A 224965-nucleotide genomic window follows, 5' to 3' on the forward strand; every position below is an offset into this window, starting at 1 on the left:
GACCGACCCGCTCGACCCCTACGCCCCCTTCACGACCCAGCGCTTCGACGCGGAGGTCGTGCCGACGCTCGCCGCACGGCGACGCGAGCCGAAGCGCGCGCCGGAGTACTCGAACCTCGGCTACGCCGTGCTCACCCGTGCGCTCGAGGACCTGACCGACGAGTCGTGGTGGCAGCTCGCTCGCTCCCGCGTGCTCGAGCCGCTCGGAGTGGTCGACGTCGCCGTCGACCCGCCTGCCGAGCGACGCCCGGTCGTGCGCGCCTGGAGCGGCGCCCCGCGAGCGCAGTGGACGATGCACACCGGCCCCTTCGTCGGTGCCGGCGGGCTCTGGGGAACCTTCGACGCGCTCGAGCGATACGCGAGCGCTGCGGTGCGGCACGCGGGGGCGGATGCGTGGGCACCCGGCTGGCAGGTCTCCGGCACCGTGCGCTGGCACAACGGTCACGTGCGCGACTCGGGCTCCTTCGTGGCCGTCGACACCGCATCCGACCGCGTCGTCACCGTCCATACCCTCGGCCGCTTCGCCGGCACCGCCGACCGCGTCGCGCGGCGACTCGTGCGCCGCGACCGCTGCGGCGGCTGACGCGGTCGGGTGCCCGGCTGCGGCATGCCAGGCTGGGGGCATGCCCGGCGCACTCCTGTTCGACATGGACGGCACGCTCATCGACTCCGAGCCGCTCTGGCACGACGAGATGCGGGCCTTCGCGCGCGTGCAGGGCATCGAGTGGACCGCTGAGGACGCGCACTGGACGACCGGGCGGCCGATGGTCGAGTGGGCCGACCGGATGCGCGAGCGCGGCGTGACCATGGAGCGCGCGTCGATCATCGCCACCGTCGCGGGCGCCGTGGCCGCCGCGGTGCGCGAGGAGACGCCGTGGCTGCCCGGCAGCGTCGCCCTGCTCGAGCGCGTCGCCGAGGCGGGCGTGCCCGCCGCGCTCGTCACGAACGCGACGCGCGAGAACGCCGAGGCGCTCCTGCGCGCCGCGCCGACGGGTGCGCTGCGCTTCGCCATCACGGCCGACGACGTCGAGCGATCGAAGCCCGACCCCGAGCCGTACGCGCTCGCCGCCCGTCGTCTCGGTGCCGACGCATCCGCGAGCATCGCCTTCGAGGACTCGAGCAGCGGCGCGCGCTCGGCGGCCGCGGCGGGCGCCCGCCTCTGGTTCCTCACGACGCAGCTGACCGCGTCGCCGGTTCCGGCGGAGCGCACGATCGCGACGCTCGCCGACGTCGACGCCGAGGCCCTCTTCGCCCGGCTGGGCTGAGCGCCGACGGGCCGCCCGTAGACTCGGCGTGTGGCTGCCGCTGACCGGATCGTCTGGATCGACTGCGAGATGACGGGTCTCGACCCCACGGTCGACGAGCTCGTCGAGGTGGCGGTCGTCGTCACCGACTTCGAGCTGCAGGTGCTCGATCCGGGGCTGCAGGTCGTCATCAAGCCGTCGGCGGCGGCGCTCGAGCAGATGAGCGACTTCGTGCGCCAGATGCACGCGACGAGCGGCCTCGACGTCGAGCTCGAGGACGGCGTCTCGCTCGCGGAGGCCGAGCTGCTCGTGCTCGAGTACGTGCAGCGCTTCGTGCCGCTCGAGCGCTCCGCGCCCGTCGGCGGCAATACGATCGGCACCGACCGCATGTTCCTCGCGCGCTACATGCCGGCGCTCGACGGCTTCCTGCACTACCGCTCGATCGACGTCTCGAGCATCAAGGAGCTCTCGCGCCGCTGGTTCCCGCGCGCGTACTTCCAGAGCCCCGAGAAGGCGGGCGGCCACCGCGCGCTCGCCGACATCCTCGAGTCGATCCGCGAGCTGCGCTACTACCGGCGCGCGGTGTTCACGGATGCGCCGGGTCGCTCGAGCGAGGAGCTCCAGGCGATCGCGGCCGACGTCGTCGAGGGCTTCGGCGAGCACCTCAGCAGCTGACACACCGTCCCGCCGATGTCGTGCGGGCGCCGCGGATGTCGTATGCTGTCATGGTTGCGCTCGCGCACATGGTGGGTATAGCTCAGTTGGTAGAGCGCCTCGTTGTGGTCGAGGAGGCCGCGGGTTCAAGCCCCGTTACTCACCCACGCGGAAGGCCCGGAGGATCATGTCCTCCGGGCCTTCGCTCGTCCCTCGCGCGTCACGCCGGCTCGTCCGCCGCTCCCGGCGGGCGCACGAGGCGGATGCGGATGGGTCCCCTGGCGCTGTCGAGGTCGACGACGGCACCGCGCTGGGTCACCTCGACGGCGCCCTGGGCCGCGAGCCGCCTCGCGGCGTCGCGCGCCGCGTCCATCTGCGGTCGCCAATCGGTTTCGTCGCGACCCGCGACGGCCTTCGCCGCATCGCTCGGGCAGATCGTCGCTCCCTCGCGGCGCTGCGCGAGGAGCTCGAGGATCGCCGACGCCATCGGATCGTCCTGCGCGTGCGCCATGCCGCCAGTGTGTCGGGCGGCGCTGGGGGTCGGCTAGGAGACTGCGTGCTCCGGCGGCAGGATCTGGCCGATGGGCTCGCGCTTCTCGGCCTGGAAGCGGTCCTCCGTGCGCCCGAGTGCCCAGTAGCCCGAGAGCGAGACCTGCGAGCGCTCGAGGCCGCGGCGCACGAGCAGCTCGTCGCGGAGCGCCTTCATCGACTCGCGCTCGCCGTGGGCGAAGACCTGACCGCGACCGGCGGGCAGCTCGAGCGCCGCGGTCTGCTCGGCGAGCAGGCCGACGGTCTCGGCGCTCGCCTCGCCGCGGTGCAGCCACCGCACCTCGAAGCCGTCGGGAGCCGAGAGCGGGAGCTCCTCCGACGCATCCCGCACCTCGATGAGCGCGACGCCGCGAGCGGTCGCCGGGAGCGCCTCGACGCTGCGCGCGATCGCAGGGAGCGACGACTCGTCACCCAGGAAGAGGTGCCACGCGGCGGTCTCGTCGGGGGCGAAGGCACCGCCCGGGCCGCCGAACACGACGCGCTCCCCCGGCTGCACGCGGGCGGCCCACGGGCCCGCGAGGCCCTGGTCGCCGTGCACGACGACGTCGATGGCGAACGAGTCCTCGGCGACGGTGCGCACCGTGTAGGTGCGCGTGACGGGGAGGTCGTCGGGCGCGAGCGACTCGCGGAGCGCTGGGATGTCGTAGGGCGGCTCGAGGCCGAGCTCGGGCTTGACGAACCAGATCTTCACGTACGCGTCGGTGAAGGCGTTGGGCGAGAAGCTCGCGAAGCCGTCGCCGCCGATCCACAGCCGCACCATGCTCGTGGCGATCCGCTCGGTGCGGATGACCTCCATCACATGCTGCGGGCGATTGGGACGAGGGGGGCGGCCGGGGTTGCTCATATCGCTCTCGACGGTATCAGCGAGGGTGCGCGGGGCAGGGCTCGGTAGGCTCACGATGAGTGTGCAGAGGGGGGGGCGGTCACGGTGCTCGAGCTGGACCACGACGCGTTCGAGGCGCTCGTGACCGACGTGCTCGACGAGCTGCCCGACGAGATGGTCGAGGGCCTCGACAACGTCGTCTTCCTCGTCGAGGACGAGCACCCCGAGGAGGACCTCCTCGGCATCTACGAGGGCGTCGCGATCACGGAGCGCGGCCAGTACGGCTTCGGCGAGCTGCCCGATCGGATCATGGTCTACCGGCTCCCGCACCTCGACTCCACGGACTCGCTCGAGGAGCTGCGGGCCGAGGTGCGGACGACGATCGTGCACGAGATCGCGCACTTCTACGGCATCGACGACGAGCAGCTGCACGAGCTGGGCTGGGCGTAGCCGTCCTCCGCGTCGCGATCAGAACGGCAGCGGTGGCGCGTTCTGGTCGTCGTCGACCGCGCGGCTCGCCGGACTCCCGTACCAGTCGCGAAGCGTGACGGGATCGGGCTCGGGCCAGGTCGTCGGATCGTCCCAGCGGCCGAGGCGATCGAGCGCTGCGCGCTGATCGGCTCGCCGCTCAGCGCGGGTGCGGGTGGGCGGTCTCGGCTTCGTGCGCGGCATGTCGGTGAACACGGGCCCGACCGGCTCGGGCAGGTCGTCGATCACCTGCCCGAGCGGTGACGTCCAGCGCAGCACCCCGTGCGGCAGCTGCTCGACGGACCAGCGGGAGCTGTGCTTGAGCACGTGATCGCGACGGCAGACGAAACCGAGGTTGTCGAGGCTCGTCGCGCCGCCCTCCGCCCACGCGAGGGTGTGGTCGAGGTCAGCGCGGCGGGCTGGATGCGGGCAGCCGGGTGCTCGGCAGCGCTGATCGCGCCCGAGCAGGACGTGCCGCTGCGCGGCGCTCGGCGTGTAGGAGTCGACCGTGACCGCGACACCGGTCACCGGGTCGGTGAAGAGCCGCAGCCACCGCGGCGCCTCCCCCGCCAGGCGGCGGGCGGTCTCGAGATCGACGATCACCTTCCCGTCGAGCATCGCCGGGAAGCGGTGCCCGGCCGCCTCGGCCTCCGCCGCCGTGCCGTCGAAGCACAGCGCGTCCGCGGGGATCGCGATCATCGGCTTGACCCGAATGCCGGAGGTGCCGTGCAGGTCCTCCGGCACCACGCCGGACAGCAGCAGCTCCTGGAACGCATCCGCCCGGAACTGGTCGAACGAGCGAGGATCCTCCTTCGGCTTCCCCCGCGCGGCCTGCGTCAGCCGATCGTGCACCGCATGCGCCTCCAGCGCCGGCAGGAACGCGTACAGGTGCGCCATCCCGTCACCCGCATCCGTCACCTCCACCCGCCGCCGCTGCCGGGCGGTGTCGTGCCGGATCTGCAGCGGCGTCGAGAGCGCGTCGTTGACGACCTGCTTCGCCTTCGCCCGGAGCCTCGCGGTGCTCGTGCGCTCGGCGAGGTCGACGAGCTCGGCGACGACCCGGTCGCGATCGACCGACGTGACGGTCGCGTCCTCGCGCAGCGCGCGGGTCTCGGCCTCGATGATCCTCAAGTGGCTCGTGGTGATGCGCCCCTCGGCGGCAGCCTCGTGCGCGGCGGAGAGCTCGCGGACGATCGTCCACGCATCCGTCATGTGCCGCTCGACCGTCGGATTCGTCAGACCGAGCTCGACCGCCGCGAACGACGCGATCTCGCGCACCATCGCGCTCGTGTCGCCCGGCTGGTCGATCATCCGCTGCATGTGCTCGGCGAGCAGCGCTCGCCGCCGGCCCTCGAGCCGCGCCGACTGCGCCTCGATCGCCGCGAGCTCAGCGACGAATTCCTGGTCGAGCCGCAAGCGCCGCTGCGCCGCCGACTCCGGCGCTCTCGGCAGCGGCGGGATCGGCGCACCCCGCTCGGCCGCGGCCTCGACCTGCTCCGCCGACATCGCGGCCACCTGCGCCGACAGCTCGACGAGGAACGCACCGAGCTCCGCATCCGCCGCGATCTCTGCAGCCGAGCGCGGCTCGAGCGGGAGCGCCTCGAGCGCCTCCGCTCCGCTGCCGGGCTCCGACTCCATGCCCCGATTCTCCCCGGCACCACCCACATGCGAGGGGCCGGAGCGAGCGGCTGTGGACGGCCGCGACTCAGGTGCGGATGACCTCGTCGGCGAGCGCCGCGGGATCGTTCGCGGCGACGTGGGCGTCCTCCTGCTCGCGCCATAGCGTCCACCACGAGTCCTCGCCGTCGCGCGCGAGCGCGCGGGCGTGCCGCACCTCCTCCGGCGCCTCGAGCCACAGCGCCCGGTCGGCGTGCTCGCGCGACTGCAGCGTGAGCGAGCCGCAGCCCTCGACGATGAGCGGCTCCCCCGGCTGGGCGCGATCCTCGGCGCCCCAGTCGCCGACGGCCCAGTCCCACCGACGCCACACCGCCGTGCGACCCGCCGCGAGCGGCGCGAGGATGCCGCGCTCGAGCAGCCGGGAGCCGGTCGCGAGGCCGTGCCAGCCCGCGTAGAGGTCGTCCATGTGGATGACCCGCGCGCCCGTCTCGGCCGCGAGCCGCGCGGCGAGCTCGGTCTTGCCGGCGCCGGAGCGCCCGTCGATGATCGTCAGCATCACGCCCCCTCCCACACCGGCGAGAACGATCCTGCCGCGAGCGAGACGCCGAGCGCGGTCGCCGTCACGGCGACGACGAGCAGCACGAGCACGCCGTCGCGCCACCCGAGCGTCGACTGCCTCGCCCACGTGCGCTCCGGGCCGCCGAACCCGCGCGCCTCCATCGCGGTCGCGAGCGTGCCGCCGCGCCGCAGCGCGACGACGAGCAGCGCGAACGCCGCTTGCAGCGACCGCCGCACGACGCCCGTGTCGCCGAGCCCGCGCGCTCGCCGCGCGAGCGAGATCTGCCGCCAGTCCTCCCCGAGCACGCCGAACAGCCGCGTGCCCGCGAGCGCGGCGAGCACGAACCGGTGCGGCAGCCGGGCGACCTGCGCGAGCCCGTCGGCGAGCCGCGTCGGGTCGACGCCGACGAGCGCGACGAGCGTCGGCACGCCGATCGCGAGCACGCGCAGGCCGATCGCGAGCGCGAGCTCGATCGAGCGGTCGCTGATGACCGCGAGCCAGATCTGGGCGTGGATGCGTCCGGCCGGCTCGGCGTAGAGGAGCATGCTCACGGCCGAGAGCGGTGCCGCGACGAGGAGCGGCCACGAGCGACGGACGACGGTGCGGGGGCCGATCCCGACGCTCGCGAACACGATCGCCCACGCGGCGAGCGCGACGGCAGCCGTGACGACGTCGATCGTGAGCAGCATGGGGATGGAGTAGAGCACCGCGGCGACGATGGGCGTGACGGGGTTCACCCGCTCGAGCGCCCTCACGCGGCACCCAGCCGGAGCACGCGATCGCCGAGCACGCGCTCGACGTCGGCGTCGTGCGTCACCGCGACCACGGCGCATCCGTCGTCGTCGACCAGCGACGCGATGAGCCGCACGAGCTCCTGCCACGTGCGGCGATCCTGCCCGAAGGTCGGCTCGTCGAGCACCATCACGCGGGGCGCGGGCGCGAGCACCGTCGCGACCGAGAGCCGCCGCTGCTCGCCGCCCGAGAGCGTGAAGGGGTTGACGTCGGCGAGGTGGTCGAGCCGCAGCGCCGCGAGCAGCGCGTCGACGCGATCGCGCACCTCGGCATCCCCCCGGCCGAGCGCCCGGAGCCCCGCCGCGACCTCGTCGCGCACGCGCGCGGCGACGAACTGGTGCTCGGGCTGCTGGAACACGGTGCCGATGCGGGTCGCGAGCTGCTTCGGCCGCCAGCGGACGGGTGCCTCGGCCGCCACGTCGCCGCGCAGCTCGCTCGTGGCGCGCACCTCGCCCCCGACCGGCGGCAGGAGCCCCGCGAGCGTGAGCGCGAGGGTCGACTTGCCGGCGCCGTTGGGGCCGGTGACGACGAGCGCCTCGCCAGCGCGCACCCCGACATCGACGGGCTCGTGCACCGCCTCATCCGCGCGGCCGGATCGCAGCCCGTCGGCGACGAGCAGCGCTGGACCGCTTGCGCGGCGCTCGCGCGCGACGTCCACGGGCAGCCCCGGCACCCACACGCCGCCCGCCGCGAGCGGCTCGGCGTGCACCTCGAGCACCGCGTGCGGCGAGCCGTCGGCCGCGACTCCCCCGCCCGGCGCGAGCACGACGACGCGGTCGACGACCGGGAGCCAGGTCTCGACGCGGTGCTCGACGACGACGAGCGTCGCGCCGGTGTCGGCGGCGACGCGAGCCACCGCATCCCGCACCTCGACGACGCCGACGGGATCGAGGTTCGCGGTCGGCTCGTCGAGCAGGATGAGGCCGGGACGCATCGCGATGACGCCCGCGAGGGCGAGCCGCTGCCGCTGCCCGCCCGAGAGCGCCGCCGTCGAGCGGTCGAGGTCGACATCGAGGCCGACCGCGACGAGCGCGGCCCGCACGCGCGACCAGATCTCCTCGCGCGGCACCGCGAGGTTCTCGCAGCCGAACGCGACGTCGTCGCCGACGCGCGACATGATCGTGTTGGCCTGCGGGTCCTGCAGGACGAGGCCCGCGAGGCCGCGCCGGCTCGACGGGTGGGCGCCGTCGACGAGCAGCTCGCCCGCCTCGTCGCCCTCCTCATCGCCACCGAGCACGCCCGCGAGCGCGGCGAGGAGCGTCGACTTGCCGGCGCCCGAGGGTCCGAGCAGCAGCACGCGCTCGCCGGGCTCGACGTCGAGGTCGAGGCCGGCGAGCACGGGCGCGGGCCGACCGGCGTGCTGCCAGCCCCACCCCCGCGCGCGGATGCGCGAGCCGGTCACCGGGAGCGCGAGCGCCCCGAGGCGAACCGGTTGAGCACGCCCGTCGCGGCGAGCGCCCGCGTGAGGAGCCAGCCGACGACGCCGGCGAGGATCGCGCCCGAGACGGCGATGCAGCCGAGGTAGATCGCGAGGAACTCGGCGCTCTTCGCGAGGTTGCCGGAGGTGAACAGCTCGAGCACGTAGGCGCCGATCGCGGCGCCGACGCCCGCGAGCATCGCGACGGGCAGACCGAAGCGGCGGTAGGCGAAGAGCAGGAAGACGAGCTCGGCGCCGAGGCCCTGCGCGATGCCGGCGTAGACGGTCTCGATCACCCACTGGCTGCCGAGCAGCATCGAGACGGTCGCGGCGAGCAGCTCGACGAAGAGCGCCGCGCCGGGCTTCCGGATGATGAGCCCGCCGAGCACGCCGCCGAGCAGCCAGATGCCGACGGCGAGCCCGCCGAAGCCAGGGGTGAGCGCGTCCATGGCGTTGAACCAGACGCCGCCGACGGCGTTCCAGAGGACGAAGATGAGGCCCGTCGCGACGCCGAGGACGGCGGCGACGACGATGTCGACGACGCGCCAGCGGCCGATGCGGCGGCGCCCGGTCGACGAGGCGGATGCGGTGGGTGGAGTGGTCATGCAGTGCCCTTCTCGGTGGAATGGCACGGGTAGGTGTCCTCCCTGCGCTGGCATGATCCAGATCAGGTTTGACGGTCGAAGGCTTCGGCCTTCCTCTCAGCCCGGCGCACCGGACTCCCGTGTCGCCAGCCAGTGTAGCCCGAGGCGCCGCTCGCGGCGCGCGCGTAGGCTCGACGGATGCAGCACATCGGATCCTTCGTGGCCATCGGCGACAGCTTCACCGAGGGCGTCGGCGACGAGCTGCCCGACGGCTCCGTGCGCGGCTGGGCCGACTTCGTCGCCGCCGGCCTCGCGACCGCCCAGGGCGCGCCCGTGCGCTACGCGAACCTCGCCATCCGCGGCCGCAAGCTCGGCCAGATCCTGCACGAGCAGCTCGACGCGGCCATCGCGCTGCGCCCCGACGCGATCAGCATCAACGGCGGCGGCAACGACATCCTCCGGCCGAAGGTCTCGATCGACCACGTGGGTGAGCGGCTCGCCGATGCCGCGCACCGCATCGCGGCCGCGGGCATCCGCCCCATCATGCTCTCGGGCGGCAACCCCTCGGGCGTCATGCCGATCGGCGCCGTCATGCAGCGCCGCGGCGACGCGCTCGCGCGCGCGGTCGTCTCGCGCGTCGCCGACCTCGACGCGCCCTACGTCGACAACTGGTCGGACGTCGAGCTGCGGAGCCCCCGCTTCTGGTCGCGCGATCGGCTGCACCTCAACGCCGCCGGGCACGCGCACGTCGCCCGCAACGTGCTGCGCGCGCTCGGGCACCCCGCGCCCGAGTCGTGGCGCGACCTCGCCGCGATCTCGACGGCCGAGGGCCGCCGCGACGTCGCCTACTACCGCGAGTTCGTGCTGCCGTGGCTCGGCCGCCGCTTCACGGGCCGCTCCTCCGGCGACGGGCGCGACCCGAAGCTGCCGGGCTTCGTCGAGGTGCCGCCGATCGCCTAGCCGCCCGAGTGGCCCGTCGTCACGAAGTCGATGAGCTCCTCGACGCGGGCGAGCAGGGCCGGCTCGAGGTCGTTCCAGTCGCGCACGCGGCCGCGGATGCGCTGCCATGCGCGCGCGACGTCCTCCTGGGAGCCGTGCGGCATCCCGAGCCGCTTGAGCGTGCCCTGCTTCCAGTCCTCGCCGCGCGGCACGTCGGGCCAGCGCTCGATGCCGAGCCGCGCGGGCTTCACGGCTTGCCAGATGTCGATGAACGGATGCCCGACGATGCGCACGTGCGCGGCGTGCGGACCGCGCTCGACGGCCTGGGCGATCCTGGTCTCCTTCGAGCCGGGCACGAGGTGGTCGACGAGGATCCCGAGGCGGCGCGTCGCGCTCGGCGCGAACTCCGCGACGATGCCCGCGAGGTCGTCGACGCCGTGGAGCGGCTCGACCACGACGCCCTCGACCCGCAGGTCGTGGCCCCACACCTGCTCGACGAGCTCGGCGTCGTGGGTGCCCTCGACGAGGATGCGGCTCGGGAGCGCGACGCGCGCCTTGAGCCCCTCGACAGCGCGGGAGCCCGACGCCGTGCGAGTCGGCGCGCTCTTCTCGACCGCGGGCGGCACGAGCTCGACCTCGACGCCCTCGACGAGGAAGCCGCGGCCGAGCGGGAACAGCCGCACCTTGCCGCGCCGATCCTCGAGCTGCACGTGGCCCGCCTCGATGCCGACGACCGCGCCGACGTAGCCGTCGTGCCGCTCGAGGACGAGCTCGCGCTCTGCCGCGACCTGCTTGGGCGGCGGGGGCTTCCTGGCCGCCTTCGCCTCCGGCGAGAGCACGTCGCCGCCCCACGAGTCCCAGTCGATCAGCACTCGATCGATCGTACCGCGCGGTGGAGCTTGGGGCCGAGGCCCTTTCGGGCCTCGGCCGCGACCCCAGCGCCGCGGCCCGTCTCGGGCCGCGGTCCGCAGCCCGTCAGCCGCGGAGGCGCGCGACCGCCTCGAGCGTCGCGAGGTCGCCCTGCACGAGGATGCGCGTGACGACCGACTCCTCCCAGCGCTCGAGCCCGTCGCGCACGCGCTCGATCGGCCCGACGAGCGCGATCTCGTCGACGAGCCGCGTCGGCACCGCCGCGATCGCCTCGGCCTTGCGGCCCGCGAGGTAGAGCTCCTGGATCTCGGCGCACTCCGCCTCGAACCCGAGCCGCGCGACCGCGTCGTAGTGGAAGTTCGCGCCCTTCGCGCCCATCCCGCCGACGTAGAGCGCGATCATCGGCCGCACCCGGTCGGCCGCCGCCTCGACGTCGGCGTCGACGACGATCGGCACCGGCACCGAGACCTCGAAGCGATCCGCGGGCGGCAGCGCCGCGTCGCGCTTCGCGAAGCCCTCCTCGAGCAGCGCGCGCGAGGCGGCGTCCTGCGCGGGCGAGAACAGGAACGGCAGCCAGCCGTCGGCGATCTCGGCCGCGAGCGCGGTGTTCCTCGGCCCCTCGGCGGCGAGGTGGATGGGGAGGTGCTGCCGCAGCGGGTGCAGGGTCGAGATGAGCGGCTTGCCGAGCCCCGTCGTGCCCTCGCCCGTGAGCGGCAGGGGCAGCTGCGGGCCGGGCGCCGTGACGGGCGCCTCGCGCGCCATGATGCTGCGGAGGATCGCGACGTACTCGCGCGTGCGGGCGAGCGGCTTGGGGAACGGCTGGCCGTACCAGCCCTCGACGACCTGCGGCCCGCTGACGCCGAGCCCGAGGATGACGCGTCCGCCCGAGAGGTGGTCGAGCGTCATCGCCGTCATCGCCGTCGACGCGGCCGTGCGCGCCGAGAGCTGCGCGATCCCGGTCGCGAGCTGCACGCGCGAGGTCGCGGCACCCCACCACGCGAGCGGGGTGAACGCATCCGACCCGTACGCCTCCGACGTCCAGATCGAGTCGAAGCCGAGCCGCTCCGCCTCCTGCACCGCCTCGAGCGCCCCCGCGGGCGGCGCCGCCTTCCAGTAGCCGAGCATGTAGCCGAAGTCCATGGCCCCATCCTGCCCACCGCCGCCCCGCGCATCCGCTCGCTTGTGCCGGATGCACGAGCGGCACGCCGCTTCCGTAGGCTCGCCCCATGGACTTCCGCATCTTCACCGAGCCCCAGCAGGGCGCCTCCTACGACGAGCTGCTCGCGGTCGCGCTGCGCACCGAGCAGCTCGGCTTCGACGGCTTCTTCCGCTCCGACCACTACCTCCGGATGGGCGACGGCGACCCCGGCTACGGGCCGACGGATGCGTGGACGACGCTCGCGGGCCTGGCGCGCGACACCGAGCGAGTGCGGCTCGGCACGCTCGTCTCGTCCGTCACCTACCGGCTCCCCGGCATCCTCGCCGTGCAGGTCGCGAACGTCGACGCGATGTCGGGCGGCCGCGTCGAGCTCGGCCTCGGCACCGGCTGGTTCGAGCAGGAGCACCGCGCCTTCGGCATCCCCTTCCCCGAGCGCCGCTTCGACCTGCTCGAGGAGCAGCTCGCGATCGTGACGGGGTTCTGGCAGACGCCCGCGGGCGCGCGATTCTCGTTCGACGGCGACCACTACCGCCTCGAGGACTCCCCCGCGCTCCCGAAGCCCGTGCAGGAGCGCATCCCCGTGATCGTCGGCGGGCTGGGCGCGAAGCGCACGCCACGGCTCGCCGCGCAGTTCGGCGACGAGCACAACCTCTCGTTCCCGCCGTTCGAGCGCATCCGGCCGCTGTTCGCCGCGCTCGATGAGGCGATCGAGCGCGAGGAGCGCGAGCGCCCGGTCGTGCGCTCGGTCGCGCTCGTCGCGTGCGTCGGCGACGACGAGGCGACGTTCCGGCGACGGGCGGATGCGATCGGTCGCGACCCCGAGGAGCTGCGCGAGCACGGCGTGGCCGGCTCGCGCGCCGAGGTGGAGGACCTGCTCGGCCGCCTCGCCGACGACGGCGTCGAGCGCGTCTACCTGCAGGTGCTCGACATGACCGACCTCGACCACCTGGACGAGCTCGCCTCGTTCGCGGGCGTCGCCGCTCCCGTCGCGGGCTGAGACGCGGCGGCACGCGGAAGGGGGCTGCCAGCAGGCAGCCCCCTCTCGTGCGTCGCGACGGCGGTTATGCCGTGGTGCGACCGCGGTTCTTGGTGATCAGGCCCCAGATGAGGAGCACGATGATCGAGCCGCCGATGGCCAGCAGCCACGTCGACAGGTCCCAGAACTCCTCGATGCCGACGCCGAAGATCATCGAGCCGATCCAGCCGCCGAGCAGCGCTCCGACGACGCCCAGGATCAGCGTGACGATCCAGCCGCCGCCCTGTCGGCCGGGGAGGATCAGCTTGGCGATGGCACCGGCGATGAGGCCGAGGACGATCCAACCGAGAATGCCCATAGTGTGGTCCCTTCTCTCTGCAGCGGTGCAAGGGTTTCACTCCGCCGAGCCCCGCCTGTGCGGAACTGGAGACAACACTCGCGCAGGTTCCTGGGAGGTTCCTGGGCTCTACCTGACTAATCCACAGCCCGCTGGAGGACGATCTCCCGCACTCGTGCGGCGTCGGCCTGGCCGCGCATCGCCTTCATGACGGCGCCGATGACCGCGCCGGCGGCCTGCACCTTGCCGTCGCGGATCTTCTGCAGCACGTCGGGCTGGCTCGCGAGCGCCTCGTCGACCGCCGCGACGAGCGCCGACTCGTCGGTGACGACCTTGAGCCCGCGCGCCTCGACGACCTCGGCGGGAGCGCCCTCGCCGGCGATGACGCCCTCGAGCACCTGCCGCGCGAGGCGGTCGGTCAGCGCGCCCTCGTCGACGAGCGCCTGCAGCTGCGCGACGTGCTCGGGCTCGACGAGGCTCGACGCCTCGACGCCCTGCTCGTTCGCGAGCCGGGCGATCTCGCCGGTCCACCACTTGCGCGCGGCCTGGGGCGCGGCGCCCGCGACGACCGTCGCCTCGACGAGGTGCAGCATGTCGCCGTTCACGACGTCCTGGAACTCGAGGTCGGTGAACCCCCACTCGGCCTTGAGCCGGCGGCGGTGCGCGACGGGCTGCTCGGGCAGCTGCGAGCGCAGCTCCTCGACGAGCGCGCGGCTCGGCGCGAGCGGCAGCAGGTCGGGCTCGGGGAAGTACCGGTAGTCGTCGGCGTCCGACTTCGGCCGGCCGGGGCTCGTCGCGCCGGTGTCCTCGTGCCAGTGCCGCGTCTCCTGCACGATCGTGCCGCCCGCGGCGAGGATCGCCGCCTGCCGCTGGATCTCGTAGCGCACGGCGCGCTCGACCGAGCGCAGCGAGTTGACGTTCTTCGTCTCCGTGCGGGTGCCGAGCGCCTCCTGGCCGCGGGGCCGCAGGCTCACGTTCGCGTCGCAGCGCAGGTTGCCGCGCTCCATCCGCGCCTCGGAGATGCCGAGCGAGAGCACGATGTCGCGGATCGCCGCGACGTAGCGCTTCGCGATCTCGGGCGCGTCGTGCTCGGCGCCGAAGATGGGCTTCGTGACGATCTCGACGAGCGGCACGCCCGCGCGGTTGTAGTCGACGAGTGAGTACTCCGCACCCTGGATGCGGCCGGTCGAGCCGCCGACGTGCGTGAGCTTGCCCGCGTCCTCCTCCATGTGCGCGCGCTCGATCGGGATCGAGACCTGCCGCCCGTCGGCGAGCTCGATCTCGACGGCGCCGTCGAACGCGATGGGCTCGTCGTACTGCGAGATCTGGTAGTTCTTCGGGGTGTCCGGGTAGAAGTAGTTCTTCCGCGCGAACCGGCACGACTGCGCGATCTCGCACCCGAGCGCGAGCCCCAGCGAGATCGAGTAGCGCACGGCCTCGGCGTTCACGACCGGCAGGCTCCCCGGGAGGCCGAGGCTCAGCGGGTCGACGAGCGTGTTGGGCGCGGCGTCGTGGAAGTCCGGATGCGCGGGGTTGGGCGCGGCGGAGAACATCTTCGTGCGCGTGCCGAGCTCGACGTGCACTTCGAAGCCGAGCACGGGCTCGAAGCGCTCGAGCGCCTCGTCGAAGTCCATCAGCTTGTCCTTCATCGGGCGCCTCCTGCGAGCTCGGGTGCCTTGGTGGCGAGGATGCCGCCCCAGCGCTGCGCGAGGAGCGCCTCGATCGCGGCGCCTGCCCGGTAGAGCCGCTCGTCCTCGAACATCGGCGCGAGCAGCTGCAGTCCGACGGGCAGCCCGTCGTCGCCGAGGCCCATCGGCAGCCCCATGCCGGGGATGCCCGCGAGGTTCGCCGGGATCGTCGTGATGTCGTTGACGTACATCGCGAGCGGGTCGTCGAGCTTCTCGCTGAGCTTGAACGCCGTGGTCGGCGCAGCGGGGCTGATGAGGATGTCGGCCTGCTCGAACGCGGCGTCGAAGTCGCGCTGGATGAGCGTGCGCACCTTCTGCGCCGAGCCGTAGTAGGCGTCGTAGTAGCCCGCGGAGAGCGCGTAGGTGCCGAGGATGATGCGGCGCTTGACCTCGGTGCCGAAGCCGACCTCGCGCGTCGCGGCCATGACGTCCTCGACCGTCTGCCCGGCCTGCTCGACCCGCAGCCCGAACCGCACCGAGTCGAAGCGCGCGAGGTTGCTGGATGCCTCCGCGGGGAGGATGAGGTAGTACGCGGCGACCGAGTACGCGAACGACGGGCACGACACCTCGACGACCTCAGCCCCCGCATCCGTCAGCACCCGCACGGTCTCCTGGAAGCGCGCCTGCACGTCAGCGGCGATGCCCTCGGAGTCGAGCTCCTTGACGACGCCGACCCTGACGCCCGCGAGGTCGCCCCTCGACGCGCCCTCGCGCGCCGCCGCCGCGAACGACGGCCACTCGCGCTCGAGGCTCGTCGAGTCGAGCGGGTCGTGGCCGCCGATGACGTCGTGGATGAGCGCCGAGTCGAGCACGGTGCGGGTCACGGGGCCGACCTGGTCGAGGCTCGAGGCGAGCGCGATCGCGCCGTAGCGGCTCACGCCGCCGTAGGTCGGCTTCATGCCGACCGTGCCCGTGACGGCCGCGGGCTGCCGGATGGAGCCGCCGGTGTCGGAGCCGAGCGCGAAGGGCGCCTCGAACGCCGCGACCGCGGCCGCCGAGCCGCCGCCCGAGCCGCCGGGGATGCGCTCGAGGTCCCACGGGTTCCGGGTCGGGCCGTAGGCGGAGTGCTCGGTCGACGAGCCCATCGCGAACTCGTCCATATTCGTCTTGCCGAGCGCGACGAGGCCGGCGTGCCCCAGGCGGGCGACGACGGTCGCGTCGTAGGGCGGGATCCAGCCCTCGAGGATGCGCGAGCCCGCGGTCGAGGGCATGCCGACCGTGCAGAGCACGTCCTTGATCGCGACTGGGGCGCCGGCGAGCTCGTGGAGCTCCTCACCGGCGGCGCGGCGCTCGTCGATCGCCCTCGCCTGCTCGAGCGCGGCCTCGTTGACGTGGAGGAAGGCGTGCACGTCGCCGTCGACCTCGGCGATGCGGTCGAGGTGGGCCTGCGTCGCCTCGACCGACGAGACCTCGCCGCTGCGCAGGAGCGCCGCGAGCTCATGGCCCGCGAGGCGGGTGAGATCCCCGCTCTGTGCCTGCTCCATCACTGCTCCTCCCCCAGGATCGCCGAGACGCGGAAGCGCTCGCCGTCGTGGCTCGGGGCGCCGGCGAAGATCTGCTCGGCCGAGAGCGTCTCGCCGACGACGTCGTCGCGCATGACGTTCGAGAGCGGCACGGGGTGGCTCGTGGCGGGCACGTCGGGGCCGGCGATCTCGCTCACGGTCGCGATCGCGTCGACGATCGCGGACAGCTCGCTCGTGAGGCTCGTCACCTCGTCGTCGGTGAGCGCGATGCGAGCGAGTCCAGCCAGGTGCTGGACGTCGTCGCGGGTGATCTCGGACATGCGTCTCCTCGTCGGCAGCGGGGGTTCGCCCTCGATCCTACGGCTCGACGACGAGCGCCCAGACCGCGAGCGCCTCGATCGCGAGTGCCGCCGCGAGGCACCACCGGCGCGCGTCGGCGGCGATCGCGAGCGCCTCGCGCACGACGGCGCCGGGCCGGTACGAGGGGCGCGTCCACGCGCCGACCACGGCGCCGTCGATGCCGAGCTCGGCGAGCAGCCACGCGGTGCGATAGGCGTGGTAGCCACTCGTGACGACCGCGAGCGGCGCCCGCTCCGCCGCGAGGAAGGGCCGCGAGAGCTCGAGGTTCTCGCGCGTCGAGGTCGACGCCTGCTCGAGGTCGATCGCGCCGGGCGGCACGCCGAGCCGCTCGGTGAGGTGCTCGGCCATCGCCGACGCCTCGGTGCGCACCTCGTCGGGCCCCTGGCCGCCGGCGACGACGATGCGGGCGTCGGGCCGGCCGGGCAGCGCTGCGCGCCAGACCTCCGCCCCCCGCTCGACGCGTCGGCGCAGCAGCGGGCCGACCTCGCGCCCCCGGAGCCCCGCGCCGAGGATGAGCACGGCGCCGGGCGGCTCGCGCAGCGGCGCTCGCGCGTGCAGCAGCATCGCGCCGACGAGCACCGCGAAGCCGAGGCCCGCCGCCCAGAGCGGCGATGCGAGCAGCAGCGCGGCGCGCGCGAGCGCCGGCTCGATCCCGACCGCGGCGACGATGCCGGCGCCGAGCAGCAGCATGCCGACTCCGAGCGCCGCGATGAGCCGGTCGACGAGCCGCACGCGCACGAGCCGCGTGAGCACGAGGCCGTGCCACGCCGAAGCGCCGCCGAGCGTGGTGGTCGCGATCGCCGCGGCGACGACGACGGTGCCCCAGAGCGGCTCGCGAGCGTCGGCGTCGAGCCAGCGCGCGACCGGCGCAGCCACGAGGACGCCGGCGATCGCGACGATCGCGATCACGACCGCACCGGAGACGATCGCGGGAGCCAGCACGCGCATCCGCCCCCGCACCGCCGTCACGCTGCGACCCTAACCGGGCGGCGCGCCGCTTGCGGCAAGATCGAACGTGTGTTCGAATGATGGCCATGCGATGGGAGACGCAAGCCGCGACGCACGTCGACGACGACGCGCTGCCGGGCCTCGAGGAGCGCTCGAGCGTGCTCGAGTCATGGCCGACTCCGGGGTTCGACGGCATGTCGTTCCTCGAGATCACGGCGAAGAGCGCGCTCAACCACGTCGCGGGCGACGGCTTCATGGGCGGCGCGTGGACGATCAACCCCTACCGCGGCTGCCAGCACGCGTGCCGCTACTGCTTCGCGCGCAACACGCACACCTACCTCGACCTCGACGCGGGCGCCGACTTCGACTCCCGCATCGTCGTGAAGGCCAATCTCGTCGAGGTGCTCGAGCGCGAGCTCGCGGGGCCGCGCCGCGACGTCGACGCCGTGCAGCTGGGCACGAACACCGACCCGTACCAGCGCGCGGAGGGCCGCTACCGGCTCATGCCGGGCGTGCTGCGCGCGCTCGCACGGCACGGCGCCTCGATCTCGATCCTCACGAAGGGCACGCTGCTGCGGCGCGACCTGCCGCTGCTGCAGTCGATCGCGCGCGACGTGCCGGTCTCGATCGCGATGTCGATCGCGATCTTCGACGACGAGCTGCAGCAGGAGGTCGAGCCCGGCACCCCGACGACGCGCTCGCGGCTCGAGACGGTGCGCGCCGTCCGCGAGGCGGGGCTCGACTGCGCCGTCTTCGCGATGCCGATCATGCCGGGGCTCACCGACACGCGCGAGCACCTCGAGCGAGCGTTCGCGGCGATCGCCGAGGCGGGCGCGACGAGCGCGATCGCGAGCGCCCTGCACCTGCGACCCGGCGCGCGCGAGTGGTACCTGGAGTGGCTCCGCGCCGAGCATCCCGAGCTGCTGCCGCTCTACGACCGGGTCTACCGAGACGCGCGCGGCCGCTTCGGGTCCTACGCGCACCCCGACTACCGCTCGTGGCTGCGTGACCGCATCCGCCCGCTGCAGCGCCGCTATGGGCTCGGCCGCACCGTCGTCGCCCCCGGCACCGGCATCTCGGCCGTCGCGCCGAGCAACCGCGCGAAGCAGCTGCCGAGCACGTCGGGCGAGCCGATGCTCGCGGCGGCGACGCTCTTCTGAGCGGCGGCGCCGCCTCAGTGCAGCGGGAAGCGGGCGTGCTCGTCGAGCGTCAGCAGGTCGTCGAGGTAGCCGAGGTTCCCCTCCGGTTCCGATTCCACGCCCTCCGTGAGGTGCCACGTGCCCCACTCGAGCTTCATGTAGGTGAGCGCGGTGGGCCAGATGTCGCGCTCCTCCTGCGTGAGGTGCGCCTCGGAGAGGTATCCGCCGCGGAACGCGGCCCACTCGTCGCTGCCGAGCGCGCTCCCGCCGGAGCCCACGTGCTCAAGCGGGAACAGCAGCGCCGCGACCGCGAGGTCGAGGATACGCGGCGCGAACGCGGCGTTCTCGAGGTCGAGCGCGAGCGCGCCCTGGTCGTCGAACAGCAGGTTGACCGCGCGGTGGTCGAGCGAGACGGGCATCGCGGGGACGTCGGCCGCGCGCATCCGCTCGAGCAGGTCGGCGAAGCCGTCGAGCTGGGCGATCCAGCGCGATGCATCGGAGTGCGGCCAGTGTTGCGCGGCGCTGTCGCGGATCGCGTCGATGTCCTCGTCGATCGAGCGCCGGTCCGCGCTGCCCCACTCGAACGGTGGGAAGCCGTCGATGGCAAGCCCGGCAGAGGCTGCGTGCATGCGGCCGAGCAGCCGCCCGGCCGCCCCGAGGTCGTCTGCGCCGCCATCCCATTCGCGGCCGCGGAGCCGCGGGTATGCGACCCAGTTCTCGTCATCGGCGATCTCGTCACCGGCCCCGCCGCCGGTGGTGGCGGCGTCGAACGGCTCCGCCTGATCACCGCTGCCGACCGCGACGGGCGGCACGAGCGGGGCCACCGTGCGGATGCCGTGCGCGACGAGCGCCCGCTGCCACGCCTCGAGCGGTACGGGAGCGCTCCACGTGCGCTTCACGACCGCCGCGACGTCGCCGTCGCCGCCGTGCACGCGCGCCGGCCAGACCTCGCTCCAGGGCGAGAGCGACTCGCCCGGCTCGATCGTGAGCACCTCGCCGAACGCCGCCTGGACCTCGTCTCGCTGAGCCATGCCCCAGAACCTACGCGCGCATCCGCCGAGTCTGCTGAGATCGGCGTCCGCAGCGCGTCAGCGCTTCGGCCAGTGCCAACGCGGCTGGTCGAGCGGACCCTCGCGGCCGGCGACGAGCGTCTCGCCGTGCTGCTTCTCGAGCTCGACGAGCGTGCCGCCGAGCGCGTCGACGAGCTGCTGCTGGTGCGTGACCACGACGACCTGCGTCTGCTCGGCCGCGCGGCGGATGAGGGATGCGAGCGGCGCAATGAGCTCGGCGTGCAGGCTGCGCTCGGGCTCGTTGAGCACCACGAGGCTCGGCCGCTCGAGCGAGGTGAGGGCGGCGAGCAGCAGCAGGAACTGCAGCGTGCCGTCGGAGAGCTCGGCGGCGGTGAGGAGGCGCAGCATGCCCGGCTGGCGGAGCGCGGGCGTCATGCGACCCTCGACCATCACCGTCTCGAGCCGCGAGCCGTCGAAGGCGTCGGCGACGGCGCGCTCGATGTCGCGATCGAAGCCGCCCTCGATCGACGTGCGCAGGACGGCGGCGAGGTTGGCGCCGTCGTCGTCGAGCCGCGGACTGCGCGTGCCGACCTGCGGCTGCCGCGCGGGTGAGCCCGCGTCGGTGCGGAGCGCGTCGTGGAAGCGCCACTGGCGCATCGAACGCCGCACGCCCGCGAGCTCCGCCGCGTCGGCCGCACCCGCATGCTCGTCGAGGACCGACTCCCACGTCCGGAGGCCACGTGTCAGCTCGCGCCAGCCGTCGTCGCCGCGCACGCGCGCGAGCGGCCCGCGGCGCTCGACGAGCACGCTCGCCGGCCGCGGGTCGGGGCCAGCGAAGACGTGCTCCTGCTTGATGTGGGGGTCGCGGTCGAAGAGGCTCTGCTCGGGGATCGGCAGCCCGAGGTCGATCGCGTAGCCGAGCCCTTCGATCGAGGCGAAGCCGAGCCTGAGCGCGACGGGACCCGTGCGGATGAGGCCCTGCGTAGGCCCGCCATCGCGCACCGCGCGGGCGATCCGCTCCGGGCCCGCCCAGCGCACCGCATCCAGTCCCCCGTCGAGGGCGAGCTCGCCCACCGCGTGCGCCCGCCCCGCCGCGGCGAGCAGGCGCAGCGCGCGATACAGGCTCGACTTGCCGCTGCCGTTGCGGCCCGTCACGACGGTGAGCTGCCCCAGGTCGAGAACGAGCGAGCGGATCGAGCGATAGCCCTCGATCGCGAGCCGGTCGATCACGGCGCCGGGAGCGCATCGGGGCCCTCGGTGACGAGCACGTGGAACTGCGCGGCGTCGATGATGCGCACGCCGAGCGACTCGGCCTTCGCGAGCTTCGAGCCTGCGCCGGGACCGGCTGCGACGAAGTCGGTCTTCTTCGACACGCTCGAGGCAGCCTTGCCGCCGGCGGCCATGATCGCCTCCTCGGCGCCCTCGCGCGAGTAGCCCTCGAGCGAGCCGGTCGCGACGACCGTGAGGCCGACGAGCACGCCGCCGCGCTCGGCTGCCGCGCCGGGACCGGGGTGACCCGGGGTCGCGAAGCGCACGCCCGCTGCGCGCCAGGCGTCGACGATCTCGCGGTGCCAGTCGACCGCGAGCCACTCGACGACCGCGTCGGCGATGATCGGGCCGACGCCCTCGACCTCGGCGAGCTCGGCGGGGGTCGCGGCCTCGATCGCTTCGAGCGACCCGAACCAGCCGGCGAGCGCGCGCGCGGCGACCGGACCGACGTGGCGGATGTTGAGCGAGACGAGCTGCCGCCAGAGGTCCTTCGTCTTGGCTCGCTCGAGCTCGGCGAGCAGCGTCTCGGCCTGCTTCGACGGATGTGCGACCTCGACCTGCTTGATGCCCGCCTTCCGCCGCTCCGCGGGCGTCATCGACTCGGCCCCCGCCGGGTACTCGCGGCGGACGACCTGGAAGGGGCGGCGCACGACCGGCTCGCCGTCGTCGTCGAGCTTCGGCTGCCCCGTCTCGGCGTCGCGCACGACGACCTCGATCGGCACGAGCTGCTCGAGGGTGAGCGCGAACAGGCCCGCCTCGGTCGGCAGCGGCGGCTCGGCCGGCACGCGCGGCTGCGTGAGCGCCGCGGCGGTGACCTCGCCGAGCGCCTCGATGTCGAGGGCACCGCGGCTGCCGATGTGCTCGACCCTGCCACGCACCTGCGCGGGGCAGTCCTTCGCGTTCGGGCAGCGGAGGTCGATGTCGCCCTCCTTCATCGGCCGCAGGGTCGTGCCGCACTCGGGGCAGCCCTCGGGCATGACGAACTCGCGCTCCGTGCCGTCGCGCAGCTCGACGACGGGGCCGAGCACCTCGGGGATCACGTCGCCGGCCTTCCGCAGCACGACGGTGTCGCCGATGAGCACGCCCTTGACGCGCACGACGTCCTGGTTGTGGAGCGTCGCCTGCCGCACGACCGAGCCCGCGACCTGCACGGGCGCCATGTTGGCGTAGGGCGTCGCCCGCCCGGTGCGGCCGACGCTCACGACGATGTCGAGCAGCTTCGTGTGCACCTCCTCCGGCGGGTACTTGTAGGCGATCGCCCAGCGCGGCGCGCGGCTCGTGATGCCGAGCTCGGCGTGGAGCGAGAGCTCGTCGACCTTGACGACGATGCCGTCGAGCTGGTGCTCGATCGAGTGCCGCTGCTCGCCGAAGCGCTCGACGTAGCCGACGACCTCGTCGACGCTCGCGAGCACCTCGACGTGCGGGCTCGTCGGCAGCCCCCACGACTCGAGCAGGCCGTAGACCTCGCTCTGCGCCCGCACGGGCGGATCGCCCCACGCGCCGAAGCCGTGCACGTACATCGAGAGCGCCTCGATGCGCGCCTCGCCCGCCTCGCGCTCGAGCCCGGTCTTCTTCTCGAGCTGCTGCCGCAGGCCGCCGGAGGCGGCGTTGCGGGGGTTCGCGAACGCGGGGAAGCGCTTCGCGGCGCGATCGGCGGCGCGCTCCTCGTCGAAGTCGCCGCGGCTCGCCGCCGATCGCTTCTCCCACTTCGCGCGGTCCTCGGCGATCGAGCGCTCGCGCAGCTCGGCCTGCAGCGCGTTGAGCCGCTCGAACGCGGCGACGGGGATGAAGACCTCGCCGCGCACCTCGACGAGCTCGGGGTGGTCGTCGCCCGCGAGCCGCTCCGGGATGCCGGCCACCCGCAGCGCGTTCGTCGTCACGACCTCGCCGACGCGACCGTCGCCGCGCGTCGCGGCCGAGGTGAGCCTGCCGCGCTCGTAGCGCAGCGCGATCGCGAGCCCGTCGATCTTGAGCTCGGTGAGCCACGCGACCTCGCGGCCGGCGGCGGCCTCGGTCTTGGCGCACCACTCGCGCAGCTCGTCGATCGAGAAGACGTTGTCGAGGCTCAGCATGCGCTCGCGGTGCTCGATCGTGGGGAGCCCGCTCGTCGTGCCGCCCTGCACCGACTGGGTGGGCGAGTCCTGGCTCTGCAGCTCGGGGTGCTCGCGCTCGAGCGCGTCGAGCTCCCGGACGAGCGCGTCGTACTCCGCGTCGGACATGATCGACGCGTCGCGGTCGTAGTAGGCGGCGCTCGCCTCCTCGATCCGCGCCCGCAGCTCCTGCGCCCGCTCGTTCGCGTCGCTGAGCGAGCCCTCTGCACCGATTCCCACCATGCGTTCATTCTGCACACAGCGACCCACAGGGAGGCTGGCGGCATCCGGGCAATCCGGCCGTGCCCGGGCTCCGAACCCAGCACGACCGGCGCACGTCACCGAGACGGGCACCCCACCGCCGGCCGGACCTCCAGGAGGAAGCAATGTCCCGCTCACCGAACCGCCTCGTCGCCACGATCTTCGGCGCCGTCTACCTGCTCGTCGGCCTCCTGGGCCTCTTCGTCGCCGGCACGAACGTCGTCGGCGAGGAGGGAGCCCTGCTGCTCGGCGTCTTCCAGGTCAACCACCTCCACAACATCGTCCACCTCGCGATCGGCGCGGCGCTCCTGCTCGCGGGACTCCGCAGCACGCCCGCGGCGAAGCGCGTGAACGTCATCGTCGGCGCGGTCTACCTGCTCGTCGGCATCGTCGGCTTCTTCATCGTCGACACGCCGGCGAACATCCTCGCCCTCAACACGCCCGATCACTTCCTCCACCTCGGCTCGGCGATCGTGCTGCTCGGCGTGGGCCTCGCCCTCGACCGCGACGCGGCTCCGCGCCGCGCGGCCGTCTAGGCGCGACGGTGGCGTCGCTGACGCAGCTCTGCGGCGCCATCGCCGCGCTCGGGGCGGCGCTCATCGCTCTCGCGGTGGGCGCCGCCGCTCCGCTGTGGCTCGCCGTGCCGCTCCTCGCAGCCGGCGCCGGCCAAGCGGTCGTCTCGGTGCTCGCGCTCCGCGGCGCGCGGCTCCCGCTCGCGGCCGTCGCCGCTCCGCTGCTGCTCCCGACCCTCGCGTGGCTCGCGACGCTGCTCGTCGTGCGCGATGCCGCCGCGACCCTGCCGCTCGGGCCGATGCTCGCCGAGTCGGCGCTCGCGCTCACCGCCGCCGGCCTGCTCGCGCGACGACCGCGCACGGACGACGCCCCGGGGCCGATCGCGGCGCTGCTCGTCCTCGTCGGCGCGGCAGTCGTCGTCGCTCCCGTCGCGACGATCGCGCTCACCGGCACGCACGCGGGCGCCTTCGCGCAGCCGCACGGCGAGCACGGCGCCGTGCTCGAGGTCGAGGAGCACGTCGGGCACTAGCCCGAGCTCGCTCAGCCCTCGACGGGACCGGCGAGCGTCTGCTGGTAGAGCGCGAGCCGCCACTCGCCGTCGACGCGCACGTACGCGCTCGACATGCGGGCGACGAGCTCCATCCCCTCGCGCCGCGCGACGCCCGTGTAGACGAGCGCCGCCGACTCCGCCCCCACGGCGACGACGCGCGGCTCGCGGATCTCGAACGACGCCCACGGCGGCGCGTGGCCGAGCGAGGCGACGACCGCCGCGCGGTCGAGCACCGAGCCGTCGACGAGCACCATCAGCCCGTCGTCGGTCATGAGGCGGCCGTAGAACCCATCGCCCGTCGACTCGCACAGCGAGCGCCAGCCGGCGCGCTCGAGTTCGAGCAGCTCGTCGAGCACGCTCACGCCGCGTCCGCCTCGGCGAGACGCTCGGCAGCGTCCGCCGCCACCGTGCGGTCGATCGTCACCTGCCCCAGCACGCGCGTGCCCTCGTAGAGCACCGCCGACTGCCCGGTCGCGACGCCCGAGAGCGGCTCGGCCGGATCGATGACGAGCTCGTCGCCGACCATCCGCCCGCGAGCCGGCGCAGGGTCGGCGTGGGCGCGGATCTGCACCTCGACGTCGAGGCCGTCGGCGAGCTGCGGATGCGGTGCGCCGGCGTGCGAGATCCGGGTGCCGGCGAGGCGCACGACCGCGAGCGCCTCCTTCGGGCCGACGACGAGCTGCCGCGACTGCGGCTTGACCTCGAGCACGAAGCGCGGGCGGCCGTCGGGCGAGGGCACGCCGAGCGACATGCCGCGCCGCTGGCCGACTGTGTAGCCGTGCACGCCCTCGTGCGAGCCGACGACGCGACCCTCGCGATCGACGATCTCGCCCGGCTCGGCGCCGAGCCGCTCGGCGAGGAAGCCGCGCGTGTCGCCGTCGGGGATGAAGCAGATGTCGTGGCTGTCGGGCTTCTGCGCGAGCAGGAACCCGCGCTCGGCCGCCTCGGCTCGCACCGCCGCCTTCGTCGGGGTGTCGGCGAGCGGGAACCAGCAGCGCTCGAGCTGCGCGCCCGTGAGGACCCCGAGCACGTACGACTGGTCCTTCGCCCAGTCCGCCGCGCGGTGCAGCTCGGGTCCGCGCTCGGTGTGCTCGACGCGCGCGTAGTGGCCCGTGACGACGCGGTCGAAGCCGAGCCCGATCGCGCGGTCGAGGAGCGCCTCGAACTTGATCTTCTCGTTGCACCTCAGGCATGGGTTCGGCGTGCGGCCCGCGGCGTACTCGTCGACGAAGTCCTGCACGACGGCGTCTGCGAAGCGCTCGGAGAAGTCCCACACGTAGAACGGGATGCCGAGCCGGTCGGCGACGCGACGCGCATCCATCGCGTCCTCGACGGTGCAGCAGCCGCGGCTGCCCGTGCGGAGCGTGCCGGGCATGCGGCTGAGCGCGAGGTGCACGCCGACGACCTCGTGCCCGGCGTCGACGGCGCGCGCGGCAGCGACGGCGGAGTCGACCCCGCCGGACATCGCGGCCAGCACCTTCATCCCGACAAGGCTATCGAGCACCAGCGATCTCGTGGCCGGAGGTGCCAGGCTGTCAGCGTGACCGCTGCGCCGCTCACGATCTCGGTCGTGATCCCCGTGCTCGACGACGAGCGCGCGCTCGCGCGCTGCCTCGAGCGGTTCGCCGCGCAGTCGGTCGCGCCGCTCGAGGTGGTCGTGGTCGACAACGGCAGCGCCGACGGCTCGGCTGACGTCGCGCGCGCCGCGGGCGCGCGCGTCGTGGAGGAGCCGGTGCGCGGCATCCCCGCGGCGGCGGCAGCGGGCTACGACGCGGCGGTCGGCGACGTCATCGCGCGCTGCGATGCCGACTCGGTCGTCCCGCCCGACTGGGTCGAGCGCATCCGGGACGCCTTCGCCGCCGATCCCGCGCTCGAGGGCCTCACCGGGCCCGGCCGATTCATCGACCTGCCGCGCCCGTGGCGCGGTGTCGCGAGCGTCGCCTACGCCATCGGCACGTTCGGCGCGAGCGGCGCGGCGATCGCGAACGTGCCGCTGTGGGGCTCGAACATGGCGCTGCGCCGCACCGCGTGGGCGGCGGTCTCGGCGGAGGTGGAGCGGCTCGACGCAAGCGTGCACGACGACCTCGACCTCACGATGCGGCTCGGCCCGCGCGCGCGGCTGCGCTTCGAGCCGCGGCTGCAGGTCGGCGCCGAGGGGCGCATGTTCCACAGCCGGGATGCCGCTCGCCGACGCGTCGCGATGGCGATGCGCACCTTCCGCCGCAACTGGGCGATCGACGGCTCGGCGGGCCGCCGCTGGCTGCACCGCGTCTCGGGCCGCGGGCTGCTCGTCGGGGAGGCGCAGCGATGAGCTGGCTCGAGGGGCAGGACCGCTGGCTGGCGACCGACTGGCTGCGCGTCGCGATCGCCGTCTCGGTGCCGGCCGCCTACCTCGTCGCGGGCGGACCGGCGGCCGCCGCGATGCTGCTCGCGCTCGGCGGCACGATGGCGCTGCGCTTCGCGCGCATGAGCGTGCCCGCCGACGTCGTCGGCCAGGTCGTGCTCGGCGCCTCCGCGTGGTTCGCCGCGATCGGGGCCTACCAGGTCGTGCCCGGCCTCGACCTCGCGGCGCACCTCGCGAGCGGCGCCGTGCTCGCGCTGCTGACGCGCACGATCCTGCTGGGCACGGGGCTGCTGCCCGCGGAGCCAGGCGGCCGGGCGGCCCGCGTGCTCCACGTCACGACGGCGGTCGCGATGCTCGGCCTGCTGTGGGAGCTCGGCGAGTGGGCGGGCCACGCGCTCATCACGCCCGACATCGGCGTCGGCTACGAGGACACGCTCACCGACCTCGTCGCCGACGCGATCGGCGCCCTCATCACCGTGCTCGCGGTCGAGGCGGGTGAGCGGCGCGAGCGCGGCCGGGCGACCGCCGACCCCGCCGGCGAGCTGCGCGAGCGCTGACCCGCGCGCCCTCAGCCGAGCGACCGCGCGCGCTCGATCGCGCCGGGGAGCGCCGCGAGCAGCGCGTCGACCTCGGCCGCCGTCGTCGTGCGGCCGAGCGAGAGCCGCAGCGGCGCCGCGCCCTCGACGCCGCACGCGCGCACGACGTGCGACTCGCGAGCGACGCCCGCCGAGCACGCCGAGCCGTTCGAGACGGCGAAGCCCGCCTCGTCGAGCAGGAACTGCAGCGCCTCGCCGCTCGCGCCCTCGACGACGAGGTGGGCGATGTGCGGCAGCCGCTCCTCGGCGGTGAGGATCCGCACGCCGGGCAGGGTCCGGGCGAGCGAGCGGATGCGGTCGGTCATGGCTGAGAGGCGCGTCGCCTCGGCGTCGAGCTCGGCGAGCGCCTCCTCCGCGGCGAGCGCGAAGAGCGAGGCCCCGAGCGCGTCCTGCGTGCCCGAGCGGAGGCCGCGCTGCTGCCCGCCGCCGTGGTGCAGCGCCTCGAGCCGCACATCGCGGCCCACGACGAGCGCGCCGACCCCGTGCGGTCCGCCGATCTTGTGGCTCGCGACGCTCATGAGCGATGCGCCGGAGTCCACGAACCGCAGCGGCACGTGCCCGAAGGCGCCCACGGCGTCGAGGTGGAGGGGCACGCCCGCGCGCGCCGACGCATCCGCCGCCTCGCGCACGGGCTGGAGCGAGCCGACCTCGTTGCTCGCGACGAGCATCGTCGCGACCGCGGCGCCGCCCTGCTCGAGCGCCGCGCGGAAGGCGTCGAGGTCGGTCACCGCCTGCTCGTCGACGCGCACCCAGCGCACGGGCGCGCCGTGCGCCTCGAGCCACGCGACGGCGTCGAGCGTCGCGTGGTGCTCGGCGACGGGCACGACGATCGCGCCTGCGGCCCCGGCGTCGCGAGCCGCCCACCACGCGCCCTTGAGCGCGAGGTTGATCGACTCGGTGCCGCCGGAGGTGAGCACGACCTCGGTCGGGTGGCACCCGAGGGCGATCGCGAGGCGCTCGCGCGCCTCCTCGAGCACCGCCCGGGCGCGCTGGCCCTCGCGGTGCGTCGACGCGGGGTTCGCGAGCGGCGCCGCCGTCGCGAGCGCCTGCCGCACCGACTCGCGCATCGGCGTCGAGGCGGCGTGATCGAACTGGTGCACGCTCCCCTACCCTAGAGCGCGTGAGTGCGGGCGACGAGCGGGTGCGGGGCATCGCGCCCACCGCGATCGGCCACCGGCTCACCGTCTGGTCGCGCCACGCGACGGCGATGGAGCTGCGGGTGTTCGACGCGGGCGACCCCGACTGGCTGCTGCACGCGCTCCCGATGGAGCGCGTCGGCGACGAGTTCACGATCGACACCGAGCTGCTGCAGGTCGGCACGCCGTACGCGATCGGCGTGGAGGGGCCGGTGGGGCCCCGGCACGCCTTCGATCCGGCGCGGAACGCCATCCCGCCGCACGCGCGCGGCATCGTGCGCACGCCCCACGGCCAGCACCGCGCGACGGTCACCGACGACGCCTTCGACTGGGGCGACGCCCCGCGGCCGCGCGTCCGCCGCGACCGGCAGGTGATCTACGAGGCGCACGTCAAGGGCATGACGAAGCTGAGCCCCCACATGCCGCCCGAGCTCCGCGGCACCTACGCGGGCCTCGCGCATCCGTCGACCATCCGGTACCTGCAGGAGCTCGGCGTCACGACCGTGCAGCTGCTGCCGATCCACCTGTTCGTCTCCGAGCAGCGCCTGATCCGCCAGGGCAGGGTCAACCACTGGGGCTACAACTCGCTCAGCTGGTTCGCGCCGCACAGCGCCTACGCCTCGCGGCAAGCGCAGTTCGACGGCACGGGCGGCGTGCTGCGCGAGGTCAAGGGCATGGTGCGCCTGCTGCACGAGGCGGGGCTGCAGGTCTTCCTCGACGTCGTCTACAACCACACGTCGGAGGAGGGCGCCGACGGCCCGCCGTCGAGCCTGCGGCTCATCGACAACGCGTCGTACTACCGCCTCGACGACGAAGGACGGCCCATCGACTGGACCGGCTGCGGCAACACCCTCGACGCCTCCGAGCCCGCCGCGCAGGAGCTCGTGCTCGACTCGCTGCGCTACTGGCACCGCGAGATGCAGATCGACGGCTTCCGCTTCGACCTCGCGGTCACGCTCGGGCGGGGCACCGACGGCGCCTTCGACCCTCGGCACCCGCTGCTCCAGCGCATCCTCGCCGACCCCGCGCTCTCGGGGGCGACGATGATCGCCGAGCCGTGGGACATCGGCCCCGACGGCTGGCAGACCGGGCGCTTCCCCACCGGCTTCTCGGAGTGGAACGACCGCTTCCGCGACACCGCCCGGCAGTTCTGGCTCAGCGACTACCGCTCCTTCCGGCAGGGCGGCGACGGCGCGACGGGCGTCGGCCCGCTCGCGCACGCCGTCTCGGGCTCGGAGGGCCTGTTCGCCTCCGAGCGCGGACCCGTCGAGAGCGTCAGCTTCATCACCGCGCACGACGGGTTCACGCTCGCCGACCTCGTGCGCTACGACCGCAAGCACAACGAGGCCAACGGCGAGGACGGCCGCGACGGCGCCGACGACAACCGCTCCTTCAACCACGGCGTCGAGGGGCCGAGCGACGACATCGGCATCGAGCTCGACCGCCGGAAGTCGATGCGCAACCTGCTCGGCACGCTGCTCGTCTCGGCCGGCCTCCCGATGCTCACGATGGGCGACGAGATCGGTCGCTCCCAGCGCGGCAACAACAACCCCTACAACCAGGACTCGGCCCTGACGTGGATGCGGTGGGAGCGGGAGGACTGGCAGGACGCGTTCCTCGAGCAGACGAAGCGCCTCCTGCGGCTGCGGCGCGAGCACCCGGCCCTCCGGCCCCGCGAGTACGGCCAGGGCGGGCAGCGCGTCGCGGGCGCCTCGCGCCTCGACTGGTACAACGCGGCCGGGCTGCACATGACGATCGACGACTGGGACCACTCGCAGGAGCGCACGCTGCAGATGCTCGCCGAGTCGACGTCGGTCGACGAGCCCTACTCGCGCGTGCTCGTCGTCTTCCACGGCTCGCCGCGCGAGCGGATCGTCGTCGTGCCGGAGGCCGACGGCGCGACCGGCTTCGAGCTGCTGTGGGACTCGGCGCTCGACGGCGCGGGCGACGAGCTCGTCGCGCCGGGCGGCGAGATCTCGATCACGCCGATGAGCCTCCGCGTCTACGCCGTGCACGGGATGCCCGCGGCCGGAGCGCCGGAGCCGACGGTCGCGCGCTACCGCACGCCGCCGTCGGCCCCGACGACCGAGCAGGGCTCCCCGAGCGGTCAGCCCTTCGCGTAGGCGACGAGGCCGAGCTCGACCTCGGAGTCGAGCATCGGGTGCTGCGGCACGACGCGCACGGTGTAGCCGAAGGTGCCGGCGACCGGGAGCTGCACCTGCACCTCGAAGCGGTGCGCGTCGCCCTCGACCGCGACGGGCTCGAGCGCGTAGCGGCGCGTGCTGCGCAGCTCCCCCTCCTCGGTGATCCTGCCGGCGACGACCTCGACCTTGACGTCCGACTCCGGGATGCCGTCGAGCGCGACGTAGGCGCGCACGAGCACGGTGTCGCCGATGATCGGGGGCGTGTCGACCCCCTCGACCTCGACGTGGCGCACCTCGATGCGCCCGAACGACTCCCGCATCCGCCCCGTGAACGCCGCGAGCTCGCGCCCCGCCCGGTGGCCGTCGGCCGTCGCGAGCGCCGAGGCGCGCGCCGCCGGCGCGTAGAGCCGCGAGACGTACTCGGCGAGCATCCGCTCGGCCGAGAGCTCGGGGCTCAGGGTCGCGAGCGTGTGGCGGATCGACTCGATCCACGCGGTCGGCAGGCCGCGCTCGTCGCGCTCGTAGAAGCGCGGCGCGACCTGGTGCTCGATGATCTCGTAGAGCGCGTTGGCCTCGAACGCGTCGCGCTGCGCCGCATCCATCTGCTCGTGCGCCGACGGGATCGCCCAGCCGTTCTTGCCGTCGAAGTACTCGTCCCACCAGCCGTCGAGGATCGACAGGTTGAGCGAGCCGTTGAGCGCAGCCTTCATGCCCGACGTGCCGCACGCCTCGAGCGGCCGCAGCGGGTTGTTGAGCCACACGTCGCAGCCCGGGTAGAGCGACTTCGCCATCGAGATGTCGTAGTTCTCGAGGAAGACGATGCGGCCGCGCACCTCGGGCTCCTGCGAGAAGCGCACGAGCTCCTGGATGAGGCCCTTGCCAGCCTCGTCGGCCGGGTGCGACTTGCCCGCGATGATGAGCTGTACGGGGCGCTCGGGGTGCGTGAGCAGCGCCCGCAGGCGGTCGCGGTCGTGGAGCATGAGCGTGAGCCGCTTGTAGGTCGGCACGCGGCGCGCGAACCCGATCGTCAGCACGTCGGGGTCGAGCATCGCGTCGATCCAGCGCGGGGCGACGCCCTCGTTGCGCTCGTGCTTGACGCGCGTGCGGGCGCGCGCATCCTCGATCGTCTGCCGGCGCATCTCGTTGCGCGCCGCCCAGATCGTCTCGTCCGAGACGGCGTCGGAGGCCCAGTCGCAGCGCGTCGTGTCGAGCGTGCCGAGCTCGCGCTCGGCGAGGTGCTTGAGCACGGGCGAGGTCCAGGTGGATGCGTGCACGCCGTTGGTCACGGACGTGATCGGCAGCTCGTCGGTGTCGAAGCCGGGCCAGCGGTCCTGGAACATCGATCGGCTCACGGCGCCGTGGAGCTTCGAGACGCCGTTCGCGCGCTGCGCGATCGAGAAGCCGAGCTGCGCCATGTTGAAGATGTTCGGGTCGCTCTCGCGGCCGAGCGCGAGCACGCGATCGACATCGATGCCGGGCACGAGCTCGCCCGTGAGGTGGCGGCGCACGAGGTCGACGTCGAAGCGGTCGATGCCGGCGGGGACGGGCGTGTGCGTTGTGAAGACCGTGCCGGCGCGCACGACCGCGAGCGCCTCGTCGAAGCTCAGCCCCTCACGCGAGACGAGCTGCGACATGCGCTCGACGCCGAGGAAGCCCGCGTGGCCCTCGTTCGAGTGGAAGACGCCCGGCTTCGGCGCGCCCGTCAGCTCGCTGTAGACGTCGAGGGCGCGCACACCGCCGATGCCGAGCAGCAGCTCCTGCTGCAGCCGGTGCTCGCCGCCGCCGCCGTAGAGCCGGTCGGCGACGCCGCGCAGGTCGTCGTCGTTCTCGTGGATGTTCGTGTCGAGCAGCAGCAGCGGCACGCGGCCGATCGTCGCCTGCCAGATCCGGGCGTGGAGGGTGCGGCCGCCGGGCAGCGCGATCGAGACCGTCGCGTGCGTGCCGTCGGGCTGCCGCAGGATGAGCAGCGGGAGCCCGTCGGGGTCGAGCACCGGGTAGGCCTCCTGCTGCCAGCCCTCGCGCGAGATCGCCTGCTTGAAGTAACCGGCCTGGTAGAAGAGTCCGACGCCCACGATCGGCACGCCGAGGTCGCTCGCGGCCTTGAGGTGGTCGCCCGCGAGGATGCCGAGGCCGCCCGAGTACTGCGGCAGCGCGCTCGTGATGCCGAACTCGGGCGAGAAGTACGCGATCGACTCGGGCACGTCCTCGAGCGACTGGTACCAGCGCGCTTGCGACAGGTAGTCGTCGAGCTCGTCGGCGAGCGCGTCGACGCGGGCGACGAAGGCGTCGTCGGCCGCGAGCTGCTCGAGCCGCTCGGTGCCCACCCAGCCCAGTAGCTGCAGCGGGTCGTGCCCGGTCGCGCGCCAGCCCTCGAGCGAGATCTCGCGGAAGAGCTCGCGGGTCGGCTCGTGCCACGACCAGCGCAGGTTCGAGGCCAGCTGCTCGAGGCGGCGCAGGCGCTCGGGGAGGGACGTGCGGACGGTGAACTTGCGAATCGCTCTCACGAGTCCAGAGCCTAGTCGGCGACTGTCCGCGTGCTTGCAGGCGCGGTGGGTAGGTTGTGCTCGTGGCGAAGCAGATGGATGTCCTGACCGGCCGGATCCCGGTGCTCGACCTGTACCCGCAGCAGCCGGGCAACACGTTCCCCGCCAAAGCGGTCGAGGGCGACGTGATCCCGTTCCGCGCGGTCGCGTTCCGCGAGGGACACGACCGCATCGGCGTGACGCTCGTGCTGCGCTCCCCCTCGGGGCGGGAGCGGCGGGTGCCGATGGAGCCCCTGCTCGACGGCTTCGACCGCTGGCAGGCGCTCGCGCAGGTCGACGAGCGCGGCACGTGGCGATGGCACGTCGAGTCGTGGGCCGACGAGTGGGCGACGTGGCACCACAACGCCGAGATCAAGATCCCGGCCGGCATCGACACCGAGCTCATGGCGACGATCGGCGCGCAGCTGCTGACGCGCGCGGCCGGCATCGCGACCGGCGCGGACCGGACGGCCCTCACGCGCGCGGCAAAGGCGATCGGCGACGACCGCACGCCGATCCTGGAGCGCTGGGCCGCGGTCAACGACCCCGCCCTCCTCGAGGCCGTCGACCGCAACCGTCCGCGGTCGCTCGAGACCGCATCCGCCGAGCTCGAGCTACGCGTCGAGCGCACGCGGGCGGCCGTCGGCGCCTGGTACGAGTTCTTCCCGCGCTCCGAGGGCGCCGAGCGGCGCAGCGACGGCTCCTGGCGCTCCGGCACGTTCGAGACCGCCGCGAAGCGCCTCCCGGCCGTCAAGGCGATGGGCTTCGACGTGCTGTACCTGCCGCCCGTGCACCCGATCGGCGAGGTCAACCGCAAGGGCCGCAACAACACCCTCACGCCGCAGCCGGGCGACCCGGGCAGCCCGTGGGCGATCGGCTCGAAGCACGGCGGTCACGACGCGATCCACCCGGACCTCGGCACGATCGACGACTTCCGCGCGTTCGTGGCGAAGGCGGCGGATGCCGGGCTCGAGGTCGCGATGGACCTCGCCCTCCAGGCCGCGCCCGACCACCCGTGGGTCGCCGAGCATCCTGAGTGGTTCACGACCCTCCCCGACGGCTCGATCGCGTTCGCCGAGAACCCGCCGAAGAAGTACCAGGACATCTACCCCGTCAACTTCGACAACGACCCCGAGGGGATCGTCGCCGAGGTGCGGCGCATCATCGACCAGTGGATCGCGTGCGGCGTGCGCATCTTCCGCGTCGACAACCCGCACACGAAGCCGCTGTGGTTCTGGGAGCGCATCATCCGCGAGGTGAACGAGGAGCACGGCGACATCGTCTTCCTCGCCGAGGCGTTCACGCGGCCCGCGGTCATGCAGGCGCTCGGCAAGGTCGGCTTCCAGCAGTCCTACACGTACTTCGCCTGGCGCAACACGAAGGCCGAGCTCGAGGAGTACCTGCGGGAGGTCACGGGCGAGCAGGCCGCGTGGTTCAAGCCCGCGTTCTGGGTCAACACGCCCGACATCCTCACCGAGTACCTGCAGTTCGGCGGCGTGCCGGCGTTCAAGGTGCGCGCGGCGATCGCCTCGACGGCCGTGCCGACGTGGGGCATGTACGCGGGCTACGAGCTCATCGAGGCGGTCGCGCGGCCCGGCGCCGAGGAGGCGATCGACAACGAGAAGTACGAGTACAAGCCGCGCGACTGGGAGCAGGCGGAGCGCAACGGCACGACGATCGCGCCGTACATCACGCGCCTCAACGAGATCCGCGCGCAGCACCCGGCGATCCGGCAGCTGTGGGCGCTCGACGTGCACTGGTCGGACGACGACGCGATCCTCGTCTACTCGAAGCGCGTCGAGGGCCGCTTCACGGAGTCGGGCGAGGACGACACGGTCATCGTCGTCGCGAACGTCGACCCGCACTCGGCGCGCCAGACGACGGTGCACCTCGACCTCACGAAGCTCGGCCTGAAGCCCGGCGACCGGTTCGAGGCGCACGACCTCATCACCGGCGAGACCTGGACGTGGAGCGACCACAACTTCGTGCGGCTCGACGCCTTCGTGGAGCCGGCGCACATCATCCACGTACGACGATCGGAGGCATGATGCTCGACGACGCAACCCTCCGCCGCCTCGCCGAGGGCGCGCATCCGCTGCCCCACGACCTGCTCGGCGCGCATCCGATCGACGCCGACACGCACCTCGTGCGCGCCGTGCGCCACCTCGCCGACGCCGTCGCGGTCGTGGGCGAGGCCGAGACGCCCATGGCGCACCTCGGGCACGGGGTGTGGGAGGCGACCGTGACCGGCCCCATCCGCCCCTACCGCCTGCGCACGACGTACGGCGACGGCGGCTCGTGGGAGTCGGAGGACCCGTACCGCTTCACGCCGACGCTCGGCGAGCTCGATCTGCACCTGTGGCGCGAGGGCCGGCACGAGCAGGCGTGGAAGGTGCTCGGCTCGCGGCTGCGCGAGCACGAGGGGGTGCGGGGCGCCGCGTTCGCGGTCTGGGCGCCCAACGCGCACGCGGTGCGCATCATCGGCGACTTCAACGACTGGGTCGGCCGCGGCCACGCGATGCGATCGATGGGCGCGAGCGGCGTCTGGGAGCTGTTCGTGCCGGGCGAGCTCGAGCACGCCGCCTACAAGTACGAGATCCTCACCGACCACGGCTGGGTGACGCGCGCCGACCCGATGGCGCGCTACACCGAGGTGCCGCCCGCGACCGCGTCGAAGATCGGCACGAGCCGCTTCGCGTGGAGCGATGACGAGTGGATGCGGTCCCGGGCCGCGCGGGACCCCCACAACTCCCCCATGTCGGTCTACGAGCTGCACTTCGGCTCGTGGCGGCCGGGCCTCGACTACCGCGAGATGGCCGACGCGCTCATCGAGCACCTCGAGGTCACGGGCTTCACGCACGTCGAGTTCATGCCGCTCGCCGAGCACCCCTTCGGCGGCTCGTGGGGCTACCAGGTGACCGGCTACTACGCGCCGACGAGCCGCTTCGGCCACCCCGACGACCTGCGCTACCTCATCGACCGGCTGCACCGCGCCGGCTACGGCGTGATCATGGACTGGGTGCCTGGCCACTTCCCGAAGGACGAGTGGGCGCTCGCGCGCTTCGACGGCCGGCCGCTCTACGAGCACCCCGACCCGCGACGCGGCGACCAGCCCGACTGGGGCACGCACGTGTTCGACTTCGGCCGGCCGGAGGTGAAGAACTTCCTCGTCGCGAACGCCGTCTACTGGATGGAGGAGTTCCACATCGACGGGCTGCGCGTCGACGCGGTCGCCTCGATGCTCTACCTCGACTACTCGCGCAAGGACGGCGAGTGGCTGCCGAACGTGCATGGCGGGCGCGAGCACCTCGAGGCGATCTCGCTGCTGCAGGAGGTCAACGCCACCGTCTACCGCCGCTGCCCCGGCATCGTCATGATCGCCGAGGAGTCGACCTCGTGGCCGGGCGTCACGAAGCCGACCGACGTCGACGGGCTCGGCTTCGGGCTCAAGTGGAACATGGGCTGGATGCACGACACGCTCCAGTACATGGCGGTCGATCCGCTGTACCGCTCGCACCACCACGGCGACATCACGTTCTCGTTCCTCTACGCGTTCTCGGAGCAGTTCGTGCTGCCGATCAGCCACGACGAGGTCGTGCACGGCAAGGGGTCGCTGCTGAACAAGATGCCGGGCGACCAGTGGCAGAAGCTCGCGTCGGTGCGCGCCTACCTGACGTTCATGTGGGCGCACCCCGGCAAGCAGCTGCTGTTCATGGGGCAGGAGTTCGGGCAGCCGAGCGAGTGGAGCGAGGCGCGCGGCCTCGACTGGTGGATCCTCGACCAGCCGGTGCACCAGGGCCTCATGTCGCTCGTCGGGCAGCTCAACCGCGTCTACCGCGAGACCGAGGCGCTCTGGCTGCGCGACAACGAGCCGGGCGGCTTCGAATGGATCGACGGCGGCAACTCCTCCGACAACGTCGTGGCGTTCCTGCGCTGGGGCGCCGACCGCGACCCGGTCGCGGCGATCGTCAACTTCTCGGGTCGCCCGATCGAGGGCTACCGGATGGGGCTGCCGTTCGCGGGCGAGTGGGAGGAGGTCGTGAACTCCGACGCGGTGGAGTTCGGCGGCTCCGGCGTCGGCAACCTCGGCACCGTCCACGCGGTCGACGAGCCGTGGGGCGGCCGGCCCGCGTCGGCGACGATCACGATCCCGCCGCTCGCGGGCCTGCTCCTGAAGCCGAAGGCAGCGCCCGTCTCCGCCCCGGCCGCTGCCGCGAACGAGGCGACCGCCTCCCCCACGAAGTGACCGCCGCCACCCGCGTCCGAGTGGCGTCGCCCGCTCGTGAGTGGCGCCTCCCGCACGTGAGTGGCGCCTCCCGCGTCTGAGTGGCGCCTCCCGCGTCTGAGTGGCGCCTCCCGCGTCTGAGTGGCGCCTCCCGCGTCTGAGTGGTCACGTCCGCGTCTGACCGGTCACTTCCGCGTCTGACCGGTCACTTCCGCGTCTGAGTGGTCACTTCCGCGTCTGAGTGGTCACTTCCGCGTCTGAGTGGTCACTCCGCGCGTGGACGGTCGATTGGAGCGCGAACGACTGCTCACGTGCAGGCGTGGCCGAGCCCATCCCGGGCTGACCACTCACATCCCGGACTGACCACTCACGCGCTGGACTGACCGCTCACGCGCTGAGTTGACCACTCACCTGCCGCAGGCACCACTCACCTGCCGGAGGCGCCACTCACCTGCCGGAGGCGCCACTCGAGCCGCAGCCGGCCCGGCGGGCGTCAGTAGAGGAGGGCGGTGAGGCGCTTGCGGGCCGCGACCACGCGCGGGTCGTCGAGGCCGACGATCTCGAAGTGGTCGAGGAGCCGCAGTCGCACGTCCTGCTTCTCGTCGCCCGACAGGGTCGCCATGAGCTCGAGCAGCCGCAGGAACGCATCCTCGACGTGGCCGCCCGAGAGGTCGAGGTCGGCCGCGAGCATCTGCGCCTCGACGTCGCGCGGATCCGCGGCCGCGGCCGCGCGCACCTCGTCGGCGCTCTTGCCCTGCAGGCGCGAGAGCAGGCTCACCTGCGCGAGGCCGGCGATCGCCTCCGCGTCGCGCGGGTTCTGCGCGATCGCCTTCTCGAACGCCGCGATCGCGGCCGGCAGGTCGCCGGTCTCGAGCGCGTCGTACGCCTCCTGGTGCAGCGGCGGCACCGGCTCGAGCGCGGGCTCCGCGGGAGCCTCCTCGCCGTCGCCGACGGGGACGCGCCCCGTGATGCCCTGCTCCTCGGCGAACGCGAGCACCTGCTCGAGGACGTCCTTCACCTGCTCCTCCGGCAGCGCGCCGGTGAAGAGCGGCGCCGGCCGGCCCCCGATGACAGCCGCGACCGTCGGGATCGACTGCGCGTTGAACGCCTGCACGAGCTGCGGGTTGGTGTCGGCGTCGACCTTCGCGAGCACGAGGCGGCCGCCGTGGCCCTCGATGAGGCGCTCGAGCACGGGCGAGAGCTGCTTGCACGGCCCGCACCACTCGGCCCAGATGTCGATGATGACCGGCACGCGGTTCGAGAGCTCGACGACCTGCGCGAAGTCCGCGTCGGTGACGTCGATGATCGCGCTCGGCACCCCAGCGGGCGCTCCGCCGCTCGCGGGCGCGGTCACTGGCTGCTCGTGGCGGGCGGCGAGGGCCGACAGGTCGACCGCTCCCCCCATCGACGCTGGCAGTCGAGCCTCCGACATCACTGGACCTCCCTTGCGCTGACGAGCGACTGGCTGTAGCCGACGACCTGGATCTGCGTGCCCTCCGGCGCATCGGCCGGCGGCACCGAGAAGAGCACCTGGATCTGGTAGGTCGTCTCGATCCCGGTGTCCGACTGCTGCACGCCGGCGAGGATGCCCGCACCGGCCTGCGCCTCGATCTCGACGCCGCTCTCCCTCGGCGTCGTGCGCTGCGTCTCGAGGAACGACGTCGCGAGCAGCGCGCCGCCCTCGTTCGTCACGAGCAGCATCGGCGCCTGCTCGTCCTCGGCGACGCTCCACTCGAGGTTCGAGAGCTCGAACTCCGGCAGCGCGCGCATCGCGTCCTTCGCGGGACGACCGATCTCGGCGCGCAGCGCATCCCCCTCCTCGCGGAACCACGCGTTGTACTGCGACTCCGCGCCGTTCAGGATGACGTCGGCGTACGCGGCGGTGATCTCGTTCGGCTGGTGCAGCAGCAGCGGGGTGTCGCCCGGCAGGCTCGCGGCACCGATCGTCGGGCTCGCGACGGCCGGCAGCTGCACGCCCGAGGCGAGCGTCATCATGTAGACGAGCCGGTAGTTCGAGCGCGCGTCGGGCTGCTGGAACATGAGCGCCGACTGCGCCTGCGCACCGTCCTGCCAGCCGACGACGGCCATGACCGAGCGCGGCCACACCTCCGTCTGCTGCGGCAGCAGGAGCTCGACGTCGCCGTCGGGAATGCCCGGCGCCTCCGCGAGCTCGGCGTTCTGCGAGCGCACCTGGTAGTTCGTCCTGCGGGCCTCGAGCATCGGCCCGGCGAGCCGGCGCTCGGCGATCCCGGCGTCGAGCGCCGCGTCGGCCTCGGCGACCGTCTCGCGCGTCGACTCGAGCACGCGGTCGAACTGGTTCTCCGTCAGGGCGACGGGCGGGAGCGTCTCCTCGAGCGTCGAGGGCGTCGGCGCGTCCGTCGGGACAGCCTCCGACTCGCCGCTCGGCCAGTACTGCGGTCCGCAGCCCGTGAGGCCGACGATCGCGACGACCGGCAGCGCGACGAGGCCGAAGCGGCCGCGGCGCGAGCGCGTCGCGCGGCGCTCGCGCGTGCCCGACTCGCGCTCGGGGGCGTCGGGGGCGGATGCGGTCCCGGCCTCGGGCGCGGACGCCGCGGCACCCGGCTCGGCGTCGGGACCAGGCGAGCTCTCCGACGCGGCGTCCTCGCTCGACGGCGTCGAAGCATCCGCCTCGATCGCGCCGCGCTCCCCACCGGGAGTCGCCGGCGAGATGCGCTTCGCGGGCAGCGGCAGCCCCTCCTGCGCCTCGCGGCGCAGCGCGCGGCGCTCGGCGCGCGAGAGCTCGCGGTGGCTGCGGCGCTGCGGGCCGCGTCGGCGGCGATGGTGCCGGAGCGCGAGCAGCAGGAACAGCAGCGCGAGCGCGAGGAACACGAGTCCGGCGGTGATGAGGGGGCCGAACAGCGGCGTCTTCGCGTCGAACGGCCACGCGACGCCGATCGCGGCGGGAGCGGCCTCCCCGGGCGCGCCCGTGATGGCGACCGCGTAGCCGACCGGCAGGTCGATCGTGAGCTCGAGCGAGCCCTCGCCCTGCGCCTCCTCGATCCACATGTCGTTGCCGGCGATCGCGGGCAGCGGCTCCTCGTCGCCGCGCTGCTCGTCGAGCACGAGGGCGTCGGTCTCGTCGACGCTCGCGATCGCGTGCGCGCTCTCGCCGATCCAGCCCTCGACGTCGTGCGAGCGGCCGACGACCGCGGTGACCGGTCCCTCGCCCTCGACGGTGAGCGTCTGCACGCCGTCGTGCGCGTTCATCGCCTCGCCCGGGATGACGACGACCTGCGACTCGGTGGGCTCGGCCACCTGCGCGACGATCGTCTCCGGCGGTGCCCAGATCGTGCGCTGCCCGATGCCGAGGCCGAGCAGCACGAGCGAGATCACGAGGCTCACGGCCGCGAGGATGTATCGCACGGGTCAGAGGTCCTTTCACGCTCGCCGCGGGATGCGGCGGGCCGTCCGGCCGGACGACGCAGAGCGGGCAAGCCTCCAGGGTACCGACGCTCCCTGGGTGCTGCCAAGCCCGCTCCCACGGGTCGCACCCGGGCGGCCGCGCGGCGTGCAGGGAGCGGCCCCGAGCGTCCGCCTAGGATGCGGTTGTGAAGATCCGCAACGCCTTCGTGCTCGGCCTCCTCGGCGGCCTCGGCGTGCTCCTCGCGATCGCCATCGGCGCGGCCGTGCAGCAGATCGGCACCGTGCTCGTCTGGGCGTTCGCGGGCATATTCCTCGCGCTCGGCGTCGAGCCGGTCATCCAGTTCCTCATCCGCCGCCGCGTGCCGCGCTGGGCGGCGGTGCTGCTGATCTTCATCGTGATCGTCGCGGCCCTCGTCGGCGCCGGGTGGCTCATCGTGCCGACGATCATCTCGCAGTTCTCCCTGCTCGTGCAGGCGATCGTCCAGGAGGTCGAGAGCGGCCTGCTCGACAGCGTGCTCGACTGGGTGCGCGACACGTTCCCGGCGTTCGACGTCGACGGCACGCTCGATCAGCTCGGCGGTGCGCTCACCGACTTCAACACGTGGTCGTCGCTGCCGCCGTGGATGGCCGAGGTGCTCGGCTCGATCGTCGCGAGCGTCGGGCAGGTCGCGTTCGCGATCGGCGGCGGCCTCATCGTCGTCGTGCTCATGCTCTACTTCACGGGCTCCCTGCCGGCGATCAAGTCGGGCATGTACCGGCTCGTGCCGGCGTCGTCGCGGCCGAAGTTCATCGAGATCGCCGAGCAGATCATGAAGTCCGTCGGCCGCTTCGTGCTCGGCCAGGGCGCGCTCGGCCTGCTGAACGGCACGCTCTCGCTCATCGTGCTCTCGATCGTCGGCTCCGAGCTCGCGGGCGTCTACGCCTTCATCGCGCTCATCGCCTCGACCATCCCGCTCGTCGGCACCATCACCGCATCCGTCGTCATCTCGTTGCTCGTGCTGCTGCTCGACGGACCGCAGACGGCGCTGCCGGTCGCGATCTGGTACCTCGTCTACATGCAGCTCGAGGCCTACGTCATCAGCCCGCAGGTGATGAACCGCGCCGTGAAGGTGCCGGGCGTCGTCGTCGTGCTCGCGGCACTCACGGGCGGCACGCTGCTCGGGATCCTCGGCGCGCTCGTCGCGATCCCGGTCGCGGCGGCGATCCAGCTGATCCTGAAGGAAGTCGTGATCCCGAAGCAGGACCTCAAGTAGCTCAGGCGGCGCGCCAGCAGCCCGTGTGCCAGTGGCGGCGGTCCTCGATCGCCCGCTCGCCGAAGATCGAGTCGGCCCGCCAGACGACGACGTGCGCGGTGCCCGCCGCGACCGACTGGCCGCAGCCGGGGCACGAGTAGTCCTTGAGCGCGGCGTGCGCGGCCATCGGCTGCACGTGCCACTCCCCGCCCGCTCGGCGCTCCACGCGCCGCACGCCCTGCATGAGCCGCTCGACGTCGAGCGGCACGTGCTCGGCGGTGCGGCGACGGGACGGCCGCCGCGAGGGCATCAGTACCAGCCGACCCGCTGCGAGTGGCCCCACGCGGCGCACGGGGTGCCGTAGCGGCCGGAGATGTAGCCGAGGCCCCAGGTGATCTGCGTCACCGGGTTCGTCTGCCAGTCGGCGCCGGCCGAGGCCATCTTCGAGCCGGGCAGCGACTGCGGGATGCCGTACGCGCCGCTCGAGCGGTTCTGCGCGTAGACGTTCCAGTTCGACTCCTTCTGCCACAGCGAGTAGAGGCAGGAGTACTGGTCCTCGCCCCAGCCGCGGCTGAGCACCATCTGGCGCGCGATCGCCTGCGCGGAGCCGGGGTCGGGCGCGGCGACCGCCGGGATCGGCACCGCCGCGCGCGCCGCCGTGCCGCCGCCACCGCCGGCAGCCGGGGCGGCCGCGGCGGGCGCCGGCTCGGGCGTCGGGGTCGGCGTCGGCGTCGGGGTGTGCACGACGATCGTGTCGCGGACGAGCGACGCGTGCTCGCCGGTGACCTCGCCGAGCTCCTGCCCCGGTCGCGGCTCGCTCAGCAGGGTCGCCGGCTCGGCGGCGACCTGCGCGCCAGGGCTCGCGGCGACGGAGACGAGCACGAAGCCCGCGGCGGCGACGAGCGAGACGCCCGAGAGCATGCCGCGAGTGCGCGTCGAGCGCGCGGAAGCGGTGGCAGATCGGGTGAACACGAGGATCGACGTTATCACGGAATGGTAACGACGCCGAGGGTGCGAGGGTCAGCGCACCGCCAGCATGAGCCCGACGACCGAGTCGAGCAGCGCATCCACCTCGTCCTCGTCGTAGCCGCCGAACTGGGCGTCGAACTGGGCGGTGCGCACCTCGCGGGCCGACATGTCGGGCCCGTCCTCGAGGTAGTCGGCGATGCGGAGCGCGAACGCGTCTACCTCCGCGACCCGGTAGCCGCGCGAGATGCGGCTCACGCGCCGGAACCGCTCGCCGTCGGGACGGCGCAGCTGCGCGAGCACCTGCACGGCGCGCTCGCGGATCTGCGCGTACCAGGCCTCCTCGCCGTGCTCGGCGATGCCGCGCTCGTGCTCGCGCCGCGCGAACGCCTCCTCGAGCCGCTCGAGCGCCGCGTCGACGTGCGCGGGCGAGTAGCCGCCCTTCTGCATCGGGAAGCTCGTGCGCCGGATGCTCGACGAGTCGATCGCCGTGGCCGCGCGGGCGTCGGTCGCGTAGGCCCGTCGAGCATCCTCGAGGAAGTCCTCGACCTGCTCGATGTCGTAGCCGGGCTGCGACCGCTTCGCCCTCGGGAACGTGCTCATCGTCACCATCATGCCAGGGGCGGCTCGCGTCAGGCGTGCACCACCTGGAAGAGCGCCATCATGACGACCGCGCTCGGCAGGATCGAGTCGAGCCGATCGAGGAACCCGCCGTGGCCCGGCAGGAACGACCCGATGTCCTTGATGCCGAGGTCGCGCTTGATGATCGACTCGGCGAGGTCGCCGACCGTCGCGGTGACGACGAGGAGCGCGGCGAGGATGAGGCCGAACCACCACTCCTGCCCCAGCAGCCACACCGAGAGCGCGATGCCCGCGAGGGTCGCGGCGAGCGCCCCGCCTGCGAGGCCCTCCCACGTCTTGCCGGGGCTGATGCGCGGGGCGAGCTTGTGCTTGCCGAGCAGCACGCCGGCGGCGAGCGCACCCGTGTCGATCACGCTCGTCATCGCGATCATCGCGAGCGTCCACCACTGGCCGCCCTCCTGCGCGGTCAGCAGCACGGCGAAGCTGCCGAGCACCGCGACGTAGGCGATGCAGAGCGCGCCGCCGGTGACGTCGGCGAAGACGGCGGATGCGCCGGTGCGGGTGCGCACGTCGGCGAGCTCGAGCACGCGCACGAGCGCGACGAGCGCGATCGCGCCGAGCGTCGACCACCACAGCCCCGCGGCGCCGAAGTACCACGTGATCGGGACGATCGCGCTGCCGAGCAGCACGAGCGGGATGCGCGGCACGTCGCGGCCGGCGAACCGCAGGGCGCTCGCCAGCTCGTAGAGCGCGAACCCGACCATGACGGTGCCGAGGAGCATGAAGAGGGTCTTGACCCACAGCAGGCTCGCGAGCAGCAGGCCGCCGAGCAGGAGGCCGATGCCGATCGCGGCCGCGAGATCGCGACCCGTGCGCTTGTTGACGCGCGCGCGGGCCGCCTCGATCTGATCCCTGGCCGCGTGGATCTGCGCCTGGATCTGGGCGTCGATCTCGGCAGCGCTGCGATGCTCCTTGCGCATCCGTCGCCTCCCGAGCCCTCGATCAGACCTCGAGGAGCTCGGCCTCCTTCTTCTTGAGCGCCTCGTCGACGCCCTCGATCGCCTGCTTGGTGATCTGCTCGAGCTCCTTCTCGGCGCGCGCGATCTCGTCGTCGCCGACCTCGCCGGTGAGCTTGTCGAGGTCGGTCATCGCCTGGCGGCGCACGTTGCGGATGGCGACGCGGGCCTGCTCCGCCTTGTCCTTGACGATCTTCACGTAGTCCTTGCGGCGCTCGGCCGTGAGCTCGGGCATCGTGATGCGCACGATCTGGCCGTCGTTCGAGGGCGTGACGCCGAGGTGCGGCGCGTTGACGATCGCGCGCTCGATCTCCTTGAGCGCCGACTTGTCGAACGGCGTGATGACGAGCACGCGCGCCTCGGGCTGCTGGAACGACGCGAGCTGCATGAGCGGCGTCGGCGTGCCGTAGTACTCGACGTTGAGGCGCTGGAACAGCGCCGGGTTGGCGCGGCCGGCGCTCACCGTCTGGAAGTCGTCCTTCGCGACCTCGATCGACTGCGCCATCTTCTCCTTGGCCGAAGCCAGAACGTCGCTGATCACGTGGTTCCTTCCGTTGCTGTGGATTCTAGTGCGCGAACCGCGGGATCAGGCGCGCACGAGCGTGCCGACCGGCTCGCCGAGGATCGCCTTCGCGAGCGCGCCGTCGCCGTCCATGCCGAAGACGCGCATGGGCATCCGGTTGTCCATGCACAGGCTGAACGCCGTCGAGTCGACGACCTTGAGGCCGCGCACGAGCGCGTCCTGGTAGGTGATCTCGTCGAAGCGGGTGGCGGTCGCGTCGAGCTTCGGGTCGGCGCTGTAGACGCCGTCGACGCCGTTCTTGGCGACGAGCACCTGGTCGGCGTCGATCTCGAGGGCGCGCTGCGCCGCGACGGTGTCGGTCGAGAAGTAGGGCAGTCCGGCGCCAGCGCCGAAGATGACGACGCGGCCCTTTTCGAGGTGGCGCTCGGCGCGGCGCGGGATGTACGGCTCGGCGACCTGGGTCATCTGGATGGCCGACTGCACGCGCGTCTCGGCGCCCGCCTGCTCGAGGAAGTCCTGCAGCGCGAGGGAGTTCATGACCGTGCCGAGCATGCCCATGTAGTCGGCGCGGCCGCGATCCATGCCGCGCTGGCTGAGCTCGGCCCCCCGGAAGAAGTTGCCGCCGCCGACGACGATCGCGACCTCGACGGTCTCGGCCGCCTCGGCGATCTGCTTGGCGATCGAGGCGACGACGTCGGGGTTCACGCCGAGGCTGCCGCCGCCGAACGACTCGCCCGAGAGCTTCAGGAGGACTCGGCGGCGCGACTGTGCTGGCATGGACTCCTCCTGGATCGTGACCCCCGGCGGGCCCTCAGAAGCCTACCGCGAGCGGGAACGCGAGAGGGCCGGGGTCTCCCCCGGCCCTCCCGTGATGCGTGCGTGCTGCTTACGCGCCGACCTTGAAGCGCGCGAAGCCGGTGACCGTGAGGCCGGCGGCCTCGAGGACCTTGCCGACGGTCTGCTTGCTGTCGCGGGCGTAGTCCTGGTCGAGCAGGACGATCTGCTTGAAGAAGCCGTTGAGGCGGCCCTCGATGATCTTCGGGAGGGCGCCCTCGGGCTTGCCCTCGCCGCGGGCGATCTCCGAGACGAGCTCGCGCTCCTTCTCGACCTGCTCGGCCGGCACCTCGTCGCGCGAGACGAAGGTCGGGTCGAACATCGCGATGTGCTGCGCGACGGCGCGCGCCGTCTCGGCGTCCTCGCCCGAGTAGGCGACCACGACGCCGACCTGCGGGGGCAGGTCCTTCGACGTGCGGTGCAGGTAGACGGCGTGCTGGTCGCCCTCGACGCGCGTGACCTTCGTGAGCTCGACCTTCTCGCCGATGGTGGCGGCCTGCTCCTCGATGATCGACTTGACGGTGCCCGACTCGGCCGGCGCGGCGAGCGCCGACTCGAGGTCGGCAGCGCCCGCGGCGGCGACCGCCGCGACGACGCGCTCCGAGAGCGCGATGAACTTCTCGTTCTTCGCGACGAAGTCGGTCTCGCAGCCGAGCGCGATCATCGTGACGGCGCCCTCGCCCTCGGCGACGGCGACGAGGCCCTCGCTCGTGGAGCGGTCGGCACGCTTCGCGTTGCCCTTCGCGCCCTTGAGGCGGAGGATCTCGGTCGCCTTCTCGACGTCGCCGCCGGCCTCCTCGAGGGCCGCCTTCGTGTCGCTCATGCCGGTGCCGAGCTGCTCGCGCAGCATCTTGAGGTCGGCGATGCTGATGTTGGCCATGCGCTGCTCCTTAGTTCGACTCGGACGCGGTGGCGTCCTCGGTGGTCTCGGCGGCGGGCGCCTCGGCCGGCGCCTCCTCGGCGGCGGGCGCGGCGGCCTGCTCGGCGTTCGCCTGCTCCAGCAGCTCGCGCTCCCACTCGGCCATCGGCTCGACCTCGGCGTCCGCACCGCCGCCGTGGCGCTGCATGAGGCCCTCGGCGGCCGCGTCGGCGACGATCTTCGTCAGCAGCGCGACCGAGCGGATCGCGTCGTCGTTGCCCGGGATCGGGTAGGCGACGTCGTCGGGGTCGCAGTTCGTGTCGAGGATGGCGATGATCGGGATGCCGAGCTTCTTCGCCTCGTCGACCGCGAGGTGCTCCTTGTTCGTGTCGACGACCCAGAGCGCGGACGGCGTGCGCTGCAGGTTGCGGATGCCGCCGAGCGACTTCTGCAGCTTGAGGAGCTCGCGCTTCTTGAGCAGCAGCTCCTTCTTCGTGTAGCCCTGGGTCGTGTCCTCGAAGTCGAGCTCCTCGAGCTCCTTCATGCGGCTCAGGCGCTTCGAGACCGTGTTGAAGTTCGTCAGCAGGCCACCGAGCCAGCGCTGGTTGACGTAGGGCTGGCCCACGCGCGTCGCCTGCTCGGCGATCGACTCCTGCGCCTGCTTCTTGGTGCCGACGAAGAGCACGCTGCCGCCGTGGGCGACCGTCTCCTTGACGAAGTCGTACGCCTTGTCGATGTGGGCGAGCGACTGCTGCAGGTCGATGATGTAGATGCCGGAGCGCTCCGTGAAGATGAATCGCTTCATCTTGGGGTTCCAGCGTCGGGTCTGGTGCCCGAAGTGCACGCCGCTGTCGAGCAGCTGGCGAGTCGTGACGACGGCCATGGCCGCCTCCTTCTTCTGTTCTGGTTGCCGGCTCGACCGGTCGGCCGAGCCCCTGGCGCCCTGACGCACCACCACCAGGCGCTCGAGCACGGGGCTGAGCAGCTGGACCAACGGGGGTGTCGTCGCGACGGGCGCGCGTAGTCATCGCCGAGAGGCGACGCCCTCCCATGCTACACGCCGCGGGGCCCGCCGTCGCGGGTGCGTTCTCCACCGGTGCCGCGCGCATCCGCCCCGCCCCGCCGCCCTCCGCGGCACGCTGTCGGGATGCGCGCCCTCGCGATCCTGCTCGCGCTCGCCGTCGCGCCGTGGGCGTGGCCGGTCGAGCCGGCGGTCGTGGCGCGCGCGTTCGACATGGCGGCCGGGCCCTACGGTCCCGGGCATCGCGGCATCGACCTCGAGGCGGCACCGGGGTCGGCGGTCGTCGCGCCCGACGACGGCACGGTGCGCTTCGCCGGCCCGGTCGCCGGCCGGCCGGTCGTCTCGATCGAGCACGCGGGCGGGCTCGTGTCGAGCTTCGAGCCGGTCGAGCCCGCCGTCGCGCGCGGCGATGCCGTGCGCCGGGGCGAGCGGATCGGCACGCTGCTGCCCGGCCACGTGCCGGGCGCGACGAGGCTGCACGTCGGGGCGCGGCTCGCCGGGCAGTACGTCGACCCGCTGCCGCTCCTCGGCGTCGAGCGGCCGGTGCTGCTGCCCATGCGGGGCGGCAAGCGCACCCTGGCACGCGGATGCGCTCGGGCGCGCGGGTGCGCTCAAGCGCGCGGGTGGGCGGTGCGGTAGGCCTCGGCGAGGCGCTCGAGCGAGACGTGCGTGTAGATCTGCGTCGTGCCGAGGCTCGAGTGGCCGAGCATCTCCTGCACCGCGCGGAGGTCGGCGCCCCCGTCGAGGAGGTGCGTCGCCGCGGTGTGGCGGAGGGTGTGCGGCCCGTGCGGGCCCGAGCCCGGCGTCGCCTCGAGGAGCGACGTCACGAGCTCGTGCACCCGCCGCTGCCCGAGCCTGCCGCCCCGGGCGCCGAGGAAGAGCGCCGGCTGCGAGCGCGCGGCGCTCACGAGCTGCGGCCGGCCGCTGCGGAGCCAGTCGACGACCGCGTCGAGCGCGGGCCGGCCGAAGGGGACGACGCGCTCCTTCGAGCCCTTGCCCGTGACGCGCACGGTGAGCCGCTCGAGGTCGACGTCGTCGACGTCGAGCCCGACGAGCTCGCTGACCCGCAGCGCGCTCGCGTAGAGCAGCTCGACGACGGCGACGTCGCGGAGCGCCGTCGCGTCGCCCTCGGCAGCCGCTGCGTGGAGCGACGCCAGCACGGCGTCGATCGCCTGCCGGGAGAGCACGCGAGGCAAGTGGCGATCGCGCTTCGGCGTGCGCAGCCGCGCCGCGACGTCGTCGCCGCCGTGCGCGGCGAGCCACCGGCTGAACCCGCGCGCCGCGGCCGATCGCCGCGCGATGGTGGACTTGCCCATGCCCGCTTGGGCGCTCGCGAAGAGCCAGTCGCGGAGCGCGTCGAGGTCGACGTCAGCGGCATCGCGGATGCCGGCGCGCCCGCAGTGCTCCTCGAGGCTCCGGAGGTCGCCGCGGTAGCCCCGCACGGTGTTCGCGGAGTAGCCGCGCTCGCGCGCGAGGTGGGCGAGGTAGCCCTCGATCGCCTCCGCGAGGTCCATTCAGGCGCCGTCCGCCGGAGCAGGCTTGCGGCTGAAGCGGTCGAGCCGCTCGGCGGGGTCGAGCGCGTCGACTGCGCGCGCGAGCTCGGCGGGCACCGTCTCGCGCGACTCCTGCGGCAGCGCTGGCACGACCGAGTGCGCGATCGCATCGGCGTAGACCTCGATGAGGTTGAACGACTGCGTCGCGTCGATCCCGTGCATCGCGGGCGGCGGGCCGGCGAGGTCATCGGCGTAGCTCGTCGCGCTCGCGAGCACGACCGGCACCTCGGCGAACGTGCCGGACCCGCCGATGTGGAGGTGTCCGGAGAGGATCGCGCGCACGTCGGCGCCGTCGACCACCTCGCGCAGCCGCTCCTCGTCGCGGAACTCGAGCAGCCGCATGAGCCGAGTCCGGTACGGCAGCGGCGGGTGGTGCATGACGAGCACGGCGCCGAGCGGGGGCGGGTCCTCGAGCGCGTCGGCGAGCCACTCGGCCTGCCCCTCGTCGAAGCCGCCGTGGTGCCAACCGGGCAGGCTCGAGTCGAGCGCGATGACGCGCAACCCGCCCACCTCGACGATCGAGTCGATCGGGTCGAGCGGCGCCCCGCCGAGGCTGAGCGCCTCGCGCATCGCGGGCCGCTCGTCGTGATTGCCGGCCGTCCAGACGATCGGCGCGCCGAGCTCCGCCGCGACCGGTTCGAGGATCTCGCGCGCGAGCGCGTACGCGGCGGGCTCCCCCAGATCGGCCACGTCGCCCGAGACGACGATGACGTCGGCATCGGCGGCCGCGACGCGCAGTCGCGCCGCGGTATCGCGGAGGTGGGCCTCGGTGTCGACCAGTCCCGCGAGCGGCGCACCGCCCGCGAGCAGGTGCGTGTCGCTGAGGTGGGCGATCACGACCGCCGCGTCCGGATGCATGCCGTAGGTCACGCGCTCAGGCTAGCCATGCGCCCATCCCCGGCGCCCGAGCGCGCCGGAGCGGCCCTTGATCGTTCAAGTCGCGACCTTCACCCACCCGTGGCCGCGCTCGATCGCGCGGCCGCCGAGCTCGAGCAGCGAGACGCTCGCGACGACCTCGCCCCGCGCCATGCCGGTGCGCACCGCGAGCTCGTCGATGTCGCGCGCCGCCCTCGCGCTCAGCGCGTCGAGCACGCGCAGCTCGTCGCTCGAGAGTCCGCCGATCGCGAGCTGCTCGTCACCCGGGCCGTCGACGAGCTCGACGATGTGCTCGGCTCGCTCGATCACCGTCGCTCCGTAGTCGCGCAGCAGCCGGTGGCAGCCGGTGCTCGCGCCGGAGGTCACAGGCCCGGGCACCGCGCCGAGCGGCCGCCCGAGCGCCGCGGCGTGCCCGGCGGTGTTGATGGACCCCGAGCGGCTCCCCGCCTCGACGACGACGGTCGCGCTCGCGAGCGCCGCGATGAGTCGGTTGCGGGCGAGGAACCGCCATCGCGTGGGCGGCACGCCGCTCGGCGCCTCCGCGATGACGCAGCCCGCCGCGGCGACGCGGTGGAGCAGCTCGTCGTGGCCCGCCGGGTAGAAGCGGTCGAGTCCGCCTGCGAGCACCGCGACGGTCGTGCCGCCCGCCGCCATCGCGGAGCGGTGCGCCGTGCCGTCGATGCCGTAGGCGCCGCCCGAGACGACCGCGAACCCGCGATCGACGAGCCCTGCGGCCAGCTGCCCGGTCACGAGCTCGCCGTAGCCCGACGATGCGCGCGAGCCGACGAGCGCGGCCGAGCGCTCGCAACGCTCGAGCATCGCCGGATCGCCGCGCACCCAGAGTCCGGCGGGAGCATGCGGCCCGAGGTCGTCGATGGCCGTCGGCCAGCTGGGATCGGCGCGCGTGAGCAGCACCTGCCCGAAGGCGGCGCCCTGCGCGAAGGCGGCAAGGATCCGCTCGGCCTCGAGCCGCGGCCGCCAGCGCTCGACGCCCGCCGCGACCGCTCGCGCCGCCTCGGCGTCGGCGAGCTCGTCGGCCCACGTCGCCGCGCCAGCACCCTCGACGAGCAGCTCGAGCGCGCGCACATCGCCGACGAGCTCGCGAGCGACGCCGACCGCGCCGTCGCCGGGTTCGGGCAGCACCGTCCACGCCCCGGCCGCGAAGCGGGCCACGACCTCTGCGTCGGTCGACTCGACGCCAGACGGCATGGTCGGCACCACGGCCGCCCTGAGCCGGTCGAGCTGGATGCGGTACGGCTTCATGCGGGGATCCCCTTCCTCAGTGCGAGCGCGCCCCCGACGTGCGTGCGCGACGGCCCGTCGTCGCCGTCGAGGTCGGCCATCGTCCACGCCACGCGCACGGCGCGGTCGAGCCCGCGCATCGTGAGGGCGCCGCGCTCGACGGCCTGCTCGAGCGGCTGCAGGAGCTCCCGCCCGAGCGGCAGGTTGCGCCGCAGCCACGGCCCAGGCACGTGGCCCATCGCCCGCCACGGGGTTCCCGCGAGCCGACGAGCGGCGCGCGCTCTCGCGTCGGCCACCCGGGCAGCCGCCTCCGCGCTCGATCGTCGCGCGCCGTCGGCGCCTGGCAGCACCCGGTCGACGCGCACCTGCAGGTCGACGCGATCGAGGAGGGGGCCAGAGAGCCGGCTGAAGTAGCGGCGGCGCTGCTGCGGCGGGCACGTGCAGTCGCCGCTGCCGAAGAGGCCGCACGGGCACGGGTTGGCGGCGAGCAGCAGCTGGAAGCGGGCCGGGAAGGTCGCGACGCCCGCCGCGCGGTGGATCGTGATCGTGCCCGACTCGAGCGGCTGGCGCAGCATGTCGAGCACGGTGCGCGGGAACTCCGGCGCCTCGTCGAGGAAGAGGACGCCGTGCGTCGCGCGCGCGGCGGCGCCGGGCCGGATGGTGCCCGATCCGCCGCCCACGAGCGAGACCGCGGTGGCCGAGTGGTGCGGATGCTCGAACGGCGGTAGCACGTCGAGCGTCGATGGCGGCGGCTCGCCCGCGAGCGAGCGCAGCGATGCGACCTCGAGCGCCTCCTGCTCGGTGAGCGGCGGCAGGATCCCCGGCAGCCGCATGGCGAGCATCGTCTTCCCGGCGCCGGGCGGCCCGACCATGAGCAGATGGTGGGAGCCGGCGGCCGCGATCTCGAGCGCCTCGACGGCGTCGCGGTTGCCGACGACGTCGGCGAGGTCGAGGTCCGCGTGCGTGCGCGGCACGGGCGCGGCCGCCGGCACGGGCTCGACGGGCTCCGGGTCGAGCTCGGCGCCGAGCAGCGCAGCGGCGTGCGCGAGGCTCGGCGCGCCGAGCACGCGGACGCCGGCCACGAGCGAGGCCTCGTCGACCGACGCGGTCGGCACCACCACGCGCGTCATGCCGGCCTCGGCCGCGGCCCGGGCGAGCGGCAGCGTGCCTGCGACGGGTCGCAGCCGCCCGTCGAGCCCGAGCTCGCCGAGCAGCGCCGTCTCGCCGTCGTCGGGCGGCACGACGCGCATCGCTCGCAGCACGGCGATGCCCATCGCGAGGTCGAAGTGCGTGCCGGCCTTGGGCAGCGACGCGGGCGTGAGGTTGATGACGGTCTTGCCGTGCGGCGGGGTGAGGCCGGCGCGCGCGATCGCGCTCCACGTGCGGTGCTGCGCCTGCTGCACGGCGCGATCGGGCAGCCCCACGATGTGCACGCGCGGCAGCCCGCTCGCGGCGTGCACCTCGATCTGCACGCCGACGCCCGCGAGCCCCTGCAGCGCGATGCACGCCGCGCGGCCGAAGCCGCTCACTCGATGCCCCGCAGGTGCTCGACGCGCCAGCGCCCCGATCGCGGCGCGATGACCGCGACCGCGTCCATGCGGATCGGCCCGCGGTGGCGGTGCTCGCCAAGCCACACGCCCACGAGGGTGCGCAGCCGCCGCACCTTGTCGGGCGTGATCGCCTCGAAGGGATGCCCGAACTCCGTGCCGCGGCGCGTCTTCACCTCGACGAAGACGAGCGTCTCGCCGTCGAGGGCGATGATGTCGATCTCGCCGTGCGGGCAGCGCCAGCGCCGGTCGACGATGCGCATGCCCGCGCGCTCGAGGTGCACGCTCGCGGCGGCCTCGCCGTCGAGCCCCAGCTCATCCTTCGCCCGCATGGGCGAGAGGAAAGCGGAGCTCGCGCGTCGGGCGCGCGAGCATGGCGCGAGGCTGTGGAGAACGCGCGGGCGCTCAGCGCCCGCCAGCGTCACTCCTCGATCGCGAGGTCCTTCGGCAGCTCGAGGTCGCGGGAGGCGAGCTCCTCGACGTTGACGTCCTTGAACGTCAGGATCCGCGCCGACTTGATGAAGCGGTCGGAGCGGTAGATGTCCCACACCCAGACGTCGGTGAGCTCGAGCTCGAAGTAGAAGTCCGTGCCGGCGTCGTGCCGCGTCACCTTGACGTCGTTCGCGAGGTAGAACCGTCGCTCGGTCTCCACGACGTGCTTGAACATGCCGACGACGTCGCGGTACTCCTTGAAGAGGGCCAGCTCGACCTCGCGGTCGTAGTCCTCGATGTCCTCGGGCTCCACCCTGCCATCCTATGCGCTCACCGGCCCGCGTCGGTTCCGGCCGGCCACCGTCCGCAGTGCGGTCCCGCCGCGCGCGCGCTTCGCAGATGCTGAGCGGCCGCCCGCACCAGTCGACGACACCAGCGCGTAGATTCTTCCTCAGCATCTTTGCGAGAAGGAGTGCATATGCGGCGCAGCCTCGCTGCACTGATCGTGGGCGCGATGTGCGTGGCGGGACTGGGCTCGGCAGCGGCGCTCAACGCCTCGCCGTCCCGGGCTGCCGGTACCCCGGGTGCTGACGGCGCGCTCGTCGTCGTGCTGGACGCCTCGGGCTCGATGGCGGAGCCCACCGCCGGCGGCGGCTCCCGCATGGCCGCGGCGCAGAGTGCCGCGGGTGTCGTGATCGGCGGCATCCCCGCCGGCAACCGCGTCGGCCTGCGCGTCTTCGGCGCGAGCATGCTCGCAGGCCAGCCGGGGGCGTGCACCGACTCGCAGCTGCTCGTGCCGATCGCGACGGACAACCGGCACCAGCTGCGGTCGGCGATCGACGGCATCGCACCGTACGGCGAGACGCCCATCGGCTTCGCCCTCCAGCAGGCGGAGCAGGACCTCGGCGACAGCGGGCAGCGCGCCATCCTGCTCGTCTCGGACGGCATCGCCAACTGCGAGCCGGACCCGTGCGTCGTCGCCGGCGAGCTCGCGCAGGGCGACATGCAGCTGCGGATCGACGTGATCGGCTTCGACGTCGACGCTGCCGCTCGCCAGCAGCTCGAGTGCGTCGCGGATCGGGGCCGCGGCGACTACCTCGACGTCTCCGAGGCGGCGAGCCTCCAGCACGCGCTCGAGCGGCTCTCCGACCGCGCGTTCCGCCCGTTCAACGTGGTCGGCGAGGCGGTCGTGGGCACCGCGGACGCCGAGTCCGCGCCGACGCTGCGGCCCGGCGTGCAGTACGTCGACGCGGTCCGCACCACTTCGGACGCCGCGCGATACCTCGTGCGACGGACCACGCCTGGCTCCGTCGTGCACGTCGGCCTCGCCGGACGGCTTCCGCACGACGGCAGCCTCACGGTCGAGGCATCGCTGTCGACGCCGACGGGCGAGCCATGCGACGCCACGAGCATCGCGGCGCTCAGCGGCGATCGCTTCTCCGTGTTCAGCGGACGGCTCTCCGCGGCCGAGGGCTCCCCGGAGCACACCTGCGCGACGGCGGAGGCGCTCGTCCTGACGCTCGAGGCGACGGTGCCGCCGCCCGTGCCCGTCGCGTTCGAGCTGCGCATCCGGGAGCAGCCGTGGCCGGACGTCGAGGCCCTCCCACCGCCGGTCGATGCCGAGCGCGGCTGGTCGCTCGCGGCGACGCCGGACGCCGCCGCGGGCGCCGTGGTCGGCGGGTCGAGCCTCAACGACGCACCGCTCGTTCGACCCGGCTCCTACTCGACCGACATGCTGCCGAGCGAGTTCCAGTTCTTCCGCGTGCACGCCGACTGGGGCCAGACCGTCCGCGTCGATGCGCGGCTCGACCCCGATCTGCCTGCACCCCCGAACGCTTGGGGCATCCTGCAGGTGCTCGACCCCGTTGGTGCGGATGTCGCGGCGCTGCTCGCCACCACAGCGGACGGCACTCGGTGGTCGCAGACGCTGCCCGAGCCCGGCGCAGCCGTCGCGACGACGACGAGCCCGGTGCGCTTCGATGCGAATCCCGGCCTGGTCCGCCGAGCGCTCATGGATGGCGAGCACGTCGTGGCGGTGGGCTTCGGCGCCGACGCTGGCGCGGTGCCGGCGCGACTCCTCGTGACGATCGAGGTGGTCGGCGAGGTGAGCGGAGCACCGGGCGCCTCCGGGCGGCCGACCGCGGCAGGCGACCGGCAGGAACCGGGGACGGCGAGCGACGCCGCGGATCTCGCGGCGGTCCCATGGCCATTCATCGCGACCATGTTCGGCATCGGCCTCGTGCTCATCGCTCTTGTAGCACTCGCCGTCTGGCTCGTGCAGCGCCGAGGACGACGCTCCTTCGACCGCTGACTCAGCGGTGGAGCCAGGTGCGCCGGTGCAGCACCGTCGGCCCGAGCGCCGAGATCGCCGCGAGGTGCTCGGCCGAGCCGTAGCCCTTGTTGGACGCCCAGGCATAGCCCGCGTGCACGGCGTCGGCCTCGACCATCCGCTCGTCGCGCTCGACCTTCGCGACGAGCGCGGCGCCCGAGACGGATGCGCAGTCGCGGTCGGCCTTCGCGCGCAGCACCGTGCGCACGGGCACGCGGAGGGCCGGCGCGAGCCAGTCGTGCGTGCCGTCGAGCAGGATCGCGGCGCTCGGCACGTGCACGCCGAGCGCGTGGAGCGCGACGAGCGCGCGGCGACCGGCGAGGCCCAGCGCGACCTGGATGCCGAAGCGGTCGATCTCGTCGTTCGAAGCGTGCCCGACGGCGCTCACGCCCCACTCGCGCACGAGCGGCGCCGTCGCCGTGCGGCGCAGCGCCGTCATGGCCTTCGAGTCGCGGAGGTGCTCGGGGTGCGGCCCGCAGCCGTCGCGGAGCGCGAGCGCGCCGACGCTCACGGGACCGGCGAGCGCGCCGCGACCCACCTCATCCATGCCGATGACGACGGGCGTCTCGGCCCACAGCTCGCGCTCGTGGTCGAGCGTCGGCGACACGACCGTCATGCCGACGGCACCGCCTCGGCGCTCACCGGTCCGAGCGCCGAGCCCCGCGGCTCGACGCCGACGAACGTCGACTCGAAGTCGTCGAGCCACGCCCAGCGCTCGAGCGGCCAGGAGACGAGGATCGCGCGGCCGACGAGCGACTGCATCGGCACGAAGCCGCCGCCCGGCGCGTCGATGTGGGCGCGCGAGTCGCCTGAGTGGTTGCGGTTGTCGCCCATCACCCAGACGTGGCCCTCGGGCACCGTGACGTCGAAGCCCTGCGCGCTCGCCGGCTGCCCCGCGACGTCGAGGTGCAGGTAGGGCTCGTCGAGCGGGACGCCGTTCACCATGAGCTGCCCGAAGTCGTTGCAGCACTGCACGCGGTCGCCGGGGAGGCCGATCACGCGCTTGATGAGGTAGCCGTGGTCGTCCTCGGGCGCGAGGCCGACGAAGGTGAGGAACCAGTCGATCGCGCCGACGATGCCGCTCTTCTCCGGCTGCGCGGCCGGCTCGGGGAGCCACCCACCCGGATCCTCGAAGACCACGATCTCGCCGCGGTCGACGGGCACGAGCGTCGGCGTCAGCAGGCTCACGATGATCCGGTCGTCGACCTGCAGGGTGTCGTTCATCGACTCCGACGGGATCCAGAAGGGCCGGATGAGGAACGTCTTGACGAGGAACGAGACGAGCAGCGCGACGAGGAAGATGACCACGATGTCGCGGAGGAACAGCACCGCCCCTCGCCGTCGGGACGGGCCCGCGGCACGGGTCTCGCCCGTGTCGACCGTGTCCGCCATCCCGCGCCCTTTCGCCTCGGCAAGTCTAGGCGAGCGGGGATGCCGCCAGCCGTCGGACGCGTCGCGCGATGTCACGATTCCGTGACGAACCGGGCGCGAACGCGGAAGCGGGGCCGGCGTCGCCGGCCCCGCTCCACGAGGGATCAGGAGAAGTCGCGCTTCTCGCGGATCTTGGCGGCCTTGCCGCGCAGGCCGCGGAGGTAGTAGAGCTTCGCGCGGCGCACGTCGCCGCGGCTCACGACCTCGATCTTGTCGATGACCGGCGAGTGCACCGGGAAGGTGCGCTCGACGCCGACCTGGAACGAGACCTTGCGGACCGTGAAGGTCTCGCGCACGCCGTGGCCCTGGCGGCCGATGACGACGCCCTGGAAGATCTGCACGCGCGAGCGCGAGCCTTCGATGATGTTGACGTGCACCTTGACGTTGTCGCCGGGGCGGAAGTCGGGGACGTCGGTGCGGAGGCTGGCTGCGTCGACCTTGTCGAGGATGTGCATGGCGGTATCGCTCTCTGCAGCCGCCACAGGTCGGCCGCGTCATGGGTTCGGGGTTGCGGTGCCCGCTCTCTCCCCTGTGGCAGAGGCCGCGCTCAGGCGGAAGCCGTGCGAGGCACCAACGAGCAATCTTGCCACACCCGAGGCCCGCGCGCCAACGCGGGCGGCGCGCTCAGCGCAGCTCTTCGCCCTCGAGGCCGATGACGCGCCCCGACTGCGGCCCCTCGATGCGCTCGAACGACGCATCCGCCTGACGGGCCTGCTGCTCGAGCAGCGGCGCCTGCAGGTCGTTCACGGCGCGCTCGACCCGGGCGCGCGTCTCGCGGCCGAGCTCGAGCACCTGGAGCCAGAACAGCACGACGCCGCCGATGATCGTCGCCATGATCCCGATCGCGGTGAACGACTGGGAGGCCGTGAGCCAGCCGTCGCCGAGCCACGCGGTGAGCGCGCTCCCCGTGCGGCCGCCGGCGGTGTCGACCACCGTGACGCCCAGCAGCGCGATCACGAGCAGCCACGGCCCGAGCAGCCTCACGTCGCGCCACTGGGCCGCGCGGGGCTTCCGCACCTGCTTGCGCGCGATCGTGATGCCGACCACCGCGCCGATGAGGATCGCGAGCCCCGGTCCGAGGAAGGCCTGCAGCAGCAGCGCGTCGCCGAGCGGCGCGCCCGCGAGCGCGCGGCCGAACATGATCCACACCGGCAGCACGACGATCGCGCCGATCATCACCCAGAAGAACGCGCGCAGCGCCCAGTGCCGCTGCGTCGAGGGGGCGGTGGAGGCCATGGCTCGAATCTACCGACCGCGCTCGGGCGCCGCTCGGGTGTTCGCTGAGGGCTACGCGTCGGCGCCGTCGGCCGGCAGCAGATCCGGCCGCACCCGCCGCGTGCGCTCGAGCGCCTGCTCGCGCCGCCAGGCGGCGATCGCCCCGTGGTTGCCGCCGCGGAGCACCTCGGGCACCTCGAGCCCGCGCCACACGGCGGGCTTCGTGTAGGACGGGTGCTCGAGCAGACCGTCCTCGTGGCTCTCCTCGACGAGCGAGGCCGGGTTGCCGACGACGCCCGGCACGAGCCGGCCGATCGCCTCGATCATCGCCATCGCGGCGACCTCGCCGCCGTTGAGCACGTAGTCGCCGAGGCTCACCTCGATGACGCGCGCCCGCGTGGCGACGTGCTCGGCGACGCGAGCGTCGATCCCCTCGTAGCGGCCGCACGCGAAGATCAGCCGCGACTCCTCGGCGAGCTCGCGCGCGAGCGACTGCGTGAAGGGCACGCCCGCAGGCGTCGGGAAGACGACCACGGCATCCGACTCGCCCTCCCCGAGCAGCGCGTCGAAGGCCTCACCCCACGGCTCGGGCCGCATGACCATGCCGGCGCCGCCGCCGTAGGGCGTGTCGTCGACGGTGCGGTGGCGGTCGTGCGTGTGCTCGCGCAAGTCGTGCACGTGCAGCTCGAGCAGCTGCTCGCGGCGCGCGCGGCCGAGCAGCGAGACGTCGAGCACGCCGAAGAACTCGGGGAAGATCGTGACGATGTCGACGCGCACGGGCTACGCCCGCTCGTCGTCGGCGGTCTCCGAGGTCTCGGGGGCGTCGGGGCCGGATGCGTCGGCGGGCTCCGCGGGCTCGCTCGGCTCGGCGTCGGCCACCTCGGCATCGCTCGCCTCGGGGTTGCTCGCCTCGGGCCCGGCCGCCTCGGCGGGCGCCTCCTCCTCGAGCTCCTCGAGCAGGCCGGGCGGCGGCGTGATGACGATGCGGCCGGCGCGCAGGTCGACCTCCGGCACGATCGCTTTGACGAAGGGGATCATCACCTCGTCGCCGGCGATCTCGACGATGAGCATGTCCTGCCCGGGCATCGCGTCGACGCGCACCACGCGGCCGACGCGCGCGCCGTCGCGCCAGACGTCGAGGCCGGCGAGCTGGTGCACATACCAGGCGTCGGGCTCGGTCGGCAGCTCGGTCGCGTCCTGCTCGACCCACAGCACGGCCTTGACGAGCGTCTCGGCCTCCGTGCGGTCGCCGATGCCCTTGAAGAAGGCGACGGGGCTGCCGTTGTAGACGCGCAGCTCGACGAGCTCGATCGACTTGCCGTGCCACTTCGACGACGTCGGCACCTGCAGCGCGAAGCGCGCGCCGGGCACGAACCGGCGGCCGGGGTCGTCGGTGTAGAGCTCGATCTTCAGAGCGCCCTTGAGCCCGTGGGCTCTCGCTATCCGTCCGACGCGCAGCTGGGTGCGGGCCGGCACGGCGGGCCTAGCGATCGGTGTCCACCACGTCCACGCGGACGCGGCGTCCTCCGGGGAGCGCACCGATCACGGTGCGCAGGGCGCCGGCGGTGCGACCGCCGCGCCCGATGACGCGGCCGAGGTCCTCGGGGTGCACCCGCACCTCGAGGACCTCGCCGCGCTGCGAGTCGCGCGCGCCGACGCGCACGTCGTCAGGGCGATCGACGATCCCCTTGACCAGGTGCTCGAGAGCGTCGCGCAGCATCTCAGGACTCGGTCGACTCGGCCGAGGCGTCAGCCTCGGTCTCGGCGGCCTCGGCCGCGGGGGCCGCGGCGGGCTTCTCGGCCTTGGGCTTGAGCACCGGCTTCTTGGCCTCGTCGGCGACGAAGGCCTTCTTCCCCTCGGGCTGCTTGACCTGGTTCTCGGTCGAGCCCTCGCCCGTGTGCTTGCCCCAGTCGCCCGTGAGCTTGAGGAGCGCGGCGACCTGCTCGGTCGGCTGCGCGCCGACGCCGAGCCAGTACTGCGCCCGCTCGCTGTCGATCTCGATGAGCGAGGGGTTCTCGGTCGGGTGGTACTTGCCGATCTCCTCGATGACGCGACCGTCGCGCTTGGTGCGCGAGTCGGCCACGACGACGCGGTAGAAGGGCGCGCGGATCTTGCCGAAGCGCTTCAGACGGATCTTGACTGCCACAGTTCTCCTGCTTTGTTCTCTCGTGATTGCACCGCGGCCTGCGCACGTGGGAGATGCGCGACCCGTAGAGCTGGGAGAGCGACGCGCGCCGGATAGAGGGTCGGGCGCGTGCTCGACCCCCCATTCTGTCACATCCTCGATCCGCTCGCGCGCCACTCAGGTTCGCGGTCCTACGCTTCCCGCATGGACTTCGCCTCCTCGAAGCGCTCGACCCTCGGCGTCGAGTGGGAGCTCGCCCTCATCGACCCCGCGACGGGCGACATCGCGCCGCACGCGAAGGAGCTGCTCGCCGCGATCGACGACCCGCGCTTCGACAAGGAGTTCCTGCGGGGCATGATCGAGCTCATCACGGGCGTGCACGAGACGACGGATGCGGCGGTCGACGAGCTGCGCGGCATGCGTGACCGCGCGGTCGCCGAGGCGGAGCGCATGGGGCTCGCGCTCGTGGGCACCGGCACGCACCCCACGAGCCGCTGGCGGCAGCAGGAGCAGGCGGACGACCCGCGCTACCGGCGCGTCGTCGAGAAGGCGGGCGACTGGGGGCGCCGGCTCATCATCTTCGGCGTGCACAACCACGTCGGCGTCGAGGATCGCGCGAAGGCCGTGCCGCTCCTGCGCACGATGCTCGACAAGCTGCCGCTCATCCTCGCGCTCTCTGCCTCGAGCCCGTTCTGGCAGGGCGTCGACACGGGCTTCGCCTCGCACCGCACGATGCTGTTCCAGCAGCTGCCGACCGGCGGGCTGCCGCCGATGCTCGTCGACTGGCCCGAGTACGAGCGCACGCTCGAGGACATGCTGCGCGCCGGCGTGATCGACGAGCTCGGTGAGCTGCGCTGGGACGTGCGCCCCTCCCCCGAGATCGGCACGATCGAGGTGCGGGTCGCCGACGGCGCGCCGTCGATCGACGACCTCGCCGCCGTCACGGCGCTCACCCACTGCCTCATCGAGGAGGCGTCGCGCGACCTCGACGAGGGGAGGGCGCAGCTCCACCTGCCCTACTGGCTCGTGAAGGAGAACAAGTGGCGCGCGGCGCGCGACGGCCTCGAGGCGACCGTCATCGTCGACGAGCAGGGCACGCTGCAGCGCGCCGCCGACGCGATCGCCGAGGCGGCCGACCGGCTCGCGCCGATCGCCGCCGACCTCGGCGCGACGCGCTCGCTCGGCGCCGTCGAGCGCGTGCTCGCGACCGGCGGCTGGCCCGCGCGGCAGCGCGCCGCCTTCGAGCGCGGCGGGCACGCGGCCGTGATGGCCGAGCTCGCCGAGGCGATGCGCGCGTAGCCCGCTAGGCGTCCTTGCCGTCGCGCCAGCGGAGGAACGACTCGACGCGCTCGAGGTCGTAGCCGTCCGGGGTGTCGTCGCCCGAGAGCGGGATCGTGAACAGCCGCGTGCCTGCTGCGTGCAGCGCGTCGAGCCGGTCGAAGCCGACGCCGCCGACCCCGTCGCGCACGCTCGCGCCGTTCGAGACCTCGATCTCGGCGATGTCGCGGCCGCGCGCCTCGCACGCGCGCCGCAGCACGTCGAGCTTGTGCGGCAGCTCGTCGGGGCCGACGAACGAGTGCCAGATGTCGGCGTGCTCCGCGACCATCGGCAGCGTCTTCTGCTCGCCCTTTCCGCCGATGAGGATCGGCATCGCGCCGACGGGCGGCGGGTTGAGCTTCTCCCAGCGGGCACGGATCCGCGGGAGCGCCGCGGCGAGGTCGTTGAGCCGCGAGCCCACGGTGCCGAAGTCGTAGCCGTACTCCAGGTAGTCGCGCTCGAACCATCCGCTGCCGATGCCGAAGATGAAGCGGCCGTTCGAGATGTGGTCGATCGTGCGGGCGACGTCGGCGAGCAGGTCGGGGTTGCGGTAGGAGTTGCAGAACACGAGCGGGCCGAGCTGCACGCGCTCAGTGGTCGCCGCCCACGCCGCGAGCTGCGTCGTCGCCTCGAAGTGCGGGCCGTCGGGGTCGCCCGTGAGCGGGAAGAAGTGGTCCCAGCCGAAGACGGCGTCGACGGCCATCTCCTCGAGCCGGTGGGCCGCATCGATCGTCTGCTGCATCGTGACGTGCTGCGGCGAGAGCTGCACGCCGATCCTCGTGGGTCGATCCGTCATGGACTCGACCCTACGGGTCGTCGCACCCTACCCTTGGCGGGTGCCTGACCTCTCCCCCATCGCCGAGCGCGCCGCCGCGCCCGAGACCCTCCCCGAGATCACCGCCGGCGACCTGTCGTGGCGCGCCGCGACGATCGACGACGCGCAGCTCGTCGCCGACTTCAACAACGCGATGAGCGAGGCCGACGACCTGCCGTTCCGCGAGACGGTCGACGAGGTGCGCGAGGAGCTCGAGGCGCCGTGGGTCGACCTGTCGACGCAATCGATGCTCGGCCTTGACGACGAGGCGCAGCTGCGCGCCGTGGGCTTCGTCATGACGACGCCCGGCGACGTCCGCACGGTGCGCGCGTTCGTCTCCGGCGGCGTGCATCCCGATCGGCGGGGCGAGGGCATCGGCCGCGAGCTGCTCGCGTGGCAGGTCGCGCGCGCCCGGCAGCTGCTGGCAGCCTCCGGCAAGGAGCTGCCCGGCCGCATCGCCGCCTACGCGGAGGACACCGACACCGCGCGCCACCGCATCTTCGAGCACGCGGGCTTCGCGGCGCGCCGCTACTTCGCCGACCTCAAGCGCCCGCTCGGCGAGGGCGCGCCGCCCATCCCCGAGGTCGAGCTGAACGGCTCGCTGCGGCTCGCGGACTTCTCCCCCGAGCTCGACGACGCGACCCGGCTCGCGCACAACGACGCGTTCCGCGACCACTGGGGCAGCGAGCCGCAGACGCCGGAGCAGTGGCAGAGCGGCCGCAGCGAGTTCGCGCCCGAGTGGTCGCACGTCGTCGTCGACGACTCGCCGGACGTGGAGGCGCTGCTCGCGGACGAGCGGACGGATGCGTCGACGGCCGACGCGCTGCGCGCCGGCGCGCCGCTCGTGGTCGCGTACGCGTACAACAGCAGGTTCGAGGCCGACTTCGAGGTGCGCGGGTACTCGTTCGGCTACACGGGCCTGCTCGGCACGCGCCGCGCGTACCGCGGCAGGAAGGCCGCGATCGCGGCGCTCGCCGCGAGCATGCGCTCGTTCGAGGACGCCGGCATGGAGGCCGCGGTGCTCGACGTCGACACCGAGAACCCGAGCGGCGCGCACGGCCTCTACGCGAGCCTCGGCTACGTCCAGGAGCACGGCTCGCGGATGTACAGCATCGAGCTGTAGCCGAGCGGTCACTTCCGCGCCCGAGCGGTCAGTTCCGCGTTCGAGCGGTCACTTCCGCGCTCGAGCGGTCACTTCCGCGCTCGAGCGGTCACTTCCTGGTGCAGTGACCACTCACAGGCGGAAGTGACCACTCACAGACGGAACTGACCACTCACAGACGGAACTGACCACTCACGGGCGGAGCCGACCACTCACGCGCGGAAGTGACCCCTCGCGGGCCGAGATGACCGCTCTGCGGGTGGTGGGCGGGCGTCAGGCCGCGAGGGAGGCGAGGGCGTCGCGCACCGGGGTGTCACCCGCGTTGCAGCGGATCGAGCGGCGCGTGACCGCCGGGTTGTCGACGGTCTCGGCGATGAGGCGGGCGACGGTCGCGCGCGGGATCTCGCCCGACTCGATCGAGCCCTCCGGCTCGTCGACCTCGATGCCCGTCTCGTCGTCGAGCGTGAGGCCCGACGGCTGCAGGATGACCCAGTCGGCGACGCGCTCGCGGATCGCCTCGTCGACGAGCGCCTTCGCCTCCGCGTACGCGTAGAACGGCTCGTCCGGCGAGAGGCCGTGCTCGAGGCTCGCGCCGAAGTACGAGACCATCAGGAGCCGCGCGCCCGAGCGGGCCACCGCATCCACGACCTTCATCGCCGCATCGCGGTCGACCGCCCACGTGCGCTCGGGGCTCCCGCCTCCGGCGCCCGCCGACCAGACGACGACGTCGAAGCCGTCGAGCAGCTCGTCGATGCCCGCTTGGTCGAGCGACTCGAGGTCGGCGACGACCGGCTCCGCACCGGTCTGCTGCACGTCGGAGACGTGATCGGCGTTGCGGATGACGGCGTGGACGGAGTGACCGGCCTCCACGAGCATGGGCTCCGCGAGGAGCGCGACCTTGCCGTGACCGCCGAGGATGAGGATGCGTGCCATGCCGCCACGCTACGCGCGCGACCTGGACGGAGTCAGGGCGTGAAGACCGCGAACGGGCGATCGTCGATGCGGTGCACGCGCACGGGCGTGTCGAAGACGCGCTCGAGCACGGCGTCCTGCATGACCTCGTCGACGGTGCCCTCGACGCAGATCTGCCCGTCCTTGAGGGCGAGGATGCGGTCGGCGAAGGCCGCGGCCATGTTGAGGTCGTGGAGCACGATGACGATCGTGCGGCCGAGGTCGTCGGCGGCCGCGCGCAGCTCGCGCATCATCGCGACCGCGTGCTTCGGGTCGAGGCTCGCGAGCGGCTCGTCGAGCAGCACGACCTCGGTGTCCTGCGCGAGCACCATCGCGACGAACGCGCGCTGCCGCTGCCCGCCCGAGAGCGCGTCGAGCTGGCGGTCGGCGAGGTCCTCGAGGTGCAGGAAGCGGATCGCGCGATCGATGTGCTGCTGGTCGCCGAACGTGAGGCGGCCGCCCGACCACGGGAAGCGGCCGAATGCGACGAGCTCGCGCACCGTGAGCCGCGCTTCCAGCCGGTTCTCCTGCCGCAGGATCGAGACGATCCGGGCGAGGTCGGCCGACTTCGTCGCCTGCACGTCGTGGCCCATGACGCGCACGGAGCCCGCCGAGGGGTCCAGGAGGCGCCCGATGACCGACAGCAGCGTCGACTTGCCCGCGCCGTTCGGGCCCACGAGCGCCGTGATGCCGCCCGCGGGCACCTCGCTCGAGACGGGCCCGAGCACGACGTGCTCGGCGTAGCGCTTCGAGACCTGCTCGATGGCGATCACTTCGGCCTCCTCCGGCCCAGCAGCAGCGCGAGGAACGCGATGCCGCCGACGACTTCGATGATGACGGTGACGAGCCCCGCGGCGTCGAACACGTGGCGCATGACGAGCTGCGCGCCCGCGAGGGCGAGCACGCCGAGGCCGACGGCCATCGGCAGCACGTGCGCGTGCTTGTGAGAGCCCGCGAGGCGGTACGCGAGCGTCGCGACGAGGAACCCGAAGAACGTCATGGGTCCCGCGAGCGCGGTCGCGAACGCGACGAGCACCGAGACGCAGATGAGCGCGACGATGAGCTCGCGGCGGTGGTCGACGCCGAGGGCCGTGGCCCCGTCGCGCCCGAGCAGGACGACGTCGAGCCGGCGCCGACGCATCCACACCACCGCCCCGACCGCGCCGCAGACGGCGAGCGCGAGCGGCAGGTGGTCGGGCTGCACCGACGAGAGCCTGCCGAAGAGCTCGAGGCTCAGCAGGTCGTAGTCGGTCGGCGAGAGGATGCGCTGCACGAACGACGAGACGGAGTCGAACGCGAGGCCGATGACGACGCCCACGAGCAGGAGGGTCAGCACCCCGCCGCCCGAGCGGTCGAGCAGCCACGTGTAGAGCGCGGTCGCGGCGATCACCATGAGCGCCGTCTGCGCGAGCAGCTTCGGCAGGCCGTCGGTCGCCGCGATCGCCGAGCCGCCGAACACGAAGACGGTGAGCGTCTGCATGAGCGTGTACATCGAGTCGAAGCCGATGATCGACGGGGTCAGGATGCGGTTCGACGTCACGGTGTGGAAGATGACGGTCGCGACGGCGTGCGCGAACGAGGCGACGAGGATGCCCCCCACGAGCGTCGCGCGGCGCGGCATCGCGAGCTCGAGCGGGCCGCGCACGTCGACGAGCAGCACCGCGACGAGCGCGGCGAGCGCGAGCGACCAGACGATCGCGAGCCGCAGCGCCGGGCGGGTGCCGGTGGGAGCGCTCGGCGCGCGGTCGCTCAGCGCGCGCGGAGCCGGGGCGCGCGGCGGCAGGGCGTCAGGCACGCTGCCTCCCGCGCAGGAGGAAGGCGACGAAGGCGACGGCGCCGACGGCGCCCATGATGACGGATGCGGGGATCTCCATGGGCGCGACGATCGTGCGGCCGATGAGGTCGCACGCGAGCAGCAGCGCGACGCCGGCGATCGCGATCCACGGGAGGCTGCGGCGCAGGTCGTCGCCGAGCAGGAGGCGCATGACGTTCGGCACGACGAGCCCGAGGAAGGGGATGAAGCCCACCACGACGCTCGTGACGCCCGAGCAGAGCGCGACGCCCGAGATGCCGATGAGCGTGATGACGCGGTAGTCGATGCCGAGGTTCGTGGCGATGCCCTCGCCGAGCCCCGCGATCGTGAAGCGGTCGGCCATGATCCACACGACGATCGCGACGAGCGCGGCGGCCCAGAGCGGCTCGTAGAAGCCCTGCACGATGCCGCTGAAGCCGCCCGAGCTCCACGCGGCCATCGACTGCAGCAGGTCGGCGCGAGCGGCGAGGAACTGCGTGACGCCGCCGATGATCGCGCCGAGCATGATGCCGACGAGCGGCACGATGAGCGGCCCGCGCGTGCGCACGCGGCGCAGGATCGCGAGGAAGACGAGGGTGCCGACGAAGGCCGCGGCGGTCGCGAAGACCATCCGCACCATGACCGGGGCGTCCGGCCACGTGATGAGGATGAGCAGCATGCCGAGCCCCGCCCACTGCGAGGTGCCCGCGGTCGTCGGCTCGACGAAGCGGTTCTGGGTGATGAGCTGCATGACGACGCCCGAGACGCTCATCGCGACGCCCGCGAAGATGAGCGCGAGCGTGCGCGGCACGCGTGAGATGAGGAACATCTCGAGCTGCGCGGGATCGGTGAAGAGGCCGGTCAACGAGATCCCGTAGCCGCCCACGAGGAGGGAGGCGACGACGAGGAGCGCGGTCACGCCAGCGAGCGCCGGCAGCAGCCGGCGCTCGCTGGCGGTCCTGACGGTCACAAGGGGATCAGTCGGCCATCGCCTGGGCGACCTGGTCGAACGCGCGGGTGTAGGCCTGCACGCCCTCGGTGCGGTAGAAGTCGTCCTCGAGGTAGACGATGTGGCCCTCCTGCACGAAGCGGGTGCCCGCGAGGGCGGGGTTGCCCTCGATGACCTGCTTCGCGGGCTGCGCGTCCTCGGTGCCGGTGCCGGCGTCGCGGTCGAGCACGATCGCCCAGTCGGGGTCGGCCTGCGCGATCGTCTCGGGCGCGAGGCCCGAGTCCTGGTGGATGTCGCCCGCCTCACCCGCGAAGACGTCGGTCATGTCGATCGCGTCGGAGAGGCGCGAGATGCGCTCCGCGCCGTTGTCGAGCTTGCCGCCGTTGACGATGCCGAGGAAGACGCTCTGCCCCGCTGCCGCCTCGGTGGCCGCCTCGACGGACGCGTCCAGCTCCTCGATGATCGCGGTCGCCTCGTCCTCGCGCTCGAAGATCGCGCCGAGCGAGGTCGTCTGCTGGCGCAGCGCCTCGACGTAGCCGCCCTCGTGCTCGTCGTTCGCGGCGATGTCGATCGTCGGGGCGATCGCCTCGAGGTCCTCGGTGTACTCGCCGAAGCGGTAGCCGCCGATGATGAGGTCGGGCTCGGCCTCGGCGAGCGCCTCGAAGTCGGGCTCGCGGTGCGTGCCGACGTCGGCGATCGACTCGTCCTCCACCCACTCCGCGAAGCGCTCGGGCGCGACGAGCTGCACGGGCAGCGCGACCGGCGTGATGCCCCACTCGAGCAGCGTCTCCATGGCGGTGTTGTCGAGCACCGCGACGCGCTCGGGCAGCACCTCGACCTGCACCTCGCCGAGGTTCGACGGGACGGTGACCGTCTCGGCGGCGGCGTCGGTCTCGGCGGGCGCCGCGTTGGCGCTGCAGCCGGCCAGGAGCGCGATCGCGGCGGCGGCCGCGATCGTCGTGCGGATGGCACGGGACATGGAGGTACTCCATTTCGGAAGGGTGGGATCTCGGCGCATCGATGCGCGAGTAAGGCAACCCTAACCTTGCCGGAAGCGCGCGTGCAAACGCGCCGCCGCACCTCGTCCGGACTACCGGTTGCCGAGCATCCGCTGGAGCGTCTCCTGCTCCGTGTCAGAGAGCTCGCCGAACGCGCCCTCCGCCTTCGGCTTGCCGAACGCGCTGCCCTGCGCCGGGGCTGCGGGCTGCTCGGTGCGCTTCGCGGGGTTGCCGGAGCGCTTGAGCTGCTTGCCCTGCGGCTTGCCGCCCTTCTTCGGCGCGCGCATGCCGGGAGGCATCGGACCCATCCCCGGCATGTTGGGCATCCCGCCCTTCGCGACCGTCTTCATCATCTTGGCGGCCTGCTCGAAGCGCGCGATGAGCTGGTTGACGTCGGTGACCGTGACGCCCGCGCCCTTCGCGATGCGCAGGCGCCGCGAGCCATTGAGGATCTTCGACTGCTTGCGCTCCTGCGGCGTCATCGACTGGATGATCGCCTCGGTGCGCACGAGCTCCTTCTCGTCGAAGGAGTCGATCGCCTCGCGCATGCCCTTCGCGCCCGGCAGCATGCCGAGCATCTGCTTGAAGTTGCCGGCCTTCCGCAGCTGCTGCATCTGCTTGAGGAAGTCCTCGAGCGTGAAGCCGTCGGTCGCGATCGCCTCCGCGAGGCGGTGGGCCTCCTCCTCGTCGAAGGCCTTCTGCGCCTGCTCGATGAGCGTGAGGATGTCGCCGAGGTCGAGGATGCGGCTCGCCATGCGGTCGGGGTGGAACGGCTCGAAGTCGTCGAGCGTCTCGCCCGTCGAGGCGAAGAGGATGGGCTTGCCCGTCAGTCCGCGGATCGAGAGCGCGGCACCGCCGCGCGCGTCGCCGTCGAGCTTCGTCAGCACGACGCCGGTGAAGTCGACGCCCTCCTGGAACGCCTTCGCGGTCGCGACGGCGTCCTGGCCGATCATCGCATCGATGACGAAGAGCACCTCGTCGGGCTGCACGGCCTTCCGGATGTTCGCGGCCTGCTTCATCATCTCGGCGTCGACGCCGAGGCGGCCGGCGGTGTCGACGATGACGATGTCGTACTGGCGGCGCTTCGCCTCCGCCACACCGTCGCGCGCGACCTTCACCGGGTCGCCGATGCCGTTGCCCGACTCGGGCGCGAAGACCTGCACGCCCGCCTGGCTGCCGACGACCTGCAGCTGCGTCACGGCGTTCGGGCGCTGGAGGTCGCTCGCGACGAGCAGCGGCTGGTGGCCCTGCGCGCGCAGGTGCTTCGCGAGCTTGCCCGCGAGCGTCGTCTTGCCCGCGCCCTGGAGGCCCGCGAGCATGATGACGGTCGGCGGGGTCTTCGCGAGCTCGAGCCTGCGGCTGTCGCCGCCGAGGATCGCGATGAGCTCGTCGTTGACGATCTTGACGACCTGCTGGGCGGGGTTGAGCGCCTCCGAGACCTCGGCGCCGAGCGCCCGCTCGCGCACCGCGGCGGTGAACGACTTGACGACGTCGAGCGCGACATCGGCGTCGAGCAGCGCCCGCCGGATCTCGCGGACGGTGCCGTCGACGTCGGCCGCCGAGAGCTTGCCCTTCGTGCGGAGCTTCGCGAGGGTCTCGGTGAGCCGAGTGGAGAGAGAGCCGAAGGTCGCCATGGTGCTCCCGAGTCTACCGGCGGGGCGCGCGCCCGGCTCGGCCTCCTCGAGTGGGCGGGCCTGGCATGCTGGTGCTGCGTTCGCGTCGACACCGGGAGGGGATCGGATGCGCCTTCGAGGGATGCCGCCGAGCCACGCGCGCTCGCTCGGGCGCAGCGTGCGCGAGCACGGCTTCACGATCACGGCGCTCGCCCGCCACTCCGCCCGCGTGCGCCGCGATCACCTCGCGCTCGTCGTCGACGGCTGGAGCGCGACCTTCGGCGAGCTGTGGGAAGCGGCGGAGGGCGCCGCCTCGGTGCTCTTCCGCGAGCCGCTCGAGCGGCGGCCCCGGCCGGTCGTCATCGCGTGCGACGGACCGGCGATGGTCATCGCGCTCCTCGCCGGCTCCCGGCTCGGGCTCGACGTCATGCCGATCCGCCCCGCCCTGCTCGACGAGCTCCGCGACGCCGTGCCCGCCGACGCGCTCCTCATCCACGACGGTGAGGCGCCGGAGTGGCACGCGGGGCCGACCGTGACGGCCACCAGCATCCTCGAGTGGTCGCGCGCCGACGGGTCGGGGCTCGCGTCGACGCGGCGCCGCGTGCGCATCGCGCTCCCCGCCCTCTCGTCCGCGGGCACCGTGACGACCCACGTGCAGGGCGCGCTCGGCATCCAGGGCCTGCGCCAGCTCGCCGGGCTCCACGACCGCCTCGGCGTCGAGGGCACCGACGTCATCCTCGCGTGCGCGCCGCTGCACCGCGGCAAGGGGCTGCAGCTGCTCGGCATGTCGCTCCTCACAGGCGCGACGCTCGTGAGTGCCGCGCACACGCCGGCGGCCGATCGCATCCGCATCATCGAGGAGCGCTTCGTCTCGGTGCTCTCCGCCTCCCCCGGCCAGCTCGCCGGCATGCTCGACGAGCTCGACCGCACCGGCCAGGCGCCGCCGCGGCTGCGCCGCATCCTGCTCGCGGGGCAGGACCTCGACGCCGACCTCGTGCGGCGCGTGCACGCGACGTGGGGCCCGATCGTGCTGACCGCCTACGGCACGGTGCAGACCGGCACCGTCGCGATGGCGACGCCCGAGCTGCTCTCGAAGCACCCGGGCACCGTCGGCCTGCCGCTGCCGGGCAGCGAGTTCGGCATCGTCGGCCACAAGGGGCGAGGGGATGCGAGCGGGCTGCTGTGGGTGCGCGGCGCGCACGCGACGGTCATCACCGAGGACCAGGCGCGCATCGAGGGCGGCAGGCTCACGATCACCGGGCCGCTGCAGCATCCCGACACGGCGGAGTGACCACCCCGCTGGTCGGGTAGCCGGCGCAGCGCTGTCGTCTCGATACGGCCCTGCGGGCCTACTCGACGAGCGGGGGCTAGCCGACGAGCTGCTCGACGCGGAGGTCCAGTGGACCTCCGCGCTGACTGGCGGCTGCGGCTGCTCTCAACCCACCAGCTGCTCGACGAAGACGTGCGGCGTGAACCCCGTCAGGTCGTCGATGCCCTCGCCCTGCCCGATCAGCTTGATCGGGATGCCGGTGCGCTCCTGCACCGCGAGGATGAAGCCGCCCTTCGCGCTCCCGTCGAGCTTCGTCACGACGAGCCCCGTGATGCCGGCGTGCTCGATGAACGCCATCGCCTGGTTCACGCCGTTCTGCCCCGTCGTCGCGTCCAGCACGAGCAGCACCTCCGCGATCGGCGACTGCTTCTCGATCACGCGCTTGATCTTGCCGAGCTCATCCATGAGCCCGCCCTTCGTGTGCAGGCGGCCGGCGGTGTCGATGATGCACATCGCGTGCCCGTGCGCCTTCGCCGCCTCGACGGTCTGGAAGGCGACGGATGCGGGGTCCTGGCCCTCGCGCTCGGGCCGCACGATCGCGCTCCCCGCGCGCTGCGCCCACGTGCCGAGCTGCTCGACCGCCGCGGCGCGGAAGGTGTCGGCCGCGCCCACGACGACCGACTGGCCGTTGCGCACGAGGAACCGCGCGAGCTTGCCGATCGTCGTCGTCTTGCCGACGCCGTTGACGCCGACGACGAGGATGACGGCGGGCCGCTCCTTGAGCGAGAGGGTCGGGTCGAACTCGGCGAAGCGCTCCTCGAGCCGCTCGCGCAGCATGCGCTTGAGGTCCTTCGGGTCGTCGACCATGAGCCGGTCGACGTCGGCACGGAGCGCGTCGATGAGCTGCTCGGTGATGTCGGGACCGAAGTCGGCCGTGATGAGGGCCGTCTCGAGGTCGTCCCACGTCTCCTCGGTGATCGTCTCGCGCTGGAACATGCCCCGGAGGGCGCCGGTGAGAGACCACTTCGCTGCCATGGCTCCATGCTAGGCGGGCCGCCCGCTAGACTCGTCCCCTGGCGAAGGGGAGTATCCCGTCACGCCGCGATCGTCATCACGGAGCCCCGGGGCTCCCGGTCGCGGCGGCGCGATCCGCGCGGGAGAGACGTTCGCGCCCTTCCCGTACCCATTGAGAGGCGCAGCCCTTGACCCCGTACCAGATCTTCGAGATCGCCTCCATGGCGGTGCTCGTCGCGATCCTCATCTTCGACCTGCTCATCGTCGTGAAGCGGCCGCACGTGCCGTCGATGAAGGAGGCGACCGGCTGGGTCGCGCTCTACGTGTCGCTCGCGCTCGTGTTCGCCGGCGCGCTGTTCGTCTCGGGCGAGCCGGTGAAGGCCGGGGAGTTCGTGACGGGCTGGCTGCTCGAGTACTCGCTGTCGATCGACAACCTCTTCGTCTTCATCATCATCCTGAGCCGCTTCGCGGTGCCGAAGGAGATGCAGCAGCGGGTGCTCATGATCGGCATCCTCATCGCGATCGTGCTGCGCGGCATCTTCATCGTCGTCGGCGTGCAGTTCGTCGAGCGCTTCTCGTGGCTCTTCTACATCTTCGGCGCCTACCTCGTGTACGTCGCGTGGCAGCAGGCATTCGGCCACGACGACGACGCGGGCGAGAAGGACAACTTCGCCGTCCGCATGCTGAAGAAGCGCTTCAACTTCACCGACACGTGGAACGGCGGCAAGATCCGGCTGAAGTCGGAGGGCGTGACCTACTTCACGCCGTTCCTCATGGTGATCATCGCGCTCGGCACGACCGACCTGCTGTTCGCGATCGACTCGATCCCGGCCATCTTCTCGGTGACGACCGACCCGTTCCTCGTCTTCGCGTGCAACATCTTCGCGCTCATGGGCCTCCGCCAGCTCTACTTCCTGCTCGGCGGTCTGCTCGATCGGCTCGTCTACCTCCACTACGGCATCGCCGCGATCCTCGGCTTCATCGGCGTGAAGCTCGTCTTCCACGCCATGGAGGCGAACGACCTGCCGTTCATCAACGGCGGCGAGCCCATCACGTGGGTCCCCCACATCGAGACGTGGCACTCGCTCATCGTCATCCTCGCCTCGATGGTCATCGCGACCGTCGCCTCGCTCATCCGCATCCGGGTGAAGGGCAAGGAGACGGGCGACACGTCGCTCCACATCGGCCCCTCGGAGGCCGAGCTGGGCGCCGACGGGCACTACCACATCGTCGACGCGATGGGCACGACGTTCCACCGCCCGCTGCGCGTCGAGCACAACGACACGGGCACGCTCACGGTCGTCGACGCGCACGGCAAGGAGGCGCCGGTCGCCGACTTCTCGGCCGACGTCGTGCGCGAGGCCGCTCGCGAGGACATGCCTGCCGAGGACCTCGAAGAGCTGCGCCGCCGCATCCGCGAGGGCCGCGAGTTCGACGAGCGCGACGACCGCCAGGTCTGACGCATGACCGGGGCGCCGGGCATCCTCGCGTGGCTGCGGCCGCGCGCGGTGCCCGGCGTCGAGGTCGTGGGGCCGGGCGGCTACCGGCGAGCGCTGCCCGGACCACGAGTCGCGACCGCGACGGTGGAGGGCGAGGTCGCGACGACCGACGATCCCGACCTCGCGCGCGTCTTCGACCTCGACGGCGCGGATGCGCGGCACGAGGCGGATGCGCGGCTCGCGTGGGCGGCGGCGCGGCACGGCGTGCCCGCGCTCGCGGACGCGATCGAGGCGGCGCCCGCGCTCGCGCAGCCGGGCTGCGCGGACGCGCACGAGATGCTCGTGCGCGCGATCGTCGGGCAGCAGATCAGCGTCGCCGCCGCGACGCAGCAGCTCGCGCTGCTCGCGGCGCTCGGCGATCCCCTGCCCGCGGCGCTTGCGGGCGAGGGGATCGAGCGCTGCTTCCCGACGATGGCGCAGGTCGCCGACGGCGCCGAGGTGCTGCGTGGCCCCGCGGCGAAGACCGCCGCCGTGCGGCGCGCCGCCGAGGCGGTCGCGACGGGCGCGATCGACCTCTCCCCCGCATCCGAGCTCGAGGTGATGCGCGCGCGACTCCTCGAGCTCAAGGGCATCGGACCCTGGACGGTCGGATACCTCTCGCTGCGGCTGGGCGACCCCGACGTGCTGCTGCTCGGCGACGTCGCGGTGCGGAAGGGCGCACGGCTGCTCGGCATCGACGACCTCGCCGGCTTCGCCGCGGACTGCGCGGGGCACCGCTCGGCGCTCATGCTGCGCTGCTGGGCCGCGTCGGCGCCGGCCGCACCAGCGGCCGCTCCCCCGGCGGCATAGGCGGGCGGGTCAGCGCCGCGTCGCGGTGACCGTGAACTTCGGGTTGCGGCTCACCTGCCGCGTGCGGCCGATCGCGTCGAGCGCGGCGCGGTAGCCGAGGTGGCTGTTCCAGACGCACCACAGCTCGCCGCCGGGCGCGAGCGCGCGGCCCGCGTCGGCGATGAGCCGCGAGGCTGCGCCGGTGTGCACGGCGGCGCCGATGTGGAACGGCGGGTTGAGCAGGATGAGGCCGGCGCTCCCGTCGGGCACGCCCTCGAGGCCGTCGGCCTGCCGCGCCTCGACGCGCTCGGCGACGCCGTTGGCCGCCGCGGTCGCGCGGGTCGAGGCGATCGCTGCGGCCGAGGCGTCGGTCGCGAGCACCTGCACGTCGGGGCGGCCCTGCGCGAGTGCGACGCCGAGCACCCCCGTGCCGCACGCGAGGTCGATCGCGTGCGACGCATCCGGCATCTCGTCCAGGTGCGCGAGCAGCGACTGCGCCCCGATGTCGATCGAGGTGCCGGCGAACGCGGCGCCGTGGGCGACGACGGTGAGCGGTCCGCGATCCGTCCGGTGGGTGCGGGAGCGCGGCCAGCTGATGCCGGGCCGCAGCGGCCGCTCGGCGCGCAGCACGCGCGACTTGCGGCGGCCGAGGCTCGCCCGCACGTGCCGGAAGCTGCGGCCGAGCAGCGCGTTCATGCTCATCGACATGTGCTTGACGCGGCCGCCCGCGATGAGCACGACGTCGTCGGCCGCGTGCGTCGCGACGAGCTCGGCGATCTCGTCGAGCGCGTCGAGCGAGCGCGGCAGCTGCAGCAGCACGAGCCGCGCGCCGTCGACGAGGGATGCGTCGAGGCCGTGGTGCGCGAAGCCGGCGAGCCCCGTGCGCTCGGCGTTCGCATCGAGCGCGCGCTCGCCGACGATCGAGTCCTGGTGCACGCGCACGCGGCCCGCCCCCGCCGCGAGCGCGCCGAGCGTGAGGGCGCCGTGGCGGTCGCCGATCACGACGACCTCGCCGAGCGGTCCGAGCTCCGCCGCCTCGTCGAGGATGAGCGCGTCGGAGGCGTCGTGGGCCTGCAGCGTCGGGTCCTCGACGTCGGGCCAGCGGCGCAGGCCGGCGAAAAGGGCGTCGCGATCGGTCACCGCTCGATCCTCGCACGGGGCCGGACCGCGAAGCCGGTCGGTGCTCAGGGCGCGAGCACGTCGATGATCGGCAGACCCCGCCGCGACCATGCGGTGAGCAGCGCACGATCCCCGGCGATGCCCACGGCACCCGCAGCTCCGAGCTCGAGGGCGACGGCGCACTGGATCGCGTCGTAGCCGCGCAGACCTTCCTCGACCGCGAGGCGAGCCCCGGCTGCGGCGAGCCCGCGGTCGACGACCCGGTGCTCGCACGCAGCGAGGATGCGATCCGCGGCTCGCAGGGCATCCGCGAGGACGGCACCGTCGAAGCGACCGGAGCGGTGCGCCGCCGCCAGAGCGGCATGCAGCTCCGTCGCCGTCACCGCGGCGACGACACGAGGAGTCGCCGCCTCCCACGCCGCTCGCGCTCGCGCGGTGCCCCGCTCTTCGAGGACGAGAGGGACGAGCGCCGACGTGTCGAAGCAGCCGATCATCGGCGCTGCGCGGGGATGAGGTCGGAAGCGCCGTCGGTGCCGCGGATCGGTTCGGGCAGATCGAGCAGCGGCGTCGCCGCAGGCTCGATCAGGCCCTGCGCCACGAGCCGTTCGAACGCGCTCGGAGCCTCGACCGGCACGATCCGGGCGATCACGCGGCCGTGCTCCGTCACCTCGATCGTCTCGCCGTCCTTCACCCGGTGGAGCTGCGCGCTGAGCCCATCTCGCAGGGCGCGGATGCCGACGCGGGCAGGCGTTGTGGCGCTTTCCATGCGCCCATAGTAGCCACACCTGCCGCTGTCGCGACCATCCCGCGATCCTGGCCCTGGTGGCGCGAGGCGCTCACGACTACGTTGCCCGACGTGACCACCGAACAGCGCTCCCGCGCGCCGCTGCCCTTCCTCGCTTCGCTGGCCGGTCGCGTGACGACCCCCGCCGATGCCGCCTATGACGCCGAGCGCGCCCCCTGGAACCTCTCGATCGACCAGCGGCCGCTCGCGGTCGCGCACCCGGATGGCCTCGACGACCTGCGCGCGATCCTCGCGGCCGCACGCAGCGCGGGCGTCACGGTCGCCGTCCAGCCGAGCGGCCACGGCGCCTCCAGCGCGCTCGAGGGATCGATCCTCGTGCGCACCGCCGCCTTCGACCGCTTCGACATCGACGCCGACGCGCGCGTCGCGACGATCGGCGCGGGCGTGCAGTGGGGCCCGGTGATCGACGCGCTCGACGGCACGGGACTCGTGATCCCCTCCGGCACGAGCCGCGTCGTGACGCCCGCCGGCTACCTCACGGGCGGCGGCCACTCGTGGCTCAGCCGCTGGGCGGGGCTCGGCGCCCAGTCGCTGCGTGCCGCGTGGATCCTCCGGCCGGACGGCACGCACGAGCGCGTCGACGACGCATCCGACCCCGACACGATGTGGGCGCTCCGCGGCGCGGGCGGCCTCGTCGGCATCGTCACGCAGCTCGAGGTCGACCTGCTCGAGGCGCCGAGCATGGTCGGCGGCGTGCTGTCGTTCGACGCCGCCGACGGGCCGGCGGTCTTCCGCGCGGTGCGCGATGCGGCGGTGGATGCGCCCGAGGGCCTCGGCGCATTCATCTCGTCGATGCGGATGCCCGACGCGCCGATGCTGCCCGAGCACATCCGCGGGCGGAGCTTCGTCACCCTCGAGGTGCTCGCGCGCTCGGAGAGCGACCTCGAGCTGCTCGACGGGCTGCGCGCCGCCGCGACGCCGACCGAGGAGCGCCTCGGGCCGATCACGCAGGCCGGCATGGCGGCGATGTCGATGGAGCCCGAGGAGCCCTCGCCCGGCGGCGGCAGCTCCCACGCCCTCGCGGGGCTGCCCGACGCGGCGATCGACGGGTTCTTCGAGTGGCGCTCCCGCGAGGAGCAGCGGCCGCTCGTCGGGTTCACGCTCCGCATGCTCGGCGGCGTGCTCGACGAGCCGGAGCGGCCCGCGTTCGCGACGGTCGCGGGGGCTGCGTGGATCACGCACTCGCTCGTGCCGCAGTTCCCCGGCATGCCGCCCGAGCCCGGCCTCGCGGCGCTCGCCGGGCTCGACGCGCTGCTGCGCCCGCACCTCGCCGAGCGCGTGGTGCCGACGTTCCTCGGCCCCGGCGAGACGCTCGATCGCTGCGCCTCAGCGCCCGACCTCGCGCGGCTGCGAGCGATCCGCGACGCGGCCGACCCTGACGGCGTGCTGCACGAGGGGCGGCTGCCGCGCTGACCCTCGACTCGATCCGGGCATGACGATCGAATCGTCGCGAACGTTGGGCTGTGCTTCGCGCGGCGCCGACCTACCGTGGGGCCATGAGCAGCATCGCCCGCAGCCCGATCCCCGTCGGCGGCCTCGCCGCCACCGTCGTCCTCCTCGCCGTCGCGGGCTGCGCGACTGCTGGTCCCGGCAGCTCCGGCGGGCCGGCCCCGTCTGCGACCGCCGCTCCCGCCGCCCCGGCTCAGCCGGTCGCGACGGGCGCCGACGCGCAGGCCCAGCTGGCCGGCCTGCCGATGCCGAGCGCCACGGAGCCCGTCATGGCGATCGGGCTCGCGCTCGACGACGGCGACCCGATCCTGTGCCTCGGCCCCGTCATGGAATCGGCGCCGCCGCAGTGCTCCGGCCCCGCGCTCGCGGGGTTCGACTGGGCGCAGGCCGAGCCCGTCGAGATGGACGGCGTGCGCTGGGCGCAGGTCGCGATGCAGGCGACCTACGACGCCGAAGCGCAGACCGTGACGCAGGCCGGCGAGCTGCTCGACCTCGCGGCGATCACGATGCCGGCGATCGAGTACCCGAAGGGCGACCTCGACGAGGCGACGATCGCGGCGGTGCAGGCCGACCTCATGACGATCCGGCGGCCGGATGTGTTCGGCGCCGCGGGACTCGACGGCCTCGTCGTGCTCTCGGTCACCTACGACGACGGCTCCATGCAGGCGGCGGTCGACGAGATCTACGGCGACGGCGTCGTGTTCGTCGAGTCAGCGCTGCGCTGACGATCCTCACCCGCCGCGGCGCTGCCGCGAAGAGCGGTGATCCGCGTCCGCTCGGTGCAGATCCACTGCTCCTCGCGACCGACTCGCCATTCCACCGCCGCTGGCAGCTGAGTCGGCGTCACGGCGGCGATTCCGCGAGATTCGACTCCCTCAGTGGCCCGGCCAGAGCCGCTCAGGCGTCGACCGGCTCCCGCTCGCGCGTCGTCCGCTGCCCGACGACCGCCGAGACCCCGTCCTGCCGCATCGAGACGCCGTAGAGCGCATCCGCGATCTCCATCGTGCGCTTCTGGTGCGTGATGATGATGAGCTGCGAGCTCTCGCGCAGCTGCTCGAAGACCGTGAGCAGCCGGCCGAGGTTGGCGTCGTCGAGCGCCGCCTCGACCTCGTCCATGATGTAGAACGGGCTCGGCCGCGCCTTGAAGATCGCGACCATGAGCGCGACCGCCGCGAGCGAGCGCTCACCGCCCGAGAGCAGCGAGATGCGGTCGATCTTCTTGCCCGCCGGCCGCACCGTCACCTCGACGCCCGTCTCGAGCATGTTCTCGGGGTCGGTGAGCGTGAGCGCCCCGGAGCCGCCCGGGAAGAGGATCGGGAACACCTCCGTGAACGCGGCCTTCGTGTCCTCGAACGCCGCGGCGAAGATCGTCTCCATCGTCACGTCGAGGTCGGCGATGATCTGCTCGAGGTCCTTGCGCGTCTTCGCGAGGTCGGCGAGCTGCTCGGTGAGGAACGTGTGCCGCTGCTCGAGCGCCGCGAACTCCTCGAGCGCGAGCGGGTTGACGCGGCCGAGCCGCGCGAGCTTCCCCTCCGCCTGCTTGAGCCGCGCCTGCTCGGCCTTGCGGTCCCAGTCCTCCCCCGGCGCGTACTCGGCGACGAGCACCGCCTCCTCGAGGCCGAGCTCGCTCCCGGCGCGCTCGAGCAGGTTCGAGAGGTGCAGCTTCTGCTCGTACGCCTCCATCTCGGCGACGTGCACGTGCTCGGTGAGCTCCTGCAGCCGCTCGCGGAGCGCCCCCTCGCTGCGGCGCAGCCTCCCGAGCTCCTCGTTGCGCTCGCGCCGCGCAGCCTCCCGCTCGGCGAGCACGCCGCGCGCCTCGGCGACGGAGCGCTCGGCGACGCCGAGCACCGGCGGGATCGCATCGAGCACGCGCGAGGCCTGCTCGCGCTGCCGCTCGCGCAGCACCGCGCGGCGCGCGGCCTCCTCGGCGCGCGCCCGCTGCGCCTCGACGTCGCGCGCGAGCGACTCCGCGCGCGCGAGCTCGGCCCGCACGCGCTCGCGCGCGGTCTCGAGCTCGATCCGCAGATCGGTCTCCGCCTGGCGCGCCGCCTCGAGCTCGGCGAGCACGCCGTCGCGCGCCGACGCGTCGAGGATCGGCCGCGGCTCGGCGAGGAATCGGTCGAGGGCGCGCTGCGCGGCCTCGACGCCCGCCGACGCATCCGTCACGCCCGTGCGCGCCTCGGCGAGCGCCGCCCGCGCGCGCTCGTGCTCGCCGGTCGCCGACTCGAGCCGGGCGCGCACGCGCGAGCGCTCCTCGCCGCGCGCGGCCGAGGCCGCGTCGTGCGCACGCAGCTGCTCGAGCGCGTCGGCGGCCGCGCGCTTGGCCTGCTGGTGCGCCTGCCGGGCGCGCTCGAGCGCCTCGGCCTCGCGCTCGATGTCGGCGCGCAGCCGCTCGAGCTGCTCGGTCGCCGCGTCGCGCTCGGCGAGGAGCTCGAGCCGCGACTGCGCGTCGTCGGAGCCGCCGCGCATGAGGTACTCGGTCACGAAGTCGCCGCGGCGCGTGACGATCGTCACGGGCCCGCCGAGCTCGAGCGCCGCGATCCGCGGCCCCGCCTCGCGCGCCGCGTCGAGCGAGTCGACGACGAAGGTGAGCGCGAGCACCCCGAGCACGCCAGCGGGCGCATCCACGACCGTCGGCGCGTGCACCGCGCCCTCGATCGCCGGCACCTCGAAGCGCATCGGCACGGCATCGCCCACGACCGCCTCGATGCGGCCGAGCCCGGCTTCGTGCGCGTGCTCGATCGCCGCCGCGGCCGCATCCCGCGACTGCGCGAGCACGGCCTCGCCGAGCGTGCCGAGCGCCGCCGCGATCGCCGCCTCGAAGCCCTTCTTGACCTTCACGTGCTCGGCGACGAGCCCCGTGAGCCCCTCGATGCCGGCACCGAGCAGACCCGCGGATGCGTTCCCCGCGTCGAGCGCGACGGTGAGGGCGGAGGCGCGGGCCGCGAGGGCGTCGCGCTCCCGCTCGACGCGGTGCAGGGCGTCGCGCCGCTCGTCGAGGTCGCCGGAGAGGGCCGCTTGCCGCTCGTCGGCCTCGCGGTAGGCGACCGCGAGCGCCTCCGCATCACCCGCCTCCTCCGCGTCGCCGAGCCCCTCGGCCGCGGCGGTCGCGTCGGCGAGCCGCTGCTCGGCGTTCGCGAGCGCCGCCTCGCGGCGCGTGACCTCCGCCTCGCGGGCGGCGAGCGTCGACTGCGCGACGTCGACCTTCGAGCGGTGCCCCGCCGCCTCGAGGTCGTGCTTCGAGACGAGGGCGGCCTGCGCGGCGATCTCCTCGTCGAGCGAGTCGAGGTTCGCACGCGCCACGGCGGTCGCCGAGGCCGCCTTCGCCAGGCGACCCTCCGCATCCGCCACCCTGTCCTGCAGCGCTCGCGCCTCGTCGCGCGCCGCGGCGACCATGTCGGGCGTTACCAGGGGGCCGGCGTCGCCCATCTCGGGTGCCTCCTCGAGGAGGGCGAGCCGCTGACCCGCGAGTGCGTGGAGCGACTGCAGCCGCGAGAGCTCGCGCTCGAGCGCGTGCGCGACGGTGCGCGCCCGGTCGACGTCGTCGCCCGCCATCGACTCCTCGATGCGGCTCGCGCGCAGCTTCGCCTGCTCGAGCTGCTCCTGCAGCACGATGCGCTCGGACTTCCGCTCCGACTCGGAGCGCGCGGCTGCCTCGAGCTGGCCGCGCAGGCCGATGACCTCGTCGGCGATGAGCCGCGCGCGGGCATCGCGCACGGTCGCCTGGATCGTCGCGGCCTCCTTCGCGATCTCGGCCTGCTGGCCCAAGGGCTTCAGCTGCCGGCGGATCTCGCCCGTGAGGTCCTGCAGCCGCGTGAGGTTCGCCTGCATCGCGTCGAGCTTGCGGAGCGTCTTCTCCTTGCGGCGGCGGTGCTTGAGGATGCCCGCGGCCTCCTCGATGTAGCCGCGACGGTCGGCGGGCGTCGCCTGCAGCACGCTGTCGAGCTGCCCCTGGCCGACGATGACGTGCATCTCGCGGCCGAGGCCCGAGTCGCTCAGCAGCTCCTGCACGTCGAGGAGCCGGCACGACTCCCCGTTGATCGCGTACTCGGAGCCGCCGTTGCGGAAGAGGGTGCGGGAGATCTGCACCTCGGCGTACTCGATCGGGAGCGCACCGTCGGCGTTGTCGATCACGAGCTCCACGTGCGCACGGCCGAGCGGCCCGGTCGTCGCCGTGCCGGCGAAGATGACGTCCTCCATCTTGCCGCCGCGGAGCGTCTTCGCGCCCTGCTCGCCCATGACCCACGCGAGCGCGTCGACGACGTTCGACTTGCCGGAGCCGTTGGGGCCGACGACGCACGTGACGCCCGGCTCGAACTGGAACGTCGTGGCGCGCGCGAACGACTTGAAGCCCTTGACGGTGAGGGTCTTGAGGTGCATGCGGCTCCCGGTTCGTGCTCGCACCACCGTAGTCGCCGCCCCGCGTGTTGCACGGCAGGCGCGCGCGACCCTATCCTGCAATGCTGCCCGCCGGCATGGCGCCGGTGCAGAGCGGCAGGACCCATGCAGATCGACATCCGCCCCGCCGCGCCGCTGCCCGACGACGCCGACGCCGTCGCCCCCGGCGATGAGCTCCGCCTCGCGCACGAGCTCAACGAGCGCGCGAACGCCGCCCGCTTCGGCGAGGGCATCTACGTCAACACGCTCCCCGAGTTCGCGGCGCTGCTGCGCTCCGACGAGACGGAGCGCATCGACGTCCTTCACGCATGGCTCGGCGGGCGCATCGTCGGCGACGTGACGATCTACGCGAACCTCATCGACTCGACCGAGGTCGCCGACGTCGGCATCCAGCTCGACCCCGCCCTCCCGCCCGGCGCGCAAGCCGAGCTCGGGGAGGCGCTCGTCGCGCGCGGCATCGACGAGGCGCGCGCGCTCGGCCGCACGACGGTCGTCGTGTCCACCGTCGGCGCGCGCACCGGGGGCGTGAGCGCCCGCACGGGGCACGGCGGGGCCGACCCGACGCATCCGGAGGTCGCGCCGCTCGTCGCGCGCGGCTTCGCGCTCGAGCAGGTCTACCGCGTGAGCGTCGCCGACCTCGCCCGGCTGAGCGACCTCCACGAGCGGCACGCCGCCGGGCTCGAGCGCGCGGCCGGCTACGAGCTCGTGCGCTGGATCGGCGAGACGCCCGCCGAGCACCGCGAGGGCATGCGGATGCTGCACGAGCGGATGTCGGTCGACGCACCCGTCGCGGGGCTTGCGTGGGAGCCCGAGTCGTGGGACGACGCGCGGCTGACGGCGTTCGAGCAGGGCAAGCAGGGCGGGGGCCGCTCGCTCATGACCGTCGCGGCGCGCGAGCGCGCGACGGGCGAGCTCGCGGGCTTCTCGACCCTCATCCTGCCGACGACCGGCGACGTCGCGCGCCAGCACGACACGCTCGTGACGCAGCCGCACCGCGGCCACGGCCTCGGCATGCTGCTGAAGCTCGACAACATGCTGCGGCTGCGGGAGCTCCGGCCCGAGCTCAACCGCATCGTCACCTGGAACGCGGAGGAGAACCGGCCCATGCTCGCGGTGAACGAGCGATGCGGCTTCGAGCCGATCGCGTACGAGGCGCAGTGGCAGCGGAAGGACGCGCGATGACGGACCCGCAGCTCGAGTGGCTCGAGCTCGAGACCCCCAACGATGACCTCGACGAGCCCCGGCTGACGCGCATCGCGCGCTACGTCGACGCGGCCAACCGCGTCACGCAGCACCACTGGGGCGACGACGCGCACGACACGACCGTCGACGAGATCGTCTCGAGCCTCCGCCACCCCGACGACGAGGTGACGCGCCGCTTCCTCGTCGTCGAGGGCGGCCGCGACGTCGGCCGCGCGATCGCGTCGATCAACGCCGAGGAGGGCTCGCGCATCGCTTACGTCTCGGCGTGGGTCGTGCCCGAGGAGCGCGGGCGCGGCATCGGCCGCGCGATGGCGGAGCAGCTCCAGGAGATCGGCCGCGAGCTCGGCGCGACGACGCTGCAGTCGTGGGTCGACCACCGGCCGCCTGCCGAGGGCGACGAGGCGATGTCGGCGGTGAGCGGGCACGGCGCGATCGCGCTCGACGCGCCCGCGCGGCTCGCGGTGTCGCTCGGCTACACCCTCGAGCAGGTCGACCGCATCTCGGAGCTCGACGTCCTGACGGCGCGCGCCGACCTCGAGCGGCACCGGGCGGATGCGCTCGCGCACGCGGGCGAGGACTACGAGACCCGCGCGTGGCAGGGCCCGACGCCGCCGGAGCTGCTCGACGCGATGGCGGCGCTGCACGGCCGCATGGTCACCGACGCCCCTTCTGCAGGCCTCGACGTCGACGACGAGCGCTGGGACGCCGCTCGCGTGCAGCGGCTCGAGGCCGAGCTGACCGAGGCGGGGCAGACGCTCCTGCAGTCGGTCGCGATCCACCGCGCGAGCGGCGAGGCGGTCGCGTTCACGGTGCTCGTGCTGCCCGCGCCCGGGCGGCCGGCGTTCCAGGAGGACACCCTCGTGCACGCCGATCACCGCGGCCACCGGCTCGGCATGCTTGTGAAGGCCGAGAACCTGCTGCAGCTCGGCCGCCTCCACCCCGACCGCACGCGCGTGATCACCTGGAACGCGAGCGAGAACCGCCCGATGCTCGCCGTCAACGAGGCGCTCGGCTTCGTCGCGGTCGGCGCGGAGGGCGCGTGGCAGAAGCGGCTGGGCGACGGAGCTGCGGCCGATGGAGCCCGGCCATAGCCGCGCCTGCCAGCATGGGGGCATGAGCGACCGCGCAACGATCGATGCCCGCCCCGAGAGCCGGCCCGACGCATCCGTCGATCGCCTCGCCGCCGAGCTGCGCGAGGCGGTCGAGAGCGGGCTCACGCGACCGCGCGAGTACCGCGAGCGGCAGCTCGACGGCCTCACCGCGATGCTGCTGCAGCACACGTCGCGGTGGGAGGCGGCGCTGAAGGCCGACCTCGGCAAGGGCGAGATCGAGGCGCACCTCACCGAGATCGGCTTCCTCGTCGCGGAGGCGCGCGCCGCGAAGCGGTCGCTGCGCCGCTGGATGGCGCCGCGACCGGTCGCCGCGCCGCTCGCGCTGCAGCCCGCGGTGGCGAAGACGCTGGCGCAGCCGCTCGGCGCCGCGCTCATCATCGCCCCGTGGAACTACCCGCTGCAGCTCGCGCTCGCCCCGCTCATCGGGGCGATCGCCGCGGGCTGCGCCGCGGTCGTGAAGCCGAGCGAGGTCGCGCCCGCGACCTCGGCGCTGCTCGCCGAGCTGGCGCCGCAGCACCTCGACCCGCGCTCGGTGCGGGTCGTCGAGGGCGCGGTCGACGAGACGACGGCCCTGCTCGAGCAGCGCTGGGACCTCATCTTCTACACCGGCAACGCGAAGATCGCGCGCGTCGTCGCGGCGGCCGCTGCGAAGCACCTGACGCCGACGATCCTCGAGCTCGGCGGCAAGAGCCCCGCCTACGTGCACCGCTCCGCCGACATCCCGGCGACCGCGCGGCGGCTCGCGTGGGGCAAGTGGATCAACGCCGGGCAGACGTGCGTCGCGCCCGACCACATCCGCGTCGACCGCGAGATCGCCGACGAGCTCGTCGAGGAGCTGCGCCGCGCGACCGCCGAGCAGCTCGGCGACGCGCGCACCTCCCCCGACTACGGCCGCATCGTCAACGGCCGCCACCTCGAGCGCCTCACGGGGCTGCTCGGCAGCGGCACGGTCGTGACCGGCGGCGAGGTCGACGAGGCCGACCGCTTCATGGCGCCGACGATCCTCGTGGGCGTCGATGACGCATCCCCCGTCATGCAGGAGGAGATCTTCGGCCCCATCCTGCCGGTGCTGCCGGTCGACGGCGTCGACGGCTTCATCGAGACGATGCGCGGCGCAGAGAAGCCGCTCGCGCTCTACGTCTTCGCGAGGGACCGGGATGCGGTGCGTCGCGTCGAGCGCGAGACCTCGTCGGGCGCGCTCGGCGTCAACATCGCGGTCGCGCACGTCGGCGCGGCGGGGCTGCCGTTCGGCGGCGTGGGCGAGAGCGGCTCGGGCGCCTACCACGGCAAGCACTCGTTCGACGCGTTCAGCCACCACCGCTCGGTGCTGTCGAAGCCGACCGCGATCGACACGCTGCGGGTCATCTACCCGCCGTTCAGCTCGTGGCGCGGGCGGCTCGCGAAGCGCATCCTCGGCTGACGCAGTCACCGCTCGTCGAGTAGCCGGCGCAGCCGGCGTATCGAGACGACTACCGCTTCGGCGCGACGTTCCGCACGGCCCACTGCACGAGCGGCTGCAGGTCGTCGACGGTGTCGAAGAGCGCGTCGAGCAGCTCGGGCCCGCCCGCTTGCTCGGGCGTCAGTTGCCGCCGGGCCGTGAGGAAGCGGTAGCGCAGCAGCTCGATGCGGGGATGCGCCGGGTCGACGCCGCGCGGCGCCGTCTTGACGCGCTCGCCGCCGAGCTCGTAGCCGGCCGCCTCGAGCTCGCGCACGATGCCCTCGAGCTCGGTGCCCGCGGCGACCGCCTCGACGGCCGCGCGGTACGCCTTCGTGAACGACGCATCCCCGAAGAACCCACCGCCCATCGAGACGCCCGTCGCGTCGAGGTTGAGGAACCAGCCGATGCCGGGCGCACGCTGCGCGAAGAGCCCCTGCCGCGTCTTGTACGGCGTCTTGTCGTGGGCGAAGCGCACGTCGCGGTAGGGCCGGTAGACCTTGACGGCGCTCGCGACGGGCTCGAGCTCCTCGGCGAGCGCCTCGAAGGGGGCGCGCACGTGCTCGTCGTAGCGGTGCTTGTGCTCGAGCCACCAGGGCCGCTCGTTGTGCGCCTCGAGGTCTGCGTAGAAGGCGAACGATTCGGGTGAGAATCCGTCGAAGGGCATCGATCCAGTCTAGGAGCGCGGCCTGTGGCGAGGCCGGGCGTCAGACCGCGATGCCGCGCGGCCGCCGCTGGCAGCGCGGACAGCGCGTCGACGAGCGGTTCGCCCACGGCTCGCGCACCATGGTCGCGCCGCAGCGGTGGCACGGCTGCCCGCCGCGGCCGTAGGCGTGCAGCGAGTGCTCGAAGTAGCCGGCCTGCCCGTTGACGTTGACGTACTGCGCGTCGAACGACGTGCCTCCCTCGGCGAGCGCCTGCTCGAGCACGTCGCGCACGTCGGCGAGCAGGGCGAGCGCTCGCGCCTGGGTGAGCCGCTCGCCCGGCGTCGCGTAGTGCAGGCGCGACCGCCACAGCGCCTCGTCGGCGTAGATGTTACCGATGCCCGAGACGAGCGTCTGGTCGAGCAGCGCGGCCTTCACGCCCTGCCGGCGGCGGCGCAAGCGGCGGGCGACGACGGATGCGTCGAAGTCGGCGTCGATCGGATCGAGCGAGATGTGCGCGGCCTGGTCGGGCACAGCGCGGCCCCCGTCGGCCGCGACGAGCGGCCGCACCGCGAGCCCGCCGAAGATGCGTTGGTCGGCGAAGCGGATCTCGATCGGGCCGTGCACCGGCTGGTCGAGCAGCAGCCGGATGCGCGTGTGGCGGTCGGGGGCTGCGCCCGGCTCGCGCACGAGCACCTGCCCCGACATCCCCAGGTGCGCGAGCAGCGCATCCGCCCCGTCCCGGATCGGCACCCACAGGAACTTGCCGCGCCGCTCGGGTGCGCCGAGCGTGCGCCCGACGAGCGCAGCCTCGAACGCGGCGGCGTCGCCGTCGTGGCGGGCGATCGAGCGCGCGTCGAGCACCTCGACGCCCTCGACGCGCGCGCCGGTCACGGCCGGCGCGAGCCCCGCGCGCACGACCTCGACCTCGGGCAGCTCCGGCATGTCAGCGCACCGGCAGTCAGCGCACGGCCGGCGCGCTCAGCAGCCGGTGCGCCTCGAGCGCGGCCGCCATCTCGGCGACCTTCTTGCTCGTGCCCGTGCCCGTCGCGACCGCAGCGTCGTCGATGAGCACGGTCGCGGTGAAGGTCCGCGCGTGGTCGGGGCCCTCGGCCTCGATCGCGTAGGCGGGCGCGCCCCTGCCCTGCGCGGCCGCGAGCTCCTGCAGCGCGGTCTTCGGGTCGAGCGCGGCGCCCGCGCGGAGCGGGTCGTCGAGCAAGGGGCCGACGAGCCGCAGGACGAGGGCGGCGGATGCGGTGTGCCCGGCCGAGAGGAACGCGGCACCGAAGACCGCCTCGAGCGTGTCGGAGAGGATCGAGGGCTTGTCGGCGCCGCCGGACGCCGCCTCGCCCTTGCCGAGCAGGATGTGCTCGCCGAGCCCGATGCCGCGCGCGACCTCGGCGAGCGCGTTCATCGAGACGACGCCCGCGCGCCGCTTGGCGAGCTCACCCTCCGGCAGCTCGGGGAAGCGCCGGTAGAGCTCGATCGTGATCGCCTGGCCGAGGATCGAGTCGCCGAGGAACTCGAGGCGCTCGTTGTGCGGCACGCCGCCGTGCTCGTAGGCCCACGAGCGGTGGGTGAGCGCCAACGACAGCAGCTCGGGGTCGATGTCGACCCCGAGCTGCTCGAGCAGTCGGCGCTGCGCCGTTCCGTGCTGGTCCGTCATGCGACGAAGGGTCCCAGCAGGATCAGACGTCGGCGACCTTGCGGCCCTTGTACTCCATGTACAGCGCGGTGCCGGCCGAGTCCTCGACGACCTTCGCGCGGTGCGGGAGGCTGTAGACGGTCTTGCCGCCCTCGACGGTCTTCACGAGCTTGGGCGCGACGGCCTTCCACTGCGAACGGCGGGCGCGGGTGTTCGACCGCGACATCTTCCTCTTGGGAACAGCCATTGCTCACTCCTTCTTCGGCGCCTGCGCGCCCTCTTCCGACTCGTCGTCGGACACGTCTGATGAGAAACCCTGGAGCGCTGCCCACCGTGGATCGATGGTCTCCGTCGGCTCGTGGACCGTGCCAGGCTCGAGCCGCTCCCCTGTCTCAGGATCGAGTCCTGCACAGTCCGGCCTGTCGACCGGTTGGAACGGCAGCGCCAGCACGACCGCGTCCCGAACCACCGGAAGCATGTCGACAGACTCGTCGACCACGAGGTAGTCGGTTTCCGACGCACCATCATACGCGAACAGCTCGACGAAGTCGACATCGAGGTCGAGGTCGAACTCGGTGAGGCAGCGCGAGCAGGTCGCGAGCGCCGTGACGCTCGCCTGCCCGGTCGCGAGGATGCCCTCGTGCACGCTCTCGAGGCGCACGTCGAGCTCGATGGGCTGGTCGGGCAGCACCGCGGCGAGACCCTCGCCGACCTTGTCGCCGAACGGCGCGGTCTCCTCGACCTCGCGCATGCGGCCCGGCTTGTGCACGATGTCGCGCACGGACAGCGTGAACGGATGCGTGGTGGCCATGCGTCCAGTCTACGGCCGCACCCTCGACGACCCCTCCACCGCCCCGCCGAGCCGCGCGCTGCGCCGCGCACGCTGCGCCCCTCCACCCGTCGAGCGACTCCGCTCCTGACCGGGAAGAACTCATTCTCCACAGTCCCGCTTCGGACCCGCTCGCGTGTCAGTGGTGCGTGGTGGAATGCGTGCATGGATGAGTGGTCGGGGCTCGATGCGGAGGAGTACATCGCGTCGATCCGTGCCGGGGCGATCGACCCGCACGGCCGCACCGCCGACGAGCTCGAGGAGGAGCTCGCCGCCTACGACCGCGACTGGTCCGAGCGGCTCGCGCTGCTCACGGACGCGGAGGTCGAGGAGGTCATCGCCGGCCGCATGCAGGTGCCGCCGCTGCCGGGCACGATCGATGATCTCCCCGAGCACGTGCGGGAGGAGGCGGAGCTCGCGGGCCGGATCAAGGCGATCGAGCTGCGCCGCGCGCGGCTGGAGTCCGAAGAGCGTGAGCTGCTCGCGGGCCGGCTGCAGCAGCTGCGCGATCGCGGCGGCGACATCGGCATGGCCGTCAAGGAGAGCGCCTCCAACCTCGCGGCCGAGCTGCGCCTCTCCGACCGCGCGATGGAGCGGAAGCTGGTCGAGGCGTGGACGACCATCACCGACCTGCCAGCCGCGCACGCGTCCCACAAGGCCGGCCGCATCACCGGCACCCACCTGCGCGCGATCGAGCAGGCCACCGAAGCGCTCCGCACCGACCCGGCCGTCGACCCGGCCGATCGCGCTCGGGTCGAGGCGGAGCTGGTGGAGATCGCCGAACGCGTGACCCCGTCGCAGCTGCGCTCCCGTGCCCGGCGGATCGTGGATCGGGCGATGGCCGAGCCGCTCCAGCGCCGCCACGATCGGGCGGTCGAGCAGCGCCGCGCCTGGGTCGAGGACGGCGACGACGGGGTCTCGACGCTGTCGCTGTCGGGCCCGTCGGTGACCATCCACGGCGCTTTCAACCGGGCGACCGACGCCGCCCGCGCCAAGCCGAAGGACGACCCCCGAACCTTCGACCAGTACCGGCTCGACGCGCTCGTGGAGCTGCTGGTCACCGGGCAGACGCCGGCGGACCTCCACCGCATCAACCCGATCTCGGCAACGGTCACGATCACCATCCCGGCGACGGAGCTGCTGAAGCAGACCGACGACGAGGATGAGCCGCAGCTGCGCTTCTCCGGTGCCCTCGAGGGCGGGGCGCTCGTCGACGCGGCCACGGTGCGAGCCCTGGCCTCCGAGACGATCACCTGGGAGCGGCTGTTCCTCCACCCGGTCACCGGGGTCCCGGTCGCGGTCGACACGTACAAGCCCAACCGGGCCATGCGCCGCTGGCTCCAGCGCCGCGACGGCCGCTGCCGCTGGCCCGGCTGCACCAACCGCGTCTCCCGCGCCGACGCCGACCACACCATCGCCCACGCCGACGGCGGACCCACCAGCATCCGAAACCTCGCCCACCTCTGCCGCCGCCACCACCTCATGAAGCACGCCACCGCCTGGACCGTCCGCCAGCTCGACCAAGGCGTCCTCGAATGGACCAGCCCCACAGGGAAGATCTACCTCGACGAGCCAGAGCCCGCCGGACCCGCGTTCGTCGACCGCGGCGTCGACATCTGGGACCTCTCAAGCGACCAACCCGCCAAGTGCACCGCGAGCGACCCGCCGTGGGCGCATCTGAAGGACTGCACGTGCGACCTCGCCGGTCAAGCCGTCTGACCTCACGCCGCGCCGCGATGCGATGCGAGCCGTCTCGTAGGTCGGGATTTCCGGAGCATGCAACTGAGGCATAGCGTGCTGGCATGATCGGCGGCGCGACGATGCCGGTGCTCGAGTTCAAGGCGAAGATGCGGGGCATGCCCGCCCGCATCCTGGTCTTCCGAGACCGCATCGAGTGGAGCTGCAGCACGAGCCTCGGCATCCTCACCAGGGGCGTGCTGGCATCCGCCACCGACGGCGGGGCAGAGGTCGGCGCTCGCACGGGGGATGACGAGACGGGCATCATCCCGCTGCCGCAGCTCTCCTCGGTCACCGCCGAGCGCGTCGGCCTCCACTCCCAGGTCACGCTGCGGGCTCGCGACGGCACGATCGACGTCGACATGTCGCATTCGAAGGCCGGGAGGCTGCAGGAGGCCGTGCGCCAGCTCAGGACGCCTGCCCCACCCGCCGCGCGCTGACCGCACGCCGCGATCGCGGCCGGGCCCGATGCGGCTGCTCGGCACGCTCAGGCGAGCGAGAGCACGAACGACAGCACGAAGCCCGCGGCCGTGCTCATCGCGACGGCGGGGCCGCCGTGCTCGTACGCCTCGGGCATGAGCGTGTCGGCGAGCGAGGCGATCACGGCGCCGGCGGCGAACGCGAGCGGGAGCGAGATCGTCTCGGCCTCGGCGCTCGCGAGCGGCCCGGCGCCCAGCACGACCGCGCCGACGAGCAGGAGCGCGCAGACCGACCACAGCCCGAGCACCTTGCGGCTCGACATCCCCTGCTCCTTCATCGAGGATGCGCCGACGAGCGCCTCGGGGAGGTTCGAGACGAAGATCGCCGCGAGCAGGGCGAGGCCGCCCGAGCCCTCGGTGAGCGAGACGCCGAGCGCGACGTTCTCGGGGACGCCGTCGAGCGTCACGGCGGCGAGCAGCGCGAGCCCGGCCGCGCCGCGCGTCGACGCCTTCGAGGCCCGCGCATCCGTCGCCGCCGCATCCGTGTCGAGCTTCGCGCTCCCCGCGACCTCGTCGGCGGGAGCGCCCTTGCCCGGCTGCGCGGCGCGATCGAGCAGTGCGCTCAGCAGCGTGAACACGAGCGCGCCGACGAGGAGGCCGATCGCCGCGCGCCAGATGCCGCCCATCTCGTAGGCGTCCTCGAAGAGCTCGAACGCGAGCGCAGTGACGAGCGCCCCGGCGGCGAACGAGAGCAGGATCGCGAGCACGCGCTTCGGCAGCTCGAAGCGCATCCCGACGAGCGCGCCCAGGATGAGCGCGCTCGAGGCGACCGCGCCGAACAGCAGAGCCTGCGGCATGCCTCAGGGTACGACCGGCGCCTCGTCGCCGCACAGGCCTGCGGAGGTGCCATGATGCACGCGTGTCGACGTCGCGCGCCGTGCCCCTCGCCCTCATCGGCTGGCTCGTGTGCGTCGAGCTGACGAGCGGCGTGCTGCAGGGCTGGTACGTCACGCTCACGCCCGACATCGCCCGCCACCTCGACGTCACCGACGCCGACGTCAACTGGTTCGAAGCCGGGCAGCTGCTGCTCTCGGCGCTCTTCGTGCCGATCCTCGCGAAGCTCGGCGACATGCACGGCCACAAGCGCATGCTGCTGCTCTCGACCGCGATCACGGCCGCGGCGAGCTGGTGGATCGCCTTCGCGGGCGACTTCACGAGCTACCTCATCGCCTTCTCGCTGCAGGGCGCCTACGCGGTGTGGCTGCCGCTCGAGGTCGCGCTCATCTTCGACCGCGGCCGCCGCACAGGCGTCGCGCCGTCGACCACCCGCCGCGCCGCGGGCCTGCTGGTCATCGCCCTCGAGGCGGGAGCGATCCTCGGCGCCCTCGGCTCCGCCGCCGCCCTCGGCGCCTTCGGCGACGCGATCCCGCCGACCCTCATGGTGCCGGCCGCGATAGTGACGCTCACGTTCTTCGCGATCCTCTGGGGCGTGCCGGAGTCGGAGCCGCTCCCCGACCGCCGCCTCGACGCGGGCGGCTTCGTGCTGCTCGCGCTCTCGCTCCTCACCATCACCTCTGGCCTCACGTTCCTCAAGATCGGCGGGCTCGAGGCGTGGTGGGGCTGGGCCGTCATGGCGCTCGGCGTGCTGCTGCTCCTCCCCTTCGGCCGCTGGGTGCTCGGCAAGACCGATCCCGCGATCGACCTGCGCGTCATGCGGCAGCCGTCGATGTGGCCCGTGCAGCTCACCGCGGGACTCGTCGGCGTGAGCCTGCTCGGCGCGCAGACGCCGCTCGCGACCTACGCCGGCACGGATCCCTCGCTCGGCTACGGCCTGGGGCTCGACGCGACCGGCCGCTCGCTCCTCATCGGGGTCTACCTGCTCGCGCTCATCGTCGGCGCCGGCGCGCTCGCCGCGCTCTCCACGCGCATCCGACCCCGACTACTGCTCATCATCGCTTCGACGCTCGTCGGCGTCGGCTACCTGCTGCTCGTGCCGTTCCACCTCGAGGTCTGGCAGGTCTTCGCCTGCATGGCGGTCGCGGGCATCGGCTCGGGCGCGCTCGTCGGCGCGCTGCCCGCAGCGGCGGCGGCCGCCGCGCCGCGGGGGCAGACGGGCGTCGCGACCGGCATGACGAACACGACGAAGACGATCGGCGGCTCGTTCGCCTCCTCGATCTTCGCGATCGTGCTCGCGGTCGGCGCCGTCGGCACCGCCGCGAGCCTCGGCGGCTACATCGTCGTGTGGATCATCTGCGGCGTGACGGCGCTCGTCGCCGCAGCGGCGCTCGTCGCGGTGCCGCGGCTCGCGTTCGCCGACCCCGAGCCGGTCATCGAGGCCATCCCCGGCGCGACGCCGGCGCCGCGCTCGTAGGCGGCCAGAGGATCAGTCCTTCGCGGTCAGCGGCCCGCGGTGGACGATCCACGGATGCGTCTGCGCGACCGGCTTGATGATCGTCTCGTCGACCGAGACGTGGCCGGGCAGCGCGAGGATGTCGGTCATGACGCGCGCGACGTCGTCCGCCGAGAGGGGGTCCTGCACGTCCTTGTAGACCGCATCCGCCTTCTCCTTGTCGCCCTCGAACCGCACGAGGCTGAACTCCTCGGTCCAGACCATGCCCGGCGCGACCTCCATGACGCGGATCGGCTCGCCCGCGAGCTCGAGCCGCAGCACGTCGACGAGCTGCTTCTCGGCCGACTTCGCCGCGTTGTAGCCCGAGCCGCCCGTGTAGGGCACCGTCGCCGCGATCGACGTCACGACCATGATCTCGGCGTAGGAGCCGTCGCGCGTCGATTCGCGCAGGAGCGGCAGCAGCGCGTCGATGACGCGCTTCGTGCCGATGACGTTGGCCTCGAACATCCAGCGCCAGTCGTCGATCGACGTCTCGGCGAGGGGCGCCGCGCCCTTCGCACCGCCCGCGACCTGCACGAGCCCCGTCGGGCGGAACGCCGCCGCCGCCTCCGCGAGCCGCGCGATGTCGCCCTCGTCGGTGAGGTCGGCCGCGAGGATCTCGCAGCCGGTGTCGCGCTGCAGCGCCTCGAGCCGCTCGGCGCGGCGCGCGACCGCGAGCACGCGCCAGCCGCGCTCGACCGCCTGGCGCGCGACCGCCTCCCCGATGCCGCTCGATGCTCCCGTGACGACGATCCGCTTCTCGCTCATGCCGCCATGCAAGCAGGCGGCGGCCGATCGGCGCCACTCGGCCCGAGACCCGCGGAGCCGGAGTGTTACGCCGTGCGACGCGGTCGGCTGGCCCGATCGCGCGATCGACCGCACGATGGAGCACGACCCAGCTCGGCATCGACCCGCAAGGAGCACTCCATGAGCGACTGGAAGTTCGAGACCCTCCAGGTCCACGCGGGCGCGCAGCCCGACCCGACGACGAAGGCGCGCATCACGCCCGTCTACCGCACGACCTCCTACGTGTTCGACAGCACCGAGCACGCTGCCCGCCTGTTCGGCCTCGCCGAGCTCGGCAACATCTACTCGCGCATCATGAACCCGACCAACGACGTCGTCGAGCAGCGCCTCGCGGCGCTCGAAGGGGGCAGCGCCGCCCTCCTGCTCGCGTCGGGCCAGGCCGCGAGCACCTACGCCGTGCTCAACATCGCGAGCGCCGGCGACCACATCGTCTCGTCGTCGTCGATCTACGGCGGCACCTACAACCTCTTCAGCTTCACGCTCAAGCGGCTCGGCATCGACGTCACCTTCGTCGAGGACCAGGACGACCTCGACGAGTGGCGCCGCGCCATCCGCCCCGAGACGAAGCTGCTCTTCGCCGAGACGATCGGCAACCCGCGCATCAACCTGCTCGACATCGCGGGCGTCTCGAGCGTCGCGCACGACGCCGGCGTGCCGCTCATCGTCGACAACACGATCGCGACGCCCTACCTCATCCGCCCGCTCGAGCACGGCGCCGACATCGTCATCCACTCGGCGACGAAGTTCCTCGGCGGCCACGGCTCGGTCGTCGCGGGCGCGATCGTCGATGGCGGCCGCTTCGCGTGGTCGGAGTCCGACAAGTTCCCGGGCCTCACGACGCCGGACGAGTCGTACCACGGCGTGACCTACACCGAGGCGCTCGGCGACGCGATCGCCTACATCCTCAAGGCGCGCGTCACGCTCCTCCGCGACGTCGGCGCATCCGCCGCACCCGACACCGCGTGGCAGCTGCTGCAGGGCATCGAGACGCTCTCGCTGCGCCTCGACCGCCACGTCGAGAACGCGACCGCCGTCGCGCGCTTCCTCGAGGCACACCCGCAGGTCGCGGCCGTGCACTACGCGGGCCTCGAGTCGAGCCCGTGGCACGAGCGCGGCCGCGAGCTCGCGCCGCGCGGCACCGGCGCCGTGCTCTCGTTCGAGCTGCGCGGCGGCGTCGAGGCCGGCAAGGCGCTCGTCGAGTCGCTCGAGCTCTTCAGCCACCTCGCCAACATCGGCGACGTGCGCTCGCTCGTCATCCACCCCGCGTCGACGACGCACGCGCAGCTCACGCCCGAGCAGCAGCTGAGCGCGGGCGTCACGCCAGGGCTCGTGCGCCTCTCGGTCGGCATCGAGCACGTCGACGACCTCATCGCCGACCTCGGCCGCGGCCTCGACGCCGCCGCCGCGAAGTCGGCAGAGCTCTCGGCGAGCGCCTGAGCGACGGCAGGGGCGGGCACGCGTGGACTGGCAGCTGAGCGACGACGCGCAGCCGGCCTCGCGCGTGCCTGCCGCGCGGCTCGTCGAGGCGCAGCCCGACGCGCGCCCGGTGCCCGTCACGGGCGCGTGGCGGCCGGGCGACGACCCCGGCGAGCGGCGCTTCGCCCGCATCGGCGACGTGGAGACCGAGTCGGGCGGGACGATCCCGGATGCCGTGCTCGCGTTCGAGACGTGGGGTCGCCTCGACGAGCGCGCGGAGAACGCCGTCCTCGTGCTGCACGCGCTCACGGGCGACAGCCACGTGCGCGGACCGGCCGGCCCCGGCCACGCGACGGCCGGCTGGTGGGAGGACGTCGTCGGGCCCGGCCGCGCGATCGACACCGACCGGTTCTTCGTCGTGGCCCCCAACATGCTCGGCGGCTGCCAGGGCTCGACCGGGCCCGCCTCCCTCGACCGCGACGGCCTCGAGTGGGGCTCGCGCTTCCCGCGCGTCACCGTGCGCGACCAGGTCGAGGCGCAGCGGCGGCTCGCCGACCAGCTCGGCATCCGCCGCTGGCACGCCGTCGTCGGCGGATCGATGGGCGGCATGCACGCCCTCGAGTGGGCGGTCGCGCATCCCGAGCGCGTCGGCAGCGCCGCGCTGCTCGCCTCGAACGCGGCGACGAGCGCCGACCAGATCGCGCAGAACACCCTGCAGATCGAGGCCGTCACGAACGATCCCGGCTGGCTCGGCGGCGACTTCTACGACCTGCCGGGCCACGCGGGCCCCGCTCGCGGCCTCGCGCTCGCGCGCCGCATGGCGATGCTCGGCTACCGCTCGCAGCAGGAGCTCAACGAGCGGTTCCGCCGCGAGTGGCAGTCGAGCGTCGACCCCCTGCACGGCGGGCGCTTCCAGGTCGAGTCGTACCTCGACGTGCACGGCAACCGCTTCACGCGGCGCTTCGACGCCGGCTCCTACGTGCGGCTCGTCGACGCGATGTCGACGCACGACGTCGGCCGCGGTCGCGGCGGCGTCGAGGCCGCGCTCGAGCGCGTCACGGCGCCGACGCTCGTCGTCGGCATCTCGAGCGACCGGCTCTTCCCCGTCGCCGACCAGCGGCGGCTCGCATCAGGGATCCCGACGAGCGTCTCCGGCGCCGAGCCCGTCGTGCTCGAGAGCGGCTTCGGGCACGACGCGTTCCTCATCGAGTCCAGCCGCGTCGGCGATCTGCTGGCGACGCTCCTCGCCTGACACCCCGACGGGGCCGACGCGCGCGGCCCGCACGAGCATCCACACCGCTCCGACGAGGAGCGCGACGTGCAGCGCGTTCCGCGCCGTGAGGAGCGCGACCGCCGCGGGGTGCGCCGCGACGAGCCAGTCGTAGGTCCACGGGAACTGCAGCTGCGTGAGCGCCGCGACGAGCGCGATCGCGCCGACCCCGACCCAGTGCCGCCGGGCCCCGGCCTCGGCGAGCAGCAGTGCGGGCACGAACAGCCACAGCACGAACTGCGGCGAGCCGACCTTGTTCGTCACGATCATCGCCTCGACGAGCGCGACCGCGAGCCACACGATCGCCTCCCGCCGGTGCGCGCGCCGCACGGCGAGGGCGCCGAGCGCGCCGATCGCGAGCACCGCGGCGACGAGCACGGGCGTCGCGAGCGCCGCGACCGCGCCGACGCCGTCGCCCTCGACCTGGAACGTGTAGATGTCGCGGTCGAATGCGACCTGCGCCTCGCCCGCGCTCGCGAGCCACAAGTAGGGCGTCGCGGCGACGGCCTCGATCTGCAGCCCGCGATCGTCCTGCTCGGTGAGGAACGACAGCGCGTGGCCCGAGCCGGCGAGCGCCGCGAGCCCGAGCACCGCGGCCGAGACGAGCGCGCCCGCCGCGACCACGCGCATCCGCTCGCGCCGCACGACGAGCAGCGCGAGCCACAGCACGCCCGGCCAGACCTTCATCCACGCGCCGATCGTGAACAGCGCCGCCGCGACGCCCGGCCGGTCGCTGCGCAGCGCCACGATCGCGATGACGCACAGCGCCACGACGACCGTGTCGATGCGGGCGATCGCGACGGGGCCGAGCGCCACGAGGAGCGCGAGCCACGTCCACGCCATCACGAGCCCGCGCGGCACGCGCAGCAGCAGCGCGAGCGCGATCGCGTCGAGCGCCGTGACGAGGAGCATCCACACGAGCGGCAGTGCGGCCGTGCCGAACGCGCTCGAGGCGAGGATCGGCGCCCACGCGAGCAGCGGGTAGACCCACGGCACGTCGACGCCGAGCCACTGACCGGGCCGGCCCTCGCTGCCGAGGCCCTGCTCGACCCAGAACGGGTAGACGGTCAGGACGTCGCCGTACGCGTCCGAGACGCTCGGCAGGGCGAGGATCGCGAGCAGCGCGTGCACGCCGCCGAACGCGAGCCACAGCCAGGCTCGAGGCTGGCACGCCCGAGCCTGGCTCAGAAGAGCCTCCTGGTCGCGTCGCGCACCTCGCCGACGAGCTCCTCGATGATGTCCTCGAGGAACAGCAGCCCCGTCGTGTCGCCGTTCGCGTCGAACGAGCGCGCGATGTGCGCGCCGGTCGAGCGCATGAGCGCGAGGGCGTCCTCGAGCTCGGCGTCCTGGTAGATCGAGGCGAGCTGGCGGATGCGCTTGGCCGGCACGGGCACGTCCATGTCGGCGTCGTCGGCACCGAGCACGTCCTTCACGTGCACGTACCCGCTCGGCATGCCCTCCGCATCCGACACGATGTAGCGCGAGAAGCCGCGCTCGCGCACGGCGGCCTCGAGGTCGGTCGGCGTCGCGCCCGGGGGCAGCGTGACGATCTCGTCGAGCGGCAGCGCGACGTCGCGCACGCGGCGCTCGGTGAACTCGAACGTGCGCGAGATCGCGCCCGTCGGGTCGAAGAGCACCCCCTCGCGCTTCGAGGTCTCGACGATCGTCTCGACCTCGTCGATCGTGAAGGCGCTCGCGGCTTCGGCGACCGGCTGCACGCGGAACAGGCGCAGGATGCCGTTCGCGATCTCGTTCATCGCCCAGATGACGGGCTTGAAGATGCGCGAGATGAGCACGAGCGGCGGCGCGAGCAGCAGCACCGCCCGGTCGGGCACCGAGAAGGCGGCGTTCTTCGGCACCATCTCGCCCAGCACGACGTGCAGGTAGGTCACGAGCAGCAGCGCGATGACGAACGCGACGACCGAGACGACCTCGGGCGCGAGGCCCGTCCACTCGAGCGGTCCCTCGAGCAGGTGGTGGATCGCCGGCTCGGAGACGTTGAGGATCAGCAGCGAGCAGATCGTGATGCCGAGCTGGCACATCGCGAGCATGAGCGAGACGTGCTCCATCGCCCACAGCGCGAGCTTCGCCGCGCGGTTGCCGCGGTCGGCGAGCGGCTCGATCTGGCTGCGGCGCGCGGAGATGACGGCGAACTCGGCGCCGACGAAGAACGCGTTGGCCGCGAGCAGGATGAACAGCCACAGGATGCCGAGCCAGTCGTTCATCGCTCGCCCTCCGCCGCTCCGGCCGCCGGCTCGCTCGCCGGCTCGTCCTCGATGAAGCGCACGCGGTCGACGCGCCGGCCGTCGACGCGGTCGACGCGGAGCGTGCCGCCCTCGACGCGCACGGTGTCGCCGACGCTCGGCAGCGTGCCGAGCTCGGCCATGATGAAGCCGCCGATCGTCTCGAACGGGCCGTCCTCCGGCACCGCGACGCGCGCTCGCTCGAGCAGCTCGTCGGGCCGGAAGGAGCCGGGGAAGGTCACCCAGCCGGGGCCGCGCACGACCTCGACGTGCATCCGGTCGTGCTCGTCGGAGACCTCGCCGACGACCTCCTCCACGAGGTCCTCGAGGGTCACGATGCCGGCCGTGCCGCCGTACTCGTCGACGACGACCGCCATCTGGTAGCCGCGCTCCTTGAGGTCGCCGAGCAGCGCGTCGAGGTGCACCGACTCGGGCACGCGGTGCGGCTCCTCGGCGATCGCCGCGACCGGCACGTCGGCGCGCCGCTCGCGCGGCACCGAGATCGCCTGCTTGACGTGCGCGATGCCGAGCACCTCGTCGAGGTCGCCGTCGACGACCGGGAAGCGGCTGAGGCCCGTCTGGTGCGCGAGCTGCACGAGGTCGGCGACGGATGCGGAGCGATCGATCGCCTGGACGCGCGGCCTGGGCGTCATGACGTCGCCCGCCGAGAGCTCGGCGAAGCGCAGCGTGCGGGCGAGCAGCGTCGCGGCGCCGACGTCGAGGGCGCCCTCCATGGCGCTGCGGCGCACGAGCGTCGAGAGCTCCTCGGCGGTGCGGGCGCCCGAGAGCTCCTCCTTCGGCTCGAGGCCGATCGAGCGGAGGATGCCGTTGGCGGAGCCGTTGAGCGCGAGCACGGCGGGCTTGAACACCGCGGTGAAGGCGCGCTGGAACGGGGTGACGCCGATCGCGGTGCCGAGCGGCTTCGCGAGCGCGAGGTTCTTGGGCACGAGCTCGCCGACGATCATCGAGAGGATCGTCGCGCCCGTCATGGCGATGACGCTCGAGAGCGGGCCGGCGACGCCCTCGGCGAGGCCCCACGAGACGAGCACGGGGGTGAGCTGGCGCGAGATCGCGGGCTCCATCGTGTAGCCCGTCAGGAGCGTCGTGAGCGTGATGCCGAGCTGCGCGCTCGAGAGGTGCGTCGAGGTCTGGCGGAGCGCCTTGATCGTGCCGTCGAGGCGCTTCTCGCCGCGCTCGCGGCGCGCCTCGAGGTCTGCGCGGTCGAGGTTGACGAGCGCGAACTCGCTCGCGACGAAGAGGCCGGTCCCGACGGTGAGGATGACGCCGAGGCCGATGAGCAGCGCATCCATCAACGAGCCGGTTCCGGCTGCGGACTATGACTGTGGTCGTCGTTCACGGCGACATTGTAGAGGAGCGCATCCGGCGCCGGCCCTGCCGCCGGGCGGGCGCCGTCACCACGAGACCGGCAGCGCCTTGCCCTCCTCGTAGCCGGCCGCCGACTGCACGCCGACGCGCGCGCGATCGCGGAAGGCCGGCACCGAGTCGGCGCCCGCGTACGTGAACGACGAGCGCACGCCGGCCGTGATCATGTCGACGAGGTCCTCGACGCTCGGCCGCGCGGGGTCGAGCAGGATCGTCGAGGTCGAGATGCCCTCGGCGAAGAGCTGCTTGCGCGCGAGGTCGTAGGCGTCGAGCTGCCCGAAGCGGCCGACGACCGCGCGCGTCGACGCCATCCCCCACGACTCCTTGAAGAGCCGCCCCTGCGCGTCGCGCTGCAGGCGGCCCGGGGCCTCGATCGTGCCCGCGAACCACGAGCCGATCATGACGCTCGACGCGCCCGCCGCGAGGGCGAGCGCGACGTCGCGCGGGTAGCGCACGCCGCCGTCGGCCCACACGCGCGCGCCGAGCTCGAGCGCGGTCGCCGAGGTGTCGAGCACCGCCGAGAACTGCGGGCGGCCGACCGCCGTCATCATCCGGGTCGTGCACATCGCGCCGGGGCCGACGCCGACCTTGAGGATCGATGCGCCCGCGGCGACGAGGTCGCGCACGCCGTCGGAGGAGACGATGTTGCCCGCCGCGATCGGCAGCTCGTCCCCGACCGCCGAGCGCACCGCCTCGAGCGCGCGGAGCATGCCCCCCTGGTGCCCGTGGGCGGTGTCGACGACGATGACGTCGGCACCCGCTGCGACGAGCGCGGCCGCCTTCGCGCCGGGGTCGCCGTTGATGCCGACCGCGGCGGCGACGCTCAGCCTGCCGTCGGCGTCGAGCGCCGGCCGGTAGATGTCGGTGCGCAGCGCCCCGAGCCGCGAGGCGAAGCCGATCAGGCGGCCGTCGTCGACGACGGGCGCGACGGCGACCCCCGCCCGCTCGAGGGCGGCGAACATCGACCGGCCGTCGGCGACGTCGGCGGGCGCGAGCTCGGGCAGGCGGGAGTGGAGCAGGTCGCCGAGCGTCGCATCCGGCAGCGCGTGACCGAGCCGCTCCGCGGGGATCGCGCCGAGCAGCATGCCGTCCGCATCCTCGACCGCGACCGCGTGGCCCTCGAGCGCCGGGACGCGCTCGAGGACGTCCTGCACGACGTCGCCGGGCGCCGCGCGATGCGCCGACTCGAGCGAGATCGGCTGCGCCTTGACCCATGCGATCGACCCGACGGTCTGCGCGAGCGGCGGGTCCTGCGTGAGCACGGCGAGGCCGCCGCGCCGCGCGAGCGTCGCAGCCATGCGGGGGCCCGTGACCGAGTTCATGTTCGACGCGACGATCGGGAGCGTCGCGCTCGTGCCGTCGTCGGGGGCGAGGTCGACCGCCATGCGCGAGCCGACGTCGCTGCGACTGGGGACGAGGAAGACGTCGGAGTAGGTGAGGTCGTGCTCCGGGACGTCGTCGATGAAGCGCATGCTCCAAGGGTAGAGCGAGAGCCGCGTCAGCCCTTCGCCTGCCCCCAGTCGTCGACGACCGCCGTCTGCACCGGGAACTCCACCGGGAAGTCGCCGAACAGCAGCCGGCCGGCGAGCGCGGCGGCGTCGCGGATGGCCTCGGCCACCGCCTCGGCGTCGGCCTCGGGCGCCTGCACGATCACCTCGTCGTGGAGGAAGCACACGAGCGCGGCGCCCTCGACATCCGCGATCGCGCGGCGCACGCCCGCCATCCACGCGAGCGCCCACTCGGCCGCCGTGCCCTGCACGACGAAGTTGCGCGTGAAGCGGCCCCACGCCCGCGCTTGCGCCGCGCCCCGCTCATCGCTCGCCCACCTCGGCGGCTCTGGCGAGGTGCGGCCGAGCCACGTGCGCACGCGCTCGCGCCGCTCCCCGGCGCGCGCCGCGGACTCCACGGCCGCCATCGCCCGCGGGTAGGCGCGCGCGAGCCGCGGCAGCACGAGCGCCGCCTGGCCGCGCGTGCCGCCGTAGAGCGCGCCGAGCATGCCGACCTTCGCCTGCTCGCGGCTCGCGACGACGCCGCGGTCGACGAGGCCGCGGTAGAGGTCGGCGCCCCTGCCCGCCTCGGCGAGCCCCTCGTCGCGCGCGAGCGCGGCGAGCGCGCGGGGCTCGAGCTGCGCCGCGTCGGCGACCACGAGACGCATGCCGGGCTCCGCAGCGACCGCGCCGCGGATCTGCCGCGCGATCTGCATCGCGCCGGATCCCTCCGTCGCCCACCGGCCGGTGACGACCCCGCCCGGCACGTACTCGATCCGCAGCCGGGTGCGCCCCCGCTCGTCGACGCGCGCCCAGCGCTTCGCCCACGCCCAGCCGTTCGCGGTGTGGAGGCGCGCGAGCCGCTTGTAGGTGAGGAGCGGCTCGATGGCGGGGTGGTCGAGCTCGCGCAGCTCCCACCGCGCGGTCGAGGCCGCGTCGAGGCCCGCGCGGCGGAGCGCCCGGAGCACGTCCTGGGGCGAGTCGGGGTTGAGCGCCGGGTCGCCGAGCGCCTCGCGCACCGCCGCCGCGAGCTGCTCCATGCGCGCCGGCCGGCCCGCCGACCGCTCGCCGAGGGCCGCGGCGAGCAGCGCGTCGTGCCGCGCGGCGTCGAACGGCAGTCCTTCGCGGCCGAGCTCGACCGCGACGACCGCGCCCATCGACTCCGCCGCCGCGAGCATCGCGAGCCCGGCGTCGTCACCGATCGCCGCCTCTTGCGCGCGCAGCTGCTCCGCGACCGCGGCGACCCCCTCGGCCTCGGGAGCGAGCGAGAAGAGCGCGTCCGCGCCCGCGTCGAGCGCCCTGGACCAGCGCTCCTCGAGCGGGAGCCCCCTGGCCTGGACGAGGATGCGGTGCACGAGCCGGAGGTCGCGCACCCGCTCGATGCGCACGCCCGCGTCGAGCAGCGCCGGGGCGATCGCGCGCGCGTCCTGCCACACGAGCCGCGCGCCCGGCGACCCGAGCCGCTCGTCGTCCGCGACGCGCGCCGCCTCGTGGACCCGCGCATCCCTCACGCCGTCCGCCTCGAGCGCGGCCACCGCGATGCGCGCGCCGCGCTCGAGCGGCACGACCGCGAGATCCATGCCTGCACGCTAGTGCGCGCATCCCACATGCGCTTCATAGCCCGCGTGCGGCACGATGGTGCTGGAGATCCGCGATGGCAGCGCAAGTGGTGGTGCTCAACGCGACGCTCGAGCCCATCGGCGTCGCCTCGCTGCAGCGCGCGGTCGCGTTCCTCGTCAAGGAGCGCGCGCAGATCATGCTCGCGGCCGACGGCATGATCCGGTCGAACTCGATCGAGCTCCCCGTGCCGCGCGTCGTGGTCTTCAACGACTACGTGCGGATCCCGCACACGCGCCTCTACGACAAGATGCCGTGGAGCCGGCGCGGCGTGCTCGACCGCGACCGGCGCCGATGCGCCTACTGCGAGGCGCCGGGCGCGACGATCGACCACATCCACCCCGCCTCGCGCGGCGGCGAGTCGTCCTGGCTCAACACCATCACGGCGTGCGTCGCCTGCAACGGGGCGAAGGGCGACCGCACCCCCGGCGAGGCCGGCATGCCGCTGCGCTTCGAGCCGCGCGTCGTGTGGCGCCGCGAGGTCATGATGCTCGCCGTCGAGGCCACGGGCGTCGACCTCGCCGAGCTGGGCGTGCTGCCTCGGCCCTGACGCGCTGAGCGCCCAGCGCGCGCCACTATGCTTGTCGGCAGTGTCGCCGCGGAGTGCCTGCGGCGTGCCCGCGAGAATCGGAAGAGGCGATCGATACCGTGTCCAGCCCTGCGGACGACAGCGATTTCGGAGCGAACGAGTGGCTCGTCGAGGAGCAGTACCAGCTGTTCGTCAAGGACAGGAGCTCCGTCGCCCAGTCGTGGTGGCCCATCCTCGAGCGCTACGCGGCCCAGCGCTCGTCCGGCGAGGCTGAGACGAGCATGAGCGAGGCGCCCAAGGCGCCCGCGGCCGAGGCCCCGGCTGCACCCGCTCCTGCCGCGCCCGCCGCGCCCAAGCAGCCCGCGCCGCCGCGCCGGCCCGTGCGCGCCGAGTCGCGCACGCCGAAGCCCGTCGACTCGGGCGAGGCGCAGGCGACGCAGGACTCCTCGCGCGCCGACGCGATGGGCCCGGCCGACACGCCGTCGCCGACGAAGGCCGAGGGCACGATCGTCGCGAAGACCACCCGCCAGGCCGCCCGCCCGATGCCCGTGCCCGCCGACGCCCCGACCGCGAGCGACAAGCAGTCGGCGAAGGGCGAGGAGCGCAAGGCCGACGAGCCCGTCGTCACGACGCTCCGCGGCATGCCGAAGACGCTCGCCGCCAACATGGACAAGTCGCTCTCGGTGCCGACCGCCACGAGCGTGCGCACGGTGCCGGCGAAGCTCATGATCGACCAGCGCATCGTCATCAACAACCACCTGCGCCGCACGCGCGGCGGCAAGGTGTCGTTCACGCACATCATCGGCTATGCGCTCGTGCAAGCGTTGAAGGCGTTCCCGAGCCAGAACGTCTACTACGACGAGATCGACGGCAAGCCCGCGATGGTCGCGCCGCCGCACGTCAACCTCGGCATCGCGATCGACATCCCGAAGCCCGACGGCACGCGCGCGCTGCTCGTGCCGAGCATCAAGGGCTGCGAGTCGATGGACTTCTCGGAGTTCGTCGCCGCCTACGAGGCGCTCGTGAAGAAGGCGCGCGCGAACAAGCTCGACCCGGGCGACTTCGCGGGCACCACGATCTCGCTCACGAACCCGGGCGGCATCGGCACCGTGCACTCCGTGCCCCGCCTCATGCAGGGCCAGGGCTGCATCATCGGCGTCGGCGCGCTCGACTACCCCGCCGAGTTCATGGGCGCGAGCCCCGAGCGGCTCGCCGAGGCGGGCGTCGGCAAGACGGTCACCATGACCTCGACCTACGACCACCGCGTCATCCAGGGCGCGGGCTCCGGCGAGTTCCTGAAGATCGTGCACGGCCTGCTCGTCGGCGAGCAGGACTTCTACCGCGGCATCTTCGCCGACCTGCGCATCCCGTACGAGCCCATCAAGTGGTCGACGGATGTGTCGGTGCGGGAGTCGGACGAGCTCTCGAAGCAGACGCGCGTCGCGCAGCTCATCAACCAGTTCCGCGTCCGCGGCCACCTGATGGCCGACATCGACCCGCTCGAGTACGTGCAGCGCACGCACCCGGATCTCGAGATCGAGCACCACGGCCTCTCGTTCTGGGACCTCGACCGCGAGTTCGTCACGGGCGGCTTCGGCGGCAAGCGCTCGGCGCTGCTGCGCGACATCCTCGGCGTGCTCCGCGACTCGTACTGCCGCACGATCGGCGTCGAGTACATGCACATCCCCGACCCCGCGCAGCGCCAGTGGTTCCAGAGCCACCTCGAGGTGCCGTACGTCAAGCCGACGCACGACGAGCAGATGCGCATCCTGCGCAAGCTCAACGAGGCCGAGGCCTTCGAGACCTTCCTGCAGACCAAGTACGTCGGCCAGAAGCGCTTCTCGCTCGAGGGCGCCGAGTCGATGATCGCGTTCCTCGACTCCGTGCTCGCCGGCGCGGCCGCCGCGGGCCTCGACGAGGTCGCGATCGGCATGCCGCACCGCGGGCGCCTCAACGTGCTCACCTCGATCGCCGGCAAGACCTACGGCCAGGTGTTCCAGGAGTTCGAGGGCGCCGCGGTCTTCCAGGGCTCGGGCGACGTCAAGTACCACCTGGGCAACCAGGGAGAGTTCACCGCCGCCGACGGCTCGACCGTGCCGGTGTACCTCGCGGCGAACCCCTCGCACCTCGAGGCGGTCAACGGCGTGCTCGAGGGCATCGTGCGCGCGAAGCAGGACAGGCTCGGCAACGGCGAGCAGTCGGTGCTCCCGATCCTCGTGCACGGCGACGCGGCGAACGCCGGTCAGGGCGTCGTGTTCGAGACGCACCAGCTCTCGCAGCTGCGCGCGTACCAGACGGGCGGCACGGTCCACCTCGTCGTGAACAACCAGGTCGGCTTCACGACCCCGCCGACCGAGTCGCGCTCGTCCACCTACGCGACCGACATCGCCAAGGCCATCCACGCGCCGGTGCTGCACGTGAACGGCGACGACCCCGAGGCCGTCGTCCGCGTCGCGGAGCTCGCGTTCCAGTACCGCCAGGAGTTCAAGCGCGACATCGTCGTCGACCTCATCTGCTACCGCCGCCGCGGGCACAACGAGGGCGACGACCCCACCATGACGCAGCCGCTCATGTACTCGCTCATCGAGGCGAAGCGCTCGGTGCGCACGCTCTACGCCGAGAACCTCGTCGGCCGCGGCGACATCACCGAGGAGGAGTACCAGGAGGCGCAGGCCGACTTCCAGGCGAAGCTCGAGCAGGCGTTCATGGAGACCCACGCGGCCGCGACCGGCTCGATGCCGATCGTGACGCCGGCTGCCGCCCAGCAGGCCGCGGGTGAGCCGGAGTCGACCGGGGTGGACGCATCCGTCATCGCCGCGATCGGCGACGCGCACGGCAACGCGCCCGACGGCTTCGCGGTGCACCCGAAGGTCAAGCAGGTGCTCGACAAGCGCGTCAAGGCGAGCCGCGAGGGCGGCGTCGACTGGGCGTTCGGCGAGCTGCTCGCGCTCGGCTCGCTGCTGCTCGAGGGCACCCCCGTGCGCATGTCGGGCCAGGACACGCGGCGCGGCACGTTCGTGCAGCGCCACGCCGTCATGCACGACCGGAACAACGGCCAGGAGTGGCTGCCGCTCGCGAACCTCGGCCCGGAGCAGGCGCGGCTGTCGATCTACGACTCGCTGCTGAGCGAGTACGCGGCGATGGCCTTCGAGTACGGCTACTCCGTCGAGCGGCCCGACGCGCTCGTGCTGTGGGAGGCGCAGTTCGGCGACTTCGCCAACGGCGCGCAGATCGTGATCGACGAGTTCATCGCCTCGGCCGAGCAGAAGTGGAACCAGCACTCATCGCTCGTGCTGCTCCTGCCGCACGGCTACGAGGGCGCCGGTCCCGACCACTCGTCGGGCCGCATCGAGCGCTTCCTGCAGCTCGCGGCCGAGGACAACATGACGATCGCGCGGCCGTCGACGCCGGCGAACCACTTCCACCTGCTCCGCCGCCAGGCCTACGCCCGGCCGCGCCGCCCGCTCATCGTCTTCACGCCGAAGGCGATGCTGCGGCTCCGCGACGCGACGAGCGGTCTCGAGGACTTCACGAGCGGCAGCTTCCAGACGGTGATCGACGATCAGCAGGTGCAGGACCCGGCCGCCGTCACGCGCGTGCTGCTGCACTCGGGCAAGATCCACTACGACCTGAAGGCCGAGGCCGCGAAGCGCGGCCGGAGCGACGTCGCCCTCGTGCGGGTCGAGCAGCTCTACCCGCTGCCGATCGACGAGATCAACGACGCGGTCGACCGCTACCCGAACGCGCAGCTCGTGTGGGTGCAGGAGGAGCCGCTCAACCAGGGCGCGTGGCCGTTCATGCACCTGGCGCTCCCCCGCCACCTGCACGGCCGCACGCTCAAGGTCGTCGGGCGCCCGGCATCCGCGAGCCCCGCGACCGGATCGGCGAAGCGCTCCTCGCAGGAGCTCGCCGCGATCCTGGAGTCCGCGCTGGGCTGACCCTTGGACTCGACGCCGGAGCGCTGAGCAACCGCTCAAGCCCACCCGCAGATCCCCGCACGGTTCCGTCCGTGCGGGGATCTGCGCTTGCCGCTCCCGAGATTCGCTCATACGTTGCGATAACAGTGTTACCGCGCATCGGCGGGACACCTTCGACGGGGAAGCGGGTGATGTCGAGTGCAGCGAGTGATGGGCTCCGCGCAACCGAGCCTCGCGCCGCGCCGCCGCCCCTGGGCCACGAGCACTGCCGGCGCCGGTCCCGTCGCCTTCGAACTGCCGGGCGCGCGGTCGCCCCGCTCCACCTCGACGCTCGCTCGACGGCTGCGATGGGAGCGCCGCGCGCACGACCGGCTGCTCGTCACCGATCTGCTCGTCGTCCTCGGCGCGACCGCGATCGACGCGATCGCCGCGAGCTCCTTCGCGACGGAGCTCGCTCCCGTGCCGCCCGAGCGTCTCGTGGGCGCTCCGCTCCTGACCGCGGTGGTGTGGCTGGCCATGCTCGCGGCCACGCGCTCGCGCGACGCGAGCGTGCTGGGCTCGGGGGTGCGCGAGTACCGTCGAGTCGCGCACGCGACCGGGCTGGCCTTCGCTCTGCTCGCGGCCGCGGCGCTCGTGGGCGATTGGCCCGAGCTGCGCCTCCAGCTGCTCGTCGGGATCCCGATCGGCCTGCTCGCCCTGCTGATCGGGCGGTGGCAGTGGCGTCGCTGGCTCATCGCGCGGCGCAAGGAGGGCGAGTGGGCGTCGCGCACGATCCTGGTCGGCGAGCGCGACGAGATCGCGTACGTGCTCGAGCGGCTGAGTGCGGCCCGCGATCTGAGCTACCACGTCGTCGGCGCCGCGGTGCGGGGCGACCCGGGCGAGCCGCTCGAGCTCGCCGGTCGGCGCGTTCCGGTGCTCTCCACGACCGCGAGCGTCGCCGAGAACGCCGAGCGCATGAGCGCCGACACCGTCATCCTCGCCGCGAGCACCGATGCCGATCCCGAATACCTCACCCGCTTGCGGCGGCAGCTCGAGGGCACGTGCGCGGAGCTGGTGCTGTTCTCCCGACTCACCGATGTCGCCGGACCGCGCATCTCGTTCCGGCCCATCGATGGCCTGCCGCTCATCCACGTGCGGATCCCGACCTTCGACGGGGGCAGGCACAGCCTGAAGCGCGCCCTCGACATCGGCGTCTCCGCGTGCGCGCTGCTCGTCGTCGGCATCGTCGCGGTGCCGATCGCGATCGCGATCAAGCTCGACTCCCCCGGCCCCGTGCTGTTCCGGCAGCAGCGCGTCGGGCGCGACGGGCAGAGCTTCGCGATGCTGAAGTTCCGCACGATGCACGTCGACGCCGAGGCCCGGCTCGAGGAGCTGCGCGCGCTCAACGAGGCGGCCGGCCCGCTCTTCAAGCTCAGGGACGACCCGCGGATCACGCGCGTCGGCGGATTCCTGCGGCGCCACTCGCTCGACGAGCTGCCGCAGTTCTGGAACGCGCTGCGCGGTGACATGAGCGTCGTCGGCCCGCGTCCCCCACTGCCGAACGAGGCGACCGGCTACGACGAGGTGGTCAAGCGGCGGCTCTACCTCAAGCCCGGCATCACGGGGCTGTGGCAGATCAGCGGGCGCAGCGACCTCAGCTGGCAGGAGAGCGTGCGCCTCGACCTCCGCTACGTCGAGAACTGGTCAGTGATGGAGGACCTCATGATCATCGCGAAGACAGCCCGGCTCGTCGTCCATCCGGCGGGCGCGTACTGAGGAGCACCGGTCATGCGAGTCCCTTCGTCGCGCCGCCCGCACGAGGAGCGCGCCTCGGCGCAAGGCCGCCCAGGCTCGGCGCCTCGCGCGCTCCCGGTGGTGCCGATCGGGTCGGAGGTCGTGCACCTCGCCAGTCGCACGGAGGCGCTCGCCGCGGTCGCGGCGTCGCGGCGTCCCGGTCGCCCGCTCGCGGTCGCATCGGTCAACCTCGATCACATCCACCAGTTCCCCACGGGCGTGGCGCGACCGGGCTCGGCCGTCGACTGGCTCAACCTGATCGACGGCGCTCCCGTTGCCAGCCAGGTGCGACGCATCACGGGCCACCCCTACCCCAAGCTGTCGGGCAGCGACCTCATCGGCGGGATACTCGACGACGCCGCGCGCCAGCGCCGCACCGTCGCGATCCTCGGTGGGTCGCCGGCGTGCGGCTCGGCGCTCGCCGAGCGCTTCCGCAGCGAGTGGCCGGAGGTCAACTACCTAGGGCAGTGGGCACCAGCCCGAGCGACGCTCTCGTCGCCCCTCGAGTGCCGGCGCATCGCGAGCGCGCTGCGCGTCGCGGGAGTCGACATCCTCATCGTCTGCCTCGGCAAGCCGCGCCAGGAGGCGTGGATCGCGGAGTATGGAGAGGAGACCGGAGCGGAGGTCCTGCTGGCCTTCGGCGCGGTCGTCGACTTCCTCGCGGGCAGGGTAGCCCGCGCCCCGGAGTGGGTCTCGGCGGCCGGCCTCGAGTGGGCGTGGCGCCTGCTGCTCGAGCCCCGGCGGCTCGCGAAGCGCTACCTCGTCCAAGCGCCTGCGGCATACGTCGCCGTGCGCCGGTCCCGAGCCGCGTGAGCGCAGCGCGATGACAGCAGTCCGAGCCAGCGCGACGAGCACCACGACGGTGACGACGACCCCGGTGGCGCCGAGCAGGGTCGGCGAGTTCGTGCGCGAGGGCTCCGTCCAGGTGGCCGCGGTCGTCGTCACCTACAACAGCGGAGCGACGATCGACGCGCTCATCGAATCTCTGCGCCCGGAGGCGGTCGACACGACGATGCGGGTCATCGTCGCCGATAACGCGTCGACGGACGACACGCTCGATCGCCTCGCCCGGCACGCTGACGTCGTGGTGATCTCGACTGGTGGCAACCTCGGCTATGCGGGCGGCATCAACGCCGCCGCCGCGGAGGCCGGCGCGTACGGAGCGCTCCTCGTCCTGAACCCTGACCTCCGTGTCGAGCGGGGAGCCGTGCAGGCGCTGCTCGACGCACTCCGACGCGACCCGAGCTCCGGCGCCGCGGTGCCCCGCATCCTCGACCGTCACGGCAGGACCGCCGAGTCGCTCTTCTCCGAGCCGACGGCGCTGCGGGCGTGGTGCGATGCGGTGCTCGGGCCTCTCTGGCGGAATCGGCCGGGTGCCTTGACAGAGTGGATCCGGGACCCGCAGGCCTACGAGAGCCCCCGCTGCGTCGACTGGGCCACGGGAGCCGCGCTGCTCGTCTCGAGCGCCGCCGCCCGAGCGGTCGGCGAGTGGGACGAGCGGTTCTTCCTGTACTCGGAGGAGACCGACTACTGCCGCCGCATCCGTGACGCTGGGTTGCACATCCGGTATCAGCCTGCCGCGATCGTGCACCACAGTCAGGGCGGCTCGGGGGCGTCCGAGCAGCTGGACGCTCTCCTCAACGTCAACCGCGTGCGCTACATGCGCAAGCACGCACCGCGGAGCGCAGCGTCCTACAGGATGGCGGTGACCGTGGGTGCGCTCCTGCGCGGTCGTCGCGCCTCGTCGCAGGCGACCGTGGCGCGGTACCTCCGCGACGAGCGGCGGTGGGCGGAGCTCCCGCAGGGGACATGGCTGGGTTCGCGGGGGCGGACGTCAGCGGCGGTCGTCATCCCCGCCCACGACGAGGAACGCGTCATCTCGCGAACGCTGGGGCGCCTCAGCGAGCCCATCGCGCTCGGCGCGCTGGAGACCGTGGTCGTCTGCAACGGGTGCAGCGACCGGACGGCGGACCGCGCGCGCGAGATCGCCGGCGTGCGCGTGGTCGAGCTCTCCGAGCCCTCCAAGACCGGAGCTCTCAACGCCGGGGATGCCGAGGCATCAGCCTGGCCACGCGTCTACCTCGACGCGGACATCGAGTTCCCCTCGGCAGCCGTCCCGGCGCTGGTGCGCGCTCTCGGAGCCGACGGCGTCCTGGCGGCGCGTCCGCCCTTCGAGTACGACTCTCTCGGTGCGACCGCGCTGGTTCGGGCGTACTTCCGCGCTCGCGCGCGACTGCCGCACCTCGCTCAGTCCCTCTGGGGTGCGGGAACGTACGCCCTGAACGCGGCAGGGCATGGGCGACTCGGCCGCTTCCCCGAGGTCATCGCGGACGATGTCCACGTCGATCAGCTGTTCCGCGCGGAAGAGAAGCGGATCCCGCTGGCGCCTCCGGTGCGGGTGCGCACGCCGAGGCGGGCCGCCGATCTGCTGCGGGTGCTGGTGCGTACCCGACGAGGACCCGCGCAACAAGGGCTGGACTCGGGCTGCGCTACAGCGCGCGCGCTCCTCAGATCCGTCCGAGGCCCGCAGAGCCTCTGGGACGCGAGCGTGTTCGCCTCGGTCACTCTGCTCGCGCGCAGTCGCGCGAGTGGCTCACGAGCGCGTGCGGCGCGATGGGAGCGAGACGACTCGTCCCGCTGACCGCACGTGGATCGTCAGCGCGTCGGATGCGCGTCCATCCTGGGTTGGTGACGAGCTCGAGCCCGATGAGTGAGCAAGCCCCACACGACCGCGGCTCCGATCGCGGCGCCCAGCACGTTGGCCGCGATGTCGCGCAAGCTGGCTTCCCTGCTCGGCAGGGCGACCTGCAGCAGCTCCGCCGCGGCCGAGAGCCCGAGAGACAGAGCGATCCCTCGCCACCCGTTCCTGAGCACGACCGTGAGCAGTGCGCCGAGCGGGACGAACATGGCGACGTTGGCGAGGAACTCGATCCAGCCGTAGCCGAACCACCCAGTCCCGAGGCGGGCGCGCAGCCAGTCGCCCACAGCTAGCACGACGCTTCGGTAGTCCACCGGCAGCAACAGCACTGCGACGACACCCGCGAGGTAGGCACCGAGCGCGATCAGTGTCCATCCCGAGGGCGTCCCGGACTCATCCGGCACCGCTCCCGCGCGCCCGCTCACACAGCTCCCATGAGAACGGCGAGCGCTCCGTGCCGCATCGATGCCGCCGCGCCTAGCTCGGCTGCGAGATCTCCGCGCATCGCTGCACTCACCGTGGATCGGCGCGTCGCGCTTCGACGCGCGCATGCCGTGCAGCACGCACCCGCGGCTCCGTCCCCCGTGGACTCGCATCTAGGGACGTCCGCGCCCCCGCTGCCGCGAGCGCCCGCTCAGCGCCTGAATAGCCAGCGAAGAGGAAGAAGAGCCCCGCCGCGATGGGAAAGCTCAACCCGTCGAAGAAGAGGAACAGCACGGCGATCGTCAGCATCGAGGCCGCGATCGCCGCTGAGGTGAACTTCGTCCTCGCGTCCGGCGCGACTCGACGAGCGTTCACCGAACCGACGATCGCCGCGATGGCGACTCCGGCGAGGGCTGCCGCGCCGAGTAGTCCAAGTTCGATCGTGACCAGCACCCACTGGTTGTCGAAGATGTAGTAGCGCGGCAGGAATGTGCCGAAACCTTGGCCGACAAGCGGGCTGGTGCCCATGAACTCCGGCACGCGCGCGAGCGCGTCGGTCCTGGATGTGGTGCTCGGATCGTCGGCGGCGCTCGTAAACAGGGCGAGCGTCGTGCGGAACACGCCGGGCACGAGCGCCACGACTGAGAGGGCCGCCGCTCCCGCGCCCATGAGGAGCGGCCAGCGGTAGCTGCGCGGCATCTGGAGCAGCACTGCGACGCCTGCGATGACGAGGCCGATCACCGCCGACCGCGAGACGGACAGCAGTGCAGCCACCGCCATGATCGCCACCGGTAGCCACCGGACCCAGCGCGACCACTCGCCCACCGGCGCTGCTGCGCTTCGCGAGGCCGCTCGGGTGATCGCCAGAGGCAGGATCGCCGCGATCGCAGCCGTGTACTCGAGAGGGTGGGTCGCCGTTCCGGACGCACGCGTGAACCCGCCCCTGCTGTCGACGCCACCGGCGTCGAGGGCCACACCCGGCAAACTGGCCGTCCAATCGACCAGGCTCCCTCCCGCGACGAATTCGCCGATCCCGAGGAGCCCGAGATACGCACCCGCGAGCACGATCCGCGAGCCAAGGCGATCCGACTCGTGCCGAGTGCCGATGCCATCCATGACTACGAGCATCACGCCGCCCCACGAGACGATCCGGAGGAGCGACGTCATCGCGGGAGTCACCTGATCTGCTGGCTGTCCGCGGAGCATCGCAGCGGCGAAGCTCACCAGCGCGATCACGACGAGAGCCCCGAACGCGAGCCGGACAGGTTGCCAGACCGGCGCGAAGCCGCGCACACGCCGCTGGAAGCGGGTGAGAATCCACCACAGCATGAGCAGCAAGCCGAAGAGGACCGAAGGGCGACCGAGGGAACCGAGCGCGGAGATCGTGAGGTTCGAAGGCACCGCGAAGAGCAACATCAGGTAGATGGTCACCATGGTCAACGCTGCGCCGCCTCGCGAGGCGGCGCCCGTCGTAGGCTCCCGGCCGGTCACGCTCGCAACTTCCGCGGTTCGAGGGGCCCCTCGGTGGCCCCAGACGTAGCAGCAACGCTCGGGGGCTTGCGGCGACCGGTGCGCTGAACCGCGTCCAGCACGGCCGCGAGCAGGAGCGCGAGCACGGCGATTCCCAATCCGACTCCAGCGACGACAGTGATCCGGCCGCGCTGCAGCAGCGTGCTCTCGCTGTCGTGGGTGATGGTGGTCACGCGGATGCGATCCTGTGCCGGGATGCCCTGATCGCGCTGCAACCGAGTGACGACGTCCGAGGTCTCTGCGACGGCGGCATCGATCAGCTCCTGAGCAGCATGGTCACTCGGCGCCCTGACGGTGATCAGGACTACCGGCCCTGAACTCAGCGGGTCGCGCGAGACAGTGATCTCCGACCCCGGGTGCGACTCGGTGATCTGCCGCGCGATGTCTTCGGATCCCACCGCGCGGACGATCACGTCCGCGACGGATGTCAGTCCCCCCAGGAAGAGATAGGGGTTCGAAGTCGTCTCTGGGAGCGTGTCCTGCGCCGGCAGGAGCAACTGGGTGGCAGATCGCTCGTAGTCCGGAGGGATGATGATCCATGACCCGACGGCCGCGGCGATCGCGAGGACGATGCCGGGGAGGAAGACGTACCACCGGCTCCGAAGCGAGCGCAGGATGCCTGCGCTGCTCATCGTCGCCCCGCTTCGTCAGTCGTGACGCGCTCGTCTCTGCTCGACCAGAGCTCGACTGTGATCGCAGCCCACGCCCCAGTGATTGAACCTGCGAGCAGCAGCGCACCGACAGCCGCGGCCCGCGCGAATCGTGAAGGTGTCACGTGCTCGATCGCCATGGTGAGCGGCTCCACCCGCGCTGTGATGCGATCCTCGGGGTCGACGGCGAGCTCGTCTTGCATCGCTGCCGCGCTCAGCGCGACATGCTCCAAGATCGCTACCTGCCGCTCGGTCACCCATGCCTCGGACGGCCCGACGATCTGGATCTCGATCACTGCCTGTCCGTACCTCGGAGCCCACTGATTCCCCTCGTCTTGAAGGCCGATGAGGATGCCCTCACGCAAGCCTGCCCCGTACAAGGGCGCATCTGAGGCCGAGTACTTGAGCGGCGGCTCGCCTGGCCCGATGGCAGCTGCGACTGCACCGGCGAAGGCGATGACACTCTCGTTCGATGTCGCGTTGTCAGGCGTGAGCGTGCTCTCGTGCGGATACGTGAATGCGACGACAGTGCGCGTCGAATAGACGCCGGAATCACTCCAGAACAGTCCGAAGAGCGCAGCGGCGAGAAGCAGCGCGGAGGCGCACACGTACCACCTCCGACGTATGGCGCGCAGACCATCAATGATCGTCATGCTCTGTCCTATCCGGCGCCGCGCGGGTGCGCCCTCCCGCTTCGATGAGCGCCAGCATCTCGAAGGCGCGTCTTCGCCAGCTGTGCTGATCCGCGAAATGCCTCCGCCTCGCTTCCGCACCGTCACCGTTCCCCGCTCTGATCGCCGCCCGCACTGCCGCGACGAACTCCGCTGAATCGGCACCGATGATCACATCGTCAGTGTTGAGCCATCGAGAAGCGGGCAGGTCGCTCGACACGACGGGTACGCCAGCAGCGAGGTACTCGAGCGTCTTCAGAGGTGACGAAGCCCGATTGAACCGAGTCTGCGTGTACGGAGTCAGACCGACCGAGATCTCCGAGAGATGGACCGGAATTTCCTGCGCCTCGACCGCTCCACGCCAGTCGACCGTCTCTCGGGCGACGAGCCGGTCGAATCTCGCGTTGAAAGCGCCGTCGCGCGAGGTCCGAGGGCCGACGATACGCAAGGCAACTCCTGCGTCGGCGGTCGCTTCGAGGAGCGAGAGGTCGATACGCTCGTTGATCTGCCCGATGAGGCCAGCCGTGGGGGCGCGGAACGATGGCGAGACCCGCGTCGCTGCTGGCGCCCCGTTGGGGATCACCGCGATCGGCGCGCTCGGACGCCTGTCCCGGATCGCTTGCGCCAACGGGGGACTGACCACGGCGAAGGCGTCCGCGAGGCCCACGTTGCGATCGAGGATCGCCGACACCCAGGTCCGGTCCAAACCCATCAGTGACGCGCCTGCGACCCAGTCATCGGTCACGTACAGGATTCTCGTCGCCTTGGTTCGGGGAAGCGTCGTGGTCGGGTTCGCCACGACGACGGCATGAACATCACGACCACGAATGGCCCGACGGTAGCTCAGCATCCGGAGCAGCCTCGTCGCGCTGCGGAACGGCCAGCGCGTCAGGCCTGGCGTGGCTGGAACGACGAATCGCGTGACGTCGCCGAGTGCGGTGACGGCGGGCGGCCCTCCCCTCATCCACCCGGGCCAACCGCTCCGGTCGGCCGGGTCGACCCACACGATCGGGCGGTGCTCGGCGATCTCGTTGACGATCCTGCGGTCGGTGCCCATGATCGCATCCCAGCGCACTCCCGCGAACCAGACGATGACGGCGCCGTCACTGTCCATCGGAGACCCGCTTGTTCCTCGCGGCGACAGGACGCGCATTGAAATCGTCGGTCGCTTCCGTACCCATCGCGCGTCGCACGCGCTTCCTCGCGTAGTAGGCGCCGTATCGGAAGAGCGCCGCCGCCTCGCTGATCATGGCATGGCGCGCGGGAGACGAGATCGCCTGCCGGTATACGCGCGTCTGCAGCTCTGCCGCGCGAGTCAACGAGAATCGCTCACGCACCAGCTGCAACCCGAACTGCGCGAGCGAGCCGCGTCGCTCCGCATCGCCGATGAGCCCGCGGAGCTCTCGGTCGAGAGCGGCCGGTCCTCCGGCACGCCCCCCACCGATGCCGTACCAACCGCTCCAGAGGAATTGGTCGAGGGAGTGCGGTGTGAGCGTCTTCCAGAACCCCCGCTCGCCCTGCACGATGAGCGGAGTCCCGAACGCGAGGGCGCGCAGCGCTGAGCCGCCCATCCCGAGGAAGATGTCGGCGACCGCGTAGGCGGGACGCGGGTCGTCGAGCTGACCGGTGAGCACGATGGTGCCGTCCCCCGCCCGGCGATTCACGGCGTCCGCGCGGGAGTAGATCTCGGCCCTCGCGGGACCGTCGCCCACGAGCACCAGACGGACTGGCGCGGTCGCAGCGAGCCGGCCGATGACGTCGATCGCCGCGAGCGTGCCCTCCAACTTGAGCTCCCTCGAGAACCGGGTGACTGCGACCACGTTCAGCCGGTCCTGCTGAAGCCCGAACCTAGAGCGAAATGTCTCGACGCCTGTCGCCGGCCCGATCGCATTGAATCGGAGATCCACTGGCGGCTCGATGACCGCGGTGCGATTGCGCCCCGCGGCGAACTCGGCGGCCGCGATCTCGGCCGTGCCGACAACCAGCGGGACGCTCCTGGGGATGAATGGCGGGACCGACATCGACATCACCGTCGCCACGACCGCTGCGGCGGCGCCGTTGCGCATCGCTAGGACGGCATCGAGCACTGGGGGCCACTCGTACCCGTGCACGATGTCGACGTTCAGATCCTTCACCAGCCGGGCTAGGTCGTTGGCGACGCGGGGCGACGGGCGCCGCCCGGGCTCTGGCGCTTCGATGAACCGCAGCCCGAGCTCGTGGACGCGGGCGCACAGGGTCCCCCGCCGCCCGTAGATGATGCACTCGTGGCCGAGCTCCGACACCGCCGCGGCCAGCTCGATCGCATTCGTCTGACTGCCGCCCATGTTCAGGTCGTGCGGATACACGAGGACCCTCATGACGCCTCCCTGCTGCGCATCGCCGCCAGCAGAGTCTCCAGGTCGCCGCGGTGCCGCAGGCAGAGGAGCCCTGCCGCCACGACGGCCAGGAACCCAGCGGCGGATGCCGCGGCGAAGGACGACGCGACTGTCTGACTGAGCACCCAGCCGGCCGTCCATGCGAGCAGTCCGGCCACGAGGGGCGCCGCGATCGCGGCCAGCACTGCGCGGACGGTGACGCCGATGCGACCGAGGCTCGCGAGGTACAGCGGCGCGGCGATCAGGAGGGCGACGATGCATTGCACAGCCGCGACGCCGCCGAGCCCATAGGGCGTCGCGACGACGAGCATGAGCGGCAGCGCCGCGGCGAACACGACCCCCTGGATCACGAGCACAGCGCTCGACCGCCCGACCACGACCAGGTAGTCGTAGGACAGCTCGAACCAGATCTTGAGCGCTGCGAGGGCGGCGAGCCAGAGCAGCGGCTCGGCCGCGGGCAGCCAGGCAGGGCCGTAGACGAACTCGATGACGGGCACGGCGGCGCCGCTTGCGGCGAGGCATACGGGCACCGCGACGCACGAGAGGATCGCAAGCACTCGGGTGAAGGTCCGCGACACCCGCTCCGGCTCGGCCTTGATCGCCGAGAACGCGGCCGGCGCGACCGCGCGCAGCGGTAGCGAGAAGATGGATACCGGCCAGGCGGCGAGGTTGAACGCGAGCACGTAGAAGCCGAGCGCTTGCGCCCCCAGCAGCGACCCGACGACGACTTGGTCTGCGTAGCCCGATGCGAAGACGATGATGCTCGCAGCGGCGAGCGGCAGCCCGAACCGGACCAGGCGGCGTGCGATCGCGGGATTCCAACCGAAGCGATATGGCACCGGAGACCAGCGGAGGATCATCGCCGCGAAGACGATGCTCGCGATCAGCCTCCCGACCGCGAGGCCCATCGCGCCCCACCCGAGCAGGACGAGCAACAAGGAGAGCCCGGCGCCGAGCCAGGTGTTGACCTGGTCGGCGATCGTCCGCTGGCGCTGCAAGAACTCGCGCTGCATCACTGCGGCGGACGTGGCGACGAGACCATTGAGCACGATGGAGAGCGAGATCACCTGCACCACGGGTGCTGCCCGCCCGTCGCCGAGCATCGCAGAGAGCCACGGCGCGCCGAAGAGCACCACCGCGGTGAGCAGCGCGCTGCTCACCGCCGCGATCGTGTTGACGGTCGGCGCAATCGTCGCCGGGTCGTCGCGCCAGCGGATCACGGCGAGGCTGACACCGAGCTCGTTGAAGCTCAGCACAGCCATGAGCGTGACCATGGCGATCGCGAAGATCCCGAACTCCTCCGGACCCAGCAGCCGCGCGAGCGCGATGCCGATCGCCAGCGTGCCGAGCCTCAAGACGAGGGTGTTCCCGAAGCTCCACCCGAACGCCTTCGAGGCGCGCTGCGCCACGCTCGCGGGGGTCGGCTCTGCGCTCACGTCCGCACCGCCCCCCGACTCCGCGCGAGCTGGAGCGCACGCGCCACGCTCTCTTGCTGCGGACCAGTCAGATGCGGGTGCATGGGAAGCGACAGGATGCGATCGGCGGCCGCCTCGGCGACCGGGAACTGGCCGCGCCGGTGTCCGAGGCCGGCGTAGGCATCGGTGAGGTGGAACGGCGTCGGGTAGTGGACGCCGACGCCGATGCCCTGCGCGGTGAGCTCCGAGGCGACTCGGTCGCGCTCGTCCATGCGCACGACGTAGAGGTGCCAGACGTCTGCGTTGCCCGGCCTCGTCGCCGGCAGACGCATCCCGTCGAGACCCACGAGGAGCGTCTCGTAGCGCCGCGCAGCCTCGCGGCGCGCCGTGTTCCAGCCATCGAGCCGCCGCAGCTTTGCTCGCAGCACGGCAGCCTGCACGGCATCCAGTCGCGCGTTCATGCCGATGCGGTCATGCACGTACTTCACGGAGCTGCCGTGAGCCGCGAGGTTGCGGATGATTGCCGCGATGCCGGGGTCGTCGGTCATGACCGCACCGGCGTCGCCAGCCGCCCCCAGGTTCTTGCCGGGGTAGAAGCTCGTCGCGGCGACGCGGCTCAGCGCGCCGGCCCTTCCAGCAGATCCGGCGGCGCCTTGGGACTGCGCCGCGTCCTCGACGATCACCAAGCCGTGGCGCGCGGCGATCGGCGCGATGACGTCGATCGGCGCGGTCTGGCCGAAGAGGTGCACGGGGACGATGGCTGCGGTCCTCGGCGTGATCGCCGCCTCGATCGCGTCGGGGTCGATGAGGAGGAACTCGTCGTCGACGTCGACGGGCACGGGCACGGCACCGATCCGCGACGCAGCCTCTGCCGTGGCGATGAAGGTGTTCGCGGGGATGATGACCTCGTCGCCCTGGCCGACACCCACGGCGCGGAGCGCGAGCTCGAGCGCGTCGGTGCCGTTCGAGACGCCCACGACGTGCTGCACCCCGATGTACTCGGCGTACTCTCGCTCGAACGCGTCGACCTCCGGTCCGCCGATGAAGCTCGCCGACTCGAGCAGGCGGCGCCAGACGGGCAGCACGTCGGCCGCGACCTCCGCCTGCTGCGCGGCGAGGTCGACGAACGGCACCCGCATCGTCACGCGTTCACCTCCAGTGCACGGGCCGGGACTCCCGCCCACGTCTGCCCCTCGGGCACGTCGCGCACGACGGCCGCCGCCATGCCGACGGTGGCCTCGGCGCCGACGCGGACGCCTTGGCGCACCGTCGCGTTCATCCCCACGTAGGACGCTTCACCGATCGTGACGCCGCCTCCGAGCGCGACGCCCGCCGCGAGGGTCGCGAAGTCCTCGAGCACGTCGTCGTGAGTCACGGTGCAGTTCGGCATGACCACCACGTGGTCGCCGATCCTGGCGTCGGCGGTGACGACGACGCCGTCGAGCAGGATGCTGCCGGCTCCGACGGTGCTCGAGTCGCCGATCCGCGCCGATCGCGCCACGACCGTCGCGTAGCGCTCCTCGGCGACGCCGAGCGCTCGCAGCCGAGCCACCACGTCGCGCCGGCGCCTGCTCGGGCCGACGCAGACGAGCAGCCGCTCCTCGCGCGCGAGCACAGCATCCATCGCGCCGACCACCGGTGCGCCTCCGACGAGCGTCCCGTGCAGCGACGCGTCGTCGTCGAGGATGCCGGCGACCTCGACACCGGTCGCGATCACCTCGCGCGCGAGCCCGCTCGCACCCACGAGCAGCAGACCTCCGCTCATGCCCGCTCACCGCCCGCCGACCGCAGCACGGCGATGACGCGCTGCTGGTCCTCGTCGGTGAGCTGGTGGTAGACGGGGAGGATGAGCGTGCCGTCGTGCAGCCGCTCGGTCGCGGGCAGGCCCGCCTCGGGCGTGAGCGCGCGGTACGGCGGCTGGCGGTGCGCCGCCATGATCCCGCGTCGCGCCGAGATGTCGGCTCGAGCGAGGGCGCGCAGCAGCTCATCCCGGTCGAGCGGGTAGTCCTCGCCGACCTCGACCCAGAACGACTGGAAGTTGCTCGACCCGTGCGCAGGGTCCGCGACGGTGCGCAGTCCCGGGATATCGGCGACTGCCGCCTGGTAGCGGGCGGCGATCTCACGGCGCCGCGCGACGATCTCCGGCAGCCGGGCGAGCTGCACGAGGCCGACCGCCGCTTGCAGGTCGGTCATCCGGTAGTTGAAGCCGACCTCGGCGTAGCGCTCCGCAGGGGCGAGGACGGATGCGTGACGGTCGGCCGCGGACACCGACATCGCGTGCTCGCGCAGCCGGCGAGCGCGGTCCGCCCATTCCTCCCGGCGGGTCGTGAGCATGCCGCCCTCTCCTGTCGTCAGGAGCTTGCGCGGGTGGAAGGACCACGCGGTGATCTCCGCGCCGGCGCCGACGGGACGGCCGCGATACGTCGATCCCGCGCCGCACGCCGCATCCTCGATCACCACGACGCCGCGCGGATCGGCGGCGGCGCGGACGCCGTCGAGGTCCACCGGCACGCCCCCTTGGTCGACGGCGATCACCGCCCTGGTCGCGGGCGTGAGCGCGGCCGAGACGGTCTCGCTCGTGAGATTGCCCGTCATGGCATCGACGTCGGCGAAGACGGGATTCGCGCCGACGTAGCGCACCGCGTTGGTCGTCGCGATGAACGAGAACGACGGCACGACCACGTCATCGCCGACGCCGATGCCGGCGACGATGAGCGCGAGGTGGAGCGCCGTCGTGCAGCTGCTCGTCGCGACTGCGAAGGGCGCCTGCATCGCGGCAGCGAACTCATGCTCGAACTGCGCCACGCGAGGTCCTTGCGCGACCCAGCCGCTCGCGACCACCTCGGCGAGGGCATCCGCCTCCTCGTGGCCCAGCCAGGGCGCCATGACGTTGATGCGGCCGCTCATGCTGCCGCCTGTCCTCGTGCGGCAGCGATCTCCTCGCGCAGCGGGCGCCACCACTCCACGAGCTGCCGCAGCCCTTCCTCGAGGTCGATCGTCGTCTCGAAGCCGAGGTCGCGCCTTGCCGCGGTCGTGTCGCCGAGGCGCCGTTCCACCCCGTTCACGGCGCGCTCGGGCCCGTGCTCGACCCCGAGGTCCGAGCCCATGACCCGCAGCAGCGCCTCGGCGAGCTCGAGCAGGCTCGTCTCCCGACCGCTCGCGACGTTGTAGTCGCCGTCGACGACGTCGCTCTGCGCCGCGAGCACGTTCGCGCGCGCGACGTCGGGCACGCACACGAAGTCCATCGTCTGCCTCCCGTCCCCGAAGATGACCGGGGGCTTCCCGTCGTCGATCCGCTCCATCCATCGGACGAGCACCTCGGTGTAGAGGCCGTGCACGTCCATGCGCGGTCCGTAGACGTTGAAGTAGCGGAGGATCACGAAGTCGAGCCCCTGCATGGCGCGGAAGCTGCGGATGAGTCCCTCGTTGAAGGACTTCGCCGCGCCGTACAGCGTGTCGTTGTTGTGATGGTGGTGGCGCTCCGTCGTGGGGAACGACTCCGCGAGGCCGAAGACCGATGCGCTCGAGGCCGCGACGAGCTTGGCGACGCGGTGACGAGCCGCCGACTCCACGACGTTGAACGTGCCATCCACGAGCACCTCGAGCGCGAGGCGCGGCTCCTCCGCGCATTGGGTGATGCGGATCGCGGCCTGGTGGAAGACGAGGTCCTTGCCTGCCGTCAGCTCATCCACGAGCCCCGCGTCTCGGATGTCCCCTTCGACGAGCCTGACACGGCCGCTGGCGAGCGCGTCGTCGAGGTTGTCCCTGCGTCCCCGCACCAGGTTGTCGAGCACGTCGATGCGTGCGACGCCGGCGTCGAGCAGCTGGTCGACGACCGTCGAGCCGATCGTGCCGGCACCACCGGTGACGAGCGCTGTCGCCTCTTGGAGCTGCCTCATCGCGCGAATCCTTCCTCGAGCGTGCGGGCGGCGATCGGCTGCGGCGCGCCCGCGACCGCCAGGCTCGCGGTCGCGGCCTCGAGCACCGAGAGCACCCGCAGCCCCGACTCGGCGCTCGTCCGCGGCGCCCGACGCTCCCGGATGGACGCGGCGAACTCCGCGACGACGCCGGCGAGCGCCTCGCGCTCCGGGAGGGCCGGCGCCCATGTGTCGCCGAGCCGGTACGAGATGTTCGCAGCGCGAGGGTCGGCCGCAGTCGACTTGGACACCGCGGCGATGTCGACGCCGCGGTCGTAGATGCTGACCCGCTGCTGCGGGTTCAGGTCGTCCCACACGAGCGTGCGCTCCGTGCCGCCGATGACCATCTGCCGGATCTTCGTGGGGCTGAGCCAGTTGACGTGGATGTGCGCCATCGCGCCGCTCGCGAGCGGCATCGCCAGGTAGCCGACGCATGACTTCCCGGTGCCGAGCGGGTCTGAGCCGTGTGCCGAGACCGCGGTCGCCGCGAGCCCGTCCGGCAGCACGAAGTCCATGATCGAGAGGTCGTGCGGCGCGAGGTCCCAGAACACGTCGACATCGGGCTGGATGAGACCGAGGTTGATCCGGACGCTGTCGATGAAGAGGATGTCGCCCAGCACGCCGTCTGCGATCAGCTCGCGAACCTTCAGCACGGCAGGTGTGTAGCAGTAGGTGTGATCCGCCATGAGTACGAGGCCGAGACGCCTCGCGACCTCGTCCATCTCGAGGCCCCGCTCCCGGGTGTCCGCGAGCGGCTTCTCGACCATCACGTGCTTGCCCGCCTCGAGCGCCGACAGCACGATCGGGTGGTGCGAGCGCGCGGGTGTCGCGATCGCGACAGCGTCGATCCTCGGATCGTCGAGCACCGCGGCGAGATCGGACGTCACGGGAGCCCCGCCGACCCTGTCGGCGACGCCCCTCGCCCGCTCGATGTCGAGGTCGCAGATCGCCGCGAGCTCCCAGTCCGGGCTCGCGCGGAAGTTCCGCGCGAGGTTGGGACCCCAGTAGCCCGCGCCCACGACGGCGACCCGCAGGCGCCCGGAGCCGCCGGCACCAACGCGGCGCGAGCCGCGATCGATCAGCTCGCCAGTCATGTCCGCCAACTCCCCGAAGGCGTCACGGGCGCCGCAACCGCGGATCCCTCCGCGCGTGACGACGGTGCTCGCGCACATCCCCGGGTTCGGGCATCCGCGCCTTCGGAGGGAATGTAACCCGGCCCCGCAGGCCTCGTGAGTGTGCTTCGCTTCACCTGGCAGGATCTTGAGGAACACTGTTACCGATCATGAGCAGGAGGACGGATGTCGCAGGAAGCCATCGTCGAATCGTCCGCAGACGTCGCCGCGGGCGCTCGGCTCGGCGCGCGCACGCGGGTGTGGCACCTCGCACAGGTGCGAGAGGGCGCCCGGCTGGGCGACGACTGCACGATCGGGCGCGGCGCGTACGTCGGGCCCGGGGTCGCGATCGGGAACGCGTGCAAGCTGCAGAACTATGCCCTCGTCTACGAGCCGGCGCGTCTCGGGGACGGCGTCTTCATCGGCCCCGGCGCGGTGCTCACGAACGACGAGTTCCCGCGCGCCGCGAACCCCGACCTGAGCGTGAAGAGCGCGGCGGACTGGATAGCGGTCGGCGTCTCGATCGGCGACGGCGCGTCGATCGGCGCTCGGGCGGTGTGCATCGCCCCGGTGACGATCGGGCGCTGGGCGCTCGTCGCCGCGGGCGCGGTCGTGACGGAGGATGTGCCCGATCACGCGCTCGTCGTCGGCGTTCCCGCGCGCCGCGTCGGCTGGGTCGGCCGGACCGGCAAGCGCCTGCTCGCCATGGGCGACGACTGGGTGTGCCCCGACACGGGTGATCGCTTCCGCGAGGGGGGAGGCGCCCTCGTCCCGCGCTAGTCGCGCGACGCGAGGAAGCTGTAGACCTCGGTCTCGTCAACGCCCGGGAAGGCGCCCGGCGGGAGCGCGGCGAGCAGGTGCGAGTGCGCGCGGGCGCTCGGCCACGCCTGCCCCGCCCATGCCTCGGCGAGCTCGGCCGGCGGCGTGCGGCAGCACGACGGGTCGGGGCAGTGCGAGACGGAGCGCTCCTTCGTCGCGCGGCCGCGGAACCAGCGGGCCTGCGAGAAGGGGACGCCGATCGAGAGCGAGAACTCGCCCTGGGCGCTGCGCTCGGTCATCGCCGTGCACCAGAACGTGCCCGCCGGCGTCTCGGTGTACTGCTCGAAGGGGTTGACCCGGTCGGCGGCGTCGAAGACCTCGCGGCTCGTCCACCGCTTGCAGACCGGCTGGCCCTCGATCGCGCCCGTGTGGTCGGCCGGGAACGTCACACCGTCGTTCTCGTAGGCCTTGTAGATGATCCCCGACTCGTGCACCTTCTGGAAGTGCAGCGGGATGCCGAGGTGCGCGGTCGCGAGGTTCGTGAGGCGATGCGCCGCCGCCTCGTAGGAGACCGCGAACGCGTCCCGCAGGTCCTCGACCGCGAGCTGCCGCTCGGCCTTCGCCGCGGCGAGGAAGTCGACAGCGGTGCGCTCGGGCATGAGCAGCGCCGCGGCGAAGTAGTTCGTCTCGATGCGCTGCCGCAGGAACGCCCCGTAGTCCGCCGGCACGGCGTGGCCGAGCACGTGGTGCCCGAGCGCCTGCAGCAGCACCGAGCGCGGGTCGTGGTCGGTGCGCGACGACCGGGAGAGGTAGATCCGCTTGCGCTTGAGGTCGGTGACGGATCGCGTCGAGTGCGGGAGGTCGCCGACGTGGTGCACCGAGAAGCCGAGGCGCTCCGTGATCGCGGCGATGAGGTGCTGCGAGAGCGGTCCTGACTGGTACCCGACGCGCTCGAGCATCGCCGCGGCCTCCGCCTCGATCTCCGGAAAGTGGTTGTCGCGCGCGCGCATCTCGGCGCGCAGCTGCACGTTCGCGCGGCGCGCCTCCTCCGGCGTCGCGACGCGCTCCTCGGCGACGCGCTCGAGCTCGTCGACGAGCGCGAGCATCGTCTCGAGCACGTCGTCGGGCGTGCGCGGCCCGATCCGCATCGTCGGCAGCCGCTTCTGCTGCCACATCGACGACTGCATCGCGCGCTCGAGGCGCAGCTCGAGCGCAGCGCGGCGCGACGGCGGCGCGGTGCCGGTGAGCTCGTCGAGCCCCACGCCGTAGAGCGCCGCGAGCTGCTGCAGCTGCGAGAAGCGCGCCTCGCGCTTGCCGGTCTCGAAGCCCGAGAGCTGCGACGGCGCGAGGCCGATCGCCGCGTGCACGGCGTCGAGCGTCATGCCGCGCTGCTTGCGCGCGTGCCGGAGCGCCTTGCCGAGCTGCAGCGCGTCGACGTGCGTCGCGACCGGCGACTCGCGCGGGGGGCGATCCCAGGCCGACGGGGAGGCGGGCGCGGATGCTCGGGGTGCCGTCATGCAGGCACCATACGGCACTCCTGCACCATCTGGCAGGAATGCGGATCTTCACCATCGGAACCGCCCGCCGGTGCCCTTCCCTGCCACCACAGTGAAGCCAGGACAACGCCGGGCAAGGGCTCGGCGCGACGACAGGAGGACACCGTGACGGAGCAGCAGGACCCCCGGATGGCGACCGAGGCCGCCGAGCTCGAGCTCGAGTGGGCGGCGAACCCGCGCTGGAGCGGGGTGCAGCGCGACTACTCCGCGGCCGACGTCGTGCGGCTGCGCGGCTCGGTCGTCGAGGAGCACACCCTCGCGCGCCGCGGCGCCGAGCGGCTCTTCGCGCGGCTGCACGGCGACGAGACGCCCGTGCGCGCACTCGGCGCGCTGACCGGCAACCAGGCGGTGCAGCAGGTGCGCGCGGGCCTCGAGGCGATCTACCTCTCGGGCTGGCAGGTCGCCGCCGACTCGAACCTCGCCGGCCAGACCTACCCCGACCAGTCGCTCTACCCCGCGAACTCGGTGCCCGCCGTCGTGCGCCGCATCAACAACGCGCTGCAGCGCGCCGACCAGATCGAGCGCAGCGAGGGCAAGCGCACCGTCGCCGACTGGCTCGCGCCGATCGTCGCGGATGCCGAGGCGGGCTTCGGCGGACCGCTCAACGCGTTCGAGCTCATGCGCGCCATGATCGCGGCGGGCGCCGCTGGCGTGCACTGGGAGGACCAGCTCGCGAGCGAGAAGAAGTGCGGCCACCTCGGCGGCAAGGTGCTCATCCCCACGCAGCAGCACGTGCGCACGCTCAACGCCGCGCGCCTCGCCGCCGACGTCGAGGACGTGCCGACCGTCATCATCGCGCGCACCGACGCCGAGGCGGCGACCCTGCTCACGAGCGACGTCGACGAGCGCGACCGCCCGTTCCTCACGGGCGGCCGCACCGCCGAGGGCTTCTACGAGGTGCGCAACGGCATCGAGCCGTGCATCGCCCGCGGGCTCGCGTACGCCGAGTACGCCGACCTGCTGTGGATGGAGACCGGCAAGCCCGACCTCGAGGTCGCCCGCCGCTTCGCCGAGGGCATCAAGGCGCAGTTCCCCGACCAGCTGCTCGCCTACAACTGCTCGCCGTCGTTCAACTGGCGGAAGCACCTCGACGACGACGAGATCGCGAGGTTCCAGCGCGAGCTCGGCGCGATGGGGTTCCGCTTCCAGTTCATCACCCTCGCGGGCTTCCACGCCCTCAACCACTCGATGTTCGACCTCGCGAAGGGCTACGCCGAGCAGCACATGACCGCCTACGTCGACCTGCAGGAGCGCGAGTTCGCGGCCGAGGCGAGCGGCTACACCGCGACGAAGCACCAGCGCGAGGTCGGCACCGGCTGGTTCGACCTCGTCGCGACCGCGCTCAACCCCGACTCGGGGACGCTCGCGCTCGCGGGCTCGACCGAGACCGAGCAGTTCCACTGATCCGAGAGACCCACCCGAAGGAGGACGACGATGGAACGCATCCGCATCACCGACCACGCCGAGGGGCAGGACCGCGTCCTCACCGACGACGCCCTCGCCTTCCTGCTCGAGCTCCACGACGCGTTCGAGTGCTCGAGGCAGCAGCTGCTGCAGGACCGGCGCAAGCGCCGCGCCGCGCTCACCGACGGCGAGACGCCCCGGTTCCTCGAGGCGACCGCGCACGTCCGGGAGGACGACAGCTGGCGGGTCGCCCCGCCCGCCCCCGGGCTCGAGGACCGCCGGGTCGAGATCACCGGACCGATCGAGCGCAAGATGACGATCAACGCGCTCAACTCGGGCGCGAAGGTATGGCTCGCCGATTGCGAGGACGCCTCGAGCCCGCTGTGGCGGAACGTCATCGCGAGCCAGGTCAACCTGCAGGACGCGATCCGCGACCGGATCTCGTTCACGAGCCCCGCGGGCAAGGAGTACCGGGTCACGGCGACCGAGACGCCGACGATCGTCGTGCGCCCGCGCGGCTGGCACCTCGACGAGCACCGGATCGTCGTGGACGGGAAGCCGATGTCGGGCTCGCTCGTCGACTTCGGCCTGCACCTCTTCCACAACGGCCGAGAGCTCATCGCGCGCGGCCGCGGCCCCTACTTCTACCTGCCGAAGCTCGAGGACCACCGCGAGGCGCGGCTGTGGAACGACGTCTTCGTGCTCGCGCAGGATCGGCTCGGCATCGATCGCGGCACGATCCGGGCGACGGTGCTCATCGAGACGATCACCGCGGCGTTCGAGATGGAGGAGATCCTCTGGGAGCTGCGCGAGCACTCAGCCGGCCTCAACGCGGGCCGCTGGGACTACCTCTTCTCGATGATCAAGGCCTTCCGGCTGCGCGGGCCGGACTTCGTGCTGCCGGACCGCGCGCGGCTGACGATGACGGCGCCCTTCATGCGCGCCTACACGGAGCAGCTCGTGCGGGCGTGCCACCGGCGGGGCGCGCACGCGATCGGCGGCATGGCGGCGTTCGTGCCGAGCGCGAAGGATCCGGAGGCGACCGAGCGCGCGCTCCGCGCCGTGGCCGCCGACAAGTCGCGCGAGGCAGGCGACGGCTTCGACGGCTCGTGGGTCGCGCACCCCGGGCTCGTCGAGACGTGCCGCGCGGCGTTCGACGCCGTGCTGGGCGACCGGCCGCACCAGCTCGACCGCTCGCGCGACGACGTCGCGGTCGACGCGGCCGCCCTCATCGACCTCTCGACGACCGAGGGCGAGATCACCGACGCGGGGCTGCGCTCGAACATCGAGATCGCGATCCGCTACATGGAGGCGTGGCTGCGCGGCCACGGCGCCGTCGCGATCCACTCGCTCATGGAGGACGCCGCGACCGCCGAGATCTCGCGCTCGCAGGTGTGGCAGTGGATCCACAACGAGTCGGTCACGAGCGACGGCCGCACCGTCACGCGCGAGCGCTGCGAGGCGATCGTCGCGGAGCTCGCGCGCTCGTTCGCCGACGAGGCGGGCAACCGCTTCCGCGAGGCGATCGGGCTCTTCCGCGAGACCGCGCTCGAGGAGGCGTACCCCGCGTTCCTGACGCTCGCGGGCACGGAGCGCTACCTCGGCGACGGCGCGGAGCGACCTGCGACCGGCCCGATCCCGGTGCAGGATGCGTCGGCCCCGGTCGGGCAGGACGCGCGCGCGGCGGCGTGAGGCAGATGGGCGCAGGGCGGGACCGATCGGTCCCGCCCTGCGCCATGGCCGTCAGCCGTGCTGCGCCTGCGCGGCGCGCAGGCTCGCGAGCAGCTTCGCGCGCAGCTCCTCGGGGGCGCGGTCCTTGCACGCGCCCTGGAGCGCCGCCGTCAGCATCTCGCCCACGTGGTGCTCGGCCGAGCACTCCTCGCACTCGTCGAGGTGCGCGCGCACGTCTGCGGCATCCTCGGCGCAGAGCTCGTTGTGGAGGTACTCCTCCAGCGCGGCCCGCGCCTCGGCGCAGTCCTTCCTCGCCGCGGTCTCGGCGACGGTCGGCGTCTCGCTCACGACTTCTTCTCCTTCACGGTGGCATCCTGCACGGCGATGCCCTGCTCCCGGGCGTAGTCGGCCAGCAGGCCTCGCAGCAGCTTGCGGCCGCGGTGCAGCCGGCTCATGACGGTGCCGATCGGCGTCTCCATGACCTCTGCGGTCTCGGCGTAGCTGAGGCCCTCGACGTCGACCCAGTAGACCGCCATGCGGAAGTCCTCGGGGACCTCCTGCAGCGCATCCTTCACGACGCCCGAGGGCATCCGGTGGATCGCCTCCGCCTCGGCGCTGCGCGATGCCGACGCCGTGAACGACTCGGCGTCGCCGATCTGCCACTCCGCCAGGTCGTCGAGCGCCGCCTCGAAGGGCCTGCGCTGCTGCTTGCGATAGGTGTTGATGTAGGTGTTGGTCTGGATGCGGTAGAGCCAGGCCCGCAGGTTCGTGCCCTGCTTGAACGAGCCGTACGCCGCGTAGGCCTTGAGCAGCGTCTCCTGCACGAGGTCCGCCGCGTCGGCGGGGTTGCGCGTCATGCGCATCGCCGCTCCGTAGAGCTGGTCCGCGTACTGCATCGCCTGCTCAGCGAAGTCGTCGCGCTTCGCCGCCTCTGTCTGCTCGCTTGCCATCGCGGGCGAGTCTAGTGTCGCTGTCGGCACCGGCACCTCCTCACGATCCGCCTCCGACCGATAGATTGCAACCGATGCCGAACCCCGATCATTCCCGGCCCTGGACGGCCCCCACCGCGACCTCGCGGCTCGACGCGCGCGTGCAGCTGCCCGGCTCGAAGAGCCTGACGAACAGGGCGCTGCTGCTCGCGGCGCTCGCCGACGGCGGCTCGACGCTCCACCGGCCGCTCCGCAGCCGCGACAGCCGCATCATGGTCGAGGGCCTCAGGTCGCTCGGCGCGACGATCCGCGAGGTGCCCGGCGACGGCCGCTTCGGGCCCGATCTCGCCGTGACGCCCGGCCCGATCAGGGGCGGCGCATCGATCGACTGCGGGCTCGCGGGCACCGCGATGCGATTCCTGCCCATCGTCGCGGCGCTCGGCGACGGCCCGGTCGCGTTCGACGGCGACCCGCACGCGCGCGAGCGGCCGATGGCCGAGACGATCGCGAGCCTCCGCGCACTCGGCGTGCGGGTCGACGCCGACGCGCCGCGCCTGCCCTTCACGGTGCACGGCGTGCGCGGGCCCGGCGGTCCGGGTGGCGTGCGCGGCGGCGAGATCGAGATCGACGCGAGCGCGTCGAGCCAGTTCGTCTCGGCGCTCCTGCTCGTCGGCGCGCGATTCGACGAGGGGCTCACCCTCCACCACCGCGGCGAGCGGCTGCCCTCGCTCCCCCACATCGAGATGACGCTCGAGGCGCTCCGGCAGCGCGGGGTCGACGCGCGCCGCGTGGGCGACGCCGCGTGGCGCGTCGAGCCCGGCCCCATCGCAGCGCTCGACGAGCGGATCGAGCCCGACCTCTCGAACGCGGCGCCGTTCCTCGCCGCCGTCGTCGCGGTCGGCGGCCGCGTCGTGCTCGACGGCTGGCCGAGCGAGACGACCCAGGTGGGCGCGCTCCTGCCGCAGCTGCTCGAGCCGTTCGGCGCGACGTCGCGGCTCGCGGATGGGTCCCTCACGGTCGAGGCCGTCGGCGGCGCGATCCCCGGCGCGAGCCTCGACATGCACGCGGCGGGCGAGCTCGCGCCGACGATCGTCGCGCTCGGCGCCCTCGCGTCCGGGCCCGTGGAGGTCACGGGGATCGGCCACATCCGCGGGCACGAGACCGACCGCATCCGCGCCCTCGTCGACGACATCGCGGCGCTCGGCGGGCGCGCCCAGGCGCTGCCCGACGGCATCCGCGTCGAGCCGGCCCCGCTCACGGGCGGCGCGTGGCGCGCGTTCGATGACCACCGCATCGCGACGGCCGGCGCCGTCGTGGGCCTGCGGGTCCCCGGCGTCGAGGTCGACGACATCGGCGCGACGGCGAAGACGATCCCCGAGTTCCCCGAGCTGTGGGCGGGGATGCTCGCGGGGTCGGGCGGCGACGGAGCGACGGCGTGAGCGCATGAGCTGGCTCGGCGACTACGAGGACCCGTACGAGGAGTACGACGAGTCGAGCGTGCGCGAGCGGCCGAACCCCAAGGCGAACCGGCCGCGCTCGAAGCACCGGCCCGAGCACGACGACGCCATCACGGGCATCGTGACGGCCGTCGACCGCGGTCGCTACACGCTCGCCGTGCGCGTCGGCGAGCCCGACGAGGCCGTCGTGACCGCCGCACGGGCGCGCGAGCTGCGCAAGCAGGCGATCGTCGCGGGCGACCGGGTCGACGTCGTGGGCGACACGAGCGGCGAGGAGGGATCGCTCGCCCGCATCGTGCGCATCCAGCCCCGCTCGACGGTGCTGCGCCGCTCCGCCGACGACACCGACGTCGTCGAGCGCGTCATCGTCGCGAACGCCGACGTGCTGCTCATGGTCGTCGCCGCGGCCGATCCGGAGCCGCGGCCGGCCCTCGTCGACCGCTACCTCGTGGCGGCGCTCGACGCCGGGATCACGCCCGTCATGGTCGTCACGAAGACCGACGTCGCGGACCCCGCGCCCTTCCTCGCCCACTTCGAGGGGCTCGACATCGAGGTGTGGCAGTCGTCGATCGACGACCCCCCGGTCGAGGCGCTGCGCGAGCGGCTCGACGGCCACACGACCGTCGCCGTCGGCCACTCCGGCGTCGGCAAGTCGACGCTCGTGAACGCGCTCGTGCCGGGCGCGATGCGCGCGGTCGGCCACGTGAACGCCGTCACCGGCCGCGGCCGCCACACCTCGTCGTCGACCGTCTCGTTCAAGCTCGGCTCGGGCTGGATCATCGACACCCCGGGCGTGCGCTCGTTCGGCCTCGGCCACGTCGCGACCGCCAACGTGCTCCGCGGCTTCCCCGACCTCGCGGCGGTCGCGGAGGACTGCCCGCGCGGCTGCTCGCACCTGCCGGGCGAGGAGTACTGCGAGCTCACGATCGCCGCGCGCGAGGGGCGCCTCGGACAGCGCCGCGTCGACTCGATGCAGCGGCTGCTCGGCACGCTCGTCGCCGCGCGGCAGCAGCGGCACGAGGAGTGACGCGCCGCCTACGCTGGAGGGCGTGACCCGCTACGACGACGACCTCGCCCTCGCGCTCCGGCTCGCCGACGCCGCCGACGCCATCTCGATGGCGCGCTTCGGCGCGCAGGACCTCGAGATCACGACGAAGGCCGACACGACGCACGTGACGGACGCCGACCGCGCGGTCGAGCAGCGCATCCGCGCCATGCTCGCCGAGGAGCGCCCGGGCGACGCGATCCTCGGCGAGGAGTTCGGCACCGAGGGCGACGCGCCGCGGCAGTGGATCGTCGACCCGATCGACGGCACGGCGCACTTCCTGCGCGGCGCCCCGATCTGGGCGACCCTCATCGCGCTCGCGGTCGAGGGCAGGCCCGTCGTCGGCGTCGTCTCCTCCCCTGCCCTCGGCGCCCGCTGGTGGGCGGCCGAGGGCTCGGGTGCGTGGACCCATCCCGCCGAGCCCCGGCGGCTGCGCGTCTCGGGGGTCGCGGCGCTGCCGGATGCGGTGCTCTCGTACAACGCGATCCAGGGCTGGGACGGCGCGGGCAGGCTCGACGACCTCATCGGGCTGCAGCGCGACGTGTGGCGGGCCCGCTCGTACGGCGATGCGTGGAGCTACATGCTGCTCGCCGAGGGCAAGGTCGACGCGGTCGCGGAGTTCGACCTCAAGCCCTACGACATGGCCGCGCTCGTGCCAGTGATCGAGGAGGCCGGCGGCCGCTTCACGTCGGTCGAGGGCCACGCGGGCCTGTGGCACGGCTCTGCGCTCGCCACGAACGGCGCGCTGCACGAGGCGCTGCTCGAGCGCCTCGCGCGCTGACCGCGCCGCCCCGGGTTCAGCCGCGCGCGGCGGCCTCGAGCGCCGCGACGTCGAGCTTCTGCATCTCGAGCATCGCGCGCGTGACGTCCTTCGAGCGCGGTCCCTGCATGAGCTCGCCGAGCTGCTTCGGGATGACCTGCCACGAGACGCCGAAGCGATCGCGGCACCACCCGCACATCGACTCCTCGCCGCCGTCGGCGACGAGCGCGTCCCACAGCCGGTCGACCTCGGCCTGCCCGTCGACCGTGAGCGCGATCGAGACCGCCTCCGACTGCAGGAACTGCGGCCCGCCGTTCAGCAGCTGGAAGGGCGCCCCGCCGATCGTCAGGTCGATCGTGAGCGCCTCCCCCGCCGCCATCCCGCCGGGCCAGGGGTTCTCGTCCTCCGGGATCCGCATCACGTCGGTGACCGCGGAGCCGGGCAGGAGCGAGACGTAGAGCTCGGCCGCCTCCTCGATGCGGCCGTCGAACCAGAGCACCGTGCGCACATCCGTCATGCGGCCATGATGCTCGCCGCCGCAGCGGATCGATAGCCTCGATCCATGCGAGAGATCACGCCCGCCGAGGCCGCCGACCGCCCGCTCCTGGATGTGCGCGAGCAGCACGAGTGGGACGCGGGGCACGCGGTCGGCGCCCTGCACATCCCGATGAGCGAGATCGTCGAGCGGCTCGACGAGGTGCCCGACGGCGCGGCGGTCATCTGCCGCTCGGGGGCGCGGAGCGGTCAGGTCGTGGCCTTCCTCGAGCAGCGGGGCATGGATGCCGTGAACGTCGCGGGCGGGACCATCCGGTGGGCGGCGGAGGGCCGCCCGATGACCGGCACGGTCGCCTGACGCTCGGCCCAGCGGTGTAGAACCGGGGGCATGGCGACCCACCACCGCGAAGTCGAGACGAAGCTCGAGCCGCCCGAGGGAGCCGAGCTGCCCGCACTCGAGGCGATCCCGCGCGTCGCGTCGATGACGGCGCTCGAGCTCGCGCTCGAGGCCGAGTACTTCGACACCGCGAGCCTCGCGCTCGCGGCGGCCGGCATCTCGCTGCGGCGCCGCAGCGGCGGCATCGACGACGGCTGGCACCTCAAGGTGCCCGCGGGCGGCGCTCGCGCCGAGGTGCAGCTGCCGCTCGACGGCTCTCGATCGGTGCCCGCACCGCTGCGCGACGCCGTGCGGCTGCACTCGCGCGGCGAGCCGCTCGAGGCCGTCGTGCGCCTCCGCACCCGGCGCCGCATGCTGCGGCTGCTCGACGCGACCGGCCGCGAGCTCGTCGAGATCGCCGACGACGAGGTCGCCGCCGAGCCGCTCGACGGTGCATCGCCGCGCGTCGTGTGGCGCGAGTGGGAGGCGGAGCTGATCGACGGCGAGGTCGACGACCTCGAGCGGGTCGTCGCGGCGCTCGAGGGGGCTGGCGCCCGTCCCGCGGGCCACGCGTCGAAGCTCGTGCGGGCGCTCGGCGAGCGCGCGCCCCGTGGGGCACGGGTGCCGGAGTCGCGGCTCGACGGTCCAGCGCGCGACGTCGTGCTCGCGCGCCTGGCGGAGCAGCGCCGGGCGCTCGTCGCGCAGGACGTGCTCGTGCGGCTCGACGCGCCGGGCGGCGTGCATCGCATGCGCGTGGCCCTCCGCCGCCTGCGCTCCGCGCTCGCGACCTTCCGGCCGCTGCTCGAGGCGGAGCAGACCGAGCCGATCAGGGCCGAGCTGCGCTGGCTCGCGCGTGCGCTCGGCGAGGAGCGCGATGCCGAGGTGCTGCGGGACCGACTCGCGGCGGCCGTCGCCGCCCTGCCCGCGGAGCTCGCCATCGGCCCGGTCGCGAGCCGCATCGACGACGCGGTGCGCTCGCGTGCCGCCGCCGCGCGCGAGGGCACGCTCGAGGCGCTCGAGTCGGAGCGCTGGCTCGCGCTCGCGGACGCGCTCGCCGGGATCGTCGAGCAGCCGCCGTGGCGCGCGGACGCCGACGGCACGGCCGCCGAGCTGCTGCTGCCGCTCGTGCGCCGCGAGCTGCGCCGCACGCGTCGACGGCTCGAGCGAGCAGCGGCGGCGCCGCCGGGACCGAGGCACGACGCGCTGCTGCACGAGGCTCGGAAGGCCGTGAAGCGAGCGCGCTACGCCGCCGAGGCGCTCGAGCCCGCAGCGGGTCGGCCAGCGGCGCGCTCCGCCAAGGCGCTCGCGCGCGTGCAGTCCGTGCTCGGCGACCACCACGACGCGGTCGTCGCGCAGCCGGTGCTGCGCGAGCTGGGCATGCAGGCGCACCTGCGCGGCGAGAACGCCTTCAGCTACGGGCTGCTGGCCGGGCACGAGCGCGCCCGCGCCCTCGCGGCCGAGTCGGAGCTCGGGTCGGCGTGGGCACGGGCGCGCGCGAAGCGGCGACGCCGCTGGCTGGACTGATCAGCCGACGACGAGCTTCTTGTTCATGAACTCCTCCATGCCGTGCGGGCCGAGCTCGCGGCCGAAGCCGGATCGCTTCGTGCCGCCGAAGGGCATGTCGTAGTCCTCCGCGCTCGCGTCGTTGATCGCGACCATGCCGGCATCGATGCGGTCGGCGACCGCGCGGGCGAGCTCGGGGTCGCTGCACCACACGCGCGCACCGAGCCCGAAAGGCGTGTCGTTCGCGATGCGCACGGCGTCGTCGACGTCCTTCGCGCGGTAGACGGTGCCGACGGGGCCGAAGAGCTCCTCGCGGTAGACGCTCATGGCGTCCGTGACGTCGGCGAGCAGCGCCGGCTGCACGCGCGTGCCGTCGCCCTCGATCGCGCCGGCGAGCACGCGCGCGCCCTCGGCGACCGCGGCGCTCGTCTGCTCGCGGAGCCGGTCGGCTGCCGCTCGCGACGAGAGCGGGCCCACGAGCGCGTCCTCGTCGTCGGCGTCACCGACCTCGACCGCGGCGATCGCCTCCGCGAGGCGGGCCGAGAACTCGTCGTAGAGCTCGTCGACGACGATGAAGCGCTTGGAGGCGTTGCACGCCTGGCCCGAGTTCTCCATGCGCGTCGCGACTGCGGACTCGACCACCGCATCCATGTCGTCGGTCGAGAGCACGACGAAGGGGTCGCTCCCGCCGAGCTCGAGCACGACCTTCTTGAGGTTGCGGCCGGCGATCTCGGCGACCGCGGCACCCGCGCGCTCGGAGCCGGTGAGCGAGACGCCGCGCACGCGCGGGTCGGGGATGACGATCTCGCCGATCTGGTCGTTCGTCGCGAAGATGTTCTCGTAGGCGCCGGCCGGCAGCCCCGCCTCCTCGAGGATCTCGGTGATGACCGTGGCCGACCACGGGCACTGCGGCGCGTGCTTGAGCAGCACCGTGTTGCCGAGCATGAGGTTGGGGAAGGCGAAGCGCGCGACCTGGTAGTACGGGAAGTTCCACGGCATGATGCCGAGGATCACGCCCTGCGCCGACTTCACGACGCGCGCGTCGAGGCCGGAGCGCGTCGTCAGCACCTCGTCGGCGAGGAACTCCGCGGCGTTGTCGGCGTAGTACTGGATGATCTCGCCCGAGAACTCCGCCTCGAAGACGCCCTGGCCGAGCGGCTTGCCCATCTCGGTGCGGATGATCTCGGCGAGCTCGCGCGAGCGCTCGGTGAAGGCCGTGGCGGCCTTCGAGAGGATGGCGGCGCGCTCCTCCATCGGCGTCGCGCGCCACGGCTCGAACGCCGCGTGGGCGCGCTCGATCGCCGCACGGATCTCGTCATCGGTCGCGGTGGGGTACTCCTTGACGACCTGGCCGGTGTAGGGGTCGACGACCCGGTACTCGCTCACGCTGCCTCCTCGCAGGATCGGGAGCCTCCAGGCTAGTCGAGCGTCGCGCGCGCGATGGCGTCAGCGGCAGCCCACCGGCGCGGGCTCGCCCGCGAACCGGGCGGCGGTCCACGCGGCGAGCTCGGGCAGCAGCGCCGATTCCCCCGTGACGAGGCCCATGTGGTCGAGCCCGTCGTAGGTGCGGTGGTCGATCGACCAGCCCTCGGCGCAGCGAGCGGCGACCCAGCCGGCCTGCGCGTCGGGCGTGATGAGCGAGTCGGCGCCGCCCTGCGCGACGAGCACGGGCGCGTCGATCGGGAGCGTCGGCACGTTCTCGGCGGCGCGCGCGCCGAGCGCGCCGTCACCCGGGCTGCGGGAGAAGACCGGGGCGCCGCTGAAGACCGAGGTTGCGAGCGAGACGAGCGTCGCGGGGTCGGTGAGGCAGCGCTGCTGCATCGACTGCACCATGATGCGCGCGCCCGGCCGCACGGAGTCGCGCGGCGCGACGTCGGGGTAGGCGGCGTCGTAGGCGGCGAGCGCGAACGAGGCGAAGACCGGGCCGACGACCGAGCCCGCGACGCCGTCGAGGAGCGCGGGGAGGTCGGTCGCGGGCGCCATCGCCGCGACGCCGACGATCTCGAGCTCGGGCGCGTAGTCGGCAGCCATGCCGCCGGCCCAGAGCGCGGCGTGCCCGCCCTGCGAGTGCCCCCACAGCACCGTCTCGGGCGCGATCGCGGCCTCGCCGAGCCGCTGCGCGGCGCGCACCGCGTCGAGCACGCTCCGCCCCTCCCCCTCGCCGATGAGGTACGGCTGGCTCCCGGCTGTGCCGAGCCCGGCGTAGTCGGTCGCGACGACCGCCCAGCCCGCGTCGATCGCGGTCTGCGGGTCGGGCATCGCCCCGGCCGCGAGCGGCTCGTCGAGCAGCGTCGGCGCGCACCCGGTCGCGAAGCCCGTCGTGCCGTGCGCCCACGCGATCACCGGGTGCTGGGCGCCGCGCTCGGGCACGATGACGAGGCCGGATGCGACGGCGGGGCGGCCGTCGGCGTCGGTCGTCGTGTAGAGGATCCGCCACGCGGTCGAGCTGTCGGGCATCGCGCGGTCGAAGGGCTCGCTGCGCAGGAGCGCGCCGGGTGTCGACGGCACGTCCGCCGGCGGGTCGTAGGACGCGTCCGGGCGCGGGGAGGCGCTCAGGTGCGCGCTCAGGAGCGTCGCGCCGACCGTCGCGACGAGGGCGAGCGCCGCGACCGCGCGCCGCCGACGCTCGCGCGGCGCTCCGCCGGCCCGCGCGGGACGGCGGCGCAGGAGCGCGACGCCGAGCAGCGCGAGCCGCGCGCCGAAGAGCGCCGCGATCGCGAGCACCGACACGTCGGGCCACGCGAGCGCGAGGAGGCCGAGCAGCATCGTCACGATCGCTAGGGCGAGCGCGACGCCGCGGTCTCCCTCGGGGCCGCGCAGCGCGCGCACGCCGTCGACGGCGCCGCCCACGACGAGCGCGGCGCCCACCACGAGCACGAGCGCGGCGATCGTCAGCGACGGCAGCGCGAGGACGGCGGCCCCCGCGCCGATCCAGGCGAGCGCGAGCAGCGCGCTCCACGAGCGGCTGCCGCGCACGAGCTCCGCGGCGCCGGCCACGACGAGCGCGATCGCGAGCAGCACGACGAGGGCGCCGAGCGAGAGGAACGGGCGCACGACGAGCACGAGGCCGAGCCCGACGCATCCGACGCCGACCGCGATCGAGAGCCACCGCGGCGCGCGCTCCAGGAGGCCGCCGGCCCGTCCTCCCGTGCGCGACAGCAGCCCCATGGCTCGACAGTAGCGAGCGGGGGCTCTCACAGCGTGCGACTCGACCGATGGTGGAGATGGGGGGAATCGAACCCCCGTCCAACGCTCACATCGTGCGGCTTCTCCGGGTGCAGCTCAAGGGTGGCGTTCTGCTCGGCTCCGACCTTTGTCCTGAGCACCTAGGTCGACGAGCCCAGTCACAGTTCAAGTCCCGCGATGCCCTGTGACGCAGCATCGCAGCGAGCTCTCAAGATGACGCCAGGGTCCGGGGCGAGAGCGACCCCGGTCTGACGGACTTCAGGCTCGCTTAGGCAGCGAGGGCGAAGTCGGTGCGCTTTGCATCGGCACCTATTGGTTTGCAGGGGGCGTTGAAGAGATGACCCTGCATCCTCTACCCGCTTCCCGCAGCAATCGAGACGCTGTCGAAACCGATCATCCCCGTGCTGGGTGCGAGTCGCACGCTGTGGAGTTGTCAATGCCGGATGCGTCCGGCGCGCTGGCGAGGCCAGCCCACCACGATAGCGCGGCCGCGAGCGGACGGCAAGCCGTCGGCGTCGGTGGGAGCGCGGCTTCGCTAGGATCGGCGCGAGCAGAGCGCCGCTGCTCACGACCTCGACCGAAGGGCGGCATGCGCGCACCGAGCCGACGCCCCGGGGCCGACGGGCACCGTGCCTGAGCGCCGCGGCGGGCTGGGCCGGGCCGCCTTCCTCGTGACCGCGCTCACGGCGGTCTCGACGCTGCTCGGCTTCGTCCGCGACGTCGTGATCGCCGCGGTGTTCGGCGCGAGCGCGAGCCTCGACGCGTACCTCGTCGCGCAAGGGCTCATGAACATCGTGCTCGCGCTCATCGCGACCGCGATGGCCCGGTCCGCGACGCCCGTGCTCGCGCGCGAGGCCGAGGCGGAGGACGCGTGCCGCGGGCACCGCTCCTTCGATGTCGCGATCACCGTCACGATGATCGTGCTCGGGGTCGGCAGCATCGCCATGGGGCTGCTCGCCGCTCCCGTGACCGCGATCCTCGCCCCAGGCTTCGACGGGGCGCAAGCGGAGACGGCGCAGCACCTCACGCGGATCGTGCTGATCGCCTCGGTCCTCATCGCCGGCACGAACCTGCTCGCGTCGTACTCGCAGGCGCACGGCTCGTTCGCGTGGTCCGCGCTCCAGGGCGTGCCCTTCAACATCATCATGATCGGCGCCGCCGGCCTCCTGGGCCCGACGTGGGGCATCTCCGCGCTCGCCGTCGGCTTCGTGCTCGGCTCGCTCGCCCGGCTGCTGCTGCAGCTGCCACCGCTCGTGCGGCTCGGCGCGCGAGTGCGACCGAGCCTGCGCCTGCGGGATCCCGGGTTCCGCGAGATCGCCGGCCTCGTCCCGCCCATGCTCGTCGGCAACGCGGTCGGGAACATCAACACGCTCGTCGATCGCGCGGTGGGCTCGACGCTCGACGAGGGCGCGATCACCGCCGTCTCCTACGCGTGGCGGCTCGTGAGCCTGCCGGAGACGCTCCTGATCGCCTCGCTGCTGGTGCCGCTGTACCCGGCGATGGGTGCCGCGGCGAACCGGCTGCCCGAGCTCGGGCGGCTCGTCGGGCGCGGGCTGTCGGCCGCCGTCACGCTCCTGACGCCGATCTGCATCGTGCTCGCCCTGGCTGCGCAGCCGCTCGTGGAGCTCGCGTTCGGCCGCGGTGCCTTCGACGACGCAGCGGTCGCAGCCACGGCGTCAGCGGTCGTCTGGTTCACGCCGGCGCTGCTCGCGCTCGGCTGCCGGCAGGTCGTCGTGAGCGCCTCCTACGCACGGCGCGACTCCAGGGCGCCCGTCCTGGTCGCCGTCGCGGCGATGGTGGTGAACATCGTGGGCGACGTCCTGCTCGCGCCCGTCATGGGGGTCGCCGGTCTCGCGCTCGCGTCGAGCGCCTCGCTCGGCGCGGCCGCCGTCGCGAACACGTGGCTGCTGCACCGGCGCCACGGCGTGCTCGATCTGCGCGCGACCGGGGCGCTCGTCGCGCGCGCGGCGGGCGTCGGAGCGGTCGCCGCGCTCGGCGGCGGTGCCGTCCTCGCGGTGCTGCCCGGACTGCCGCCCGTGCTCGACTGCGCGATCGTCGCGATCGTCGTGGGCGGCATCTACGTCGCGGGGCTCGCGGCACTGCGCGCGCCGGAGCTCGCGGTGCCGCTCGACATGGTGCGCGCGGCCGTGCGACGACGCCGGCGCTGAGGCGCGCCCGCGAGCGTCAGCGCTCGCGCGGGGCGCGCCGGGCGCGAGGGCGCAGCCTCGCGCTCGCGAGGTGCAGCCCAGGACCGGGGTCGCGGAGGTCCCAGATGCTGCGCTGCGCACCGCGCGACCAGCGCAGCGAGTCGAGCACATCGGCCGCGAGCCCGCCCCGCCGCTCCGCGAACGCGCGGCGCAGGTCACCGGCCATCCACGCGTAGCGCATGCCTGCCGGCGCGTCCTCCAGCTCCGGCACGGTGCCCTCGAGCACGAGCCGCCCCCACGCATCCGGCAGCCCGGGCCGTGCCCGCTCCGTGAGCGCGAGGGATCCGAAGAAGCGCCCGTTGAAGTCGATGAGGTGCGGGACGCCGTCGGCACCGGTGAGGAACTGCAGCTCCACGAGCCCCTCCCAGCCGAGGTCGGCCAGCAGCGCCTCTGCTCGGTCCGCGAGCCGCTCGTCGACCGGCACCGTCTCCGCGCGCGCCGAGGCTCCGCTCGGGGTGGGCCAGAGGCGCGAGGCCTCCTGCTGCACGCGCCCGACGAGCCGGCCCTCGGCGACGATCCCGATGAGCGCTCCGAGCTCGCCGGAGACCGGCTCCTGCAGCACCGGCTCGGCGCCGACGTCGCGGATGTGCTGGATGCGGTCCCGGGCGGAGCGCACGTCGGGGAAGAGGCGCGCCTCGGTGCGGTGCGACTTCGTCTGCCCGGGGAACCAGTGCGTGCGGGTCTTCACGACCACGGGGCCGCGCCACGCCGCCATCGCCGCGTCGGTCGCGAGCTCGGTCCGCGGCGAGGCGAGGCCTGCAGAGCGCGCGGCCGTCGCGAGCCGCAGCCGGTCGAGCGCTGCCGCGACGGCGTCCCATCGAGGGTGCGCGACGCGCGCCGGGATCGCGTCGCGATACGACGAGAGCGCGGCCATCCAGTCGTCGGAGCCCCCGAACACGATGTCGTAGCCGCCCTCCTCGATCGCCCGCCGGAGGCCGTCGAGGAAGTCGCCGCCGTCGCGGCGCGGACGGGGCACGACGTGCGTCCGCGAGCTCGCGCGCGACGCGCCGAGCATCCCGCCGCCGTCCGGGGTGCCGACCCCGACGACCCAGCCGGATCGCCGCAGCGACCGCGCGGCCGCGAGCGCACCGCGATCGCGGCTCGTGCTGACGATGAGGGCGCGCAGCGGCCGGTCGAGCGCCGCGGACGCCGACGTCACGGGCAGGCCCTGCGCCGCTGCCGATCTCGCCATCCCGCTCCCCGATCCCCGGCCTCCCGATCCCCGGCCGCATCCCATGGAAGCACAGTGCACCTGGCGGCGGCGCCCCCGTGCGGGCGCGCCGCCGATCGGCTCAGCCGAACAGCAGCTCCGCCTCGCGGTAGCGGTGCTCGGGCACGCGCTTGAGGTCGCCGAGCGCCGCCGACATCGGCACCCGCACGATCTCGGTGCCGCGCAGCGAGACCATCGAGCCCCACGCGCGATCGGTGATCGCGTCGACCGCGGCGAGCCCGAAGCGCGTCGCGAGCACGCGATCGGCGCCGGAGGGCGCGCCGCCGCGCTGGATGTGGCCGAGCACCGTCGCTCGCGACTCGATGCCCGTGCGCTCCTCGATCATGGGCGCGAGCACCTCGCCGATGCCGCCGAGGCGGGGCCGGTCGAAGGCGTCGAGCCCCTTGCGCGAGTACTCCTCGTCCATCCCCTCGAGCTTGAAGCCCTCCGAGACGACGACGAGCGGCGCCCGTCGGCGGTCGTAGACGGATTGCACGTACTCGCAGATCCACTCGATCGAGCGCGGCTGCTCGGGGATGAGCGTGACGTGCGCGCCGGTGGCGATGCCGGTGTGGAGCGCGATCCAGCCGACGTGCCGCCCCATGACCTCGAGCACCATGCAGCGCATGTGCGAGTCGCCCGTCGTGCGCAGCCGGTCGCCGGCCTCGGTCGCGATCTGCACGGCGGTGTCGAAGCCGAACGTGTAGTCGGTCGCGTCGAGGTCGTTGTCGATCGTCTTCGGGACCCCGACGATCGGGATGCCGTCGTCGGCGAGCCGGTTGGCCGCCGCGAGCGTGCCCTCGCCGCCGATCGCCATGACCGCCTCGATCCCGAGCCGCTCGAGCGTCTCTGCGATGCGCTCCGGCCCGCCCTTCTCCCCCTCGTAGGGATTCGTGCGGCTCGTGCCGAGGATCGTGCCGCCGACGCGGGAGGTGCCGCGCACGGCCGAGCGGTTGAGCACCCGCACGTCGCCCTCCTTGAGCCCCCGGTAGCCGTCGCGGATGCCGACGAACTCGTGCCCGTGGTGCTTCATCCCGGTGAGCACGGCGGCTCGGATGACCGCGTTGAGACCGGGGCAGTCGCCGCCGGACGTCAGGATGCCGATGCGCATGTCGCCCTTCCGCCGACGACCCTGGGTGAGCGCCGGCAGGGCCCATTCAAGTCGACGCGCGCTGGGAAAGTCGAACCGCGCGGGACGTCAGTCTCCCAGGCGGTTCCGCGTGCGCATCGCGCGCTCGGCCTCGCGCTTGTCCTGGCGCTCGCGCAGCGCGTGCCGCTTGTCGTACTCCTTCTTGCCCTTCGCGACCGCGAGCTCGACCTTCGCGCGGCCGTCCGAGAAGTAGAGCGAGAGCGGCACGAGCGTGTAGCCGCCCTGCGCGACCTTCGCGGCGAGCTTGTCGATCTCATCGCGGTGCAGCAGGAGCTTGCGCTTCCGCCGCGGCGGGTGGTTCGTCCACGTGCCCTGCCCGTACTCGGGGATGTGCACGGCGTCGAGCCACGCCTCGCCGCGGTCGACGAACGCGTAGCCGTCGACGAGCGATGCGCGACCCGCGCGCAGCGACTTCACCTCGGTGCCGGTGAGCACGAGACCCGCTTCGATGCGGTCCTCGATGTGGTAGTCGTGGCGCGCCTTGCGGTTCTGCGCCACGACCTTCTGGCCCTGTTCGCGCGGCATGGCTCGCTCCCGGCTCGGTGGTCTCGACAGCCCGACGCTCGGGCAGCCGCCCAGTGTAGCGCGGCTCGGGCCGCGGCTCAGATCCTCAGGTAGCGGCGGATCGCGACCGCGGCGGCGACGCCCGCGAAGAGCACGCCGATCCCGAGCAGCACGGGCGCGACGACGAGCGCGTCGTCGAGCCCCACGATCGCGATCGTCTGCAGCATCGGCGCGACGTAGCCCTGCAGCAGGAAGTGCACGGTCGCGACGACCGCTCCCGCGGCGAGCACCGCGCCGACGAGCGCGGCGACGATCCCCTCGATGATGAACGGCGTCTGGATGAACCGGTTCGAGGCGCCGACGAGCCGCATGATCCCGAGCTCGCGCTTGCGGGAGAAGGCGGAGAGGCGGATGGTCGTGGAGATGAGCAGCACGGCCGCGACGAGCATGAGCACGGCGATGCCGATCGCGACGAGGCTCGCGGTGCTCAGCACCTGGAAGATCGGCTCGAGCAGCGCCCGTTGATCGCGCACCTCGAGCACGCCCGGCAGCGCGCTCGTCGCCTCGCGGATGAGGTCGGCGTCCTGCGGCGCGGTGGGCCGCACCCACAGCGCCTCGTTCATCGTCTCGGGGCTCGCGAACTCGGCGCTCGAGGTGCCCCCGAACTGCTCCATGAAGTGCTGATAGGCGAGCTCGCGATCCTCGAACTCGACATCGGCGACGTAGGGCGCGATCGCGACGCTCTCGAGCACTGCCCGCACGGCGTCGACCTGCTCGGCGGTCGCGGCGGTCTGGCTGCACGTCGCCGTCGCGTCGACGGGCCCGCAGAAGTAGATCCCCACCTGGGCCCGGTCGTACCAGAAGCCCTTCATCTGGGTGATCTGCATCTGCAGCAGGATCGCGGCGCCGACGAAGGACAGCGAGATGAACGTCACGAGCACGACCGAGACGACGACCGAGAGGTTGCGGCGCAAGCCGTTCCACACCTCCTGCGCGATCAGCTGGACCCTCACGCGGTCTCCTCCTCGAGCGCTCGCGGCGCGAGCTCGTCGTCGTCGCCGAGGTGGCGCCGGTAGGACCCGTGGGCTTCGTCGCGCATGATGCGGCCGGCGTCGAGCTCGACGACGCGCTTCTGCATCTCGTCGACGATCGAGGCCTCGTGCGTCGCCATGACGACCGTCGTGCCGCCCTCGTTGATGCGGGCGAGCAGCGCCATGATGCCCGCGCTCGTCGAGGGGTCGAGGTTGCCGGTCGGCTCGTCGGCCAGCAGGATCGGCGGCCGGTTGACGACCGCGCGCGCGATGGCGACGCGCTGCTGCTCGCCGCCCGAGAGCTCGTGCGGCAGCCGTGACGCCTTGCCCGCGAGCCCGACGATCTTCAGCACGTCGGGCACTGCCTCCGAGATGAAGGCGCGGCTCTTGCCGATGACCTGCAGCGTGAAGGCGACGTTCTCGTAGACGGTCTTGTTGCCGAGCAGGCGGAAGTCCTGGAAGACGACGCCGAGGTTGCGGCGGAAGAAGGGCACGCGCCGATTCGGCAGCGCCTTGAGGCGCTGGCCGAGCACGTGCACCTCGCCGCTCGAGGGCGTCTCCTCGCGCAGCACCATGCGGATGAGCGTGGACTTGCCCGAGCCGGAGGCGCCGACGAGGAAGACGAACTCGCCCTTGAGGATCTCGAGCGAGACGCCGTCAAGCGCGGGGCGGGCCTTGCGGGAGTAGGTCTTCGAGACCTCGTCGAAGCGGATCATGGCCATCCGAGGGTACGGGCGGGCGGTGGCAGCACTCGGCTCCGCGTCGGCGCGTCATCATTCGTGCGCTCGGCGTGTCGCCGGGAAGCGGGCGCGGCGCCGGCCTCGGCCCCGGGCGTGTCGTGGGCGAACCGTGCGACGACCGTTACCGATCTGTTATCGTTGACGCCGTCGAGCCAGTCGGTGCTTACGCCCGACCTCTTGCCGCGGTCACGGGCGGCAGCGCGGCTCGGCCATCGCCATCCCAAGCGCTCGACGGCTCCCCGGGCATCCGCCCGGAGCGCGCCGTCGCACCCGCTTGTCCGCTCCACGAGAGGTCCGACTCATCTCCATGCACGACATCACCGCCGCCACGGCGACGAGCCCCGTCGCCGGCCGTCGCCGGTCCTTCCGCATCGCGGTCGCTGCGACCGCGCTCGCCTTCGCGGCGACCATCCTGCCTGCGACCGGCGCGACCGGCGCCCCCGAGGCCCAGGCCGCGGTCGCGACCGACTCGTTCCCCGGCGCCCACAACACCGGCGTGCCGGCCGGCACGCAGCTGCGCGTGCACCGCGGTGACCTCGTCATCACACGGCCGGGCACCGTCATCGACGGCCTCGACGTCCACGGCTACGTCGAGGTGCGCGCGAAGGACGTCACGATCCGCAACTCGATCATCCGCGGCGGCGCGGCGAGCGGCCACAGCGCCCTCGTCCGCAGCGCCTCCGACGGCGCGAGCCTCACGATCACCGACAGCGAGCTCGTCCCCAACGTGCAGCGCCACTCGATCAACGGCCTCATGGGCTGGAACATCGATGCGCGGCGACTCGACATCCACCACGTCATCGACCCCGCGCACTTCTTCGGCTCGGGCAACGTGCAGCTGCGCGACTCGTGGATCCACGACAACCTGCACTACGTCAACGACCCGAGCTGGGGCGGCAAGCCGAGCCACGACGACGGCATCCAGATCCAGAGCGGCTCCGGCTACTGGATCACCGGCAACCGCATCGAGGGTGCGACGAACGCCGGCATCATGATCACGCAGGACGCGGGCCGCACCGCGAACATCATGATCCGCGACAACTTCCTCGACGGCGGCGGCTGCACGATCAACGCGCACGACAAGGGCAAGGGCGCGTTCTCGAACATCGACATCCGCGACAACGTCTTCGGCACGGACTCGAAGTACAACTGCCAGCTCATCCGCACCGCCGGCGACATCACGTTCACGAACAACTCGATGGTCGACGGCCGTCAGCCGCGGGTCAACAGCCACTGACCCCGGGTCGCAGCAGCGGGCCGCCTCGTCCTCGGACGGGCGGCCCGCGCTCGTGTGCGGCTGAGCCCCTCAGCCCTGCCAGCGGGTGACGCGGCCGTCGGCGCGCGCGAGCCCGAGGATCCCGACGTGGGTGCGCTCCGGCTGGCCCCAGTAGCTGCGCTCGTAGAGCTCGTGCCGCGCGCCGAAGCCCGTGCCGATCGCATCCCACAGCTCGCCGACGACCTCGAGCCGCTCGCGCGCATCCGCCCCGCCCGAGCCGCGCAGCAGCGGCTCGATCGGCGCGACCTCGGCAGTGCCGAGCGACTCGAGCGGCACCGGAAGGTGCGCGAGCGCGGAGGAGAGCGTCGTCTCGAGCGAGACGCGCATGCGGGAGTAGCCGTCGGGCGCGAGCGCCGAGAACGCCATCGCGGCGTCGACGCCCGGCAGGATCGACTCCCCCGACGGCGCCGCCTGCTCGATCATCGCGTCGCGGAGCCCCGCGACCGTGTGCCGGAAGGCGATGAGCTCGCCGAGCGCCGCTTGCGTGCCGCGCCGCTCCTCGGTGCCCATGATCTCGACCGCGCGCACCGCGAGCCCCGCGATGCGCTCGAGCTTCGCCTCGAGCCGCGTCGCCGCCTGGAAGGCGAGCCGCGCGTTCCAGCCGACGGCGCCGCGGTTGAACGCGAGCATCGTCTCGGCGTCGCGGATGAAGACGTCGGTCCACGGCACGAGCACGTCGTCGAAGACGACGAGCGCGTCGTGCTCCTGGAAGCGGCGCGCGAGCGGCTGGTCCGGGCGGAAGGGCGTGCCGCGGGTGTACACGCGCACGCCGGGCGAGCCGACCGCGACCGACGCGGCGATCGCGAACGCATCCGTCTGCACCTCGCCGCCGAAGTGCGACACGAACAGGCGCTGGGCCGTCGCCGCGCCCGTGACGACCGCCTTCGCACCGCGCAGCACGATGCCCTCGTCGGTCTCCTCCACGACGTGCAGGAAGACGTCGCCGACCTCGTCGGGCGGCAGCTCGCGGTCGACCGGCGGGTTGACGAGCGCTTGCGCGTAGTGGGTCACGGCGCGCTGGTCGCGCTCGAGGGCCGCGCGCACGTTGCCCTCGAAGCGACCGAAGAACGGCCCGTGCGCGGCCATCGACGTGAAGATGCACGCCATGAACTCCGGGGTGCGGCCGAGCCAGCCGTGCGTGCGCGACTGCCAGGCGCGGACCGCCTCGCGCTGCGCGCGGAGGTCGTCGCGGGACTGCGGCACCGTCCAGAATGCGTGGGTGACCCCGTCGCCGCCCGAGCCGTCCGCGATCGGCGCGAGCAGCGCATCCGCGCCGCCCTCGCCGGGGGTGTCGTGGAGGGCGTCGTAGAGCGACGCGATGGTGGATGCGGTGCCGGCGAAGTCGGGATGCTCGGCGACGCGCGCGACGCGCTCGCCGTCGTGGACGACCACCCGGCCGTCGTCGAGGCTCGCGAGGTAGTCGCTGCCGGTCTGCGGTCGGGTGCCCATGGCGGCTCCTACTCGTCGCCCTCGCGCTGCTGCTGCTTGCGCCAGCGGATGCCCGCGGCGATGAAGCCGTCGAGGTCGCCGTCGAAGACCGCCGAGGGGTTGTTGACCTCGTGGAGGGTGCGGAGGTCCTTGACCATCTGGTAGGGCGCGAGCACGTAGGAGCGCATCTGGTCGCCCCAGCTCGCGGCGATCGAGCCGGCGAGCTCCTTCTTGCGCGCCGCCTCCTCCTCGCGCTTGAGCAGCATGAGGCGGCTCTGCAGCACGCGCATCGCGGCCGCGCGGTTCTGGATCTGGCTCTTCTCGTTCTGCATCGAGACGACGACGCCGGTCGGGATGTGCGTGATGCGCACCGCGGAGTCGGTCGTGTTGACCGACTGGCCGCCCGGCCCGGAGGAGCGGAAGACATCGACGCGGATGTCGCTCTCGGGCACCTCGACCTCGTCGACCTGCTCGAACAGCGGCACGACCTCGACCGCCGCGAACGACGTCTGGCGCTTGCCCGCGGCGCCGAACGGGCTCATGCGCACGAGCCGGTGCGTGCCGGCCTCGACCGAGAGCTGCCCGAAGGCGTAGGGCGCGTCGACCTCGAACGAGGCCGACTTGATGCCCGCCTCCTCCGCGTAGCTCGTCTCGTAGACGGTCACGGGCATGCCGTGCTGCTCGGCGTAGCGCAAGTACATGCGCAGCAGCATCTCGGCGAAGTCGGAGGCGTCGACGCCGCCGGCGCCCGCGCGGATCGTGACGACCGCGGGCAGCGGGTCGAACTCGCCGTCGAGGAGCGTCTGGATCTCCATCTCGCCCATGAGCTTCTGCAGGCTCGCGAGCTCCTTCTTCGCCTCGAGCTGCGTCGCCTCGTCGGCCTCCTCGTTCGCCATCTCGACGAGCACCTCGAGGTCGTCGATGCGCGACTCGGCCTCGGTGATGCGGCGGAGGTCGGTCTGCGCGTGGCTCAGCTGGCTCGTGACCTTCTGCGCGGCCTCGGGGTCGTCCCACAGATCGGGGGCGCCGGCGGCGGCGGAGAGCCGCTCGATGTCGGCGGCGAGCCGGTCGACGTCGGTGACGGCCTTGATGTCGGCGAACGTGGAGCGGAGGGCGGCGATCTCGCCGCCGATGTCGAGATCGGCCATGATGCCCCAGCCTACCGGCGCGGGATCGTCCGTCCGCGTCCCGGGCCGCCACGGCATCCGGCCGTCCAGCGCGAGCGTCGTAGGCTCGGGCTGTGAGCGGGGGCGACGAGACGGAGCGGTTCCCGTGGAAGCGCGTCGCGGGCGCCGTCTACGTGCCGACGGCGGCGTTCGCGATCGGCGAGGGCGCGGTCATCCCCTACATCCCGCTCATCGCCGGCGATCTCGGCGCCTCGCTCGCCGTCGCCGCGGTCGTCGCGGCGATGCTGACGATCGGGCAGCTCGCGGGCGATGTGCCGGGCGGCGGGGTCGTCGCGCGCTTCGGCGAGCGCCCGACGATGATCGGCGCGGGCGCGCTCGTGCTCGCGGCGCTCGCCCTCGCCCTCGTCGCGCGGGATGCGTGGACGCTCGGCGTCGCCGTGTTCGTGCTCGGCCTCGGCCACGCGGTCTTCGCGCTCGCGCGGCACGCGTTCATGACGACCTACGTGCCGATCCGGTACCGGGCGAGGGCCCTGTCGACGCTCGGCGGCATCTTCCGCCTCGGCATGTTCGTCGGCCCGCTCATCGGCGCCGCGGTGCTCGGGCTCGGGCTGCCGCTCGGCTCGGTGTGGGTGTTCTTCGGCGTCTGCACGATCGTCGCGATCGCGGTGCTCGTCGTGCTGCCCGATCCGACCACCGCCTTCGAGCGGAAGCCCGCGACGACCGGCGTCATCGAGCTCCGACAGGAGCGCACGGGTGTGTGGCGAGTCGTGCGGCAGCACGCGCGGGTGCTCGCGACCGTCGGCGTCGGCGCGGCGATGCTCGCCCTCGCGCGCTCGGCGCGCAACGTGCTGCTGCCGCTGTGGGCGATCTCGATCGGCCTCGACGCCGCCACGACGGGGCTGGTGATCGGCATCGCCGGCGGCCTCGACTTCGCGCTCTTCTTCGTGTCGGGCTGGATCATGGACCGCTTCGGTCGGCTCTGGAGCGTCGTGCCGACGCTCGGGCTCATGGCGATCGCATTCGCGATGCTCGCGGTCTCGCACGACCTCGAGGCCACCACCGGCTGGTTCGTCGCTGCCGCGATGGTGCTCGGGCTCGGCAACGGGCTCGGCTCCGGCATCATCATGACGCTCGGCGCGGACCTCGCCGACCCGCGCAACCCGGCACCGTTCCTCGGTGCGTGGCGGCTCACGGTCGACCTCGGCGGCGCCGCGGCACCGCTCGCGATCTCGGCGGTCGTCTCGCTCGCGTCGATCGCCTGGGCGGCCGGCGGGCTCACCGCGGTGTGCATCGCCGGGGCGGCGATCCTCCTCAAGTGGCTGCCGCGGAAGCCCCGCGAATAGCGCTCACGCGGCGGAGGCGGTGACCTCGTCGATCGCGGCGCGGATGGCGGCCGCGGCCTCCGGCGTCGCGGCACCATCGGCCTCGAGGGCGTCGACGCGCGAGCGGAGCTCCGCGAGCCCTGCCGACAGGGCGTCGCCGGCGGCTCCCTCGAGCGCAGCGACGCGGCCCAGGAGCTCGTCGCCCGCCGCGGCGTCGAGTCCGCCTGCGGCGACGGCGCCGCCGATCGCCTCGCGCACCCCGGCGAGGCTGATCGGCTCCGGCGCCGGCTCGACCGGTGCCGGCTCGGAGGGCGCGGGCGCGGGCGCGGTCGACGTCGGCTCCGCGGGGCCCGGCGGCGCCTCACCGGCCGCTGGCGGAGCGGGTGTCGGCGTCGCCGGCTCCCCGGCCACGGCGGGCGCGGGCTCGCCGGCCGCCGGCGCCGCCGACGCGCCCGTCGCGGGCTCGCGCTCACGCGGGGCGGCGGCCGTCTCCGAGGCCGATGCCGGCGGCGTGACCGCGGCGGGCGCCCCCTCCTGGGCGACGGGCTGCTGCGATGCGAGGGCATCGTCCGGGCTCGGTCGCTGCAGCAGCGGGAGGACGGCGAGCAGCAGCGCCGCGAGCGCCACGAGCGCGCCGAGCGCGACGCCGAGCCGCCGGGCGATGCGCCTGCGCGGCGCCGCGACGAGCGCGGTCGCCGCCGCGGAGCCCCCGGACGCGAGCCGCGCGGTCGACGGTTCGCCGGACTCGGCGGCCCCGGCTGCGGCAGCGAGGGGCACGGTGGCGTCCCCGGCTGCTGCCGCGACCGTCGGCGTCCGCGGCAGCGCGCTCCGGATCGCCGCGAGCTCGTCGCGCACGCTCGCCGCATCGCCGCGATCCTCCGGCCGCTTCGAGAGCAGTCGGGCGACGAGTGCATCGAGCGGCGGCGGCACGCCGGCGAGCCGCTCCGCCACGCGCGGCGCGGGCGCGTGCACGTGCTGCTGCAGCAGCGCGAGAGGGTGCTCACCCGAGAACGGCGGCCGGCCGGTGAGCAGGGTCGTCAAGACGCAGCCGAGCGCGTAGAGATCCGTCGCGGGCGTGGCGCGACCGCCGTCCGCCTGCTCGGGCGCCATGTAGGCGGCGCTCCCGACGATGGTCGAGGTCGCCGTGAGCTGTCCGCTCGTGCCCTCGACGCTGGCGATCCCGAAGTCGACGACCTTGAGCCTGCCCGAGCCGTCGAAGACGAGGTTCGCCGGCTTGATGTCGCGGTGCACGATGCCGATGCCGTGGATCGCCGCGAGCGCCGCCGCGGTCTGCTCGGCGATCTCGACCGCCCGGTCGATCGGCAGCGGCTCGCCCGCCTCGAGCAGCTCGGCGACGGCGGGGCCGGGCAGCAACTGCATCACGAGGAAGGCGGTGCTGCCGTCGGTGCCGGAGTCGAAGACCGTCACGACGTGCTCGTGCGCGAGCGCCGCGGCAGCGCGGCCCTCGCGCCGGAAGCGCTCGCCGGCGCTCGGATCGCTGCTCGTGCTGAGGTCGACCGTCTTCACGGCGACCTCGCGCCCCAGCACCCGGTCGAGCCCGAGCCACACCTGCCCCATGCCCCCGAGGCCGAGCGGGCGCACGAGCTCGTAGCGCGACGCGAGCACCGTCCCGGGCATCATGTCCCCCATGATTCCCCAGGACGGCTGGACGCGCCTCCGGGATCTGCTCAGGGAACGGTCGATCGCGGCGCCGGTGATCGCGGGCCGCACGGTGGACGTCGGTGCTCAGTCCACGAACACCGCGCGCGCGGTCGCGGTCACGTCGAGCCGGATGCCCTCGGGCAGCAGCAGCGAGACGATCGGCGGGCGCCACGTGCTCGAGACGGAGACGGTTGCGCTGCGGGCATCGGCGCTCGCGCCCTCGACCCGCACGGCGTCGAGCTCGCCGGCGGCCGCGGCCGCCCATGCCGCGGCGGCGCGCTGCACCGCGGCGTCGGCGAGCTCGGGTGCCGCCGAGGCGCCGTCGAAGCGGACCTGCTCGAGCGCGAACGCCTCTGCGGCCGCGAGCGCCGCGCCGTCGGCGACCGTGAAGAGCCGCCGGCGCTCGACGAGCATGCTCGTCGCCGCGGCGACGGCGAGCACGAGGGCGAGGGCGAGCGCCGCGAAGCCGATGGTCAGCACGAGCGTCGAGCCCTCCTCCTCGCGCGCCAGCCGCACCCACGCGCGCTTCACGGAGCGCCGCCGAAGGCGGAGACCGGCTGGCTCGCGAGCGCCGAGACGGGCACACCGATGCCCGTGCCGAGGTGCAGCCCCGGTGGGGCGAGCGGGAGGGGCACCGTCGCGTCGAGGCGGACGGTGACGGTGCCGCGCGGCGTGGCGCACGCGCCCGGCACCGGGGCGCACGTGATCACGACTCGAGCCGCGTCGGCGTCGAGCCCCGCATCGTCGATCGCGACCCGGATCGCCCGATCGGCCGCGGCGAGGCCCTGCTCGTGCGACTCGGCCTGCGCGACCGCCCGGGCCGCGTGGCGCGCACCGCCCTCGACGCCGAGCACGGCGTGCTGGATCTGCCCGAGCGCGAGCACGAGGTAGACGAGCGGCACGAGCAGGATGAGGCCGACGGTGAGGAGCTCGATCGATGCGGAGCCCTCCTCCGACGCGAGCAGCTCGCGCGTGCATGCGCGTCGCTCAGCGGAGCGATTCGACCGGCGCATGCCCGGCGACCTCCAGCGCGACGGGGCCGACGAAGCCGACCACCGGCAGCGGTGCCGCGACACGGATCTCGATCGTCTCGAGTCCCTCGACGACGGCGCTCGACGCGGTGATGCGCTCGGCGTAGCCCGGCCCGATCGCGATCGTGATGAGCTCGCGCGTGCGCTCGACGCCCGCCGCGGCATCGGAGCCGAGCAGCGAGGCGTGCCGCGCGCCCTCGGCCGCCGCATCCGCGACGGTCGCGCGCACGTGCAGCGCGAGCGAGAGCTGCATGACGGACAGCACGAGGACGACGAGCAGACCCGCGACCATGGCGAACTCGGCGACCGCCGAGCCGCGCTCGTCGGCCAGCCGCATCAGAAGCTCGTGACGCGCTCGATCGCCTGCTCGAACACGCCCTGGAGCGCGGGACCGGCGACCGTCCACAGCACGATGACGAGTCCGGCCGTCATCAGGGTGACGAGCACCCAGCCCGGCACGTCTCCGCGCTCCTCATCGCGCATCCGCCCCACGAGCCGAGCGAAGCGATTGCTGATCGTGGACATGGCTCCTCCTTCAGAATCCGACCTGCAGCACGTGGATGCCCGGCCACAGCGCGAACGCGACCGTCGTCGGCAGCAGGCCGAAGACGAGCGGCACGAGCATCGAGATCTCCTTGCGACCGGCTGCCTCGAGCAGGTCGCGCTTCGCGGCCTCGCGCGCATCGAGCGCTTGCGCCTGCAGCGTCTGGGCGAGCGGCGTCCCGCGCTCGAGTGCCCCGCGCATCTGGTCGACGCTGCGTGTGACGCCGGGGTGCCCGAGCTCGTCGGCGAGCGTGCCGAGCGCCGTCGAGAGGCTCGAGCCGGCCGCCGCGTCGGCCACGACGCCGGCGAGCTCGCGCCCGAGCGCGCTGTGACCGGCGGCGCCGACCCGGCGGAGCGCGTCCTGCAGCCCCTCGCCTGCCGCGAGGCTGAGCGAGAGGAACTCGAGGATCGACGGCAGCTCGCTCGAGATGCGCGCGAGCCGGCGCCTCGCGCGCCGCTGCAGGAGCCAGTCGACGGCGAAGGCACCGGTCGCGGCGCCGAGGATCGCGAGCGCTGCGGGCAGCGCGATCGGTCCCCGCTGCACGGCGCCCGCGATGCCGAGCGCGGCGCCGCACGCGGCGCCGACGAGCGCCCACCGCAGCTGCCGGGCGCGGTGCTCGGCGACGCTGCCGTCATCGGCGGCCTGCCGCAAGCGGCGGCGGATCCCGTCGGGAGCGCCCAGCACGGCGTGCACGAGGGGCGCGATGCGGTCGCCGATGGGCGACGCGACGACGCCGACGACGCGCGCGGGGTCGACGCGGCGTCGCGCCACGAGGTCGCGCGCCCCGGGCGAGACGTCGAGCACGTACGGGGCGACGCGGTGGAGCAGCAGCGGACGACGCAGGATCGGCACGAGGCTCACGAGGAGCCAGAGCCCGAGCCCGAGGCTCCCTCCGAGCAGGAGGCTCCACCCCGCCTCGCCGGTCACGCGAACCACCGCGCCTCGACGGGGAGCGCGCCGATGCGCAGCATGACCCGGTAGGCGATGAGGGTCACGACGGCGCCCCCGGCGATGAGCAGCAGCCCGCCCGGGGCGTTGTAGGCCTGGGCCGCCTCCGGCCGGGTGGAGAGGATGAGCAGCACGATCCACGGCGCGGCCACACCGAGCCGAGCCGCGCTCACGACCCAGCTCTGCCGCGCCTCGAGCTCCCCGCGAGTCGCGAGGTCGGCGCGCAGGTAGGCCGCGAGCTCCCGCAGCACCGTCGTGACCTCGGTGCCGCCGACCTCGCGCGCCATCCGGAGCGTCTCGAGGATGCGGTCGGCGACCGGGTCGGCCAGTCGATCCTTCAACCGGTCGAGCGCGTAGGCGAACGAGCCGGTCGCGCGGTGGTCGGCAGCGAAGGCGGCGAACGCCGGCCGAGTGATCTCGGGGCCGGCGCGCTCGAGCTGCGCGACCGCATCGGGCAGCGCGAGCCCGCTGCGCACGGCGGAGACGAGGTGGTCGACGACGTCGGGCCAGACGCGGGCCTGGGCGCGCTCGCGGCGCTTCGCGCGCCAGCGGACCGCGAGCACGGGCGCGGCAGCGCCAGCGGCGAGCGCCGCGACGGCGACCGCGATCGCCGGCACGAGCGCGAGCGCCACGCCGGCCGCCAGCACCCCGCCGATGACCGAGGCCGCGGCGAGCGCGAGCGGCGGCACGCCGTCGAGCCCCGCGAGCGTCAGCCGATCGAGCGCGCGAGGGCGCGGTCGGGGATCCGCCGCTCCGGTGCGCCGCGGCCACAGCCACGGGCTCGCCGCGAGCAGCGCCCCGAGTCCGAGCGCCGTGCCGAGCAGCCACGTCATGCGCGCGCTCCCATCAGCAGCGCGACGGGATCGATGCCGACGGCGGCGAACTTCGCCGTGCGCGCGGGATGCGAGCCGCTCGGCTCGAGGAGGCCGTCGCGGAGCGCGAAGAGCGTCGACGCCTCGATGACGCCGGCGGTCGTCTGCCCCGTCGGGGCGAGGATCTCGACGGCGCGGCGATTGCCGCGCGCGTCGATCGCGAGGTGCACGACGAGGTCGATGCACTGCGCGACGGTCGGGACGACGAAGCCGGCGTCGATGTTCCGGCCGGCGAGCAGCGGGAGCGTCGTGAGCTTCGCGAGCGCGTCGCGCGCGGAGTTCGCGTGGATCGAGCACATCCCCGACACGCCGCAGTTGAGGGCGACGAGGAGGTCGAGCGCCTCGGCCTCCCGCACCTCGCCGACGACGAGCCGATCGGGCCGCATGCGCAGCGATTCCTTCACGAGCCGCCGCAGCGAGATCTCCCCGGTGCCCTCGAGCGAGGGCTGCCGGCACTGGAGCGCGACGATGTCGTCGACCGGCGGGTCGAGCTCGAAGGTCTCCTCGACCGTGACGACGCGCTCGCCCGGCCGGACGCTCGCGAGCAGCGCGTTGAGCATCGTCGTCTTCCCCGCGTGCGTCGGGCCCGAGACCAGCACGTTGCAGCCGGCGATGACCGCGTGCCGCAGGAACTGCGCCGCCTGCTGGCTGAGCGCGCCGCGATCGACGAGCGCGGCGAGCGACGCGAGCCGGCGCGAGAACTTCCGGATGTTGATCGACATCGCGCCGCGCGCGACGTCGCCGCTCGCGACGTGCAGCCTCGAGCCGTCGGGCAGCGACGCGTCGACGAACGGCGTCGAGAGGTCGACGCGGCGCCCGGTCGTCGACAGCATCCGCTCGACGAGGTCGCGCACCTCGAGCTCCGTGAGCCGCAGCGGCAGCGCCTCGCTCACGCCGCCGCGCGCGCAGAAGACGCGCGAGCCCTGGTTGATCCAGAGCTCCTCGATCTCGGGATCGTCGAGGTAGGGCTGGAGCGGGCCGTAGCCGCGCACCGCCGCGAGCACGTCGCGCTCGGCCTGCCGCTCGTCGGCGAGCATCGGCACGCTGCCGCCGAGCGAGCGCTCGGCGTAGGAGCGCACCGCATCGCGCACGTACCGCTCGGCGAGGTCGCCCGAGCGCGCGAGGTCGATGCCGTCGCGCCGCACCCGCGCCCGCACGGAGGCGGTGATCTCGGCGACGGCCTGGAGCATGCGAGCCAGTGAAGCCCAAGCGGGCACAGCGCCTCGGAAGTTGTCCACAGCGACGCTCGACCGGGTCGTCACCGTGCGGATGCGTCCGCGTAGGCTCCGAGGAAGGGGCACGAGAGCGGGGTGGAGATGCACGCGACGCGCAGCAGCGTCGGGCTGCCGTGGGGCCCCGTCTCGTACCTCGAGTGGGCGCCGCCCGTCGGGGCCGACGCATCCGCCGTCGTCCTGCTCCACGGCGGCGGGCTCGACTCGGCGTGGCTCTCGTGGGGCGAGGTGGGCGGCGAGCTCGCCGCCGCGGGTCACCGCGTGCTCGCGCCCGACCATCCCGGCTACGGGCACAGCCCGCGCGCGCCGTGGCGGGCGACGCAGGATCGCCTGCTCGGCTATGTCGCGGGCTTCACAGAGGCGCTCGGCCTCGAGCGGTACGCGCTCGCGGGGCTCTCGCTCGGCGGCGGGCTCGCGATCGGGCACGCGCTCGAGCACCCGGGGCGCGTCCGCGGGCTCGTGCTGCTCGGCAGCTACGGGCTGCAGCCGACGCTCGTCGAGGGAGCCCTCCGCGTGCCGGCGCAGCTCGCGAGCTGGGCCGCGCTCCGCACCGGCGTGCTGCAGGCGGCGACGCGCGCGTCCGCGCGCGACCGGCGGCTGCTCGAGCGCAGCCTGCGACCCGTGCTCCGCGATCCCGCGCGGCGCACGCCCGAGCTGCTCGAAGAGGTCGCGGCGGAGGCGCGTCGGGGCTCGGGGCTCGAGGTCTTCGCCGAGTGGCAGCGCGCAGAGGTGGGCCTGCGCCGCCAGTCGACCGACTACAGCGCGAGGCTCACGCGCATCGAGGCGCCGACGCTCTTCGTGCACGGCGAGCGCGACGCGGGCGTGCCCGCGGCGGTCGCCCAGCGCGCCGCCTCGTCGATGCCGCGCGCTCGCGCGCTCGTCGTGCCGGGCGCCGGCCACTGGGTGCAGCGCGACCGGCCCGACGTGGTCGTGCCGGCGATGCTCGAGCACCTGGCGGGGCTCGACTGACCGCACGTACGATGCCGCGCATGGCGGTGCAGCGCAGCTTCCCCATCCTCCGCACACCCGACCTCGAGCGGCTCGAGGCGTTCTACGTCGCGGCGTTCGACGCCCGGCGCACCTACGCCTACGAGGACGACGGTCGCGTCGTCTACGTCGCGCTCGAGGTCGGGGCGTCCACCGTCGCGATCGGCTTCGAGCCGAGCGCCGGCCCGCCGGAGGCGGCGCTCTGGATCTACGTCGACGACGTCGACGCCGCCTTCGATCGGGCGCTCGAGCGCGGCGCGACCGCGGTTGCGGAGCCCGAGCTCATGCCGTGGGGCGAGCGCGTCGCCCAGGTGCGCGACCCCGACTGGATGCTGCTCTACCTCGGCGCGGAGGCGTCCGGCACTGAGGCGTCGGAGACGTCGGCATCGGAGGTCTGAGCCGCACCGTCGGCCCACCGCAGCACGCGCAGCGCCTTGAGGGTGATCCAGCGGCTCGGCTGCCCCGCGGCGCCGTAGTCGATCACCGCGTCGCCGCCGTGCACAACGTCGGCCGCCCACGTGCCGTCGTCCCGGCGCTTCGAGCGCACGAGCTCGATCGCCTCGCGCATCCGCTCGTCGACCGGGGCACCGACGGCGCGGAAGTGCTCGAGCGCGCGCAGCACGTCGTACTCGTGCCGGGGCGGGAAGGCGAGCTGCACGTAGGTCGGCTTCGGGATCTCGCCGGTGCTCTTCCGCCGCATCAGTCCACGCTCGAGCAGGTACGCCTCGCCGCTCTCGCGCGCCTCGCGCACCCTCGGGTCGTCGTGCTCCCGCTCGAACGCCGCGAGCGCCTCGATCACGCCGATCGTGGTGTCGAACGACGAGCGCACCGAGCCGCGTTCCCGCTCGCAGTTCCAGCCGCCGTCGGCCATCCGCTCGCCCAGCAGCCGCTCGACGATGGCGTCGACCTCGACGCCGAAGTAGAGCGCGTTCGTCACGAGCGCGGCGTTGATGCACGGCTCGACCTCGCCCTCGAAGAACGGCTCGTCGTCGTACTCCCAGCGCGTCACGCGCGCGACGTCGTCGATCGCCTCCCGCACGGCCGGATCGGCCGGGTCGGCGCCGAGCAGCCGCAGCTCCGTGAGCACGTGGGCGGTGGATGTCCAGGGCTGGCCGGGCAGCACGGGCTCGGCCTTCGGGAAGTGCGCGCCGCCGGCCCACTGGCCGTCGGGGCCGCGCGCCGCGAGGAGCGCCGCGCCCCAGCCCTCGCGCGCGACTCGGGCGCGCTCGCGCGCCACCGCATCCGGGTCGGCGTCCGCGAGGTCCTGCAGCACCCGCCACCGGATCGCGGGATCGGCATCGAGCAGCCACGTCGTCGTGTCCATGCCGGGAGCATGCCGCACGCCGCCCACGCGCGCCAGGCGGCTCGCGTCAGCGGTGCTCGGGGTTCTCGAAGCCGAAGCGGCTCCCTCGCTCCCACGCGTTCCGGTCGTTGCCCTCGCTCGGGATGCCGCCGCGCAGCATGCGCGCGAGGTGCAGCAGGTTCCACGCCATGATCGTGATGTTGCGGTTCGTGAAGTCGTTGTCGGCACCCGCGAGCGAGCCGTCGTCGAGCTCGTCGCCGTAGGAGGGACCCGGCCCCGCCTCGCCCACCCAGCCGGCGTCGGCCTGGGGCGGGATCGTGCAGCCGAGGTGCTGCAGCGCGTAGACGAGCTCGCGCGCGACGTGCTTCATGCCGTCCTCGTTGCCGCCGACGAGGCATCCGCCCACCTTGCCGTAGAAGATCGACTGGCCGTGCTCGTTGAGCTCGCTCGACTCGGCGTAGAGCCGCTCGACGACCCGGCGCATGGTGCTCGAGGCCTCGCCGAGCCAGATCGGCGTCGCGAGCACGAGGATGTCGGCGGCGAGCACGCGCTCCCACAGCGCGGGCCACGCGTCCTCGGCGGCGCCGTGCTCGGTCATGTCGGGCTGCACGCCCGGCGCGATCGCGTGGTCGACGGCGCGCACGACCTCGACCTCGACGCCCTGCTCGCGGAGGATCCTCGCGCTCACCTCGATGAGGGTGTCGGTGTGGCTCTCGCCGGGCGAGGGCGTGAGGGTGCCGTTGAAGTAGAGGGCGCGGATGGGTCGGGGCCGGTCGGCTGCATCGGTCATGGCTCGACCGTGGCACGCGAAGCCGGGAGCGACCTCCGAGCGCGCTCCGGCGCGTGCCGGGTCGATATCGCTCGATCAGGGCTGCAGCTCGGCGCGCGCGTCGAGCAGCGCCCGCAGCCGCGCAGCGAACCGGGCCGGCGCATCCGCGTCGCGCTCGAGGAAGCCGCGGCCGGTCTTCGCGCCGAGGTCGCCGCGCTCGAGCCGCTCGCGCAGCATGCCGGGGGCGGCGGATGCGTCCCCGAGCGTCGGGAAGATGCCGTCGGTCACGCTCGTCCACACGTCGAGCCCGCCGAGGTCCATGATCTCGAATGGGCCCGCGAGCGCCCAGCGCGGCCCGAGCCCTGCGGTGACGACCGCGTCGACCTGCTCGGGCGTCGCCACGCCGCGCTCGACGAGGTGCATCGCCTCCCGGTAGAGGGCGGCCTGCAGGCGGTTGGCGATGAAGCCCTCGACCTGCTGCGCGAGCGGCACCGCCGTCTTGCCCGCGGCGGCGAGCAGCGCGACCATCCGCTCGACGGTCTCGGGCGGCGTCGCGGGCCCCGGCACGACCTCGACGAGCGGCACGGTGTCGGCGGGGTTGAAGAAGTGGGCGATCACGAGCCGGGCGGGATCGCGCATGCCGGCCGCGAGCGCATCCGCCCCGATCGACGACGTGTTCGAGGCGATCACGGCGTCGTCGTTCGCCGCCTCGACCTCGGCGAGCAGCGCGAGCTTGAGGTCGAGCCGCTCGGGCGCGGCCTCGAGCACGATCGTCGCGCGGTCGACGGCGGCCGCGACGCTGCCGTGAGCGGTGCCGCCCGCCGACTCGGCCGCGGCGGCTGCAGCCTCGGCGCGCACGTCGAAGACCCGCACGTCGTGGCCCGCGCGGCCGAGGACCCGCGCGATGCCCGCGCCCATGATGCCCGCGCCAAGCACGGCGATCGTCTCCGCCACAGCAGCCTCCCCGATCCGGCCGGCGCCGGTCCACTCCGACGATGCCACAGCCGAGCCCCGCCGAGATCGGCCCCCGGGCTCGGGGCGATCGGGATCGCTGATCAGTCGGCGTTCGCGTCGCTCGTCGGCTCGAGCTCGCCCTCGGCGTCTCGTCGGTCGAGCCGCGCCATGCTCCAGCCGCCCATGAACCGGTCGGGGATGAGCGGCACGAGCGGCGCCGTGAGGCGGTAGCGCCAGTCGCTCACGACCACGCTGCGCCCCTTGCGGAGGCCCCGCAGCCCCTCGCGCGCGGTCGCCTCGACGCTCGCCCAGATGATGTCGGGAGTGCCGGAGCGGTCGATGCCGAGGCGCTCGTGGAACTCCGTCTTGAGGAAGCCGGGCAGGAGCGCGGTGGCCCGGATGCCGTCGGCGCGGTAGCGCGCCGCCAGGGAGCGGGAGAAGGTGATCGCGTGCGACTTCGCCGCGGAGTAGGTGCCGTTCGGCATGCGCCCGGCCATGCTCGCGACGGTGAGGATGCCGCCGCGGCCGCGGTCGAGCATGCCGGGCAGCGCGGCGTGCGCGAGCCGCATGGGCGCCCAGACGAGCAGGTCGAGCAGTCGCCGCTCCTCGTCGATGCCCGAGACGTGGAAGTCGGCGAGGATGCCGGTGCCCGCGTTGTTCACGAGCACGTCGATCGGACGGGCGCGGTCGGCGACCCGCGCCGCGACCCGCTCGAGGTCGGCGGCGTCCGTGAGATCGGCGGCGAGCACCTCGGTCTCGACCGGGAGCGACGCCGCGACCTCGCGCAGCCGCTGCTCGTCGCGGGCGACGAGCACGAGGGAGAAGCCGTCGGCGGCGAGCTGGCGCGCGAGCTCCGCGCCGAGGCCCGCCGTCGCGCCGGTGACGAGCGCGCGCATGTCCATGCCGCCACTGTGGCAGACGCTCCCGAGCGCCGCCTGCGCGTTCTCGGCACCGCTACGCTGGAGCGACCACGCGGGAGTGGTGGAATTGGCAGACACGCAGGATTTAGGTTCCTGTGCCCTCGTGGCGTAGGGGTTCAAGTCCCCTCTCCCGCACTGCGATCGCCCTAGGAGCCGCCCGTGCCCCCGCTCACCGCCGAGTTCCTCATCGATGTCGAGGGCCTCATCTCGGGCGCGGGCCCGTGGGCGCTGCTACTCGTGTGCGCGATCGTCTTCGTCGAGACGGGCCTGCTCGTCGGCTTCCTGCTGCCGGGCGACACCCTGCTCGTGATCGCCGGGATCCTGTCGTACACGGGCGTCATCCCGCAGCCGATCTGGCTCGTGATGCTGTGCATCTGGGCGTGCGCCGTCGCGGGCGACCAGCTCGGCTACTTCATCGGCCACAAGGCGGGGCCGCCGATCTTCCAGCGCCGATCGTCGGGCCTCTTCTCCCATCGCACGATCGAGCGCACCAACCGGTTCTTCCTCAAGTACGGCGCGGCGGCCGTCATCATCGCCCGCTTCATCGGCATCGTGCGCACCTTCATGCCCGTCGCGGCCGGCGTGGGGCGGATGCCGTGGCCCCTGTTCCTGCGGCTCGACGTGCTGGGCGGGCTGCTGTGGGGCGCCGGGCTGCCGCTGCTCGGTTGGGGCGTCGCCCACATCCCCGGCGTCGCGGACGTCGTGACGCAGTACATCGACCTCGTGCTGCTCGGCGTCGTCGGCATCGCCATCGTCGCGATCGCGTGGCACGCCATCCAGTCCCGCCGCGAGGTCGCGCGCGAGATCCGCGAGGGCACGGCGGCGGGCCCGGTCGAGACGCTTGACCTGTCGGGCACCGGCACGACGGGCCTCGAGCGCTGATCGCGCCCGGCCCGCCCGGCGCTCAGGCCGCGACCCAGATGGCCCGCGCGACGTCGGGACCGACGTCGACCGTGCCGCTCGCGGTGGCGACCTGCATCGAGCCCGAGTAGGGCTTGACGCCGAGCACCGTGAGCTGCGCGTCGAGCGCGATGCCCGCGTCGGCGAGGAAGCGGAGCATCGCGGGGTCCTCGTCCGAGATCCGCACGACCGCGCCCTCGTGACCGGCCGGCGCCTCCGCGAGCAGCACCGCGTCGGGGCGCCGCACGGTGCCGTCCGCGCCGGGGATCGGGTCGCCGTGCGGGTCGCGCTCGGGGTCGCCGAGCGAGGCCGCGATCGACTCGAGCAGCCGGTCGCTCAGCGCGTGCTCAAGGACCTCGGCCTCGTCGTGCACCTCGTCCCACTCGTAGCCGTGCCGCTCGACGAGCCAGGTCTCGACCACCCGATGGCGCCGCACCTGCCGCACCGCGAGCCGGCGCCCCTCGGGGGTGAGCTCGACCGCGCCGTACGGCCGGTGGTGCACGAGCCCCGCCGCGGCGAGCTTCTTCACCATCTCCGTCACCGTCGAGTTCGCGAGGCCGAGCCGCGTGGCGAGCTGCGAGGGCGTGACGGGCTCGGGCTGCCACTCGGTGTGGTGGTAGATCGCCTTGACGTAGTCCTCAGCCGCCGTCGACCGCATGCCGCCTCGCTCTCGCCCACCGGATGACGAGCCCCCGCCGGGGCCCGAACAGCAACGCTAGCCCGAAGGCGAGCCCCTGCGAGAGCACGACGGCCCCGCCCGGGGAGATGTCGAGCCAGAAGGCGCCGAGGAGCCCCACCATCGACGCTGCGACCGTGATGCCGACGGACCACGCGAGCAGCGCATCCCACCGCACGGCGATGAGCGACGCCGTCGCGCCCGGGATGACGAGCATCGCGACGACGAGGATGATGCCCACCGCCTGCAGCGCCGTCACGACCGTGAGCGCGAGCGCGCCGAGCAGCACGGCGTGCAGCAGCCGCGGCCGCAGGCCGATCGCGTGCGCGTGGCCGGGGTCGAACGCGACGAGCGTGAGGTCGCGGCGCAGCACGAGGAGCGCGACGCACACGATCGCGCCGACGATGAGCACCTGGGCGATGTCAGCGTCCGAGACGCCGAGCACGTTGCCGAACAGGATGTGCTGCAGGTCGGTCTCGGCGGGCGTCACCGAGACGATGACGAGCCCGAGCGCGAACAGGGTCGTGAAGACCACGCCGATCGCCGCATCCGCCTTGATCCGCGAGGCGGCGCGCACGCCGCCGATGAGCGCGACCGCCCCGATGCCGAACACCGCCGCGCCGAGCGCGAACGGCAGGCCGAGGATGTAGGCGAGCGCGACGCCGGGCAGCACCGCGTGGGAGACGGCGTCGCCCATGAGCGACCAGCCCATCTGCACGAGCCACGTCGACAGCAGGGCGCACGCGACCGCGGCGACGAGCGTGACGAGGATCGCGCGCAGCATGAAGTCGTAGGTGAAGGGCGCGAGCAGGACGTCGATCATCGCTCCCCCGCCGCTCCGGCACCGAAGGCCTCGGCGATGCGCTCGGGGCTCAGCGCCTCCTCGGGCGGGCCCTGGTGCAGGAGCCGGCCGCGCAGCAGCAGCACGTCGTCGACGAGCTCCGCGACGCCCGAGAGGTCGTGGTGCACGATGACGACCGTGCGGCCGCGCTCGCGGAGCCCGCGCAGCACCGAGACGATGCGCGCCTCGCTCGAGCGGTCGACGCCGGCGAAGGGCTCGTCGAGCAGCAGCAGCTCGGCGTCCTGCGCGATCGCCCGCGCGACGAAGGCGCGCTTGCGCTGGCCGCCCGAGAGCTCGCCGATCTGCCGGTCGGCGAGCTCCGCGATGCCGAGCAGCTCGAGCGCGTCGGCGACGGCGGCGCGGTCGGCGGCGCGCGGGATGCGCAGGAGCCCCATGCGCCCGAAGCGGCCGGTCGTGACGACATCGCGCACCGTGACCGGGAAGTCCCAGTCGACCGACTCGGCTTGCGGCACCGAGGCGACGAGGCCAGCGCGGCGCGCCTCGGCGGGTCTCCGGCCGAGGATCCGCACCGTCCCCTCGTGCGGCACGCGCTCGAGGATCGCGGCGAGCATCGACGACTTCCCCGAGCCGTTGACGCCCACGAGGCCGGTGATCCGGCCCGATCGGATGCGCGCGGTCACGTCGTCGAGGGCACGCACGTCGCCGTAGCGCACCCCGAGCCCCTCGACGACGATCGCGTCGTGCGCTGCCGTGCCGCTCATCCGCCCAGTCCTCCCAGGATCGCCTCGATGTCGTGCTCGACGAGCGCGAGGTAGGTCGGCGCCGGGCCGTCGGGCGCCGAGAGCGAGTCGACGTGCAGGCTGCCGTCGAAGCGCGCGCCCGCGCCGCGCGCGATCTGCTGCTGGGTGCCCGGGTTCGTCGTCGACTCGCAGAAGACGGTCGGCACCTGGCGCTCCTCGACGATCGCGGCGACCTCGGCGATCGACTGCGGCGTGCCCTGGCCGCCGGCGTTCACGGGCCACAGGCTCGCCTCGTCGAGGCCCGCGTCGCGAGCGAGGTAGCTGAAGGCGCCTTCGCACGTGACGAGCACGCGGTGCCGCTCGGGGAGCCGCGCGACGCCGTCGCGGAGGCGCTCGCCGAGCGCGTCGAGGCGCGCGGTCAGGGCCGCGGCGCGCGCGTCGATCGCGGCGCGCTCGGCCGGGACGAGGTCGCCGATCGCGACGCGGAGCGCCTCGACGTAGCGGGCGCCCTCCGCGGGCGCGACCCACGCGTGCGCGTTGGGATTGCCGGCGTAGTGGCCCGTCTCGATCGCGATCGGCTCGACGGCGTCGCTCAGCACGACGCGCGGCGCGTCCTGCCGCTCGACGAGGGTCAGCAGCCAGTCGTCGATCCCCCACCCGTTCACGACGACGAGGTCGGCGCCCTCGGTGCGGACGAGGTCGCCGGGCGTCGGCTCGTAGTCGTGCACCTCGACGCCCGGCCGCGTGAGCGACTCGACACGCGCCGCGTCGCCCGCGACCTCGCGCGCGATGTCGGCGATCACGGTGAAGGTCGCGAGCACGAGCGGGCGATCGTCGCCGGGCGGCGCCGCGGGCGCAGCGGTCGCGCAACCGGTGAGCGCCGCGGCGGCGACGACCGCGGACGTCGCGGCACCCGCGATCCTTCGCCGCGCCGCATGCTGATTTTTCGGCATGCCGAAATCATGCCACATGCGCGCGCCGAGCGGACCCCTTTGGGCGCCGCGGACCCGACATGCGGGGTCCGCGCTGCCGGAAGGGGTCCGCGCAGAGGGCGGGCGGCTACGCGCCGCGGATGCGCTCCGCGAGCGCCGCGAACGCGATCCGGCGGTGGCTCAGCGCGTCCTTCTCCTCGGCGCTCAGCTCGGCCGACGAGCGGCCCCCGCCGTCGTGCGGCACGAAGATCGGGTCGTAGCCGAACCCGCCCTCGCCGCGCGGCGCATGCGCGACCTCGCCCGCCCACTCGCCGCGCACCGCGAGCTCGCCGTCGGCGTCGACCCACGCGGCCGCGCACACGAAGCGCGCGCCGCGGTCGGCCCGGTCACCGAGGTGCTCGAGCAGCAGCTCGAGGTTGTCGCGGTCGTCGCGCGTGCCCGCGTAGCGAGCCGAGTGGATGCCGGGGGCGCCGCCGATCGCATCGACCTCGATGCCCGAGTCGTCGGCGATCGCCGGCAGCCCCGTGCGCTCGTGCGCGGCGCGCGCCTTGATGAGCGCGTTCGCCTCGAAGCTGTCGCCGTCCTCGACCGGCTCCGGTCCGTCGTCGGGCAGCAGCTCGATGCCGGGCAGGAGCGGCGCGAGGATGCGCTGCAGCTCCTCGACCTTGTGGGGGTTGCGCGTCGCCACGACGACCTGCAGGCCGCCGCCGCGCGGGTCGATGCCCGTCGAGCCGAAGCCCGTGTCGACGGGGCTCACGCGAGCGCCTCGCGCTGCAGCTCGGTGAGCCGCGCGGTGCCGGCGAGCGCGAGGTCGAGCAGCGCGTCGAGCTCCGAGCGGTCGAAGGGCGCGCCCTCGGCGGTGCCCTGCACCTCGACGAGCAGCCCGCGGCCGGTCGCCACGACGTTCATGTCGGTGCCGGCGCGCACGTCCTCGAGGTAGTCGAGGTCGAGGGTCGGCTCGCCGTCGACGATGCCGACCGAGACGGCCGCGACCGAGTCGACGAGCGGCTTCGCGCTCCTCGGCACCCGCCCCTGCGCCTGCGCCCACGCGACCGCGTCGGCGAGCGCGACCCACGCGCCGGTGATCGCGGCGGTCCGGGTCCCGCCGTCGGCCTGCAGCACGTCGCAGTCGACGGTGATCGAGAGCTCGCCGAGCGCCCGCATGTCGACGCCCGCGCGCAGGGAGCGGCCGACGAGACGCGAGATCTCGTGGGTGCGCCCGCCGACGCGTCCCTTCACGCTCTCGCGATCCATCCGCTCGTTCGTCGAGCGCGGCAGCATCGCGTACTCGGCGGTCACCCAGCCCTTGCCCTTCCCCGCCATCCAGCGCGGCACGGTCGGCATGACGGATGCGGTGCACAGCACGCGCGTGCCGCCGAACGACACGAGGGCGCTCCCCTCGGCCTGCGCGCTCCAGCCCCGCTCGATCGTGACCTCGCGCAGCTGATCGAGCTGCCTGCCGTCCTTGCGTGCCATGGTCTCTCCTTCAGTCGGTGCGGCCGGGCAGCTGGATGACCCCGGTCTGGTGGAACTCGACGTGCGTGACCTCGGGCCCGAGGAAGCGACGCGCGAGCCGGAGGAACGGCTCCTGCGCCTCCGTCGTCGCCTCGAACTCGTAGGTCGGGCTCGCGTCGACGGGGGCGAGCATGCGCCGATCGCTCAGGATGCGGTAGACGTCGCCCGCCGTCTCCTCGGCGCTCGAGACGAGCCGCACGTCGGGGCCGGCGACGTAGCCGATCGCGCCCGCGAGCAGCGGGTAGTGGGTGCAGCCGAGCACGAGCGTGTCGAGCCTCTCGGCGAGCAGCGGCTCGAGGTACTCGCGCGCGGCCTCGAGCACTTCGTCGCCCGTCGTGACGCCCGCCTCGACGAACTCGACGAAGCGCGGCGCGGCGCCGGCCGCGACATGCGGCACGCCCGCGGCGGCGAACGCGCGCTGGTAGGCGCCGGAGCCGATCGTGCCGGCCGTGCCGATCACGCCGATGCGGCCAGAGCGGCTCTGCGCGACGGCGGCGCGCACCGCGGGGTCGATGACCTCGACGACGGGGATGCCCATCCCCGCCTCGTAGCGCTCGCGCGCGACGTCGAGGGTCGCCGCGGAGGCGGTGTTGCACGCGATGACGAGCATCTTCACGCCCTGCGCGACGAGCGTGTCGAGCACGTCGAGCGCGAGCGCCCGCACCTCGGCCTGCTCGCGCGGCCCGTAGGGGCCGTTCGCGGTGTCGCCGATGTAGGTGATCGACTCGGCCGGCAGCTGGTCGATGAGCGCCCTCGCCACGGTGAGCCCTCCGACGCCGCTGTCGAAGACTCCGATCGGGCGCTGCACGACGGCAAGCCTAGTCGTGGCCCGCTCACGGCTCGCTCAGAGGCTCGACCTGTCAGGATGGCTCCGTCGGGCGGAGCCTTCATCCCCTCCCGCGACGGTGAGGAGAGACTGCGTGATCGAGTTCGACGCGGTGCGCAAGGAGTACGCGGGCGGCACGGTCGCGGTCGCGGACTTCAGCCTGCGCGTGCCGACGCACTCGGTCGTCGCGCTCGTGGGCTCCTCGGGCAGCGGCAAGACGACCCTGCTGCGGATGGTGAACCGCATGGTCGAGCCGACCGCGGGCGCCGTGCGCATCGACGGCGTCGACGTCCGGTCGATCGACGCGGTGCCGCTCCGCCGCTCGATCGGCTACGTGCTGCAGGCCGGGGGCCTGCTCCCCCACCGCACCGTCGCCGACAACGTCGCGACGGTGCCGGTGCTCGCGGGCCGCTCGCGGCGCGAGGCGCGGTCGGATGCGCTCGGCCTCCTCGAGCGCGTCGGCCTCGACCCCGCGCTCGCCGACCGCTACCCCGCCCAGCTCTCCGGCGGCCAGCAGCAGCGCGTCGGCGTCGCGCGCGCGCTCGCCGCCGACCCGAGCATCCTGCTCATGGACGAGCCGTTCGGCGCGGTGGACCCGATCGTGCGCGAGCAGCTGCAGGCGGAGCTGCGCGCGCTGCAGGCCGAGCTCGGCAAGACGGTGCTGTTCGTCACCCACGACATCGACGAGGCGTTCGCGCTCGGCGACGAGGTGATCGTGCTCCGCGAGGGCGCCGAGATCGCGCAGCGGGGAACGCCGACCGAGATCCTCGCCTCACCGGCCGACGACTTCGTCGCCTCCTTCGTGGGCGCCGGCACCGCCCGCCGCACGCTGCGCATCCGCGAGGTCGACGGCCGCCGCGTCGTCGTCGACGGCGACGACCGCCCGACGGGCGTGCTCGAGGCCGACGCCCGCGAGGGCGCGCCGTGACGTGGCTGAGCCAGAACCTCCACATCGTGTGGGGGCTACTGGCCGATCACCTGCTGCTCTCGGTGCCGCCGATCCTGCTGAGCCTCGTCATCTCGGTGCCGCTCGGGCGGCTCGCGGCCGGGAGCCGCCGCTGGCGCACGCCGCTGCTGACCGGCACGGGCCTCCTCTACGCGATCCCGTCGCTGCCGCTGTTCATCATCATCCCCGCGATCACGGGCTTCGCGCTCCGCTCGCCCGCGACGATCATCACCGCGCTCACGCTCTACGGCTGCGCGCTCCTCGTGCGCGGGGCGGCGGATGCGTTCGCGTCCGTCCCCGAGGACGTCCGGCTCGCGGCTGAGGCGACCGGGCACTCGCGCTGGGCGATGTTCTGGCGCGTCGAGCTCCCGCTCGCCGGCCCCGTGCTGCTCGCGTCGCTGCGCGTCGTCGCGGTCTCGACCGTGAGCCTCGTGACGGTCGGCGCCGTCATCGGCATCTCGAGCCTCGGCACGCTCTTCACCGACGGCTTCCAGCGCGGCATCGAGGCATCCATCCTCACCGGCATCGTGCTCACGGCAGCCGTCGCGTTCGCGCTCGACGGGCTGTGCGTGCTCGCCGGCCGCGTCGCGATGCCCTGGCGGCGGGCGGTGGCCGCGTGAACCTGCTGCTCGACGCGCTCGCGTGGGTGCTCGATCCCCTCAGCTGGCCGGGCCCGCGCGGCATCGGCGCGCGCCTCGTCGAGCACCTCGGGTTCTCGGCGGCCGTCGTGCTCGCCGCGTGCGCGATCGGCATCCCCGCGGGCGTCGCGATCGGCCACACCGGTCGGGGCCGCGCGCTCGTCATCCTGCTCACGAGCGGCGCCCGAGCGCTCCCCACCCTCGGGCTGCTGACGATCCTCGGGCTCGCGCTCGGGATCGGCCTCGAGGCGCCCTTCCTCGCCCTGCTCGTGCTCGCCCTCCCGCCCGTGCTCGCGGGCGCCTACGCGGGCGTCGAGTCGGTCGAGCGGCAGGCGGTCGGCGCCTCGCGCGCGATCGGCATGACGGAGTGGCAGATCGTGCGCGGCGTCGAGCTGCCGCTCGCCGCCCCCGTCATCCTCGGCGGCGTCCGCTCCGCGGCGCTGCAGGTCATCTCCACCGCGACGCTCGCGGCCTACATCGCCGACACGGGCCTCGGGCGACCGCTCTTCGAGGGGCTCAAGACCCAGCGCTACGACATCATGCTCGGCGCCTCGTTGCTCGTCGCACTGCTCGCGCTCGTCGTCGAGCTGTGCTTCCAAGCCCTCCAATCCGCGGCGAGCCGCCGCGCCGAACCCCATCGCGCGCCCCGAGGCGCCAGAGAGAGGACCCCCGCATGACCCGCACCACCCGTAGAGCCGCGCTCGCCCTCGCGGCCGTCGGCACCGCGAGCGCGATGCTCGTCGGCTGCGCGAGCGCCGATCCGCTCGCCGACGAGAGCGCAGCGCCCTCGAGCGACGGCGACGGCTCGACGCTCGTCGTCGGCTCGCAGGACTACTACTCGAGCGAGATCATCGCCGAGCTCTACGCGCAGGCGCTCGAGGCCGCCGGCTACACGATCGACCGGCAGCTGCGCATCGGGCAGCGCGAGGTGTACGTGCCAGAGATCGAGTCGGGCGCGATCGACCTCTTCCCCGAGTACACCGGTCCGCTGCTGCAGTACTGGTCGCCCGACCCCGAGGAGCGCACGACCGACGAGGTCTACGACGCGCTCGTCGCGGCGGCCCCCGAGGGCCTCTCGATCCTCGACCAGGCGGAGGCGACCGATCAGGACGCGTACGTCGTCACTCGCGAGCTCGCGGAGCAGTACGGACTCGAGACCGTCGCCGACCTCGCCGAGGTCGACGAGCCGCTCACGATGGGGGCGAACTCTGAGGCCGAGAGCCGGCCGAACGGGCCGCAGGGGCTCGCGAGCGTCTACGGCATCGAGGTCGGCTTCACGCCGATCGAGGACGGCGGCGGCCCGCTCACGATCCGCGCGCTGGAGGACGGCGACATCCAGCTCGCGATCGTCTACACCGCCGACCCGACGATCGCCCAGAACGACCTCGTCGTGCTCGAGGACACCGAGGGCCTGTTCCTCGCGTCGCACGTCGTGCCGGTCGCGAGCGACCGGGTGGACGAGGCCGCGCGAGCGGTCGTAAACGAGGTGAGCGCCGCGCTCTCCGCCGACGCGCTCATCGAGCTCAACCGCCGCAGCGTCGAGGAGCAGTCGCCCGCGGCCGACATCGCGCGCGACTGGCTCGAGGAGGAGGGCCTGCTCTCCTAGTCAGCGGCGCACCATGCGGTGCATGGGGATCCCGCCCCACGTCGGCCCGGTCGAGATCCGCTCGTCGAGGTGCACGAAGCCGCGCCGCTCGTAGAAGCGCGCCGCCCGCGCGTTGCCGTCGATGAGCCACAGGTAGTGGGGCCGCTCGTCGACGACGGCGTCGAAGAGCGCCGCGCCGAGCCCGGTGCCGTGCATCTCGGCGGCGACGTAGAGCCGGTCGAGCTCGCGACCGGCCGGGGGCGGCACGAGCCCGAGCTCCCGCTCCCAGCGCGCGGGCGCGGGACCGGCGGCGGCGATGCCGACGATGCGCCCACCGAGCCACGCGATGCGGCGCTCCGCCTCGCCGGGCTCGCCGAACACGTGCGCGAGCCCCGCGATGTTCGCCTGCTCGAGCCCGCGCTCGCCGAAGTCCTCGGGCAGCTGCCCCGCGTAGGTGCGCTGCTGCTCGGCGACGAGGAAGCGCGCCCACGCCTCCGCGTCCTCCGGTCTCGGCGCCCGCAGCTCGACGCCCTCGGGCGGCGGGAGCTCGCTCGTCGGCAGGGGTCGGGTCTCGTCGCGCACCGATCCACGCTACCGGCTCCCGCTCCCTCGCCCCGAGCGTCGGCATAGGCTGGCGCCGTGACCGACACCGCGCTCATGACCGACCGCTACGAGCTGACGATGATCGACGCGGCGCTGCGCTCCGGCACGGCGTTCCGCCCCTCGGCGTTCGAGGTCTTCGCCCGCCGGCTGCCGGGCGCGCGCCGCTACGGCGTCGTCGCCGGCACGGGCCGCTTCCTCGAGCGCCTCGCCGAGTTCCGCTTCGGCGACGCCGAGCTCGCGTTCCTGCGCGAGGAGCGCGTCGTCTCCGCCGAGCTCCTCGACTGGCTCGCCGGCTACCGCTTCCGGGGCGACATCCGCGGCTACGCCGAGGGCGAGGCCTACTTCCCCGGCTCCCCCATCCTCGTCGTCGAGGGCTCGTTCGCCGAGGCGGTCGTGCTCGAGACCGTCGCGCTCTCGGTGCTCAACTACGACTCGGCCGTCGCGAACGCCGCGACCCGCATGGCGCGCGCCGCGAAGGGGCGACCGGTCGCCGAGATGGGCTCGCGCCGCGCGAGCGAGGAGGCGGCGATCGCCGCCGCTCGCGCCGCCTACATCGCGGGCTTCCGCGCGACGAGCAACCTCGCCGCCGGCGCTCGCTGGGGCATCCCGACGATGGGCACCGCCGCCCACTCCTTCACGCTCCTGCACGACTCGGAGGCCGAGGCCTTCCAGGCGCAGATCGAGACGCTCGGCGTCGGCACGACGCTCCTCGTCGACACCTACGACATCGAGCAGGGCATCCGCACGGCGATCGAGGTCGCGGGGCCCAGGCTCGGCGGCATCCGGCTCGACTCGGGCGACCTCGACGAGGTCGCCGCCGAGGCGCGCGCGCTGCTCGACTCGCTCGGCGCGACCGAGACGCGCATCACCGTCACGAGCGACCTCGACGAGTACGCGATCGCGGCCCTGCAGGCGAGCCCGGTGGATGCGTACGGGGTCGGCACGAGCGTCGTCACCGGCTCGGGCGCGCCCGCGGCGGGCATGGTCTACAAGCTCGTCGCCCGGCAGGGCGACGACGGCGCCTGGGTCGGCGTCGGCAAGCGCAGCGAGGACAAGGCCTCGCGCCCCGGCGAGAAGGTCGCGGTGCGCACCCTCGAGGGCGGCGTCGCGGTCGAGGAGACGGTGCTCGTCACCGACGACGCCGAGGTGCTCGAGCAGGCCGCGACGCGCGGCCGCGCGCTCCAGGTGCCGCTCGTCGAGCGCGGCGAGATCGACGAGCGCTGGCTCGGCCCCGCGGGCGTCGAGCGCGCGCGCGAGCGGCACGCCGCCTCGATCGAGGAGCTGCCGGCGGAGGCGCACCGCCTCGCGCGCGGCGAGCCCGCGATCCCGACGGTCTTCCGCTGACGCATCCGACGCCGTCAGGGTTCAGTCCGCGCGCAGCTTCTCGTAGATCTCCTTGCACGTCGGGCAGATCGGGAACTTCTCCGGGTCACGCCCGGGCGTCCACTTCTTGCCGCAGAGCGCGCGCACGGGCTTGCCCGAGAGCGCCGACTGCAGGATCTTCTCCTTCTTGACGTAGTGCGAGAAGCGGTCGTGGTCGCCGTCCTCGACCGACTCCTCGTTGAGCAGCTGCTCGAGCTCGCGGTCGAGCACGTCGGTGCTGCCGCCCGTGCCGACGGTATCCGGTCCAGGGGTGAGGGTCATGCGAGCCATGATCCCACGCTCAGCCTCCTCCCGGCACGGTCGGGACACGATGATGCCGACACGGTGGTGCCGACGCGATGATGGATGCGTCGCGGCACGCGACGAGGACGACGAGGGGATGCCATGGACGAGCTCGACCGCGACGAGGAGATGGGCTGGCTCATCACGACGCTCGAGAACATCCTCGGCGTGCAGCGGCCGCTCGTCGTCGGCCACTTGCGCAGCCTGCGCCGCCGGCACCCCGACATGACCCCCGAGCAGATGATCGCGCGGCTCGAGAAGCAGTACCTCGCGGCCGTCACGAGCGGCGGCGCGGCCGTCGGCGCGAGCGCCGTCGCCCCCGGCATCGGCACCGTCGCGGCGATCGGCCTCACGGCCGCCGAGACGGTCGTCTTCCTCGAGGCGAGCGCGTTCTTCGCGCAGGCCGTCGCCGAGGTGCACGGCATCGCGGTCGAGGACGAGCAGCGCGCGAAGGCCCTCGTCATGGGGCTCATGCTCGGCTCGGGCGGCAAGGCGCTCGTCAAGCGCGTCGCCGACCAGGCGCTCGGCCGCCGCGGCGGCGGCACGGCGTTCTGGGGCCAGATGATCACCTCGTCGCTCCCGAGCGGTGCGATGGGGCAGGTCATCGACCTCATGCGGCGCGCGTTCCTGCGCCGGATGGCGAGGAACACGGGCGCGAGCATGGTCGGTCGCGCGATGCCCTTCGGCATCGGGGCCGTCATCGGCGGCGTCGGCAACAACATGCTCGGCCGGCAGGTCGTCAAGGCATCGCGCGAGGCGTTCGGGCCGCCGCCGGTGCGGCACCACGGCTTCCTCTCCCCCGCCGAGCGCGAGGAGCGCGTGAGCCTCGGCCGGCGCATCCGCGAGGCGCGCGAGATCGAGCGCGAGGGCCTCGGCGGCGGCCTCCGGCGGCTGCGCGAGCGCCGCGACGCCGATGCGGCGCGCACCGACGCCCTCGGCACCGACGCCCCCGGCGCCGACGGCGACGGGGGCGCGAGCGCCGACGACCGCTGACTAGGGCAGCTCGCCGAGCGTGACCTCCACCTCGGCGCGCTCGCCGTCCCGCAGGTACTCGATCGTCACCGTCGTGCCCGCGGCGTGCGCGCGCACCTGGGCGGTCGCGTCGACGGCGTTCGTCACCGGCGCCCCCTCGATCGCCGTGATGACGTCGCCCGGCTGCAGGCCCGCCGCGGCGGCGGCACCGCCGTCGGTGAGCTCTCGCAGCTGGCCGCCGACCGAGCCGATCGACGCGTCGCGCACGTCGCTCACCGTCGCGCCCAGCAGCCCGTGGGTCGCCTCGCCGCTGTCGATGATCTCCTGCACGACGCGCTGCACGAGGCTCGACTCGATCGCGAAGCCGATGCCGATCGAGCCCGACGACTCGCCCTGCCCCATGCTCGCGATCGCGACGTTGACGCCGATGAGCTGACCGGAGGCGTTCAGGAGCGCGCCGCCCGAGTTGCCCGGGTTGATCGAGGCATCCGTCTGGACCACGGGGATCGAGATGTCCTCCTGCGCCGCTTGCGCGCCGTTCTCCTGCCAGAAGCCGAACGGCGACTGCTGCGAGTCCTGCGAGTCGTCCGGCGCCGCGCTCGAGGCGATGCGCAGCCCCCGGTCGACCGCCGACACGATGCCGTCGGTGACGGAGTTCGAGAGGCCGAGCGGCGCGCCGATCGCGATCGCGGTGTCGCCCACCCGCACGTCGTCGCTCGACGCGAACGTCACGACCGGCAGCTCGGCGTCGACCCGCAGCACCGCGAGGTCGACGACGGGATCGGTGCCGACGATCTCGGCCGCGAGCAGCCGGCCGTCGCTCGTCTCCACGGTGATGGATGCGTCGGCCGACTGGCCGTCGAGCGTCACGACGTGGTTGTTGGTGACGATGTAGCCGCCGGGCGCGATCACGACGCCGGAGCCCTCGCCCGCCCCGGCGCGCGAGGCCGCCTGCACGGTCACGACCGAGGGCCCCGCGGCGGCCGCGACGTCGGCGATCGTGCCGGGGTCGGAGACCGGCTCGGCGGCCGCGCCGCCGGCGGGCGCCGATTGGGTCTGCGGGCTCGACTGCTGGGCCGCGAGCGCGCCGCCGCCGAAGCCCGTCGCGCCGCCGATGAGCGCGGCGCCGACGATCGCGCCGACGACGAGCCCGGCGCCGCGGCGACGCGCGGGCGCCTGCGCCGTGCCGGTGCCCGCGGGCGGCCCGTAGCTCGGCTGCCCGTCGTGCGGCTGCCCGTAGGGCGAGGGCACCGACGCCGACGAGGCGAACGGGGCGGAGGCGTAGGGGTTCCCGGTGCCGTACGGCGCCGAGGGTGGGGCCGCCTGGGCGCTCGGCTGCCCGGCGCTCGGCTGCCGCGCGCTCTGCCAGCGGGCGTCGTCCACCGGCCGCGACCAGGGGTTCGGCACGCGGCCCGGCTCGCTCGCGGGCTGCGTCGGCTCGTACGGGTTCGTCATGCCCTCGACGATGCCACGCCAATCCATGCGGTTCCTAAGCAGTCGCAATGTCGACCGTTCGTGGTGGGAAGCGAGTAGCGTCGAGGGCATGGAGGTCGATCGCTCGCACCGAGCACCCTGGCAGCGCACGGCGGCAGGGGCGGGCCTGCTGGGAGCCGACGGGCGCCTCGCGCCGACGATCTTCGCCGAGATGACGGCGCTCGCGACGCGCACCGGCGCGCTCAACCTCGGCCAGGGCTTCCCCGACGAGGACGGCCCGCGCGCGGTGCTCGATGCCGCGAAGCACGCGATCGACCACGGGCGCAACCAGTACGGGCCCGGCCGCGGCGCGCCCGAGCTCATCGACGCGATCGTCGAGCACCAGCGCCGCTTCTACGGCATCGGCCTCGGCCGCGGCGACGTGCTCATCACCGCCGGCGCGACCGAGGGCCTCGCCGCGACGATGCTGGCGTACCTCGAGCCGGGCGACGAGGTCGTCGTCTTCGAGCCCTACTACGACGCGTACGCCGCCATCGCCGCGCTCGCGGGCGCCGTGCTCGTGCCCGTGCCGCTCACGGCCCCCGACTTCCAGCCCGACCCCGACCGGCTGCTGCGCGCGACGAGCCCACGCACGCGCATGATCCTCGTGAACTCGCCGCACAACCCCACCGGCTCGGTGTTCAGCGAGGAGACGGTGCGCCACATCGTGCGGATCGCCGAGCGGCGCGACGCGCTCATCGTCACCGACGAGGTCTACGAGCACCTCGTCTACGACGAGCAGCACGTGCCGGTCGCGGCCTTCCAGGCGGCGCGCGAGCGGCTCGTCTCGATCTCCTCCGCGGGCAAGACCTTCTCGATCACCGGCTGGAAGGTCGGCTGGATCATGTCGACGCCCGAGCGGATCGCGCACATCACCGCCGTCAAGCAGTACCTCACGTTCGTCAACGGCGCGCCGTTCCAGCCGGCCGTCGCGGTCGGCCTGCGCCTGCCGGACGAGCACTTCCAGACGATCCGCGACTCCTTCTGCCGCAAGCGCGACATCCTCACGCGGGGCCTGCGGAAGGCGGGCTTCAAGGTCAACGACGCGATGGCCGGCTACTTCGTGCTCGCCGACGCCGCCCCGCTCGGCATCGACGACGCGAGCGCGCTCGCGCGGCGGCTGCCGGAGCTCGCGGGCGTCGTGGGCGTGCCGCTCTCCGCGTTCGCGCGGCCCTCGCGACGCGACCTCCGCTCGACGATGCGCTTCGCGTTCTGCAAGTCCGACGACACCCTCCACCGGGCGGCCGAGCAGCTCGCGGCCCTCCGGGGCGTCGAGCTGCAGCCCGCGCGCTGAGCGCCCGGGCCGCGTCGCTCGCGCGACGCGCGCTCAGGCGATCCGGTAGCGCCGGTTCGCGAGCGAGGGGTTGCGGCGCCGCGTCGAGGCGGTCACCGCCGGGTCGATCGGGGCGATCGCGATGCCCTCCGCGTCGCCGAGCGCAGCGAGCGGGATCCCCATCGGGTCGGCGATGAGCGAGCAGCCGACGCCGAGCGGCGGCGCTTGCCCCGCGGCGACGACGTGCACGGTCGACTCGATCGCGCGCGCGGTGACGAGCGTCGTCCAGTGGCGCTCCTTCTGCGGGCCCCGCACCCACTCCGCGGGCACGAGGATGACGTCGGCCCCCGCATCCACGAGCCGCCTCGTCGACTCCGGGAAGCGGAGGTCGTAGCAGGTCTGGATGCCGATGCGCGTGCCGCGGAAGTCGACGACGGGCACCTGGGCGGGATCGCCGGGCGTGAGCCAGTCGGACTCGCTCGAGCCGAACGCGTCGTAGAGGTGCACCTTGCGGTAGGCGACCCGGAGCCCGCTCGCGTCGACCGCGACGACCGTGTTGCTCGGCCCCGCGTCGGTGCGCTCGACGAGCCCGGCGACGACGAGTGCGTCGTGCGCCGCGGCGCGCTCGACGAGCATCGTGACGAACGGGCCGTCGAGCGGCTCGGCGGCGCCCGGCGCGGTCTCGGCGAGCGTCGGCGAGCAGTGCTGCGCATACTCGGGCAGCACGATGAGCTCCGCGCCTCGACCGGCTGCTCCGTCGATCCACGCGGCGGCCGCCGCGCGGTTCGCGTCGACGTCCTCGGTCGCGGCGAGCTGCACCGCCGCCGCCATCAGCACCCCGGTCGCATCCGCCATGCCCCAAGCCTACGGCGGGCGCGCGCCGATGCTGGCGCACGCGGGCGGCGGGTGCGAGGATGCGACCGACGAAGGGAGCAGGATGCTCGTCGCATTCTCCATCGCGCCCGGCACCGCCGGGCCGGACGGCTCGGTGCACGACGCGGTCGCGGCCGCCGTGCGCGTCGTGCGCGGCAGCGGGCTGCCGCACCGCACCGACGCGATGTTCACGACCATCGAGGGCGAGTGGGACGAGGTGATGGCGGTCGTCAAGCGCGCGACCGACGCCGTGCTCGCGCTCTCGCCCCGCGCATCCCTCGTCCTGAAGGCCGACATCCGGCCGGGCTGGACGGGTGAGCTCGACGGCAAGGTCGACCGGCTCGAGCGAGCCCTCGAGGAGGACGCATGAGATCCGAGCTGTTCGCCGAGGCCAACCAGGAGGCCCAGTCGACCGAGCGCTGGGTGAAGCAGTCGAGCAAGATGCTGCGCATCGCCGTCTCGGGCGGCGGCGACGTGCTCGCCGCGAAGGGCGCGATGGTCGCCTACCAGGGGCGCATGGAGTTCCAGCACGAGGGCGCGGGCGCCGCCCGCATGCTCAAGAAGCTCGTCACCGGCGAGGGCGCGCCGCTCATGCGCATCCGCGGCGAGGGTGAGGTGTTCCTCGCGCGCGACGCGGCGAACGTCTTCACCGTGCTGCTCGAGGGCGAGGGGCTCTCGGTGAGCGGCAAGAACCTGCTCGCGTTCGATCCCGACCTGCAGTGGGACATCAGGATGCTGCGCAGCGGCAACATCATGGCGGGCGGGCTCTTCAACGTCGAGATCGGCGGGCGGGGCACGATCGGCATCTCGTGCGAGGGCCAGCCGATGCTGCTCGACTGCTCGCGGCAGCCGACGTTCGTCGACCCCAACGCGGCGGTCTGCTGGTCGGCGAACCTGCAGCCGAGCGTCGTGAACAGCATGAACATGCGCTCGATGCTGCGCGGCGGCACGGGCGAGGCGTTCCAGCTCGCCTTCCACCGGCCCGGCTTCGTCGTCGTGCAGCCGAGCGAGGGCCGCCAGCAGCTCTCGGGATCGAACGGCGGGTCCTCCTCCGGCGGCGGGCTCGGCAGCCTCTTCGAGTGACTCAGGCCCGCGTGCCGCGCGCCGCCCACGCGAGCCCGCGCGCCTCGAACGGCGGCGCGGGCAGCAGCTCGCGGTAGCGCTCGCACAACCGGGCACGAGCGGCGGCGTCGAGCCGAGCGACGAGCTCGCCGACCGGGCCGACGCCGAGCTCGAACGGCTCCCACCACTCGTCGAACGAGCCGATGCGCACGCTCGCCTCGAGCGGCGCCTCCACGACGTCGCGGAGCCCCGCGCCCTCGAGCAGCCGCGCGAGGTCGCCCCGCCGCGTCCCGACCCGCGGCGGCGGCGGCGCGATGCCCGAGACCTCGGCCGCCGCGGTCCAGAAGGGCCCGACCGGCCCCCGCTCGTGATCCCACACGCACGCGGCGACGGTGCCGCCCGGGCGCACGACGCGAGCCATCTCGGCGACGCCGGCCGACGCATCCGCCATGAAGTGCACGACGAGCTGCGCGAGCGCCGCGTCGAACGAGGCGTCCGCGAACGGCAGCGCCTCGGCGGCGCCCTCGAGCGCGCGCACGCCCGGGCATCGCTCCCGCACGGCGGCGACGAACGAGCGCGAGGGGTCGACGGCGGTGACGCGCGCGCCACGCGCGAGCAGCTCCTCGGTGAGCGCGCCGGGGCCGCTGCCGACGTCGAGGGCCTCTCCCGCGCCGACGCCCGCGAAGTCGGCGAAGTCGCGCGCGAGCGGGCGCGAGAAGCGGCCCATGAAGCGGTCGTACGCATCGGCGGAGACGGCGAAGCCCATGCCGGGACGCTACGCCGCCGGCCAGAGATGCAGAAGAGGCGCCCTCTCGGGCGCCTCTTCTCGTGCCGCAGTTCGCGGACTTCGTTGCGGGGACAGGATTTGAACCTGCGACCTCCGGGTTATGAGCCCGGCGAGCTACCGAGCTGCTCCACCCCGCGGCACAAGAAGAGACTCTATCAGCCGCGGGGCGGAAGGGCAAACCGGCTAGGGCGCGACGGTCTCGCTCGTCGCCGGCTCCTCGGCGGGCGCCGACTGCTCGGGGGCGTCCTCCGGGGCGATCTCGGGCGCCTCGGTGCCCTCGATCTGCGCCGAGAGGTCGACCGCGCGCTGCACCGCCTCGTTGAGCCGCACCTCCGCCTCGGCGGCGGCGACGACGTCGCCCTCCGCGTAGGCGGCCTGGCGCGCCTGGATCGCCGCGACGGCCTCCTGCAGCGCCGTGTCGAGCTGCGCCTGCAGGTCGGCGTCGGGCGCCTCGGCGCCCGGCTCCGCCGGCTCCTCCGTGCCGGGCTCGACGTCCGAGTCGCCCGCGTCGGCACCCGAGTCGCCGCCGAAGAGCGCGTCGAGCGCCTCGTCGAGCGTGTCCTCGAAGGCGATGTCGTCGCCGAACGCGACGAGGATCTTCCGCAGCACCGGGAACGACGTCGCGCCCGTCGAGCGCAGGTAGACCGGCTGCACGTAGAGCAGGCCGCCGCCGACCGGGAGGGTCAGCAGGTTGCCGTTGATCACGTCGGACGCGCCCTGGCGCAGCAGGTTGAGCTCTCGCGAGACCTGGTCGTCGGTGTCGAAGGTGTTCTGCACCTGGCCGGGGCCCGGGATCGAGCGGTCCTTCGGCAGCATCTGCAGCGTCAGCTGGCCGTAGGTTTCGAGCCGCTCCCCCGCGGTGCCTCCCGCGTCGGCGTTGACCGACAGGTAGCCGTAGAGCACCTCGCGGCCGTCGCGCGGGATGAACGTCGAGTAGAGCGTGAACGCGGGGTCCTGCCCGTCGACCGACATCGTCAGGTAGTACGGCGGCTGGGGCGGCGCCTGCGTCTGCGCGCTCGACCACGTCGGGTCGGCGGGCGTCGCCCACTGGTCGTCGCCCGAGAAGAACGTCGCCGGGTCGGTGACGTGGTAGTCGCCGAGGATGTTGCGCTGCAGCTTGAACAGGTCGGCCGGGTAGCGCACGTGGCTCATGAGCTCACCCGACATCTCGCTCATCGGGCGGATGGTGCCCGGGTAGATCTCCTGCCAGGCCTGCAGGATCGGGTCCTCCGTGTCCCACGCGTACAGCGTGACCGAGCCGTCGTACGCATCCACCACGGCCTTGACCGAGTTGCGCATGTAGTTGATGACGTCGCCCGGCGTGAACCCGGGGTTCGGGTTCGTGGTGTCGGCGATCGTCTGCGCGACCGAGCGGTGGGATGCGTAGGGGAACGACGACGACGTCGTCATGCCGTCCACGATCCACACGAGCCGCTCGTCGACGACCGCCGGGTAGCTGTCGGTGTCGAGCGTCAGGTAGGGCGCGACCTCCCCGACCCGCTGGCGCGGGTCGCGGTCGTAGAGGATCTGCGACTCCTCGTTGACCGCGTCGGAGAGGATGATCTGCTCCGACTGGAACTTGAGCGCGTAGACGAGCCGGTTGAGGAAGCTGTCGAGCTTCGGGCCGCCGTCGCCCGCGAACGTCGTGTTCGCGTTGCCGCTGCCCTCCTCGGTCGAGCGCGGGTAGTCGAGCTCGAGGTTCGGCGAGCCCTCGGGGCCGCCGACGATCGAGTAGTCGGGCGTCGACTCGCCGAAGTAGACGCGCGGCTCGTACTCGCCGAGCGCGCCGTCGGTCGGGATGCCCGCCTGCAGGAACACCGGCTGGCCCTCGGGGCCGCGCTGGTTGCCGTACGCCGCGACGACGCCGTAGCCGTGCGTGTAGACGATGTGGCGGTTGTACCAGCTGTCCTCGTCGAGCCCGGTGAGGTCGAGCTCGCGCACCGCGATGACCGTGTCGGTCGTCTGCCCGTCGATCTCGTAGCGGTCGACGTCGAGCTGCTCGGGGAAGCCGTAGTACTGGCGGTACTCCTGCAGGTTCGCGAACGCGTCGGTGACGAGCGCGGGGTCGATGATGCGGATGTTCGCGGTCGTCTCGGCGTCCTCGCGGAGCGCGCCGGGCTCGGCGTCCGTGCGCGCGTCGGACGGCGTCTCGACCATCTCGTCGACGCCCCACGCGGCGCGCGTCGCGTCGATGTTGCGCTGGATGTACTCGGCCTCGAGCGTCCGCGCGCTCGGGTCGACCTGGAAGCGCTGCACGATCGCGGGGTAGGCGACCCCGACGACGAGCGACGACGCGATGAGCAGCGCCGTGCCGACGATCGCGATGCGCCAGCGGCCGATGACCGCGGTGACGATGAAGAAGACGGCGACGAGCGCGGCGATGCCCGCCATGATCTGGGCGCCGGGGATCGACGCGTTGACCTCGGTGTAGCCGGCACCCGTCTCGAGGAAGCCCTGCGCGGGCATCGAGAGCGCGGCGTACTGGCCGAGCCAGATCGAGACGCCGAGCGCGAGCATGTAGAGCGCGCCCGTGACGGCGAGCTGGATGCGCGCGGAGCGCGAGATGCGGAACTCGCGGCCGGTGACGCGGATCGCGCCGTAGAGGTAGGAGGTCGCGAGCGCCGCGACGAGGCAGATGAACAGCACCGCGAGCGCGAAGCCGACGATCGACTGGTAGAAGGGCAGCTCGAAGACGTAGAAGCCGATGTCGAAGCCGAACTGCGGGTCGGCCTCGCCGAAGGGCTTGCGGTGCAGCCACAGCTGCGCCGTCTCCCACTGCGACGCGGAGGCGATGCCGGCGAAGAGGCCGAGCACGGCGGGGGCGGCCCACATGCCCACGCGGCGGAGCGGCTCGACGAGCTCCTGGTAGCGGTCGAGCTGCGAGCTCAGCTGCGCGTAGACGGGCCGCGAGCGGAAGGCGATCTGCACGCTGAGCGCGAGGGGCACCGCCATGCCGAGGAACCCGATGAGGAACATCACGAGCATCGAGAGCCAGCGCGTCTGCAGCACCTGCAGGAAGCCGAGCTGGTCGAACCAGAGGATGTCGGCGTAGAAGCCGGAGAAGAGCACGAAGGCGCCGAGGATCGCGGCGACCACGATCACGGTGATCAGGAGCGGCGATGGCCTCCTGCCCGTCGGTCCGCTCGGCGCGGTCGGCGGCATGGGTCGTTCGGCGTTGACAGACACGTCGGGATGCTCCAAGGAAGGGCTCGGCGGGCGGTGCCGCCATGCTATCGGCCGCTCCTATGAGCCAGGCACGGTCGGGGCGGCGCTCCGCGCCCCGCTCGCCGTCAGGAGCCGGCGGGCGCCTCGCACGTGGGGAGCGCGCCCGCGTCGCCCTGCTCGGCGACCGTCTCGATCGCGGTGACCGCCTCGTCGAGGGTCGAGACGGCGAAGACCGTGAGCCCCTCCGGCACGTGGCCGACGACCTCCGCGCAGTTCGCGGCGGGCGCGAGGAAGTGCGTCGCGCCCGCGTCGACCGCGCCGTGCATCTTCTGCACGATGCCGCCGATCGCGCCCACGTCGCCGAGCGCGGCGATCGTGCCCGTGCCGGCCCAGCGGGTGCCGGCGGTCATCGCGCCCGGGGTGAGCTCGTCGATGATCCCGAGGGCGAACATCATGCCCGCGCTCGGGCCCCCGACGTTCGGCAGCTGGATGTCGACCTCGAAGGGGAACGCGAACTCGTGCGCGGGGTAGATGCCGACGATGCGCTGCTCTCCCTCCGTCGCGGGCGTCACCTCGACCGTGAGCGGCGCGCCGTCGCGCTCGATCTCGAACGTCGACGCGCCCTCATCGGCGGCGATGGATGCGCGGATGGAGTAGACGTCGTAGGCGGTGTCGCCGTTGACCCGCAGGATCCGGTCGTCCTCCTCGAGGAGGCCCTCGGCGGGCGAGCCCTCGATGACCCCCGCGACGCGCACGTCGCTCTCGACGGGCTCGCCGAGGTGCAGGAGCGCGGCGGCGACCGCGGCCGACTGCGAGTTGCGCATCTCGATCCGGCCGGCCTCGTTCGCGTCCTCGACCGAGACCGATGGCGGGTACGCGACCTCCATCGGGATGATGGCGCGAGACGGGTCGACGTACGCCTTCGCGACGTCGACCCACGTGAGCGGGCGCTCGGGGTTCCCGAGCAGCGAGACCGTGAGCAGCCGCAGCTCGCCCTCGGTCGGGAAGGTCTCGGCGCCCTCGATCTCGATGAGCTCGCCCGCGTCGGTCGCGCCGAGCGTGTCGAACGTCGGGCCGGGCACCTCGACGATGTAGGGCGATGGCACGAAGGCGAGCGAGAGCGACGCGACGCCCGTCACGCCGAGCGCGACCCAGCCGGCGCGGCGCACGCGGCGCGGGCGCACGTCCGGGAAGCGGGGCTGAGCCCGGTGTTCGCGGACGGCGGATGGCTGGTTGGGCGGATACCCGGCGGGCTCGGACATGCTGGGGCTAGCGTAGTCGCATGCCTGAGGAGCCCGAGGACCGCCGCCCCGAGGACGAGCTGCGGGAGATGCTCCAGCAGTTCCTCTCCGGCCAGGGGCCCATCGATCCGTCGCGCCTCGCCGGCGCCGCCGGCATGCCGAGCGACCCGGCCCAGCTGCAAGCCCTCATGGCGCAGCTGCAGGCGGCGCTCGCCCGCACCGACGACGGCATCGACTGGTCGGCCGCGCAGCGGCAGGCGGCCGCGGTCGTGCAGCGCGACCCCGGCTCGGTGACGACCGCCGAGCGCGACGCGGTGCGGCAGGCCGCCGACCTCGCGGCGCTCTGGCTGAGCGAGACGACCGAGATCGGCGCCGCCGCGAGCTCGCTCACGCTCCTCTCGCGCCAGCAGTGGGTCGACGCGACGATCCCCGTGTGGCAGGAGATGAGCGAGCCGGTCGCGAACAGCATCGCGAACGCGCTCACGAGCGCGATGCAGGAGCACGCGCCCGAGGAGGCGCAGGAGCTGCTCGCGGGTGCCGAGCGCATCCTCCGCAACGTCGGCGGCACGATGTTCGCGATGCAGCTCGGCAACGTCGTCGGGCAGCTCGCGAGCGAGACGATCGCGGGCGGCGACTTCGGCTTCCCGCTGCTCGAGGACACCGCGGCGCTGCTGCCCGTCAACCTGCGCGCCGCCGCCGAGGGGCTCGAGATCCCCGAGGACCAGGTGCGCATCTGGATGGCGGCGCGCGAGCTCGCCCATGCCCGCCTGTTCCACCACGCGCGCTGGCTGCGGCTGCACGTGCTCTCCTCCGTGCGGGAGTACGCCGAGGGCATCCGCATCGACGTCGACCGGCTCGAGGAGCTCGCGGAGTCGTTCGACCCCACCAACCCCGAGGAGCTCCGCGAGGCGCTCGGCAGCGGCGCGCTCATCCCGCCGAAGACACCGGAGCAGGTCGAGGCGCTCGCGCGCCTCGAGACGACGATCGCCCTCATCGACGGCTGGGTCGACGCCGTGACCGAGTCCGCGACCGCGAGGCTGCCCAAGCGCGACGCGATCGCCGAGACGGTGCGCCGGCGGCGCGCGACGGGCGGACCGGCCGAGAAGGCCTTCGGCACCCTCGTGGGCCTCGAGATCCGCCCCCGGCGCCTCCGCGAGGCGGCGGCGTTCTGGCACGCGGTGACGGATGCGGTGGGCCCGGAGGTGCGCGACTCCCTGTGGGACCAGGCCGACCTCATGCCGGGCTCGGCCGACATCGACGACCCCTCGCGCGTCATCGCGCGGCTCCGCGGCGTCGGGGAGCTCGACGAGATGGACCTCGCCCTGCAGGAGCTGCTCGACGACGCCGAGCGGGGCGACGGCGAGGCGGACGAGGGGCCAGCCCCCGCCGCCGGCTGAGCCGCTTCGCGCCGCAGGCGCTGAGCGTGTCGAAGCCGCCTCCACAGCCTTGTGGAGACTGAGCGACGCCGAGTGCCGCGCTGGCGCACCATGCCGCCATGCTCCGCCTCGACCCGCACCTCGCCGTCTTCCGCAGCGCCCCCGACCGCGTGACGGTCGGCGGGCAGCAGCCCGTCGCCGAGCTGCCGGCCGACGACGCGACGCTCCGCGGCCTCGCGCTCCTCACGCGCGGGGTCGTGCGCCGCGAGCTCGAGCACGTGCTCGGCGACGAGCCGGCCGCGGCGCTGCTCGAGGCGCTCGCACCCGCGCTCGACCCGCTGCCGCCCGCCGTCCCGACGCTCGTGCGCGGACGCATCCCCTTCGCCCTCGAGCTGCATCGCGCGCTCGATCGCGCGGGGCACCGCGCCGGGCCCTCGGCCGGCGACGACCCGCTCGTGCTGCCGGTCTCGCCGTGGCGGCTGCCCCACCGCGAGCGCGACCGGCTCGTGGAGTCGGGCACCGCGCACCTGCCGGTCACCGTCGGCGACGCGTGGGTGCAGATCGGCCCGTTCGTGCCCGCGGGCGCGGGCTGCGTCGAGTGCGCGGTCGACGACGAGTCGCTCGTGCCGGCGCACCTCGCGCCGGTGCCGAGCGCGATCGCCGCGGCGCAAGCGGTCGCGACGGTGCTCGGGGCGCTCCGCCGCCTCGGTGACGACGAGCTCCCCGCGGGCTGGGGCGCGCGGGTGCGCCAGCGCGACGGCGCGGTCAGCGCGCTCCGGCGCGCGCGGCGGGCCTGCCGGCACCGATCTCCGCGAGGAATCGCGACGGCTGCCTGACCGCGTGACCCGAGCTGCGCGCCCACGTGAGCGAGAGCGAGCGCTGCGCGCGCGTGATGGCGACGTAGAGCAGCCGCCGCTCCTCGTCGATCTCGGCGAGCGAGGTCGCGTGCGAGATGGGCAGCAGCCCCTCGGCGAGCCCGCACACGTGCACGTGCTGCCACTCGAGCCCCTTCGCCGCGTGGATCGTCGCGATCGTGACGGCAGCGACGGTGGGCTCGTGCTCGGTCGCCGCCCGCCGCTGGAGCTCGAGCGCGAAGCCGGGCAGGTCGGTGCCGCCCGTCTCCTCGGCGAGCGTGACGAGCGCGTGCAGCGCATCCCACTGCGCGCGCTCCTCGCCGTGGCTCGACGGCGGCTCGGCGCGGTAGCCGAGCCCCATGACGATGTCGGTGACGGCCTGGAAGAGCGGCCGCCCGTCGGCGGGGGCGCTGCGCAGCATGAGCAGCGCCCGCTTGACGACCGGCAGCTCGAAGAAGCGCACGGAGCCCCGCACGGTCGACGAGATGCCCGCCGCGGCGAGCGCTTGCTCGATGAGCCCCGATTGCGCGTGGAAGCGCGTGAGCACCGCGATCTGGCCCGGATCGGCGCCCTCGGCGACCTGCGCGCGCACCGCCGCGGCGATCGCGGCGGCCTCCGCGGAGTCGCTCGCGTGCTCCGTGACGCGCGGCTCGACCCCGTGCTCGCCCGAGGCGGCCTCGAGCGTGAGCGCATCGCGTCCGCGCATGAGCCGGTTCGCGAGGCCGACGATCGCGCCCGTCGAGCGGTAGGAGCGCTCGAGCCGCACGAGCTCCGCGTCGGGGTGCTCGTGCAGGAAGCGCTGCAGCCCCGCGGGATCGGCGCCGGCGAACGAGTAGATCGTCTGGCTCGGGTCGCCCACGACGCACACGTCGCGGCGGTCGCCGAGCCAGGCGGCGAGCAGCTGCTGCTGCATGGGCGAGACGTCCTGGTACTCGTCGACCGTGAAGTGGCGGTAGCGGGAGCGCACCTCGTCGGCGACGACGCTCTCCCGCTCGAGCATGCCGGTCGTGGCGAGCAGCACGTCCTCGAAGTCGATCTGGCGCCGCTCGTCCTTCACCCGCTCGTACGCCATGTGGAGGTCGATCATGGCCTCGGGGGTGAGACCCGTCGGCAGCGGGCGCACGCGCGCCTGCACGCCGTAGTCCTCCATCGTCATCGCTTGCGACTTCCGCCACTCGATCTCGCCAGCCGCATCGCGCAGCTGCGCGGTCGGCAGCCGCAGCCGCAGCTGCGCCGCGGCGTCGGCGAGCGTCGACGCCTTCTGCGGCAGCAGCTGCGGCATGCGCGAGCCCGTCACGCGCGGCCAGAAGTGCGACAGCTGCGCGAGCGCCGCGGCATGGAAGGTGCGCGCCTGCACGCCGCCCGCCCCGAGCCGCGCGAGCCGCGTGCGCATCTCCCCGGCCGCCCGGCTCGTGAACGTGAGCGCGAGCGACGCGTGCTCGGCCTGCGCGCCGGTCGCGACGCCGTAGGCGATGCGGTGGGTGATCGCGCGCGTCTTGCCCGTGCCGGCGCCCGCGAGGATCGCCACCGGGCCGCCGAGCGTCGTCGCCGCGAGCCGCTGCTGCTCGTCGAGCCCGGCGAGGATGCGCTCGGCGTCGGGTTCCAGCCGGCCGCTCACCGCTCGAGCCACGCGTCGATGATCCAGGCGGCGATCGAGGTCGGCCCGGGCAGCTGCACGGCGCCCGAGCGCAGCTCCTCGCGCGTGAACCAGCGCACGTCGAGGATCTCGACCCCGTCGGGCACGATCGCGTCGGGGTCGGCCGCGACGCACTCGAAGCCGATCATGAGGCTCCGCGGGAACGGCCACGGCTGCGAGCCGAGGTAGCGCACGTCGGCGACCGCGAGGCCCGTCTCCTCGTGCACCTCGCGCACGACCGCCGCCTCGAGGGACTCCCCCGGGTCGACGAAGCCGGCGATGAGCGAGTAGCGGCCCTCGGGCCACGCCGCGTTGTGGCCGAGCAGGATGCGCTCGTCGGATGCGTCGTGGATGGCGACGATGACGGCCGGGTCGGTGCGGGGGAAGTGGGCGCCGCCGCTCGCGTCGCGCCGCACCCAGCCCGACTCCTCGAATCCCGCCGCGGAGCCGTCGACGGGGCTGTGGTGGCTCTCGCGCTGCCAGACGCCGAGCGCCACGGCCTGCACGAACGCTCCGGCGTCGGCGTCGTCGAGCTCGGCGCCGACCTCCCGGAGCGATCGCCACTGCGCCCCCTCGACCTCGAACGGCTCCGCCACGAGCAGGCTCAGCACGACGCCGCCCGCACCGCCGTCGGCGGCGGGCGCGCGGCCGAGCCAGCTGAGCGGCACGCGGGGCTCGACGTGCCGCGCGGAGGCCGGCAGCTCGTCGGGGCGCAGTCGCACGAGCGCGCCGTCGCGCACGGGAGCGCGGTCGCCCGCGACCGCGATCACGCGCGTCGAGGGCTGCTCGAGCGCGCGCGCGACGGCATCGGCGGCGATGCGCCCGGCGTGGTCTCGGTCGAGGGCCGATCGGGCGAGCGGGGGAACCTGCACGTCACCTCCGTCGCGTGGCGCGGTCTCCCCCGGTCGAGGTCGGCCTAGCCTGGCATCCATGAGCACGAACCCCTTCACCCTATCCGCGCTCGCCACGACCGCCGTGCCGGGGCTCGACGTCGTGGGGGCGACGGAGGACGGCTCCGACGAGCACCGCTCGGTCGTCGCCGCGCGGCTCGCCGACGGCGAGACCGTGCAGGTCGTGCTGCCCCGATCGGTCGCGGCCCTCACGACGGCGAAGGCGCACGCCGCCGGGCTCGCCGCGCTCACGCTCGCGACCCGCTCGCGGCTGCCGTTCGAGGTGCCGACGGTGCTCGGCTCGACGCCGGCCGGCAGGTCGACCCTCTTCGTGCTCTCCCGGCTCGGCGGGGAGCCCATGCGGCTCGCCGACGTCTCCCTCGCGCGCCCGGGGCTCTCGACGAGCGTCGGCCAGGCGATCGCCGCGATCCACGAGCTGCCGACGTCGGTCGCCGCCGACGCCGGCCTGCCGCACGAGAGCGCGATGACGCTCCGGCAGCACCTGCTCGCGACCTTCGACCGCGCGGCCGCGACGGGATCGGTGCCCGCGCCGCTGCTCGAGCGCTGGGAGTCCGCGCTCGGCGACGACCGGCTGTGGCAGTTCAAGCCGACCCTCGTGCACGGCGACCTGCAGGCGCCCGCCTTCCGCATCGAGGGAGCGCGGGTCGTCGGCATCGACGGCTGGCACGCGCTCTCGGTCGGCGACCCGGCGCGCGACCTCGCCTTCCTGCTCGGCTCGAGCGAGTTCGGCTCCGTCGACGACGCGTTCGAGGCGCATGCCGCCGCACGCGGGGTCGGCGACCGGCACGTGCGGCAGCGCGCGATGCTGCACGCCGAGCTCGACATCGCCCGCTGGCTGCTGCACGGCGTCGAGCGGAGCGACGCCGCGATCGTCGACGACGCGAAGGGCATGCTCGCGGCCCTCCTCGCCCGCGTCGACCGCGACCCGACCGCGGCGATCGCGCCCGAGCGGCTCGAGACGATGGACCTCACGGGCGTGCAGGAGTACCTCGGCGAGCCGGCCGCGCCCGAGGCCAGCGAGCCCGGGGGCTCACCCGAGCGCTGACGCCTCCGCGACCGCCTGCTGCGCCCGCAGCCAGCGCGCCTCGAGCTCGGCGAGCGACTCGATCCGCTCGGGGCGCACGATCCGGTCGTGCTCGACGAAGTAGAGCTCCGCATCGACGAGGTCGGGGTCGAGCCCCGCGTGGGCCGCGTACGCGGCGCGGTAGAGCGCGAGCTGCAGCTGCCGCGCCTCGAGGTCGGCATCACCCGACGGCAGCCGGCCGGTCTTCCAGTCGACGACCGTCGCGCGGTCGCCGTCGCGGTAGACGGCGTCGATCTTGCAGACGACGGTCGTGCCCGCGAGCGGCAGGTGGATCTCGAGCTCGGTCTCGGCCGGCCGGCGGTCGCCGTAGGGCGAGCGGAGGAACGTCTGCTTGAGCCGCTCGAGCCGCTCGGCGTCGATGCCGACGAGCTCGTCGTCGAGCGGCGCGTCGTCGACCGCGTCGCCGAGGCTCACGGCGCTGCCGCGGCGCTCGACCCAGCCGTGGAACAGCGTGCCGAGCCTCGTCGCGGCGAACGGCTCCTGCGGCATGGGCCGCGCGATCTCCCGCGCGACGGCGACCGGGTCGGCCGCCCAGTCCTTGAAGCCGGATGCGGCGATGCGGCTCGGGAGCGAGAGTCCGGCTTGGCCGCGGTCGGCGAGCAGGAGCTCGATCGCGTCGTCCCAGGGCGTCTCGGCCGACGCATCCGCCGCCTCGACGCGCGCGGCGGCCGCCTCGACCGCCTCGCGACGCCTCCCGAGCGGGTCGACGGGCCACGCGAGCGAGGGGCTGCGGTCGCCGAGCGGGTTCTCGGCGCCCCGCTCGGGCGCCTCGAGCAGCTCGGCGCCCATCGCGCCCGCCGCGATCTCGAGCAGCCGCTTGGGGCTCGCGGGCGTCTTCGCCATGCCGTACCACTGCGCGCCCGAGAGCCACAGCGCGCGCCGCGCGCGCGTGACGCCGACGTAGGCGAGGCGGTCCTCCTCCGACTGGTAGTGGTCCCACAGCTCCTCGAGGAAGCGCTCGCGCGCGAGCGCGTACTCGTGCTGCGTCGCGTGGCCCTCCCACTCGAGCCGGGGCAGCAGCGACGCGTCGCCGCGCAGCGGGTACGGCAGCGTCGCGTGGGTGAGCCAGCCGAGCGGCCGGTCGTCGCCCTTCGCGGCCGCGAGCCGCGGGAGCGCGACGACGTCCCACTCGAGGCCCTTCGACGCGTGCATCGTGAGCACCTGCACCCAGCCCGGCTCCGGCTCGGGCTCGGGCACGTCGGGGCCGCGGCCCGCCTCGAGCACGTCGAGGTAGGCGAGGAAGGCCTCGAGCGAGCCGCGCTCGTCCGCCGCGGCGAAGGCTTGCACCTCGCGCGCGAAGGCGTCGAGCGCGCCGTGCGCGTGGTGGCGCTTCGCGGCGACCTCGATGTCGAGCCGGAGGGCGTGCTCGACGCTGCGCACGAGCTCGGGCAGCGGCATGCCGGCGCGGCGGCGCAGCTCGCGCAGCAGCGCACCCGCGTCGCGCATGCGCGCGAGCCCCTCCGCCGTCGCGCCCTCGAGCCGCGGCGCGTCGACGAGCGCGTCGAGCGCGTCGACGATCGAGACGCTCGCCTCGACCGCGATCGCACCCCGGTCGGCGCTGCGCTGCTCGGGGCTCAGCCCCGCCTTCGCGAGCATCGACGCGTGCCGCTGGAGCGCGGCGAGGTCGGCGACGCCGATCCGCCAACGGCTGCCGGCGAGCAGCCGTACGAGGCTCGAGCCCTCCTCGGGCCGACCGAGCACGCGCAGCGCCGCGACGAGGTCGACGACCTCTGGCTCGTCGAGCAGGCCGCCGCCGCCCGAGCGGAACACGCGGATGCCCTCGGCGCGGAGCGCCCGGGTGAGCTCGACGCTCTGCGAGTGGGAGCGCACGAGCACGGCCGCGGTCGTCTCGGAGCCCGCGACGCCCGCGCGGTGCGAGCGCAGCCATGCGGCGAGCTCGCGCGACTCGTCCTCGATCGTCGGGAGGTGCCGCACGGCGACGTCGCCCGGGCCCGCGCCCTTCCGCGGCTCGAGCCGCTTGACCGGCACGCCGGGCTGCTCGGGCAGCCGGCTCGCGACGGCGTGCGCGAGCGTGAGCACCTCCGCGTCGTTGCGCCAGCTCGTCGAGAGGGTGAGCGTGCGCTCGACGCGGAAGCGCTGCGCGAAGAGCGCGAGCGTGCCGGCGCTCGCGCCGCGGAAGCCGTAGATCGCCTGGTTCGGGTCGCCGACGGCCATGACGGGCGAGCCGTCGAAGAGCGCGTGGATGAGCTGCAGCTGCAGCACGGAGGTGTCCTGGAACTCGTCGAGCAGCACCGCGCGGTGCCGGGCGCGCAGCTCGGTGACGGCGCCCTCGTGCGCGTCGATCGCGTCGAGCGCGAGCCGCACCTGGTCGCTGAACTGCACGGCGCTGCGCCGGCGCTTCGCCTCGTCGAACGCGTCGACGAGGTCGGCGAGCGGGTCAAGGCTCCCGACCCGCTCGACGTCCTGCGCGATCGCCTTCGCGTGCGCCGCCTTGAACAGCTTGGGCTCGTCGGCGGTCGGGAGCGCCTGCAGCGCGCGGAACCGCTCCGGGAAGCGGCCTCGCCGCAGCCGCTCGGTCGAGACGCGGTGGTCGCCGAGCGTGCCCGCGAGCTGCACGACCCGGTCGGCGACCGTCTCGGCGCGGCCGAGCGAGGCGAGCCGCAGGTCGTCGGAAGCGCGCGCGACGCGGAGCGCGAGCAGGAACGCGGCGGGGTCGGTGAGCACCTCCGACTCGGGGTCACGGCCGATGAGCAGCGCCCACTCGCGGAAGAGCGAGCTCGCGAACGAGTTGTAGGTCTGCACGACGGGGCGGCGGGTCGCGGCGACCTCCGGGTCGACGAGGCCTGCCTCGGCGAGCGCGCGCAGCTCGGCGGCGAGGCGGTCGGCGAGCTCGCGCGCCGCCTTGCGCGTGAAGGTGAGGCCGAGCACCTCGTCGGGTGCGACCCGGCCGTTCGCGACGAGCCACAGCACGCGCTGCGCCATCGTGTGCGTCTTGCCGCTGCCGGCGCCGGCGACGACGAGCGTGGGCTCCTCGGGTGCCTGGATGACCGCGATCTGCTCGTCGGTCGGCCGCTGCGGGGCCTTGCCTCGCACGGCTGCGATCGCCTCGGTGATCTCGATCGCGGTGATCATGCGGTCGCCGGTCACTCGGTCACCTCCGGGATGACGTGGATGGCGCACTGGCCGAAGCTGAAGTCGTCGTTGCAGTGCAGCTCGGGGCGCGCGGTGAAGACCGCGCCGCCCATGGTCTCGATCGCCGTCCGCAAGTGCTCGTGGAACGCATCCGCCACCTCGTCGAAGGGCTCGGAGTCGACCGTCTTCTCCTTGCGGGCGAGCTTCGGCATGACGAGCCTCGCGGAGGTCTGGGCCCCGGCCTCGATGCCCTCGACGCCGCCGAGCGCGACCGCGAGCTGGTATGCGCGCAGCTGCAGGTTGCCGAGGCCCTCGACGGCCTTCGGCACGCGCTTGCCGGTCTTGAGGTCGACGATGCGCACCTCGCCGTTCGGTCCGTGCTCGAGCCAGTCGATCGCGCCCGAGAGCACGGCGCCGTCGACCTCGACCTCGAAGCGCGCCTCGCGCTCGTCGCGCTCGATCGTCCAGCCCGCGCCGCGCAGCACCTGGAAGTAGCCCGCGAGGGCTACGGCCATGGGCCGGACCTCATCGCGCTGCTGCGCCGCCTCCCACGTCGAGGGGTGGTCGAGCTCGGCGAAGCGCGCGTCGACGGCCGCCTCGATCGCGGCCGCGTCGGTCGCGTCGACGTGCTCGACCGCGTCGTGCACGATCGTGCCGAGCGCCGCGGCGCGATTGGAGGTGCCACCCGCGAGCCGGCCGATGACCCACGAGAGCTCGCACTCGACGAGCCCCTGGAGCGCGGAGGGGCTCACGCGCACCTGCTCGCCCGTGTCGAGCCGCTCGGTCGTGGTGATGGGCGCGAGGCCCGCCCACTCGCGCGGGTCGGCGCCCGGCACACCCGCATCGGCGAGGCGGCGCAGCGCGGAGGCGGCCGCGTGGGCGTCGTGCCGCTCGTCGACGACCCGGCGGCGGAGGCTCGCGACGAGCGAGCGCAGCGAGTGCCAGCTGTCGTCGGCGCCGGGCGTCGGCTCCGGGTCGACCGCGAGCACGAACGGCGAGGGCTGCTCGTCGTCGCTCGCGACGGCCGTGAGGAGCACCGCCGAGCGCGCGGTCGCGACGGTCTTGACGAAGGTGCGCAGCTCGTCGTGCAGCACGCCGGCGCGCGCGTCCTCGGTCGGCTCGCCGTCGAGGCGGTTCGCGCCGAGCAGCGAGCCGCGCGGCCGCAGGTTGGGCCACACGCCGTCCTGCAGGCCCGCGACGATGACGGTGTCGAGCTCGCGGCCCACGAACTGGCCCGGCGTGCCGATCGCGACGCGAGAGCCCTCGGCGCGCGCGGCGAGCGAGTCGTCGTCGACGCTCGAGGCGAGCCACGCGTCGACGAACGCGCCGGTGTCGGCGTCCGGGCGGCGCTCGATGAGCCGGGCGACCTGGTCGAAGAGCGCGACGACGGCGTCGAGCCGCCGGTTGGCGAGCGCGCGCTCGACGCCCGCGCCGCCGAGCGCGGCGCGGCGCCAGCTCTCCGCGACGCCCGCGGCGCTCCACACGGCCCACAGCACGCGATCGGCGCCGGCCGGGTCGTCGGCGGTCAGGAGGGCGCGCGCGTCGGCGAGCATGCGCACGAGGCGGCGCGCGGCGGCGGTGCCCTGCCGCGCGCCGGTGAGGCCCTCGAGCTGCTCCGGATCGGCGATCGCGGCCCGCACGAGCTCGGCGCCCGCGACGTGCACGGCGCCGCCCGCCGCGACGATGCGGTGCCGGAGCGCGCGCTTGAGCCGTCGCACCGCGAGCGCGTCGAGGCCGAGCAGGTCGCTGCGCAGCAGCTCCTCGACGAGCTGGGCGTCGAGCTCGCGGCGGCCGGTCGCGACCGCGAGCACGCGCACGAGCGCGGCGACGACCTCGGTCTCGCGCAGCCGCGTGGGGCCGCCGGACGCGACCGGCACCTCGAGCGCCGAGAGCAGCGAGCCGAGCTCGGCGGCCGAGCGCCCGGTGCGGGCGATGATCGCGATCTCGTCGAACGCGACGCCGCGGGCGCGGCGCTCGTGGATGAGCCGCGCGATGCGCCTGGCCTGCTCGTCGAGCGACTGCGCGAGGTGCAGCTCGAGCACGTCCTCCGCTGCCGAGCCGCCCGCCGCCGCGCGCCGGTGCGTGCCGGCGCCCGCGGTGCCGATGCCCTCGGCCGCCTTCGCGAGGAAGGCGCGCACGCGCTCGCCGTGCCGGTGGTCGACCTCGAGCTCGAGCCGGTGGCCGGGCTCGCCCGCGAAGCCGAGCCGCCCCGGCAGCGCCGCGAGCAGGGTCGGGTCGGCGCCGCGGAAGCCGCCCGTCGTCGTGTCGGGGTCGCCGAACGCGACGACGGTCGCGCCGCGCGCGCGGAGCGCCTCGAGCACGACGACGGCGCCCTCGGTGAGCTCCTGCGCGTCGTCGACGAGCACGAGGCTCGGCAGCGGCACGTCGGTCTCGGCGATCGCGCTCGCCGCGCGTCGCAGGAGCGACGCGGCGGTCATCGCCTCGGCGCCGCGCCGCTCGAGGCGCTGGAGGCGCTCGAACTCGTCGAGGAACTGCGCCGCGGCCGCCCACTCGGGGACCCCTCGCTCGACCGCGAGCGCGGAGAGCGTCGACGCATCCCACCCCCGCTCCTGCACCGCGGCGAGCAGCTCGCGCAGCTCGGCGCGGAACCCCGCCTGCTCGCGCACCTCGGCGTGCAGGTGCTCGGGCCACGCCGGGCCGCTCGGCGCGCCCGCCGCCTCGTCGTCGACGTGGCCGGCGAGCATCGCGGCGATGATGCGGTCCTGCTCGGCGCCCGAGAGCAGCTGCGGCACGGGCCGCTCGTCGGCGAGCGCCGCGGCCGTGAGGAGCGCGTGCGCGAACGACGGCATCGAGCGCGCGAGCGGGCCGGGCGTGACGATCGCGGTGCGGTGCGCGAGCCGGTCGCGGAGCGCCGTCGCGGCCTGCCGCGAGCCCGCGACGACGAGCAGCCGCGCGGGGTCGAGGCCGCGCGCGAGGCGGTCGGCGGCGAGCTCGACGAGCGTCGTGGTCTTGCCGGAGCCCGCGACGCCGAGCACGATCGCGCACGCGTCGTCGGGCCGCTCGAGCACGGCGCGCTGCGACGCGTCGAGGTCGACGGCACGCGCCCGCTCGGGGGCGTCGAGAGTGAGGCTTCGCTCTGGCACGCGCCCACGGTATCGACGGCCACCGACAGAGCCCGTCGCCGCGCTGATCGCCCAGGGCGGAACGGCGCGGGCGCCCGCATCCCATCGCCTATCCTCAAGGCATGGACATCCGCATCGGCATCAAGGACTCGCCCCGCGAGATCTCGTTCGACTCGTCGCAGACGGCCGAGGAGGTGCAGTCGCTCGTGCTGAGCGCGCTCGACGCGGGCCACCTGGCGATCGACGACGCGAAGGGCCACCGCTACATCGTGCCGAGCGCCAACATCGCCTACGTCGAGATCGGCAGCGAGACGGCCCGCAAGATCGGCTTCGTGGCCTGATGCCCATCCTCGTCCTCGTGCCGATGGTGCTCGGCGCGGCGATCGGCCTCTTCGCGCGCTACGCGCTCCCGGGGCGCGAGTGGGTCGGGCTCTTCCTGAACCCGTGCGCGTCCGCCGCGGCGGCGGGCATCGTCTGGACGATCGGCATGCTCGCGGGCGTCGGGGCGGATGCCCTGTGGCTGTGGCTCGCGTGCCTCGCGGCCGCGACCGTGGTCGCCCTCGTGCTGCCGCGGCTGCTGCCGAAGCGGCGCGAGCGGGCTGACCGGGAGTACCTCGCGGAGCTCACTGCCAAGAAGGCGTAGGACTCGGGTCTCGATACGCCGGCTCCGCCGGCTGCGCCGGCTACTCGACCAACGGGATCGCTCGCGGGGCGGGCGCTCAGGCCGTGAGGCCGAGCTCGTCCATGCGGCGCGTGTGCGAGGCGACGATGTCGTTGAACGCCGGCTCGAGCCGCTGCTGGCTCGGCACCGCGCGGCCCGCGTCGTCGGGGCCGTTGACCGCGAGGTACATCTGCAGCAGCGCGTCGCCGACGAGCCGCCGGCCCCACACCGCGAGCCGGTCGGAGAGCCGCGGCGTCTGCTCGATCGCGGCCTGCAGCAGCTTCACGAGCTGCGGGTGCGCGCTCTCGCCGCGCAGCGCGCGCAGCATCGCGTCCTGGTCGTCCTCGGGCAGGCCCGGCACGACGGCGACGAAGAAGTCCTCGAGCAGCCCGCTCACGACGTGCACGGCGAGCAGCTCCTCGTACCAGTCGGCGCCGGCGATGAGCCTCGAGAACTCGCGCGTCGAGTCGGCGAACGGGCGCATCGCGTCCTGCGCCTCGACGCCCTCCCCCTCGAGGATCCGCGCGAACGCGGTCGCGCGCGTGGCGAGGATCCGGACGACCTCGGAGAGCGCGACCTGCGCCTCGGCCGAGGGCGCCGCCTGCAGCACGCGGCCGGCCTTCGCGACGAGGTCGAGCTCGAGGCCGAGCGCCTGGCCGACGAAGGGCACGAGCGCGGGCCGCACATCCTGAAGCAGCACGCGGTCGCCGACGACCGGCACCCGATGGTGCCTGAGGAGCTGGCGCGTGACGTCGCGCGGCGTCCGGTCGAACCACTTCACCACAGTCGTGCAGTCTATGGGCGTGCAGGGAGCCTGCCTCGCATGCCCCTTGTACGCTGGAGGCAGATAACGAACAGGCGGAACCCCCTCTTGACCTTCCAAGACCTCAACATCGATGCCGACATGGTCCAGGCGCTCGCCGACCGCGGCATCCTCGAGCCCTTCCCCATCCAGGCGCAGACGATCCCGCTCGCGCTCTCCGGACAGGACATCATCGGCCAGGCGAAGACCGGCACCGGCAAGACCTTCGCGTTCGGCCTGCCGCTCGCGCAGCGCCTCGGCCCAGAGCCCGAGAGCGGCGTGCAGGCGCTCATCGTCGTGCCCACGCGCGAGCTCGCCGTGCAGGTGACCGAGGACATGGAGCTCATCACCTCCAACCGGCCGACGACGATCGTCTCCATCTACGGCGGCAAGGCCTACGAGGGCCAGGTCGAGCAGCTCAAGGCCGGCGCGCAGATCGTGGTCGGCACCCCCGGACGCCTCCTCGACCTCGCCCAGCAGCGCATCCTCGACCTCTCGAACGTGCGCGAGATCGTGCTCGACGAGGCCGACAAGATGCTCGACCTCGGCTTCCTCCCCGACGTCGAGAAGATCTTCTCGAAGGTGCCCGCCGTGCGGCACACGATGCTCTTCTCGGCGACGATGCCGGGCGCGGTCGTCGCCCTGGCACGCCGCTTCATGTCGCGCCCGCTGCACATCCGCGCCGCGGGCGTCGACGAGACGATCGCGCAGGCCAACATCGAGCACGTCGTCTACCGCGCGCACGCGCTCGACAAGGACGAGGTCGTCTCGCGCATCCTGCAGGCCGAGGGCCGCGGCAAGACCGTCATCTTCACGCGCACGAAGCGCGCCGCCTCGCGCCTCACCGAGGAGCTCATCGACCGCGGCTTCGCGGCCGCCGCCGTGCACGGCGACATGAGCCAGGAGGCGCGCGAGCGCGCGATGGCGCAGTTCAAGGCCGGCAAGAAGGACGTGCTCATCGCGACCGACGTCGCCGCGCGCGGCATCGACGTCGACGACGTCACCCACGTCATCAACCACACGATCCCCGAGGACGAGAAGGCCTACCTGCACCGCGTGGGCCGCACGGGCCGCGCCGGCCGCACGGGCATCGCGGTCACGTTCGTCGACTGGGAGGACCTGCACAAGTGGTCGCTCATCGACCGCGCGCTCGAGTTCGGCCGCCCCGAGCCGCTCGAGACCTACTCGTCGAGCCCGCACCTCTACAGCGACCTCAACATCCCGGTCGGCTCGAAGGGACGCCTGACGACGACGCCGCCCAACAAGGACGCGAAGCGCGAGCACATCGCCGAGTACGCGGCGGGCGACGGCTCGGCCGCGGGCGGCCGCGGTCGCGGCGGCGAGCGCGGGCGCGGCGGCGACCGCGACGGCGGCGGGCAGCGTCGTCGCCGCAGCGGCGGCCGCTCGAGCGGCGAGGGACGGCAGGCGGATGCGTCGACCGCGACCGAGGGCCGCGGCACGCACGACGGCGGGGGCGCCGGGCACCGCGACGGCAACGCCGCGCCGACGCAGCGCCGGCGCCGTCGCCGCCGCACGGGCGGCGGCGGGAACGCGCCGCAGGCGCCGCAGGCCTAGCCAGCTCCTCATCGCATCGGCCGTCCCGCGCTCGCGGGGCGGCCGTTCGCGTGCCGCCCGCAGTCGCGGAGTGCCGACACTCTGCTGCTCAGCGCCCGCGGGAACCGCAGAGTGCCGACCCTCTGCGCTCAGCAGCCGCGGGAATCGCAGAGTGCCGACACTCTGCGCGCGGGAGGCGCGGCGGGCGGGCGCGGGTCAGGCGGGGAGGACCGGCTGCCAGCCGGTCGCGCGGCGCACGATCTCGGCGAGCACCTCGGGCTCGGTCGAGTGCTCGCCGAGCCTGTTGGGCTTGCCGAAGCCGTGGTAGTCGCTCGAGCCCGTCACGAGCAGGCCGTGCCGCTCGGCGTCCGCGAGCAGCACCCGTCGCGACGCCTCGTCGTTGTCGCGGTGCCACACCTCGACGCCGTCGAGCCCGGCGTCGACGAGCGTGCCGAGCGCGCGCATCCGCATGACCGGGCGGCCGCGCGCGGCCGGGTGGGCGAGCACGGCGACGCCGCCGGCCTGCTTGATGATGCCGATCGCGGCGGCCGGGTCGGGCGCGTGGTGCGGCTGGTAGTAGCCGCCCTGCCAGTGGAGGATGCCCTCGAAGGCCGCCGAGCGGTCGGGCACGATGCCGAGCGTGACGAGCGCGTCGGCGATGTGCGGGCGGCCGATCGTCGCGCCCGGCGCAGAGTGCTCCTCGACGTGCTCCCACGTGAGCGGGTAGTCGCGGCCGATCGCGTGCACCATGCGCTCGGCGCGCTCGAGCCGCTCGAGCCGGATCCGCTCGCGCTCCCCCACGAACGCCGACGACTCCGGGTCGAGCAGGTAGCCGAGCACGTGCACGCTCGCGGGCCCGAGCTGCGCCGAGAACTCGACGCCCGGGATGAGCGCGACGCCCGTCTCGCGCGCGGCCTCGCTCGCCTCCGCCCAGCCGCTCACGGTGTCGTGGTCGGTGAGCGCGACGGCGCCGAGCCCCGCGGCCGCGGCGGCGCGCACGACATCGCCCGGCGCATCCGTCCCGTCCGACTCCCGCGAGTGCGCGTGGAGGTCGATCGGCCCCAGCGCGGCCCAGTCCGTGGTCACCTCGCCAGACTACGCTGGGCGGTGATGCTCGCGATCCTCGGCGCTCTCGTCGCCCTCGTCGTCGCCGCGTGCCTCGCGATCGCCGCGTGGCCGCAGGCGCTCGGGCTCGAGCAGGCGCCGATCGTCGCGCAGGTCGTCTCGATGCGCGTGGGCGTCATCGGCATCGCGCTCGTGCTCGCGCTCATCGCGCTGTGCTTCGTCGGCTGGCGCCGCGTGCGGCCCTTCGTGCTCGGCATCGTCTCGCTGCTCATCGTCTTCTCGCTCGTCTCGGGCGGCATCCACGCCTCGCGCGGGCTCGACGACTCGCAGTCGATCGACCGCGACTCGGGCGACCTCGTCGTGCTCACCTGGAACACCCTCGGCGACGAGCCGGGCGTCGACGAGATCGCGCGCGTCATCGACGAGACGGGGGCGGATGCCGTGATGCTGCCCGAGACGACGCTCGAGCTGGGCGTCGGGGTGGCCGAGCTGCTGCGCGGCCGCGGCAACCCGTTCTGGGTCCACACGAGCTGGGTCGACCCCGCGTACGGCGCCCTCAACACGACGCTGCTCATCTCGGCATCGCTCGGCGAGTACACGACCGACCGGTCGGTGGGCGACACGCGCACCCTCCCGACGGTCGTCGCGCGCCCCGACGACGGGGAGGGCCCGGTGTTCGTCGCGACCCACCCGGTCGCGCCCGTGCCGCAGCAGATGCGCAACTGGCGGGCCGACCTCGAGTTCGTCGCGTCGCTGTGCGACGGCCCCGAGTCGGTCGTCATGGGCGGCGACTTCAACTCGACGCTCGACCACTGGTGGGGCCTGCGCGCCGAGGGCGGCGACCTCGGCGTCTGCCGCGACGCGGCGAGCGCCGTGGGCGCGGGCGCGGTCGGCAGCTGGCCGACGTGGGCGCCGCCGTGGCTCGGCGCGCAGATCGACCACGTCGTCGCGACGCCCGATTGGGAGCCGGTCGCCGCGCGCGTGCTCACGGGCCTCGACGACGCGGGCACCGACCACCGGCCGGTCGTCGTGCAGCTGCGGCAGACCGGCTGACGCGCGCGGCCGTCTCGAGGGCGGCTCAGGCCGGCGGCGCATCCCGGGACGCGGGCGCCCCGGTGAGCTCGTCGATCGCCGCGACGATCGCGCGCGCCGCCTCCGCGGTCGCGAGCGGCCGGAAGTGCCCGCTCTCGCGCAGCCGCACGCCCCGCATCCCGTCGGGGATGCGGTTCTTGGGCACGTGCGGGTCGATCTGCGGCAGCACGACGCGGATGCGCGCATCCGCCGACCGCTCGGCCGCGAGCGCGGTGAGCATCGCGTTCGAGGGGTCGAACTCGCGGATGTACTCCCCCGGCAGCAGCGCCGCGCGGCTCGAGCCGGCGAAGGGCGTCGCGAGCGTGACGAGCCCGGCGGGCTGCGGCTTCGCCGGCTCGAGCGCGCGGTCGACGAGCAGCCGCTTGCCGATGAGCCCGCCCTTCGAGTGCCCGACGAGCACGATGCTCGCGTGCGGATGCGCTGCGGCGACCCGGTCGACGACGGCGCCGACGATCGGGGCCGACTCGAGCACGGGCGCGACGTTGCGGCCGAGCTCGGGCACGAAGTGCACCGCGAAGCCGGCCCGCGCGAGCCGCTTCCCGAGCGGCTCCATGAAGTGCCAGCCCTCGATGACGCCGGGGATGCAGACGACGTGCACGCGCGAGCCCGGGATGCCGAGCGCCTTCGGCGCCGTCGGGTCGAGCGTCGAGCGCAGGTGCATGCGCGCCGCGAAGGCGTAGTCGCGCGCCCACACCGCGACCTCCGCCGGGTCGATCGGGTCGACGTCGCGGAAGCGGGGAGGGATGAGCGATCGCAGCGGGATCCGCATCGCCCCAGGCTACGCGTGGCCGACTTCGGGGAGCCTGCGCGCGGCCACGACCCCGGTCGCCCCGAGGGCCGCGAGCAGCAGCAGCGCCCATGCCGGCCCGAGCGCCGCGAGCGCCGCGCTCGCCGCGCCCACGACGAGCAGCACGACGCCCATCGCCGAGTTCGCGACCACGACCTGGCGCGTGCGCAGATCGCCGTCGGCCATGTCGATGACGTAGGTCTTCCGCGCCACTCGCACGCCCGTGTGGGTGAGGGCGAGCAGGAAGTAGGCGACGACGAGCACGGCGCTCCCCCACGGGCTCGCGCCGTCGAAGGCCGGCAGCGCCGCGATCGCGACGACCAGGGCGACGATCGCCGCCGCGACGCCCGCGCCGACCGACATGAGCGTGCGGCTCGAGCGGTCGGCGAGCCGGCCGGCGACGCGCCCGCCGAGCAGCGCCGCGAGGCCCGCCGAGAGCACGAAGCCGCCGAGCCCCACGAGCGAGCCCGAACCGGATGCCGCGGCGAGCGAGACGAGGAACGGCGGGCTGAGCGCCGAGACGAGCAGGAGGCTCCGCACGCCGACGAAGCGCCGCAGCTGCGCGTCCTCGCGCAGCAGCGTCCACGCGTCGCGCGCCCAGCCGGGACGCTCCGCGGGCGCGGTCGGCGCATCCGCATCGTCGTCCCACGGGTCCCCGTCGGGCTCGCGGATGCCCGAGTACAGCAGCGCCGCGAGCACCCAGAGCGCCGCGCCGCCCGCGATCACCCACGCGAGGAGGGTCGCAGAGGCATCCTCGCCGCCGAGCACCCGGATGGCGATGCCGAGCGTGATGGCGGCGACGCCGCCCGCCGTCGTCGCGAGGCCCGTGATCTGGCCGCGCTCGCCCTTCGGGATCGTGCGGCCCTGCACGTCCTTCGACGCGATGGAGCACAGGCAGCGGCCGAGCGCGAAGACCGCGAGCGCCGCGACGATCGCGATGCCGGCCGCGAGCCCGGCGCCGATCGCGGCGACGAGCGCGATCGCGCCCGCCGCGCCCGCTTGCACGAGGGCGCCCGCGACGAAGATCGCCTTCCGATGCCGCGCCCGCAGCACGAGGGGCGTGAGCATCGCTTGCGGCAGCATCGAGAGCGACTCCCGCACGGGCAGGAGCAGGCCCACGAGCGCGCCGGGCGCGCCGAGCGCGTGGAGCAGCCACGGCAGCACCGTCGACGCGTTGACGGAGTGGTCGCCCGCGCTCTGGAGGGCTTGCGCCGCGACCTGCCGCAAGCCGTTCGCGGGCACCCGCTCGCGCACGTCCTGCGGGAGCGCCCGCTCCGCCGCCTCGTCGCGCCGCACGGCACGGCGGTAGACGCGCTCGGGGATGGGCTCGGGCACGCCCCCGAGTCTAGGAGCCGGTCGTGCGAGCCGGCTCGGCGTCGGGCAGCTCCCGCATCCTCCAGAACGGGCCGATGACGACGAACGCTGCCGAGAGCAGCTGCCCGGCGGCGCCGATCCACATGGTCGGCACGACCCCGAGCCACGAGCCGAGCGCGCCAGAGAACAGCGCCGCGATCGGCATCACGCCCCACACGCAGAAGCGCACGGATGCGTTCATGCGGCCGAGCAGGCGGCGGGGCGTGATGCGCTGGCGGAACGTGACCTGCGTGATGTTGTAGACGAGCACGGTGAAGCTCGAGACGAAGCCGTGCACGACGAGCAGCGGGAACGCGATCGACGGCACGGTCGCGGCGAGCGGCAGCACGAGCGCGATGCCGCTGAACGCGATCGCGCTCACCGGGATCGCGCGTGCCTCGCCGATGCGGCGCACGATGTGCGGCGTCGCCATCGCGCCCGCGAGCCCGCCGATCGCGCCGAGCGAGAAGATGATCCCCATCGCCTCGGGGGTCAGCCCCAGCTCGCGCAGCAGGAACAGCGGCAGGAGCGTGAAGGAGACGGTCGCGAAGAGGTTCGAGACCGCGGTCGTGCCGACGATGCGCAGCAGCAGCCCGTTGCCGAACACCCACCGCAGCCCCTCCCCGATCTCGCGCAGGATGGGACCGCGGTCGTCCGCCGCGCGAGGCTCCTCGTGGTCGCGCGTCAGCAGGAGCGCGACGAACGACGCGACGTAGGTGCCGACCGTCGCGAGGATCGCGAACGGCGCGCTCAGCACGGCGACGAGCCAGCCGCCCGCGGCGGGACCGGCGATGTTCGCGAGCTCGCGCGTCGCCTCGAGCTTGCCGTTCGCCTCCGCGATCTGCGCGGGGCGCACGAGCGAGGGGATGATGCTCTGGTACGAGACGTCGAAGAAGACGGTCGCGACGCCGACCACGAGCGCGACCGCGTAGAGGTGCCACATCTCGAGCGCGCCGAGCCACCACAGCAGCGGCAGCGCCGCGAGCGCGAGCGCCCGCACCGCATCCGCCCAGATCATCACGTGGCGCTTGCGCATGCGGTCGATCCACGCGCCGGCGGGCAGCCCCACGACGAGGAACGCCGCGACGCCCGCGGCGTTCAGGAAGCCGAGCTCGAGCTCGCTCGCCTGCAGCAGCAGCACCGCGAGCACCGGGATCGCGAGCTCCGTCACCTGCGAGCCGAGCTGCGCGAGAGCCTGGCCGCTCCACATCGTGAGGAAGTTGCCGTCGCGCCACAGCGAGCCGGCCGCGGGTTGCGCCGCGGGCTGCTCGAGGGACGCCGTCGTCGCGGATCCCGGGCGCTCGGCGCCCTCGCCGCGCTGCTGCTCGTGCTCCATGGCTCGGCTCCTCCGACCACTCACCCCGCGAACGCGATATATCGCGTCTCGCGCCATACCGTAGGACTCGATCCCCCGACGCGCAAGCGCCGGCGCGCAAGCCGCGCTCGCCGGAGTGATCGAGACATGTCGATCAGTGTGCGCTCCCGATTGGGAGATGTCAATCGCTGGTAGCGTGGCGACATGGAGGACACCGCCGCCGACGCCGAGCTCGTCGCGCGCGGGCGCGCGCTCAGCTCGCCGCTGCGGCTGCGGGTGCTGCGGCTGTGCGCGTTCGAGGCGCGCACGAACAAGGAGCTCGCCGAGCTGCTCGACGTCAACCCCGGTACGATGCTCCACCACGTGCGCACCCTCGTGCAGACGGGCTTCCTCGCGCCCGAGCCCGAGCGCGCGGGCGCGAAGGGGGCGCGGGAGATCCCCTACCGCGCGACGGGCCTCTCGTGGCGCACCGAGATCCCGGGCGGCTCGCGCGTGCTCGTCGACGTCTTCCTCGAGCAGATCGACGGCCTGGCGCCCGACGACCTGCAGGCGACGTGGCTCGGCCTCAAGCTGAGCGACGAGCACAAGGAGGAGCTCGAGCGCCGGCTCTTCGAGCTCGTGACCGAGTTCAAGGAGCGCGAGCCGGATCCCGACGGCCGGCCCTACTCGCTCTTCACTGCCCTGCACCCCGACCGCAACCCGCCCGCGGGCGCTCGCTGACGCATCCGCCCGGCGCGTCGACGGCGAGCGCCCGCGATCGCGTCGCGAGTGGGATGATGGGCGCCATGACCGAGTCGACGACGCAGGCCACGACCAACCGCTCCACGACCCCGACGGGATCGGCGTTCACCGAGCAGATCCAGCGGGGCTGGGCCGAGCGGCCCGAGTCGACGCCCGAGCCGCGCGAGGCCGCCGCGTTCGCGGCCGAGCGGCGCGCGCGCATCTCGGCGATGCACCCCGGCGTCCGGCTCGTCGTGCCGGCCGGCTCGCTCAAGGTGCGCTCGAACGACACCGACTACCCGTTCCGTCCGCACCCCGACTTCACCTACCTCACGGGCTGGGGCTCCGACGCCGAGCCCGACTCGGTGCTCGTGCTCGAGCCGGTGCGTGAGGGAGAGGGCGGGGGCGACGGCCACCGCGCGACGCTCTACTTCCGCGGCCCCGCCGGCCGCGGCACGACCGAGTTCTACGCCAACCCCGCGATCGGCGAGTTCTGGGTGGGCCCGCGCCCCTCGCTCGCGCACGTCGCGGCCGACCTCGGCCTCGCGACCGCCGACCTCGGCGAGCTCGAGGCCGCGCTCTCGAGCGAGGCGGATGCGCTCGTCGTCACGGGCGCGGATGCCGCGGTGGAGGCGATGGTCGCGGGCGCGAACCCCGACGGCGACGTGCTCGCGCGCGACCTCTCGGAGCTGCGGCTCGTGAAGGACGCGTTCGAGATCGCCGAGGTGCAGGCCGCGGTCGACGCGACCGCGCGCGGCTTCGACGACGTGATCGCCGACCTCGCCGAGGCGACCCGGCACGAGCGCGGCGAGCGCGTCGTCGAGGGCGCCTTCCACCGCCGCGCGCGGCTCGACGGCAACGCGGTCGGCTACGACACGATCGCGGCCTCCGGCCACCACGCGTGCTACCTGCACTGGACCCGCAACGACGGCGAGGTGCGCGACGGCGACCTCATCCTGCTCGACGCGGGCGTCGAGGTCGACAGCCTCTACACCGCCGACATCACCCGCACGCTGCCGATCTCGGGCGAGTTCACCGAGCTGCAGCGACGCGTCTACGAGGCGGTGCGCGAGGCGGCCGACGCCGCGTTCGCCGTCGTGCGCCCCGGCATCGTCTTCAAGGAGGTGCACGCGGCCGCGATGGCCGTCATCGCGGCGAAGACCGCCGAGTGGGGGCTGCTGCCGATCACCGCCGAGCAGTCGCTCGAGGCCGACCAGCAGCTGCACCGGCGCTGGATGGTGCACGGCACGAGCCATCACCTCGGCCTCGACGTCCACGATTGCGCCGCCGCGCGCCGCGACTTCTACCACGACGGCATCGTGCACGAGGGGATGGTCTTCACGATCGAGCCCGGCCTCTACTTCCAGGCCGACGACCTCACGGTGCCCGAGGAGCTGCGCGGCATCGGCGTGCGCATCGAGGACGACATCCTCGTGACCGCCGACGGCGCGGTGAACCTCTCGGGGGCCATCCCGCGCACGGCCGACGAGGTCGAGGCGTGGATGCGCGAGATCCGCTCGCGCTGACGCGTCACCCGGCGACGAGACTCACGGCGATCACGAGCATGACGACCGCGATGCCGCCGTCGAGGATCCGCCACGCACGCTCGGTGCGCATGAGCGGCGCGAGGTAGCGGGCGCCGTAGCCGAAGCCGACGAACCAGAGGCTCGCCGCGGCGATGCCGCCCGCGAGGAACCACCAGCGCGCGTCGCCGAAGGGCGCGGCGATCGAGCCGAGCACGACGGTCGTCTCGACGAGCGCCTGCGGGTTGAGCCACGTCACCGCGAGGATCGTCGCCAGCGTCGAGGCACGGGTCGAGCGCCAGCTCGAGCGCGTGCGCGTCGCGACGGCGCCGCCGGCCGTCGCCCCCGACGCGTCGCGCTCGGGCGCCGCCTCGAGCGAGCCGCCGCCCCGCCACGCGCGGCGGGCGCTCACGGCGGCGAAGCCGACGAGGAAGATCGCGCCGGCCCAGCGGCCGGCGGTCTCGAGCCACGGGTGGGCGGCGACGACGGTCGCGACCCCGGCGACCCCGATCGTCTGCAGCACGACGTCGCTCGCGATGCACACGGCCACCACGAGCCCGACGTGCTCGCGCCGGAGGCCCTGGCGCAGCACGATCGCGTTCTGGGCGCCGATCGAGATGATGAGGCCGAGGCAGACGCCGAGGCCCGAGAGCAGCGCGACGAGCTCGGGGTTCATGGAGACGACGCTACGGGCGGCCGCGAGATGCAGTCCAGCGAAGCATCCTGCAGGTCATGAAGCAGCGCTTCATCTACGCTGACGCCATGGAACTGCCCCTCGAGAGCCTGCGCACCCTCGCGGCCGTCGTCGACGCGGGCACGCTCGAGCGCGCCGCCGCCCGGCTCGGCGTCACGCCGAGCGCCGTGAGCCAGCGCATCCGCGCGATCGAGCAGCGCGTCGGCCGCGTCGTGCTGCAGCGCACGAAGCCCGTGCGCGCGACCGAGGCCGGCGAGGCGCTCGTGCGGCTCGCGCGCCAGCTCGCCCTGCTCGAGCGCGACGCGCTCGAGGCGCTCGGCGACGCCTCCCCCGCGCCGCGCGTGCCGCTCGCGGTCAACGCCGACTCGCTCATCACGTGGTTCATGCCCGTGCTGCTCGCGGTCGCGCGCGAGCGCCCGGTGTCGTTCGAGCTGCACCGGGAGGACCAGGAGCGCACGGCGCAGCTCCTCGCGGACGGCACGGTCATGGGCGCCGTGACCGCGCAGCGCGAGCCCGTGCCGGGCTGCGTCGCCTCCCCGCTCGGGCGCATGCGCTACGTCGCCATCGCCGAGCGCGGCTTCGCCGAGCGGTGGTTCCCGCGCGGCATCGCGCCGCGCGCGCTCGAGCGGGCGCCGCTCGTCGACTTCGACCCGCACGACTCGCTCCAGTCGCGGTTCGCGCGCCGCCACGGCGCCGAGCAGACCGCGCCCCGGCACGTCATCAGCGCATCCGCCGAGTACGCCGAGGCGGTGCGGTTGGGGCTCGGCTGGGGCATGCTGCTGCCCGGCCAGTTCGAGGACGGCCTCGCCGACGGCTCGCTCGTGCAGCTCGCGCCCGACGCCATCGAGGTGCCGCTCTGGTGGCAGCGCTGGAACCTCGCCTCGCCGCTGCTCGACACGGTGACGGATGCGGTGACCGAGGCCGCGCGCGCGTCGCCCGCGCTCGTGTGACCAGGTCGTGTGACTAGGCGGCAGGCGGCGAAGGCGGCTGCTGCACTGGCGGCTGCTGCACCGGCGGCTGCTGCACCGGCGGCTGCTGCACCGGCGGCTGCTCGGCGGCGACCGGCGCAGCCGCGCCGCCCCGCTGGCCGATGATGTGCATCGCCCTGCCCGCCGACTGCTGGGGCGCGACGACGTCGTAGCGCGCGGCGAGCACCTGCTGCACCGACGCGTAGTCGCGCTTCCGGCGCGTCATCGAGTGCGTGACGACGCCGAGCAGGATGCCGAAGGCGAGCCCGAGCAGCGGGAACAGCAGCACCGAGGCGATCGCCTCGGGCACGAGCAGCATGTAGACGAGGCCGATGAACGCGCCGAAGCCGAGGCCGCGCATCGCGCCCGCGAGCGCGACCTTGCCCCACGTGAGCCGGCCGGTGATGCGCTCGACGAGCTTGAGGTCGTTCCCGACGATCGCGAGCCCCTTGAGCTCGGCCTCGGCGCCCGAGACCTTCGCGATCGCGGCCTGCGCCTGGTCGTACGTCTCGAACGAGGCGACCACCACGCCGGAAGGCAAGTGCTGGTCGCCGCGCGCCGCGCCCTGGAACATGCTCACGGCCCCATCCTCCCATGCCGGCCGGGGCCCGCCGGGGCCGGTTCGCTGAGGGCGTCACCAGCGTCGCGAGGAGGCCGCGCGGTACGTTGGGAGCCATGAGCGCAGCCACCGTCTTCGTCGCCCGCCTGGCCGGCGCGGGCGTGTTCGACGCTGCCGGCGAGCGCATGGGCAAGGTGCGCGACGTCGTCACCGTGCCGCGCCGCGACGCGCCTCCGCGGGTCGTCGGGCTCGTGGTCGAGGACCGCGGCAGGCAGCGCGTGTTCCTCTCGATCGGGCGGGTGCTCTCGATCGGCGGCGGGCAGCTCATCGCGAGCGCGATCAGCGATCGCCGCTTCAGCCAGCGCGGCAGCGAGCGGCTGCTGCTCGCCGACGTGCTCGGCCGCCAGGTGACGCTGCGCGACGGCACGACCGCCGTGCTCGAGGACCTCTCGATCTCGGAGCGCGGCCCCGGCGAGTGGGAGGTCGACGAGCTCTTCCTCCGCAAGCCCAAGACCTCCCCCTTCGGCAAGGGCCCGACGCTGCTCGCCCGCTGGGGCGACGTGCAGGCCGCCGTCGACGCGGAGCACGACACCGAGCACCTCGTCGCGTCGCTCGACGACCTCCCCGCCGCCGACGCCGCCTCCGCGATGCTCGACCTGCCGCAGCAGCGCATGATCGAGGTCGCGGAGGACCTCTCCGACGACCGGCTCGCCGACATCCTCGAGGAGATGCACGAGGACCGGCAGGTCGAGATCCTCGCAGCCCTCGAGGACGACCGCGTCGCCGACGTGCTCGACCAGATGGAGCCCGACGACGCCGCCGACCTCATCGCCCACATGACGCCCGAGCGCGGCGAGACGCTGCTCGAGCTCATGGATCCCGACGAGGCCGAGGACGTGCGCATGCTGCTCGCGTTCGGCGCCGACACCGCCGGCGGCCTCATGACGACCGAGCCGATCATCGTCGCGAGCGACGCGACGGTCGCCGAGGCGCTCGCGCTCATCCGCCGGCACGAGGTCGCGCCCGCGCTCGCCGCCGCCATCTGCGTCACGCTCCCCCCGTACGAGCCGCCCACGGGCCGCTTCCTCGGCATGGTCCACTTCCAGCGGCTGCTGCGCTACCCGCCGAACGAGCGCGTCGGCACCCTGCTCGACGACCAGATCGAGCCCGTGCTCGTCTCGGCCTCCGCCGCCGAGGTCACGCGCGAGCTCGCCGCCTACAACCTCGTCTCGGTGCCGGTCGTCGACCCCGCCGGCCGGCTCGTCGGCGTCGTCACGATCGACGACGTGCTCGACCACCTGCTGCCGGAGGACTGGCGCGCGCAGGAGGAGGCGCCGCGTGGCTGAGCGCGACGACGAGTTCGCGCGCCCCAAGTCGCGCCGCCGCTGGCTGCGGATGCCGGAGTCGAAGGACCGCTTCGGCCGCTTCACCGAGGCGTTCGCCCGCGCGATGGGCACGCCCGGGTTCCTGATCGGGATGACGATCTTCGTCACCTTCTGGCTGGGCTACAACTCGATCATGCCGCCCGAGGCGCAGTTCGACCCGCAGGACCAGGGCTTCCCGCTCCTCACGCTCGTGCTGAGCCTGCAGGCCTCCTACGCGGCGCCGCTGCTGCTGCTCGCCCAGAACCGGCAGGACGACCGCGACCGCGTGCAGATCGAGCAGGACCGCTTGCGCGCCGAGCGCAACCTCAACGACACCGAGTACCTCGCGCGCGAGGTCGTGGCGCTGCGCATGGCGATGCGCGACATGGCCACGCGCGAGTTCATCCGCGCGGAGCTCAAGTCGTTCGTCGACGAGCTCGACGAGCGCCAGGGCGGCGTCGAGCGCCGAGCGCAGTGATCGATCCCCGGCTCGAGCGCGCCCTCGGCACGGTCGTCGATCCCGAGATCCGGCGACCGCTCGTCGAGCTCGACATGATCCCCGCCGCGTCCCTCGACGACGGGACGGCACGCATCCGCCTCGAGCTCACGGTGGCGGCGTGCCCCGCGGCCGACCGGATCCAGGCGGATGTGCGGCAGGCGGCCGCGTCGGTCGCGGGCGTCGAGCGCGTGGAGATCGAGGTCGGCGTCATGTCGCCCGCGACGCGGCAGGCCCTCGTCGAGCGGCTGCGCGGATCGCGGCCGCAGCAGTTCGGTCCCGAGACGCTCACGCGCATCATCGCGGTCGCGAGCGGCAAGGGCGGGGTCGGCAAGTCGACCGTCACCGCGAACCTCGCGGTCGCGCTCGCCGCGCGCGGGCTCGCGGTCGGCGTCATCGACGCCGACGTGCACGGCTACTCGATCCCGGCGCTGCTCGGCTCGGCCGACCGCCCGACGCGCGTGGGTGACATGATGATGCCGCCGGAGGCGCACGGCGTGCGGCTCGTCTCGATCGGCATGTTCGTCGAGGGCAACCGCTCGGTCTCGTGGCGCGGGCCGATGCTGCACCGCACGCTCGCGCAGTTCCTGAGCGACGTGTGGTGGGGCGACCTCGACGTGCTGCTCATCGACATGCCGCCCGGCACGGGCGACGTCGCGATCTCGCTCGGCCAGCTGCTGCCGCACGCCGAGGTGCTCGTCGTCACGACCCCGCAGCGCGCGGCGGCGGAGGTCGCCGAGCGCGCGGGCGAGGTCGCGCGGCAGACGGGCCAGCGCGTGCTCGGCGTGGTCGAGAACATGGCGGGGCTCGCGCAGCCCGACGGCTCGATCCTCGAGCTCTTCGGCGCGGGGGGCGGCGACGAGGCCGCGCGCCGGCTCGGCGTGCCGGTGCTCGCGCGCGTGCCGCTCTCCGTCGCGCTGCGCGAGGGCGGCGACGCGGGCGCGCCCGTCGTCGCGGCGGAGCCGACCGACCCGGCGGCGGCCGCGATCATCGCGCTCGCCGAGGCGCTGCGCGGCACGCGACCGATCGCGGGCCGCGGCCTGCCCCTCTCGCCCGCCTGACGCATCCCCCTGCCGCCCCGCTCCGCGCCGCGCAGAGTGCCGACACTCTGCGACCTCGCAGCGCGGGGAGCAGCAGAGTTCCGACACTCTGCGATCCAGGGGCGCGAGAACAGCAGAGTTCCGGCACTCTGCGGAGGGAGGTGCGGGTCAGGTGGCCTCGTCGTCGAAGCGCATCGGGCCGCGCTGGCGCTGCGGCAAGCCGGAGACCGTGGCGACCGAGGCCTTCGCGGCGGCGCTCGCGAAGTCCTCCGGCGGCGCGGGCTGCTCCTTGAGCGCGTCCATCACGATGCGCCGCGGGTCGTACTGCCGCGGGTCGAGCTTCTGCCAGTCGACCTCGTCGAACTCGGGTCCGATCTCCTCGCGCATCCGCTCCTTCGCGCCGCCCGCGAGGTCGCGCAGCCCCCGCACGAGCGCGCCGAGCTTCTCGGCGAGCACGGGCAGCCGCTCGGGGCCGATGAGGAAGGCCGCGAGCAGGGCGATGATCACCAGCTTGTCGAGCGTGATGCCTGCGAGGGACACCCCTCCAGGGTAGTCGAGCCGCCTCGGCGAGCCTGCGGCGAGCGGATGCGTCCCGGTCGGTAGGCTCGCGGGCGGAGGAACCGTGCAGACTTCATCGCTCATCGCCAAGTACCTCGACGACCTCGCGAGCGAGGACGAGGTGCTCACCGCGGCGCGCGACGCCTCGGTCGAGCTCGGCGTCGCGCCCATCGCGCCCGCCGTCGGCGCCCAGCTCGCCGCGATCGCCGCGTCGACGCAGGCGAGCGCGATCCTCGAGGTCGGCACCGGCGCGGGCGTGAGCGGCCTGTGGCTGCTGCGCGGGGCACCCGGCGCGACGCTCACCTCGATCGACACCGAGCTCGACCACCAGCAGCACGCGCGCTCGGCGTTCACGCAGGCCGGGATCCCCGTCACTCGCGCGCGCCTCATCACCGGCCGCGCACGCGACGTGCTCCCCCGCATGAACGAGGCGAGCTACGACATCGTGCTCATCGACGCCGACCCGGCGGGGCTCATGGAGTACGTCGAGCACGCGCTCTCGCTCGTGCGCGTCGGCGGCTCGGTGCTCGTCGCCCACGCACTGCTCGGCGGCAAGGTCGCCGACCCCGCGCAGCGCGACGAGGCGGTCGCAGACCTGCGCGCGCTCCTCAAGGCGCTCTCGTCGAGCGACGCGGTGCGCGCCGCGGTGTCGCCGGTCGGCGACGGGCTGCTGCAGATCGTCCGGCTGCCGGAGCCGGCCGCCTGATCTCGATACGGTGGCGCTGCGCGCCACCTACTCGATCAACGGGGAACGCGAAGAGGGCCGACCCGCCTATGGATCGGCCCTCTTGCTCGTGGATTCAGCAGCGCGCAGCCGTCACGCCGTGACGACGACCTCGCCCAGCGCCTTGTGCAGCGCGGCGGCCTCTTCGTCGTTCACGGAGACGACCAGGCGACCCCCGCCCTCGAGCGGCACGCGGACGACGATGAGCCTGCCCTCCTTGACGGCCTCGAGCGGTCCATCCCCGGTGCGTGGTTTCATGGCGGCCATACGGCTCCCCCTTCGGTTCTCGTCCACCCATCTTCTCACGGCGAGGTGACAGGTTTCACTATCGGCACGCTCAAGCACCGCTTCGCGCGATGTGGTAGGCACCGGGGCGCTGCGGCACTGCGCTGCTAGGGCACGGTCCAGTCCGGCGCGTTGTGATGCCAGCAGAACCAGATCCAGACGGGCTGCAGCGCGATCGAGGCGGCGAGCATGAGGCCGCGGGCCCACGCGGGCCGGACGGCGGCGAGGATGAGCGCGGCCGGGAAGGCCGGCATGAGCAGCCGCCACGTCGACGACTGCGGGAACCACACGGCCGCGAGGTAGGCGAAGTACGCGATCGTCCAGAGCCGGCCCTCGAGCGCCACGCCCCTCGCCCACGGGCCCGCGAGCAGCGCGACGGCGGCGCCGACGATGCCGACGAGCCACACCGGCCACCACGCGCCGAACCACCACTCGAGCCCGATCGGCCACGGCGTGAACGGCACGAGCTCCTGCCTGCCGATGTAGGCCGATCGCCACGAGAGCTCCGTCTCGAGGTAGGAGCCGAGGCTCCCCGTCACGATCGTGCACGCGATGAGCCAGCCGAAGCCCCACAGCGCGCTCCACGCCCCGAGCCCCACGAGCATCCATCGCTCCCCGACCGGGAAGCCGTCGCGCTCGCGCCACCAGCGCACGAGGAACCACAGCCCGAGCGCGAAGGCGAGCGCGAGCCCGCCGGGGCGCGTGAGCGACAGGATCGGGATGAGCACCCACAGCCACTCCCACGCGCGGCGCCGCCACGCGAGCAGCGCACCGGCGAGCAGCAGCAGGAAGAGCGACTCGGCGTAGCCGAGCTGCAGCACGGGCGCGACGGGCGAGAGGAGCACGAGCGCGAGGGCGAAGCGCTCGCGGCCCGGCGCGAGGTCCTGGAAGAGCCGGTAGGCGACGAGGGCGAAGCCGGCGGATGCGCCGACCGAGAGCAGCACCGCCGCGCCCTCCCACGGCAGGCCCGTGAGCATGAGCAGGCGCGCGAGCATGGGATAGACGGGCATGAAGGCCCACGCGTTCTCGCCGACGTGGCCGTCGTCGCCCCGCGGCAGCTCCACCGGGTAGCCGGAGACCGCGACGATGTAGTACCAGTGGGCGTCCCACATCGTCGAGTAGTCGAGCAGGTCGGGCTGCGCGGGCGTCCAGTGGCTGCGCTCCTGCACGCCCGCGAAGGCCCCGAGGAACGCCGTCGACACGAGCCGCGACACCGCCCAGAGCGCGAGCGGCCACAGCCACCAGCGCTCGGCGACGCGCGCCCGGTCGGTCAGCGTCGCGAGAGCCACGCCCGCAGGCTCTGCTCGACGTGCTCGATCTGCGCGACCGGCACCGACTCGTCGTCGGCGTGCGCCTTGGTCGGGTCGCCGGGGCCGAAGTTGACGGCGGGGATGCCGAGGCTCGAGAAGCGCGCGACGTCGGTCCAGCCGTACTTCGGGGTCGGCTCCACGCCCACCGCGGCGATGAACTCCTGCGCGAGCGGCGCGTCGAGGCCCGGCCGCGCGCCCGCGGCCGCGTCGACGACCTCGACCTCGAAGCCCTCGAAGAGCTCCATCATGCGCCCCGTCGCCTCCTCGAGCGAGCGCGACGGCGCGAAGCGGTAGTTCACCGCCACGACGCACTCGTCGGGGATGACGTTGCCCGCGACGCCGCCCGAGATCATGACGGCGTTGAGCCCCTCGCGGTAGGCGAGGCCGTCGACCTCGACCTCGCCGGGCTGGTTGTCGCGCAGCCGCTGCAGCACCTCGGCGGCGTCGTGGATGGCGTTGCGGCCCGCCCACGCGCGCGCCGAGTGCGCGCGCACGCCGCGCGTGCGCACCTCGACGCGCAGCGTGCCGTTGCAGCCGCCCTCGATCGTGCCGTTCGAGGGCTCGCCGAGGATCGCGAAGTCGCCCTGCGTGAGCTCGGGCCGCGCGGCGGCGAGCAGGCGCAGGCCGTTGAGCTCGGCGCTGACCTCCTCGTGGTCGTACCAGATCCACGTCAGGTCGACCGCGGGGTCGGAGAGCTCGGCGGCGAGCTTCAGCTGCACCGCGACGCCCGCCTTCATGTCGACGGTGCCGCGGCCCCACAGGTGCGGCTCGCCGTCGACGACGGCGTCGCGGCTCGGCAGGTTGCCGTTGACCGGCACGGTGTCGATGTGGCCGGCGATCACGACCCGCCGCTCGCGCCCGAGCTCGGTGCGGGCGACGACCGTGTCGCCCACGCGCGTCACCTCGAGGTGCGAGCACGCCCGGACGGCCGCCTCGATCGCGTCGGCGAGCGGCGTCTCGTTGCCCGAGACGGAGTCGATGTCGCACAGCGCCCGCGTGAGGTCGAGGCTCGTCGCGGTCAGGTCGAGGGAGGGGGCGGCCATGGCGCAAGCCTAGACTTGGAGCATGGCCCGCCTCGCACACGGACACGCACTCGTCACGCTCTTCGAGGGGAAGCCGCTCGACGCCTGGTTCCCCGCCCCGGCCCTCGGCCCCGCGGACGGGAGCGCCGCGCCCGAGGAGCTCGCGCGGCACGCCGGCCCCGTGCCCGAGCGCGGGGTCGAGCTCGAGCCGCGGCTCGTCGAGATCGACCTGGATGCGTCGCCGTCGTCCGTCGAGGACGCCTACCTGCGACTGCACCTGCTGAGCCACCGGCTCGTGCGGCCGAACTCGATCGACCTCGACGGCCTCTTCGGCACCCTGCCGATCATCGCGTGGACGAGCGCCGGACCCGTCGATCCCGCATGGGCCGCCCAGCACCGCGTGGCGCTGCAGCGCGCCGGCATCCAGGTGCAGCTCGTCGACCGATTCCCGCGCATGACGGACTACGTGCTCCCCTCGGGCGTCCGCATCGGCGACGCCGCGCGCATCCGCCTCGGGGCGCACCTCGCGCCCGGTACCGTCGTGATGCACGAGGGCTTCGTGAACTTCAACGCCGGCACGCTCGGGGCCTCGATGGTCGAGGGACGCATCTCGCAGGGCGTCGTCGTGGGCGACGGCACCGACGTCGGCGGCGGCGCCTCGATCATGGGCACGCTCTCCGGCGGCGGCACCGAGCGCATCGTCATCGGCGAGCGCGTGCTGCTCGGCGCCAACTCGGGCGTCGGCATCTCGGTGGGCGACGACTCCGTCGTCGAGGCGGGGCTCTACGTCACGGCCGGCACGAAGGTGACGCTCGTGCCCGGCGGCGAGACGGTCAAGGCATCCGAGCTCTCGGGCCGCCCGAACCTGCTCCTCCGCCGCAACTCGCTCACGGGCGCCGTCGAGGCGGTCGCGCGCGACGGCCGCGGCATCGAGCTCAACGCCGCCCTGCACTGAGCCGGCGGCGGGGCCGCCGCTCCCCCGGCTGAGGGAGCCCGCAGGATCAGCCGCTCGAGGGACGCGCAGGGCGGACCGCACCTGAGAGGCTTGCGACCATGACGCATCCGACGCCGCCCGACGCCCAGCACGTGCCGCCCGCCCTGCACCTCGAGCGGCTCGCGAAGCGGTTCGGCCCCAAGGTCGCCGTCGACGGGCTGACGCTCACCGTGCCGCAGGGCTCGATGCTCGGCCTCGTCGGCCCCAACGGCGCGGGCAAGACGACGACGCTCTCGATGGCGACCGGGCTGCTGCGCCCCGACCACGGCGCCGCGGCCGTGCTCGGGCACGACGTGTGGCGCGACCCCGCCGCGGCGAAGGCGCGCATGGGCGTGCTGCCCGATGGCGTGCACCTCTTCGACCGGCTCACGGGCGCCGAGCTGCTGCGCTACAACGGCCTGCTGCGCTCGCTCCCCGAGGAGGAGGTCGCGCGCCGCTCGGCGTCGCTGCTCGAGGCGCTCGGGCTCGCCGACACGGGCGGCACGCTCGTCGCCGACTACTCCGCCGGCATGCGCAAGAAGATCGCGCTCGCGAGCGCGCTCATCCACGCCCCCCGGCTGCTCGTGCTCGACGAGCCGTTCGAGGCCGTCGACCCGGTCTCGGGCGAGGCGATCCGCGCGATCCTGCGCGACTTCGTCGCCTCGGGCGGCACCGTCGTGCTCTCGAGCCACGTGATGGAGCTCGTCGAGTCGCTGTGCGATCGGGTCGCCGTCGTCGCCGACGGCAGGCTCATCGCCACCGGGACGCTCGACGAGGTGCGCGCGGGCGCGAGCCTGCAGGAGCGCTTCGTGCAGATGGTCGGCCAGCAGGCGCAGGGAGGGGAGTCGCTCGCATGGCTGCGCACTTCGTAGCGCTGCGGTTCCGGCTGCTGCTCGGCACCCTCCAGCAGAGCCCGTGGGCGATCGTCGCGCTCATCATGAGCGTGCTCGGCGGGCTGTCGCTGCTCGGCGGCACCGCGCTCGCCGCGATCGCGGTGCGCGCGCTCGCGCCGGAGCTCGGCGCCGCGCTCGCCGTGCTCGGCGGCGCGGCGCTCGTGGTCGTGCTCACGGCGATCGCCGTGCTCGTCGGCACGAGCGACCCGCTCGCGCCCGAGCGCTTCAGCCTGCTGCCGCTGCGCGCGCGGCAGCTGCGCGCCGGCCTGCTCGCCGCGCAGGTGCTCGAGCCCTGGAGCGTCGTCGCGGCGCTCGCGCTCGCGCTGTGGCTCATCGTCTGGTCGACCTCCCCCGTCGCGCTCGTCGCCGCCGTGCTCGCGCTCCCGATCGGCGTCGCGACCGTGCTCCTGCTCGCGCGGGCGGGCGCCGACCTGCTCGCGCGCCAGCTCGCGAGCAAGCGCGCGCGCGACGCGATGGCGATCCTGCTGCTGCTCGTGATCCTCACCGCGGCGTTCGGCATCCAGCTCTTCGCGAGCGGGCTCAGCGGGCTCGCCGACCTCGCCGGCGCGATCGGCACGGCCGTCTCGGTGCTCGCGTGGACGCCGCTCGGCGCCGCGTTCGACCTCCCGCGCGCCGCCGCCGACGGCGCGTGGCTCGAGGCTGCGGCGAAGCTCGCGATCGCGATCGCGACGATCGCGATCGCGTGGTGGGGCTGGGGTCGGCTGCTCGGCGAGCGGCTCACGAACCCGATCGTGCTGCGCGGCGGCGGCCGCGTGCGGGAGGGCCGCGTGCTCGACCGGATGCTGCCCGCGACACCGGCCGGCGCCATCGCGGCGCGCAGCATCCGCTACCGGCGCCGCGACGTGCGCCACCTCATGAACGTCATCGCGACCCTCATGATCCCCGTCATCATCGGCGGCGTGCACCTCGCGGGGCTCGTGCGGGTCGAGGTCGACGGCGCCGGCATCCCCGCCGACGGGCTCGCCCTCCTGCCGCTGCTCATGGCGATCGTCGCGGCCGCGATCGTGCAGATCGACGTCGCCTACGACAACAGCGCCTTCGCGTGGCACCTGCTCACCGGCGTGCGGGGCAGCGCCGACCGCGCCGGGCGGCTGCTCGGCATCTCGATCGTCTACCTGCCCGCGCTCGTGGTGACCGCCGTGCTCGCGACGTGGGCGAGCGGGCGCTGGGAGCTGCTCCCGGGGAGCATCGGCGCGAGCGTCGGCACCTTCCTGCTGGTCGCCGGCGCGCTCCTGTGGCTCGGCGCGCTGCTGCCGGGCGACGCGCCCGCGCCCGGCGCGAACCCGCTCGGGCGCGGCTCCTCCGGCGGCGTGCAGTCGCTCGCGGGCCTCGCGCTCACGCTCCCCGTGCTCGGCACGATCGGCGCCCCCGCGATCGGGCTCGCGATCGCGGCGATCTGGATCCCGTGGCTCGGGTGGCTGAGTCTCGCCGTCGGACTCGTCGTGGGCGCGCTCGGCGCGTGGTTCGGGATCCGGGTCGGCGGCGCGACGCTCGACCGGCGCGGCCCCGAGGTGCTCGCGCACGTGTCGAAGGAGCGCTGAGCCGCTCCCCCGATCGTCAGCCGATGATCGCCTGCAGCGGGCCGCGCACGAAGAACACGACGAAGAGCGCCGCGACGATCCACAGGAGCGGCGAGATCTGCTTCACGCGACCGGAGACGGCGTTGATGAGGACCCAGGCGATGAAGCCGACGCCGATGCCGTTCGCGATGTTGTAGGTGAGCGGCATCACGACGATCGTGAGGAACGCCGGGAGCGCCACCCGGAAGTCGGTGAAGTCGATGTCGGTGATCTGGCTCATCATCATCGCGCCGACGACGACGAGCGTCGCCGCGGCCACCTCGAGCGGCACGATCTGCGTGAGCGGCGTGAGGAACATCGCGGCCAGGAACAGTAGCCCCGTGACGACCGACGCGAGGCCCGTGCGGGCTCCCTCGCCGACGCCGGCGGCCGAGTCGACGAAGACGGTGTTCGACGAGGCGCTCGCGCCGCCGCCCGCGACCGCGCCGAAGCCCTCGACGAGGAGCGCGCGCTTGAGGCCCGGGAACTGGCCGTCAGGCGTCGCGATGCCCGCTTGCCGCGCGAGGCCCGTCATGGTGCCCATCGCGTCGAAGAAGTTCATGAACACGAGCGTGAAGACGAACATCGTCGTCGCGAGCACCCCGATGCGCTCGAACGAGCCGAACGACACCTGGCCGATGAGCGAGAGGTCGGGCAGCGCGACGACGCTCGTCGGCAGCGCGGGCGCGTTGAGGTTCCACGCGTCGGGGTTCGCCCCGAGCGAGGGGCCGACGCGGAAGATCGACTCGAGCACGATCGCGATCGCGGTCGTCGCGACGATGCCGATGAGCAGCGCGCCCTTGACGCGGCGGGCGAGCAGGATGCCCATGAGCACGACGCCGATGACGAACGTCGCGGTCGGCAGGCTCGTGATCGAGCCGCCGTCGCCGAGCTCGACGGGCGGCGACGCTGCGCCCGTCGAGCGCACGAAGCCCGAGTCGACGAAGCCGATGAAGGCGATGAAGAGGCCGATGCCGACCGCGATCGCGCTCTTGAGCGGCGCGGGCACGGCGTCGAAGATCATCCGCCGCAGGCCCGTCGCGGCGAGCACGACGATGATGAGGCCGTTGATGAGCACGAGCCCCATCGCCTCGGGCCACGTGAGCTCGCCCACGAGCCCGAACGCGAGGAACGAGTTGATCCCGAGCCCCGCGGCGAGCCCGAACGGCACGTTCGCGATGAGCCCCATCGCGAGCGTCATGACCCCGCCCACGAGCGCGGTGACGGCCGCGACCTGGCCGTTGGGGAGCCATCCGCCCTCGACGTCGGTCGCCGCCTGCTCGGGCGCGAAGCCGCCGATGATGAGCGGGTTCAGCACGATGATGTAGGCCATCGCGAAGAACGTCACGAGGCCGCCGCGCACCTCTTGCGCGACGCTCGAGCCGCGCGCGGAGATCTTGAAGAAGCGGTCGAGCGCGCCCTTGGGCGACGCCTGCGTGGTGCTGGTCATGGGAGCTCCGTGCTCGTGCCGCGCAGGCGGCGGGGTGATGGGTCTAGATGTGGCGCTCGACGGGGCCGACGTAGAGCTGCTGCGGGCGGCCGATCTTCGTCTGCGGGTCGAGCATCATCTCGCGCCAGTGGGCGATCCAGCCGGGCAGCCGGCCGATCGCGAACAGCACCGTGAACATGCGCTCCGGGAAGCCCATCGCCTTGTAGATGACGCCGGTGTAGAAGTCGACGTTCGGGTAGAGCTTGCGCTCCTTGAAGTAGTCGTCGGCGAGCGCGACCTGCTCGAGCTCCTGCGCGATGTCGAGCAGCGGGTCGCGCACGCCGAGCTGCGCGAGCACCTCCTCGGCCGACTGCTTCACGAGCTTCGCGCGCGGGTCGTAGTTCTTGTAGACGCGGTGCCCGAAGCCCATGAGCTTGACGCCCTGCTCCTTGCGCTTGACGCGCTCGACGAAGCGCTCGACGCTCTCGCCCGAGTCCCGGATGCCGCGCAGCATCTGCAGCACCGCCTCGTTCGCGCCGCCGTGCAGCGGGCCGGAGAGGGCGTGGATGCCCGCGGAGACCGACGCGAACAGGTTCGCCTCCGTCGATCCCACGAGCCGCACGGTCGACGTCGACGCGTTCTGCTCGTGGTCGGCGTGCAGGATGAGGAGCCGCTCGAGCGCGCGCACCATCACCGGGTTCTGCACGTAGGGCTCGGCCTGGATGCCGAAGTTGAGCTTGAGGTAGTTCTCGACGAAGCTCATCGAGTTGTCGGGGTACAGGAAGGCCTGCCCGATCGACTTCTTGTGCGCGTACGCGGCGATGACGGGCATCTTCGCGAGCAGCCGGATGGTCTGCTTGTCGACCTTGTCGAGGTCGCGCGGGTCGTGGTCGGCCTCGTAGTACGTCGAGAGCGCGGAGACGGCGCTCGAGAGCGCGCTCATCGGGTGCGCGTCGCGCGGCAGCGCGTCGAAGAAGCGGCGCAGATCCTCGTGGAGGAGCGTGTGGCGGCGCACGCGGTGGTCGAAGCTCGCGAGCTCGTCCTCCGTCGGGAGCTCGCCGTAGATGAGCAGGTGCGCGACGTCGAGGAACGTCTTCTGCTCCGCGAGCTCCTCGATCGGGTAGCCGCGGTAGCGCAGGATGCCCTGGTCGCCGTCGATGTAGGTGATCGACGAGCGGGTCGCCGCGGTGTTGACGAAGCCGTAGTCGAGCGCCGTGAGGCCCGTCTCCTTCGTCAGCTTCGCGACGTCGATGGCCGAGCGGCCGTCGGAGGCCTCGAGCACCTCGAGCGGGGTCGTGCCGCCCGCGTGCTGCAGCGTCACGGTGCGCGGTGCGGATGCGTCCGCGGAGCGGGCAGGATCGAGCGCGGCGTTCTCAGTCACCTTGACAGCCTACCCGGCGCGAAGCCGTGCCCTTCCTCGGCCCGGTGCCTCAGCCGCGCAGGCGCGCTGCGGCCTCGGCGATGCGCTCGTCGGGCGCGGTGAGCGCGACGCGCACGTGGCTCGGATCGCCGTAGAAGGTGCCCGGCGCGACCAGGATCCCGAGCCGGGCGAGCGCGTCGACCTGCGCGAGCGCATCCGTGCCGTCCGTGGCCCAGAGGTAGAGGCCCGCCTCGGAGGCGACGTCGAAGCCGCGCGCCTCGAGCGCCGGCAGCAGCTGCGCGCGGCGGGCGCGGTAGCGCTCGCGCTGCTCGGCGACGTGCGCCTCGTCGCCGAGCGCGACGGCGAGCGCGTGCTGCACGGGGCTCGGCGCCATGAGCCCGAGGTGCTTGCGCACCGCGAGCACGCGCTGCACGAGCGGCGCGTCGCCCGCGACGAAGGCCGCGCGGTAGCCGGCGAGGTTCGACTGCTTGCTGAGCGAGTACACGGCGATGAGGCCCGACAGGTCGCCGCCCGTGACGCGCGGGTCGAGGATCGACGGCGCCTCGTCGACCTCCCACGGCAGCCGCGCGTAGCACTCGTCGCTCGCGACCACGATCCCCCGCTCGCGCGCGGCGGTCACGATGCGCCGCAGCGCATCCGTGCCGAGCACGGCGCCCGTCGGGTTCGACGGCGAGTTGACCCACACGAGCCTCGTCTCGGCGGGCCAGTCGTCGGGGTCGTCGGCGGGCACGGGCGTCGCACCGGCCATGCCCGCGCCGATGTCGTACGTCGGGTAGGCGACGCGCGGGTGCACGACCGCGTCGCCGACGCCGAGGCCGAGCTGCTGCGGG

214 protein-coding genes, 3 tRNA genes, 1 other RNA gene, 1 pseudogene and 1 riboswitch (2 of these 220 only partly in view) are annotated in these 224965 nt (G+C 73.5%); of the genes and pseudogenes, 79 read left to right on the top strand and 140 right to left on the bottom strand.

Features of this window, described 5'->3' with window-relative positions; genetic code table 11:
- The 4 genes from H508_RS14690 to H508_RS0105310 all read left to right on the top strand — a co-directional run.
- A protein-coding gene (locus H508_RS14690) for a serine hydrolase domain-containing protein (protein WP_084155139.1) crosses the window boundary here: on the top strand, positions 1-583 show its 3' portion. It extends 287 nt beyond the left edge of the window; 583 of the gene's 870 nt are visible here — the last part of the coding sequence; its start codon lies off the left edge, out of view; it ends in the stop codon at positions 581-583.
- Between the two features lie 40 nt (positions 584-623).
- On the top strand, positions 624-1265 hold the full coding sequence (locus tag H508_RS14695) for an HAD family hydrolase (RefSeq protein WP_051222799.1): 642 nt from the start codon (positions 624-626) through the stop codon (positions 1263-1265).
- 30 nt (positions 1266-1295) lie between these two features.
- Positions 1296-1919 (top strand): oligoribonuclease, encoded by a 624-nt coding sequence (gene orn / locus H508_RS0105305; RefSeq protein ID WP_035254158.1) that lies wholly within the window; start codon positions 1296-1298, stop codon positions 1917-1919.
- 71 nt (positions 1920-1990) lie between these two features.
- A tRNA-His gene (locus tag H508_RS0105310) sits at positions 1991-2063 on the top strand.
- A 55-nt stretch (positions 2064-2118) separates the two neighbouring features.
- Here H508_RS0105310 and H508_RS0105315 read toward each other — a convergent pair.
- A complete protein-coding gene (locus H508_RS0105315) occupies positions 2119-2409 on the bottom strand; it encodes a DUF3253 domain-containing protein (protein WP_026373306.1) in 291 nt (96 codons plus the stop codon).
- A 33-nt stretch (positions 2410-2442) separates the two neighbouring features.
- Complete coding sequence (locus tag H508_RS0105320; RefSeq protein WP_245569461.1) at positions 2443-3243, bottom strand: siderophore-interacting protein; 801 nt, start codon at positions 3241-3243, stop codon at positions 2443-2445.
- Positions 3244-3375: 132 nt separating this feature from the next.
- Here H508_RS0105320 and H508_RS0105325 point away from each other — a divergent pair, with 132 nt between their 5' ends.
- On the top strand, positions 3376-3720 hold the full coding sequence (locus H508_RS0105325) for a metallopeptidase family protein (protein WP_021011378.1): 345 nt from the start codon (positions 3376-3378) through the stop codon (positions 3718-3720).
- An 18-nt stretch (positions 3721-3738) separates the two neighbouring features.
- Here H508_RS0105325 and H508_RS16640 read toward each other — a convergent pair whose 3' ends face one another.
- From H508_RS16640 to H508_RS0105350, 5 genes are all read right to left on the bottom strand, one after another.
- A complete protein-coding gene (locus H508_RS16640; RefSeq protein ID WP_051222801.1) occupies positions 3739-5376 on the bottom strand; it encodes an HNH endonuclease signature motif containing protein in 1638 nt (545 codons plus the stop codon).
- 67 nt (positions 5377-5443) lie between these two features.
- Positions 5444-5911 (bottom strand): nucleoside/nucleotide kinase family protein, encoded by a 468-nt coding sequence (locus H508_RS0105335; RefSeq protein WP_035254160.1) that lies wholly within the window; start codon positions 5909-5911, stop codon positions 5444-5446.
- On the bottom strand, positions 5911-6669 hold the full coding sequence (locus H508_RS0105340) for an energy-coupling factor transporter transmembrane component T family protein (RefSeq protein WP_026373309.1): 759 nt from the start codon (positions 6667-6669) through the stop codon (positions 5911-5913). The genes H508_RS0105335 and H508_RS0105340 overlap by 1 nt, the downstream gene beginning before the upstream one ends.
- Positions 6666-8108, bottom strand: coding sequence for an ABC transporter ATP-binding protein (locus tag H508_RS14705; RefSeq protein WP_035254162.1), 1443 nt, complete (start codon positions 8106-8108; stop codon positions 6666-6668). The genes H508_RS0105340 and H508_RS14705 overlap by 4 nt, the downstream gene beginning before the upstream one ends.
- On the bottom strand, positions 8105-8728 hold the full coding sequence (locus H508_RS0105350) for an ECF transporter S component (RefSeq protein WP_051222803.1): 624 nt from the start codon (positions 8726-8728) through the stop codon (positions 8105-8107). The genes H508_RS14705 and H508_RS0105350 overlap by 4 nt, the downstream gene beginning before the upstream one ends.
- Positions 8729-8749: 21 nt before the next feature.
- Positions 8750-8859, bottom strand: a riboswitch (TPP riboswitch).
- 46 nt (positions 8860-8905) lie between these two features.
- Between H508_RS0105350 and H508_RS0105355 the strand changes: the two genes are divergently transcribed.
- Positions 8906-9667 (top strand): SGNH/GDSL hydrolase family protein, encoded by a 762-nt coding sequence (locus tag H508_RS0105355; protein ID WP_021011383.1) that lies wholly within the window; start codon positions 8906-8908, stop codon positions 9665-9667.
- Here the strand turns inward: H508_RS0105355 and H508_RS0105360 are convergent.
- Complete coding sequence (locus H508_RS0105360; protein WP_425393450.1) at positions 9664-10518, bottom strand: DUF3097 domain-containing protein; 855 nt, start codon at positions 10516-10518, stop codon at positions 9664-9666. The genes H508_RS0105355 and H508_RS0105360 overlap by 4 nt on opposite strands.
- A 103-nt stretch (positions 10519-10621) precedes the next feature.
- Positions 10622-11656: an LLM class F420-dependent oxidoreductase gene (locus H508_RS0105365; RefSeq protein ID WP_026373312.1), complete on the bottom strand. Its 1035-nt coding sequence runs from the start codon at positions 11654-11656 to the stop codon at positions 10622-10624.
- Between the two features lie 86 nt (positions 11657-11742).
- On the opposite strand from H508_RS0105365, the gene H508_RS0105370 reads away from it, so the two are divergent.
- Entirely contained in the window at positions 11743-12672 is a 930-nt protein-coding gene (locus H508_RS0105370; protein ID WP_026373313.1) for an LLM class F420-dependent oxidoreductase, read from the top strand.
- 64 nt (positions 12673-12736) lie between these two features.
- Here H508_RS0105370 and H508_RS0105375 read toward each other — a convergent pair whose 3' ends face one another.
- From H508_RS0105375 to H508_RS16645, 5 genes are all read right to left on the bottom strand, one after another.
- Complete coding sequence (locus tag H508_RS0105375; protein WP_021011387.1) at positions 12737-13009, bottom strand: GlsB/YeaQ/YmgE family stress response membrane protein; 273 nt, start codon at positions 13007-13009, stop codon at positions 12737-12739.
- 116 nt (positions 13010-13125) lie between these two features.
- Positions 13126-14637 (bottom strand): Asp-tRNA(Asn)/Glu-tRNA(Gln) amidotransferase subunit GatB, encoded by a 1512-nt coding sequence (gene gatB / locus H508_RS0105380; protein WP_035254164.1) that lies wholly within the window; start codon positions 14635-14637, stop codon positions 13126-13128.
- Positions 14634-16160 carry an Asp-tRNA(Asn)/Glu-tRNA(Gln) amidotransferase subunit GatA gene (gene gatA / locus H508_RS0105385; protein WP_035254166.1) on the bottom strand — a complete coding sequence of 509 codons (1527 nt, stop codon included), beginning with the start codon at positions 16158-16160 and terminating at the stop codon, positions 14634-14636. The genes gatB and gatA overlap by 4 nt, the downstream gene beginning before the upstream one ends.
- Positions 16160-16459: an Asp-tRNA(Asn)/Glu-tRNA(Gln) amidotransferase subunit GatC gene (gatC, locus tag H508_RS0105390; protein WP_026373316.1), complete on the bottom strand. Its 300-nt coding sequence runs from the start codon at positions 16457-16459 to the stop codon at positions 16160-16162. Before gatC ends, gatA begins: the two co-directional genes overlap by 1 nt.
- Before the next feature lie 37 nt (positions 16460-16496).
- Positions 16497-17468: a YdcF family protein gene (locus H508_RS16645; RefSeq protein WP_051222805.1), complete on the bottom strand. Its 972-nt coding sequence runs from the start codon at positions 17466-17468 to the stop codon at positions 16497-16499.
- 65 nt (positions 17469-17533) lie between these two features.
- Here H508_RS16645 and H508_RS14715 point away from each other — a divergent pair, with 65 nt between their 5' ends.
- The gene (locus H508_RS14715) at positions 17534-18607 is read left to right on the top strand and encodes an Rv2578c family radical SAM protein (protein WP_051222807.1); all 1074 of its coding nucleotides are present in this window, start codon (positions 17534-17536) and stop codon (positions 18605-18607) included.
- 14 nt (positions 18608-18621) lie between these two features.
- Here the strand turns inward: H508_RS14715 and H508_RS0105405 are convergent, their stop codons facing one another.
- The 3 genes from H508_RS0105405 to ligA are packed head-to-tail and all read right to left on the bottom strand — an operon-like array spanning position 18622 to position 23198.
- A complete protein-coding gene (locus tag H508_RS0105405; protein ID WP_026373317.1) occupies positions 18622-19617 on the bottom strand; it encodes a phosphotransferase enzyme family protein in 996 nt (331 codons plus the stop codon).
- A gap of 57 nt (positions 19618-19674) precedes the next feature.
- Complete coding sequence (locus tag H508_RS0105410; protein WP_026373318.1) at positions 19675-20826, bottom strand: AAA family ATPase; 1152 nt, start codon at positions 20824-20826, stop codon at positions 19675-19677.
- The gene (ligA, locus tag H508_RS0105415; protein ID WP_026373319.1) at positions 20823-23198 is read right to left on the bottom strand and encodes an NAD-dependent DNA ligase LigA; all 2376 of its coding nucleotides are present in this window, start codon (positions 23196-23198) and stop codon (positions 20823-20825) included. Before ligA ends, H508_RS0105410 begins: the two co-directional genes overlap by 4 nt.
- Before the next feature lie 143 nt (positions 23199-23341).
- Here ligA and H508_RS0105420 point away from each other — a divergent pair, with 143 nt between their 5' ends.
- Both H508_RS0105420 and H508_RS16650 read left to right on the top strand, forming a co-directional pair.
- Positions 23342-23752: a DUF4383 domain-containing protein gene (locus H508_RS0105420; protein WP_021011397.1), complete on the top strand. Its 411-nt coding sequence runs from the start codon at positions 23342-23344 to the stop codon at positions 23750-23752.
- Positions 23753-23760: 8 nt separating this feature from the next.
- The gene (locus tag H508_RS16650) at positions 23761-24258 is read left to right on the top strand and encodes a hypothetical protein (RefSeq protein WP_021011398.1); all 498 of its coding nucleotides are present in this window, start codon (positions 23761-23763) and stop codon (positions 24256-24258) included.
- Between the two features lie 11 nt (positions 24259-24269).
- Here H508_RS16650 and H508_RS0105430 read toward each other — a convergent pair whose 3' ends face one another.
- Entirely contained in the window at positions 24270-24641 is a 372-nt protein-coding gene (locus tag H508_RS0105430; RefSeq protein WP_026373320.1) for a nuclear transport factor 2 family protein, read from the bottom strand.
- Positions 24638-25762, bottom strand: coding sequence for a tRNA 2-thiouridine(34) synthase MnmA (gene mnmA / locus H508_RS0105435; RefSeq protein ID WP_026373321.1), 1125 nt, complete (start codon positions 25760-25762; stop codon positions 24638-24640). Before mnmA ends, H508_RS0105430 begins: the two co-directional genes overlap by 4 nt.
- A 57-nt stretch (positions 25763-25819) precedes the next feature.
- Between mnmA and H508_RS14725 the strand changes: the two genes are divergently transcribed.
- Complete coding sequence (locus H508_RS14725; protein ID WP_035254167.1) at positions 25820-26590, top strand: glycosyltransferase family 2 protein; 771 nt, start codon at positions 25820-25822, stop codon at positions 26588-26590.
- Positions 26587-27180 (top strand): DUF2238 domain-containing protein, encoded by a 594-nt coding sequence (locus H508_RS14730; protein ID WP_051222809.1) that lies wholly within the window; start codon positions 26587-26589, stop codon positions 27178-27180. The genes H508_RS14725 and H508_RS14730 overlap by 4 nt, the downstream gene beginning before the upstream one ends.
- An 11-nt stretch (positions 27181-27191) precedes the next feature.
- Here the strand turns inward: H508_RS14730 and H508_RS0105450 are convergent, their stop codons facing one another.
- Positions 27192-28319 (bottom strand): cysteine desulfurase family protein, encoded by a 1128-nt coding sequence (locus tag H508_RS0105450; protein ID WP_026373322.1) that lies wholly within the window; start codon positions 28317-28319, stop codon positions 27192-27194.
- A gap of 20 nt (positions 28320-28339) precedes the next feature.
- Here H508_RS0105450 and H508_RS14735 point away from each other — a divergent pair, with 20 nt between their 5' ends.
- A complete protein-coding gene (locus H508_RS14735) occupies positions 28340-30478 on the top strand; it encodes a glycogen debranching protein (protein ID WP_156906001.1) in 2139 nt (712 codons plus the stop codon).
- On the opposite strand, the gene glgP is transcribed toward H508_RS14735, so the two are convergent.
- Positions 30463-33003 carry an alpha-glucan family phosphorylase gene (gene glgP / locus H508_RS0105460; protein ID WP_026373323.1) on the bottom strand — a complete coding sequence of 847 codons (2541 nt, stop codon included), beginning with the start codon at positions 33001-33003 and terminating at the stop codon, positions 30463-30465. The two genes, H508_RS14735 and glgP, sit on opposite strands and share 16 nt — an antisense overlap.
- Before the next feature lie 74 nt (positions 33004-33077).
- On the opposite strand from glgP, the gene H508_RS14740 reads away from it, so the two are divergent.
- Positions 33078-35069, top strand: a complete 1992-nt coding sequence (locus H508_RS14740) for an alpha-1,4-glucan--maltose-1-phosphate maltosyltransferase (RefSeq protein ID WP_084155215.1) — start codon at positions 33078-33080, stop codon at positions 35067-35069.
- Positions 35066-37267, top strand: a complete 2202-nt coding sequence (gene glgB, locus H508_RS14745; RefSeq protein WP_084155141.1) for a 1,4-alpha-glucan branching protein GlgB — start codon at positions 35066-35068, stop codon at positions 37265-37267. The genes H508_RS14740 and glgB overlap by 4 nt, the downstream gene beginning before the upstream one ends.
- Before the next feature lie 472 nt (positions 37268-37739).
- On the opposite strand, the gene H508_RS0105475 is transcribed toward glgB, so the two are convergent.
- Together H508_RS0105475 and H508_RS0105480 are read right to left on the bottom strand one after the other, a co-directional pair.
- Positions 37740-38678, bottom strand: coding sequence for a tetratricopeptide repeat protein (locus H508_RS0105475; protein ID WP_026373324.1), 939 nt, complete (start codon positions 38676-38678; stop codon positions 37740-37742).
- On the bottom strand, positions 38678-40609 hold the full coding sequence (locus tag H508_RS0105480; RefSeq protein ID WP_156906002.1) for a DUF8094 domain-containing protein: 1932 nt from the start codon (positions 40607-40609) through the stop codon (positions 38678-38680). The genes H508_RS0105475 and H508_RS0105480 overlap by 1 nt, the downstream gene beginning before the upstream one ends.
- A gap of 206 nt (positions 40610-40815) precedes the next feature.
- Here H508_RS0105480 and H508_RS0105485 point away from each other — a divergent pair, with 206 nt between their 5' ends.
- The gene (locus H508_RS0105485; RefSeq protein ID WP_026373326.1) at positions 40816-41883 is read left to right on the top strand and encodes an AI-2E family transporter; all 1068 of its coding nucleotides are present in this window, start codon (positions 40816-40818) and stop codon (positions 41881-41883) included.
- A 1-nt stretch (position 41884) separates the two neighbouring features.
- On the opposite strand, the gene H508_RS0105490 is transcribed toward H508_RS0105485, so the two are convergent.
- The 8 genes from H508_RS0105490 to rpsB form a co-directional block, all read right to left on the bottom strand.
- Positions 41885-42172, bottom strand: coding sequence for a hypothetical protein (locus H508_RS0105490; protein WP_026373327.1), 288 nt, complete (start codon positions 42170-42172; stop codon positions 41885-41887).
- Positions 42172-42852 (bottom strand): aggregation-promoting factor C-terminal-like domain-containing protein, encoded by a 681-nt coding sequence (locus H508_RS17365; protein ID WP_156906003.1) that lies wholly within the window; start codon positions 42850-42852, stop codon positions 42172-42174. The genes H508_RS0105490 and H508_RS17365 overlap by 1 nt, the downstream gene beginning before the upstream one ends.
- A gap of 30 nt (positions 42853-42882) precedes the next feature.
- Positions 42883-43431 carry a DivIVA domain-containing protein gene (locus H508_RS0105500; protein ID WP_026373329.1) on the bottom strand — a complete coding sequence of 183 codons (549 nt, stop codon included), beginning with the start codon at positions 43429-43431 and terminating at the stop codon, positions 42883-42885.
- Between the two features lie 29 nt (positions 43432-43460).
- Positions 43461-44390, bottom strand: a complete 930-nt coding sequence (locus H508_RS0105505) for a phosphatidate cytidylyltransferase (protein ID WP_084155142.1) — start codon at positions 44388-44390, stop codon at positions 43461-43463.
- Positions 44391-44412: 22 nt separating this feature from the next.
- Entirely contained in the window at positions 44413-44967 is a 555-nt protein-coding gene (frr, locus tag H508_RS0105510; protein WP_026373331.1) for a ribosome recycling factor, read from the bottom strand.
- Between the two features lie 45 nt (positions 44968-45012).
- Positions 45013-45726, bottom strand: a complete 714-nt coding sequence (gene pyrH / locus H508_RS0105515) for a UMP kinase (protein ID WP_026373332.1) — start codon at positions 45724-45726, stop codon at positions 45013-45015.
- A 109-nt stretch (positions 45727-45835) separates the two neighbouring features.
- Positions 45836-46663 (bottom strand): translation elongation factor Ts, encoded by an 828-nt coding sequence (tsf, locus tag H508_RS0105520; RefSeq protein WP_026373333.1) that lies wholly within the window; start codon positions 46661-46663, stop codon positions 45836-45838.
- A gap of 10 nt (positions 46664-46673) precedes the next feature.
- On the bottom strand, positions 46674-47525 hold the full coding sequence (rpsB, locus tag H508_RS0105525) for a 30S ribosomal protein S2 (RefSeq protein ID WP_026373334.1): 852 nt from the start codon (positions 47523-47525) through the stop codon (positions 46674-46676).
- Positions 47526-47789: 264 nt separating this feature from the next.
- Between rpsB and H508_RS14750 the strand changes: the two genes are divergently transcribed.
- Positions 47790-48302, top strand: a complete 513-nt coding sequence (locus tag H508_RS14750) for a murein hydrolase activator EnvC family protein (RefSeq protein WP_051222811.1) — start codon at positions 47790-47792, stop codon at positions 48300-48302.
- Here H508_RS14750 and H508_RS0105535 read toward each other — a convergent pair.
- The 6 genes from H508_RS0105535 to H508_RS0105560 all read right to left on the bottom strand — a co-directional run bounded on the left by H508_RS0105535 (position 48275) and on the right by H508_RS0105560 (position 53626).
- Positions 48275-49177: a tyrosine recombinase XerC gene (locus H508_RS0105535; protein ID WP_026373335.1), complete on the bottom strand. Its 903-nt coding sequence runs from the start codon at positions 49175-49177 to the stop codon at positions 48275-48277. The two genes, H508_RS14750 and H508_RS0105535, sit on opposite strands and share 28 nt — an antisense overlap.
- Positions 49178-50086, bottom strand: a complete 909-nt coding sequence (locus H508_RS0105540) for a metallophosphoesterase (protein ID WP_026373336.1) — start codon at positions 50084-50086, stop codon at positions 49178-49180.
- 63 nt (positions 50087-50149) lie between these two features.
- Entirely contained in the window at positions 50150-51355 is a 1206-nt protein-coding gene (gene dprA / locus H508_RS0105545) for a DNA-processing protein DprA (RefSeq protein ID WP_084155143.1), read from the bottom strand.
- Positions 51352-52863: a YifB family Mg chelatase-like AAA ATPase gene (locus H508_RS0105550; RefSeq protein ID WP_026373338.1), complete on the bottom strand. Its 1512-nt coding sequence runs from the start codon at positions 52861-52863 to the stop codon at positions 51352-51354. Before H508_RS0105550 ends, dprA begins: the two co-directional genes overlap by 4 nt.
- Positions 52860-53213, bottom strand: coding sequence for a YraN family protein (locus H508_RS0105555; protein WP_026373339.1), 354 nt, complete (start codon positions 53211-53213; stop codon positions 52860-52862). The genes H508_RS0105550 and H508_RS0105555 overlap by 4 nt, the downstream gene beginning before the upstream one ends.
- Before the next feature lie 89 nt (positions 53214-53302).
- Entirely contained in the window at positions 53303-53626 is a 324-nt protein-coding gene (locus H508_RS0105560; RefSeq protein WP_021011424.1) for a DUF2469 domain-containing protein, read from the bottom strand.
- Positions 53627-53791: 165 nt separating this feature from the next.
- Here H508_RS0105560 and H508_RS14755 point away from each other — a divergent pair, with 165 nt between their 5' ends.
- The gene (locus H508_RS14755; protein WP_051222814.1) at positions 53792-55624 is read left to right on the top strand and encodes a vWA domain-containing protein; all 1833 of its coding nucleotides are present in this window, start codon (positions 53792-53794) and stop codon (positions 55622-55624) included.
- Position 55625: 1 nt separating this feature from the next.
- Here the strand turns inward: H508_RS14755 and H508_RS0105570 are convergent, their stop codons facing one another.
- The 8 genes from H508_RS0105570 to rpsP form a co-directional block, all read right to left on the bottom strand.
- A complete protein-coding gene (locus H508_RS0105570; RefSeq protein ID WP_026373340.1) occupies positions 55626-56258 on the bottom strand; it encodes a ribonuclease HII in 633 nt (210 codons plus the stop codon).
- Positions 56255-57034: a signal peptidase I gene (lepB, locus tag H508_RS14760; protein WP_051222816.1), complete on the bottom strand. Its 780-nt coding sequence runs from the start codon at positions 57032-57034 to the stop codon at positions 56255-56257. The genes H508_RS0105570 and lepB overlap by 4 nt, the downstream gene beginning before the upstream one ends.
- A gap of 143 nt (positions 57035-57177) precedes the next feature.
- Complete coding sequence (gene rplS, locus H508_RS0105580; RefSeq protein WP_026373341.1) at positions 57178-57528, bottom strand: 50S ribosomal protein L19; 351 nt, start codon at positions 57526-57528, stop codon at positions 57178-57180.
- A gap of 169 nt (positions 57529-57697) precedes the next feature.
- Positions 57698-58309: a hypothetical protein gene (locus H508_RS0105585; protein ID WP_026373342.1), complete on the bottom strand. Its 612-nt coding sequence runs from the start codon at positions 58307-58309 to the stop codon at positions 57698-57700.
- Between the two features lie 51 nt (positions 58310-58360).
- Positions 58361-59065, bottom strand: a complete 705-nt coding sequence (gene trmD, locus H508_RS0105590) for a tRNA (guanosine(37)-N1)-methyltransferase TrmD (RefSeq protein WP_026373343.1) — start codon at positions 59063-59065, stop codon at positions 58361-58363.
- Between the two features lie 3 nt (positions 59066-59068).
- Positions 59069-59764 (bottom strand): ribosome maturation factor RimM, encoded by a 696-nt coding sequence (gene rimM / locus H508_RS14765; protein WP_245569462.1) that lies wholly within the window; start codon positions 59762-59764, stop codon positions 59069-59071.
- 7 nt (positions 59765-59771) lie between these two features.
- Positions 59772-60008, bottom strand: a complete 237-nt coding sequence (locus H508_RS0105600) for an RNA-binding protein (protein ID WP_021011434.1) — start codon at positions 60006-60008, stop codon at positions 59772-59774.
- Position 60009: 1 nt separating this feature from the next.
- A complete protein-coding gene (rpsP, locus tag H508_RS0105605) occupies positions 60010-60435 on the bottom strand; it encodes a 30S ribosomal protein S16 (protein ID WP_021011435.1) in 426 nt (141 codons plus the stop codon).
- A 183-nt stretch (positions 60436-60618) separates the two neighbouring features.
- Here rpsP and H508_RS0105610 point away from each other — a divergent pair, with 183 nt between their 5' ends.
- Positions 60619-61713 (top strand): carboxylate-amine ligase, encoded by a 1095-nt coding sequence (locus H508_RS0105610; RefSeq protein ID WP_026373344.1) that lies wholly within the window; start codon positions 60619-60621, stop codon positions 61711-61713.
- A gap of 4 nt (positions 61714-61717) precedes the next feature.
- Here H508_RS0105610 and H508_RS0105615 read toward each other — a convergent pair whose 3' ends face one another.
- The gene (locus H508_RS0105615) at positions 61718-62527 is read right to left on the bottom strand and encodes an LLM class F420-dependent oxidoreductase (RefSeq protein WP_026373345.1); all 810 of its coding nucleotides are present in this window, start codon (positions 62525-62527) and stop codon (positions 61718-61720) included.
- Positions 62528-62567: 40 nt separating this feature from the next.
- Between H508_RS0105615 and H508_RS0105620 the strand changes: the two genes are divergently transcribed.
- The gene (locus H508_RS0105620; protein WP_026373346.1) at positions 62568-63668 is read left to right on the top strand and encodes a GNAT family N-acetyltransferase; all 1101 of its coding nucleotides are present in this window, start codon (positions 62568-62570) and stop codon (positions 63666-63668) included.
- A gap of 252 nt (positions 63669-63920) precedes the next feature.
- Here the strand turns inward: H508_RS0105620 and H508_RS0105625 are convergent, their stop codons facing one another.
- The 6 genes from H508_RS0105625 to ffh form a co-directional block, all read right to left on the bottom strand.
- A complete protein-coding gene (locus tag H508_RS0105625; RefSeq protein WP_026373347.1) occupies positions 63921-64580 on the bottom strand; it encodes an SDR family oxidoreductase in 660 nt (219 codons plus the stop codon).
- A gap of 32 nt (positions 64581-64612) precedes the next feature.
- Positions 64613-65371, bottom strand: a complete 759-nt coding sequence (locus H508_RS0105630; protein WP_026373348.1) for an iron ABC transporter ATP-binding protein — start codon at positions 65369-65371, stop codon at positions 64613-64615.
- Positions 65368-66393, bottom strand: coding sequence for an iron chelate uptake ABC transporter family permease subunit (locus tag H508_RS0105635; RefSeq protein WP_245569463.1), 1026 nt, complete (start codon positions 66391-66393; stop codon positions 65368-65370). Before H508_RS0105635 ends, H508_RS0105630 begins: the two co-directional genes overlap by 4 nt.
- On the bottom strand, positions 66386-67360 hold the full coding sequence (locus H508_RS0105640; RefSeq protein WP_035254168.1) for an ABC transporter permease: 975 nt from the start codon (positions 67358-67360) through the stop codon (positions 66386-66388). Before H508_RS0105640 ends, H508_RS0105635 begins: the two co-directional genes overlap by 8 nt.
- A gap of 7 nt (positions 67361-67367) precedes the next feature.
- Positions 67368-68318 carry a siderophore ABC transporter substrate-binding protein gene (locus H508_RS0105645; protein ID WP_051222820.1) on the bottom strand — a complete coding sequence of 317 codons (951 nt, stop codon included), beginning with the start codon at positions 68316-68318 and terminating at the stop codon, positions 67368-67370.
- A 111-nt stretch (positions 68319-68429) separates the two neighbouring features.
- Positions 68430-69971, bottom strand: a complete 1542-nt coding sequence (gene ffh, locus H508_RS0105650) for a signal recognition particle protein (RefSeq protein WP_026373352.1) — start codon at positions 69969-69971, stop codon at positions 68430-68432.
- Between the two features lie 106 nt (positions 69972-70077).
- On the opposite strand from ffh, the gene H508_RS0105655 reads away from it, so the two are divergent.
- Positions 70078-71241: an AMP-binding protein gene (locus H508_RS0105655; protein WP_156906004.1), complete on the top strand. Its 1164-nt coding sequence runs from the start codon at positions 70078-70080 to the stop codon at positions 71239-71241.
- Between the two features lie 144 nt (positions 71242-71385).
- Here H508_RS0105655 and ftsY read toward each other — a convergent pair whose 3' ends face one another.
- A complete protein-coding gene (gene ftsY, locus H508_RS0105660) occupies positions 71386-72255 on the bottom strand; it encodes a signal recognition particle-docking protein FtsY (RefSeq protein ID WP_026373354.1) in 870 nt (289 codons plus the stop codon).
- A 167-nt stretch (positions 72256-72422) separates the two neighbouring features.
- On the opposite strand from ftsY, the gene H508_RS14770 reads away from it, so the two are divergent.
- Both H508_RS14770 and H508_RS14775 read left to right on the top strand, forming a co-directional pair.
- Positions 72423-73694 carry a TerC family protein gene (locus H508_RS14770; RefSeq protein ID WP_342663258.1) on the top strand — a complete coding sequence of 424 codons (1272 nt, stop codon included), beginning with the start codon at positions 72423-72425 and terminating at the stop codon, positions 73692-73694.
- A 3-nt stretch (positions 73695-73697) separates the two neighbouring features.
- Positions 73698-74522: a DNA-3-methyladenine glycosylase family protein gene (locus H508_RS14775; RefSeq protein WP_051222822.1), complete on the top strand. Its 825-nt coding sequence runs from the start codon at positions 73698-73700 to the stop codon at positions 74520-74522.
- 9 nt (positions 74523-74531) lie between these two features.
- Here the strand turns inward: H508_RS14775 and H508_RS0105675 are convergent, their stop codons facing one another.
- From H508_RS0105675 to H508_RS0105685, 3 genes are read right to left on the bottom strand one after another with little or no spacing between them, the layout of a single operon-like run.
- A complete protein-coding gene (locus H508_RS0105675; protein WP_026373355.1) occupies positions 74532-75641 on the bottom strand; it encodes a class I SAM-dependent methyltransferase in 1110 nt (369 codons plus the stop codon).
- A gap of 44 nt (positions 75642-75685) precedes the next feature.
- On the bottom strand, positions 75686-76114 hold the full coding sequence (locus H508_RS0105680) for a PIN domain-containing protein (RefSeq protein ID WP_026373356.1): 429 nt from the start codon (positions 76112-76114) through the stop codon (positions 75686-75688).
- On the bottom strand, positions 76111-76386 hold the full coding sequence (locus H508_RS0105685) for a type II toxin-antitoxin system Phd/YefM family antitoxin (RefSeq protein WP_026373357.1): 276 nt from the start codon (positions 76384-76386) through the stop codon (positions 76111-76113). The genes H508_RS0105680 and H508_RS0105685 overlap by 4 nt, the downstream gene beginning before the upstream one ends.
- Positions 76387-76476: 90 nt before the next feature.
- Between H508_RS0105685 and H508_RS16655 the strand changes: the two genes are divergently transcribed.
- Positions 76477-77838, top strand: coding sequence for an FAD-binding oxidoreductase (locus H508_RS16655; RefSeq protein WP_051222824.1), 1362 nt, complete (start codon positions 76477-76479; stop codon positions 77836-77838).
- An 83-nt stretch (positions 77839-77921) separates the two neighbouring features.
- On the top strand, positions 77922-78599 hold the full coding sequence (locus tag H508_RS14785; RefSeq protein ID WP_035254169.1) for a hypothetical protein: 678 nt from the start codon (positions 77922-77924) through the stop codon (positions 78597-78599).
- Between the two features lie 172 nt (positions 78600-78771).
- On the opposite strand, the gene smc is transcribed toward H508_RS14785, so the two are convergent.
- Entirely contained in the window at positions 78772-82254 is a 3483-nt protein-coding gene (gene smc, locus H508_RS0105700) for a chromosome segregation protein SMC (protein WP_026373358.1), read from the bottom strand.
- 123 nt (positions 82255-82377) lie between these two features.
- Between smc and H508_RS17370 the strand changes: the two genes are divergently transcribed.
- The 3 genes from H508_RS17370 to H508_RS0105715 are packed head-to-tail and all read left to right on the top strand — an operon-like array spanning position 82378 to position 86007.
- On the top strand, positions 82378-83454 hold the full coding sequence (locus H508_RS17370) for a GNAT family N-acetyltransferase (RefSeq protein ID WP_051222826.1): 1077 nt from the start codon (positions 82378-82380) through the stop codon (positions 83452-83454).
- Positions 83451-84566 carry a GNAT family N-acetyltransferase gene (locus H508_RS17375; RefSeq protein WP_051222828.1) on the top strand — a complete coding sequence of 372 codons (1116 nt, stop codon included), beginning with the start codon at positions 83451-83453 and terminating at the stop codon, positions 84564-84566. The genes H508_RS17370 and H508_RS17375 overlap by 4 nt, the downstream gene beginning before the upstream one ends.
- Positions 84567-84588: 22 nt before the next feature.
- Complete coding sequence (locus H508_RS0105715) at positions 84589-86007, top strand: aldehyde dehydrogenase family protein (RefSeq protein ID WP_084155148.1); 1419 nt, start codon at positions 84589-84591, stop codon at positions 86005-86007.
- Between the two features lie 49 nt (positions 86008-86056).
- On the opposite strand, the gene H508_RS0105720 is transcribed toward H508_RS0105715, so the two are convergent.
- The 5 genes from H508_RS0105720 to H508_RS0105740 are packed head-to-tail and all read right to left on the bottom strand — an operon-like array spanning position 86057 to position 89062.
- Positions 86057-86689, bottom strand: a complete 633-nt coding sequence (locus H508_RS0105720) for a DUF2461 domain-containing protein (protein ID WP_026373360.1) — start codon at positions 86687-86689, stop codon at positions 86057-86059.
- 40 nt (positions 86690-86729) lie between these two features.
- Complete coding sequence (gene mutM / locus H508_RS0105725) at positions 86730-87611, bottom strand: bifunctional DNA-formamidopyrimidine glycosylase/DNA-(apurinic or apyrimidinic site) lyase (protein WP_021009300.1); 882 nt, start codon at positions 87609-87611, stop codon at positions 86730-86732.
- A gap of 16 nt (positions 87612-87627) precedes the next feature.
- A complete protein-coding gene (gene rnc / locus H508_RS0105730) occupies positions 87628-88332 on the bottom strand; it encodes a ribonuclease III (protein ID WP_021009301.1) in 705 nt (234 codons plus the stop codon).
- Between the two features lie 22 nt (positions 88333-88354).
- Positions 88355-88558 carry a 50S ribosomal protein L32 gene (gene rpmF, locus H508_RS0105735; RefSeq protein WP_021009302.1) on the bottom strand — a complete coding sequence of 68 codons (204 nt, stop codon included), beginning with the start codon at positions 88556-88558 and terminating at the stop codon, positions 88355-88357.
- Between the two features lie 3 nt (positions 88559-88561).
- A complete protein-coding gene (locus H508_RS0105740) occupies positions 88562-89062 on the bottom strand; it encodes a YceD family protein (RefSeq protein WP_243755507.1) in 501 nt (166 codons plus the stop codon).
- 243 nt (positions 89063-89305) lie between these two features.
- Between H508_RS0105740 and H508_RS0105745 the strand changes: the two genes are divergently transcribed.
- A complete protein-coding gene (locus H508_RS0105745; RefSeq protein WP_026373361.1) occupies positions 89306-90859 on the top strand; it encodes an HNH endonuclease signature motif containing protein in 1554 nt (517 codons plus the stop codon).
- Positions 90860-90942: 83 nt separating this feature from the next.
- The gene (locus H508_RS0105750; RefSeq protein WP_026373362.1) at positions 90943-91317 is read left to right on the top strand and encodes a hypothetical protein; all 375 of its coding nucleotides are present in this window, start codon (positions 90943-90945) and stop codon (positions 91315-91317) included.
- Between the two features lie 47 nt (positions 91318-91364).
- On the opposite strand, the gene H508_RS0105755 is transcribed toward H508_RS0105750, so the two are convergent.
- Positions 91365-92153: a ZIP family metal transporter gene (locus H508_RS0105755; RefSeq protein WP_021010278.1), complete on the bottom strand. Its 789-nt coding sequence runs from the start codon at positions 92151-92153 to the stop codon at positions 91365-91367.
- Positions 92154-92215: 62 nt separating this feature from the next.
- Here H508_RS0105755 and H508_RS0105760 point away from each other — a divergent pair, with 62 nt between their 5' ends.
- Positions 92216-93667 carry an MFS transporter gene (locus H508_RS0105760; RefSeq protein WP_021010277.1) on the top strand — a complete coding sequence of 484 codons (1452 nt, stop codon included), beginning with the start codon at positions 92216-92218 and terminating at the stop codon, positions 93665-93667.
- Between the two features lie 12 nt (positions 93668-93679).
- On the opposite strand, the gene H508_RS0105765 is transcribed toward H508_RS0105760, so the two are convergent.
- Positions 93680-94453 (bottom strand): SDR family NAD(P)-dependent oxidoreductase, encoded by a 774-nt coding sequence (locus tag H508_RS0105765; RefSeq protein WP_021010276.1) that lies wholly within the window; start codon positions 94451-94453, stop codon positions 93680-93682.
- A 159-nt stretch (positions 94454-94612) separates the two neighbouring features.
- On the opposite strand from H508_RS0105765, the gene H508_RS0105770 reads away from it, so the two are divergent.
- Both H508_RS0105770 and metX read left to right on the top strand, forming a co-directional pair.
- A complete protein-coding gene (locus tag H508_RS0105770) occupies positions 94613-95929 on the top strand; it encodes a bifunctional o-acetylhomoserine/o-acetylserine sulfhydrylase (protein WP_021010275.1) in 1317 nt (438 codons plus the stop codon).
- 22 nt (positions 95930-95951) lie between these two features.
- Positions 95952-97160: a homoserine O-acetyltransferase MetX gene (gene metX / locus H508_RS0105775; protein ID WP_026373363.1), complete on the top strand. Its 1209-nt coding sequence runs from the start codon at positions 95952-95954 to the stop codon at positions 97158-97160.
- 294 nt (positions 97161-97454) lie between these two features.
- Here metX and H508_RS17815 read toward each other — a convergent pair.
- From H508_RS17815 to H508_RS0105800, 5 genes and pseudogenes are all read right to left on the bottom strand, one after another.
- A pseudogene (locus H508_RS17815) lies at positions 97455-98309 on the bottom strand (glycosyltransferase 87 family protein); the annotation flags it as partial.
- Between the two features lie 53 nt (positions 98310-98362).
- Positions 98363-99403 carry a hemolysin family protein gene (locus tag H508_RS0105785; RefSeq protein ID WP_026373364.1) on the bottom strand — a complete coding sequence of 347 codons (1041 nt, stop codon included), beginning with the start codon at positions 99401-99403 and terminating at the stop codon, positions 98363-98365.
- Positions 99400-100731 (bottom strand): hemolysin family protein, encoded by a 1332-nt coding sequence (locus H508_RS0105790; protein ID WP_026373365.1) that lies wholly within the window; start codon positions 100729-100731, stop codon positions 99400-99402. The genes H508_RS0105785 and H508_RS0105790 overlap by 4 nt, the downstream gene beginning before the upstream one ends.
- A 102-nt stretch (positions 100732-100833) precedes the next feature.
- Positions 100834-102276, bottom strand: a complete 1443-nt coding sequence (guaB1, locus tag H508_RS0105795) for a GMP reductase (protein WP_026373366.1) — start codon at positions 102274-102276, stop codon at positions 100834-100836.
- 26 nt (positions 102277-102302) lie between these two features.
- Entirely contained in the window at positions 102303-103871 is a 1569-nt protein-coding gene (locus tag H508_RS0105800) for a bifunctional 3'-5' exonuclease/DNA polymerase (protein WP_026373367.1), read from the bottom strand.
- 74 nt (positions 103872-103945) lie between these two features.
- Between H508_RS0105800 and H508_RS0105805 the strand changes: the two genes are divergently transcribed.
- From H508_RS0105805 to H508_RS17100, 5 genes are all read left to right on the top strand, one after another.
- Positions 103946-104458: an HNH endonuclease gene (locus H508_RS0105805; protein WP_026373368.1), complete on the top strand. Its 513-nt coding sequence runs from the start codon at positions 103946-103948 to the stop codon at positions 104456-104458.
- A gap of 98 nt (positions 104459-104556) precedes the next feature.
- Positions 104557-108375 (top strand): multifunctional oxoglutarate decarboxylase/oxoglutarate dehydrogenase thiamine pyrophosphate-binding subunit/dihydrolipoyllysine-residue succinyltransferase subunit, encoded by a 3819-nt coding sequence (locus tag H508_RS0105810; protein WP_035254173.1) that lies wholly within the window; start codon positions 104557-104559, stop codon positions 108373-108375.
- 189 nt (positions 108376-108564) lie between these two features.
- The gene (locus H508_RS0105815; protein WP_084155150.1) at positions 108565-110109 is read left to right on the top strand and encodes a sugar transferase; all 1545 of its coding nucleotides are present in this window, start codon (positions 108565-108567) and stop codon (positions 110107-110109) included.
- 12 nt (positions 110110-110121) lie between these two features.
- Positions 110122-110940, top strand: a complete 819-nt coding sequence (locus H508_RS14805; protein ID WP_084155151.1) for a WecB/TagA/CpsF family glycosyltransferase — start codon at positions 110122-110124, stop codon at positions 110938-110940.
- A 49-nt stretch (positions 110941-110989) separates the two neighbouring features.
- Positions 110990-112768 carry a glycosyltransferase family 2 protein gene (locus tag H508_RS17100; protein ID WP_169514161.1) on the top strand — a complete coding sequence of 593 codons (1779 nt, stop codon included), beginning with the start codon at positions 110990-110992 and terminating at the stop codon, positions 112766-112768.
- 14 nt (positions 112769-112782) lie between these two features.
- On the opposite strand, the gene H508_RS16665 is transcribed toward H508_RS17100, so the two are convergent.
- From H508_RS16665 to H508_RS0105885, 12 genes are all read right to left on the bottom strand, one after another.
- Positions 112783-113250: a VanZ family protein gene (locus H508_RS16665; RefSeq protein ID WP_051222832.1), complete on the bottom strand. Its 468-nt coding sequence runs from the start codon at positions 113248-113250 to the stop codon at positions 112783-112785.
- Positions 113251-113338: 88 nt separating this feature from the next.
- Positions 113339-114682 carry an O-antigen ligase family protein gene (locus tag H508_RS0105835; protein ID WP_026373372.1) on the bottom strand — a complete coding sequence of 448 codons (1344 nt, stop codon included), beginning with the start codon at positions 114680-114682 and terminating at the stop codon, positions 113339-113341.
- A 53-nt stretch (positions 114683-114735) separates the two neighbouring features.
- Complete coding sequence (locus H508_RS0105840; RefSeq protein WP_026373373.1) at positions 114736-115410, bottom strand: YveK family protein; 675 nt, start codon at positions 115408-115410, stop codon at positions 114736-114738.
- Positions 115407-116081 carry a hypothetical protein gene (locus H508_RS0105845; RefSeq protein WP_156906007.1) on the bottom strand — a complete coding sequence of 225 codons (675 nt, stop codon included), beginning with the start codon at positions 116079-116081 and terminating at the stop codon, positions 115407-115409. The genes H508_RS0105840 and H508_RS0105845 overlap by 4 nt, the downstream gene beginning before the upstream one ends.
- Entirely contained in the window at positions 116068-117213 is a 1146-nt protein-coding gene (locus tag H508_RS0105850) for a glycosyltransferase (protein WP_026373375.1), read from the bottom strand. The genes H508_RS0105845 and H508_RS0105850 overlap by 14 nt, the downstream gene beginning before the upstream one ends.
- Entirely contained in the window at positions 117203-118456 is a 1254-nt protein-coding gene (locus H508_RS0105855; protein ID WP_026373376.1) for a glycosyltransferase, read from the bottom strand. Before H508_RS0105855 ends, H508_RS0105850 begins: the two co-directional genes overlap by 11 nt.
- Positions 118453-119910: an oligosaccharide flippase family protein gene (locus H508_RS0105860; protein ID WP_026373377.1), complete on the bottom strand. Its 1458-nt coding sequence runs from the start codon at positions 119908-119910 to the stop codon at positions 118453-118455. The genes H508_RS0105855 and H508_RS0105860 overlap by 4 nt, the downstream gene beginning before the upstream one ends.
- Entirely contained in the window at positions 119907-121028 is a 1122-nt protein-coding gene (locus H508_RS0105865; protein WP_026373378.1) for a DegT/DnrJ/EryC1/StrS family aminotransferase, read from the bottom strand. Before H508_RS0105865 ends, H508_RS0105860 begins: the two co-directional genes overlap by 4 nt.
- A 2-nt stretch (positions 121029-121030) precedes the next feature.
- Complete coding sequence (locus H508_RS0105870) at positions 121031-121654, bottom strand: acetyltransferase (protein ID WP_026373379.1); 624 nt, start codon at positions 121652-121654, stop codon at positions 121031-121033.
- Positions 121651-122796, bottom strand: a complete 1146-nt coding sequence (locus tag H508_RS0105875) for a DegT/DnrJ/EryC1/StrS family aminotransferase (RefSeq protein ID WP_026373380.1) — start codon at positions 122794-122796, stop codon at positions 121651-121653. The genes H508_RS0105870 and H508_RS0105875 overlap by 4 nt, the downstream gene beginning before the upstream one ends.
- Complete coding sequence (locus tag H508_RS0105880; RefSeq protein ID WP_026373381.1) at positions 122793-123788, bottom strand: NAD-dependent epimerase/dehydratase family protein; 996 nt, start codon at positions 123786-123788, stop codon at positions 122793-122795. The genes H508_RS0105875 and H508_RS0105880 overlap by 4 nt, the downstream gene beginning before the upstream one ends.
- Positions 123785-124900 (bottom strand): Gfo/Idh/MocA family protein, encoded by a 1116-nt coding sequence (locus tag H508_RS0105885; protein ID WP_051222834.1) that lies wholly within the window; start codon positions 124898-124900, stop codon positions 123785-123787. Before H508_RS0105885 ends, H508_RS0105880 begins: the two co-directional genes overlap by 4 nt.
- Before the next feature lie 204 nt (positions 124901-125104).
- Here H508_RS0105885 and H508_RS0105890 point away from each other — a divergent pair, with 204 nt between their 5' ends.
- On the top strand, positions 125105-125698 hold the full coding sequence (locus tag H508_RS0105890; protein WP_026373383.1) for an acyltransferase: 594 nt from the start codon (positions 125105-125107) through the stop codon (positions 125696-125698).
- On the opposite strand, the gene H508_RS0105895 is transcribed toward H508_RS0105890, so the two are convergent.
- Positions 125695-127194: a helix-turn-helix domain-containing protein gene (locus H508_RS0105895; protein WP_026373384.1), complete on the bottom strand. Its 1500-nt coding sequence runs from the start codon at positions 127192-127194 to the stop codon at positions 125695-125697. The genes H508_RS0105890 and H508_RS0105895 overlap by 4 nt on opposite strands.
- Positions 127195-127362: 168 nt before the next feature.
- Here H508_RS0105895 and aceA point away from each other — a divergent pair, with 168 nt between their 5' ends.
- Complete coding sequence (aceA, locus tag H508_RS0105900) at positions 127363-128637, top strand: isocitrate lyase (protein ID WP_156906022.1); 1275 nt, start codon at positions 127363-127365, stop codon at positions 128635-128637.
- A gap of 30 nt (positions 128638-128667) precedes the next feature.
- On the top strand, positions 128668-130329 hold the full coding sequence (gene aceB / locus H508_RS14815) for a malate synthase A (protein WP_084155154.1): 1662 nt from the start codon (positions 128668-128670) through the stop codon (positions 130327-130329).
- Positions 130330-130380: 51 nt separating this feature from the next.
- On the opposite strand, the gene H508_RS0105910 is transcribed toward aceB, so the two are convergent.
- Positions 130381-130656 (bottom strand): zf-HC2 domain-containing protein, encoded by a 276-nt coding sequence (locus H508_RS0105910; RefSeq protein ID WP_051222836.1) that lies wholly within the window; start codon positions 130654-130656, stop codon positions 130381-130383.
- Positions 130653-131258, bottom strand: a complete 606-nt coding sequence (locus H508_RS14820) for a sigma-70 family RNA polymerase sigma factor (protein ID WP_051222838.1) — start codon at positions 131256-131258, stop codon at positions 130653-130655. Before H508_RS14820 ends, H508_RS0105910 begins: the two co-directional genes overlap by 4 nt.
- Positions 131259-131332: 74 nt before the next feature.
- Here H508_RS14820 and aroA point away from each other — a divergent pair, with 74 nt between their 5' ends.
- From aroA to hisN, 3 genes are read left to right on the top strand one after another with little or no spacing between them, the layout of a single operon-like run.
- A complete protein-coding gene (gene aroA, locus H508_RS0105920) occupies positions 131333-132676 on the top strand; it encodes a 3-phosphoshikimate 1-carboxyvinyltransferase (protein ID WP_026373387.1) in 1344 nt (447 codons plus the stop codon).
- Positions 132677-132680: 4 nt separating this feature from the next.
- Positions 132681-133721 (top strand): ribosome small subunit-dependent GTPase A, encoded by a 1041-nt coding sequence (rsgA, locus tag H508_RS14825; RefSeq protein ID WP_035254175.1) that lies wholly within the window; start codon positions 132681-132683, stop codon positions 133719-133721.
- Positions 133722-133743: 22 nt separating this feature from the next.
- On the top strand, positions 133744-134520 hold the full coding sequence (gene hisN / locus H508_RS0105930; RefSeq protein WP_084155155.1) for a histidinol-phosphatase: 777 nt from the start codon (positions 133744-133746) through the stop codon (positions 134518-134520).
- Between the two features lie 16 nt (positions 134521-134536).
- Here the strand turns inward: hisN and H508_RS0105935 are convergent, their stop codons facing one another.
- Positions 134537-135016, bottom strand: coding sequence for a VOC family protein (locus H508_RS0105935; protein WP_026373389.1), 480 nt, complete (start codon positions 135014-135016; stop codon positions 134537-134539).
- Positions 135017-135061: 45 nt separating this feature from the next.
- On the opposite strand from H508_RS0105935, the gene H508_RS0105940 reads away from it, so the two are divergent.
- Together H508_RS0105940 and H508_RS0105945 are read left to right on the top strand one after the other, a co-directional pair.
- Complete coding sequence (locus H508_RS0105940) at positions 135062-135352, top strand: rhodanese-like domain-containing protein (protein WP_035254177.1); 291 nt, start codon at positions 135062-135064, stop codon at positions 135350-135352.
- Positions 135353-135382: 30 nt separating this feature from the next.
- Positions 135383-136894 (top strand): CYTH and CHAD domain-containing protein, encoded by a 1512-nt coding sequence (locus H508_RS0105945; protein ID WP_026373391.1) that lies wholly within the window; start codon positions 135383-135385, stop codon positions 136892-136894.
- On the opposite strand, the gene H508_RS0105950 is transcribed toward H508_RS0105945, so the two are convergent.
- The 3 genes from H508_RS0105950 to ssrA form a co-directional block, all read right to left on the bottom strand.
- Positions 136895-138259, bottom strand: a complete 1365-nt coding sequence (locus H508_RS0105950) for an NAD-dependent succinate-semialdehyde dehydrogenase (protein ID WP_026373392.1) — start codon at positions 138257-138259, stop codon at positions 136895-136897.
- Positions 138260-138319: 60 nt separating this feature from the next.
- Positions 138320-140041, bottom strand: a complete 1722-nt coding sequence (locus tag H508_RS0105955; RefSeq protein ID WP_026373393.1) for a lipase family protein — start codon at positions 140039-140041, stop codon at positions 138320-138322.
- A 48-nt stretch (positions 140042-140089) separates the two neighbouring features.
- Positions 140090-140460: a transfer-messenger RNA gene (gene ssrA / locus H508_RS17105) on the bottom strand.
- A gap of 228 nt (positions 140461-140688) precedes the next feature.
- On the opposite strand from ssrA, the gene murJ reads away from it, so the two are divergent.
- Positions 140689-142227: a murein biosynthesis integral membrane protein MurJ gene (murJ, locus tag H508_RS0105960; RefSeq protein ID WP_245569464.1), complete on the top strand. Its 1539-nt coding sequence runs from the start codon at positions 140689-140691 to the stop codon at positions 142225-142227.
- A gap of 16 nt (positions 142228-142243) precedes the next feature.
- Here murJ and H508_RS0105965 read toward each other — a convergent pair whose 3' ends face one another.
- From H508_RS0105965 to ftsE, 5 genes are all read right to left on the bottom strand, one after another.
- Positions 142244-143458 carry an ATP-grasp domain-containing protein gene (locus H508_RS0105965; RefSeq protein WP_051222840.1) on the bottom strand — a complete coding sequence of 405 codons (1215 nt, stop codon included), beginning with the start codon at positions 143456-143458 and terminating at the stop codon, positions 142244-142246.
- Positions 143459-143558: 100 nt separating this feature from the next.
- On the bottom strand, positions 143559-144587 hold the full coding sequence (locus H508_RS0105970; RefSeq protein ID WP_026373396.1) for a 6-phosphofructokinase: 1029 nt from the start codon (positions 144585-144587) through the stop codon (positions 143559-143561).
- 87 nt (positions 144588-144674) lie between these two features.
- Positions 144675-145151, bottom strand: a complete 477-nt coding sequence (smpB, locus tag H508_RS0105975; protein WP_026373397.1) for an SsrA-binding protein SmpB — start codon at positions 145149-145151, stop codon at positions 144675-144677.
- Positions 145152-145228: 77 nt separating this feature from the next.
- Positions 145229-146143 (bottom strand): permease-like cell division protein FtsX, encoded by a 915-nt coding sequence (ftsX, locus tag H508_RS0105980; RefSeq protein WP_026373398.1) that lies wholly within the window; start codon positions 146141-146143, stop codon positions 145229-145231.
- A complete protein-coding gene (gene ftsE, locus H508_RS14830) occupies positions 146140-146883 on the bottom strand; it encodes a cell division ATP-binding protein FtsE (protein ID WP_245569465.1) in 744 nt (247 codons plus the stop codon). The genes ftsX and ftsE overlap by 4 nt, the downstream gene beginning before the upstream one ends.
- A 325-nt stretch (positions 146884-147208) precedes the next feature.
- Between ftsE and H508_RS0105990 the strand changes: the two genes are divergently transcribed.
- Positions 147209-148138, top strand: a complete 930-nt coding sequence (locus tag H508_RS0105990) for a right-handed parallel beta-helix repeat-containing protein (RefSeq protein WP_026373399.1) — start codon at positions 147209-147211, stop codon at positions 148136-148138.
- A gap of 69 nt (positions 148139-148207) precedes the next feature.
- On the opposite strand, the gene H508_RS14835 is transcribed toward H508_RS0105990, so the two are convergent.
- Together H508_RS14835 and prfB are read right to left on the bottom strand one after the other, a co-directional pair.
- Positions 148208-149626, bottom strand: coding sequence for a 4-hydroxyphenylacetate 3-hydroxylase N-terminal domain-containing protein (locus H508_RS14835; protein WP_051222842.1), 1419 nt, complete (start codon positions 149624-149626; stop codon positions 148208-148210).
- Positions 149627-149634: 8 nt separating this feature from the next.
- Positions 149635-150753: a peptide chain release factor 2 gene (gene prfB, locus H508_RS0106000; protein ID WP_026373400.1), complete on the bottom strand. Its 1119-nt coding sequence runs from the start codon at positions 150751-150753 to the stop codon at positions 149635-149637.
- A gap of 92 nt (positions 150754-150845) precedes the next feature.
- On the opposite strand from prfB, the gene H508_RS0106005 reads away from it, so the two are divergent.
- On the top strand, positions 150846-152075 hold the full coding sequence (locus H508_RS0106005) for an MFS transporter (RefSeq protein WP_026373401.1): 1230 nt from the start codon (positions 150846-150848) through the stop codon (positions 152073-152075).
- A 3-nt stretch (positions 152076-152078) separates the two neighbouring features.
- Here H508_RS0106005 and H508_RS16670 read toward each other — a convergent pair whose 3' ends face one another.
- The 8 genes from H508_RS16670 to H508_RS0106045 all read right to left on the bottom strand — a co-directional run bounded on the left by H508_RS16670 (position 152079) and on the right by H508_RS0106045 (position 158301).
- Positions 152079-153695, bottom strand: a complete 1617-nt coding sequence (locus H508_RS16670) for a serine/threonine-protein kinase (RefSeq protein WP_051222844.1) — start codon at positions 153693-153695, stop codon at positions 152079-152081.
- A 105-nt stretch (positions 153696-153800) separates the two neighbouring features.
- Entirely contained in the window at positions 153801-154247 is a 447-nt protein-coding gene (locus tag H508_RS17820) for a pilus assembly protein TadG-related protein (RefSeq protein WP_026373402.1), read from the bottom strand.
- Positions 154244-154729, bottom strand: a complete 486-nt coding sequence (locus H508_RS17825; RefSeq protein WP_035254180.1) for a hypothetical protein — start codon at positions 154727-154729, stop codon at positions 154244-154246. Before H508_RS17825 ends, H508_RS17820 begins: the two co-directional genes overlap by 4 nt.
- Positions 154704-155084 (bottom strand): TadE/TadG family type IV pilus assembly protein, encoded by a 381-nt coding sequence (locus tag H508_RS0106025; RefSeq protein WP_245569466.1) that lies wholly within the window; start codon positions 155082-155084, stop codon positions 154704-154706. The genes H508_RS17825 and H508_RS0106025 overlap by 26 nt, the downstream gene beginning before the upstream one ends.
- A complete protein-coding gene (locus H508_RS0106030; protein WP_026373404.1) occupies positions 155084-155272 on the bottom strand; it encodes a hypothetical protein in 189 nt (62 codons plus the stop codon). Before H508_RS0106030 ends, H508_RS0106025 begins: the two co-directional genes overlap by 1 nt.
- Positions 155273-155282: 10 nt before the next feature.
- A complete protein-coding gene (locus H508_RS0106035; RefSeq protein WP_026373405.1) occupies positions 155283-156218 on the bottom strand; it encodes a type II secretion system F family protein in 936 nt (311 codons plus the stop codon).
- A complete protein-coding gene (locus H508_RS0106040) occupies positions 156215-157072 on the bottom strand; it encodes a type II secretion system F family protein (RefSeq protein ID WP_026373406.1) in 858 nt (285 codons plus the stop codon). The genes H508_RS0106035 and H508_RS0106040 overlap by 4 nt, the downstream gene beginning before the upstream one ends.
- Positions 157069-158301 (bottom strand): TadA family conjugal transfer-associated ATPase, encoded by a 1233-nt coding sequence (locus H508_RS0106045; RefSeq protein ID WP_026373407.1) that lies wholly within the window; start codon positions 158299-158301, stop codon positions 157069-157071. The genes H508_RS0106040 and H508_RS0106045 overlap by 4 nt, the downstream gene beginning before the upstream one ends.
- Before the next feature lie 126 nt (positions 158302-158427).
- On the opposite strand from H508_RS0106045, the gene H508_RS0106050 reads away from it, so the two are divergent.
- A complete protein-coding gene (locus tag H508_RS0106050; RefSeq protein ID WP_026373408.1) occupies positions 158428-159312 on the top strand; it encodes an alpha/beta fold hydrolase in 885 nt (294 codons plus the stop codon).
- A 20-nt stretch (positions 159313-159332) separates the two neighbouring features.
- The gene (locus tag H508_RS14850) at positions 159333-159728 is read left to right on the top strand and encodes a VOC family protein (protein WP_051222846.1); all 396 of its coding nucleotides are present in this window, start codon (positions 159333-159335) and stop codon (positions 159726-159728) included.
- Here the strand turns inward: H508_RS14850 and H508_RS14855 are convergent.
- The 4 genes from H508_RS14855 to H508_RS14860 form a co-directional block, all read right to left on the bottom strand.
- Complete coding sequence (locus H508_RS14855; protein WP_051222849.1) at positions 159668-160654, bottom strand: prenyltransferase/squalene oxidase repeat-containing protein; 987 nt, start codon at positions 160652-160654, stop codon at positions 159668-159670. The genes H508_RS14850 and H508_RS14855 overlap by 61 nt on opposite strands.
- A gap of 46 nt (positions 160655-160700) precedes the next feature.
- Complete coding sequence (locus tag H508_RS0106065) at positions 160701-161423, bottom strand: flavodoxin family protein (protein WP_026373409.1); 723 nt, start codon at positions 161421-161423, stop codon at positions 160701-160703.
- 75 nt (positions 161424-161498) lie between these two features.
- Complete coding sequence (locus tag H508_RS0106070) at positions 161499-162356, bottom strand: 3-hydroxyacyl-CoA dehydrogenase family protein (protein ID WP_026373410.1); 858 nt, start codon at positions 162354-162356, stop codon at positions 161499-161501.
- A 101-nt stretch (positions 162357-162457) separates the two neighbouring features.
- Positions 162458-163258, bottom strand: a complete 801-nt coding sequence (locus H508_RS14860; protein WP_084155157.1) for an SDR family NAD(P)-dependent oxidoreductase — start codon at positions 163256-163258, stop codon at positions 162458-162460.
- Between the two features lie 70 nt (positions 163259-163328).
- Here H508_RS14860 and H508_RS0106080 point away from each other — a divergent pair.
- Both H508_RS0106080 and H508_RS14865 read left to right on the top strand, forming a co-directional pair.
- Positions 163329-163411, top strand: a tRNA-Leu gene (locus H508_RS0106080).
- Positions 163412-163435: 24 nt separating this feature from the next.
- Complete coding sequence (locus H508_RS14865) at positions 163436-164158, top strand: DedA family protein (RefSeq protein WP_051222851.1); 723 nt, start codon at positions 163436-163438, stop codon at positions 164156-164158.
- Between the two features lie 22 nt (positions 164159-164180).
- Here H508_RS14865 and H508_RS0106090 read toward each other — a convergent pair whose 3' ends face one another.
- From H508_RS0106090 to murI, 7 genes are all read right to left on the bottom strand, one after another.
- Entirely contained in the window at positions 164181-164834 is a 654-nt protein-coding gene (locus tag H508_RS0106090) for a metal-dependent transcriptional regulator (protein WP_026373411.1), read from the bottom strand.
- Positions 164815-165675: a metal ABC transporter permease gene (locus H508_RS0106095; RefSeq protein WP_026373412.1), complete on the bottom strand. Its 861-nt coding sequence runs from the start codon at positions 165673-165675 to the stop codon at positions 164815-164817. The genes H508_RS0106090 and H508_RS0106095 overlap by 20 nt, the downstream gene beginning before the upstream one ends.
- On the bottom strand, positions 165672-166415 hold the full coding sequence (locus tag H508_RS0106100; RefSeq protein WP_026373413.1) for a metal ABC transporter ATP-binding protein: 744 nt from the start codon (positions 166413-166415) through the stop codon (positions 165672-165674). The genes H508_RS0106095 and H508_RS0106100 overlap by 4 nt, the downstream gene beginning before the upstream one ends.
- Complete coding sequence (locus tag H508_RS0106105; RefSeq protein ID WP_084155158.1) at positions 166412-167347, bottom strand: metal ABC transporter solute-binding protein, Zn/Mn family; 936 nt, start codon at positions 167345-167347, stop codon at positions 166412-166414. Before H508_RS0106105 ends, H508_RS0106100 begins: the two co-directional genes overlap by 4 nt.
- 106 nt (positions 167348-167453) lie before the next feature.
- A complete protein-coding gene (gene rdgB, locus H508_RS0106110; protein WP_245569467.1) occupies positions 167454-168083 on the bottom strand; it encodes an RdgB/HAM1 family non-canonical purine NTP pyrophosphatase in 630 nt (209 codons plus the stop codon).
- The gene (gene rph / locus H508_RS0106115; protein ID WP_026373416.1) at positions 168080-168802 is read right to left on the bottom strand and encodes a ribonuclease PH; all 723 of its coding nucleotides are present in this window, start codon (positions 168800-168802) and stop codon (positions 168080-168082) included. The genes rdgB and rph overlap by 4 nt, the downstream gene beginning before the upstream one ends.
- A 10-nt stretch (positions 168803-168812) precedes the next feature.
- Entirely contained in the window at positions 168813-169649 is an 837-nt protein-coding gene (gene murI, locus H508_RS0106120) for a glutamate racemase (protein WP_026373417.1), read from the bottom strand.
- Positions 169650-169761: 112 nt separating this feature from the next.
- Here murI and H508_RS17655 point away from each other — a divergent pair, with 112 nt between their 5' ends.
- The 4 genes from H508_RS17655 to H508_RS0106140 are packed head-to-tail and all read left to right on the top strand — an operon-like array spanning position 169762 to position 172857.
- Positions 169762-170595, top strand: a complete 834-nt coding sequence (locus tag H508_RS17655; RefSeq protein WP_026373418.1) for an ABC transporter ATP-binding protein — start codon at positions 169762-169764, stop codon at positions 170593-170595.
- The gene (locus tag H508_RS17660) at positions 170592-171233 is read left to right on the top strand and encodes an ABC transporter permease (protein ID WP_026373419.1); all 642 of its coding nucleotides are present in this window, start codon (positions 170592-170594) and stop codon (positions 171231-171233) included. The genes H508_RS17655 and H508_RS17660 overlap by 4 nt, the downstream gene beginning before the upstream one ends.
- Entirely contained in the window at positions 171230-171928 is a 699-nt protein-coding gene (locus H508_RS14870; protein WP_035254183.1) for an ABC transporter permease, read from the top strand. Before H508_RS17660 ends, H508_RS14870 begins: the two co-directional genes overlap by 4 nt.
- On the top strand, positions 171925-172857 hold the full coding sequence (locus tag H508_RS0106140; RefSeq protein ID WP_026373420.1) for an ABC transporter substrate-binding protein: 933 nt from the start codon (positions 171925-171927) through the stop codon (positions 172855-172857). Before H508_RS14870 ends, H508_RS0106140 begins: the two co-directional genes overlap by 4 nt.
- On the opposite strand, the gene H508_RS14875 is transcribed toward H508_RS0106140, so the two are convergent.
- Entirely contained in the window at positions 172858-173418 is a 561-nt protein-coding gene (locus H508_RS14875; protein ID WP_051222853.1) for a GNAT family N-acetyltransferase, read from the bottom strand.
- Positions 173419-173475: 57 nt separating this feature from the next.
- On the opposite strand from H508_RS14875, the gene H508_RS0106150 reads away from it, so the two are divergent.
- The gene (locus tag H508_RS0106150; RefSeq protein ID WP_026373421.1) at positions 173476-174783 is read left to right on the top strand and encodes a nicotinate phosphoribosyltransferase; all 1308 of its coding nucleotides are present in this window, start codon (positions 173476-173478) and stop codon (positions 174781-174783) included.
- Positions 174784-174804: 21 nt separating this feature from the next.
- Here H508_RS0106150 and H508_RS0106155 read toward each other — a convergent pair whose 3' ends face one another.
- On the bottom strand, positions 174805-175083 hold the full coding sequence (locus H508_RS0106155) for a DUF3039 domain-containing protein (protein WP_084155159.1): 279 nt from the start codon (positions 175081-175083) through the stop codon (positions 174805-174807).
- Positions 175084-175206: 123 nt separating this feature from the next.
- Between H508_RS0106155 and H508_RS14880 the strand changes: the two genes are divergently transcribed.
- On the top strand, positions 175207-176097 hold the full coding sequence (locus H508_RS14880) for a hypothetical protein (RefSeq protein WP_156906008.1): 891 nt from the start codon (positions 175207-175209) through the stop codon (positions 176095-176097).
- Here the strand turns inward: H508_RS14880 and H508_RS14885 are convergent, their stop codons facing one another.
- Entirely contained in the window at positions 176098-177558 is a 1461-nt protein-coding gene (locus H508_RS14885) for a S1C family serine protease (protein WP_051222855.1), read from the bottom strand.
- A 61-nt stretch (positions 177559-177619) separates the two neighbouring features.
- Between H508_RS14885 and H508_RS0106170 the strand changes: the two genes are divergently transcribed.
- Positions 177620-178843, top strand: coding sequence for an aminotransferase class I/II-fold pyridoxal phosphate-dependent enzyme (locus H508_RS0106170; RefSeq protein WP_026373423.1), 1224 nt, complete (start codon positions 177620-177622; stop codon positions 178841-178843).
- A 33-nt stretch (positions 178844-178876) separates the two neighbouring features.
- On the opposite strand, the gene H508_RS0106175 is transcribed toward H508_RS0106170, so the two are convergent.
- Entirely contained in the window at positions 178877-179677 is an 801-nt protein-coding gene (locus tag H508_RS0106175; RefSeq protein ID WP_035254184.1) for a carbon-nitrogen hydrolase family protein, read from the bottom strand.
- Between the two features lie 82 nt (positions 179678-179759).
- Between H508_RS0106175 and H508_RS0106180 the strand changes: the two genes are divergently transcribed.
- Positions 179760-180065 carry a thiamine-binding protein gene (locus H508_RS0106180; RefSeq protein ID WP_026373425.1) on the top strand — a complete coding sequence of 102 codons (306 nt, stop codon included), beginning with the start codon at positions 179760-179762 and terminating at the stop codon, positions 180063-180065.
- Positions 180062-180778, top strand: coding sequence for an AIM24 family protein (locus H508_RS0106185; protein WP_026373426.1), 717 nt, complete (start codon positions 180062-180064; stop codon positions 180776-180778). The genes H508_RS0106180 and H508_RS0106185 overlap by 4 nt, the downstream gene beginning before the upstream one ends.
- 1 nt (position 180779) lies before the next feature.
- Here H508_RS0106185 and H508_RS0106190 read toward each other — a convergent pair whose 3' ends face one another.
- From H508_RS0106190 to H508_RS0106205, 4 genes are all read right to left on the bottom strand, one after another.
- Positions 180780-181523, bottom strand: coding sequence for a class I SAM-dependent methyltransferase (locus tag H508_RS0106190; RefSeq protein ID WP_026373427.1), 744 nt, complete (start codon positions 181521-181523; stop codon positions 180780-180782).
- Between the two features lie 84 nt (positions 181524-181607).
- Positions 181608-181681 (bottom strand) — tRNA-Met (locus tag H508_RS0106195).
- Positions 181682-181727: 46 nt separating this feature from the next.
- A complete protein-coding gene (locus H508_RS14890) occupies positions 181728-184706 on the bottom strand; it encodes a UPF0182 family membrane protein (protein ID WP_211220850.1) in 2979 nt (992 codons plus the stop codon).
- A gap of 128 nt (positions 184707-184834) precedes the next feature.
- Positions 184835-185893 (bottom strand): YlbL family protein, encoded by a 1059-nt coding sequence (locus tag H508_RS0106205; RefSeq protein ID WP_026373428.1) that lies wholly within the window; start codon positions 185891-185893, stop codon positions 184835-184837.
- 98 nt (positions 185894-185991) lie between these two features.
- Here H508_RS0106205 and H508_RS0106210 point away from each other — a divergent pair, with 98 nt between their 5' ends.
- Both H508_RS0106210 and H508_RS14895 read left to right on the top strand, forming a co-directional pair.
- Positions 185992-187347 carry a zinc-dependent metalloprotease gene (locus H508_RS0106210; RefSeq protein WP_026373429.1) on the top strand — a complete coding sequence of 452 codons (1356 nt, stop codon included), beginning with the start codon at positions 185992-185994 and terminating at the stop codon, positions 187345-187347.
- 98 nt (positions 187348-187445) lie between these two features.
- The gene (locus H508_RS14895; protein ID WP_035254185.1) at positions 187446-188162 is read left to right on the top strand and encodes a hypothetical protein; all 717 of its coding nucleotides are present in this window, start codon (positions 187446-187448) and stop codon (positions 188160-188162) included.
- Here H508_RS14895 and H508_RS0106225 read toward each other — a convergent pair.
- Both H508_RS0106225 and nudC read right to left on the bottom strand, forming a co-directional pair.
- Entirely contained in the window at positions 188092-189810 is a 1719-nt protein-coding gene (locus H508_RS0106225) for an ATP-dependent helicase (protein ID WP_051222857.1), read from the bottom strand. The genes H508_RS14895 and H508_RS0106225 overlap by 71 nt on opposite strands.
- A complete protein-coding gene (nudC, locus tag H508_RS0106230; protein WP_026373431.1) occupies positions 189795-190688 on the bottom strand; it encodes an NAD(+) diphosphatase in 894 nt (297 codons plus the stop codon). Before nudC ends, H508_RS0106225 begins: the two co-directional genes overlap by 16 nt.
- A gap of 58 nt (positions 190689-190746) precedes the next feature.
- Here nudC and H508_RS14900 point away from each other — a divergent pair, with 58 nt between their 5' ends.
- Complete coding sequence (locus H508_RS14900) at positions 190747-191772, top strand: phosphotransferase (RefSeq protein WP_051222859.1); 1026 nt, start codon at positions 190747-190749, stop codon at positions 191770-191772.
- Here the strand turns inward: H508_RS14900 and H508_RS14905 are convergent.
- Positions 191758-194919, bottom strand: coding sequence for an ATP-dependent helicase (locus H508_RS14905; protein WP_084155162.1), 3162 nt, complete (start codon positions 194917-194919; stop codon positions 191758-191760). The genes H508_RS14900 and H508_RS14905 overlap by 15 nt on opposite strands.
- Positions 194916-198008 carry a UrvD/REP family ATP-dependent DNA helicase gene (locus tag H508_RS0106245; protein ID WP_051222861.1) on the bottom strand — a complete coding sequence of 1031 codons (3093 nt, stop codon included), beginning with the start codon at positions 198006-198008 and terminating at the stop codon, positions 194916-194918. Before H508_RS0106245 ends, H508_RS14905 begins: the two co-directional genes overlap by 4 nt.
- A gap of 101 nt (positions 198009-198109) precedes the next feature.
- Here H508_RS0106245 and H508_RS0106250 point away from each other — a divergent pair, with 101 nt between their 5' ends.
- Both H508_RS0106250 and H508_RS14910 read left to right on the top strand, forming a co-directional pair.
- Positions 198110-198328: a DUF3107 domain-containing protein gene (locus tag H508_RS0106250; protein ID WP_026373433.1), complete on the top strand. Its 219-nt coding sequence runs from the start codon at positions 198110-198112 to the stop codon at positions 198326-198328.
- A complete protein-coding gene (locus tag H508_RS14910; protein ID WP_051222864.1) occupies positions 198328-198630 on the top strand; it encodes a hypothetical protein in 303 nt (100 codons plus the stop codon). Before H508_RS0106250 ends, H508_RS14910 begins: the two co-directional genes overlap by 1 nt.
- A 76-nt stretch (positions 198631-198706) precedes the next feature.
- Here the strand turns inward: H508_RS14910 and H508_RS16675 are convergent, their stop codons facing one another.
- Positions 198707-199432 carry a ferritin-like fold-containing protein gene (locus H508_RS16675; RefSeq protein ID WP_051222865.1) on the bottom strand — a complete coding sequence of 242 codons (726 nt, stop codon included), beginning with the start codon at positions 199430-199432 and terminating at the stop codon, positions 198707-198709.
- A gap of 39 nt (positions 199433-199471) precedes the next feature.
- On the opposite strand from H508_RS16675, the gene H508_RS0106265 reads away from it, so the two are divergent.
- Positions 199472-201025: a DEAD/DEAH box helicase gene (locus H508_RS0106265; protein ID WP_051222868.1), complete on the top strand. Its 1554-nt coding sequence runs from the start codon at positions 199472-199474 to the stop codon at positions 201023-201025.
- A gap of 195 nt (positions 201026-201220) precedes the next feature.
- Here H508_RS0106265 and H508_RS0106270 read toward each other — a convergent pair whose 3' ends face one another.
- On the bottom strand, positions 201221-202090 hold the full coding sequence (locus H508_RS0106270; RefSeq protein ID WP_026373435.1) for a PHP domain-containing protein: 870 nt from the start codon (positions 202088-202090) through the stop codon (positions 201221-201223).
- Between the two features lie 24 nt (positions 202091-202114).
- On the opposite strand from H508_RS0106270, the gene H508_RS0106275 reads away from it, so the two are divergent.
- Positions 202115-203122: an endonuclease/exonuclease/phosphatase family protein gene (locus H508_RS0106275; RefSeq protein WP_026373436.1), complete on the top strand. Its 1008-nt coding sequence runs from the start codon at positions 202115-202117 to the stop codon at positions 203120-203122.
- Positions 203123-203147: 25 nt separating this feature from the next.
- Here H508_RS0106275 and H508_RS14920 read toward each other — a convergent pair whose 3' ends face one another.
- Genes H508_RS14920 through H508_RS14925 form a run of 3 tightly spaced genes read right to left on the bottom strand, consistent with a single transcriptional unit; the run spans position 203148 to position 206637 of the window.
- Complete coding sequence (locus H508_RS14920; RefSeq protein ID WP_051222872.1) at positions 203148-203930, bottom strand: esterase/lipase family protein; 783 nt, start codon at positions 203928-203930, stop codon at positions 203148-203150.
- Between the two features lie 9 nt (positions 203931-203939).
- On the bottom strand, positions 203940-205283 hold the full coding sequence (locus H508_RS0106285; RefSeq protein WP_026373437.1) for an MFS transporter: 1344 nt from the start codon (positions 205281-205283) through the stop codon (positions 203940-203942).
- A gap of 10 nt (positions 205284-205293) precedes the next feature.
- On the bottom strand, positions 205294-206637 hold the full coding sequence (locus tag H508_RS14925; protein WP_051222873.1) for an MFS transporter: 1344 nt from the start codon (positions 206635-206637) through the stop codon (positions 205294-205296).
- A gap of 183 nt (positions 206638-206820) precedes the next feature.
- On the opposite strand from H508_RS14925, the gene H508_RS0106295 reads away from it, so the two are divergent.
- Positions 206821-207336 carry an ArsR/SmtB family transcription factor gene (locus H508_RS0106295; RefSeq protein WP_026373661.1) on the top strand — a complete coding sequence of 172 codons (516 nt, stop codon included), beginning with the start codon at positions 206821-206823 and terminating at the stop codon, positions 207334-207336.
- Positions 207337-207389: 53 nt separating this feature from the next.
- Positions 207390-208862 carry an aminopeptidase P family protein gene (locus H508_RS14930; RefSeq protein ID WP_425393452.1) on the top strand — a complete coding sequence of 491 codons (1473 nt, stop codon included), beginning with the start codon at positions 207390-207392 and terminating at the stop codon, positions 208860-208862.
- Positions 208863-208866: 4 nt separating this feature from the next.
- Here H508_RS14930 and H508_RS0106305 read toward each other — a convergent pair whose 3' ends face one another.
- Positions 208867-209535, bottom strand: coding sequence for a LysE/ArgO family amino acid transporter (locus tag H508_RS0106305; protein WP_026373438.1), 669 nt, complete (start codon positions 209533-209535; stop codon positions 208867-208869).
- A gap of 86 nt (positions 209536-209621) precedes the next feature.
- Here H508_RS0106305 and H508_RS0106310 point away from each other — a divergent pair, with 86 nt between their 5' ends.
- The gene (locus tag H508_RS0106310) at positions 209622-210503 is read left to right on the top strand and encodes a LysR family transcriptional regulator ArgP (protein ID WP_026373439.1); all 882 of its coding nucleotides are present in this window, start codon (positions 209622-209624) and stop codon (positions 210501-210503) included.
- Between the two features lie 13 nt (positions 210504-210516).
- Here H508_RS0106310 and H508_RS14935 read toward each other — a convergent pair whose 3' ends face one another.
- Positions 210517-211095: a general stress protein gene (locus H508_RS14935; RefSeq protein ID WP_035254396.1), complete on the bottom strand. Its 579-nt coding sequence runs from the start codon at positions 211093-211095 to the stop codon at positions 210517-210519.
- Positions 211096-211196: 101 nt separating this feature from the next.
- On the opposite strand from H508_RS14935, the gene H508_RS0106320 reads away from it, so the two are divergent.
- From H508_RS0106320 to H508_RS0106330, 3 genes are read left to right on the top strand one after another with little or no spacing between them, the layout of a single operon-like run.
- Entirely contained in the window at positions 211197-212426 is a 1230-nt protein-coding gene (locus H508_RS0106320; RefSeq protein WP_026373440.1) for a magnesium transporter MgtE N-terminal domain-containing protein, read from the top strand.
- Between the two features lie 49 nt (positions 212427-212475).
- On the top strand, positions 212476-212922 hold the full coding sequence (locus H508_RS0106325; protein WP_084155223.1) for a DUF1003 domain-containing protein: 447 nt from the start codon (positions 212476-212478) through the stop codon (positions 212920-212922).
- Positions 212919-214001: an Mrp/NBP35 family ATP-binding protein gene (locus H508_RS0106330; protein WP_026373442.1), complete on the top strand. Its 1083-nt coding sequence runs from the start codon at positions 212919-212921 to the stop codon at positions 213999-214001. The genes H508_RS0106325 and H508_RS0106330 overlap by 4 nt, the downstream gene beginning before the upstream one ends.
- A gap of 147 nt (positions 214002-214148) precedes the next feature.
- On the opposite strand, the gene H508_RS14940 is transcribed toward H508_RS0106330, so the two are convergent.
- A complete protein-coding gene (locus H508_RS14940) occupies positions 214149-214520 on the bottom strand; it encodes a twin-arginine translocase TatA/TatE family subunit (protein WP_035254187.1) in 372 nt (123 codons plus the stop codon).
- 82 nt (positions 214521-214602) lie between these two features.
- On the opposite strand from H508_RS14940, the gene H508_RS0106340 reads away from it, so the two are divergent.
- Positions 214603-215244, top strand: coding sequence for an O-methyltransferase (locus H508_RS0106340; protein ID WP_026373443.1), 642 nt, complete (start codon positions 214603-214605; stop codon positions 215242-215244).
- 111 nt (positions 215245-215355) lie between these two features.
- Here the strand turns inward: H508_RS0106340 and H508_RS17110 are convergent, their stop codons facing one another.
- The 3 genes from H508_RS17110 to dapE all read right to left on the bottom strand — a co-directional run bounded on the left by H508_RS17110 (position 215356) and on the right by dapE (position 217900).
- A complete protein-coding gene (locus H508_RS17110; protein WP_021010157.1) occupies positions 215356-215529 on the bottom strand; it encodes a DUF3117 domain-containing protein in 174 nt (57 codons plus the stop codon).
- A 125-nt stretch (positions 215530-215654) separates the two neighbouring features.
- Entirely contained in the window at positions 215655-216836 is a 1182-nt protein-coding gene (locus tag H508_RS0106350) for a hypothetical protein (protein WP_026373444.1), read from the bottom strand.
- A complete protein-coding gene (dapE, locus tag H508_RS0106355; RefSeq protein ID WP_026373445.1) occupies positions 216818-217900 on the bottom strand; it encodes a succinyl-diaminopimelate desuccinylase in 1083 nt (360 codons plus the stop codon). Before dapE ends, H508_RS0106350 begins: the two co-directional genes overlap by 19 nt.
- 22 nt (positions 217901-217922) lie before the next feature.
- Here dapE and H508_RS0106360 point away from each other — a divergent pair, with 22 nt between their 5' ends.
- The 3 genes from H508_RS0106360 to H508_RS0106370 all read left to right on the top strand — a co-directional run bounded on the left by H508_RS0106360 (position 217923) and on the right by H508_RS0106370 (position 221307).
- The gene (locus tag H508_RS0106360) at positions 217923-218834 is read left to right on the top strand and encodes a tetrahydrodipicolinate N-succinyltransferase N-terminal domain-containing protein (RefSeq protein ID WP_026373446.1); all 912 of its coding nucleotides are present in this window, start codon (positions 217923-217925) and stop codon (positions 218832-218834) included.
- A gap of 98 nt (positions 218835-218932) precedes the next feature.
- On the top strand, positions 218933-219724 hold the full coding sequence (locus H508_RS0106365) for an ABC transporter ATP-binding protein (RefSeq protein WP_026373447.1): 792 nt from the start codon (positions 218933-218935) through the stop codon (positions 219722-219724).
- Positions 219706-221307: a hypothetical protein gene (locus tag H508_RS0106370; RefSeq protein ID WP_026373448.1), complete on the top strand. Its 1602-nt coding sequence runs from the start codon at positions 219706-219708 to the stop codon at positions 221305-221307. Before H508_RS0106365 ends, H508_RS0106370 begins: the two co-directional genes overlap by 19 nt.
- A gap of 16 nt (positions 221308-221323) precedes the next feature.
- Here the strand turns inward: H508_RS0106370 and H508_RS0106375 are convergent, their stop codons facing one another.
- From H508_RS0106375 to dapC, 3 genes are all read right to left on the bottom strand, one after another.
- Positions 221324-222775 carry an NCS2 family permease gene (locus tag H508_RS0106375; protein WP_026373449.1) on the bottom strand — a complete coding sequence of 484 codons (1452 nt, stop codon included), beginning with the start codon at positions 222773-222775 and terminating at the stop codon, positions 221324-221326.
- A 43-nt stretch (positions 222776-222818) separates the two neighbouring features.
- On the bottom strand, positions 222819-224036 hold the full coding sequence (locus H508_RS0106380) for a citrate synthase (protein ID WP_425393456.1): 1218 nt from the start codon (positions 224034-224036) through the stop codon (positions 222819-222821).
- Positions 224037-224184: 148 nt separating this feature from the next.
- Positions 224185-224965, bottom strand: the 3' portion of a protein-coding gene (gene dapC, locus H508_RS0106385) for a succinyldiaminopimelate transaminase (RefSeq protein ID WP_026373451.1). 293 nt of this gene lie beyond the right edge of the window; only the last 781 of its 1074 coding nucleotides appear in the window; the start codon falls outside the window, past its right edge; it ends in the stop codon at positions 224185-224187.

Source organism: Agrococcus lahaulensis DSM 17612, assembly GCF_000425105.1.
In the GTDB taxonomy this organism is placed as follows: Bacteria; Actinomycetota; Actinomycetes; order Actinomycetales; family Microbacteriaceae; genus Agrococcus; species Agrococcus lahaulensis.

What these genes read in the sequence shown, in the direction of transcription:
- H508_RS0105615 (WP_026373345.1), bottom strand. Translation starts at nt 62,527, where the DNA reads ATGACGGATCGACCCACGAGGATCGGCGTGCAGCTCTCGCCGCAGCAC.
- H508_RS0105745 (WP_026373361.1), top strand. Translation starts at nt 89,306, where the DNA reads ATGGATGAGTGGTCGGGGCTCGATGCGGAGGAGTACATCGCGTCGATC.
- gatA (WP_035254166.1), bottom strand. Translation starts at nt 16,160, where the DNA reads ATGGAGCAGGCACAGAGCGGGGATCTCACCCGCCTCGCGGGCCATGAG.
- H508_RS0105375 (WP_021011387.1), bottom strand. Translation starts at nt 13,009, where the DNA reads ATGGGCATTCTCGGTTGGATCGTCCTCGGCCTCATCGCCGGTGCCATC.
- H508_RS0105570 (WP_026373340.1), bottom strand. Translation starts at nt 56,258, where the DNA reads ATGACGGTCGTGTCGCCGACGCTCGACCACGAGCGCGAGCTGTGGGCC.
- H508_RS0105490 (WP_026373327.1), bottom strand. Translation starts at nt 42,172, where the DNA reads ATGCCCTCGCGGCGGCCGTCCCGTCGCCGCACCGCCGAGCACGTGCCG.
- H508_RS0105890 (WP_026373383.1), top strand. Translation starts at nt 125,105, where the DNA reads ATGTCGCAGGAAGCCATCGTCGAATCGTCCGCAGACGTCGCCGCGGGC.
- H508_RS16670 (WP_051222844.1), bottom strand. Translation starts at nt 153,695, where the DNA reads ATGATGCCCGGGACGGTGCTCGCGTCGCGCTACGAGCTCGTGCGCCCG.
- H508_RS0105420 (WP_021011397.1), top strand. Translation starts at nt 23,342, where the DNA reads ATGTCCCGCTCACCGAACCGCCTCGTCGCCACGATCTTCGGCGCCGTC.
- H508_RS14860 (WP_084155157.1), bottom strand. Translation starts at nt 163,258, where the DNA reads ATGGACATGCGCGCGCTCGTCACCGGCGCGACGGCGGGCCTCGGCGCG.
- H508_RS0105765 (WP_021010276.1), bottom strand. Translation starts at nt 94,453, where the DNA reads ATGAGCGAGAAGCGGATCGTCGTCACGGGAGCATCGAGCGGCATCGGG.
- H508_RS0105815 (WP_084155150.1), top strand. Translation starts at nt 108,565, where the DNA reads ATGGGCTCCGCGCAACCGAGCCTCGCGCCGCGCCGCCGCCCCTGGGCC.
- gatC (WP_026373316.1), bottom strand. Translation starts at nt 16,459, where the DNA reads ATGTCCGAGATCACCCGCGACGACGTCCAGCACCTGGCTGGACTCGCT.
- H508_RS14805 (WP_084155151.1), top strand. Translation starts at nt 110,122, where the DNA reads ATGCGAGTCCCTTCGTCGCGCCGCCCGCACGAGGAGCGCGCCTCGGCG.
- H508_RS0105475 (WP_026373324.1), bottom strand. Translation starts at nt 38,678, where the DNA reads ATGTCGGAGGCTCGACTGCCAGCGTCGATGGGGGGAGCGGTCGACCTG.
- H508_RS14730 (WP_051222809.1), top strand. Translation starts at nt 26,587, where the DNA reads ATGAGCTGGCTCGAGGGGCAGGACCGCTGGCTGGCGACCGACTGGCTG.
- H508_RS0106025 (WP_245569466.1), bottom strand. Translation starts at nt 155,084, where the DNA reads ATGCGGCTGGCCGACGAGCGCGGCTCGGCGGTCGCCGAGTTCGCCATG.
- H508_RS0105850 (WP_026373375.1), bottom strand. Translation starts at nt 117,213, where the DNA reads ATGGACAGTGACGGCGCCGTCATCGTCTGGTTCGCGGGAGTGCGCTGG.
- smc (WP_026373358.1), bottom strand. Translation starts at nt 82,254, where the DNA reads ATGCACCTCAAGACCCTCACCGTCAAGGGCTTCAAGTCGTTCGCGCGC.
- H508_RS0106170 (WP_026373423.1), top strand. Translation starts at nt 177,620, where the DNA reads ATGGAGGTCGATCGCTCGCACCGAGCACCCTGGCAGCGCACGGCGGCA.
- H508_RS14850 (WP_051222846.1), top strand. Translation starts at nt 159,333, where the DNA reads ATGGCGGTGCAGCGCAGCTTCCCCATCCTCCGCACACCCGACCTCGAG.
- aceA (WP_156906022.1), top strand. Translation starts at nt 127,363, where the DNA reads ATGGCGACCGAGGCCGCCGAGCTCGAGCTCGAGTGGGCGGCGAACCCG.
- pyrH (WP_026373332.1), bottom strand. Translation starts at nt 45,726, where the DNA reads ATGCCAGCACAGTCGCGCCGCCGAGTCCTCCTGAAGCTCTCGGGCGAG.
- H508_RS0105555 (WP_026373339.1), bottom strand. Translation starts at nt 53,213, where the DNA reads ATGCGGGCGAAGGATGAGCTGGGGCTCGACGGCGAGGCCGCCGCGAGC.
- H508_RS0106295 (WP_026373661.1), top strand. Translation starts at nt 206,821, where the DNA reads ATGGAGGACACCGCCGCCGACGCCGAGCTCGTCGCGCGCGGGCGCGCG.
- H508_RS17370 (WP_051222826.1), top strand. Translation starts at nt 82,378, where the DNA reads ATGCAGATCGACATCCGCCCCGCCGCGCCGCTGCCCGACGACGCCGAC.
- H508_RS0105625 (WP_026373347.1), bottom strand. Translation starts at nt 64,580, where the DNA reads ATGGCACGCATCCTCATCCTCGGCGGTCACGGCAAGGTCGCGCTCCTC.
- H508_RS0105500 (WP_026373329.1), bottom strand. Translation starts at nt 43,431, where the DNA reads ATGAGCACGTTCCCGAGGGCGAAGCGGTCGCAGCCCGGCTACGACATC.
- H508_RS0106090 (WP_026373411.1), bottom strand. Translation starts at nt 164,834, where the DNA reads ATGCGGTCGACGGCGGCTGAGGACTACGTCAAGGCGATCTACCACCAC.
- H508_RS0105720 (WP_026373360.1), bottom strand. Translation starts at nt 86,689, where the DNA reads ATGCCCTTCGACGGATTCTCACCCGAATCGTTCGCCTTCTACGCAGAC.
- H508_RS14930 (WP_425393452.1), top strand. Translation starts at nt 207,390, where the DNA reads ATGATGGGCGCCATGACCGAGTCGACGACGCAGGCCACGACCAACCGC.
- H508_RS0105405 (WP_026373317.1), bottom strand. Translation starts at nt 19,617, where the DNA reads ATGGCTCAGCGAGACGAGGTCCAGGCGGCGTTCGGCGAGGTGCTCACG.
- H508_RS0106095 (WP_026373412.1), bottom strand. Translation starts at nt 165,675, where the DNA reads ATGATCGACGTCCTGCTCGCGCCCTTCACCTACGACTTCATGCTGCGC.
- H508_RS0105800 (WP_026373367.1), bottom strand. Translation starts at nt 103,871, where the DNA reads ATGGATCTCGCGGTCGTGCCGCTCGAGCGCGGCGCGCGCATCGCGGTG.
- H508_RS0105895 (WP_026373384.1), bottom strand. Translation starts at nt 127,194, where the DNA reads ATGACGGCACCCCGAGCATCCGCGCCCGCCTCCCCGTCGGCCTGGGAT.
- H508_RS0105355 (WP_021011383.1), top strand. Translation starts at nt 8,906, where the DNA reads ATGCAGCACATCGGATCCTTCGTGGCCATCGGCGACAGCTTCACCGAG.
- H508_RS0106360 (WP_026373446.1), top strand. Translation starts at nt 217,923, where the DNA reads ATGGCCCGCCTCGCACACGGACACGCACTCGTCACGCTCTTCGAGGGG.
- H508_RS0105535 (WP_026373335.1), bottom strand. Translation starts at nt 49,177, where the DNA reads ATGGACCTCGCGGAGGCGATCGAGGGCTACCTCGCCCACCTCGCGCGC.
- H508_RS0105680 (WP_026373356.1), bottom strand. Translation starts at nt 76,114, where the DNA reads ATGATCGGCTGCTTCGACACGTCGGCGCTCGTCCCTCTCGTCCTCGAA.
- H508_RS0106265 (WP_051222868.1), top strand. Translation starts at nt 199,472, where the DNA reads ATGCCCCTTGTACGCTGGAGGCAGATAACGAACAGGCGGAACCCCCTC.
- H508_RS0105320 (WP_245569461.1), bottom strand. Translation starts at nt 3,243, where the DNA reads ATGGAGGTCATCCGCACCGAGCGGATCGCCACGAGCATGGTGCGGCTG.
- H508_RS16640 (WP_051222801.1), bottom strand. Translation starts at nt 5,376, where the DNA reads ATGGAGTCGGAGCCCGGCAGCGGAGCGGAGGCGCTCGAGGCGCTCCCG.
- H508_RS0105835 (WP_026373372.1), bottom strand. Translation starts at nt 114,682, where the DNA reads ATGGTGACCATCTACCTGATGTTGCTCTTCGCGGTGCCTTCGAACCTC.
- smpB (WP_026373397.1), bottom strand. Translation starts at nt 145,151, where the DNA reads ATGCCGCGCGAACAGGGCCAGAAGGTCGTGGCGCAGAACCGCAAGGCG.
- H508_RS14755 (WP_051222814.1), top strand. Translation starts at nt 53,792, where the DNA reads ATGCGGCGCAGCCTCGCTGCACTGATCGTGGGCGCGATGTGCGTGGCG.
- H508_RS0105840 (WP_026373373.1), bottom strand. Translation starts at nt 115,410, where the DNA reads ATGAGCAGCGCAGGCATCCTGCGCTCGCTTCGGAGCCGGTGGTACGTC.
- H508_RS0105370 (WP_026373313.1), top strand. Translation starts at nt 11,743, where the DNA reads ATGGACTTCCGCATCTTCACCGAGCCCCAGCAGGGCGCCTCCTACGAC.
- H508_RS0106185 (WP_026373426.1), top strand. Translation starts at nt 180,062, where the DNA reads ATGAGATCCGAGCTGTTCGCCGAGGCCAACCAGGAGGCCCAGTCGACC.
- H508_RS0106320 (WP_026373440.1), top strand. Translation starts at nt 211,197, where the DNA reads ATGAGCGCAGCCACCGTCTTCGTCGCCCGCCTGGCCGGCGCGGGCGTG.
- H508_RS0106105 (WP_084155158.1), bottom strand. Translation starts at nt 167,347, where the DNA reads ATGCCGAAAAATCAGCATGCGGCGCGGCGAAGGATCGCGGGTGCCGCG.
- H508_RS0105870 (WP_026373379.1), bottom strand. Translation starts at nt 121,654, where the DNA reads ATGAGCGGAGGTCTGCTGCTCGTGGGTGCGAGCGGGCTCGCGCGCGAG.
- H508_RS0105970 (WP_026373396.1), bottom strand. Translation starts at nt 144,587, where the DNA reads ATGCGCATCGGCATCCTGACGTCCGGCGGCGACTGCCCCGGTCTCAAC.
- H508_RS14740 (WP_084155215.1), top strand. Translation starts at nt 33,078, where the DNA reads ATGGATGTCCTGACCGGCCGGATCCCGGTGCTCGACCTGTACCCGCAG.
- guaB1 (WP_026373366.1), bottom strand. Translation starts at nt 102,276, where the DNA reads ATGCGCTTCATCGACGACGTCCCGGAGCACGACCTCACCTACTCCGAC.
- rpsB (WP_026373334.1), bottom strand. Translation starts at nt 47,525, where the DNA reads ATGGCCGTCGTCACGACTCGCCAGCTGCTCGACAGCGGCGTGCACTTC.
- H508_RS0106375 (WP_026373449.1), bottom strand. Translation starts at nt 222,775, where the DNA reads ATGACCAGCACCACGCAGGCGTCGCCCAAGGGCGCGCTCGACCGCTTC.
- H508_RS0105610 (WP_026373344.1), top strand. Translation starts at nt 60,619, where the DNA reads ATGGACTTCGCCTCCTCGAAGCGCTCGACCCTCGGCGTCGAGTGGGAG.
- H508_RS0105940 (WP_035254177.1), top strand. Translation starts at nt 135,062, where the DNA reads ATGCGAGAGATCACGCCCGCCGAGGCCGCCGACCGCCCGCTCCTGGAT.
- H508_RS0106040 (WP_026373406.1), bottom strand. Translation starts at nt 157,072, where the DNA reads ATGACGTGGCTGCTCGGCACGGCGCTCGGACTCGGGGCGCTGCTCGCG.
- H508_RS0106180 (WP_026373425.1), top strand. Translation starts at nt 179,760, where the DNA reads ATGCTCGTCGCATTCTCCATCGCGCCCGGCACCGCCGGGCCGGACGGC.
- H508_RS0105865 (WP_026373378.1), bottom strand. Translation starts at nt 121,028, where the DNA reads ATGCGGGTGCCGTTCGTCGACCTCGCCGCGCAGCAGGCGGAGGTCGCG.
- H508_RS0105965 (WP_051222840.1), bottom strand. Translation starts at nt 143,458, where the DNA reads ATGGCGAGATCGGCAGCGGCGCAGGGCCTGCCCGTGACGTCGGCGTCC.
- H508_RS14880 (WP_156906008.1), top strand. Translation starts at nt 175,207, where the DNA reads ATGGACGAGCTCGACCGCGACGAGGAGATGGGCTGGCTCATCACGACG.
- H508_RS0105875 (WP_026373380.1), bottom strand. Translation starts at nt 122,796, where the DNA reads ATGAGCGGCCGCATCAACGTCATGGCGCCCTGGCTGGGCCACGAGGAG.
- H508_RS0106050 (WP_026373408.1), top strand. Translation starts at nt 158,428, where the DNA reads ATGCACGCGACGCGCAGCAGCGTCGGGCTGCCGTGGGGCCCCGTCTCG.
- H508_RS0106030 (WP_026373404.1), bottom strand. Translation starts at nt 155,272, where the DNA reads ATGTCCACGATCAGCAATCGCTTCGCTCGGCTCGTGGGGCGGATGCGC.
- H508_RS14895 (WP_035254185.1), top strand. Translation starts at nt 187,446, where the DNA reads ATGCTCCGCCTCGACCCGCACCTCGCCGTCTTCCGCAGCGCCCCCGAC.
- H508_RS14695 (WP_051222799.1), top strand. Translation starts at nt 624, where the DNA reads ATGCCCGGCGCACTCCTGTTCGACATGGACGGCACGCTCATCGACTCC.
- prfB (WP_026373400.1), bottom strand. Translation starts at nt 150,753, where the DNA reads ATGGCCGATCTCGACATCGGCGGCGAGATCGCCGCCCTCCGCTCCACG.
- aceB (WP_084155154.1), top strand. Translation starts at nt 128,668, where the DNA reads ATGGAACGCATCCGCATCACCGACCACGCCGAGGGGCAGGACCGCGTC.
- lepB (WP_051222816.1), bottom strand. Translation starts at nt 57,034, where the DNA reads ATGGCGGACACGGTCGACACGGGCGAGACCCGTGCCGCGGGCCCGTCC.
- H508_RS17110 (WP_021010157.1), bottom strand. Translation starts at nt 215,529, where the DNA reads ATGGCCGCCATGAAACCACGCACCGGGGATGGACCGCTCGAGGCCGTC.
- H508_RS0106045 (WP_026373407.1), bottom strand. Translation starts at nt 158,301, where the DNA reads ATGCTCCAGGCCGTCGCCGAGATCACCGCCTCCGTGCGGGCGCGGGTG.
- H508_RS0105645 (WP_051222820.1), bottom strand. Translation starts at nt 68,318, where the DNA reads ATGTCCCGTGCCATCCGCACGACGATCGCGGCCGCCGCCGCGATCGCG.
- H508_RS14900 (WP_051222859.1), top strand. Translation starts at nt 190,747, where the DNA reads ATGAGCACGAACCCCTTCACCCTATCCGCGCTCGCCACGACCGCCGTG.
- H508_RS0106190 (WP_026373427.1), bottom strand. Translation starts at nt 181,523, where the DNA reads ATGGGCTTCGCCGTCTCCGCCGATGCGTACGACCGCTTCATGGGCCGC.
- H508_RS14925 (WP_051222873.1), bottom strand. Translation starts at nt 206,637, where the DNA reads ATGGAGCACGAGCAGCAGCGCGGCGAGGGCGCCGAGCGCCCGGGATCC.
- ligA (WP_026373319.1), bottom strand. Translation starts at nt 23,198, where the DNA reads ATGGTGGGAATCGGTGCAGAGGGCTCGCTCAGCGACGCGAACGAGCGG.
- dprA (WP_084155143.1), bottom strand. Translation starts at nt 51,355, where the DNA reads ATGAAGCCGTACCGCATCCAGCTCGACCGGCTCAGGGCGGCCGTGGTG.
- H508_RS14715 (WP_051222807.1), top strand. Translation starts at nt 17,534, where the DNA reads ATGCGATGGGAGACGCAAGCCGCGACGCACGTCGACGACGACGCGCTG.
- H508_RS0105365 (WP_026373312.1), bottom strand. Translation starts at nt 11,656, where the DNA reads ATGGACTTCGGCTACATGCTCGGCTACTGGAAGGCGGCGCCGCCCGCG.
- glgB (WP_084155141.1), top strand. Translation starts at nt 35,066, where the DNA reads ATGATGCTCGACGACGCAACCCTCCGCCGCCTCGCCGAGGGCGCGCAT.
- gatB (WP_035254164.1), bottom strand. Translation starts at nt 14,637, where the DNA reads ATGAAGGACAAGCTGATGGACTTCGACGAGGCGCTCGAGCGCTTCGAG.
- tsf (WP_026373333.1), bottom strand. Translation starts at nt 46,663, where the DNA reads ATGGCCAACATCAGCATCGCCGACCTCAAGATGCTGCGCGAGCAGCTC.
- H508_RS0105845 (WP_156906007.1), bottom strand. Translation starts at nt 116,081, where the DNA reads ATGACGATCATTGATGGTCTGCGCGCCATACGTCGGAGGTGGTACGTG.
- H508_RS0105750 (WP_026373362.1), top strand. Translation starts at nt 90,943, where the DNA reads ATGATCGGCGGCGCGACGATGCCGGTGCTCGAGTTCAAGGCGAAGATG.
- H508_RS0105885 (WP_051222834.1), bottom strand. Translation starts at nt 124,900, where the DNA reads ATGACTGGCGAGCTGATCGATCGCGGCTCGCGCCGCGTTGGTGCCGGC.
- mutM (WP_021009300.1), bottom strand. Translation starts at nt 87,611, where the DNA reads ATGCCGGAGCTGCCCGAGGTCGAGGTCGTGCGCGCGGGGCTCGCGCCG.
- H508_RS0106100 (WP_026373413.1), bottom strand. Translation starts at nt 166,415, where the DNA reads ATGAGCGGCACGGCAGCGCACGACGCGATCGTCGTCGAGGGGCTCGGG.
- H508_RS0105770 (WP_021010275.1), top strand. Translation starts at nt 94,613, where the DNA reads ATGAGCGACTGGAAGTTCGAGACCCTCCAGGTCCACGCGGGCGCGCAG.
- H508_RS0105855 (WP_026373376.1), bottom strand. Translation starts at nt 118,456, where the DNA reads ATGAGGGTCCTCGTGTATCCGCACGACCTGAACATGGGCGGCAGTCAG.
- H508_RS0105785 (WP_026373364.1), bottom strand. Translation starts at nt 99,403, where the DNA reads ATGAACGACTGGCTCGGCATCCTGTGGCTGTTCATCCTGCTCGCGGCC.
- H508_RS14750 (WP_051222811.1), top strand. Translation starts at nt 47,790, where the DNA reads ATGCGCGCCCTCGCGATCCTGCTCGCGCTCGCCGTCGCGCCGTGGGCG.
- H508_RS0105740 (WP_243755507.1), bottom strand. Translation starts at nt 89,062, where the DNA reads ATGCGCGAGGTCGAGGAGACCGCGCCGTTCGGCGACAAGGTCGGCGAG.
- H508_RS0105955 (WP_026373393.1), bottom strand. Translation starts at nt 140,041, where the DNA reads ATGGGGCTGCTGTCGCGCACGGGAGGACGGGCCGGCGGCCTCCTGGAG.
- ftsE (WP_245569465.1), bottom strand. Translation starts at nt 146,883, where the DNA reads ATGGCCATGATCCGCTTCGACGAGGTCTCGAAGACCTACTCCCGCAAG.
- ffh (WP_026373352.1), bottom strand. Translation starts at nt 69,971, where the DNA reads ATGGCGACCTTCGGCTCTCTCTCCACTCGGCTCACCGAGACCCTCGCG.
- H508_RS14885 (WP_051222855.1), bottom strand. Translation starts at nt 177,558, where the DNA reads ATGGATTGGCGTGGCATCGTCGAGGGCATGACGAACCCGTACGAGCCG.
- H508_RS14890 (WP_211220850.1), bottom strand. Translation starts at nt 184,706, where the DNA reads ATGCCGCCGACCGCGCCGAGCGGACCGACGGGCAGGAGGCCATCGCCG.
- H508_RS0106175 (WP_035254184.1), bottom strand. Translation starts at nt 179,677, where the DNA reads ATGGCGGATGCGACCGGGGTGCTGATGGCGGCGGCGGTGCAGCTCGCC.
- H508_RS0106310 (WP_026373439.1), top strand. Translation starts at nt 209,622, where the DNA reads ATGGAACTGCCCCTCGAGAGCCTGCGCACCCTCGCGGCCGTCGTCGAC.
- ftsY (WP_026373354.1), bottom strand. Translation starts at nt 72,255, where the DNA reads ATGGCAGCGAAGTGGTCTCTCACCGGCGCCCTCCGGGGCATGTTCCAG.
- rplS (WP_026373341.1), bottom strand. Translation starts at nt 57,528, where the DNA reads ATGCACATCCTCGACAAGGTCGACGCAGCCAGCCTCCGCACCGACGTC.
- H508_RS0106210 (WP_026373429.1), top strand. Translation starts at nt 185,992, where the DNA reads ATGCCTGAGGAGCCCGAGGACCGCCGCCCCGAGGACGAGCTGCGGGAG.
- H508_RS0106305 (WP_026373438.1), bottom strand. Translation starts at nt 209,535, where the DNA reads ATGAACCCCGAGCTCGTCGCGCTGCTCTCGGGCCTCGGCGTCTGCCTC.
- H508_RS0106250 (WP_026373433.1), top strand. Translation starts at nt 198,110, where the DNA reads ATGGACATCCGCATCGGCATCAAGGACTCGCCCCGCGAGATCTCGTTC.
- rpmF (WP_021009302.1), bottom strand. Translation starts at nt 88,558, where the DNA reads ATGGCTGTTCCCAAGAGGAAGATGTCGCGGTCGAACACCCGCGCCCGC.
- H508_RS0106140 (WP_026373420.1), top strand. Translation starts at nt 171,925, where the DNA reads ATGACCCGCACCACCCGTAGAGCCGCGCTCGCCCTCGCGGCCGTCGGC.
- H508_RS0106370 (WP_026373448.1), top strand. Translation starts at nt 219,706, where the DNA reads ATGGCTGCGCACTTCGTAGCGCTGCGGTTCCGGCTGCTGCTCGGCACC.
- H508_RS14785 (WP_035254169.1), top strand. Translation starts at nt 77,922, where the DNA reads ATGAGCAGCATCGCCCGCAGCCCGATCCCCGTCGGCGGCCTCGCCGCC.
- H508_RS14920 (WP_051222872.1), bottom strand. Translation starts at nt 203,930, where the DNA reads ATGCGGATCCCGCTGCGATCGCTCATCCCTCCCCGCTTCCGCGACGTC.
- H508_RS14820 (WP_051222838.1), bottom strand. Translation starts at nt 131,258, where the DNA reads ATGGCAAGCGAGCAGACAGAGGCGGCGAAGCGCGACGACTTCGCTGAG.
- mnmA (WP_026373321.1), bottom strand. Translation starts at nt 25,762, where the DNA reads ATGAAGGTGCTGGCCGCGATGTCCGGCGGGGTCGACTCCGCCGTCGCT.
- H508_RS0105880 (WP_026373381.1), bottom strand. Translation starts at nt 123,788, where the DNA reads ATGAGGCAGCTCCAAGAGGCGACAGCGCTCGTCACCGGTGGTGCCGGC.
- H508_RS0105685 (WP_026373357.1), bottom strand. Translation starts at nt 76,386, where the DNA reads ATGGAAAGCGCCACAACGCCTGCCCGCGTCGGCATCCGCGCCCTGCGA.
- rsgA (WP_035254175.1), top strand. Translation starts at nt 132,681, where the DNA reads ATGAGCTGGCTCGGCGACTACGAGGACCCGTACGAGGAGTACGACGAG.
- dapE (WP_026373445.1), bottom strand. Translation starts at nt 217,900, where the DNA reads ATGGCCGCCCCCTCCCTCGACCTGACCGCGACGAGCCTCGACCTCACG.
- H508_RS0105600 (WP_021011434.1), bottom strand. Translation starts at nt 60,008, where the DNA reads ATGCTGCGCGACGCTCTCGAGCACCTGGTCAAGGGGATCGTCGATCGC.
- H508_RS14775 (WP_051222822.1), top strand. Translation starts at nt 73,698, where the DNA reads ATGACCGGGGCGCCGGGCATCCTCGCGTGGCTGCGGCCGCGCGCGGTG.
- H508_RS0106325 (WP_084155223.1), top strand. Translation starts at nt 212,476, where the DNA reads ATGCCGGAGTCGAAGGACCGCTTCGGCCGCTTCACCGAGGCGTTCGCC.
- H508_RS0105335 (WP_035254160.1), bottom strand. Translation starts at nt 5,911, where the DNA reads ATGCTGACGATCATCGACGGGCGCTCCGGCGCCGGCAAGACCGAGCTC.
- H508_RS0105350 (WP_051222803.1), bottom strand. Translation starts at nt 8,728, where the DNA reads ATGACCACTCCACCCACCGCATCCGCCTCGTCGACCGGGCGCCGCCGC.
- H508_RS0105755 (WP_021010278.1), bottom strand. Translation starts at nt 92,153, where the DNA reads ATGCCGCAGGCTCTGCTGTTCGGCGCGGTCGCCTCGAGCGCGCTCATC.
- H508_RS0105655 (WP_156906004.1), top strand. Translation starts at nt 70,078, where the DNA reads ATGCGCCTTCGAGGGATGCCGCCGAGCCACGCGCGCTCGCTCGGGCGC.
- rph (WP_026373416.1), bottom strand. Translation starts at nt 168,802, where the DNA reads ATGGCACGCAAGGACGGCAGGCAGCTCGATCAGCTGCGCGAGGTCACG.
- H508_RS0106155 (WP_084155159.1), bottom strand. Translation starts at nt 175,083, where the DNA reads ATGACCCTCACCCCTGGACCGGATACCGTCGGCACGGGCGGCAGCACC.
- H508_RS14910 (WP_051222864.1), top strand. Translation starts at nt 198,328, where the DNA reads ATGCCCATCCTCGTCCTCGTGCCGATGGTGCTCGGCGCGGCGATCGGC.
- H508_RS17825 (WP_035254180.1), bottom strand. Translation starts at nt 154,729, where the DNA reads ATGCGCCGGTCGAATCGCTCCGCTGAGCGACGCGCATGCACGCGCGAG.
- H508_RS0105790 (WP_026373365.1), bottom strand. Translation starts at nt 100,731, where the DNA reads ATGGATGCGCTGCTCATCGGCCTCGGCGTCATCCTCACCGTCGGGACC.
- aroA (WP_026373387.1), top strand. Translation starts at nt 131,333, where the DNA reads ATGCCGAACCCCGATCATTCCCGGCCCTGGACGGCCCCCACCGCGACC.
- rnc (WP_021009301.1), bottom strand. Translation starts at nt 88,332, where the DNA reads ATGACGGACCAGCACGGAACGGCGCAGCGCCGACTGCTCGAGCAGCTC.
- H508_RS0105505 (WP_084155142.1), bottom strand. Translation starts at nt 44,390, where the DNA reads ATGCGCAAGGAGCATCGCAGCGCTGCCGAGATCGACGCCCAGATCCAG.
- H508_RS0106065 (WP_026373409.1), bottom strand. Translation starts at nt 161,423, where the DNA reads ATGACCGATGCAGCCGACCGGCCCCGACCCATCCGCGCCCTCTACTTC.
- H508_RS14835 (WP_051222842.1), bottom strand. Translation starts at nt 149,626, where the DNA reads ATGGGCACCCGACCGCAGACCGGCAGCGACTACCTCGCGAGCCTCGAC.
- H508_RS0105935 (WP_026373389.1), bottom strand. Translation starts at nt 135,016, where the DNA reads ATGACGGATGTGCGCACGGTGCTCTGGTTCGACGGCCGCATCGAGGAG.
- H508_RS0105805 (WP_026373368.1), top strand. Translation starts at nt 103,946, where the DNA reads ATGGCAGCGCAAGTGGTGGTGCTCAACGCGACGCTCGAGCCCATCGGC.
- H508_RS14855 (WP_051222849.1), bottom strand. Translation starts at nt 160,654, where the DNA reads ATGGACACGACGACGTGGCTGCTCGATGCCGATCCCGCGATCCGGTGG.
- H508_RS0105990 (WP_026373399.1), top strand. Translation starts at nt 147,209, where the DNA reads ATGCACGACATCACCGCCGCCACGGCGACGAGCCCCGTCGCCGGCCGT.
- H508_RS0105585 (WP_026373342.1), bottom strand. Translation starts at nt 58,309, where the DNA reads ATGGCCTCCACCGCCCCCTCGACGCAGCGGCACTGGGCGCTGCGCGCG.
- H508_RS0105715 (WP_084155148.1), top strand. Translation starts at nt 84,589, where the DNA reads ATGAGCGACCGCGCAACGATCGATGCCCGCCCCGAGAGCCGGCCCGAC.
- H508_RS0105315 (WP_026373306.1), bottom strand. Translation starts at nt 2,409, where the DNA reads ATGGCGCACGCGCAGGACGATCCGATGGCGTCGGCGATCCTCGAGCTC.
- H508_RS0106365 (WP_026373447.1), top strand. Translation starts at nt 218,933, where the DNA reads ATGACGCATCCGACGCCGCCCGACGCCCAGCACGTGCCGCCCGCCCTG.
- H508_RS0106275 (WP_026373436.1), top strand. Translation starts at nt 202,115, where the DNA reads ATGCTCGCGATCCTCGGCGCTCTCGTCGCCCTCGTCGTCGCCGCGTGC.
- H508_RS17375 (WP_051222828.1), top strand. Translation starts at nt 83,451, where the DNA reads ATGACGGACCCGCAGCTCGAGTGGCTCGAGCTCGAGACCCCCAACGAT.
- H508_RS14935 (WP_035254396.1), bottom strand. Translation starts at nt 211,095, where the DNA reads ATGTTCCAGGGCGCGGCGCGCGGCGACCAGCACTTGCCTTCCGGCGTG.
- H508_RS0105945 (WP_026373391.1), top strand. Translation starts at nt 135,383, where the DNA reads ATGGCGACCCACCACCGCGAAGTCGAGACGAAGCTCGAGCCGCCCGAG.